We start from the raw sequence: 226814 nt of genomic DNA, 5'->3' as shown, positions 1-226814 counted from the left end.
GCCCGCCGGGTATCTGAAGGCGGCCCGGGCGATCACCGCCGCCACCGGCACGCTCCTCGTCCTCGACGAGGTGCAGACCGGCATCGGCCGGACCGGCCACTGGTTCGAGTACCAGGCCCACGAGGGCGTCCTGCCGGACATCGTCACCCTCGCCAAGCAGCTCGGCGGCGGCCTGCCGCTCGGCGCGACCGTGGCCTTCGGCCGGGCCGCCGAGCTGCTCCAGCCCGGCCACCACGGCACGACCTTCGGCGGCAACCCGGTCGCCTGCGCCGCCGGGCTCGCCGTGCTCGACACCATCGCGAACGAGGGCCTGCTCGAGAACGTCAAGCGCCAGAGCGCCGCGCTGTCCGACGGAATCGAGGCACTGGGGCACCCACTGATCTCCCACGTCCGGGGCTCCGGCCTCCTCCTGGGTATCGTGCTCACCGAGCCGCTCGCGCCCCAGGCGCAGCAGGCGGCTCAGGACGCCGGTTTCCTGGTGAACGCGCCCGCCCCCGATGTCGTACGGCTGATGCCGCCGCTGAACCTCGGCGACGACGAGGTGGAGGCGCTGCTCCGGGCGCTGCCGGGCGTGCTGGACGTGGCCAACGGGGATGGATGAGCCGGAGAGATGAGACGTCGATGAGCCAGGCGCAGGATCACGAGCAGACCCACGGGCCTGCCGTACCGCAGACCCGCACCGCACGGCACCGCCGGATCGTGGACATCCTCAACCGGCAACCGGTCCGTTCGCAGAGCCAGTTGGCCAAGCTGCTGTCCGACGACGGGCTGAGCGTCACCCAGGCGACGCTCTCCCGGGACCTGGACGAGCTGAACGCGGTGAAGATCCGTAACAACGACGGCGACCTGATCTACGCGGTGCCGAGCGAGGGCGGGTTCCGTACTCCTCGGGCGCCGCTGGGGGAGTCCGCCAAGGAGGAGCGGATGCGGCGGCTCTCCCAGGAGCTGCTGATCTCCGCGGAGGCGTCCGCGAACCTCGTCGTGCTGCGGACGCCGCCGGGTGCCGCGCAGTTCCTGGCGTCGGCGATCGACCAGGCCGAGCTGCAGGACATTCTCGGGACGATCGCGGGTGACGACACGTTGATGTTGATCAGCCGGGATCCCAGCGGGGGGCAGGCGTTGGCCGAGCATTTGTTGCGGTTGGCTCAGAACGGCCACTGAGTGGGGTGGCGTCCGAGGTGTGCCGGGCGCGGGTGCTCCGTGGCTTGTCGCGCCCGCGCGGCGGAGCCGTAAATCGATACGGCCCCGCGCCCCTGGGCGGGTGCACTCAGCCCAGTCTTGAAGCCAGGCCGCCGGTGCACCGGACCTCGTCGCCCGCCGTGATCAGCAGCGCCTCCACGTCGGGCAGCGACTCCAGCCACCGCAAGCCCTCCCGCGACCCCATCGCGAACGCCGCCGTCGCCCAGCAGTCCGCCCAGGTCACGCTGGGGGTCACCACGGTCACCGCCACCAGGTCCGTGACCGCCGAGCGGCCGGTGCGGGGGTCGACGATGTGGGCGCCGCGCTCGGCCGTACCGGATGTCGCCACGGCCAGTTCGGTCGTCCCCGCCGCCGACACCACCGCCGCCAGGCCTCCCGGCCGCAGCGGATCCGCCACTCCCACCCGCCACGGCCGCTGCGGACCCGGCGTCCCCAACAGCTGTACGTCGCCGCCGCCGTTGAGGCTCACCCCGGTCGCCCCGGCCTCGGAGAGGGCGCGTGCCGCGCGTTCGACGGCCCAGCCCTTGACGATGCCCGTCGGGTCCAGGCGGCCCTCGTAGCGCAGGCTGAACCAGCCGTCGCTCGCTTCTTCCGCCTCGGCGCCCAGGGCCAGGACCGCGGCGACCTCGGGGTCGCAGTCGTCGACCGTCAGCTCGCCCCGGGCCAGCCGGGAGATCTGGCTGTCGTCGCGGTACGTGCTGAAGACGGCGTCGGCGCGGTGCAGACCCGCGACCGCCCTCGCCAGGGCCGCCTCGACGGCGGCCGGGTCCCCGCCGCGGACGTCGAAGGAGAAGACGGTCCCCATGACCTCCTCCGTATGACGTACCGCGGCGGGAGCTTCTGCCGGTTCGGCCACCGTGTCAGCCACCGGCCTGGTCCAGCGCCGACTGCAGGGACTGCTTGTAGCCGGCGCTCGTGTAGGTCGCGCCCGAGACCGCGTCGATGTCGGCGTCGCCCGCCGCCACCGCCGCCTTGTTGAGCTTCGGGATGGCGTTGCCGTTGACCTGGTCGCTCTGGCCGCCCTTGGGCTGCTGGACCGCCTCGGCCTTGGTGATCTTGCCGTTGGTGACGGTGACGCGGACCTGCACGGGCCCGTACTGGGTCTGGGAGACGGCGCCGGTGACGACCTTGGGGGCCGCGGCCTGGGCATTGCCCGCGCTCTCCGAGGGGGCCGGCGAGGACGCTCCCGACGAGGCCGCCGCGTTGCCCTTGTCGATGGCGGACTGGAGCGACTTCTTGTAGCCCTCGCTGGTGTAGGTCGCCCCGGACACCGTGTCGATCTGCGCACTCTGCTTGGCGAGCGTCGCCGCGTTGAGCTTCGGCACCGCGTTGCCGGTGATCTGGTCGCTCTGGCCGCCCTTGGGCTGCTGGACCGTCTCCGCCTTGGTGATCTTGTTGTTGACGAAGGTGATACGGACCTGGATGGCCCCGTACTGGGTGTCCACGGCGTCACCGGTTGCCGTACCGGTGGCCGCCTGGGCGCCGCCCTGAGCGGACTCCTGGGCCGCCGCGGACTGCTGTGGAGCCGCGTCGCCGGCCGCGGACGCGTCGGTTGCGGCGGTCCCCGGCTTCAGGGACAGCAGCACCACGATCCCGGAGACGGTGGCGACGCCGGCCAGGACGACACGCCGAAGGGGGTGACTCTTCCTCATCGCTTCAACAGCTCCCGAAGTCCTTGAAGTTCCCGTCGCTCACATCTCGAACGACTCGTGATGGATGCGGCGGGCGGGTACGCCCGCGCCGCGCAGTGCCTCGTACACGCCTTGTGCGAAGCCGGGCGGCCCGCACATGAAGACGTCGTGCTCGTCGATGTCCGGCAGCTTCTGCTGCAGCCGCTCCGCCGAGATGTCGGGCCGCTCGCCGTCCGGACTGTTGACCGCGTACATCAGCCGGGCGCCCCGCTCGTCGGCGATGGCGGCCAGCTCGTCCCAGAGCGCCAGGTCCTGGGTGCTGTTGGCCCGGTAGAGCAGGGTGATGTCACCGGACGCCCCGGGCAGCGTCTCGAACAGCGCCCGCATCGGCGTGATGCCGACCCCGCCCGCGACCAGCAGCACCTTGCCGCGGCTGCGGCGCTGGGCGGTGAGCGCGCCGTACGGGCCCTCGGCCCACACCTTGGTACCGGGCGTCAGCTCGCGCAGCCGTTCGGTGTGGTCGCCGATCGCCTTGACCGTGATCCGCAGCATGTCCGGGCGGGGCGCCGCCGACAGCGAGTACGGGTGTGAGCTGAACCGCATGCCCGGCGCCTTGAACCGCCAACGGAAGAACTGTCCCGCTTCCGCGCCCATCCGGTGCAGCTTCTTGCCGCCGATGAGCACCGACACGATGCCCGGCGTCTCTTCGATGACCGCCTCGACATACATCCGGTGCCGCAGGTTGAGACGGATCGGGGTGAGGATCCGGTACCAGACCACCAGCGCCGTGACCACGCCGTACAGCCCGTACCAGAAGGTCTTCGCGGCCGGCTCCACGGCGAACTCGTTGCCGGTGCTGATCTGGTGCCAGAACGTCAGGTACACGACCGCGTAGGTCAGCAGGTGGATGTGGTACCAGGTGTCATACCCGATGATCCGGCGGATCCCGCCGATCGAGAGGAACGCGATGACGAACAGCAGCAGGGTGCCGATGCCCGCCTTGCCCATGTCGGGCAGGGTGTTGACCGAGTCGATCGTCTGTTGGACCACGTCGCCGAGCGACTTGCCGGCCTGAAGCGCGTACGCCCACATGGTGAGGAAGACGTGCGCGACGACCAGGAAGATCGTGTAACGGCCGCTCATCGCGTGCCAGCGGGCGACCCGGTCCGAGCCCACCCGCCGTTCCAGGGCGGGCACCCGGGCCATCTGGAGCACCACGAGCGCCATGAGATATCCGGCGAGCAGACCGGTGATCCGGCCCGCGGCGAGGATCTTGGCGGTGTTGTCCGCGAGGGACGGTGTGTTGTCCCACCACAGCCACAGCACCGCGGCCGCGCCCGCCCATAGGGCGATCACCAGCGGGACGGCCGGGGAGCGGCGCGGGCGGATGCGGCGCATCGTCTGGCGGCGGGCGGCGCGGCCGCCTGCGAGCGTGGTGGTCACGGTTCCTCCGGGAGCGGGGCAAGGGGGGTGGCGTGGTCCCTTGGCCCAGAGGTACGTGCCGCGACGCCCGTGTGTTCAGAGCCCGGCAGAGTTCGAGGCGGACTCGAGTGACTCGTGGTAACCGCTCAGTACCGGGTGATCGCCGTACGTCCGCTCGTCGTGCCGATCGCGATGTGCGGAGCGTCGTCCGGACCGGCCCACCGGAGGATCCGCCGCATGGCGTCCGCGGACACCGACACACACCCCGCCGTCGCCCCGCTGCCGTTGACATGGAGGAAGATCCCGGCGCCCCGGCCGCGCACGGGCTCGGTGTAGTTGAAGCCGATGACCATGGCGTGGGCGTACTGCTTCTCGTACGAGATCAGATGCTCGGACTCGGCGGCCCGGCAGTCCTTGGCGCGGGGCTCGCTCCAACGGTTGTAGGAGCGGGAGTCGTTGTCCTGGCACCACCAGGATGTCTCGCGCACGGGACGGTACTTGTACGTCGTCCCGCGCGGCGCTGCTTTGATGCCGAAGGCGTACGGCAGGTGGTAGAGCCCTGTCGGTGTCGTGCTGGTGCCCTGCTCGCGCGAGGCTCCCTCGACGAGTCCGTTCGCCCCGAACCGGGCCTTGGCGGAACCGGCCCGCACCCACTGTCCGTCGCGCAGATCCCACCAGGTGAGCGTGCCGGTGGTCGAGCCGGCCTTCGCGGCGACCGCGGTGATCAGCTGCGTGCCGCCCCCGGTGTCGGCCATCCGGGCGGGCAGGGGCCGCCCGCCGCCGGGCACGGCACCGAGTACGAGAAGGGACGCGGACACGAGGGCCGTGGCGACGGCGGGGGAGCGCATGGCTCAGACCGTAGAGGGCGGCAGCGGCAGCGGCAGCCCGGGTAGGCCATCCAGGCTCGTGGCGATCTGCCGCTTGGCGAAGTAGGCGCTCAGCGATGCGTCGTCCTCGCGCGCGAAGCGCCTGGCGTGCAGATCGCGGTCCTCGTCGTACGTCATGAAGGGCACCGCGTAGCCGCAGGAGTCCCGGATCGTCTCGGCCGTCACGACGATGATCGCCCGCAGTCCGTGCAGGCCCGGGTCGATGTCCGGGAAGTGGCCGAGGAGTTCCCCGAAGCGCGGGTCGTCCCGCAGGACCGCCTCGCCGCGGCCGTGCACCCGGACGATGTTGGGCGGGCCCTCGAACGCGCACCACATCAGGGTGATCCGGCCGTTCTCCCGCAGATGCGCGACCGTCTCGGCGTTGGATCCCGCGAAGTCCAGGTAGGCGAAGGTGAGTTCGTCCAGAACCGCGAAAGAGCCCTTGAGGCCCTTGGGGGAGAGGTTGACCGTGCCGTCGCCGGAGAGAGGGGCGGTCGCGGTGAAGAAAATGGGCTGCGCCTCGATGAAGGAGCGCAGCCTGCCGTCTATGCGTTCATAGGTCTTTCCCATGTCTAACGATTATGGGTGCAACTCTTTCGCCTGTCTAATGAATTGCGGTATCCATCCGGCAGGCGTCCGCGCACGCATCGCCGTGGCCGCCCCGGCCGGCGCTGGAGTCGGGGCGGCCACAGCACCTGTCACGTCACTTCGTGAGCGTGCAGGCGGCGAGGGATTCCAGACCCTGCGGCTTCTCGGCGGTACGGCCGATGGAGATGGCGATGCGCTCGATGGCGGCGGTGCGCTTGCTGGCCAGCGGACCGACGATGGCGTTCTGGACGAAGTTCGGTCCGCCCTGGCCGACCGTGTTGACCAGACGCTGGTTGGCCTCGTCGATCTGCGTCTGCAGAAGGGCGAGGTTGCGGTCGACCTCGGCCTGCGCGGTCGCCGGGATCGCGGGGAGCTGGGAGGCGACGTCCGGGCAGGTGATGGTCCCGACGCCGGCGTTGCCCGCGTCCTCGCCCGCCTCGTTGCCCGCTTCCTCGGCGGCGTCCGACGCCGTGGCGCTCGGAGCGGCCTCGGCCTCCTCGCCGGCGCCGGCCTCCTCGCCCGCTCCCGCCTCTTCCTCGGCGACACCGCCCGCGTTGAGCGCGCAGGGCGCGAGCGCCTCCAGGCCCGCCGGGCGGTCGGCGGTGCGGCCGATGGCGGTGGCGATGCGGTTGACCACGGCGATCCGCTTGTCCTCCAGCGGGCCGAGGATGGCGTTCTGGACGAAGTTGGCCCCGCCCTGGCCCACGGTGTCGATCAGGCGCTGGTTGGCCTCGTCGATCTGCGTCTGCAGGAGGGTGAGATTGCGGTCGACCTCGGCCTGCGCGGTCGCCGGGATCGCGGGGAGCTGGGAGGCGACGTCCGGGCAGCTGATGGTGCCGGGGTCGGCGAGGGTCTGCGCGTTGGTCGTGCCGTTGCTCTTGGAGCTCTCTCCGGCGAGGGCGGAACCGGCGATGACCGCACCGGTCAGCACGAGGGCGGTGGCACCGCCGATGAACGCGACGCGGCGCTTGTTGTACTTCGGAAGAGCCCTGGACATGCTGATGCCTCACAAGGGTCGAGGGGTGTCGTCGTTGCTGTGTTGTACAAACGCGGCGCCTGCGTTCGGCGGGAAGTACGGGTAAGCGGTTTCCCGTGTTCAAAGGACTCTTGAATTCGTGGCCGAACCCGCCGCGATTGACGAATCATGCATTGCACTGCATACTCATGCATGACAGTGCAGGCGCCACACCCTCTCTAGGAGCAACGCAAGTGAGCAGCAACAGCGGTGATGTCCGGCTCTGGGGCGCCCGTTTCGCCGACGGTCCCGCCGAGGCCCTGGCGAAGCTGTCCGCGTCCGTCCACTTCGACTGGCGGCTGGCGCCCTACGACATCGCCGGTTCGCGCGCCCACGCGCGCGTGCTCCACAAGGCTGGGCTGCTCACGGACGACGAGCTGACGCGGATGACCGCGGGACTGGACCAGCTCGCGGCGGATGTCGCCGACGGTTCCTTCGTGGGCACGATCGCCGACGAGGACGTCCACACGGCCCTGGAGCGTGGCCTCCTGGAGCGCCTCGGTCCCGACCTCGGCGGCAAGCTCCGCGCGGGCCGCTCCCGCAACGACCAGGTCGCGACCCTCTTCCGCATGTACCTGCGGGACCACGCCCGGATCATCGGCGGCCTCGTCGCCGAGCTCCAGGACGCGCTGATCGGTCTGGCCGAGGCCCACCCGGATGTGGCGATGCCCGGCCGCACCCACCTCCAGCACGCCCAGCCGGTGCTCTTCGCCCACCATGTCCTGGCGCACGCGCAGTCCCTGTCCCGGGACGCGGAGCGGCTGCGGCAGTGGGACGAGCGGACGGCGGTCTCCCCCTACGGCTCGGGTGCCCTGGCCGGCTCCTCCCTGGGCCTGGACCCGGAGGCGGTCGCCGCGGACCTCGGCTTCGAGCACGGCAGCGTCGGCAACTCGATCGACGGCACGGCGTCGCGTGACTTCGTCGCCGAGTTCGCCTTCATCACCGCGATGATCGGCGTGAACCTCTCCCGGATCGCCGAGGAGATCATCATCTGGAACACGAAGGAGTTCTCCTTCGTGACCCTGCACGACGCGTTCTCGACCGGCTCGTCGATCATGCCGCAGAAGAAGAACCCGGACATCGCGGAGCTGGCGCGCGGCAAGAGCGGCCGCCTGATCGGCAACCTGACGGGCCTCATGGCCACCCTCAAGGCGCTCCCGCTGGCGTACAACCGCGACCTCCAGGAGGACAAGGAGCCGGTCTTCGACTCCTGCGACCAGCTCGAGGTCCTGCTCCCCGCCTTCACCGGCATGATGGCCACCCTGACGGTCCACCGCGAGCGCATGGAGGAGCTGGCCCCGGCGGGCTTCTCCCTCGCCACCGACATCGCCGAGTGGCTGGTCAAGCAGGGCGTGCCCTTCCGTGTCGCCCACGAGGTCGCCGGCGAGTGCGTCAAGGCCGCGGAGGCCGAGGGCAAGGAACTGGGCGACCTGACGGACGAACAGTTCGCGAAGATCAGCGCCCATCTGACGCCGGAGGTGCGGACGGTACTGAACGTGCCGGGCGCGCTGGCTTCCCGGAACGGCCGCGGCGGCACGGCGCCGAGCGCGGTGGCGGTCCAGCTTGCGGAGGTCAAGGCGGACGTGGCGGCACAGCACGAGTGGGCAACTGCCAAGAAGGCCTGAGGGAAGCGCCCCGAAAGGGGCGCGGGGAACCGCGCGACAAGCCACGAGCATCCGTACCCGTGATCGAGCCGCACGCCCCGAGCTCGTGGGCGCCCTGCTTCACCGAAGGTCATCGCGGGATACGTTGGTCGGAACGCCGTACCGGAGCCGACCGATCGGAGCCCGCGATGCCCTTCGCCCGCCTGGCGACAGCGACAACCCCCACCTGCCACATCGGCTTCGGCCTCGCCGCGGTCGGCCGCCCCGGCTACATCAACCTCGGCCGCGACCAGGACCTCCCGGAGAGCCGCAGCGTCGACGCCCTGCGCGCCCGGACCCATGAACTCCTCGACGCCGCCTACTTCCAGGGCGTCCGCTACTTCGACGCCGCCCGCTCCTACGGCCGCTCCGAGGAGTTCCTCGCCGACTGGCTGAACGCGCGCCCCGACATCGACGACGTCGTCGTGGGCAGCAAATGGGGCTACACCTACACCGCCGCGTGGACCACCGACGCCGAGAAGCACGAGGTCAAGGACCACAGCGTCCAGACCTACGTCCGCCAACGCGGCGAAACCGCCGAGCTCCTCGGCGACCGTCTGGACCTCTACCAGATCCACTCGGTGACCCCGGACAGCCCGGCCCTGACCGACAAGGAGCTCCACGCGAAGCTGGCCGAAGCGGCCGCCGCGGGCGTGAGCATCGGCTTCTCCACCAGTGGCCCCGCCCAGGCCGACGCCATCCGCGCCGCGCTCGCCGTGACGGTCGACGGCGAACCCCTCTTCCGCACGGTCCAGTCCACCTACAACGCCCTGGAGACCTCGGCTGCCCCCGCCCTCGCCGAGGCCCATGACGCCGGGCTGACAGTGATCGTCAAGGAGGGCATGGCCAACGGCAGGCTCGCGGCCCCGTACGCACCGGACGCCCTGAAGGCGGTGGCCGCGGAGACGGACCTCGGCTGCGACGCGGTCGCCCTCGCGCTCATCCTGCGGCAGCCCTGGGCCGGCGTCGTCCTCTCCGGCGCCGCCACCGCCGGCCAGCTCGCCTCCAACCTGCACGCCGCGGTCGTGGACCTGGACGAGGACCAGCTGGCCCGCCTCGCCGAGCTCACGGAGGAGCCGCAGGCGTACTGGGCGCGGCGCGGGCAGTTGCCCTGGCACTGACAGAAACACGGTTCGACGGCCACTCATGAGACACCCATGCCCATGATGAGACATCAATGTCTCACATGGGCTATGGTTGTCTCATGGCTGTCGATCGTGACCACGTGCTGCGCAGCGCCGCGGCCCTGCTGACCCACAAATCCACCGCGACCATGGACGAGGTCGCGAAGGCCGCCGGGATCAGCCGCGCCACCCTGCACCGCCAGTTCGCCGGGCGCGACGCGCTCGTACGGGCACTGGAGGCGCTCGGCATCGCCGAATGCGAGGCCGCCCTGGACGCGGCCCGCCCGGACGAGGGCCCCGCGAGCGACGCCGTACGGCGACTGGTGCGCGAGATCGAACCGGCCGCCGCCCTCCTCGCTTTCCTCTACAGCGAGAACCAGCTGTTCGAGGGCGAGCAGAACGCGGGCTGGACCCGCATCGACGAGCGCATCGCGGCCTTGTTCAAGCGCGGCCAGGCGGGCGGCGAGTTCCGCATCGACCTCACACCGACCTGGCTCACCGAAGCGCTGTACGGCCTGCTGGCCTCCGGCGCCTGGGCGGTGTCGGAGGGCCGGGTGGCCGCCAACGACTTCCATCACATGATCGTCGAGCTGTTGCTCGGCGGAGCACTACGGAGAGAGGAATCATGACCAGCACCCTGCAGCCGGCGTCGACGACCGAGGCGGTGACCAAGCGCCCGGGACGTTGGCTTGCGCTGTCCGTCCTCGTGCTCGCCGTGCTGCTGGTGGCCGTCGACGCGACCGTCCTCGGTCTCGCGACCCCCTACATCAGTGAGGACCTGAAGCCGTCCGGCACCCAGCTCCTGTGGATCGGCGACGTCTACTCCTTCGTCATCGCCGGTCTGCTCGTCTCGATGGGCAGCCTCGGCGACCGCATAGGCCGCAAGAAGATACTCCTCGTCGGCGCCACGGCGTTCGGTGCGATATCGGTCCTCAACGCCTACGCCACGACACCGGAGTTGATGATCCTCGCCCGCGCCCTGCTGGGCGTGGCGGGCGCGACACTGATGCCGGCGACCCTCGCCCTGATCCGCAACCTCTTCCACGACCCGCGCGAACGCAGCCTCGCCGTGGGCATCTGGGGCGCGACCGCCTCCGCCGGTACGGCCATCGGCCCGATCGCCGGCGGCTTCCTGCTCGAGCACTTCTGGTGGGGCTCGGTCTTCCTGATCAACCTGCCCGTGATGGCCGTCCTGGTCGTCGTCGGCATCAAGCTGCTGCCCGAGTCGAAGAACCCGGACCCGGGCCCGTGGGACATGCTCAGCGTGGCCCTCTCCCTGGTCGGCATGATCGCCCTGGTCTACGCCGTCAAGGAGGCAGCCACCCACGGCTTGAGCGGCGAGGCCGCCGCCGTCGCCCTGCTGGGCGCGGGCGCGCTGATCTGGTTCGTCCGCCGCCAGCTGACCCTGCCGACCCCGCTGCTGGACATGCGCCTGTTCCGCAACCGAGGCTTCAGCGCGGCCGTCCTGGCCGACCTGCTGACCATCCTCGGCTTGTCGGGTCTGGTGTTCTTCCTTTCGCAGTACCTGCAACTCGTTCAGGGCAGGGGCCCGTTGGAGGCGGGACTGGCCGAACTGCCCGCGGCGATCGGCGCGGTGACGGCGGGCCTGCTCGCCGGCCGCGCGGCCCGCCGCTTCTCGGTCCGCTCGGTGGTCGCGGGCGGCCTGGCGGCGGTCGGCCTCGCACTGGCCTCACTGACGGTGATCGACCAGTCGACGGGCTACCCGCTGCTGGGCTCGGCCCTGCTGGTCGTCGGCATCGGTGCGGGCTTCTCGTTCACGGTGACGGCGGACGTGATCCTGTCGAGCGTCCCGAAGGAACAGGCGGGCTCGGCGTCGGCGGTCTCGGAGACGGCCTACGAACTGGGCGCGGCCCTGGGCATCGCCGTACTGGGCTCCATCGTGACGGGCGTGTACCGCGACTTCACGGGCCCGACGGGCACACCGGACGGGGCGCACGAGTCGCTGGGCGGCGCGGTGGAGGCGGCGGCGGGGATGCCGGCGCAGCAGTCGGCGGCACTCCTGGACTCGGCACGGCAGGCGTTCGTGGACGGCCTGTCACTGGCGGCGGGTCTGGGAGCGGCGGTCCTGCTGGCAGCGGCGGTGGCGGCATGGTTCATGCTCCGCGACCAGCGGCTGGGCAATTAGGGGCGCGGGGAACTGCGCGATCAGCCACGGACAACCCGCACCCGCCGTCGCGCGGCTCCCTGAACGGCGATCAGGCAGCCTTCGCCTTCGTGGCGTACATGTCCACGTACTCCTGCCCCGACAACTGCATGACCTCCGTCATCACGGAGTCCGTCACCGCCCGCAGCACATACCGGTCCCGGTCCATCCCCTCGTACCGGGAGAACTCCATCGCCTCACCGAAACGCACGGTCACGCGGCCGGGCCGCGGAATCCCCGCACCCCCCGGCTGCACCTTGTCCGTACCGATGATGGCGAACGGAACAACCGGCGCACCGGTCATCATGGCCAGCCGCGCGATCCCGGTGCGACCGCGGTAGAGCCGGCCGTCGGGGGAGCGCGTGCCCTCCGGGTAGATGCTGAAGACCTTGCCCTCCTCCAGCACCCGGCGCCCGGTCATCAGCGCCGCGACACCCCCGCGCCCGCCGTCCCGGTCGACCGGGATCATGCCGCAGCCCGTGAAGAACCAGGCCATCAGCCGCCCCTTGAGGCCCTTGCCGGTGACGTACTCGTCCTTGCCGATGAAGAAGACCTGACGGTCGCAGAAGAGCGGCATGATCATCGAGTCGATGAACGTGAGGTGATTGCCGGCGAGGATCACCGGACCGTCTCCGGGGATGTGCTCCGCGCCCTCCACCCGTGGGCGGAACATCAGGCGCATGATCGGTCCGAGCACTGCCTTGATGAGCGCGAAGCGGGACAACGGATCCTCCGGTGTCAAGTGAATCGGTATATGTCTGTGCAGGTGAGGACGATACTCGCGGTTCCGGGGGTCGTGCACATCGGGTTCACCGGGTTCACCGAGGTCTTACGCACTGTTGACCCTGGTTTACCTGCGGTGGCGCACGGAGTACCGCCCGTAACTCATTGGCCATGATGTGACGGACATCGCGTACCCCTTCTGATGAGTCGTCAACTCAAACCTTCGGTACGACATCCAGCGTCACCCGCGTGTTCTGCCGGAGGTCTCCCGTCCGTCATGTACACGCACCTACGATCGGCCCGCACTGAAGAGCCGACGCAGGGAGGGCCCTCATGGGAACGCAGAAATCGGACGAGCAGCCGGGCGCGACCGGACGGCGGGCCCTTCTCGGCGCGGCGGTGCTCGGAGCGGGCGGAGCGGTCCTCGGACTGCCGGGTACCGCGAGAGCGGGCGAGGACCGGCATGGTGGAGGGGTGAAGAGCCTGCCCGTGCCGACGATCATCGGCCACCGGGGCGCCAGCGGCTACCGGCCGGAGCACACCCTCGGCTCGTACCAGCTCGCCCTCGACCTGGGCGCCCACATCGTGGAGGCCGGCGACCTGGTGCCCACCAAGGACGGTCACATCGTCTGCCGTCACGAGCCGGAGATCGGCGGCACGACGGACGTCGCGGACCACCCCGAGTTCGCCGACCGCAAGACCACCAAGCTCCTCGACGGTGTCTCCGTCACCGGCTGGTTCACCGAGGACTTCACCCTCGCCGAGCTGAAGACCCTGCGCGCGATCGAGCGCATCCCGGCCAACCGTCCGCACAACACCCTCTACAACGGCCGCTGGGAGATCCCCACCTTCGAAGAGGTCCTGAAGTGGCAGGACGAGCAGACCCGCAAGCGGGGCAGGCAGGTCTGGATCTACCCCGAGACCAAGCACCCCACGTACTTCCGCAAACTGGGCCTGGGCCTGGAGGAGCGGGTCGCGAAGCTGCTGCGCAAGTACGGCAAGGACGGCAAAAACGCGCCGGTCATCCTGCAATCCTTCGAGCCGACCAGCATCCAGCGCCTGAACAAGCTGGTCGGCAACCCGCTGGTCGTCCTGCTCTCCTCCGCGACCAGCCGCCCCTGGGACTTCGTCGAGACGGGTGACCCGCGCACGGTCGCCGACCTGATCACGCCCAAGGGCCTCAAGGAGATCGCCGGCTACGCCCAGGGCATCGGCCCGACCCTCGACCTGGTCATCCCGAAGGACGCGAACGGCAACCTCACCACGCCGACCACCCTCGTCGCGGACGCGCACAAGGCGGGCCTGATCCTGCACCCGTACACCATGCGCAACGAGAACCCCTTCCTGCCGGCCGAGTACCGCAAGGGCACCGACGCCGACGCGTACGGCGATGTCTTCGGGGCCTACCGGACGTACTTCGCCACGGGCATCGACGGTGTCTTCACCGACAACCCGGACACCGGGCTGCTGGCCCGCCAGGATTTCGTCAACGGCTGAGCCTGCGCCCCCGGTTGGGGTGACAACCGGCCGTCCGGGCAACCCGCCGCCCGGACGGCCGCGTCGTCAGGCATATGACGCACGACCTCGTGGCCACGCTGCGCCCCCTGCTCACCGCCGAGGCATCCGCCGAGGCACATGCCACCGGTACGGAACCGGGCGACCTGGAACAGGCGGTCTGGCTCCGCCTTCTCGAACGCCTCGACACCGACGGCCCGCCGACCGACCCGCAGGGCTGGCTGCGCAGAGCGGTCCGCTCGGAGTCCCGCCGTACCCGTCGTACGACCCGGCTCGAACGACCGTATGAGACCGAGCCCGCGGACGACGTGGACCGCACCCCCGAACACCTGGCCCTCGCGGCGGCCCGCGGCCGGGCGCTGCGTGATGCCGTGCGCCGTTTGCCGGGCCGCTGCCCGCGTCTGATGGAGGCGCTGCTCTCCCCGATGGACCTCACCTATCGGGAAATCGCGGGAGAGTTGGGTATCTCACAGGGCAGTCTCGGTCCGGAACGTTCCAGATGCCTGGGTTGTCTTCGCCGATTGCTCACACCGGAGGTTGCGGCCCGCGGAGCGCGGGGATAGGAGTGAAGGACGAAATGGCGATCAGGTGAGCGGGAGGCGTGCGCACATGGGCATGAGCGTGACCATCTCGGTGGCGACCGAACAGGACGCGGAGCAGATCTTCAGGCTTCAGTACCTGTGCTTCCAGAGCGAGGCGGCGTTGTACGGCAACTACCGCATCGATCCGCTCGTCCAGACCCTGGACTCGGTCCGGGAGGAGGTCGCCGCGGACTGCGTCTTCGTGGCCCGGCTCGGCGAGGAAGTGGTCGGCTCGGTGCGCGGCCGCATCACCGAGGACGGCTCGGCCGCCATCGGCAAGCTCTGCGTCCACCCCCGCCTCCAGGGCCACGGCATCGGCGCGCGACTTCTCCGCGCGGCCGAATCGGCTCTGGCCGAGGAGCGCGGCGCCACCCGGTTCCGCCTGTTCACGGGCCACCGCAGCGAGGGCAACCTCCGCCTCTACCGCAAGGTGGGCTACGAGGCGGTCGGCACGTCCAAGGGCGCGGACGGCGTACCGATGATCGTCCTGGAGAAGCCGGCCGGGGCCTACGTGGCGACGGCCTGAGGGCTTCTCAGACGGTCCGCGCCTTACGGAGCCAGTAGATGGCCGACAGCGGCAGCAGTACGGGGATGAAGACATACCCCATGCCGTAGTCCGACCAGACGGTCGCGTCGGGGAACGCCGACGGGTCCAGCAGGGTCCAGGTGCCCACCGTCAGCACGCCCACCAGCTCGGCGGCGCAGCACACCAGCGCCGCCTTGCGGGCGGTTTCCCCGCCGCGCACCAGCGTGTAGGTGATGAAGCCGTACACGAGACCCGCGAGGGCGGACAGGGAGTAGGCGAGCGGCGCCCGGTCGAACTCGGTCGCGATCTGGTAGATCGAACGCGACACCGCACCGACGACCATCACGCCGTACAGCCACACCAGCAGCGTGCCAGGACCGCTGACCAATCGGTTCTTCGCCGACTCGCCCTCCGTCACGGTCACCTCAGCCTCCCCAGATGTCATAGAGCCGCACCTCGAGAACGGCCAGCACCACGGCGCCGGCGGCAGCCGTCACCGAGCCCCACTTCGACCGCTCCGACAGCGACATGAACCCCGCGGCCGGGACGCAGGCGAACGCGCCCAGCAGATACGCCACGAAGATCGTCGTCCCCTGCTCCGGCTTCTCGCCCCGCGCCAGCTGCACGATCCCGACCACCAGCTGCACGAGCGCCAGCAGCGAGACCACACCCATCCCGATGAAGTGCCAGTCCTTGGTCGGCTCATCGCGATAGGCCGCCCAGCCGCACCACGCGGCGAGCAACAGCGCGGCGACGCCGGTCACAAGCGTCAGGGCATCAAGCATGCGCCGACCTTATTACGCTCCGAAAGCCCTGACGCGGCCGACCCCGGCCCTCACCTGGCGGGCTCGTCGGCGACCAGGCCGCCGTTCACGCACCGCTGCCACAGTCTGTGCTGCCACTCGCCGGCGTCCGGTCCGGGCCGGACGCCGAACACGGGGTTCGGCCCTGTCTCGATCAGGTGCAGCAGTGTCCAGGCCACGCCGTAGCAGTCGTCGGGCCCGAAGCAGTCGGCCAGTGCGCGGGCCTCCTCGCCGGTCACCGGCCGGGTGATCTCGTCCAGCTGTGCCACTCGGCGGTCGATTTCCTCGCCTTCGGCATCCTCGTCCGGCAGCGGTCCGTCGGCCAGGAATGCCTGTATCCCAGGTCTCATGGCCCGCATGATCGGCGTCCGGGGCCCCGGTCGGCAAGGTCCCGCGGCCCCGTAGGGTCTAGACCATGACGATCCACGCACAAGCCCTCCTCTTCGACAACGACGGCACCCTCGTCTCCTCCCTCGCCTCGGTGGACCGCTGCTGGCGGCAGTGGGCCGGGGAGTACGGGATCACGGCCGAGGAGTTCGGGCGGGTCGAGCTGCACGGTCGTACGGCCGCCGAGATAGCCGCCGACCTGCTGCCCGCCGAGGTCGTGCCGGAGGCGGTCGCGCGGATCGAGAAGCTGGAGGTGGAGGACGTGCCGAACGGCGGCGTGCGGCTGCTGCCGGGGACGAAGGCGTTCCTCGACTCCCTGCCCGCCGACCGCTGGGCCGTCGTCACCTCCGCCACCCGGCGCCTCGCCGAGGCCCGGCTGGACGCCGTCGGCATCCTGCCCAAGACCCTCGTCGCCGCCGAGGACGTCACCCGCGGCAAGCCCGACCCCGAGCCCTACCTCCTCGCCGCCCACGCACTCGGCGTCGACCCGGCGCACTGCGTGGTCTTCGAGGACGCCCCCGCGGGCTTGAGGGCCGGTCGCGCCGCCGGGATGATCACCGTGGCATTGGCCACAACCCACCAGGCCCACGAGCTCGACGCGGACCTCGTCGTCGACAACCTGTCGGCCTTGTCGGCCCTGGTCACCGACGGGGGAGTGGAGATCTCCGGCCGCCCCTGACCCCCTGTCCGCCGCTGTCCGGCATGCGGACAGCGGCGTTTTGTCAGCACCGTAGATCTGCTTTACTCATTCCATGACCACGACGAGCAGCCGCACCCTTGCGACCGAGGCGACCATGACGCCCGGTGCTCGCTGTATGTGTCGAATGTGCGCCTTCTAGAGGGCCCCCGCACCACCCCGAGCTCGCGCCCCGAAGCGAGACGCCGTGGCATGTCCGTGCGCTGAATGCCGTACGTGACCGACGCCGCCCCGCGCACATGTTCTCCCCCGGCTCCTGTGCCACCGCACGAGAACCGTGCCGCGTTCCCGACCGAATGCACCCGCCAGGGCACACCCACGCCCTGCACCTGACAGTGACGGAAACCCACGTGATCACCACCTCGGGCCTGACCAAGGTCTACCGCTCCCGCGGCCGTGAGGTCACCGCCTTGGACGGCGTCGATCTCCACGTCCGCGAAGGCGAGGTCTACGGCGTCATCGGCCAGTCCGGCGCCGGCAAGTCCTCGCTCATCCGCTGCGTCAACCTGCTGGAGAAGCCCACCGCCGGCACGGTCACCGTCGCCGGCCAGGACCTCACCGCCCTCGCGGGCCGCGGTCCGCGGGCCGGCCGGGAACTGCGCCGGGCCCGCAGCCGTATCGGCATGGTCTTCCAGCACTTCAACCTGCTGTCCTCCCGGACCGTCCAGGACAACGTCGAGCTGCCGCTGGAGATCCTCGGCACGTCCGGCAAGGACCGCTCCCGCAAGGCCCTCGAACTCCTCGACCTCGTCGGTCTCTCCGACAAGGCCAAGGCCTACCCCGCCCAGCTCTCCGGCGGCCAGAAGCAGCGCGTCGGCATCGCCCGCGCCCTGGCCGGCGACCCCAAGGTCCTCCTCTCCGACGAGGCCACCAGCGCGCTCGACCCGGAGACCACGCGCTCGATCCTCCAGCTGCTGCGCGACCTGAACCGGCAGCTGGGCCTGACCGTCCTGCTCATCACCCACGAGATGGACGTGGTCAAGAGCATCTGCGACTCGGCCGCCCTCATGGAGAACGGCCGCATCGTCGAGTCCGGCACCGTCAGCGAACTCCTCGCCACCCCCGGCTCCGAGCTCGCCACCGCGCTCTTCCCGGTCGGCGGCGAGGCCACCGGCGCCGACCGCACCGTCATCGACGTCACCTTCCACGGCGAGGCCGCGACCCAGCCGGTCATCTCCCAGCTGTCGCGCACGTACAACATCGACATCTCGATCCTCGGTGCCGCCATCGACACCGTCGGCGGCCTCCAGGTCGGCCGGATGCGCATCGAACTGCCCGGCCGCTACGAGGACAACGTCGTGCCGATCGGCTTCCTGCGCGAACAGGGCCTTCAGATCGACGTCGTGGGCCAGGAGCCCGTCTCCGTGCTGGTGAAGGAAGGTGCCAAGTGACCTGGTCCGAGATGCAGCCCCTGCTGGAGCAGGCATGTTGGGACACCCTCTACATGGTCGGCTGGTCCACCGTCATCGCCGTCGTCGGCGGCCTCCCGCTCGGCATCCTGCTCGTCCTCACCGACCGCGGCGGACTGCTCCAGAACGTCGTCGCGCAAAAGGTCATCGGGCAGGTCGTGAACGTCGCCCGCTCGATGCCGTTCATCATCCTGATGGTCGCGCTGATGGGCTTCACCCGCTCCATCACCGGCACGACCATCGGCCGCGAGGCCGCGATCGTCCCGCTCGCCATCGGCGCCATCCCGTTCTTCGCGCGCCTGGTCGAGACGGCGGTCCGCGAAGTGGACGGCGGACTCGTGGAAGCCGTGCAGTCGATGGGCGGCAGCACCTGGACCATCGTCCGCAAGGTCCTCGTACCGGAGTCGCTGCCCTCGCTGATCGCCAGCACCACCACCACGATCGTCGCCCTCATCGGCTACTCCGCGATGGCCGGCACCGTCGGCGCCGGCGGCCTCGGCGACATCGCCATCCGCTACGGCTACCAGCGCTTCGAGACCGAACTCATGTGGATCACGGTCGCGATCCTCGCGGTCGTCATCTCACTCATCCAGTTCGCCGGCGACTACGCCGCCCGCTCGCTGCACAGCCGCGGCGGACGTGGCGGCGCCGCGCCGAAGCTGCGGCTGCTGAAGGCCTCGACGGCCGAGACCAACACCGCCTGAGCCTCCCGTAGACCACCCTCCAGATCTCCCGTGCACCCCTTCACGGGACAGCTCCACCCAAAAGGAAAGGCACTTTTCGTGCGTAACACCGCAAAGCTCACCACCGCTGTTCTCGCCGCCGGAGCCCTCACCTTCGGGCTCACCGCCTGCGGCTCGGAGGACTCCTCCTCTGCCGCCTCCTCCGACACCAGCGGCCCGCTGGTCGTCGCCGCGAGCCCGGTCCCGCACGCCGAGATCCTGAACTACGTGAAGGACAACCTGGCGAAGAAGGCGGGCCTCGACCTGGAGGTCAAGGAGTTCACGGACTACGTCACGCCGAACACGGCGACCGAAGACGGTTCGGTGGGCGCCAACTACTTCCAGAACCAGCCGTACCTCGACGACTTCAACAAGAAGAACGGCACCCACATCGTGCCCGTCGTGACGGTCCACCTGGAGCCGCTCGGCCTCTACTCGAACAAGGTGAAGAGCGCCGACGCCCTCAAGAGCGGTGCGACGATCGCCGTCCCGAACGACAGTGTCAACGAGGCCCGTGCCCTCAAGCTGCTCGACGCCAACGGGATCATCACCCTCAAGGACGGCGTGGGCAACGACGCGACCCCGGCCGACATCGCCAAGAACCCCAAGAACCTCGAGTTCAAGGAGCTGGAGGCGGCCCAGACCCCGCGCTCCCTGGACGACGTCGACGCCGCGGTCGTCAACGGCAACTACGCCATCGAGGCCGACCTCTCGCCCGCGAAGGACGCCCTCGTCCTGGAGTCCGCCAAGGACAACCCGTACGGCAACTTCCTCGCGGTGAAGGAGGGCGACGAGGACGACCCGCGCGTGAAGAAGCTCGCCGAGCTCCTCACCTCCGCCGAGGTCAAGAAGTTCATCGAGGACAAGTACGAGGGCTCCGTCATCGCGTCGTTCTGAGCCCGCTGATCAACTGACCACGCGTATACCGCGTATCGCCACGCACAGGGTCCACTCGCTCACCCCGAGTGGACCCTGCAGTGCGGTTCGGTGCCTCCATGCTGCATGCTGGGCAGTTCAGCAGGAGCGCAACAGCACTTGAAGGTTTTCCGAAGGTTACGGAGCGGCGATGACTAGCACCTTCCCCAACATCTCCATCAGCACGGAGCGGTTGGTGCTGCGTCCCCTCGACGAGGACGATGTGTCCGCGCTGGCCGAGATGATGAACGACGAGCAGGTCGCCGCCTGGACCCACGTCCCCCAGCCCTTCACCGAGGACGGCGCCCGCACCTGGATCACCGATCACGCGCCCACCGAACGCGAGGCGGGCCGTGGACTCGACCTCGCCGTAACGGAGTTCCTCACACAGCGCCTGGTCGGCGTCGTCCAGCTCACCAAGACGAACTGGTACATCCGCGCCACCGAACTGTCGTACATCATCGCCCCCTGGGCTCGCGGCGAGGGCTATGCCTCCGAGGCGGCGCTCGCCACCGCCCAATGGCTGTTCACGGACCAGAAGTTCGAGCGCATAGAGCTGCGCACGGCGGCCGACAACACCGCCTCCCAGCAGGTCGCCCAGAAGATCGGCTGCATCAGCGAGGGCGTCCTGCGCAACGCCTGCATCGCGCGCGTCCGTACCGAGGACGACACCTGGGCCGATGTCCGCACCGACTTCATCGTCTGGAGCCTGCTGCCGGAGGACATCGAGGGCTCGGGCGAGCAGCTGACCGATTCCGACGGTTTCACCTCGTACGGCGACTGGAACTGAACCAGGGGAGGCAACGGCACCGCTGCCGCGTCCGCCGGGTCGACCAGGTACCCTCACGGTGCCCGCCCCTGACGACCTGCGCAAACCCTCTGGAGACTGACGACGATGGCCGACCGGGTCACGGTGATCGGCTGGGACGGCTCGCCGCTGACCGCCGCGGCACGCTCCGCCCTCGGTGCCGCCACGCTGGTGGCGGGCGCCGCCCACCACCTGGCACTGCCCGAGGTGCCCCCCGCCGCCGAACGCGTCCGACTCGGCAGCGTCTCCCTCGCCGCCCGCCGGATCGCGGGCCATCGCGGCACGGCGGTCGTGTTCGCCGACGGGGATCCCGGGTTCTTCGGAGTCGTACGAACCCTGCGCGCACCCGAGTTCGGCCTGGAGGTCGAGGTCGTCCCCGCCGTCTCCTCGGTCGCCGCCGCCTTCGCCCGCGCCGGCATGCCCTGGGACGACGCACAGGTGGTCGTCGCACACCGGCGCACCCTGCGACGCGCGGTGAATGTATGCCGCGCCCACACCAAGGTCGCCGTCCTCACCTCACCCGGCGCGGGGCCCGCCGAACTCGGCCTGCTGATGGAGGGCGTCCACCGCACCTTCGTCATCTGCGAGGAACTCGGCACCGAGCGGGAACAGGTCACGATCCTCACCTCCGACAAGGCCGCCGACCACAGCTGGCGGGACCCGAACGTCGTCATCGTGATCGGCGGACCGGTGACCGCGGGGGAGGGCGGCGGCTGGATCTCCGGCCGCGAGCCGGCCGCGGGGCCCCGTGGCTGGGCACTGCCCGCCGAGGCGTACGACGGTCCGCTCGGCGAGGGGGAGACGGATCTGCTGCGCGCGGCCCAACTCGCCCGCCTCGGACCCCGCGTCGGTGACCTCGTGTGGGACATCGGCTGTGGCGGCGGCGCCTTCGCCGTCGAGGCCGCCCGGGCAGGTGCCGCCGTCATCGCCGTCGACCGGGACCTCATCGCCTGCGGCCGCACCGACGCCGCCGCCCGCCGCTTCGGCGTCCAGCTCCAGATCGTCCGGGGCAGGGCCCCGCATGTGCTGGAGAACCTCCCCGAGCCGGACGTCGTCCGGGTCGGCGGCGGGGGAGCGGCCGTGGTCTCCGCGGTCGCCGACCGGCGCCCGCAGGGCATCGTCGCCCACGCCATGACGCGCGACGAGGCCGAACTCGTCGGCCGTGACCTGACCGAACACGGCTACCGCGTCGAGTGCGCCCTGATTCAGTCCGTCGAACTCGACACACGGGCCTGGACGGAGAAGGAGCGGAGCGTAGCGTTCCTGCTCAGCGGGGTTCTGCCGGACCGTGCGACGTGACCCCATTTGTTGGTCCCGTGATCCTGTTGTCGTACTGCGCGCGGTAGGCTGGCCGACTGTTGTACCGCTTCGGTGGACCGGCCTTTCGTTCGTCAATGTCCGGAAAACGCGCCCGTTTTGGGGTGGGTGTGGTACGGCAGAACCGGAGGACGCGCAACGTGGCGCAGTCCACAGCGGGTCGTCGCGGATCAAGCTGTCGCGACGGGGGAACGGCCGGGACAATGCCAGTTAATGGCTTTGTCGTCTTTCTCGGCGGGCCGTTCGTGCCGCTGGGCACGCACGCTCGTTCTTCACTGCGGGGGCGGTCGGTGCGCCGTCCCCGGTGAGCTGGTCGTAGAAGCACTAACCGATGGGCGAGGGGTACGCATGACCGACACCGGCCAGGTCCCGGGCGAGGGACTGCCGGAGAACGCAGGCATGGTGGAACAGCCGGGCGTTCCCGCGCACGGTGCGTACACCTACCTCTCCGAGACCACCGCCGAGGACGAAGACCTGTTGCTGCTGCCGGGCGCCCAGGGCGCATGGGGCAACGAGGTCGCCCCACCCGCGCCGGAGCCGGTCGTCGAGACGGTCCACGCGCCGGGCCCGCACGAGATGTCCGGCCGCGACAGCGGCGCGCACGACCTCAGCGCGGTCCGCGTGCCCGACCCGGTGGCGGCCCCGTCGCTGCCGATCCCGCCGATCACCCCGCGCCGGCCCCTGCACCTCGGCCCGCCCATCCCCGACGCCTCCGCCAGCCCGGTCCGCTCCCTTGCCGACCGCGGCCCCGCGGGTGCGCCGGTCCGCCAGTCGGGCCCGCCCACCGCGGGCCCCGAGTACCTCGATGTCCCGCAGCCGCTGCGTGAGATGTCCCCGCAGGGCGCGGCCCCCTGGGGCGCCCCGGCTCCGATGGGCACCATGACCCCGGCTGCCGAAACGGTTGTCCCGGTACCGGACCAGGGCACCGAACCGGCGGGCGCGGCCAACGGCGTACCGCAGCCCCAGGAGGACGCGTACGCCGAGCAGGACATGGCGGGCGCCGACGGTGCGCCGGCCGCCGGGGAGGCGTACGGCGAGCCCGTCGTCGCCGAGCATGTTCCGGAAGCCGGGGGCGTCCCCGGCTCCGAGGGGCTTCCCGTGGCCGGGGTTCCGGCCGCCGACGGGTTCCCGGGCGCTCAGGGTGTCCCCGGAGATTCATACGCGCCGGGCGCCGAGACTGTTCAGGGCGATGTGAACGTGCCGGGGCCCGTGGCGTTCCCGGAGACCGCGGCCGCGAACGCGCCCGAGGCGAACGGCATCCCGGTCGCCGCACACACGCCGGACGGAACCGTCCCCGAGGCCGGTGAGGGTCCCGCCGTCGTGTCCGCTCCGGAGGGCGGGGAAGCTCCCGCGGCCGGGCAGATCGATGGTCCCGAGTTCGCCGGTGAGGCCGGACAGGACGTGGGTGTCGCTCCGGCTCCGGAAGCCGTGCCGGTCCCGGATGCCGTGGATGCGGTCGACGCCGCTCAGGGCGCCGCTGCCGAGAACCTTGTTGGTGCCGTCGAGGTACCGGACGCTGTCGAGGTATCGGACGCCGCTCCCGTGCCGGACGCCGTGGAGGTGGCGGACTTCGCGCAGGTCCCGGCGCCCGCCGTGGTGCCCGACGCCGATCAGCCCGCGACTGCCGTGCCTCTGCCGGACCTTGCGCAGGCCCCCGAGGCGCCGCTCGCGCCCGAACCCGCCGAGCCGCAGCCCGTACTGGAACCGGAAGCGCCCGGTCCGGAGTTCGCTCAGGTCGCCGAGCCCACCGACGTCGTGGCCGAGGTCGCCGAGCCCGCCGGACTCCAGGCCGTGCCGCTCCCGGACGCCACCGGCCCCGAGACCGACCAGACCGCGGTGCCCGTCCCTGACGTGGCCGAGGCCGCCGTACCGGAGCCTGTGCCGGCCCCCGAGGACGTGCCGGCCCCCGAAGCGACCGTTCCGGCGACCGTTCCCGAGCCTGCCGAAGCCGTGGTCCCGCCGGCTCCCGGATTCCCTGCGCCGGAGCCTCCCGCCCCCGTGCCGTCCTCCGAGTCCACCGACGCGGAGCAACTGCCGCACCCCGTGGACCCGGAGGCCGTGGCGCAGCCGGAGCCGCTCGCTGCGGCAGCGGAACAGTTCGCGCAGCCGGAGGGCACCCCCACTCCTGCCCCCGCGGACGTCACGCAGGAGCAGCCCGAGCAGCCCGCCCCCGTCGACGCTGTGGCGCCGTTCGCCGACGCCCCCGCCCCCGCGCCGGTCCCGGAGGCACCTCACCCGGTGGCCGCCCCGGCAGAGGCACCCGCCGAAGACCCCCAGGCCGTCCCCGCGCCCGTCGCGCAGGTCGACCCGGCTTTCGCCCCGTCGCTCGTCGCCGAACCCGCGGGCCCGCAGGTCCTGTTCGTGGACCAGGACCAGCCGGTCGCGGAGGCTCCGCAGCCCGTGGGCCAGTTCGTCCCCGTCGAGGGCTCGGTGCCGACGACCCCGCACCTCGCCCCGACGCCGCCCCAGGCCCTCGTCCTCCCCCCGGAGGAGCACCCCGCCGTCCCCGCTCCCCGTGACGGCGACCCCGAACTCGTACAGCACGCCGACGACCTGGACACCCGGGGCGCGGATCAGGAAGAGAGCACGGCCCCCGTGGAAGAAGTACGTCAGTCCACCGGCCCGGCCGCGCCCGCCTACGACGACGCCGAGCGCGAGGCCGTCCTCAAGGTCATGCGCGAGCGCCGTGACATCCGCAACGGCTTCCGCAGCGACCCCATCCCGCACGAGGTCCTGCTCCGCGTCCTGGAGGCGGCCCACACCGCACCGTCCGTGGGCCACTCCCAGCCGTGGGACTTCGTCGTCATCCGCTCGGCCGAGACGCGCCGCACCATGCACGAACTGGCCATGCGCCAGCGCGACGCGTACGCCAAGTCCCTCCCCAAGGGCCGGGCCAAGCAGTTCAAGGAACTGAAGATCGAGGCCATCCTCGACACCCCGGTGAACATCGTCGTCACCGCGGACCCCACGCGCGGCGGGCGTCACACCCTCGGCCGGCACACCCAGCCGCAGATGGCCCCGTACTCCTCCGCGCTCGCCGTCGAGAACCTCTGGCTCGCCGCCCGCGCCGAGGGCCTCGGCGTCGGCTGGGTCAGCTTCTTCGACGAGCGCGAGATGGTCCGTTCCCTCGGCCTGCCCGAGCACCTGGAGGTCGTCGCCTACCTCTGCGTCGGCTATGTCGACGAGTTCCCGGACGAGCCCGAGCTGCTGCAGGCCGGCTGGTCCAAGCGGCGCCCGCTGTCGTGGGTCGTCCACGAGGAGACGTACGGCCGTCGCGCGCTGCCCGGCGAGGAGCCGCACGACCTGCTCGCCGAGACCGTCTCCCAGATCCGCCCGCTGGACGCCAAGGCGCTCGGCGAGGCCTGGGAGCGACAGAAGCGCATGACCAAGCCGCCGGGCTCGCTCGGCATGCTGGAGATCATCTCCGCGCAGCTGTCGGGCCTGTCCCGGCAGTGCCCGCCGCCGATCCCGGAGCCCGCGGCGGTCGCGATCTTCGCCGGTGACCACGGCGTCCACGCCCAGGGCGTCACCCCCTGGCCGCAGGAGGTGACGGCCCAGATGGTCGCCAACTTCCTCGGCGGCGGCGCGGTCTGCAACGCCTTCGCCGCCCAGGTCGGCGCCGAGGTGTGCGTGGTGGACGTCGGCGTGGCGGCCGACCTGCCCGCCACCCCCGGCCTGCTGCCCCGCAAGGTCCGCGCGGGCACCTCCGACATGACCACCGGACCCGCGATGACCCGCGAGGAGGCCCGGCAGGCCATCGAGGTCGGCATCGAGACGGCCCGCGACCTGGTGGCGGCCGGCAACAAGGCCCTGCTCACGGGCGAGATGGGCATCGCGAACACCACCGCGTCCGCCGCCCTGATCTCGGTCTTCACGGACACCGACCCGGCCGAGGTGACCGGCCGCGGCACCGGCATCAACGACGAGACGCTCGCCCGCAAGACCGAGGTCGTCCGCCGCGCCATCGAGGTCCACCAGCCGGACCCGGCCGACCCCATCGGCGTACTCGCCGCGATCGGCGGCTTCGAACACGCGGCGATGGTCGGCCTCCTGCTGGGCGGCGCGTCCCTGCGCACCCCGGTGATCCTGGACGGCGTCAGCGCCGGCGCCGCCGCCCTGGTCGCGCGTGCCATCGCCCCCGAGGTCCTCGCGGCCTGCATCGCGGGCCACCGCAGTGCGGAGCCCGGACACGTGGCCGCCCTGAACAAGCTCGGCCTGCGCCCCCTGGTCGACCTCGACCTCCGCCTGGGCGAGGGCACGGGCGCCCTGCTGGCCCTGCCCCTGGTGCAGAGCACCGCGCGCGCGATGCACGAGGTCGCGACGTTCGACTCGGCGGGAGTCACCGAGAAGTAGGCCGGGTCCGGGGGTGGTCGGGGTACGCGTTCCTGCGGGCCCCCCACCCCCGCCGTACGCTGAATCCGCAGCTTAAAATCCGCACGCCAGGGCAGCTCCAGAGCCGTAGCGCCCATCGCATCGCCCGTACGAGGAGCCGCACCCTCATGGCCGAAAACCCCGCCTACCCCGTAGGCCTCCGCCTCACCGGCCGCAAGGTCGTCGTCCTCGGCGGCGGCCAGGTCGCCCAGCGCCGCCTCCCGGCACTGATCGCGGCGGGCGCGGACATCCTCCTCGTATCCCCCGAAGCGACCCCCTCGGTCGAGGCGATGGCGGACGCGGGTGAGATCACCTGGGCGAAGCGGCCGTACACCGAAGGCGACCTCGCCGACGCCTGGTACGCCCTCATCGCCACCAGCGACCCCGGGGCCAACACCGCGGCCTCCGCCGAAGCGGAGCGGCACCGTGTCTGGTGCGTCCGCTCGGACGACGCCGACCAGGCGACGGCCTGGACCCCCGCCACCGGCCACAGCGAGGGCGTCACGGTCGCCGTCCTCACCACGAACGCCAAGGGCCGCGACCCCCGCCACACCGCCGCCATCCGCGACGCGGTGGTGGAGGGCCTGCGCGACGGAACCCTGGTGGCGCCCCACCACCGCACCCGCACCACCGGCGTCGCCCTCGTCGGCGGCGGCCCCGGCGACCCGGACCTCATCACGGTCCGCGGCCGCCGCCTCCTCGCCGAGGCCGACGTCGTCATCGCCGACCGCCTCGGTCCGCGCGACCTCCTCGCCGAACTCCCGCCGCACGTCGAGGTGATCGACGCGGCGAAGATCCCGTACGGCCGTTTCATGGCTCAGGAGGCCATCAACAACGCCCTCATCGAGCACGCCAAGCAGGGCAAGTCGGTCGTACGGCTGAAGGGCGGCGACCCCTACGTCTTCGGCCGCGGCATGGAGGAACTGCACGCCCTCGCCGAGGCCGGCATCCCCTGCACCGTCGTCCCCGGCATCTCCAGCTCGATCTCGGTCCCGGGCGCGGCCGGCATCCCCGTCACCCACCGCGGTGTCGCACACGAGTTCACGGTGGTCAGCGGCCATGTCGCCCCTGACGACGAGCGCTCCCTGGTCGACTGGCCCGCGCTCGCCAGGCTCACGGGCACGCTGGTGATCCTGATGGGCGTCGACAAGATCGGGAAGATCGCCGAGACGCTCGTCGCGCACGGCAAGCCGGCGGACACTCCGGTGGCTCTGGTCCAGGAGGGCACGACGGCGGCCCAGCGTCGCGTGGACGCCACCCTCGCGACGGTGGCCGAGACGGTCCGTACGCAGGAGGTCAGGCCCCCGGCCGTCATCGTCATCGGCGAGGTCGTGAACGTCGGCCCCGGGGCAACCGCGTAACCCCGGGTAACCCAACTCGTCCCCAGCCGTTGGCACCGCACCCAGAGCAAGGCAGTATCACCCTGTGGCCGATCTCATCACCGTCGAGGATCCCGACGACCCGCGCCTGCGCGACTACACAGGCCTGACCGACGTCGAACTCCGCCGCAAACGAGAACCAGCCGAAGGCCTGTTCATCGCCGAGGGCGAGAAGGTCATCAGAAGGGCCAAGGACGCCGGGTACGAGATGCGTTCGATGCTGCTGTCCGCCAAGTGGGTCGACGTCATGCGCGACGTCATCGACGAGCTCCCGGCCCCGGTCTACGCGGTCAGCCCGGAGCTCGCCGAGCGGGTCACCGGCTATCACGTGCACCGCGGCGCGCTCGCCTCCATGCAGCGCAAGCCGCTCCCGACGGCGACCGACCTCCTCCAGACCGCCCGCCGCGTGGTGGTCATGGAGTCGGTCAACGACCACACCAACATCGGCGCGATCTTCCGCTCGGCGGCGGCGCTCGGCATGGACGCGGTCCTGCTCTCCCCGGACTGCGCCGACCCGCTGTACCGCCGTAGCGTCAAGGTCTCGATGGGCGCGGTCTTCTCGGTCCCCTACGCCCGTCTCGACACCTGGCCCAAGAGCCTGGAGTCCGTCCGCGAGGCCGGCTTCTCCCTCCTCGCCCTCACCCCGGACGAGAAGGCCAAGACCCTGGACGAGGCCGCCCCCCACAAGATGGACCGGGTCGCCCTGATGCTCGGCGCGGAGGGCGACGGCCTCTCCACCCAGGCCCTGGTCGCCGCCGACGAATGGGTCCGCATCCCCATGGCCCACGGCGTCGACTCCCTCAACGTCGGCGCGGCGGCCGCGGTCGCCTTCTACGCGGTGGCCACCGGCCGCCCCGAGCTCTAGGAGCCCGATGCCCCAGGGCGAGGCGATCGTCGCGGTCCTGCTCCGAGCCGATCGCCTGCTGGTCGTCCGCCGCGGCCCCACCATCTCCCGCCCCGGCTACTGGCAACCCCTCAGCGGCGGCGTCGAACCGGGCGAGACCCAACGGGAGGCGCTGCTCCGCGAGGTACGCGAGGAAGTCGGCCTCACCGTCGTACCGCTCGCGAAGGTCTGGGAGTCCGAGACCGACGACGGCCGCTACCGCCTCCACTGGTGGACCGCCCGCGCCGACGAGGGCGAGGTGGTCCCCGACCCCGTGGAGGTGGCCGAGGCCCGCTGGATCACCCCGGACGAGTTCCCGGCCCTGGACCCGATCTTCGAAGGGGACCTGGAGTTCTTCGACCGGATCCTGCCGAACCTGTGACCCGCTAGTCCGTCGACCGGTCCGGCGGCGTCACGTGCGCCTGCTCATGGCGTACGACCTCACGGTCTCCGCCGAGTCCCCGAGCCGGCCCCTGACATCCCTGGGCCGCGGCGATACCGAGCGCCGCCAGCACCGTCACCACGACGAACACGAACAGCCGCTGGCGCAGCAGCCGGGGATTGGCGGGCCGGCGCCCCGTCCCCGTGGTCCTGGGGCCCGGACGACCGGTGCCGCTGCGGGACGCCGGACGGTTGCCGGAGCGCGTCGTGTTCCGCGAGGCGGGCGTGGGCCGCGCCCCGCTCCGGGACGGAGACCCGTTGCGCGACGGCGCGGGCCCGCGCGAGGACGTGCCGCGGGGCGGGGGAGTGCGCTGCGTGGGTCCCGGCGTCTGCCCCTGCGGCCGACGCTGGGCGCGCTGCTGCTCCGGATAGCTCGGCTCGGCGAGCCGTCCCGTGGGCCGGTCGCTCTCGTCGGCACGCGGCGCGGGCGGCCGGACGTCAGCGAGCCCCTGAGCCTCCCGCGAGGCGATCTCCTTGAGCCGCAGCGACAGTTGGAGCGTGCTCGGCCGCTCCTCGGGATCCTTGGCGAGACAGGCCCGCACGAGCGGAGCCAGCGCGTCGGGCACCCCGCCCAGATGCGCCTCCTCGTGCACCACGCGGTACAGCATCACCTCGGAACTGCCGTGCCCGAAGGGCGAGTCACCCATGGCCGCGTACGCCAGGGTCGCCCCCAGCGAGAACACGTCCGTGGCCGGGGTGACGGCGGCCCCGCGCACCTGCTCGGGCGCGAGGAAGCCGGGCGACCCGACGGCCGTACCCACATGCGTGAGCGTGGAGGCCCCGGTCGCCCAGGCGATTCCGAAGTCGATGATCCGCGGCCCCTTGGGGGACAGCAGGATGTTGGAAGGCTTGAGATCCCGGTGCACGACCCCCGCCTCGTGCACCGCGACGAGCCCCTCCGACAGGGCGGCCCCGATGGCGGCGACCTCGGCCGCGCCCAGCGAGCCCTCGTCGGCGACCTTGTCGTGCAGAGAAGGGCCGGGCACGTACTGCGTGGCGAACCACGGTCGTTCCGCGTCGAGATCGGCGGCCACGAGCCGTGCCGTGCACCCGCCGCGAATCCGCCGGGCCGCCGAGACCTCACGCGCGAACCGCGAACGGAACTCCTGGTCCTCCGCCAGATCGGGCCGGATCACCTTCAGGGCGACCCGTTGCCCCTTCTTGTCGGAGCCCAGATAGACGACGCCCATCCCGCCCGCGCCGAGCCGTCTGTGAAGCCTGAACGAGCCGACGACGCGCGGGTCCTCGCGCCTCAGGCGCATCATCGCCATGTTCATCCCCGCTGCCCGGTCCGTGTGACGAGCCACAGCTTACGTTTCCACGGCCGCCCGCGCGCAGAGGCCGCGCCCTCTCGTCCCGATGGATTGTCAGTGCCGGGTGGGAGAATTGAGGGGTGGTCAGGGAGCGGGAGAGCGGGGTGGGTTCGCTCTGCCGTTGATCCCAACCACCTCTCGTCGAAGGGGGATTGAACCCGTGAAGGGTGATCGAGTGGAGATAGTCGTGGACGCAGGGGACACGACGCGCACATACGAGGTGGTGGCGAGCAGGGCGGGCCGCCGGGTGGAGACAGCGGTACGCCGAGGTGTGGTGGAAGTGAGCGAAGTCACCCGCAACGGCTCCGTCGTCCGCACGGCCCGCTTCATGGCGACCCGGGTCCTGGCGCTGGTCGAGCAGCCGGTGCCCCGCGAGGACGGCTCGGAGAAAGCGGGATAGACCGGTCACCCCCTCCGGGAAGACCCGGAGACCTAGGCCCTCGTCTCCACCCAGGGGAGTACTCCCCAGGTCACGGCTCATCCTCCGGGAGGCCCGCCAATCGGTACGAGGGCATGACGTGCGGCGGGCGCCATCCGCCTAGATTTGAGGTCAAGCGGCGGGTGCAGCACTCGTCCCCCGAGGTCAGACACCCGCCGCTGCCAAAGACAACGCAAGAACGGTCAGGAGAGGGACCATGGCCCACACGGCACCGCGGACGATGATCCGCACCAAGGAGCGCACCGCGCTCCACCCCCGCCGGCAGGGCCGCCGCCACCCCTTGGTGGCGACACTCATGGCCCTTCCCCTGGCGGCCCTGCTCCTCCTCGTCTTCGACGGCTGGGAGACAGTGGCCACACAAGCGTCGTCCGTGGGCGTGATGCTGGGGCGCTGAGCGGCGACCCCAGGCCCGGAAGAGCGGTCCGGGCGGGGACATCCACCCATGAAACCCCGTGGGGACGGGGGTGCGGCGGACGGCAAAAATGCCGGCGCAGCTGGGGAGCTGCGCCGGCATTGCTGTGCCCGCACCTGTCCGAGAACGGGGCCTGCCGTCTTTCGGCCCGTCCGAAGTCCAAGGCCGAGGGCCTGCCGTCCCGAGCCCCCACCCACCCGGAGGGCTGCGCCCTGGATGCCGGTCCGTGTCTTTGAGCCCGCCCGGCGCTCGAGGACGAGCATCTGCCGTCCCGACCCCCTCCCACCCGCAGGCGGCTGCGCCGCTGGACGCCGGTCCATGTCTTTCAGCCCGTCCGGCATCTGAGGACGAGCGTCTGCCGTCCCGACCTCCCACCCATCCGCAGGCGGCTGCGCCGCTCGACGCAGGTCCGTGTCTTTCAGCCTGTCGGGCGTTCGAGGACGAGAGCCTGCCGTCCCGAGCCCCACCCCCCCGTGTCTTTCAGCCCGTCCGGCGTTTGAGGACGAGGCCCTTTCGGGGCCGATGGGGGTCTGGGGGCGGAGCCCCCGGGGGTCGGGGTCGAAGGGGCAGCGCCCCTGGAGGATGGGACGGGTAGGGGCGGCGGGGGCGAGAACAGCCCGAGCCCGGCCACAACACCCAGCACCTGACGGCCACCCCTCCCCGTACCCTCACGACCAGACAACGCACCACCGCCCAGGGAGCCCCGTGACCACCACCCCCTTGCTCTCCGAGCTCACCGCCCGAGTCAAGGCCAGGGCCCACTCCCACCCCACCCCCTGCCCCTGCGGAGCAACAGGCGTCCTGGCCGACCGCCCCGACGCCACAGTCGTCCGCCACGCCGACACCGTCGCGAAGGCCCACGCCCCGGACACACCCCCCACCGAGCTGACCTCCCGCCTCACCACGGCGACCACCCTCCCCGACGTCCTCCTCCCCCCACTCACCCCGACGCCGGTCCCCCTGCACGGCCGCCTGGTCACGTTCTGGCCCTACGGCACCCCCGTGAACCCGGACACCCCGGACAAGGCCCCCTGGGAAGAGGCGGCAACCCTCCTCGCCCACCTCCACCGCACCCCCGCCCCACCCGGCACACCCCTCATGCGCGGCCCGGCCAAGGCGGCCCAGTCCATCGCCCGCCTCCGCGCCGTACCCGCCGCCCCCGACCTCCTCGTACGCCCCGTCCTCGCCGCCTGGTCCGCCCTCCCCGCCTGGGCCCGCGCCGAGGCTCCCATGCCGGACACCGGCACCCTGTGCCACGGCGACCTCCACCTCGGCCAGCTCGTCCGCCACCCCGCCCCCGACGGCCCCTGGCGCCTCATCGACGTGGACGACCTCGGACGGGGCGTTCCCGCCTGGGACCTCGCCCGCCCGGCCGCGTGGTACGCCTGCGGCCTCCTCCACCCCGACGAGTGGGCCCGCTTCCTCGACGCCTACCGTGCGGAGGGCGGCCCGGCCGTCCCCGCGGACGGCGACCCCTGGCCCGCCCTGGACGTCCCGGCCCGCGCCCTCACCGTGCAGACCGCGGCCCGCGCCCTGGCCAAGGCCGCCGCGGCGAACCGCTCCCTGGACGAGGTCGAGCAGCTCCTCGTCGACGCCTGTGCACGAATGGGTTCCGCCCCACCCGAGTTGACCCGCACCGACGCGAAGTAGGGTGCAACCGACCGGAGCCGGACAGTGTCTGTCCTGGCGTAACGCGAAGCAGGACCAACCGGCGAGGAGTTGAGCCGACGATGCAGTGTCCGAAGTGTCACGCGCCCATGCACACGTACAACCGCAACGGTGTTCAGATCGAGCAGTGCAGCGGCTGCCGCGGGATCTTTCTCGACTACGGCGAGCTGGAGGCGCTGACCCGCCTGGAGACCCAGTGGACGCAGCCCGCTCCGCCGCCCCCGGCCGCCCCGCAGGCCTACCCGGCGGCGCCCGCGGCCCCCATGGCCCCCGCCTGGGGCGCCCCGCAGCACGGCGGTCACGGTGGCCACTACGGCCACAAGCGGCACAAGAGCTTCGGCCACATGCTGTTCTCCAGCTGACAGCCGGCAGACACGAAGAAGCCCCCGGCCGCAGGGCCGGGGGCTTCGGTGCGTGGACGATACTGGGATTGAACCAGTGACCTCTTCCGTGTCAGGGAAGCGCTCTCCCGCTGAGCTAATCGTCCAGGTCAGCCACCCCGTAAGAGGGGCTGCGTGCGCGATACTGGGATTGAACCAGTGACCTCTTCCGTGTCAGGGAAGCGCTCTCCCGCTGAGCTAATCGCGCGGGTTCGGACCTTGCCTCAGGAGCTGGAAGATCCAGTGGACGATACTGGGATTGAACCAGTGACCTCTTCCGTGTCAGGGAAGCGCTCTCCCGCTGAGCTAATCGTCCTTGGAGGTGGAGACGGGATTTGAACCCGTGTAGACGGCTTTGCAGGCCGTTGCCTCGCCTCTCGGCCACTCCACCAGGAGTGTAGGGGGTCGGGAAGATCCCCTTGCTCTTTCGAGCGAACGACGAGGTTCGAACTCGCGACCTCAACCTTGGCAAGGTTGCGCTCTACCAACTGAGCTACGTTCGCCTGTCTTTCCGATCCGCTCACGCGTCCCGGCGACGTGTTGAACTCTAGCGGATTCCGGGGCCAGCACAAAAACGCGTTTGTGCAGCGTGCTGCGCTGCACCCGCTCGCGCACCTGGTCACAGGCTCCGGAGGGACATGACCAGGTCACCCGCAGGACACCCGCCATAGACTCGACGCGTGCTCGACCTCGCCCCTCTCGCCCGCTTCGGCGGCCGCACAGCCACCGGACTCCTCGATGTCACCAGCGATCCCGCGGCCCTGGACTCCAGTGGCTTCTGGGCGGTCTGCGCCGACTTCGAGGGCCGTCTGACCTGCGCTCGCTTCCAGGACGTACGACAGGAGCAGGTGCCTGCCCCGGTGCCGGGGGCGTGGCACGGTCCGGCGGCCGACGACTGGACGTCCTCCCTGGACCGCGCCGGATACACGGCGGGCGTCCGCCGGATCCGCGAGCACATCGCGGCCGGTGAGGTCTACCAGGCCAACCTCTGCCGGGTGCTGACCGCGCCCGTCGCGCCCGACGCCGATGTGGACGCGCTGACCGCGCTGCTGGCCCGCGGCAACCCGGCACCGTACGCAGGAACGATCCGGCTGCCGGAGCACGGTGTGGAGATAGCCACCGCCTCCCCCGAGCTGTTCCTGCGCCGCGACGGCCGGATCGTCGAGTCCGGCCCGATCAAGGGCACCGGGCGCACCGAGGCGGACCTCCTGGAGAAGGACTACGCCGAGAACGTGATGATCGTGGACCTGGTCCGCAACGACATCGGACGGGTCTGCGCCACCGGCAGTGTCAGCGTCCCCGACCTGTGCGCGGTCGAGAAGCACCCGGGCCTCGTCCACCTCGTCTCGACGGTCCGCGGCGAACTGCGCGAGGGCGCCGGCTGGCCCGAACTGCTCGACGCCGCCTTCCCGCCCGGCTCCGTCACCGGCGCCCCCAAGTCCAGCGCCCTGCGGATCATCGACGCCCTGGAGACGGCGCCGCGCGGCCCGTACTGCGGAGGCATCGGCTGGGTCGACGCCGACCGGGGCACCGGCGAGCTGGCCGTCGGCATCCGCACCTTCTGGATCGACCGCGCGGAAGGCGTGCTGCGGTTCGGCACCGGCGCCGGCATCACCTGGGGCTCGGACCCCGAGGGGGAGTGGCGGGAGACCGAGCTGAAGGCGGCCCGGCTGCTCGCGGTAGCGTCGGGTACGTACGAGGTGAGTGAAGGGACCATCAGGTGAAGATCTGGCTCGACGGCGGGCTGCAGGACATCGAGTCCGCCCGTGTCTCCGTCTTCGACCACGGACTGACCGTGGGCGACGGCATCTTCGAGACGGTGAAGGCGGTGGACGGCGAGCCGTTCGCGCTCACCCGGCACCTCGACCGGCTGACCCGCTCCGCGCGTGGCCTCGGCCTGCCCGACCCCGACCTCGACGAGGTGCGCCGCGGCTGCGCGGCCGTCATCGAGGCCAACCCGATGCCGCTCGGCCGGCTCCGCATCACCTACACAGGTGGCCACGGCCCCCTCGGCTCCGACCGCGGCGACCACGGCCCGACCCTGGTCGTCGCCCTCGGCGAGACCACCCGCCGCCCCGACTCCACCTCCGTGATCACGGTCCCCTGGACCCGCAACGAACGCGGCGCCCTCACCGGACTCAAGACCACCTCGTACGCCGAGAACGTCGTGGCCCTCGCCCGGGCCCGTGAGCACGGCGCCTCCGAGGCACTGTTCGCCAACACGGTCGGGCAGCTCTGCGAGGGCACCGGGTCGAACGTCTTCGTCGTCCTCGACGGTGAGCTCCACACCCCGCCGGTCGCCTCCGGCTGCCTCGCGGGCATCACGCGCGCGCTGACGGTCGAATGGACCGGCGCCAAGGAGACCGACCTGCCGCTGGACGTCCTGGAGCGGGCCGACGAGGTCTTCCTCACCTCCACCCTGCGGGACGTACAGGCCGTCCACCGCGTCGACGACCGGGAACTGCCGGGCGCCCCGGGCCCGGTCACCGCCAAGGCCATGCGGATCTTCGACGAGCGGGCCGGGAACGACCTCGATCCGTAAAAGCCCTCGAAATTGGGCTGACGCGGCGGGGCGCGGCGGGTAGAACACCCGTGATGACCACGACCCTGCGGCCGACCGAGCCGCTCCAGCACAACGCCGACGGCACGCGTTCACGCCACTACCAGGTGTGCGTGAACAGCCGCCCCGTCGGCGCGATACACCTCGGCACGTCACCCTTCTTCGGCGACTCGACGGCCCGCGTCCACGACTTGCGGATCGAGGAGCCCGACCGGCGGCGCGGCCGGGGCACGGTGGCCGCGCTCGCCGCCGAGGAGGTCGCGCGCGGCTGGGGCTGCCGCCAGATCGAGGCCGGCGTACCGGCGGACGCCGAGGCGGGCCTGCGGCTGGTCAAGGCGCTCGGCTACGTCCTGCGCAATCGCGGCATGGTGAAGCAACTAGGCGACACCCCGCCGGAACTGCCCGCCGGCAGCCTGGCCCGTCCCATGACGGAGGCCGACTTCGCCGCCTGGCTGGCGCACGAGTCGGAGAACTATGTGCGCACCTGGATGGAACGGGGGGTGCCGGAGCCCGAGGCGCGCGCCAAGTCGCGGCGCGACCACGACAGGCTCCTGCCGCAGGGCCTCAGCACCGAGAACATGCGGTTCAGCATCCTGGAGCACGAGGGCACCCGCGTGGGCACCCTCTGGCTCGCCCTGCGCGACGGCAAGCCCTTCATCTTCGACGTCGAGGCCGACGAGGCCCACCGCGGCCGCGGACACGGCCGCACCCTGATGCTGCTGGCGGAGGCCCAGGCGCACGCCCTCGGCAAACGGACCCTGGGTCTGAACGTCTTCGCGGGCAACACCCCGGCCGAGCGGCTGTACGAGTCACTCGGCTACGAGACGACGCTGTACACCTTCTACAAGCCGCTGCTGTAGGCGTACGACGGCTCAGGCACCCGGCGCGGCGAGCAGCCGGTCCGCGATCTCCTCGATGCGCTCGCGCAGCCCCTCCTGGCTCTTGCCGCCGTCGAGGCGCTCACCGTCGATGACGTACGTCGGAGTGCCGGTCACGCCGATCGCCTTGCCCTCGGCCTGGTCGGCGTCCACGATCAGGATGTGCCGGCCGTCGATCAGCGCGGTGTCGAACTCCTCGGCGTCCAGCCCCAGTTCGCCGGCCACCTCGACCAGGAAGGGTTCTCCCTCGCGGCCCAGCTCCTCGACCCGGCCCAGCACGGCCTCGACGTAGTCCCAGGCCTTCCCCTGCTCGGCGGCCTCCTCGGCGGCCTGCGCGGCGGCGAAGGCGTGCTTGTGCTTCTCCAGCGGGAAGTGCCGCAACCGCAGCTCGAGCCGGTCGCCGTAGCGCTCGCGCAGGGCCCGGACGTCCTCCAGGGCGCTCCGGCAGTCCGGGCACTGAAGATCGCACCAGACTTCGAGCACGGGGACGACGGGACGCACGGGGGAGGAGTCGCTCATGTTCCCAGTCTCCCAGCCGCGCCCCGGACGACCCAATCGGCCCCGGATCGCCGCAGGGGACGCACACCTCGACCGGCACCTACGGAGGATCCGACCCGGAGATGTCCCTGATGTCAGGTCGGAGCATGGCCCCGCGGGGTGGGGGCGGTGCAGGATGGAAGGGACGAACTGCCCTGCCGAGCCCTGCCTGGAGGACCGGATGATTGCCGAGACCGTCTGTTCCGCCGCCGCCGCGGCCGGCCTGGGCATCGCGGCGGTGACGGCGTACCGCAAGCGCTTCCTGGCCGCCGCCCGTCTCGCCGCGTACTCCCTCGTGCCCCTCGGCCTGGTCATGACCGGTGTCGTCGACTGGGTGGCGGACACCGCGTTCAGCCCGGCGGCCTGGGCCGGCTTCGGTGTGCTCGGTGTCTCCTGGCTGCTCTTCGTGAGCACGCGCGCGGTGGAGCGCAGGCGCGGCGGGACCCGCAAGGAGCGCAAGGCGACCCGGGCCGCGCAGAGCGAGGCGATCGCCCCGGCGGCCTCGGCACCCTCGCTGGGCCAGGCCTCCCGTCCGGCGCCCCGACCCGCCGCCGCACCCCGCGCCGGTGCCGGGGACGACTTCAGTGACATCGAGGCCATCCTGAAGAAGCACGGCATATGACGGGTGCAGGCGGACTGAAACGACACAGTCGGCCCGTATCCGTCCCGGAGCCGTCCACGCCTTGAACCGTTCGTCACGGGATCCGGCGAACTGCCGTTCCGTCCTGGCGTGTTGGTCACCCGACCGGTGCCGACTGCGTCATCATCGCCCGCGAGATGCTGGACACGACACAGAGCGACGCCGCGCCGCCGCAGGACGAGCCGCGCGGGTGCCTTTTCGCCCTTTCCCAGCCACCGCTGATGATCTTTCTTGCGGTGATCGGGTGTCTACTGCTCATGGCTGCGCTGCACGATCTGCTGCTGCTCTGAGCCGTACCCGCGGTGCCCGGCGTCACCCGCCGGGTACCGCGTCCACACCCCCGGGCCGGAGCTCAGCCCGCCGCCTCCTTGCGGCGCGCCCGGTACGCGGCGACATGCAGCCGGTTCCCGCACGTACGGCTGTCGCAGTAGCGCCGCGACCGGTTGCGGGAGAGGTCGACGAAGGCGTGCCGGCAGTCGGGGGCCTCGCAGCGCCGCAGCCGCTCCTGCTCCCCGGCGACCACGAAGAAGGCCAGCGCCATGCCGCAGTCCGCCGCCAGGTGGTCGGCGATGGACGCACCGGGCGCGAAGTAGTGCACATGCCAGTCGTAGCCGTCGTGGTCGGTGAGCCGGGGCGTGGTGCCCGCCGCGGCCACCAGGTCGTTGATCAGCCCGGCCGCGGCCCTGGGGTCCGAGACGGAGAAGATCGAGGCGAACCGGCCGCGGATCTTGCGCACCGCGGAGAGATCGAACTCCGAGAGCACCCCGACATCGCTGATCTCGTGCTTTTGTACGAAATCCTCGAGAGCCGCGACGTCCGGCAGCGCGTCCGGGGTCGTGGTGTCCTCCGGTGCGGTGTTCACCAGATCCACCACGGCATCGAGGGCGCACCGGGTGTCGTGGGTGATCAGCACGTTTCGCTCCCTGGACTGGGGGTCGGGCGGGCGCCCGCCGATGCTGGCCGATGGTAGTGGCTCCACGAGCGCCCGTACCGGCCCCGGACCTCGCGAACCGGTGGTAACGCCGCACACGCACCGGCGCCGCCCCGCGAGAATCCGCGGTGACGGCGCCGGTGTGCGTACCCATATGCGGTTGTCTTGGCCCGAGCCGTCACCCCGAGTCGACGGCGCCGGGCGGCTTGGTGGGACCTCTCGCCCTAGCTCTCCGCCAGGATGTGCGAGAGCTCCTGATCGAGGTCGAAGTGCCGGTGTTCCGTGCCAGGGGGCACGGCGGCGTCTGTTCGCTTCAGGAACGACTCCAGGGCCCGGGCCGGGGCCTCGAGCAGTGCTTCGCCCTCAGGGGAGCTCAGGGCGATGCACACGACGCCCTGACCATGACTGCGCGACGGCCAGACACGGACGTCGCCGGTTCCGGTGGGCCGATGGAGGCCCTCCGCGAGAAGGTCGCGGGCGAACACCCACTCGACGGTCTCCTCGGCTCCGGTGTGGAAGGTGGCGTGCACGGCGTAGGGGTCGGCCGTGTCGTACCGCAGGCCTGCGGGGACAGGCAGGGAGGACTCGCTCGACACAACGAGGCGCAGGTGCAGCTCGCAGCTGACCGTGGTGTTCATAAGCGCCAGGGCCTTTCGCTCAGTGTGCGCTCGGGGATTCGCACGTCGGCGAAATCGACATGCCACCTACGGTGCCGTTGTAAACCCCTCTGAGTGTTTTGCGTGCCTTTACGTAACTCTTCCGGCCGAGACCCCGTTCGCGAGGTACGACCATTTCGGTGACCGGTTTCCCTCGGGTAAAGTTTGGCCGTATGAATACGGGGAGTGACGAGCGGGCCGAGGTGGCCGTGACAGCGGACGAGTCGAAGACGAGCGGGGCGCAGAGCGAGCAAGGGCTCGGCTCGAAAGCGCCGGAATTCATCAAGGCGCGCCGCGTGCTGCACCTGAGCTGGCAGGTCGGGATCTTCATCATCGGCCTGGCCGTCGTGGTCCTGGGCATCATCATGCTTCCGCTGCCGGGGCCCGGCTGGGTCGTGATCTTCGGCGGCATGGCGATCTGGGCGACCGAGTTCGTCTGGGCCCAGCTGGTGCTGCGCTGGACCAAGCGCAAGGTGACCGAGGCGGCCCAGAAGGCGCTCGACCCCAAGGTGCGCCGGCGCAACATCATCCTGACGTCGATCGGCCTGGTGATCGTGGCCGCGATCGGCGCGGTCTACCTCTACAAGTTCGGCTTCGAGATGCCCTGGAACATCAAGAACCAGTGATCGGCGGCCCCGCGGGGGGTGCGGAAGCACCCCCTGACATGGGGTAATGTTCTTCCTGCGTCCGGGCGATTAGCTCAGTGGGAGAGCGCTTCGTTCACACCGAAGAGGTCACTGGTTCGAACCCAGTATCGCCCACCCGGACCGTCGGCCCGTCTGCTCAGTGCAGACGGGCCGACGTCGTTCCGGGCCCTCCGCGTTGCCGACGAGTTTCGGCCGGGCAACGTCCGGGTGCGACAGGCCAGTTCGTGTTCGATCCATCGAATGCTCGCGTCCCACCTGCGACTTCGCTTCCCTGGCGGGATCACTCGGCTCCGATGTGCCGTCAACTCGCCCGGCGGCCCCGCAAGAAAATCCTGTCCGAATCATTGACGCATTCCTGGGCCCCTCGTAGCTTGTGCCAGCAAGCGCTTACTTGAAACGATTCATGCAGGCGGCAATGACGCTGCGGGGAGGGGGCCCAACCATGGGAACCAGCAAGAATGTTGAGAGGCGTACGATCCTGAAGGTGGCCGGGGCCTCGGCCGCCACCATCGGGCTGGGAGCGACGACGGCGTGCGGCGGTGACAGCGGTTCCGGAGACGGGACGGTGACACTCCGTTACGCATGGTGGGGTGGCGAGCCGCGCACCATCGCGATGAAGAAGGCGATCGCGGTCTTCGAGAAGAAGAACCCGAAGATCAAGATCAAGCCTGAATTCACCGACTACGCCGCGTTCTGGGAGAAGTTCCAGACGCAGGCCTCCGGAGGGAATCCGCCGGACGTATTCCAGAATGCTGTCGGCTTCCTGCGCAAGTACGACAAGCGCGGCATTCTTCTGGACCTCAAGGCGCAGGCGGACGCCGGGAATCTGAGCCTGGAGAACTTCCGCAACGGTGTTCTGGCGAACGGTCAGGTCGACACCAAGCAGCTCGGCGTCCCCGTCGGCGCCAACACCATGGCGCTCGTCATCGACCTCAAGGCCTTCAAGAAGGCCGGTGTCGAGGCGAAGATGGGCTGGACCTGGGACGAGTACTTCGACGCTCTCCAGACGATCCAGGACAAGCTGAAGATCGCCGGTGACACGGGCTACTTCGGCATCATGTACCTCTACGACCTGTATCTGCGTCAGAACGGCAAGGCGTTCTTCACCGACTCCGATCTCGGCTTCACCGAGGACGATCTGACGCAGTGGTGGTCGGACGGCTACAAGCGCGTGAAGTCCGGACTCGTCACCGACCCCAAGAAGATCGAGCAGGTCCAGCCCAAGTCCGGTCTTTCGGCAGGGCTCGCCGCGTCCGAGTTCACCTGGGACAACTTCTCCATCCGCTACGAGGGTGAGGGCGAGTCGGACTACGGGCTCGCGCCGATCCCCACCACGGACGGCAAGCAGACCGGCCAGTACCTCGGTTCGCTGATGCTCAGCGCCTTCTCCGGGACCAAGCACCCCAAGGAAGCCGCCCAGTTCATCTCCTTCATGGTCCACGACCCCGAGGTCGGCAAGATCATGGGCTACGACCGCGGCATCCTCTCCACGACCGAGCAGTACGACGCGTTCCAGCCCGCTGACGCCCAGAACAAGGGCGTCAAGGCGTACGAGGAAGAGGTCGCCAAGGCCGGTGTCCTCGGGAAGATCACCCCGCACCCGTCCGGCGCGGATGTCATCGAGGCGGCGTTCCTGCGCATCGGCGGCGAGGTCTCCCAGGGCAAGACCAAGCCGGCCGACGCCGCCAAGGCGCTGTTCAGCGAGGCCAAGGCCGCGTTCGCGGGCTGAGGGGACGTACCACCATGACGCTCGTCAAGGAAGCGCCCGCGCGCCCGGCGAAGAAGCGGTCCGCCGCTCCTGCCGCCGGGCGGCGCGGGCGGCGCCGCGAGAACCTCGTCGGCTATCTCTTCATGTCGCCGTGGATCGCGGGATTCCTGGTGCTCACGGCGGGGCCGATGATCGCGTCGCTGTACTACGCGTTCACCCGCTACAACCTCTTCACTCCACCGGAGTGGGTGGGCTTCGACAACTTCACGACCATGTTCCAGGACCCGCGCTGGCAGAAGTCGGTCGAGGTCACGCTGAAGTACGTCGTCGTGGCCACCCCGCTGAAGCTGCTGCTCGCGCTCGGTGTCGCGCTGCTGCTCGCGCAGAAGCGGCGCGGGCAGGGGCTGTACCGGGCCGCCTTCTACATGCCCTCCCTCATCGGCGCCAGCGTCTCCGTCGGCTTCGTGTGGCGGGCGCTGTTCTCGGACGACGCGATCGTGGACCGTACGCAGAAGGTCTTCGGGATGGACGTGGGTGGCTGGATCGGCAACCCGGACTACGTCATCTACGCGCTGGTGGCCCTGAGCATCTGGCAGTTCGGTGCGCCGATGGTCATCTTCCTGGCCGGTCTCAAGCAGGTTCCGCAGGAGCTGTACGAGGCCGCCGAGATGGACGGGGCCGGACCCCTGCGGCGGTTCTGGAACATCACGCTGCCGATGATCTCCCCGGTGCTGTTCTTCAACGTGCTGCTGGAGTCCATCCACGCGTTCCAGGTGTTCGGGTCCGCCTATGTGGTCTCCAACACCCAGTGCGGGCCGGCCGACGCCACCCTCGTCTACACCTGTTACCTCTACCAGAAGGGCTTCAAGGAGGCCCAGATGGGCTTCGCCTCCGCGATGGCCTGGACGCTGGTGGTCGCGGTGGCGCTGGTCACGGCGGTCCTGTTCTGGTCGCAGAAGAAGTGGGTGCACTACGAGGAGGCCGCCAAGTGACCAGTGTCAGCACCCCTGTGGTGCGCACCGCCGACGAGCGCAAGCGCACCGGATCGATCGCCTGGCACGTGGGCTCGCTCGCCGTCCTCGCGGTCGTCCTGTACCCGGTGATCTGGGTGCTCGGTGCCTCGTTCAAGCCGAGCAAGGACATCATCGCCAGCATCGACCTGCTGCCCGTCAAGCCGGTCTGGGAGAACTTCTCCGGGCTCGCCGACGGTATCTCCGGCATCTCCATCAGCACGTTCTTCACGAACTCGCTGATGTACGCGGGCCTCGCCGTGGCCGGTGTCGTGCTGTCCAGCTCGCTGACCGCGTACGCCTTCGCCAAGATCCGGTTCGCCGGACGGAACCTGCTGTTCACGCTGATGATCGGCACACTCCTGCTGCCGTATCACGTGCTGCTCATCCCGCAGTACGTGATGTTCCGCAAGCTCGAGCTCACCGACACCCTGGTGCCGCTCGTCGCGGGCAAGTTCCTGGCCACGGAGGCGTTCTTCGTCTTCCTGATGGTGCAGTTCATGCGCGGCCTCCCCAAGGAACTGGACGAGGCCGCCAAGCTCGACGGCTGCGGGCATCTGCGGACCTACTGGTCCATCGTGCTGCCGCTGTGCCGCCCGGCCCTCATCACCAGCGCGATCTTCACCTTCATCAACGCGTGGAACGACTTCATGGGGCCGTTGATCTACCTCAACACCCCCGACAAGTACACCGTCTCGCTCGGCCTGATGATGTTCCGCGATCAGGAGGGCATCTCCAACTACGGCAGCATGATCGCGATGTCGCTGGTGGCGCTGGTGCCGGTCATCGCCTTCTTCATGGCCTTCCAGCGGTATCTCATCGACGGTATGGCGACGTCCGGACTGAAGTGAGCGGAAAGGGCTGAGGCGGTCACCATGGCGGAAGCACGAGTGAAGGCCCGCTCCCGGCGCAGGGAGTCCATGTTCGGCGAGCGGTTCGCGGTCTTCGCCGAGGCGCTGCTCACCGGGGTGTGGATCGCCGTGGCCTGTCTCGGGGTCGTCACCTATCCCGCGGCGTTCGCCGCCGGCGCACGGCATCTGCGGCGTCGTACGACGCACGAGGCCGGTGGCTGGCGGGAGTTCGTCGTGGACTTCCGTACGGCCCTGCGCGGCGGGTGGGTCGTCGGGCTCGCCGGGTGGGCGGTGGCCGCCGCGGTCTGGGTGGACGTGCTGGCCGCGCGGGCCGGCCTGCCCGGCGGGCCGCTCGTCGGGGCCGTCGGCATCTTCGCGCTGATCGGGCTCACCGTGGCCCTGCTGCGCGCGTCGGCGCACTGGACGCCCGGTGACGCCTGGCGGCTGCTGCTCGCGGACGCCGTACGGCGCACCGTGCTCGATCCCGCCGGGTCCTTCCTGATCGTCTGCGGGCTGGGCGTCGTGGCCCTGTCCGCCATGTTCATCGCACCGCTGGCGGTCCCGGTCCTCGGGGCCGTCGCGGCGGCGGCCGTCGCCGTCGAGGAGCGCTACCGGCGCCGCTGACGGGCGGCGCCCTCGCATCAGGCAGACGCCCCGGGCGTCGCGCCTCTCTCTGTCATGCCCCTGACCACCTGCACGGAAAAGCTTCCCGCACGGAAGGAAAGGCAGGACCCCTATGTCTCCCATCCCCCGCAGGTCCATCCTCAAGGCGGCCGCCGTGGCCGGCGCCGCCGCACAGTTCAGCTGGGCCCTAGGAGCCAAGGACGCGCAGGCCGCGCCGAGAGCCGCGGAGGCCGACGACGGTCCCGTGACCCTGGACTGGCTGGAGGACGGCGGGCTGGGTGCCGCACCCGGCTCCACCCTCGGCGTGCCCTGGCCCAAGGGCACCTACCAGGAGGACCAGACCTTCGCGCTGACGGACGCGGACGGCAAGTCCGTACCCGTGCAGTCCTGGCCGATCGCCTACTGGCCGGACGGATCGCTCAAGTGGACCGCCCACGCCGTGAGTTCGGGCGACGGCAAGCTCACCCTCGCCGCCGGTGACGCCGCCGTACCGGACAAGCAGGTCACCGTCGACAAGAGCGGCGGCACCATCACCGTCTCCACCGGTGTCATCACCGCGAAGATCGGCAAGTCCGGTGCCACGCTCATCAAGTCGGTCACCCGTGGCTCGACCGAGATCGCCAAGAACGGCAAGCTCGTCCTGATCCGCCAGCCCGAGATCGAGGACGAGGACCAGGGCGCGGTCAAGACCGAGCGCTTCGACGGCGCCATCTCCGAGGTCACCGTCGAGCAGGACGGCCCGGTCCGCGCGGTCGTCCGCATCGACGGCAAGCACCGCAAGGGCAGCCGGAGCTGGCTGCCGTTCTCCATCCGGCTGTACTTCTACGCGGGCGCCGACTCCTTCCGCATGGTGCACACCATCACCTTCGACGGCACCCAGGAGCCGGGCAAGGCCGGCGGCGACTTCATCCGCGGCATCGGCGTCCGCTTCACCGTGCCGATGCGCGACCAGTCCTACGACCGTCACATCCGCATCGGCGGTGACGGCACCGGTCTGCTGCGCGAGGCCGTCAAGGGCATCACCGGTCTGCGCCGGGACCCGGGCGCGGCCGTGCAGGCGGCGCAGTACGCGGGCGAGAAGCTGCCCGACCCGGCCACCTGGGACCAGCGGGTCACCACCCGCCTCCAGTACATCCCCGAGTGGGGCGACTACACCCTCTCCCAGCTCTCCGCCGACGGCTTCACCCTGCGCAAGCGCACCAAGAAGGGCCACGGCTGGATCGGCGCCGGCGGCGGCAAGCGGGCGTCCGGCTTCGGCTACGTCGGTGGCGCGAGCGGCGGACTCTCCTTCGGCCTGCGGGACTTCTGGGAGAAGTTCCCCGCCCAGCTCGACATCCGCGACGCCCAGACCGACGAGGCCGAGGTCACCCTCTGGCTCTGGTCGCCCGAGGCACAGCCGATGGACCTGCGCTTCTACCACGACGGCATGGGCCAGGACACCTTCGCCGAGCAGCTCGAGGGCCTCAACATCACCTACGAGGACTACGAGCCCGAGTTCGGCACGCCGTACGGCATCGCGCGTACGTCGGAGCTGTTGTTCTGGGCCAACGAGACGACCCCGGCCCCGGCGAAACTCGCCGAACAGGTCGAGGCCGTACGGGTGCTGCCGCAGCTCGCCGCGCCGCCCAAGCAGCTCATCAAGGCCAAGGTCTTCGGCCCGGGCCTGTACTCCGAGCCCGACCGCTCCACGCCCGCCAAGGCGAAGATCGAGGACCACCTCGACTTCCTCTTCACCTACTACAAGGATCAGGTGGAGCAGCGCCGTTGGTACGGCTTCTGGGACTACGGCGACATCATGCACACCTACGACACGGTGCGGCACCAGTGGCGGTACGACGTCGGCGGCTACGCCTGGGACAACTCCGAGCTGTCGCCGGACCTCTGGCTCTGGTTCGCGTACCTCCGCTCGGGCCGCGCGGACATCTTCCGCTTCGCCGAGGCGATGACCCGCCACACCGGTGAGGTCGACGTCTACCACCTGGGCAAGTGGGCCGGGCTCGGCACCCGGCACGGCGTGCAGCACTACGCCGACAGCGCCAAGCAGCAGCGCATCGCCAACACGACGTACCGCCGCTACTACTACTTCCTCACCGCGGACGAGCGCGTCGGCGACCTCATGCACGCCAACGTCGACTCCGACGAGACCTTCCTCGTCCTCGACCCGATCCGCAAGATCCGCACCGAGCCGTACACCCCCGACCGGCACGCGCTGTCGATCGGCTTCGGCACGGACTGGAGCGGGCTCGTGTCGGCGTGGCTGACCGAGTGGGAGCGCAAGGGGCCGAAGTGGGAGAAGGCCAAGGCGCGCGTGCTGTCGACCATGGAGACGATCGGCGCCCAGCCGAACGGGTTCGTGCAGGGCACCGGGCTGTACGACCTCGACACCGGCAAGTTCGCGGTCGCCTCGGCACCGGTGGTCGGGGTCTCGCACCTCTCCGCGGTCTTCGGACTCAACGAGCTGTGCGCCGAGCTCATCGACCTCGTCGACATCCCGAAGTTCAACGAGGCGTACTACGACTACTGCCGCTACTTCAACGCCACCAAGGCCGAGCAGGCGGCGCGGTACGGGTCCAACTTCGGCTCGCTGCTGCTGTTCCAGGGGCACTCGCGGCTCGACGCGTACGCGGCTGTGCAGACCGGGGACGAGAAGCTCGCCAAGCGGGCGTGGGACAAGTTCTACAACTCCGACGGGTACAAGGAGTCGGCGCCCTGGAAGACGGAGAAGCTGAGCGGGCCGGTGGCGTTGGTGCCGGGGAGTGAGGCGGCTTGGGTGTCCACGAACGACACCGCGTTGTACGGGCTCGCGGCCATTGAGAATCTGGCGCTGCTCGGGGACAAGATGCCTTCGTAGCGGTCGAGGTCGTGGGGAACTGCGCGACCGTCGTGGCTGGTCGCGCAGTTCCCCACGCTCCTGAGGTCAGTTCATCTTCCCCAGGACATCACGCATCCTGCGGACATTCCTGATGCGCTGCTCGTACGTCGCTCCCAGCGCCAGCAGCAGGAGGCCGGCCAGGGCCGGAGGCACCCAGCGGGGGAGGGCGTCGGTGACCTGGGCGATGTACGGGGCCAGCTCGTGCAGCGCGTCCAGGGTCAGGACCGAGCCGCCGAGCACGAGCGGGGCCTGGAGGTTGTGGCCGGCGCCCAGCAAGGTCAGCGACAGGGCGGCCAGGCCCAGCAGGAGGGGGCGGGTCCAGTGCGGGTCGGTCCAGGCCGCTGCGAGGCTCGGCAGGAGCGTGGCGGCGAGGCCGGGACCGAAGGCCGTCCAGGACGAGGTCAGGGGGTCGCGGCGCAGCCGCAGGAAGCCCACGACCAGTGCCGGGACGGTCACCGGGATCGTGTACGCCTCGGGCATGTCGACCTCCCAGGCCGCCAGGCGTACCCAGGTCGCCAGGACGAACAGGACGGCGGCCGCGTAGCCGACGGGGCGGCGGTCCGGGCGGATCGCCGTGCCCGTGGCGATCACCGCGCACAGGGCAAGGACCAGGGCGAGCATCGGCAGATCGGTCGCGGCGAGTCCGATGGCGAGCAGTCCGGCGACGGCACCCGCCACCTCGAGAGGAACCCGCTCGGTCACGCGCGGTGCGATCAGGGCCGCGGCCACCGGGACCACCAGGACCAGCAGCGCGGTGTGCTGCGGCGGCCAGTCCGCGGCCGCTCCCGTCGCGCAGGCCAGCGCGGTGGCGTACGCGAGGGCGGCCGGGGCCGTGACGGACGTGAGCCGCCAGGAGACCGCCGCGAAGAACACGGTGAGGGCGCCGAGCGCGGTGAGGGTCGCCGTCTGTGAGGCCAGCGCGGTGAAGGCGAGATCGGCGGAGGTGGCGAGGGCGAGGATCGTCGCCGTCGGCTGCCCGTACGGGGCGGCGAGCGCGACCGCCGTCAGGGCGCCGAGCGTCAACAGGCCGGTCGTGTAGGGGAGTTCGAGGACCGCCGGAAGCGTCAGGGCCGCGGCCCAGGTGAGCACCAGTGCGCCGGTCAGGGCCTGGGCATGCCGGTCGGTGTTCCTGAACGCCAGGGCGAGCACCGCCGCGACGGCCACCAGGACGAGCGGAGCCGCCGCCGTGTCCGGCGGCCAGGGCACGTCCACCGTCACCGCCTCACGCATGTCCGCCGGCGCCCCGGACCAGGCCCGGAACGTCCAGGCGACCGGCCCCAGCAGGGTGATCGCCACGAGCGGCAGTGCCCACAGCACCGCGAGCCCCTGCACGGCGGCGGAGGACCATGCCAGTCCATCACGTACCGCCTCCGGCAGCCGCCCGGTCCGCACGGCCGCCAACAGGGCGATCCCGCAGACGAGATGCACCGGAACCGTCCACGCGTCCGGCACCGCGGGGCGGACCGTACCGCCCAGCGCGGCGACCGCGAGGAGACCCGAGGTCACGGCGAGGCCGACGGCGTGGCCCTTGCCCAGGCCGCCGCGCCAGGCCGCGCCCAGGGTGATCGCCGCCGCGAGGAGGATGAGCGCCGCCGCACGGGCGGCGGCGCTCGGACCGGTGGCCGTCCAGGACAACCAGCCGGCCGTCAGTGCGCCCGAGGAGCCCAGGCCGTACGCGCCGACGGCGGCGACGACACGTACGGACCCGATCGTCACCCGGAGCGCGACAACTGTGTCGAACGCGGCCGTCACCAGCAGCGCGGCCGCGATGCCGTGGGCACCCACGGAGGACGAGACCGCCCAGAAGAACAGCGGGAGTTGGGCCGCGGCCAGCGCGGCCGGGAGGGGCAGGCGCAGCTCCGCCGCCCGGGGCAGCAGGCCGTACGCCACCCAGAGCCCCGCCAGCAGCGCCGACGCGGCCGCCGTGTAGCCCGCGCCGCCCGTATCGGGCAGGGCGACCTCGTACAGCGCGTACGCGTCGAGCACCGTCAGCGCCAGACCCAGACCCGCCACCGACTCGGCCGTCGAGCGCAGCCCGCGCTTCACCAGGGGCAGCGGAGCGGCGAGCGCGGCCAGCGTGAGCGCGCCGAGCACCAGACCCCGGCCGGCGATCCCCAGATGCCCCCAGCTGACCAGCGTGAACACCATCGCGGCGATCGTGAGCAGGACACCGCCCAGCAGCAGGAGAAGGTTCTGCACGCCGGGCGCGCTGGTCTCCGGGCGGGGCGAGGCCACGGGGGCCGGCTGCGTCGTCGGCCGCGGTTGCAGCGCGGCGACCAGCCATGCCCGTCGGGTCAGCAACTGGGCCCGACGGCGGTCGAGTTGCCACAGTTCGGCATCGAGGAGCCGCAGTTCCTCGGCCGGGGGCGGGATGTGCGTCATACCTTGGAGTGTGGTTCGCGTCACGTCGTAGGACATGAGTGCGCGTACTCAGAACGTACTCATATCCGTGCGGGCAGACTCTGTGCATGGACTGGACCCATTACCGCTTCCGCACGCAGTGGGCCCTGAGCGCGGCGCCCGCCACCGTCTACGACGCCCTGGAACAGGCCGAGGACTACCCCCGCTGGTGGCCCCAGGTCCGCGGGGTCGACCGTCTCGACGACACCACCGGCATCATCACGATCCGGGCCACCCTGCCCTACGACCTGGTCTTCACCGCGCGAGAGGTGCGGCGCGACCGGGCCGCCGGGGTGCTGGAGATCGCCATGACCGGGGACCTGGAGGGATGGGCGCGCTGGACGATCGACGGGGACGGGGCGCGCAGTCTCGCCCGCTACGAACAGGTGGTCGACGTGAACAAGCCGCTTCTGAGGCGCCTCGCCGTGCCCGGACGGCCGGTGTTCCGTGCCAACCACTGGCTGATGATGAGGGCCGGACGGCGGGGTCTGGCCGCGTACTTGGAAGCGGTTTGAAGGAAGGGCGCGGGGACCTGTATTGTTCAGTCCGTTCCCGGGCGATTAGCTCAGTGGGAGAGCGCTTCGTTCACACCGAAGAGGTCACTGGTTCGAACCCAGTATCGCCCACCGGGAGAAAGCCGGTCCGCGTCACGCGGACCGGCTTCTTTGTGTCGGGGCCCCTTCTCAGGCGGCCGCAGCGGGCAGCTCCGGACGCAGCGGCCACGCCGTGTCCACCACCTCCGGGGTGCCGCTGCGCGCGAACCACGCCTGCAGCCCCCGCGCCTGCGCCGCGTGCCACCCGGCCTGGAGCGCTTGCAGCTCGCCCGCGCTCAGCCGCTCGAGCCGGGCCGCGAACCGGCGCCCCACGGCTCGTACGACATCCAGCGCGGCCAGCGCGTCCGCGCCCGCGTCGTGCGCGCCGTCCAGCGTGACCTCGTAGTGCGCGCACAGGTCCGTCAGCGTGCGACGGCCCTTGCGGTAGCGGTCCAGATGTTTGTCGAGGACTCTCGGGTCCAGCACCAGCAATCGCGACGACTCGAACCAGCGGTCCAGCGACGAAGCCCGATGGCGGCGCAACTCCCGGTCCAGGATGGTCAGATCGAACGGGGCGTTCATGACCACCAGCGGGCGGCCCGCGGCGGCCTGTTCGGTCAGATGTTCCGCTATCTCGTACATCACCGGCGCAGGCCAGCGGCCGTTGCGCTGGAGATACTCGTCCGTCAGTCCATGTACCTCCGTCGCCGCCTCCGGCACCGGAACACCCGGGTTCACCAGCCAACGGGTCACCCGCGGCCGGGTCCCCGGGGCGTCCTGGACGACGACGGCGGCCGACACGATCCGGTCGGTCTCGACGTCGACGCCCGTGGTCTCCGTGTCGAAGGCGGCCAGGGGCCCTTCGTACCAGCACGTCATTCCACTCAACCCCTCGTTCACCCACGGCAGCTGACGCACCGTCTTCTGCCTGTTTGGTGATACCCGGGCTGTTTGCGCCGTACGCCGGAAGGACACAACAGGAATACGGGTCCTTGCAGTTCAGCGACCCGCGGTGCGGATTCACCGAACGTGGAAGGCTGTTGGTCATGGCGATAGCGCAGCCCGAGCGGGGCGGGCTGCTGCCCGAGCGCACGGGCCCCCTTCGCGGCACACTCGCCACCACCGCCTGCATGGAGACCCTGCAGGTGGGCTATCTGCACGCCGTCGCCGCGGCGGCCGGCTGCTCGTTGTCGCAACCCTTCCCGGACAACGGCATCGACTGGCACGTCAGTCACGGCTCGCCCGGGCACACCGTCGACGACGAGGTCACCATCAAGGTGCAGCTCAAGTGCACGTACCAGGTCCCGCCGAACCCCCCGGGACGGTTCTTCTCCTTCACGCTCGACAACGACCATCTGCGCAAGCTCGCGCGCACCCCCGTCTCGGTGCACAAGATCCTCGTCGTCATGCTCGTGCCGAGATCCCAGGACGACTGGCTGCGCGCCAGCCACGACCGGCTCGACCTCAGGCACTGCTGCTACTGGGTCAACCTGGCCGGCCACCCGATCACCGGCCGGACCCGCACCACCGTGCGGATACCGACCTCACGCATCTTCGACGACCGGGCGCTGTGCGAGATCATGACGCGGGTCGGCACGGGAGGCAGACCATGACCCACCGCCCCTTGGAGGAGACCCTGCGGCCCGTGCGGCCGCACCCGGCCGACGCCGCCTGGGACCGCGCCCCCGAGCCCGACGAGGTCGACCCCGCCGTCCTCGCCGCCCTGCTGCACCGCCATGGCTGGCAGCGCCGCGGCGGCGCCCCAGGACGCTACGGCCGCTGGACCCCGCCCGGTCAGGGCACCGGCGGGACGAGCCTGCTGGTGCCCGAGAGCCGCGCCTTCCCCGACAGCGACGACCTGCTCGGCGAGGCGCTCGTCGCCCTCGCCCGCAGCGGCACGCCCTCCGCCCGCGAGGTGCTCGTCGGCCTCGCCGTCCCCAGCGACGAGATCCGCTGGTGGCGGGACGCGCCGACCGGACCGGGCGGCACCGCGCCCTGGACGGTGGAGGAACAACTGCGCGCCGCCGCCCGCCAGATGCTGCTCGCCGGCGCGCTCGCCACACGCGCGCGTGCCGGGTACTACGGCGCCCGCCACCGTCGCGCCGCCGCCACGCTCATGGAGAGCGTGCTCGTCGGTACGGCGACCGGCGGAGGCCTCACCGCCTTCGTGCCCGTGGGCAGCGGGCGCCCTCTCGCCGTACGCCTTCACCAGGCCCTGTACGCCGCCCGTGAGGCCATCGACTACCAGCGCGCCACCGGTGGCATGGACGCCTTCGACGGCGCAGTCGAGGCCGGGGTCAGCCGTGAGCTCACCGAGGCGCTGATCGCCCTCGTGCGCGGGACCGAGGGCGCGCGCATCGCCGTCGAGTGGGCACCGGCCGCGGGGGTGCCGGCGGGCTGTGCCGCGGGGGTCGAGCCCGTCGAGTTCTCGCCCGGCGATCTGCCGGTGCTGCGCGAGGCCGGGGCCCGCTATCTCCGCGAGGAGCCGTCCGTGCCGGTGCGGATCACCGGCGCGGTGGTGCGGATGCGCCGGTCGGGGCCGCGCGGGGACGGCAGCGTACGGCTGCGGGTGATCGCGGGAGCCGAGGTGCCGCACATCCGGCTCACCCTGGACGAGGAGGCGTACCGGATCGCGGGGCACGCGCACCTCGTCGGGCTGCCGGTGCGGGTGCACGGTCGGTTGGAGAGCCGGGGCGGGTTCCGCCGGCTCACCGGAGCCTCCGGGGTCGCACCCGTGCAGGTGGACGAGGCGGAGCGGGACCGGCTGATGAAGTCCCTCCAGGAGAATCTCGACTTCTTCGAGGAAGCCTGCGGGGAGGCCCCCGCAGGGGACTGATTTCGCGGAGGTGGGTCCGGGGTCGGTACGATCCCCTATTGCGCGCGCTCACAGTACGGCGCCCGCATCCACCTTCAGTCAGGAGAGACCGGTGTCAGACGTCCGTGTGATCATCCAACGCGATTCCGAGCGGGAAGAGCGCACGGTGACGACGGGCACCACGGCCGCCGAGCTCTTCGCCGGCGAGCGCTCGATCATCGCCGCGCGCGTGGCCGGGGAGCTGAAGGACCTCGCGTACGCCGTCGCCGAGGGCGACGAGGTCGAGGGCGTCGAGATCTCCTCCAAGGACGGTCTCGACATCCTGCGCCACTCCACGGCCCACGTCATGGCGCAGGCCGTGCAGGAGCTCTTCCCCGAGGCGAAGCTGGGCATCGGCCCGCCGGTCAAGGACGGCTTCTACTACGACTTCGACGTCGAGAAGCCGTTCACGCCCGAGGATCTCAAGGCCATCGAGAAGAAGATGCAGGAGATCCAGAAGCGCGGGCAGCGCTTCTCCCGCCGTGTGGTGACCGACGAGGACGCCCGCGAGGAGCTGGCCGCCGAGCCGTACAAGCTGGAGCTGATCGGTCTCAAGGGCTCGGCCTCCTCCGACGACGGCGCGGACGTCGAGGTCGGCGCCGGCGAGCTGACGATCTACGACAACCTCGACGCCAAGACCGGCGACCTGTGCTGGAAGGACCTCTGCCGCGGTCCCCACCTGCCCACCACCCGGAACATCCCGGCGTTCAAGCTGATGCGCAACGCGGCCGCCTACTGGCGCGGCAGCGAGAAGAACCCGATGCTCCAGCGCATCTACGGCACCGCCTGGCCCTCCAAGGACGAGCTGAAGGCGCACCTCGACTTCCTCGCCGAGGCCGAGAAGCGGGACCACCGCAAGCTCGGTTCCGAGCTCGACCTGTTCTCCATCCCGGAGCAGATCGGCTCCGGCCTCGCCGTCTTCCACCCCAAGGGCGGCATCATCCGCCGGGTCATGGAGGACTACTCGCGCCGCCGCCACGAGGAGGAGGGCTACGAGTTCGTCTACACCCCGCACGCGACGAAGGGGAAGCTCTTCGAGCAGTCCGGGCACCTGGACTGGTACGCCGACGGCATGTACCCGCCCATGCAGCTCGACGAGGGCGTGGACTACTACCTGAAGCCCATGAACTGCCCGATGCACAACCTGATCTTCGACGCGCGCGGCCGTTCGTACCGTGAACTGCCGCTGCGTCTCTTCGAGTTCGGGACCGTGTACCGGTACGAGAAGTCCGGCGTCGTGCACGGCCTCACCCGCGCGCGTGGCTTCACGCAGGACGACGCACACATCTACTGCACCCGTGAGCAGATGTCGGAGGAGCTCGACAAGACGCTCACCTTCGTCCTCGGCCTGCTGCGGGACTACGGTCTGACCGACTTCTACCTGGAGCTGTCCACCAAGGACCCGGAGAAGTTCGTCGGTACGGACGAGGTCTGGGAAGAAGCCACGGAGACCCTCCGTCAGGTGGCCGAGAAGCAGGGCCTCCCGCTGGTCCCGGACCCGGGCGGCGCCGCGTTCTACGGTCCGAAGATCTCCGTCCAGACCAAGGACGCGATCGGCCGGACCTGGCAGATGTCGACGATCCAGCTCGACTTCAACCTGCCCGAGCGCTTCGACCTGGAGTACACGGGCCCCGACGGCTCCAAGCAGCGCCCGGTCATGATCCACCGCGCGCTGTTCGGCTCCATCGAGCGGTTCTTCGCGGTCCTCCTGGAGCACTACGCGGGCGCCTTCCCGGCGTGGCTGGCGCCGGTGCAGGCGACCGGCATCCCGATCGGGGACGCGCACGTCGAGTACCTGGAGAAGTTCGCGGCCGCGGCGAAGAAGCAGGGTCTGCGCGTCGAGGTGGACTCCTCCTCCGACCGCATGCAGAAGAAGATCAGGAACGCCCAGAAGCAGAAGGTGCCCTTCATGGTCATCGCGGGCGACGAGGACATGGCCGGCGGCTCAGTCTCCTTCCGCTACCGCGACGGCTCGCAGGAGAACGGCATCCCGTTCGACGAGGCCATCGCGAAGATCGCGAAGGTCGTCGAGGAGCGGGTCCAGGTCTGATCCCCCGCAGGGTCGGCGAAGACCTTCGAGAGGCCCCCGGGAGGCTCAGCTTCCCGGGGGCCTCTCGTCGTCCTCCCGCGCGAACACCTGGAGCAGCCAGGAGGCGAAGGTGCCGGTGACAGCGCCCAGCAGTGCCAGCCCGATGGTCATCATCCCGACCGCGATCAGGCGTCCGACGGGCGTGACGGGGGTGACGTCGCCGTAGCCGACGGTCGAGAGGGTGGCGCAGGCCCACCACACGGCGTCCCCGAAGGTGCGCATGGTCGCTCCGGAGGCTCCGCGTTCCTGCTGGTAGACGGCGAGGGTACCCGCGAAGCCGAGCAGGAGCGTGGACAGACCGGCGTACACGATCACGCGCGCGTGCAGGGCGAGCCGGGGCCGGCCGTGCCGTCGCTGTACGGCCTCGTAGACCTTCACGACCCGCAGCGGGCGGAGAAGGGGCAGCACCAGCACGAGCGTGTCCAGCCAGTGCGTCCGTACGAAGCGCAGCCGCTGTCCGCTGAGCCGCCAGCGCACGGCGTAGTCGGCGGCGAACAGCGCCCACGCGGCCAGCATCGCCGCGAGGCACAGGTCCCGCCAACGCTCCGGCAGATCATGCGCCAGCACCTCGATCGCGTACGAGGCGAGGAACACCAGTGACGCCACGGCGAGGGGGACCTCGGTGCGCCGCTCCCAGCGGGCTTTGGGGCTGTCATCGTCCACCGGCCCAGCTTGGCGCCAGAGGGTTTCGCCGCAACCCCGCCGACACGCCGCGAACGGGCGAAGCCATATGCTTCCCTGCATGACGAGTGAGCCGGAGCAGCAGTGGGGAGTGGGGACCCAGGACGCGTTCCAGCGTCTGTGGACGCCCCATCGGATGGCCTACATCCAGGGCGAGAACAAGCCGACCGGCCCAGGCGCCGACGACGGATGTCCCTTCTGCTCCATCCCGGCCAAGTCCGACGAGGACGGCCTGATCGTCCGGCGCGGTGAGCAGGTCTACGCCGTGCTGAATCTGTATCCGTACAACGGTGGCCACCTGATGGTCGTGCCCTACCGGCACGTCGCCGACTACACCGACCTGACCGAGCCGGAGACCATCGAGCTCGCCGCTCTCACCAAGCAGGCGATGACCGCGCTGCGCACCGCGTCCGGCGCCCACGGGTTCAACATCGGTATGAACCAGGGCACGGTGGCCGGCGCCGGTATCGCCGCCCACCTCCACCAGCACATCGTCCCGCGCTGGGGCGGCGACACGAACTTCATGCCGGTCGTCGGGCACACGCGGGTGCTGCCGCAGCTGCTCGCCGACACCCGGAAGATGCTGGCGGAGGCCTGGCCCTCGTAAGCGGCTACGCGTCGTACAGGTCGGCCTTCCTCGGTGACGGGTCCTGCACCGCGGTGCTGAGGAACGCCGACCGGTTGCCGAACTTCTCCGTGTCCACGCCGTTGTCCTCCAGGACCTTGATCGCCGCCGCGTGCACCACGCGCAGCACGGGCGTCGCGGCGCGCATCGCGTCGTCGGCCATGAAGCGGTGACGCCACGGCTTGTCGGCCCAGACATGCCGCAGACCGAACGGCTCGGGGAGGGCGATCGTCCCGCCGAGCCAGTTCAGCAGCGGCGGGTACCAGGAGAGCGGGGCGCGGACGGCGAGACGTACGACCTCGTTGGTGGGGACCAGCGGGAGCTTCACCTTGCGGGTCTCCCACGGCCGGAACGACCTCTGGACGTCCTTCGTCGGGTCCTCGGGCTTGCCCATGAACAGCGGGTTGACCGGGCCCAGCGCATGGCCGGTGACCTCGATGCGCAGCGTCTCGTGGAGCACGGTGACGGTGATCATCATCGTGAGGATCAACTGGCCGTCCCACAGCGTCCACTGCACCCCGAGATAGTGCCGGTCCCCGCTGCCGAACTGCTGCTTGTTGCAGATGTCCTGTATGGAGTGGGACCGGTGCTGGAACGCCTCGATGTCCGTGGACTGCTCGGTCCGGGCCACCGCCTTGGCGTTCTCTCCGATCGGCGTGACGATCCAGTGGCGTATGGATGCCTTCGGGAAGCCGCCGGTGTTGATCGTGTTCCGCTCCAGCATGCGCAGCTTGTCGTGGATGGCGCGGATGACGTCCCAGCTGCGGAACGGGTGGATCTCCCGGTCCGGGTCGGCCTGGACCAGGTCCTCGGCGAGCTGCCAGCTGCCCCAGCGCGTGCCCATGCCCAGGATGCCCTTGGGGCCGGCGTAGAAGACGGAGTTGGACTGCTGCTCGGTGCTCAACCTGGCCAGTGACTGGCGCAGTTGCTCGGCCTGGGTCTGACCGGGGCTGCTCGGCACCGCTTCGGGGACCTGGGCTCCGACACTGCTGCCCGCGATCAGTCCGTCCCAGCGGCCCCGCAGGTCCCTCGTCGAGCGGTCGCAGATCTGCTTGGCCCAGAACCAGCCGATGACGGGAAGGACCACGCATGCGCGTGCGTACCAGCCCCAGAAGCCCGTGAACGGCATCTTGACCAGGAAGAGGACGGCGAGCGCGCCGACGCCGACGAGCAGGGCCGTGGCGAGGGCGGAGGCCTTCTTGTTGGGGTTCTTGTCGATGGTGGTGCGGATCGTGAAGACCAGAAGCCAGACCAGGAGCCCGGGCAGGAACAGCACACCGCACAGCACCATGACGGCGGACAGCCGTTTGTCCCGCTCCCGGCGGAGGCGGTAGGCCGCCAGGCAGTGGTCGACGACGACCTGCGGTTCGGTGCCGAAGGACTGGATGAGGGGCTTGCGTCCCGGACCGATCATGCGCTCGATCACGGCCCGGGAGAACGCCTCACCGAGGTTGGGCTTGAAGAGGCCGCCGGTCCACCTCTGGCCCTCCTTGACCGTGGTCTCGTGCCATTCGCTGTTGGCCTTGATGATGTCCTCGACCGGATTGTCCCGGTACGCGGCTGAGGCGAGGGCGAACGTGGCTGTCTGGCTCTCGTCGCCCGTGCGCGGAACCTGTGGTCCGAAGACGCTCTCGTAACCGGTTCCCACCGTCATGCCCGCCCCCGATCGCCGCCTGGTCGCTCCTGCGGCCTTCCCGACTTCCTTGCCCCGCACACCTGTTGATCAGGCCGTCCCGGCATCCGGGCCCGACTTGATCACCGCCCTCAGCGTATCCGCCGCCACCGACATTCGTCGGCGGACGGCCGAAGCCGCCCGCCGACTCGGAGGGGAGCCTTCCAGGAAAGCCACTTGCAGTCTGCCCAGCGCCAACTCCTAGGAGTCGCGCGCCTCTTCACGGATCCTCTCGGCGATCTGCGGCGGCATGGGTTCGTGCCGTGCGTAGGAGCGGTTGAAGCGTGCCGTGCCGTGCGACAGGGAGCGCAGGTCGACGGCGTACCGTCCGATCTCGATCTCCGGTACCTCGGCCCTGACGACGGTGCGGTTCCCGCTGGTCTGCTCGGTGCCGAGCACGCGACCGCGCCGCCCGGACAGGTCACTCATCACGGCGCCCACGTAGTCGTCGCCGACCAGAACGCTCACCTCGGCCACCGGTTCGAGGAGGTGGATTCTCGCGTTCGCCGCCGCCTCCCGCAGCGCCAGCGCGCCGGCCGTCTGGAACGCGGCGTCGGAGGAGTCCACCGAGTGCGCCTTGCCGTCCAGCAGGGTGATCCGTACGTCGACGAGCGCGTGGCCGGCCGCGATGCCCTTGGCGGCCTGGGCCCGCACGCCCTTCTCGACGGAGGGGATGAACTGCCGGGGCACCGCGCCGCCGACGACCTTGTCCACGAACTCGATGCCCGAGCTGCCCGGCAGCGGCTCCACCTCGATCGCGCAGATGGCGAACTGCCCGTGCCCGCCGGACTGCTTGACATGCCGGCCGCGGCCCGCCGACTTGTCGGCGAACGTCTCCCGGAGGGAGACCTTGTGCGGTACGACGTCGACCTGGACGCCGTACCGGCTGCGCAGCCGCTCCAGCGCCACGTCGGCGTGCGCCTCGCCCAGGCACCACAGGACCACCTGGTGGGTGTCCTGGTTCTGTTCGAGCCGCATGGTCGGGTCCTCGGCGACCAGCCGGCTCAGGCCCTGCGAGAGCTTGTCCTCGTCGGCCTTGCTGTGTGCCTCGATGGCGAGCGGCAGCAGCGGGTCGGGCATCTCCCAGGGCTCCATCAGGAGCGGGTCGTCCTTGGCCGACAGGGTGTCGCCGGTCTCCGCGCGGCTCAGCTTGGCCACGCACACCAGGTCGCCGGCGATGGCGTGCGTCACCGGGCGCTGCTGTTTGCCGAACGGGGTGGACAGGGCGCCGACGCGTTCGTCGACGTCGTGGTCCTCGTGCCCGCGGTCGGCCAGACCGTGTCCGGAGACGTGCACCGTCTCGTCGGGGCGCAGGGTGCCGGAGAAGATGCGGACGAGGGAGACCCGGCCGACGTAGGGGTCGGAGGACGTCTTGACGACCTCCGCGACCAGCGGGCCGTCCGTGTCGCAGGCCTTGATCTCGCGTGGCTTGCCGTCGATGGTGGTGACGCCGGGCGTGGGGTGTTCGAAGGGGGTCGGGAAGCCCCTGGTGATGAGCTCCAGCACCTCGACCGTGCCGAGCCCCTGCCTGGCGCCGCCAGCCGCGGGGGCGGCGGCGAGGACGGGGAAGAAGACACCGCGCGCGACGGCCCGCTCCAGGTCCTCGATCAGGGTCTTGACGTCGACCTCTTCACCGCCGAGGTAGCGGTCCATGAGGGTCTCGTCCTCGCTCTCGGCGATGATCCCCTCGATCAGCCGGTCGCGGGCCTCCTCGATCTCCGGCAGCTGGTCCTCGCCCGGCTCGGACTCCTTGCGCTCACCCGAGGAGTAGTCGAACAGCTTCTGCGACAGCAGGCCGATCAGACCGGTCACGGGTGCGTGCCCGTCCGGTCCCTGCGGGCCGTGCAGCGGCAGATACAGGGGGAGCACGGCGTCGGGGTCGTCCCCGCCGAACGCCTCCGCACAGGTCCGTGTCATCGCCTCGAAGTCCGCCCGCGCGGACTCCAGGTGGGTGATCACGAGCGCGCGCGGCATGCCGACGGCCGCGCACTCCTCCCACACCATGCGGGTCGAGCCGTCCACGCCGTCGGAGGCCGAGACGACGAAAAGGGCCGCGTCCGCCGCTCGCAGACCGGCCCTCAGTTCCCCGACGAAGTCGGCGTATCCGGGGGTGTCGAGGAGATTGACCTTGATGCCGTCCCATTCGACCGGCACCAGGGAGAGCTGCACCGAACGGTTCTGCCGGTGTTCGATCTCGTCGTAGTCGGAGACGGTGCCGCCGTCCTCCACGCGACCCGCCCTGTTCACCGCCCCCGCTGTCAGCGCGAGAGCTTCCACCAATGTCGTCTTGCCCGATCCGGAGTGGCCGACCAGCACCACATTCCGTACGGACGCGGGGTGGTCGGCCGCTGTTGCCCTGCCGGCGGCTCCGGGGTGTGCGTTCGCCTTGTCGCCCATGGCCTTGCCTCCCGTGCACGGTGAGGTCACTGTGGGCGTTGCGGATCCTCCCCCGGACTTCGTCCGGGAGGTGCCCCCAGCGATGGCGGCTCCGGTGACGCCCGCGGTTCTTCGAGCTTTCCACTCCGGTCACGGTGCGTCCATACGGCGGACGCGATCGCGCCGTTACCCGTATGCCATGCGGCCGTGACACGGGCCGCGAGTGCCCGGCGTTCGCACATGCGCGCGCGTGGCTACGATGGGCCAGCCGGTGGCCAGCAGGGGCCGCGCGGCCACACCGACCCTCGGGAAGGCCATGCTGAACAAGTACGCGCGTGCATTCTTCACGCGTGTCCTCACGCCGTTCGCCTCATTTCTCATCAGAAGGGGCGTCAGCCCTGACACGGTGACGCTGCTCGGCACCGCGGGGGTGGTCGCGGGGGCGCTGGTCTTCTTCCCCATGGGCGAGTTCTTCTGGGGCACGATCGTGATCACGCTGTTCGTGTTCTCGGACCTGGTCGACGGCAACATGGCCCGCCAGCTCGGCCGTTCCAGCCGCTGGGGCGCCTTCCTGGACTCCACCCTTGACCGGGTCGCCGACGGCGCGATCTTCGGCGGCTTCATCCTCTGGTACGCCGGTGGCGGCGACGACCTCGTCCTGTGCGCGGTCTCGATCTTCTGTCTGGCGAGCGGCCAGGTGGTGTCGTACACCAAGGCCCGGGGCGAGTCGATCGGTCTGCCGGTCGCCGTCAACGGTCTCGTCGAGCGGGCCGAGCGGCTGGTGATCTCGCTGGTCGCGGCCGGTCTCGCGGGTCTGCACGCGTTCGGTGTGCCGGGCATCCAGTACCTGCTGCCGGTCGCCCTGTGGATCGTCGCCGTCGGCAGCCTCGTCACGCTGATCCAGCGCGTCGTCACGGTCCGTCGCGAGGCGGCGGAGGCGGACGCGGCCACCCCGCAGGAGACCCAGGGGAGCGAGGCGGCGAAGTGAGTGCCCAGGACCGGCTGACCGACGCGCTGTACGGCCTCGGCTGGGGAGCGGTGAAGAAGCTCCCCGAGCCGGTCGCCGTACGCCTCGGCCGGACCATCGCCGATCTCGCCTGGAAGCAGCGCGGCAAGGGCGTGCGGCGGCTGGAGAGCAACTACGCGCGCGTGGTGCCCGACGCGACCCCTGAGCGCCTCGCCGAGCTGTCCCGTGCGGGCATGCGCTCGTATCTGCGCTACTGGATGGAGTCCTTCCGGCTGCCCGCCTGGAGCAAGGAGCGCATCAGGGGCGGCTTCGACCCCAAGGACCTGCATCACCTGACCGAGGGCCTCGCCTCCGGCCGTGGTGTCGTCCTGGCGCTGCCGCACATGGCCAACTGGGACCTCGCCGGCGCCTGGGTCACCACCCAGCTGGAGACGCCGTTCACCACCGTCGCGGAACGGCTCAAACCGGAGACGCTGTACGACCGGTTCGTCGCCTATCGCGAGGGCCTCGGCATGGAGGTCCTGCCGCACACAGGCGGCACCGCCTTCGGCACCCTGGCCCGGCGGCTGCGCGACGGCGGTCTGGTCTGTCTGGTCGCCGAGCGCGACCTGTCCTCCTCCGGCGTCGAGGTCCAGTTCTTCGGCGAGGCGACCCGGATCCCCGCGGGCCCGGCGCTCCTCGCCCAGCAGACCGGCGCGCTGCTGCTGCCGGTGACGCTCTGGTACGACGACTCGCCCGTCATGCGGGGCAGGGTGCACCCCCCGGTCGAGGTGCCCGGGACAGGTACCCGCGCCGAGAAGACGTCTGTCATGGCACAGGCGCTGGCCGATGCCTTCGCCTCGGGGATCGCCGACCATCCGGAGGACTGGCACATGCTGCAGCGGTTGTGGCTCAAGGATCTCGACCCCAGTAAGGGGCCCTCGTGAGGATCGGCATCGTCTGCCCGTACTCCTGGGACGTGCCGGGCGGCGTCCAGTTCCACATCCGCGATCTCGCCGAGTACTTCATCCGCCTCGGCCACGAGGTGTCCGTCCTGGCCCCGGCCGACGACGACACCCCGCTGCCGCCCTACGTCGTCTCGGCGGGCCGCGCGGTGCCCGTGCCGTACAACGGCTCGGTGGCCCGGCTGAACTTCGGCTTCCTCAGCGCCGCGCGGGTACGCCGCTGGCTGCACGACGGCGAGTTCGACGTCGTCCACATCCACGAGCCGTCCTCGCCGTCGCTCGGCCTGCTGGCCTGCTGGGCGGCGCAGGGTCCGCTCGTCGCGACCTTCCACACCTCGAACCCGCGTTCCAAGGCCATGATCGCCGCGTACTCGATCCTCCAGGCGGCCCTGGAGAAGATCAGCGCGCGCATCGCGGTGAGCGAGTACGCCCGCCGCACGCTGGTGGAGCACCTCGGCGGGGACGCGGTCGTCATCCCGAACGGCGTCGACGTCGACTTCTTCGCCAAGGCCGAGCCCAACCCCGAGTGGCAGGGCGACACCCTCGGCTTCGTCGGGCGCATCGACGAGCCCCGCAAGGGCCTGCCGGTGCTGATGAAGGCCCTGCCGAAGATCCTCGCCGAGCGCCCGCAGACCCGGCTCCTGGTGGCCGGGCGCGGTGACGAGGAGGAGGCCGTGGAGAACCTGCCCGCCGAACTCCGCTCGCGCGTGGAGTTCCTCGGCATGGTCAGCGACGAGGACAAGGCGCGCTTCCTGCGCAGCGTCGACCTGTACGTTGCCCCCAACACCGGCGGCGAGAGCTTCGGGATCATCCTGGTCGAGGCGATGTCGGCCGGCGCCCCGGTCCTCGCCTCGGACCTGGACGCCTTCGCCCAGGTGCTCGACCAGGGCGCGGCGGGCGAACTCTTCGCCAACGAGGACGCCGACGCACTGGCCGACGCGGCGCTGCGGCTGCTGGCCGATCCGGAGCGGCGGGCCGAACTGCGGGAGCGCGGGAGCGCCCACGTACGGCGGTTCGACTGGTCGACGGTCGGCGCGGACATCCTGTCGGTGTACGAGACGGTGACGGCCGGCGCGGCCGCGGTGGCGGCGGCCGACGACGACCGCACCACGAGCCTGTTCTCGCGGTTCGGGCTGGCGCGGGACTGAGGGGCGCGTAGGACCGGGGCCGTACGTCGGTAACCTTTGCGCCCGTGACCCCAACCCTCATCTGGACCCTCGTCGCCCTGATCGCGATCGGCCTCTACTTGAGCTGGACCGCAGGACGACTGGACCGGCTGCACGCCCGGATCGACGCCTCCCGGGCCGCGCTGGACGCGCAGCTGCTGCGGCGCGCCTCGGTGGCCCAGGAACTGGCGACCTCCGGTGTCCTCGACCCGGCCGCCTCGATCGTGCTCTACGAGGCGGCGCACGCCGCGCGGCAGGCCGAGGAGGAGCAACGGGAGGTCGCCGAGAGCGAGCTGACCCAGGCCCTGCGGGCCGTCTTCGCGGAGACACCGCAGGTGGAGACGGTGCGGGAGGCGCCCGGGGGAGTGGAAGCCGTCCGAGAGCTGACCGAGGCGGTGCGCCGGGTGCCGATGGCCCGGCGCTTCCACAACGACTCCGTACGGGCCGCCCGTGCCCTGCGGCGCCACCGCAAGGTCCGCTGGTTCCGGCTGGCGGGTCACGCCCCGTTCCCGCTGGCGTTCGAGATGGACGACGAGCCTCCTGTGGCCCTGGTGGACCGGGCCGCGTAGCCGCGCCCGCTCGCAAAACGATCCACCGCCTCCTCATTGGCCCTTGCTGTGGACTGCTCTGTTCACGTTTCCTCGGTACTGCAGAAATCCTCTTTTCACATCAGCGAGGTCAATCCGTGTCCCTCACCGAGAACCAGGCCCCCGAGACCGGCACCGCCCGTGTGAAGCGCGGCATGGCCGAGCAGCTCAAGGGCGGCGTGATCATGGACGTGGTCAACGCCGAGCAGGCGAAGATCGCCGAGGACGCCGGCGCCGTGGCCGTCATGGCCCTGGAGCGGGTCCCCGCCGACATCCGCAAGGACGGCGGCGTGGCCCGGATGTCGGACCCCACCATGATCGAGGAGATCATCGAGGCGGTCTCCATCCCCGTGATGGCCAAGTCCCGCATCGGCCACTTCGTCGAGGCCCAGGTCCTGCAGTCGCTCGGCGTCGACTACATCGACGAGTCCGAGGTCCTCACCCCGGCCGACGAGGTCAACCACTCCGACAAGTGGGCCTTCACGACCCCCTTCGTCTGCGGCGCCACCAACCTCGGTGAGGCCCTGCGCCGTATCGCCGAAGGCGCGGCCATGATCCGCTCCAAGGGCGAGGCCGGCACCGGCAACGTCGTCGAGGCCGTCCGTCACCTGCGCCAGATCAAGAACGAGATCGCCCGTCTGCGCGGCTACGACAACAACGAGCTGTACGCCGCCGCCAAGGAGCTGCGCGCCCCGTACGAGCTCGTCAAGGAAGTCTCCGAGCTCGGCAAGCTCCCGGTGGTCCTCTTCTCCGCCGGTGGCGTCGCCACCCCCGCCGACGCCGCCCTGATGCGCCAGCTCGGCGCCGAGGGCGTCTTCGTCGGCTCCGGCATCTTCAAGTCCGGCGACCCGGCCAAGCGCGCCGCCGCCATCGTGAAGGCCACCACCTTCTACGACGACCCGAAGATCATCGCGGACGCGTCCCGCAACCTGGGCGAGGCCATGGTCGGCATCAACTGCGACACCCTCCCCGAGGCCGAGCGCTACGCCAACCGCGGCTGGTAACCGCCCCATGTCGAACGAAGCACCTGTCATCGGCGTCCTGGCTCTCCAGGGCGACGTACGGGAGCACCTCATCGCCCTGGCCGCGGCGGACGCCGTGGCCAGGCCGGTCAGGCGCCCCGAGGAACTCGCCGAGATCGACGGCCTGGTGATCCCCGGCGGTGAGTCCACGACCATCTCCAAACTGGCCGTCCTGTTCGGCGTCATGGAGCCGCTCCGCGCACGCGTGCGTGCCGGAATGCCTGTCTACGGCACCTGCGCGGGCATGATCATGCTGGCCGACAAGATCCTCGACCCGCGCTCGGGCCAGGAGACAATCGGCGGCATCGACATGATCGTGCGCCGCAACGCCTTCGGCCGGCAGAACGAGTCCTTCGAAGCGACGGTCGACGTCGAGGGCGTTGACGGCGATGCTGTGGAGGGCGTCTTCATCCGTGCCCCCTGGGTCGAGTCCGTGGGCGCCGAGACCGAGGTGCTCGCCGAGCACGACGGCCACATCGTCGCGGTCCGCCAGGGCAACGCGCTCGCCACGTCGTTCCACCCGGAGCTGACCGGCGACCACCGCGTGCACGCCCTGTTCGTCGACATGGTGCGCGCGAACCGGGCGGCGGAGTCCTTGTAGGATCTCTGGGGTTCGTTGTTTGGATGGGTTACGCGAAGGAGACAGGCAGATGTCCGGCCACTCTAAATGGGCTACGACGAAGCACAAGAAGGCCGTGATCGACGCCAAGCGCGGCAAGCTCTTCGCGAAGATGATCAAGAACATCGAGGTCGCGGCCCGCACCGGCGGCGCCGATGTGTCCGGCAATCCGACGCTGTTCGACGCCATTCAGAAGGCCAAGAAGAGCTCGGTCCCGAACAAGAACATCGACTCCGCGGTCAAGCGCGGCGCCGGTCTCGAGGCCGGTGGCGCCGACTACGAGACGATCATGTACGAGGGTTACGGCCCGAACGGTGTCGCGGTCCTCATCGAGTGCCTCACCGACAACCGCAACCGCGCCGCCTCCGACGTGCGTGTCGCCATGACCCGCAACGGCGGTTCGATGGCCGACCCGGGCTCCGTCTCGTACCTCTTCAACCGCAAGGGCGTCGTGATCGTCCCCAAGGGCGAGCTGACCGAGGACGACGTCCTGGGAGCCGTCCTGGACGCGGGTGCCGAGGAGGTCAACGACCTCGGTGAGTCCTTCGAGATCCTCTCCGAGGCCACCGACCTGGTCGCCGTCCGTACCGCCCTCCAGGACGCCGGGATCGACTACGACTCCGCCGACGCCAACTTCGTCCCGACCATGCAGGTCGAGCTCGACGAGGAAGGCGCCCGGAAGATCTTCAAGCTGATCGACGCTCTCGAGGACAGCGACGACGTGCAGAACGTCTTCGCCAACTTCGACGTCAGCGACGAGGTCATGGAGAAGGTCGACGCGTAGCGCTGCCGCGAGTCGAGCCGTTTCGGCGGGCCGGTGGGACACGTCCCACCGGCCCGCCGCCATTGTCGGTGGCAGCGGATAGCCTGACGAGAGTCAAAGATCGCCGTCCACGGGCCGCAACCATCAATGGAGGAACCCCGACGGCGCTCAGCCACGTCCGCGAGAGCGGCGGCGGTTCAGCCGCAAAGAGGGGAGGGGCGCGGTGCGTGTACTCGGGGTGGACCCCGGACTGACGCGGTGCGGTGTCGGTGTCGTCGAGGGGGTCGCGGGCCGACCGCTCACCATGGTCGGCGTCGGCGTCGTACGCACGCCCGCCGACGCCGAGTTGGGGCACCGGCTCGTCGCCATCGAGCAGGGCATCGAGCAGTGGCTCGACGAGCACCGGCCCGAATTCGTCGCCGTGGAGCGGGTGTTCAGCCAGCACAACGTACGGACCGTGATGGGCACCGCCCAGGCCAGCGCCGTCGCCATGCTCTGCGCCGCCCGCCGCGGCATCCCCGTCGCCCTGCACACCCCCAGCGAGGTCAAGGCCGCCGTCACCGGCAGCGGCCGCGCCGACAAGGCCCAGGTCGGCGCCATGGTCACCCGCCTGCTCCGGCTCGACGCGCCGCCCAAGCCCGCCGACGCCGCCGACGCCCTCGCGCTCGCCATCTGCCACATCTGGCGCGCCCCCGCACAGAACAGGCTCCAGCAGGCGGTCGCCCTGCACGCAGCCAACGCAACGAAAGGCCGTACGGCATGATCGCCTTCGTGAGCGGCACGATCGCCGCACTCGCCCCCGACGCCGCCGTCGTCGAGGTCGGCGGTGTCGGCATGGCCGTGCAGTGCACGCCCAACACCCTGTCCACGCTCCGCCTGGGCAAGCCGGCCAAGCTCGCCACCTCCCTCGTCGTACGGGAGGACTCGCTGACCCTGTACGGCTTCGTCGACGACGACGAACGCCAGGTCTTCGAACTGCTCCAGACCGCGAGCGGCGTCGGCCCCCGCCTGGCCCAGGCGATGCTGGCCGTGCACGCTCCGGACACCCTGCGCAGGGCGGTGGCCACGGGCGACGAGAAGGCGCTGATCGCCGTCCCCGGCATCGGCAAGAAGGGCGCCCAGAAGCTGCTCCTGGAGCTGAAGGACCGCCTGGGCGAGCCCATCGGCGCCCCCGCCGTCGGCTCCCCGGTCACCCAGGGCTGGCGCGACCAGCTGCACGCGGCCCTGATCGGCCTCGGCTACGCGACCCGCGAGGCCGACGAGGCCGTGTCCGCCGTGGCCCCCCAGGCCGAGGCCGCCGGAGGCACCCCGCAGGTCGGCCAACTGCTGAAGGCCGCCCTGCAGACCCTGAACCGCGCCCGCTAGGAGAACGTCAGTGAACTGGGACGACACCACCGACGCGACCGCCCCCGAGCGGCTGGTGGACTCTGTCGCCGACCGCGAGGACCAGGCCGTGGAGGCCGCCCTGCGCCCCAAGGACCTGGGCGAGTTCATCGGCCAGGAGAAGGTCCGCGAGCAGCTCGACCTCGTCCTGCGCGCCGCACGCGCGCGAGGCGCCACCGCCGACCACGTGCTGCTCTCCGGCGCCCCCGGCCTGGGCAAGACCACCCTCTCGATGATCATCGCGGCCGAGATGGGCGCCCCCATCCGCATCACCTCGGGCCCCGCCATCCAGCACGCCGGCGACCTGGCCGCGATCCTCTCCTCGCTCCAGGAGGGCGAGGTCCTCTTCCTCGACGAGATCCACCGCATGTCCCGGCCCGCCGAGGAGATGCTGTACATGGCGATGGAGGACTTCCGCGTCGACGTGATCGTCGGCAAGGGGCCGGGCGCCACCGCCATCCCCCTCGAACTGCCCCCGTTCACCCTGGTCGGCGCCACCACGCGCGCGGGCCTGCTGCCGCCCCCGCTGCGCGACCGCTTCGGCTTCACCGCGCACATGGAGTTCTACGAGCCCGCCGAGCTGGAGCGCGTCATCCACCGCTCCGCGAACCTCCTCGACGTCGAGATCGACACCGACGGCGCCGCCGAGATCGCCGGCCGCTCCCGCGGCACGCCCCGTATCGCCAACCGTCTGCTGCGCCGGGTGCGCGACTACGCCCAGGTCAAAGCGGACGGGTTCATCACCCGTGACATCGCGGCGGCCGCGCTGAAGGTCTACGAGGTCGACGCCCGCGGCCTCGACCGCCTGGACCGCGGAGTCCTGGAGGCCCTGCTCAAGCTGTTCGGCGGCGGCCCCGTCGGTCTGTCCACCCTCGCGGTCGCGGTGGGGGAGGAGCGCGAGACCGTCGAGGAGGTCGCCGAACCCTTCCTCGTCCGGGAGGGTCTGCTGGCCCGCACACCGCGTGGTCGCGTCGCCACTCCCGCCGCATGGGCGCACCTGGGCCTCACTCCGCCCCGCTCGGCGGCCACCGGAAACGGACAACAGGACCTGTTCGGGACGTGATGTCTTTGTGACGGTGCGGGATTGGCCGGGCCAGGAACCCGGGTGCCATGCTGGGCGTTGTTCCCTGCACGCGGACTCGCTTAGACTCCGCCGATGCCGCCTTTGCCGGCGGCGCGCACACCCCCAACCATCAGGCCGCTCACCATCGCGGTCACGTGAAGGAAGTACCGACCCGTGAGTCTCGTGACCCTCCTCCCGTTCGTCGTGCTCATCGGGGCCATGTTCCTGATGACCCGGTCGGCGAAGAAGAAGCAGCAGCAGGCCGCCGACATGCGGAACCAGATGCAGCCCGGCAGTGGCATCCGCACCATCGGGGGCATGTACGCCACGGTCAAGGAGGTCAACGACGACACCATCCTCGTCGACGCGGGGCCGGGCGTTGAGCTCCTCTTCGCGAAGAACGCGATCGGTGCCGTCCTCACGGACGACGAGTACAACCGGATCGTCCACGGTGTCGAGCACGACCTGAAGACCGACGTCGTCCCGGACGACGCCTCCTCCCTCACCGAGACCGACGAGTCCGCCGACGAAGCTGCCGCCGCCTCCGACGACGACAAGTCCGTCGACCTCGGCAAGAAGGACGAGCCCGCCGACGAGGCCGAGCCGGCCGCCGAGGCCGCCGAGGCGAAGACGGACGACGTGCCGAAGAAGACCGACGGCGACTCCGACGCGAAGTAGCCGTACCTCTGGGCGCGCGGGCCAGGCCTGCGCGCCCTCGGACGTACGCAGCTCGCAGGGGATCCCGACACCATGTCATGGCCGCCCGCCCGATGACCCGGCGCGAGGCGGCCCGAGAGGGAGTACGAGAAGGTGGCAGCACCCAAGAGGGGCCGGAGCTCGAGTGCCCAGAGCAAGCCAGGGCGCTCGCTGGCCCTCATCCTGATCGCCATCGTGGCGCTCACCGGAGGGATGTTCCTCTCCGGTCACACCACGCCGCGTCTCGGCATCGACCTCGCCGGCGGTACCAGCATCACGCTGGAGGCGAAGGCCGACCAAGGGTCCGCGCTCAACAAGGCCAACATGGACACCGCGGTCGACATCATGAACCGCCGTGTCAATGGCCTGGGCGTCTCCGAGGCGGAGGTGCAGACCCAGGGCGACCGCAACATCATCGTGAACATCCCCAAGGGCACCAACTCCAAGGAAGCCCGGGACCAGGTCGGCACCACCGCGAAGCTGTACTTCCGTCCGGTGCTGGCCCAGGAGGCCACCGGAGCCGCCGCGCAGCCCTCGCCGAGCGCGTCCTCCAGCGGTTCCTCCAGCGCCTCGCCGAGCCCCTCCACGAGCGAGTCGGCCACCACGGGTGAGAAGGCGACCTCGTCGAGCTCCCCGTCGGCCTCCGCCACCACGCAGGGCCGTGCCGCCTCCGACGCGCTGAAGGCCGACCCGACCCCGTCGGGGTCCGCCTCCGCCTCGCCCTCCGCCCCCGCGAGCCCGTCGGCCTCCGCGAGCGCCCCCACCGCCGCCGAAGCCAAGCTCCAGGCGGCGTACACCGCGCTCGACTGCTCCAAGCAGGCCCAGCGCAACAAGGCCGGCGACGGCGTGAAGCCCGAGGACGCGACCGTGGGCTGCGGCGAGATCGGGGGCGTCTGGTACAAGTACCTGCTCGGCCCGGCCGCCGTGGCCGGCACCGAGGTCGACGAGGCCAAGGCCGTCTACGACACGCAGACCGCCGCCGGCTGGCAGGTCACGATGGACTTCAACAAGAGCGGCGCCAAGAAGTTCGCCGACATCACCGGCCAGCTCGCCCAGAACACCCAGCCGCAGAACGAGTTCGGCATCGTCCTCGACGGCCAGGTCGTCTCCAGCCCGACCGTCAGCCAGTCCATCACCGGCGGCCAGGCCCAGATCTCCGGCAGCTTCACGCAGGAGGAGGCCCAGAGCCTCGCCAACATGCTGTCGTACGGCGCGCTCCCGCTCTCCTTCCAGGAGCAGAGCGTGACCACGGTGACCGCCGCCCTCGGCACCGACCAGCTGCACGCGGGTCTGCTCGCCGGTGCGATCGGCCTCGCGCTGGTCATCGTGTACCTGGTGTTCTACTACCGCGGTCTGTCGATGGTCGCGATCGCCTCGCTGCTGGTCTCCGGCATCCTCACCTATGTGCTCATGGCGCTGCTCGGCCCGGCCATCGGGTTCGCGCTGAACCTGCCGGCCGTGTGCGGTGCCATCGTCGCCATCGGTATCACCGCGGACTCGTTCATCGTGTACTTCGAACGCATCCGTGACGAGATCCGTGAGGGCCGCTCCCTGCGCCCCGCCGTCGAGCGGGCCTGGCCGCGTGCCCGGCGCACCATCCTGGTCTCCGACTTCGTGTCGTTCCTCGCCGCGGCGGTGCTGTTCATCGTCACCGTCGGCAAGGTCCAGGGCTTCGCGTTCACGCTGGGTCTGACCACCGTCCTCGACGTCGTCGTGGTCTTCTTCTTCACCAAGCCGCTGATGACGCTGCTGGCCCGCCGCCCGTTCTTCGCGAGCGGCAACAAGTGGTCCGGCCTCGATCCGAAGAGCCTGGGTGCCAAGGCGCCGCTGCGCCGCACCCGCCGTCCCGCCCCCGTTGAGACGAAGGAGGCGTGAGCATGTCGAAACTCGGCAACCTCGGCGCCCGACTGCACCGTGGCGAGATCAGTTACGACTTCGTCGGCCACCGCAAGCTCTGGTACGGCATCTCGATCCTGATCACCATCACGGCCATCGTCGGCCTGGCGGTGCGCGGCCTGAACATGGGCATCGACTTCCAGGGCGGCGCGGTCTTCACCACCGAGAAGACCAGCATCTCGGTCTCCCAGGCCCAGGAGTACGCGGAAGAGGCCTCCGGCCACGACGCCGTCGTGCAGAAGCTGGGCAACGGCACGCTGCGCATCCAGATCGCCGGCATGGACACCACGCAGTCCGACCAGATCAAGAACCAGCTCGCCGAGGACTTCAAGGTCGACCCGGAGAAGATCGCCGCCGACCTCGTCGGTCCCAGCTGGGGCGACCAGATCGCGAACAAGGCCTGGCAGGGTCTGGCGATCTTCATGGTCCTGGTGGTGATCTATCTGGCGATCGCCTTCGAGTGGCGCATGGCCATCGCGGCGCTCGTCGCACTGATCCACGACATCACCATCACCGTCGGCATCTACGCCCTCGTCGGCTTCGAGGTCACGCCGGGCACGGTGATCGGTCTGCTGACCATTCTCGGTTACTCGCTCTACGACACGGTGGTCGTCTTCGACTCCCTCAAGGAGCAGACGAAGGACATCACCAAGCAGACCCGCTGGACCTACAGCGACATCGCCAACCGCTCGATCAACAGCACCCTGGTCCGCTCCATCAACACCACGGTGGTCGCGCTGCTGCCGGTCGCGGGCCTGCTGTTCATCGGTGGCGGCTTCCTCGGCGCGGGCACGCTCAACGACATCTCGCTGTCGCTGTTCGTCGGCCTCGCCGCCGGTGCGTACTCCTCGATCTTCATCGCGACGCCGCTCGTGGCGGACCTCAAGGAGCTCGAGCCGCAGATGAAGTCCCTCAGGAAGCGGGTCCTGGCCAAGCGCGCCCAGGCCGGCGCCGAGGGGGAGCAGGCGGAGGCCCGCGGCGAGGACGCGTACGGTGACGAGCCGGAGGACGCCCACGCGGTCGTCGGCCCGCGCACCCAGCCCGCCTCGCGTACCCGGGGCCGCGGCCGACCCTCGGGGAAGCGGCGATGACCGACATCAAGGAACTGCTGTTCAGCCGCATCCGTGACGTGGCCGACTACCCGGAGCCGGGGGTGATGTTCAAGGACATCACCCCGCTCCTGGCGGACCCGGCGGCGTTCACCGCGCTGACCGACGCGCTCGCGGAGATCGCCGAGCGCACCGACGCGACCAAGGTCGTCGGCCTGGAGGCCCGCGGCTTCATCCTCGGCGCCCCGGTGGCCGTCCGCGCGGGCCTCGGCTTCATCCCCGTACGCAAGGCGGGCAAGCTCCCCGGAGCCACCCTCGGCCAGGCGTACGACCTGGAGTACGGCTCCGCGGAGATCGAGGTGCACGCCGAGGACCTGTCGGCCGACGACCGCGTCCTGATCGTCGACGACGTCCTGGCCACCGGCGGCACCGCCGAGGCCGCGATCCAGCTGATCCGCAGGGCCGGCGCCCAGGTCGCGGGCCTCGCGGTCCTGATGGAACTCGGCTTCCTCCAGGGCCGCCCCCGCCTGGAGTCGGCCCTGGAGGGCGCTCCACTGGAAGCGCTGCTGGTGGTCTGAGGCCCACAACACAGTGCTCCAAGTCTCACGAAACGGCCGTCCCGGTTGATCCGGGGCGGCCTTTTCGCGCTCCACAGAGGCTCCGAGCCCGCTCCGGAATGCCGGCGGCAGCCCCTCGCGTTTCACCGGTAGACGGTCCTCACATCGGCCTGAAGGCGATCCCGAGCCGCAGGATCGCTACCATGGGGTCTCCGGAGCCTGATCGGGGGACCCGGATCGCGCACGAGGAGTCCTCTTGCCAGACGAGGCCCAGCCACTGACCGCCGCCAAGCCCGAGCCTTCGGCAGGCGCCGCGGCCACGCCCGCGCCGAGCGCGAAGAACGCCGCGCAGGGCTCGGTCGAGCACGCCCAGTCCGCGCCCGTCGACAAGTCGGCCGAGCAGCCGCGTCCCAAGCCGGCCACGCCCGAGCGCCCCGCGCCCGCGTCCACGCCCGCCGCGGTCCGCCCACCGGCCGGCCAGCCCGCCCGCTCCGGCTCCTCCAACCGCGTCCGCGCCCGTCTCGCCCGCCTCGGAGTCCAGCGCTCCAACCCGTACAACCCGGTCCTGGAGCCGCTGCTGCGGATAGTGCGCAGCAACGACCCGAAGATCGAGACCTCGATCCTCCGCAAGATCGAGACCGCCTACCAGGTGGCCGAGCGCTGGCACCGCGGCCAGAAGCGCAAGAGCGGCGACCCGTACATCACGCACCCCCTCGCGGTGACCACCATCCTCGCCGAGCTCGGCATGGACCCCGCCACCCTCATGGCGGGCCTCCTCCACGACACCGTCGAGGACACCGAGTACGGCCTTGACCAGCTCCGCCGCGACTTCGGCGACTCGGTCGCCCTGCTCGTCGACGGCGTCACCAAGCTCGACAAGGTCAAGTTCGGCGAGGCCGCCCAGGCCGAGACCGTGCGCAAGATGGTCGTCGCCATGGCCAAGGACCCGCGCGTCCTGGTCATCAAGCTCGCCGACCGCCTGCACAACATGCGCACCATGCGCTATCTCAAGCGCGAGAAGCAGGAGAAGAAGGCGCGCGAGACCCTCGAGATCTACGCGCCGCTCGCCCACCGCCTGGGCATGAACACCATCAAGTGGGAACTGGAGGACCTCGCCTTCGCGATCCTCTACCCCAAGATGTACGACGAGATCGTCCGCCTCGTTGCCGAGCGCGCCCCCAAGCGCGACGAGTACCTCGCCATAGTGACCGACGAGGTGCAGCAGGACCTGCGCGCGGCCCGCATCAAGGCGACCGTCACCGGCCGCCCCAAGCACTACTACAGCGTCTACCAGAAGATGATCGTCCGCGGCCGTGACTTCGCGGAGATCTACGACCTGGTGGGCATCCGCGTCCTCGTGGACACGGTCCGGGACTGCTACGCGGCCCTGGGCACCGTCCACGCCCGCTGGAACCCGGTTCCGGGGCGGTTCAAGGACTACATCGCGATGCCCAAGTTCAACATGTACCAGTCGCTGCACACCACGGTCATCGGCCCCAACGGCAAGCCCGTCGAGCTCCAGATCCGCACCTTCGACATGCACCGCCGCGCCGAGTACGGCATCGCCGCGCACTGGAAGTACAAGCAGGAGGCCGTCGCCGGGACCTCCAAGGTGCGTTCGGACCAGCCGAGGACCACCGGCAAGGACGACCACCTCAACGACATGGCGTGGCTGCGCCAGTTGCTCGACTGGCAGAAGGAGACCGAGGACCCCGGAGAGTTCCTGGAGTCCCTGCGCTTCGACCTGTCGCGCAACGAGGTCTTCGTCTTCACCCCCAAGGGCGACGTGATAGCGCTGCCCGCCGGCGCGACACCCGTGGACTTCTCGTACGCGGTCCACACCGAGGTCGGCCACCGCACCATAGGGGCGAGGGTCAACGGCCGCCTCGTACCGCTCGAATCCACCCTGGACAACGGCGACTTGGTGGAGGTCTTCACCTCCAAGGCGGCCGGCGCGGGGCCGTCCCGCGACTGGCTCGGGTTCGTCAAGTCCCCGCGGGCCCGCAACAAGATCCGGGCCTGGTTCTCCAAGGAGCGCCGCGACGAGGCGATCGAGCAGGGCAAGGACGCCATCGTCCGCGCGATGCGCAAGCAGAACCTGCCGATCCAGCGCATCCTGACCGGCGACTCCCTCGTGACGCTCGCCCACGAGATGCGCTACCCCGACATCTCCGCGCTGTACGCGGCGATCGGCGAGGGCCATGTCTCCGCGCAGAACGTCGTGCAGAAGCTGGTCTCCGCGCTCGGCGGCGAGGAGGCGGCCACCGAGGAGATCGACGAGTCGGTCCCGCCGTCCCGCGGCCGTGGCCGCAAGCGCCGTTCCAGCGCCGACCCCGGCGTCGTGGTCAAGGGCGTCGACGACGTGTGGGTCAAGCTCGCCCGGTGCTGCACCCCCGTACCCGGCGACCCCATCATCGGTTTCGTCACACGCGGTAGCGGCGTATCGGTTCACCGCAGCGACTGTGTGAACGTGGAGTCACTGTCCCGCGAGCCCGAGCGCATCCTCGAGGTCGAGTGGGCGCCCACCCAGTCCTCGGTCTTCCTGGTCGCCATCCAGGTCGAGGCCCTGGACCGCTCCCGGCTCCTCTCCGACGTCACCCGCGTCCTGTCCGACCAGCACGTCAACATCCTCTCGGCGGCCGTCCAGACCTCCCGCGACCGCGTCGCCACCTCTCGCTTCACCTTCGAGATGGGCGACCCGAAGCACCTCGGCCACGTCCTGAAGGCGGTACGCGGAGTGGAGGGCGTCTACGACGTCTACCGCGTGACGTCGGCGCGCGCCCGGGCGTAGGGCAGAGCACGAGGAGGGGCCCCGTACACGAGGTACGGGGCCCCTTCTCGTCGTAGCAGCCTAACCGCGGCCTCTCAGCCGCCGAACTCCTGCAGACCCTTCAGCGCCTGGTCCAGAAGCGCCTGGCGGCCCTCCAGCTCACGCTCGAGCTTGTCGGCGCGGGCGTTGTTTCCCTGGGCACGGGCCTGCTCGATCTGGCGCTGGAGCTTGGCCACGGCGTCCTGGAGCTGGCCGGTGAGACCCTCGGCACGCGCGCGTGCCTCCGGGTTCGTCCGGCGCCACTCGGTCTCCTCGGCCTCCTGGATGGCCCGCTCGACGGCGTGCATCCGGCCCTCGACCTTGGGACGCGCGTCGCGCGGGACGTGGCCGATGGCCTCCCAGCGCTCGTTGATCTGGCGGAACGCGGACCGCGCCGTCTTGAGGTCGGTGACCGGGAGGATCTTCTCGGCCTCGCCGGCCAGCTCCTCCTTGAGCTTCAGGTTCTCCGTCTGCTCGGCGTCGCGCTCGGCGAAGACCGAGCTGCGAGCGGCGAAGAAGACGTCCTGGGCGCCGCGGAAGCGGTTCCACAGGTCGTCCTCGTGCTCGCGCTGGGCACGGCCCGCGGCCTTCCACTCCGCCATCAGCTCGCGGTAGCGGGCGGCCGTCGGACCCCAGTCGGTGGAGCCGGACAGCGCCTCGGCCTCGGAGACCAGCCGTTCCTTGGTCTTACGGGCCTCCTCGCGCTGTGCGTCGAGCGAGGCGAAGTGGGCCTTGCGCCGCTTGGAGAACGCCGAGCGGGCGTGCGAGAAGCGGTGCCACAGCTCGTCGTCGGACTTGCGGTCCAGCCGCGGCAGACCCTTCCAGGTGTCCACCAGGGCCCGCAGCCGCTCACCGGCCGCCCGCCACTGGTCGGACTGCGCCAGCTCCTCCGCCTCGACGACCAGCGCCTCCTTGGAGTGACGGGCCTCGTCGGACTGCTTGGCGCGCTGCTGCTTGCGCTCCTCGCGACGCTTCTCGACCGTCTCCACGAGCTTGTCCAGACGCACCTTGAGGGCGTCCAGGTCACCGACCGCGTGGTGCGCGTCCACCTGCTCGCGAATGTGGTCGATGGCGACCTGCGCGTCCTTCGCCGACAGATCGGTGGTCTTCACTCGCTTCTCGAGGAGGCCGATCTCGACAACCAGGCCCTCGTACTTGCGCTCGAAGTAGGCCAACGCCTCCTCAGGGGAGCCGGCCTGCCAGGAACCGACGACCTGCTCGCCGTCGGCCGTACGCACGTACACGGTCCCCGTCTCGTCGACGCGGCCCCACGGGTCGCTGCTCACAGCGCCTCCTCCACATGATGCCTGCATGAGGCTTCAGCACCCCCGGGCATCGTCCACAGTTTCGTCACGGCCAACATAGGCGACCGGCGGGTTGCCTGTCCGCATCCCGCGCGACCGAAATTTGGCTGTTGGGGGTCAGGATTTGGTGACAGTCGCCTTGTTGATCACGACCGTCGCGTTGGGAGCGCCGTCACCCGCTCCGGTGCTCTCACCCGCGGCCGCGATCTTCTTCAGGACCGTCATACCGGACTCGGAGACGGTGCCGAAGGGCGTGTAGCTCGGCGGCAGCTGACTGTCCTGGTAGACGAGGAAGAACTGGCTGCCTCCGGTGTGCGCCTTGCCGGTGTTCGCCATCGCGATGGTGCCCGCCGGGTAGACGTTGTCCTTGAGGCTTTTGTCCTTCAGGTTCTCGTCCGGGATCGTGTAGCCGGGACCACCGCTGCCGCTGCCCGTCGGGTCGCCGCACTGGAGCACGTAGATGCCGTTGGTGGTGAGCCGGTGGCACTTGGTGTGGTCGAAGTAGCCCTTGGCCGCGAGGAAGTCGAACGAGTTGACGGTGTGCGGGGCCGCCTTCGTCTTGAGCGCGATGTCTATGTCACCGCACGTCGTCGCCAGCTTCATCGTGTACTTCGCCGACTTGTCGATCGTCAGCGACGGCTCCTTCTTCCAGGTCGCCGTCTTGACCTTGCCCTCCGCCGGCTTCTTGCACGGGTCGGCGATCGCGCTGGGCGTCGGCGACGGCGTGGCCGCGGCGGCGTCGGACTTGTCGTCGTCGCCCTTGAGGACGTCCGACGTATAGAGCGCCAGACTGCCCACCAGGATCACGCCGAGCACCGACGCGATCACGGAGTTGCGCATGCGGGCCTTGCGCCGCGCGGCCGTGCGCCGCTGCTGCTGCCGCAAGAACTTCTCCCGGGCGAGCTGCCGCTTCCGCTGTTCCTGGGTGACCACCGGGTTCTCTCCTCATGCGTCTCGTATGTCTGCTGGGACGCCTGCGTCTTGTGAGCCGACCGCGTGCGTGTGCCCCGTACCGTATATGGGTTCGCTGAGGAAACGGCAGCGCCGGTAGGCTCTGACCACAGGCGCAGCCGCTTTTTAAGCCCACCCTTATCGACACAACGAAGGACGATCGTGCTCATTGCCGGGTTCCCCGCCGGGGCCTGGGGGACGAACTGTTATCTCGTCGCCCCCGCCGCCGGTGAGGAGTGCGTGATCATCGACCCGGGCCATCAGGCCGCCCAGGGAGTCGAAGAGGCACTGAAGAAGCATCGGCTCAAGCCCGTCGCCGTCGTCCTCACCCATGGCCACATCGACCATGTGGCCTCGGTCGTTCCGGTGTGCGGTGCGCATGACGTACCCGCGTGGATCCACCCCGAGGACCGCTTCATGATGAGCGACCCGGAGAAGGCGCTCGGCCGCTCCATCGGGATGCCGCTCATGGGCGAGCTGACCGTGGGGGAGCCGGACGACGTCAAGGAGCTGACCGACGGCGTGAAGCTGGAACTGGCGGGACTGGAGCTCACCGTGGCGCACGCGCCCGGCCATACCAGGGGGTCGGTGACCTTCGGCATGCCCGAGGCGGCGGACATTCCTCCGCTTCTCTTCTCGGGCGACCTGCTGTTCGCCGGCTCCATCGGACGCACCGATTTTCCCGGTGGCTCCATGGACGACATGCTCGAGTCCCTGGCCCGCGTGGTCCTGCCTCTCGACGACTCGACCGTGGTGCTCCCCGGCCACAAGGAGCACACGACCATCGGCCGTGAGCGTGCCACCAACCCGTATCTGCGGCAGGTGGCCGCCGCCGGCCCGGGAGCGCATGTCGACGCTCCCCGACGAGGAATGTGACGAGACTTTCCGTGAGCACCTTCAAGGCCCCCAAGGGCACGTACGACCTCATCCCGCCGGACAGCGCGAAGTTCCTCGCGGTGCGCGAGGCGATCGCGGCTCCGCTGCGCAACTCCGGCTACGGCTACATCGAGACGCCCGGTTTCGAGAGCGTCGAGCTGTTCGCGCGCGGTGTCGGTGAGTCCACCGACATCGTGACCAAGGAGATGTACGCCTTCGAGACCAAGGGCGGCGACAGGCTCGCCCTGCGCCCCGAGGGCACGGCTTCCGTGCTGCGCGCGGCGCTGGAGGCCAACCTCCACAAGGCGGGCAACCTCCCCGTCAAGCTCTGGTACTCCGGCTCGTACTACCGCTACGAGCGTCCGCAGAAGGGCCGGTACCGCCACTTCTCCCAGGTGGGCGCCGAGGCGATCGGTGCCGAGGACCCGGCGCTGGACGCCGAGCTGATCATCCTGGCCGACCAGGCGTACCGCTCGCTGGGGCTGCGCGACTTCCGCATCCTCCTCAACAGCCTGGGCGACAAGGAGTGCCGCCCGGTGTACCGGGAGGCGCTGCAGAACTTCCTCCGGGGGCTCGACCTCGACGAGGAGACCCTGCGCCGCGCGGAGATCAACCCGCTGCGTGTCCTGGACGACAAGCGCGAGGCGGTCCAGAAGCAGCTCGGCGACGCCCCGCTGCTGCGCGACTACCTCTGCGACGCCTGCAAGGCCTACCACGAGGAGGTCCGCGAGCTGATCACCGCGGCGGGCGTCGCCTTCGAGGACGACCCCAGGCTGGTGCGCGGTCTGGACTACTACACCCGTACGACCTTCGAGTTCGTCCACGACGGCCTGGGCTCCCAGTCCGCGGTGGGCGGCGGCGGCCGTTACGACGGCCTGTCCGAGATGATCGGCGGCCCCGCGCTGCCGTCGGTGGGCTGGGCGCTGGGCGTCGACCGCACGGTGCTGGCGCTGGAGGCGGAGGGCGTCGAGCTCGAACTCCCCTCCACGACCAGTGTCTTCGCGGTCCCGCTGGGCGAGGAGGCCCGTCGGATCCTCTTCGCGAAGGTCACCGAGCTGCGCAAGGTGGGCATCGCGGCGGACTTCTCCTACGGGGCCAAGGGCCTCAAGGGCGCCATGAAGAACGCCAACCGCAGCGGCGCCCGCTACACGGTCGTCGCCGGCGAACGCGACCTCGCCGAGGGCGTCGTCCAGCTCAAGGACATGGAGTCCGGTGAGCAGACGGCGATCGGCGTGAACGAGATCGTGGCGGAGCTGGAGGCAAGGCTCGGCTGATGGGGGTGGGGGGCGTGCGTGGGGTGATTTTTCGCCCCCGCCGCCCCTTCCCGTTCCCGTCCCAGGGGGCTGCCGCCCCCCAGACCCCCGCTTCGGCTCCGGCGTTTGAGGAGCGGGGGCGAAACCTCAGTCCAGCAACCCGTACCGCATCGCACTCGTCACCGCCGCCGTCCGGTCGTCGACCCCCAACTTGCCGAACACGCGCAGCAGATGGGTCTTCACCGTCGACTCCCCGATGTACAACCGCCGCCCGATCTCCGCGTTCGTACACCCCTCCGCCACCAGCCGCAGCACCGCCGTCTCCCGCTCCGACAACCGCGGCCGCTCCGGCTTGGACCGCAGCTGGTCCACCAGCCTCGCCGCCACCGACGGCGCCAGCACCGTCTCGCCGCGTGCGGCAGCCCGTACCGCCTCCGCGAGTTCACCCCGTGGCAGATCCTTCAGCAGATACCCGGCCGCACCCGCCTCCACGGCCCGCAGGATGTCCCGGTCGGTCTCGTACGTCGTCAGGACGATCACACGGCACCCGAGCCCCGCCACGGCCATCCGCTCGATCGAGTCCACGCCCCCGCCGCCAGGCATCCGCAGATCCATCAGCACGATGTCCGGCCGGAGCTCCGCCGCCAACGCCTCGGCCTGCGGTCCGCTGGACGCGTCGGCGATCACGTCCAGGTCGGGTTCGGCGCTCAGCATGGCCCGCAGCCCCTCCCGTACCACGGGGTGGTCGTCGGCCAGGATGATCCGGATCATGTGGAACTCCCAAGGGGCGGTACGGGCGGTACCGGCAGTTGGACGGTCACCGTCGTGCCGTCTCCCGGCGCGCTGCGGATCGATGCCGTCCCGCCGACCTCGGTGGCTCGGGCGCGCAGCCCCGCCAGACCGTAACCGTCGGTCGCGGACGGTGGGTCGAAGCCGTGGCCGTCGTCCCGTACGGACACGATGAGCGACGCGTCGGTGTAGGCCAGCGCTATCCCGACGGACGCCGAACTCCCCGCGTGTTTGCGGGCGTTCGACAGTGCCTCCTGGCATGAGCGCAGGGCCACCACCTCGGGGCCGGCCGGCAACGGACGCACCGGGCCCGTCACCTCCAACGTCGCCTCATGGCGGGCGGCCAGGCGGCGCAGTGCGTCCGGCAGCGAGGCGCCCTCCAGGTCGACCGGTGCCGTCCCGGCGACCAGGGCTCGTGCCTCGGCGAGGTTCTGCCGGGCCGTCTCGTCCATGAGTGCCAGATGACGGCGGGCCTGCGGCACGTCGTGCTCCAGCTCGGCCTCGACCGCCTGGACCAGCATCAGCAGACTGGTGAAGCCCTGGGCGAGCGTGTCGTGGATCTCCCGGGCCATCCGCTCCCGCTCGGCCAGCGCCCCGTGGGCCGCCGACAGCCGGGCCGCCTCGTGCCGGCTGGAGTCCAGCTCGGCGATCAGCTCGGCGCGCTCCTGGCTCTGCTCGATGATCCGGATGATCCAGCTGCCGACGGCCGCCGAGAAGACGAAGGTGACGACCGCGAACATCGAGTTGAAGAAGACGTCCAGGTCGCTCGGCCACCACAACAGTGCCCAGCCCGCCACGGGCACGAGGTTGATGACGGCCACCGCCCCGAGCGCCCACCGCACGCGCAGCGTCATGAAGCACGGCGGCACGAGCGCGAACGTCATCAGCCGCGTCTCGCCGACCAGCACCGCCGACGGCAGGAACAGCGCCATCATGGCCGCCAGGAAGACCAACGCCCGGCGCTCGTCCGGCGGATCGCCCCGCAGGATGGGGCGCCCGACCACGACGTACAGCGGGATCAACGGCACGAGCAGCGCCGCCGCCGTGACCCGGACCGGCCACCCCGGGAAGTCCGTGCAGAGCACGAACACCGAGGTGGCCAGCCAGATGAGCGCGAAGTACGTGTCCCAGAGCCGGAACGAACGGTCCCAGGTGTAGGCGCCCACCAGCCCGGAAGGGATCCTCATCCGTCGCGCCGGTTCTTCCACCGGAAGGTCAGCAGACACAGCACCAATCCTCCGACGCACCAGGCCCCCAGGACCAGGGCGATACGGCCGAACTCCCAGCCGCCGGCCTGTTCGAGGACCTGCGCCGAGTCCGGCAGGAACACCCCGCGCAGACCCTGGCACATCCACTTCAGCGGGAACAGGGCACCGATGTTCAGCATCCAGTTCGGGATGGTGTCGATCGCGATGTACACCCCGGAGATGAACTGCAGGACCAGGAAGGGCAGTACGACCACGGAGGTCGCGCTCTTGCCGGACTTGGGCACCGAGCTGATCGCGATGCCGAGCAGGGCGCACGCCGTCAGTCCGAGGACGAAGATCCAGGTGAAGTGGAACCAGTGCGTCGCGTCCGAGGGGAGATCCACGTCGTAGAGCGTCGTGCCGACGAGCAGCAGGATCGCCGTCTCCATCAGGCCGGTGACCAGAACCAGCCAGATCTTTCCGAGGAAGTACGCGGCCGGCGGCATCGGAGTGCCGCGCAGGCGGCGCAGCACCTTCTCCTCGCGTTCGATGGCGATGGAGATGCCGAGGGACTGGAAGCTCGTCGACATGATGCCCGCGGCCATCATCGCCGGGACGTAGAGCTGCGAGGCCGTGATGCCGGCGCCGTCGACGTCGTCGCTGAAGATCGACGCGAACAGGAACAGGAAGACGACCGGGAAGGCGAAGGTGAACACCACCTGGTCGCGGAGCCGGAAGAACTGCTTGATCTCCAGGGCACCGCGCTGCAGACCGACACCCCAGGCGCCGGGCAGCCTTTCGGCGAGCGCATCGGCCCGCAGCTGTACGGCAGCTGTCGTCATCGCGCGTCCTCCTGTCCGGTCAGCCGGAGGTAGACGTCCTCCAGCGTGGGGCGGCTCACCCGCAGCCCCGGGATCTCGCCGTCGAAGCGGTGCATGAGTTCGGCGACCGTGCGGGTCGGGGTGTCCGTCCGCTCGGTGCGCGGGGCGCCGTCCGGTTCGGTCCACTCGACGGTGGCCTCGGTGCCGTGCCGCTCCCGCAGGGCGGCCGGGCGGCCTTCGGCGACGATCCGCCCGGCGGTGACCACCGCGAGCCGGTCGGCCAGTGCCTCGGCCTCCTCCAGGTAGTGCGTGGTGAGGAGGATCGTCGTGCCCTCCTCGGACAGGGTGCGGATCAGGTCCCAGAACTGGCGCCGGGCGGCTGGGTCGAAGCCGGTCGTCGGCTCGTCCAGGAGCAGGAGTCCGGGGTCGCCGATCACCCCGAGTGCCACGTCGAGGCGGCGGCGCTGACCGCCGGAGAGGGCCTTGAGGCGGCTGTCCGCCTTCGCCTCCAGACCCACCAGGCCGATGACCTTCTCCGGGTCACGCGGCTTCGGGTAGTAGCGGGCGAAGTGCCGGACGGTCTCGCGGACCGTCAACTCGGCGGGCGCCGATTCGTCCTGCCAGACGATTCCGACATGTGAGCGCCACGCACGCGTGCCCTTCGCCGGATCCACGCCGAGCACCCGGACCTCGCCCGCGTCCCGGCTCCGGTTGCCCTGGAGGATCTCCAACGTCGTGCTCTTGCCCGCGCCATTGGGCCCCAGCAGGCCGAACACCTCACCCCTGCCGATGCCGAGATCGATACCGTCGACCGCGGTCACGTCGCCGTACTGCTTGCGCAGCCCCCGAACGTCCACCGCGAGTTCGTTCGCGTGTGCTGTCATGCCCCCGAGCTTCGACCGGAACCGAACGCTCAGGGACGACCAGGCGTACTTCCTTATGTCCACCGAACGGTGGACACGGCCCCGTGTACGGCACAATGGCCCCTGCCCGAAGAAGGTCCAACTCTCAAGCAGACGGAATCGGCGTGATGAGCAAGACCACAGTCAAAGACGTCTCCACCGAGCCCGAGCCGGAGCGGACGGCCGCTGAGCCACGGCTGGTGGGTGGCAGTCGTGCCTTCGCCGTCATGCTGCTGCTCACCGGCGCGGCCGGCCTGCTCGCCGCGTGGGTCATCACGATCGACAAGTTCAAGCTGCTCGAGGCCAAGGTCGCGGGCACGACCTTCACCCCGGGTTGCAGTCTGAACCCCGTCGTCTCCTGCGGCAGCGTCATGGAGTCCAAGCAGGCAGCCGCCTTCGGGTTCCCCAACCCGGTGCTCGGCCTCGTCGCCTACGGCATCGTCATCTGCGTCGGCATGAGCCTGCTGGCCCGCGCCCGCTTCCCGCGCTGGTACTGGCTGACCTTCAACGCCGGCACCCTCTTCGGTGTCTCCTTCTGCGCCTGGCTGATGTTCCAGTCGCTGTACCGGATCAACGCGCTGTGCCTGTGGTGCTCCCTGGCCTGGGTCGCGACGATCATCATGTTCTGGTACGTGACCTCGTTCAACGTGCGCAACGGCTTCCTGCCCGCCCCGCGCTGGCTGAAGGGCTTCTTCGGCGAGTTCACCTGGGTGCTGCCGGTTCTGCACATCGGGATCATCGGCATGCTGATCCTGACGCGCTGGTGGGACTTCTGGACCAGCTGACCTGCACCGCACAGGCGCCGGCGGGATTGTCAGTGCGGTGAATTAGGGTTCTTGACGTGGAGCCCGACCTGTTCACCGCAGCCGCCGAAGAGCGCCAGGAGAAGGACCCCGCCGGGAGTCCCCTGGCGGTGCGGATGCGTCCGCGCACCCTCGACGAGGTGGTGGGCCAGCAGCATCTGCTGAAGCCCGGCTCGCCCCTGCGCCGCCTGGTCGGCGAGGGCACGGGCGGCCCGGCGGGCCCGTCCTCGGTGATCCTGTGGGGTCCGCCCGGCACCGGCAAGACCACCCTCGCCTACGTCGTCTCCAAGGCCACCAACAAGCGCTTCGTCGAACTGTCGGCGATCACCGCGGGCGTCAAGGAGGTCCGCGCGGTCATCGAGGGAGCCCGCCGCGCCACCGGTGGGTACGGCAAGGAGACCGTCCTCTTCCTCGACGAGATCCACCGCTTCAGCAAGGCCCAGCAGGATTCCCTCCTCCCGGCCGTCGAGAACCGCTGGGTCACCCTGATCGCCGCGACCACCGAGAACCCGTACTTCTCGGTGATCTCCCCGCTGCTGTCCCGCTCGCTCCTGCTGACCCTCGAACCCCTCACGGACGACGATCTCCGCGGGCTGCTGCGCAGGGCGCTCGGCGACGACCGCGGCCTCAAGGACGCCGTCACCCTCCCCGAGGACACCGAGGACCACCTCCTGCGGATCGCCGGCGGTGACGCCCGCCGGGCCCTGACCGCCCTGGAGGCCGCCGCCGGGGCCGCGCTCGACAAGGCCGAGGCGGAGATCTCCCTCACCACGCTCGAGGAGACGGTCGACCGAGCCGCCGTGAAGTACGACCGCGACGGCGACCAGCACTACGACGTCGCCAGCGCCCTCATCAAATCCATCCGCGGCTCGGACGTCGACGCCGCGCTGCACTACCTGGCCCGGATGATCGAGGCCGGCGAGGACCCCCGCTTCATCGCCCGCCGCCTGATGATCTCCGCGAGCGAGGACATCGGCCTGGCCGATCCCCAGGCCCTGCCGATCGCGGTCGCCGCCGCCCAGGCCGTCGCCATGATCGGCTTCCCCGAGGCCGCCCTGACCCTCAGCCACGCCACCATCGCCCTCGCGCTGGCCCCCAAGTCCAACGCTGCGACGACGGCGATCGGCGCGGCCATGGAGGACGTACGCAAGGGGCTGGCCGGATCCGTGCCGCCCCACCTGCGCGACGGGCACTACAAGGGCGCCGCCAAGCTCGGCCACGCGCAGGGGTATGTGTATCCGCACGATCTGCCCGAGGGCATCGCCGAGCAGCAGTACGCCCCGGACGCCCTCAAGGACCGCGAGTACTACGCGCCGACCAGGCACGGCGCCGAGGCGCGGTACGCGGACGCGGTCGAGTGGACCAGAGCGCACCTCGGTCGCAAGCGGTCCTGAGCGCCCTGTAGAATCCCTCGGAGTGCTGCGTCCTGTGCAGTCAGAACAGGACAGTCAGCCGGAGCCAGTCAGAGGACCCAGTCCCCGGATCGGCTCCAGGAGCGTCGCGCACCGTTCGATTGGTGTCGCGGGCAGCCCACCACCACTCGTCGCATGACGGGACCGGTCGGTGGGCCACTCGCGTGCTGCACGTATGTGCCCAGACCAGGGGAGCGGCTGCCCATCAGGCCCGGCAACGGACCCGGCGGGTTTCCCCGGCTGCGGATGCGACCTCCCTCAACCCTGACGAGCCGAACACTGAGAAATGAGAGATTGTGGCGAACCAGTCCCGCCCCAAGGTCAAGAAGTCGCGTGCCCTCGGCATCGCGCTGACCCCGAAGGCCGTCAAGTACTTCGAGGCCCGCCCCTACCCCCCGGGTGAGCACGGCCGTGGCCGCAAGCAGAACTCGGACTACAAGGTCCGTCTGCTCGAGAAGCAGCGTCTGCGTGCGCAGTACGACGTGTCCGAGCGCCAGCTCGTCCGCGCCTACGAGCGTGCCTCCAAGGTGCAGGGCAAGACCGGTGAGGCCCTGATCATCGAGCTCGAGCGCCGTCTCGACGCGCTGGTCCTGCGTTCGGGCATCGCCCGCACGATCTACCAGGCCCGCCAGATGGTCGTCCACGGCCACATCGAGGTCAACGGCGGCAAGGTCGACAAGCCGTCGTTCCGCGTCCGTCCCGACGACGTCGTGATGGTCCGCGAGCGCAGCCGCAGCAAGACGCTGTTCGAGGTCGCCCGCGCCGGTGGGTTCGCCCCCGACGGCGAGACCCCGCGCTACCTCCAGGTGAACCTCGGCGCCCTGGCGTTCCGCCTGGACCGCGAGCCGAACCGCAAGGAGATCCCGGTGATCTGCGACGAGCAGCTCGTCGTCGAGTACTACGCCCGCTGATCACCAGCCGGACGTAGTACACGCACCACCTCAGCCCGCCGTCTCCCCACCCTTCCGGGTGGGCGAGGCGGCGGGTTCCTGCATGGCGGCGCCACCCTGAGCGTGCCGTGCGGGTCCGCGCGGCACGGGCAACGCCTCCGGACTCCGCCCCAGCACCCGGGCCACGGCCGCGTCCCGGCCGAGCCGGCCCCCCGTCCGCACGCACTCCGCGTACCGCTCGTCGCCCAGGCCCTCGCGGGCCGTCGCCTCGCACAGCTCGTGCGGCGCGTTGTAGTAGGCGGAGCCGAACAGCGGCAGGCCCACCGAGGGCCACATCGAGGCGGCGGCGCCCTGTAGCACCGCGGCCTCCGCCGTGTCGCCCTGGGCCGCCGTGACCAGCGCCAGCAGTTCGATCGTCAGCACCGAACCGAGCAGATCGTGGAAGGCGTGGGCGGCGCCCAGACAGTCGGTCAGCAGCGTGCGGGCCGCCGGCAGATCGCCCTCGCTCCAGGCCGCGTACGCCAGCACATACAGCGCGTACGACCTGGTCCAGCCCTCGCCGTGGTCCTCGCAGACCCGGCGGACGTCCTGGCACAGCCGTACCGCCTCCGGCAGGTCGCCCTGGAACGCGCGCGTCATCGCCAGCTCGACCTGGCCCATCAGGACGTTGCTGTTGAGCTCGCCGATCTCCTGGTAACGCTCCAGCGCCGAGCGCAGCAGCGTCTCCGCGCGGGCCATGTCGTCGCTGACCAGCGCCAGACAGCCGGTGCGGTGCTCGGCGTACGCCACAGCCGTCGGGTTCGCGGACCGCTCCGCCTCCTCCCGGCACTCATGGAGCGCGGCCAGCGCCGGTACCGTGTCGCCCTGCAGGATCGCGACGTAGCCGAGCACCCACAGCGCCTTGAGCCGGGACAGTTCGTTGTCGGACTCCAGCCGCACGGCCTGCTCCAGCCAGTGCCGGCCCTCCGACAGCCGTCCGCAGCCGACCCAGAAGAACCAGAGCGAACCTGCCAGGTACTGGCCCAGATGCGCCTCGTCAGGGTCGCCGAGGCAGTGCTCCAGGGCGCTGCGCAGATTCGGCAGCTCCGCGTCGATACGGGCGGCCACCTCCGCCTGCCGCGGGGAGAACCAGTCCAGCTCGCACCAGGTCGCCAGGCCCAGATACCAGTCGCGGTGCCGTCGCCGCAGCCGGTCCGCGTCCCCGGTCGCCTCCAGCCACTCGGCGCCGTACGCCCGGACCGTGTCCAGCATCCGGTAGCGCACGCCCGTCGCGGTCTCCTCGCGCCCGACCACGGACTGCGCGAGCAGCTCCGTCAGCACGTCGAGAACGTCCTGCTCGGCCAGCCCGTTGCCGCTGCACACGTACTCCACGGCCTCCAGGTCGAACAGCCCCGCGAACACCGAGAGGCGGGACCACAGCAGCCGCTCCTGAGGCGTGCACAGCTCATGGCTCCAGCCGATCGCCGTACGCAGCGTCCGATGCCGGGGCAGAGTGTCCCGCCCCCCGCCGGTCAGCAGCCGGAACCGGTCGTCGAGCCGCTCCAGCAGCTGACCGGGGGACAGGGCCCGCAGCCGCCCGGCGGCCAGCTCGACAGCGAGCGGGATGCCGTCGAGACGCCGGCACAGTTCCCGTACGTCGGGATCGGCGGCGACGGACACGCCCTGCCGGTCCGCCCGGTCCACGAAGAGCTCCACGGCCTCGGCCTCGGTGAGCGGCTCCAGCGCGAACACCCGCTCGCCCGCCACGGACAGCGGACGGCGGCCCACGGCGAGCACCCTGAGCCCCGGCGCCCGGTGCAGCAGATCGGTCACCAGCTCGGCGCAGACGTCCACCAGGTGCTCGAACCCGTCGAGAACCAGCAGGACTTCACGCTCCGGCCGGGCCAGGTGTGCGAGCAGGATCTCGCGCGGCAGCCGGGTGGTGTGGTCGGTCAGCCCCAGCGCCTCCACGACCGCGAAGTCGACGAACTCCGGATCGCGCACCGACGCCAGATCGACCCGCCACGCCCCGTCCCGCAGCGCCGCCCGTGCCGCCAGCCGGGACTTGCCGATGCCGCCGGGGCCGGTCAGGGTCACCAGTCGCGAGCTCTCCAGAGCCAGGGAGAGTGCGGCGAGTTCGGCCGAGCGGCCCACGAACGCGTCCAGTTCGAGGGGGAGATTGCCGTCGCAGAGCCGATCGTCACGCATGGAACACGGAGCGTACTGAAGCGTGTTCGGTCCGTACAATCGCTCCGCGCGACGCGCTCTCGCGCGCACGGTAATCCGGTGCGGAGGCCCGCCCGCGGCGCGATAGGCTCACTGCACGACTTTTTCGATGTTCAGGCACGTACAGGGAGCGGGTGCGCGGTGTCCGGTGGCGAGGTGGCCGGGATCCTGGTGGCCGTCTTCTGGGCGATCCTGGTCTCCTTCCTCGCCGTCGCGCTGGCGAGGCTGGCCCAGACGCTCAGGGCGACCACCAAGCTGGTGGCGGACGTGACCGACCAGGCCGTCCCGCTCCTGGCGGACGCCTCCTCGGCGGTCCGCTCCGCGCAGACCCAGATCGACCGGGTGGACGCGATCGCCTCGGACGTCCAGGAGGTCACCTCCAACGCCTCCGCGCTGTCCACCACCGTCGCCTCCACCTTCGGCGGCCCCCTGGTCAAGGTCGCGGCCTTCGGATACGGCGTGCGCAGAGCGATCAGCGGCCGCAAGGACGACGTGCCCGCCAAGGCACCCCGGCGTACCGTGATCGTGGGCCGCACCGTTCCGGCGTCACGACGGAGCAAGCGGAAGAAGGACTGAGACCTAGCGATGTTCCGCCGTACGTTCTGGTTCAGCACGGGCGTCGCCGCCGGTGTGTGGGCCACCACCAAGGTCAACCGCAAGCTGAGGCAGCTGACCCCCGAGAGCCTCGCCGCGACCGCGGCGAACAAGGCGCTCGAGGCCGGTCACCGCATCAAGGACCGCGCGGTGGGCTTCGCGCTCGACGTCCGCGACAACATGGCCCAGCGGGAGGAAGAACTGGGCGACGCACTGGGGCTGAACGCCCCGGTCGACCCCGAACTCCCCGCACCCCGGCGGTACACCGCCATCGAGAACCGCAACAACCCGAAGTACGTCGAGGGATCGACGTACCGGACGTACCCGTACAACCGAAACGAGGACCACTGATGGAGTCGGCCGAGATCCGCCGCCGCTGGCTGAGCTTCTACGAGGAGCGCGGTCACACCGTCGTCCCTTCGGCGTCGCTCATCGCGGACGACCCGACTCTGCTCCTGGTCCCCGCCGGCATGGTCCCCTTCAAGCCCTACTTCCTCGGTGAGGTCAAGCCGCCGTGGGCGCGCGCGACCAGCGTGCAGAAGTGCGTGCGCACGCCGGACATCGAAGAGGTCGGCAAGACCACCCGGCACGGCACGTTCTTCCAGATGTGCGGCAACTTCTCCTTCGGCGACTACTTCAAGGAAGGCGCCATCAAGTACGCCTGGGAGCTGCTCACCAGCCCCCAGGACAAGGGTGGTTACGGCCTGGAGCCGGAGAAGCTCTGGATCACCGTCTACAAGGACGACGATGAGGCCGAGCGCATCTGGAACGAGATCATCGGCGTGCCCAAGGAGCGCATCCAGCGCCTCGGCATGAAGGACAACTACTGGTCCATGGGCGTCCCCGGACCCTGTGGCCCCTGTTCCGAGATCAACTACGACCGCGGCCCCGAGTTCGGCGTCGAGGGCGGCCCCGCCGTCAACGACGAGCGGTACGTGGAGATCTGGAACCTCGTCTTCATGCAGTACGAGCGTGGCGAGGGCATCGGCAAGGACAACTTCGAGATCCTCGGCGAGCTCCCCAGCAAGAACATCGACACGGGCCTCGGCCTCGAGCGGCTCGCGATGATTCTGCAGGGCGTGCAGAACATGTACGAGATCGACACCTCCATGGCCGTCATCAAGAAGGCCACCGAGCTGACGGGTGTCGCGTACGGCGACGCCCACGCGTCGGACGTCTCCCTGCGCGTGGTCACCGACCACATGCGGACGTCCGTGATGCTCATCGGCGACGGTGTGACCCCCGGCAACGAGGGCCGTGGTTACGTCCTGCGCCGCATCATGCGCCGCGCCATCCGCAACATGCGGCTGCTCGGAGCCACCGGTCCGGTCGTGCTCGACCTGATCGACACCGTGATCGCCATGATGGGCCAGCAGTACCCCGAGCTCGTCACCGACCGCGAGCGGATCGAGAAGGTCGCCGTCGCCGAGGAGAACGCGTTCCTCAAGGCCCTCAAGGGCGGCACGAACATCCTCGACACCGCCGTCACCGAGACCAAGCAGTCCGGCGGCACCGTCCTGTCCGGCGACAAGGCGTTCCTGCTCCACGACACCTGGGGCTTCCCGATCGACCTCACCCTGGAGATGGCCGCCGAGCAGGGGCTGTCCGTGGACGAGGACGGCTTCCGCCGTCTGATGAAGGAGCAGCGGGAGCGCGCCAAGGCCGACGCGCAGGCCAAGAAGACCGGCCACGCCGGCGCCGGCGCCTACCGCGAGATCGCGGACAAGGTCGGCGAGACCGAGTTCATCGGCTACGCGGACACCGACGGCGAGTCCACCATCGTCGGCATCCTCGTCGACGGCACCTCCTCCCCGGCCGCCACCGAGGGCGACGAGGTCGAGATCGTCCTGGACCGCACCCCGTTCTACGCCGAGGGCGGCGGCCAGATCGGTGACACCGGCAGGATCAAGGTCGACTCCGGTGCCGTCATCGAGATCCGCGACTGCCAGAAGCCGGTCCCGGGCGTCTACGTCCACAAGGGCGTCGTCCAGTTCGGCGAGGTCACCGTCGGAGCCAAGGCCCACGCCTCGATCGACTCCCGCCGCCGCACGGCCATCGCCCGCGCCCACTCGGCCACCCACCTCACCCACCAGGCCCTGCGTGACGCGCTCGGCCCGACGGCCGCCCAGGCCGGTTCCGAGAACCAGCCCGGCCGCTTCCGCTTCGACTTCGGGTCCCCGTCCGCCGTTCCCACGGCCGTGATGACCGACGTCGAGCAGAAGATCAACGAGGTGCTCGCCCGCGACCTCGATGTGCACGCCGAGATCCTGAGCCTCGACGAGGCCAAGAAGCAGGGCGCCATCGCCGAGTTCGGCGAGAAGTACGGCGAGCGCGTCCGCGTCGTCACCATCGGCGACTTCTCCAAGGAGCTGTGCGGCGGCACCCACGTGCACAACACCTCGCAGCTCGGCCTGGTCAAGCTGCTCGGCGAGTCGTCGATCGGCTCGGGTGTGCGCCGTATCGAGGCCCTCGTAGGCGTCGACGCCTACAACTTCCTCGCCCGTGAGCACACCGTCGTCGCCCAGCTCCAGGAGCTGATCAAGGGCCGCCCGGAGGAGCTCCCGGAGAAGGTCTCCGCCATGCTCGGCAAGCTGAAGGACGCCGAGAAGGAGATCGAGAAGTTCCGCGCCGAGAAGGTCCTGCAGGCCGCGGGCGGTCTCGCCGAGTCCGCCAAGGACGTCCGCGGCATCGCTCTGGTCACCGGTCAGGTCCCGGACGGCACCACCGCCGACGACCTGCGCAAGCTGGTCCTCGACGTACGCGGCCGCATCCAGGGCGGCCGGGCCGCGGTCGTGGCGCTGTTCACCACGGTCAACGGCAAGCCGCTCACGGTCATCGCCACCAACGAGGCCGCCCGTGAGCGTGGCCTCAAGGCCGGCGAGCTGGTCCGCGCGGCCGCCAAGACCCTCGGCGGCGGCGGTGGCGGCAAGCCGGACGTCGCCCAGGGCGGCGGCCAGAACCCGGCCGCGATCGGCGAGGCCGTCGAGGCCGTCGAGCGTCTGGTCGCGGACACCGCGAAGTGACGATGCGCAGAGGCCGCCGACTCGCCATCGACGTCGGGGACGCCCGGATCGGGGTCGCCTCGTGCGACCCCGACGGGATCCTCGCCACCCCGGTGGAGACGGTCCCCGGCCGGGACGTCCCGGCCGCCCATCGACGGCTGAAGCAGATCGTCGAGGAGTACGAGCCGATCGAGGTCGTCGTCGGTCTTCCTCGCTCCCTCAAGGGGGGCGAGGGCCCGGCCGCGGTGAAGGTCAGGGCCTTCGCGCAGGAGCTCGCCAAGGGCATCGCGCCGATACCGGTGAGGCTGCTGGACGAGCGGATGACCACGGTGACGGCCAGCCAGGGACTGCGCGCCTCGGGCGTGAAATCCAAGAAGGGCCGCTCCGTCATCGACCAGGCCGCCGCTGTGATCATCCTCCAGCAGGCGCTCGAATCCGAACGGGTGTCAGGTAAAGCACCCGGAGAGAGCGTCGAAGTGGTCATCTGATCGCGATACGGTAACGTTCCGCGCGACTGCGGCGCTGTTCGAACAGATGCCGCACAGAGAGAGGCGGAACTGATGCCGGGCCACAAGCCGCGCGACCGCCGCCTCGCGGCTCTAGGGGATCGATGACTGAGTATGGCCGGGGCCAGGAAGGCTCCGAACCGTGGCATCCGCAGGACCCGTATTACGGGGACGGCGGATGGGAAGGGCAGCAGGGCCACGTCGGCCATCAAGCTGCCTACGGCGGCCAGCCGCAGCACTACCCGCAGCAGCCGCAGCAGCAGTCGGAGTACGGCGACTGGGGCACGGGCCAGCAAGGCGATTACGGTCAGGCGCAGCAGCAGTACCCGCAGCAGTACGACCAGCAGCAGTACGACCCGAACCAGAATTGCGACCAGCAGCAGTACGCGCCCCAGCAGCACCAGCAGCAGTACGACAACAACGCCTGGGGCACCGGGACGCACACGCACGTCCCGTACACGGACCCGTCGGACCCCTACGGCCAGCAGGTCGCCGCGTACGGCACCGGGGAGCAGCCGGACTACTACGGCACCCCCGACGCCTACCCGCCGCCGGAGCCGCCGAGCCGCCGCCGCACCGAGCCCGAGCCGCAGCGGGCGGACTGGGATCCCGGCCCCGACCAGGGCGAACACGCCTTCTTCGCGGGCGGCGATGACGACGAGGACGATGCCGAGGACACCGACGACGAGGGCGGACGCGGCGACCGCAGGGGCCGCGGCGGCAAGAAGCCGAAGAAACGGCGCAGTGGCTGCGCGTGCCTGGTGGTTCTGCTGGTGTTCGGTGGCGGGGTCGGTGGCGTGGGGTATTTCGGCTACCAGTTCTACAAGGATCGTTTCGCCTCGGCACCGGACTACGCGGGTGACGGCACCAGCGCGACGGTGCCGATCTCGGTACCGAAGGGCGCGGGCGGTGCCGAGATTGGGCGGCTGCTGAAGGACGCGGACGTCGTCAAGAGCGTCGACGCGTTCGTCTCCGCGTTCACTCAGAACAAGGACGCGGGCAAGATCCAGGCCGGCTCTTACCTGCTGAACAAGCAGATGTCCGGCGAGAGCGCCGTGGAGCTGATGCTCGACCCCAAGAGCCAGAACAACCTGATCGTCACCGAGGGCGAGCGCAACACGGCGGTCTACGCGAAGATCGACAAGCGCCTCGACCTCGACAAGGGCACCACGGCGAAGGTCGCGAAGCAGAAGTACAAGGAGTTCGGGCTCCCCGACTGGGCGCTCGGCCACTCCGATCTGAAGGATCCGCTCGAAGGGTTCCTCTACCCCTCCGCCTACGCGGCCAGCAAGGGGCAGAAGCCGGAGGCCGTCCTCAAGGAGATGGTCGCCCGGGCGAACGACACGTACGAGGAGCTCGGCCTGGAGAAGAAGGCCGAGGGCCTGGGCCTCGACGGTCCCTGGGAGCTGCTCACCGTGGCGAGCCTCGCGCAGGCCGAGGGCACCAGCCACGACGACTTCCGCAAGATGGCCGAGGTCGTCTACAACCGGCTCAAGCCCGGGAACCCGCAAACGTACGGCTCCCTGGAGTTCGACTCCACGTACAACTACGTCAAGAACCAGAGCAAGATCGACCTGACGATCGCCGAGCTGAAGCAGTACAACAACCCGTACAACACGTACTACGTCAAGGGGCTGCCCCCCGGGCCCATCGACAACCCCGGTGCGGAGGCGCTCAAGGGAGCGCTCAACCCGACGAAGCAGGGCTGGTACTACTTCATCTCGCTGGACGGCAAGACCAGCAAGTTCACCAAGACGCTCGCGGAGCACGACAAGCTGGTCCAGCGGTTCAACGCGTCGAGGAACGAGGACTGACAACGGTCGGGCCCCGCGGCGGAAGTCCGCCCCGGGGCCCGACCGTTCGGCCGATCCGTCAGCCGCACCAGCCCAGCGGGCTCGTGTACGTGTCGGTGTACGGAGACGAAGAGCTCCACCAGCGGGTCGACCCCATGTACTGCACGCACTTGCCCGCGGCCTTCACCCGCACGGGACCGGCGTACGAGTTGTAGTTGCCGGGGTCCTTGAGCCAGGTGCCGCCCTCGGCACGGATGCCGACGTTGACGGGGTTGCCGATCTGCTCGCCCGTGACGACCGTGACCGCGCAGTTGTAGCCGGTCGAGGAGTTGTAGAGCAGGTACACGATCGCCTGTGGCCCGCCGGTCTCCAGGTACAGGCCCAGCTCGTGGGACGACTGGACGTAGTAGCCCGAACCGCAGACGGTGACGGGGTTGCTCGCCGCCTGTGCGGAGCCCGTGAACGCCAGGGAGATGCCCAGGGCGGCGCAGATCGCCACGACTGCTCTCAGAACGTGTCTCATGGTGGTGTGGGGTGTCCTCACTGACAAAGGATCAAGACGCGAGGGACGATACGATCCGGAGGGGTCGTCAGACAGCGGGTTTCCGGACGCCGAGTGGCGATTTTCGGATGATTGTTCGACTGGGGGCCGACGTCGGGACACGGACCGGATCCGCAGGCGCCGCAGGGCGGATTCGCGATGCTCAAGGACAGGTTCAATGACAGCTCGGGCCACTGACACCCGCCGGGCCGCCGTGCTCGGTTCGCCCATCGACCATTCGCTCTCGCCGGTGCTGCACCGCGCCGCGTACGAGGAACTGGGGCTCACGGACTGGTCGTACGACCGTTTCGACCTCGACGAGGCCGCGCTGCCCGGGTTCGTCGCGGACCTGGGCCCGGAGTGGGCCGGGTTGTCGCTGACCATGCCGCTGAAGCGGGCCGTCATCCCGCTGCTCGACGAGGTCAGCGAGACCGCCGCCTCGGTCGAGGCGGTCAACACCCTCGTGTTCACCGAGGACGGCCGCCGCGTCGGCGACAACACCGACATCCCCGGGATCGTCGCCGCCCTGCGTGAGCACGGCATCGAGCAGGTGGGCTCCGCCGCGATCCTCGGCGCGGGCGCCACCGCGTCCTCCGCGCTGGCCGCGCTGGCCCGGGTCTGCACGGGTGAGGTCGTCGTCTACGTCCGCAGCGAGGCCCGCGCCGCCGAGATGCGGCAGTGGGGCGAGCGACTCGACGTCGAGGTGCGTACCGAGGACTGGGCCGACGCCGCCGACGCGCTGCACCGCCCGCTGGTGATCGCCACCACCCCGGCCGGTACGACGGACGCCCTGGCCGCCGCCGTACCCGAGCGGCCCACCACCCTCTTCGACGTGCTCTACGAGCCGTGGCCCACCGAGCTCGCGGCCCGCTGGTCCATGTTCGGCGGGGCCGTGGTCAGCGGACTCGACCTGCTGGTGCACCAGGCGGTGCTGCAGGTCGAGCAGATGACGGGCTGTGCCCGGGCCCCGCTGGCGGCCATGCGAAAAGCGGGCGAGCGCGCGCTGGCCGCCCGCTAGGATCCTCCGGGTTCCGCAGGGGGTGGAACCGGGAGGGGAGTACAGACGTGTCCGCAGGCATGCAGCTGGCATCCGGCAAGAGCGAGATATTCGAAGCCGTACTGAAGTTCATGCCCGACTGGGTGCAGATCACGGTGATCGCCCTGGTCGTGCTCGCGGTGGTGGTGTCCTGGGCCGTCAAGCTCAAGCGCAGGATCGACTACGGGCGTGCCCTGCGCAACGGGCAGCCGGTCCACGCGGCGGCGCAGTACGGGCAGCGCAGCGGCGCCCACTATCTCGGTGCGTACGCGCCCCAGCAGGCGCCGGCCGCGCCGCAGCCGGCGCCCGCCCAGCAGAGCGGTGCCGACTTCCTGGGGGCCTACGCGCCGCAGAACCGGCAGGGGAACGGTTCCGTCTGAGCCGTTCCGGTGCGCATCCGTCCGCCTGATGGACCAGCGGCGGGAGGAGCGTGCCGGACATGGGAGGATCGAAGGTGGCGGGCCGGGGCCGCGCACCCGGTCGCGCCATTGCCGTACGCGAGGACGCGTGTACGCAGGGCAGTACGAGGGCGCGAGCACTGAGGAGCACCGTTGAGCAGGTTGCGCTGGCTGACCGCGGGGGAGTCCCACGGCCCCGCACTCGTCGCGACGCTGGAGGGCCTTCCCGCCGGCGTGCCGATCACCACGGAGATGGTGGCGGACCACCTCGCCCGGCGCCGCCTCGGTTATGGACGCGGTGCCCGGATGAAGTTCGAGCAGGACCAGGTCACCTTCCTCGGCGGCGTCCGGCACGGCCTCACCCTCGGCTCCCCGGTCGCGATCATGGTGGGCAACACCGAGTGGCCCAAGTGGGAGCAGGTCATGGCTCCCGACCCCATCGACCCGGAGATCCTGGCCGGACTCGCGCGCAACGCGCCGCTGACCCGCCCGCGCCCCGGCCACGCCGACCTCGCCGGCATGCAGAAGTACGGCTTCGACGAGGCCCGCCCGATCCTGGAGCGCGCCTCCGCCCGCGAGACCGCGGCGCGTGTGGCCCTGGGCGCGGTGGCCCGGTCGTACCTCAAGGAGACGGCCGGCATCGAGATCGTCAGCCACGTCGTCGAGCTGTGCTCCGTGAAGGCCCCGCAGGGTGTGTACCCCACCCCGGCCGACGTCGAGAAGCTGGACGCCGACCCGCTGCGCTGCCTGGACGCGGACACGTCGAAGGCGATGGTGGCCGAGGTCGACCAGGCCCACAAGGACGGCGACACCCTCGGCGGCGTGGTCGAGATCCTGGCCTACGGCGTCCCGGTGGGCCTCGGCTCGCATGTGCACTGGGACCGCAAGCTGGACGCCCGTCTGGCCGGTGCGCTCATGGGCATCCAGGCCATCAAGGGCGTCGAGCTCGGTGACGGTTTCGAGCTGGCGCGGGTGCCCGGATCCAAGGCGCACGACGAGATCGTCAACACGCCCGAGGGCATCCGCCGCGTCTCCGGCCGCGCCGGCGGCACCGAGGGCGGTCTGAGCACGGGCGAGCTGCTGCGCGTACGTGCGGCGATGAAGCCGATCGCGACCGTCCCGCGCGCCCTGCAGACCGTGGACGTCACCACCGGCGAGGCGGCCCAGGCCCACCACCAGCGCTCCGACGTCTCCGCGGTGCCCGCCGCGGGCATCGTCGCCGAGGCCATGGTCGCCCTGGTCCTCGCGGACGCGGTGGCGGAGAAGTTCGGCGGCGACTCGGTGCCCGAGACCCGCCGGAACGTCCGGTCGTACCTCGAGAACCTGGCCATCCGATGACCCGTCCGCAGGTGGTGCTCGTCGGCCCGATGGGCGTGGGCAAGTCCACCGTCGGGCAGCTGCTGGCCGCACGGCTGGGCGTCGGCTACCGGGACACGGACGACGACATCGTCGCCGAGCAGGGCCGGAGCATCGCCGAGATCTTCGTCGACGAGGGTGAGCCGGTCTTCCGGGCGATCGAGAAGGACGCCGTGCGCCGGGCGCTCGCCGAGCACGACGGTGTCCTCGCCCTCGGCGGCGGCTCGATCCTCGACGAGGACACCCGCGTGCTCCTTGCCGGGCAGCGGGTCGTCTACCTCTCGATGGACGTCGAGGAGGCGGTCCAGCGCACCGGACTCAACGCCGCCCGCCCGCTGCTCGCGGTCAACCCGCGCAAGCAGTGGCGCGAGCTGATGGAGGCACGGCGGCACCTGTACGAGGGGATCGCCACGGCGGTCGTCGCCACGGACGGCCGTACGCCCGAAGAAGTCACCCAAGCCGCCCTGGACGCACTGGAGTTGAAGGAAGCATGAGCGAGGCAGCGACGCGGATCCAGGTCGGCGGCACCGCGGGCAGCGAGCCGTACGAGGTCCTGGTGGGCCGTCAACTCCTGGGCGAGCTCGGCGCGTTGATCGGCCCCAAGGCCAAGCGGGTCGCGGTCGTCCACCCCGAGGCGCTCGCCGAGACCGGTGAGGCGCTACGGGCCGACCTCGCCGAGCAGGGCTTCGAGACGGTCGCCATCCAGGTGCCCAACGCCGAGGAGGCCAAGACCGCCGAGGTCGCCGCCTACTGCTGGAAGGCGCTGGGCCAGTCCGGCTTCACCCGTACCGACGTCGTCGTGGGCGTCGGCGGCGGCGCGACCACCGACCTGGCCGGTTTCGTGGCCGCGACCTGGCTGCGCGGCGTGCGCTGGATCGCGATCCCCACCACCGTCCTGGCGATGGTGGACGCGGCCGTCGGCGGCAAGACCGGCATCAACACCGCCGAGGGCAAGAACCTCGTCGGGGCCTTCCACCCGCCGGCCGGTGTGCTGTGCGACCTGGCCGCGCTGGAGTCCCTGCCGGTCAACGACTACGTCTCCGGACTCGCGGAGATCATCAAGGCCGGCTTCATCGCCGATCCGGTGATCCTGGACCTCATCGAGTCGGACCCGCAGGCCGCTCGCACCCCGGCGGGCCCGCACACGTCCGAGCTGATCGAGCGGGCCATCCGGGTCAAGGCCGAGGTCGTCTCCGCGGACCTGAAGGAGTCGGGGCTGCGGGAGATCCTCAACTACGGTCACACGCTGGCCCACGCCATCGAGAAGAACGAGCGGTACAAGTGGCGGCACGGCGCCGCCGTCGCCGTGGGCATGCACTTCGCGGCCGAACTCGGCCGTGTCGCGGGCCGGTTGGACGACGCCACGGCGGACCGTCACCGTACGGTCCTGGAGTCGGTCGGCCTGCCGCTGCACTACCGCTACGACCAGTGGCCCAAGCTGCTGGAGAACATGAAGGTCGACAAGAAGTCCCGCGGCGACCTGCTGCGCTTCATCGTCCTGGACGGACTGGGCAAGCCCACCGTCCTGGAGGGCCCCGACCCGGCCGTGCTGCTCGCCGCGTACGGCGAGGTGGGCGAGTAGTCCGCACAGGCGCCATCCGTCCGATTTGCCTTACGGGCACGGGCACTTAGGGTCGTCCCCGGCCGTTCACCAAACGGCGGCCGGGGACGGTACCGTTCGGTAAGGAGCGGGGTTCGTACCCTGCTGCCAGCGCCAATTGCCTGTACGAGACGGAGTGGCACCGGATGCAGCACGCAGTGGGTTCTCCGCTGCCGCCGCCCCACCAGCCGGGGCACGGACCGGCCGTCGGCTGGTCGCCGGCCGCACAACACCCGGGTTCCCCCCACCCGGGTGCGCACCAGGCTTCCGCCTCGGTGCCCCCGCCGCCGCCCCCGGCACCGGGCTTCGCCCCACAGCCTCCGCATCCGCCGGTTCCTCCGGCCCCGGACACCACCGGCCATGTACCGCTGCCCCCCGGCGGCCCCGTCGCGGTCCCCGCGACCCCGTCCGCCGCGGTCGCGTCCGACCCCGCCGGTACGACCCTCGCGGTGCTGCTGATCGGCCCTGCGGGCGCCGGCAAGACGAGCGTCGCCAAATACTGGGCGGACCACCGCCGGGTCCCCACCGCCCACATCAGCCTCGACGACGTCCGCGAATGGGTCCGCTCGGGCTTCGCCGACCCCCAGTCCGGCTGGAACGACCACTCCGAGGCCCAGTACCGCCTAGCCCGCCGCACCTGCGGCTTCGCCGCCCGCAACTTCCTCGCCAACGGCATCTCCTGCATCCTCGACGACGCCGTCTTCCCGGACCGGCCGGTCGTGGGCCTCGGCGGCTGGAAGCGGCACGTGGGTCCGGGGCTGCTGCCGGTGGTCCTGCTGCCGGGCCTGGAGATCGTCCTGGAACGCAACGCGGAACGCTCCGGCAACCGTCGCCTCACGGACGAGGAGGTCGCCCGCATCCACGGCCGCATGGCGGGCTGGTACGGCTCGGGCCTGCCGATCATCGACAACTCGCAGCTGGATGTCCCGCAGACGGCGCAGGTACTGGACGACGTACTGGCACGATCGATCGCAAGCCCCCCGAGCTGGTGATCAGGGGCGCCTGGACCCACCCAAGGGGCGCGGGGAACTGCGCGACCAGCCCCCACGGACCGCTGGTCGGCGTACCCCCCGAAGCGGGCACCCCGTCCCCCGAACGGCACTCCCTCAACCGGCACAAACCAGACACCGCTCCTACGCTCGTGTCATGTCAGAGGTCTACGCGGCCCGCCGCACCAGATTGAGGGAACGCTGCAACGCGGTCGGCAGCACGTCGGCCCTCATCTCCCGCCCCGCCAACGTGCGCTACCTCGCGGGCGCAGCCCCGCTCGGCGCCGTCCTGCTCCTCGGCAAGACCGAGGACCTGCTGGTGTGCTCCGGCCCGCCGGACGACCGTCCCTCCGACGGCCGCCCGGACGAGGCGCTGAGAGTGCACATCCTCCCCGGCGCCGGAGGCGACCCCGCCGTCGCGGCCGGTGACCTCGCCGCCGCACAGGGCGGCGATTCCGTCGCGGTGGAGGAGCACCATCTCACCGTCGCCCGGCACAGAGCCCTCCGCTCGGTCGTCCCGCGGCTGCGGCTCACCGACCTCGGCGGAGCCGTCGAGCAGCTCCGGATCATCAAGGACGAGGAGGAGATCTCCTGCCTCCGGATCGGCGCGGAGATCGCCGACCAGGCCCTGGGGGAGCTCCTGGAGTCCATCCTCGTCGGCCGCACCGAACGGCACCTGGCTCTGGAACTGGAGCGGCGCCTCGTGGATCACGGCGCCGACGGTCCCGCCTTCCCCACCTCCGTCGCCACCGGTCCGAACTCCGGCCGACGGGCCCATCGCCCCACCGACCGCCGCGTAGAGGAGGGCGACTTTCTCTCCGTGTGCCTCGGGGCGAAGTACCGCGGCTACCGCTGTGAGATCGGCCGTACGTTCGTGATCGGTACGTCGCCGGCGGACTGGCAGATCGAGCTGTACGACCTCGTCTTCGCTGCCCAGAGGGCCGGACGGGAGGCTCTCGCACCCGGCGCGGCCTACCGTGATGTGGACCGCGCGGCACGGCAGGTACTGGACTCCGCGGGGTACGCGGAGGCCCTTCCGGTGCTGACCGGACACGGCGTGGGGCTCGAAATCGACGAGGACCCGCAGCTGGCCCCCGCAGCCATGGGTAAACTGGACGCTTGCGTGCCGGTCACCGTCGAACCGGGGGTCCACCTCCCGGGCCGGGGCGGTGTCCGGATCGATGACACGCTCGTCGTACGCCCCGAGGCGGACGGCGGACCCGAGCTACTCACCATCACGACCAAGGAGCTGCTCGCCCTCTAGTCAGGTGCGTGCGCCGGGGTCGTCCACGTCAGTCCAGGAGATTCCGCAACCGTGGCTTCCACGAACGACCTCAAGAACGGCCTTGTGCTCAAGCTCGAAGGCGGCCAGCTCTGGTCCGTCGTCGAGTTCCAGCACGTCAAGCCCGGCAAGGGCCCGGCCTTCGTGCGCACCAAGCTCAAGAACGTGCTGTCCGGCAAGGTCGTCGACAAGACGTTCAACGCCGGCGTCAAGGTCGAGACGGCCACTGTCGACAAGCGCGACATGCAGTTCTCGTACATGGACGGCGAGTACTTCGTCTTCATGGACATGGAGACCTACGACCAGCTGATGATCGACCGCAAGACGGTCGCCGACGCCGCGAACTTCCTCATCGAGGGCTTCACGGCCACGGTCGCGCAGCACGAGGGCGAGGTGCTCTTCGTCGAGCTGCCGGCCGCCGTCGAGCTCGTCGTCCAGGAGACCGAGCCGGGCCTGCAGGGCGACCGCTCCACCGGTGGCACCAAGCCCGCCACCCTGGAGACCGGTCACCAGATCAACGTGCCGCTCTTCATCACCACCGGTGAGAAGATCAAGGTCGACACCCGCACGAGCGACTACCTCGGCCGGGTGAACAGCTAACCGTGGCTGCCCGCAACACGGCCCGCAAGCGCGCCTTCCAGATCCTCTTCGAGGGCGACCAGCGCGGCGTCGATGTCCTGACGGTCCTCGCGGACTGGATCCGGCTGTCCCGGGACGACACCCGGCAGCCGCCGGTCAGCGAGTACACGATGCAGTTGGTCGAGGGCTACGCGGAGCACGCGAAGCGCATCGACGAGCTGATCGCGCAGTACTCGGTCGGCTGGACGCTCGACCGGATGCCGGTCGTGGACCGCAACATCCTGCGTCTCGGCGCGCACGAGCTGATCTGGGTCGACGCGACGCCTGACGCCGTCGTGCTGGACGAGATGGTGCAGCTGGCGAAGGAGTTCTCCACGGACGAGTCGCCGGCGTTCGTGAACGGCCTGCTGGGCCGTTTCAAGGACCTGAAGCCGTCTCTGCGTCGCGACGAGGCGTAGGAGCCGCCAGATCGCCAGAGGTACGACATGCCAGAGGGCCCGCAGCGTGATTGCTGCGGGCCCTCTGGCATCCCGGTGCCCCTGAGACCCCCGAGGGCCGCAGAAAGCCGCCGGGGTGGCCGGAACCGTGAAGTTCCGGCCACCCCGGCGGCACGTTTCTGCTGAGGCGGGAAGCGGCTCAGCCCTCGTCGTGGGAGACCGCGCGACGCGCGTCGGCGTCCAGGACGCCCCAGCTGATCAGCTGCTCGGTGAGGACCGAGGGCGACTGGTCGTAGATGACGGCGAGTGTGCGCAGGTCGTCCTGGCGGATCGAGAGCACCTTGCCGTTGTAGTCACCGCGCTGCGACTGGATCGTCGCGGCGTAGCGCTGTAGGGGGCCCGCCTTCTCGGCCGGCACGTGGGCCAGCCGCTCCAGGTCGAGGACCAGCTTCGGCGGCGGCTCGGCGGCTCCGCCCGGCGTGGTGCCAGGCAGCAGCTCCTGGACGGGTACGCCGTAGAAATCCGCCAGCTCGGCGAGACGCTGCACGGTCACGGCGCGGTCGCCACGCTCGTACGAACCGACCACGACCGCCTTCCAGCGTCCCTGGGACTTCTCCTCGACACCGTGGAGGGAAAGGCCCTGCTGGGTGCGGATGGCCCGGAGCTTGGCCCCGAGCTGTTTGGCGTATTCGCTGGACATATAGCTCCCCGGACACTGGATCAACGCGACTGGGGTTGTTTCCTGCCGCGCGTCTGGTAACTCACTGTGAGGTTACGCAGCGTGACTCTTGTGCGTCAAGCCGAATGGTCCACACCGACTCTTCCGTGCCCGCGGTGGCTGATTGGGCCAAGGGGGTGAACGGGGTGGTCGTCCGGGCCTGCTAACGTGGATGGCGCAATTCCGACGTCCTTTAAGGTCCGTCCCGTGAGGCGGAGAAGGAGGTCCGTTTCATATGGACAAGCAGGACAACCAGCAGGACGCACCGTCCGATGCCCGGCCCGTTCTCGAAGGCCCCGACATCGCACGCGTGCTGACCCGCATCGCCCACGAGATCGTCGAACGCGCCAAGGGCGCCGACGACGTGGTGCTCCTCGGCATCCCGACCCGCGGCGTCTTCCTCGCCCAGCGGCTCGCCGCCAAGCTCGAGGAGATCACCGAGCGCAAGATTCCGGTCGGTTCGCTCGACATCACCATGTACCGGGACGATCTGCGCATGCACCCGCCGCGTGCGCTGGCCCGCACCGACATCCCCGGTGACGGCATCGACGGCCGCCTCGTCGTCCTCGTCGACGACGTGCTCTTCTCCGGCCGCACCATCCGCGCCGCCCTCGACGCCCTGAACGACATCGGGCGTCCGCGCGCGGTGCAGCTCGCGGTCCTCGTCGACCGCGGCCACCGCGAACTGCCCATCCGCGCCGACTACGTCGGCAAGAACCTCCCCACGTCGTTGCGGGAGACGGTCAAGGTCCTGCTCGCCGAGGAGGACGGTCGCGACACCGTGCTGCTCGGCGCCAAGCAGACCCCGTAGCGAGACGGCGAGGGACGCCTGACTTCGGCGTGCCCGCACTTGCCCGTAATCTCCCGAACTTCCCTACGGAGCCTGACAGATGCAGCGTCATCTCATCTCGGCCGCCGACCTCACCCGCGACGACGCCGTCCTGATCCTCGACACCGCCGAGGAGATGGCCCGGGTCGCCGACCGGCCGATCAAGAAGCTGCCGACCCTGCGCGGCCGCACGATCGTCAACCTCTTCTTCGAGGACTCCACGCGTACGCGTATCTCCTTCGAGGCCGCGGAGAAGCGCCTCTCCGCGGACGTCATCAACTTCACGGCCAAGGGGTCGAGCGTGTCCAAGGGTGAGTCCCTCAAGGACACCGCCCAGACCCTGGAGGCCATGGGCGTCGACGCCGTCGTCATCCGGCACGGCGCCTCCGGAGCCCCGTACCGGCTCGCCACCTCCGGCTGGATCGACGCCGTCGTGATCAACGCCGGTGACGGCACCCACCAGCACCCCACCCAGGCCCTGTTGGACGCCTTCACCATGCGCCGCCGCCTCATCGGCAGGGACGCCGGCCTCGGCCAGGACCTGTCCGGCAAGCGCATCACACTCGTCGGCGACGTCCTGCACAGCCGGGTCGCCCGCTCCAACGTCGACCTGCTGCACACCCTCGGCGCCGAGGTCACCCTCGTCGCCCCGCCCACCCTGGTGCCGGTCGGCGTCGAGTCCTGGCCGTGCGAGGTGTCGTACGACCTGGACAGCACGCTCTCCAAGTCCGACGCGGTGATGATGCTGCGCGTGCAGCGCGAGCGCATGAACGCCGCGTTCTTCCCGACCGAGCGCGAGTACTCGCGGCGCTACGGCCTCGACGGCGAGCGCATGGCGAAGATGCCCGAGCACGCCATCGTGATGCACCCCGGGCCGATGGTCCGCGGCATGGAGATCACCGCCGAGGTCGCCGACTCCGACCGCTGCACCGTCGTCGAGCAGGTCGCAAACGGAGTCTCCATCCGGATGGCCGTTCTGTACCTGCTGCTGGGTGGCAACGAGCCCGCCGTCAGCCACACCCGTATCGAGGAGAAGTAAGAGACATGAGCAAGATCCTGATCCGTGGTGCGAAGGTGCTCGGCGGCGAGCCGCAGGACGTCCTGATCGACGCCGGCGTCATCGCCGAGGTGGGCACCGGTCTGTCGGACGAGGGGGCCGAGGTCGTCGAGGCGGGGGGCAAGGTCCTCCTCCCGGGCCTCGTCGATCTGCACACCCATCTGCGCGAGCCCGGTCGCGAGGACTCCGAGACCGTCCTGACCGGTACGCGCGCGGCGGCCTCCGGTGGCTACACGGCCGTCTTCGCCATGGCCAACACCTTCCCGGTCGCCGACACCGCCGGTGTGGTCGAGCAGGTCTACCGGCTCGGCCAGGAGCACGGGTACTGCGATGTGCAGCCCATCGGTGCCGTCACCGTCGGCCTGGAGGGCCGCAAGCTCGCCGAGCTGGGGGCCATGCACGAGTCGGCGGCCGGTGTGACCGTGTTCTCCGACGACGGCAAGTGCGTGGACGACGCGGTGATCATGCGCCGGGCACTGGAGTACGTGAAGGCCTTCGGCGGGGTCGTCGCCCAGCACGCGCAGGAGCCGCGGCTGACCGAGGGCGCCCAGATGAACGAGGGCATCGTCTCGGCCGAGCTGGGTCTCGGCGGCTGGCCCGCGGTGGCCGAGGAATCGATCATCGCCCGGGATGTCCTGCTCGCCGAGCACGTCGGTTCCCGCGTCCACATCTGCCACCTGTCGACCGCCGGCTCGGTCGAGATCGTCCGCTGGGCCAAGTCCCGCGGCATCGACGTCACCGCCGAGGTCACCCCGCACCACCTGCTCCTCACCGACGAGCTGGTGCGCACGTACAACCCGGTCTACAAGGTCAACCCGCCGCTGCGCACCGAGCGCGACGTGTTCGCCCTGCGCGAGGCGCTGGCCGACGGCACGATCGACATCGTCGCCACCGACCACGCCCCGCACCCGCACGAGGACAAGGACTGCGAGTGGGCCGCGGCCGCCATGGGGATGGTGGGCCTGGAGACCGCGTTGTCAGTGGTGCAGGAGACCATGGTGGACACCGGGCTCCTCACCTGGGCCGGGGTCGCCGACCGCATGTCCTTCAAGCCCGCGCAGATCGGGCAGGCCGCCGGTCACGGCCGCCCCGTCTCGGCAGGTGAGCCCGCCAACCTCACGCTCGTCGACACGGAATACCGTGGGGACGTGGACCCCGCGGGCTTCGCCTCGCGCAGCCGGAACACCCCGTACGAGGGGCGTGAGCTGCCGGGCCGTGTGACGCACACCTGGCTCCGGGGCAAGGCCACGCTCGTCGACGGGAAGCTCACGTGACACCTGTAATCCTGCTGGCCGCCGAGCAGAAATCGGCTGAGGTCACCGACTGGGCCGCCCGGGTCGGGTGGCTCGTCGGACTCACGCTGTTCGTCGCGCTCATCTACTGGCTGATGCGCGAGGGCTGGAAGTGGCGCGGCACGCTCCAGGCCGACCTGCCCGAGCTGCCTGCCGCGCCGTCCGAGCCCGGTGCGGCGAGACTGACGATGAGCGGCCGCTACCACGGCTCCACCACTGCCGGGCAGTGGCTCGACCGCATCGTGGCGCACGGCCTCGGCACCCGCAGCCGGGTCGAGCTCACGCTGACGGACGCGGGACTGGACGTCGTACGCCCCGGCGCGGCCGACTTCTTCGTCCCCGCCGCCGCACTGCGCGAGGCCCGGCTCGACAAGGGCATCGCCGGCAAGGTCCTCACCGAGGGCGGGCTGCTGGTCGTGACCTGGGAACACGGCGACCGGCTGCTCGACTCCGGGTTCCGCTCCGACCGCGCGGCCGAGCACAACGAGTGGGTCGACGCCATTAACTCCATGATCAACAAGACGGAAACGGAAGGCGCACGATGACGACCTCCACTAAGGGGAACGCCTCGCAGAGGAAAGGGGCGCTTCCCGCGGTACTCGTCCTGGAGGACGGCCGGATCTTCCGCGGCCGTGCCTACGGGGCCGTGGGGGAGACCTTCGGCGAGGCGGTGTTCTCCACCGGCATGACCGGCTACCAGGAGACCCTCACCGACCCGTCCTATCACCGCCAGGTCGTCGTGATGACCGCCCCGCACGTCGGCAACACCGGCGTCAACGACGAGGACGCCGAGTCTCAGCGGATCTGGGTCGCCGGCTACGTCGTGCGCGACCCCGCGCGCGTGCCCTCCAACTGGCGCTCGCGCCGCTCCCTGGACGAGGAGCTCACCAAGCAGGGCGTCGTCGGCATCAGCGGTATCGACACCCGGGCGCTCACCCGCCATCTGCGTGAGCGCGGCGCCATGCGCGTCGGTATCTTCTCCGGCGACGCGCTGCCCGACGACGGCACCATGCTCGCCGAGGTCCGCCAGGCCCCCGAGATGAAGGGCGCGAACCTCTCCGCAGAGGTCGCCACCAAGGAGGCGTACGTCGTCCCCGCGATCGGCGAGAAGAAGTTCACCGTCGCCGCCGTCGACCTCGGCATCAAGGGCATGACCCCGCACCGCATGGCCGAGCGCGGCATCGAGGTGCATGTGCTGCCCGCCACGGCGACCGTCGAGGACGTGTACGCCGTGAACCCGGACGGCGTGTTCTTCTCCAACGGCCCCGGCGACCCGGCCACCGCGGACCACCCGGTCGCCGTCATGCAGGCGGTCCTGGAGCGCAGGACGCCGCTCTTCGGCATCTGCTTCGGCAACCAGATCCTGGGCCGCGCCCTCGGCTTCGGCACCTACAAGCTGAAGTACGGCCACCGCGGCATCAACCAGCCCGTGCAGGACCGTACGACCGGCAAGGTCGAGGTCACCGCCCACAACCACGGCTTCGCCGTCGACGCCCCGCTCGACAAGGTGTCCGACACCCCCTACGGCCGCGCCGAGGTCTCCCACGTCTGCCTGAACGACAACGTGGTGGAGGGCCTCCAGCTGCTCGACCAGCCGGCCTTCAGCGTCCAGTACCACCCCGAAGCGGCAGCGGGCCCGCACGACGCCGCCTACCTGTTCGACCGCTTCGTATCTCTGTTGGAGGGCCAGCGTGCCTAAGCGCACCGATATCCAGTCCGTCCTGGTCATCGGCTCCGGCCCGATCGTCATCGGCCAGGCCGCCGAGTTCGACTACTCCGGCACTCAGGCGTGCCGCATCCTGCGCGCCGAGGGGATCAGGGTCATCCTGGTCAACTCCAACCCGGCGACGATCATGACCGACCCGGAGATCGCCGACGCCACCTACGTCGAGCCGATCACCCCGGAGTTCGTCGAGAAGATCATCGCCAAGGAGCGCCCCGACGCCCTGCTGCCCACCCTGGGCGGCCAGACGGCCCTCAACACCGCGATCTCGCTGCACGAGGCCGGGACGCTGGAGAAGTACGGCGTCGAGCTGATCGGCGCCAACGTCGAGGCCATCAACAAGGGCGAGGACCGCGACCTCTTCAAGGGCGTCGTCGAAGCGGTGAACGCGAAGATCGGGCACGGCGAGTCCGCCCGCTCGGTCATCTGCCACTCCATGGACGACGTCCTCAAGGGCGTCGAGACGCTCGGCGGCTACCCGGTCGTCGTCCGCCCGTCCTTCACCATGGGCGGCGCCGGCTCCGGCTTCGCCCACGACGAGGAGGAGCTGCGCCGCATCGCGGGCCAGGGCCTCACGCTCTCCCCGACCACCGAGGTGCTCCTGGAGGAGTCCATCCTCGGCTGGAAGGAGTACGAGCTGGAGCTGATGCGCGACAAGAACGACAACGTCGTGGTCGTCTGCTCCATCGAGAACTTCGACCCCATGGGCGTCCACACCGGCGACTCGATCACCGTCGCGCCCGCGATGACGCTGACCGACCGCGAGTACCAGCGCCTTCGTGACGTCGGTATCGCGATCATCCGCGAGGTCGGCGTCGACACCGGCGGCTGCAACATCCAGTTCGCGATCGACCCGGTCGACGGCCGCGTCATCGTCATCGAGATGAACCCGCGCGTGTCGCGCTCCTCGGCCCTCGCCTCCAAGGCGACCGGCTTCCCGATCGCCAAGATCGCGGCCAAGCTCGCCGTCGGCTACACCCTCGACGAGATCCCCAACGACATCACGCAGGAGACCCCGGCCTCCTTCGAGCCGACGCTCGACTACGTGGTCGTGAAGGCCCCGCGCTTCGCCTTCGAGAAGTTCCCGCAGGCCGACTCCACCCTGACCACCACCATGAAGTCGGTCGGCGAGGCCATGGCCATCGGCCGCAACTTCACCGAGGCCTTCCAGAAGGCGCTGCGCTCGCTGGAGAAGAAGGGCAGCCAGTTCACCTTCGTCGGCGAGCCCGGCGACAAGGAGGCGCTGCTGACGGAGGCCGTCCGTCCCACCGACGGCCGCATCAACACCGTCATGCAGGCCATCCGCGCGGGCGCCACGCCGGAGGAGGTCTTCGAGTACACGAAGATCGACCCCTGGTTCGTCGACCAGCTCTTCCTCATCAAGGAGATCGCCGACGAGCTCGCCGAGGCGCCGAAGCTGGACCCCGACCTGCTGGCCGAGGCCAAGCGGCACGGCTTCTCCGACCAGCAGATCGGCGAGATCCGCGGCCTGCGCGAGGACGTCGTCCGCGAGGTCCGGCACGCGCTCGGCATCCGCCCGGTCTACAAGACGGTCGACACCTGCGCCGCCGAGTTCGCCGCGAAGACGCCGTACTTCTACTCCTCCTACGACGAGGAGACGGAGGTCGCTCCCCGCGAGAAGCCGGCCGTCATCATCCTCGGCTCCGGCCCCAACCGCATCGGCCAGGGCATCGAGTTCGACTACTCCTGCGTCCACGCCTCCTTCGCGCTGAGCGAGGCCGGGTACGAGACCGTGATGGTCAACTGCAACCCCGAGACCGTCTCCACGGACTACGACACCTCCGACCGCCTGTACTTCGAGCCGCTGACGCTGGAAGACGTGCTGGAGATCGTCCACGCGGAGTCCCTCGCGGGCCCGATCGCCGGTGTCATCGTCCAGCTGGGCGGCCAGACCCCGCTGGGCCTGGCCCAGGCGCTGAAGGACAACGGCGTCCCGATCGTGGGCACCCCGCCGGAGGCCATCCACGCCGCCGAGGACCGCGGCGCCTTCGGCCGCGTGCTCGCCGAGGCGGGCCTCCCGGCCCCCAAGCACGGCACCGCGACCACCTTCGCCGAGGCCAAGGCCATCGCCGACGAGATCGGCTACCCGGTCCTGGTGCGGCCGTCGTACGTCCTCGGCGGACGCGGCATGGAGATCGTCTACGACGAGACCCGCCTCGCGTCCTACATCGCCGAGTCGACCGAGATCAGCCCCTCCCGGCCGGTCCTGGTCGACCGCTTCCTCGACGACGCCATCGAGATCGACGTCGACGCCCTCTACGACGGCGAGGAGCTCTACCTCGGCGGCGTGATGGAGCACATCGAGGAGGCCGGCATCCACTCCGGCGACTCGGCGTGCGCGCTGCCCCCGATCACCCTGGGCGGCTTCGACATCAAGCGCCTGCGGGCCTCCACCGAGGCGATCGCCAAGGGCGTCGGCGTCCGCGGCCTGATCAACATCCAGTTCGCAATGGCCGGCGACATCCTCTACGTCCTGGAGGCCAACCCGCGCGCGTCCCGCACCGTCCCCTTCACGTCGAAGGCGACCGCGGTACCGCTGGCCAAGGCCGCCGCCCGGATCTCGCTCGGCGCGACCGTCGCCGAACTGCGGGCCGAGGGACTGCTTCCGGCCAACGGCGACGGCGGCGAGCTGCCGTTCGACGCGCCGATCTCCGTCAAGGAGGCCGTCATGCCGTGGTCGCGCTTCCGCGACATCCACGGGCGCGGCGTCGACACCGTCCTCGGCCCGGAGATGCGCTCCACCGGCGAGGTCATGGGCATCGACTCCGTCTTCGGCACGGCGTACGCCAAGTCGCAGGCCGGCGCGTACGGCCCGCTGCCCACCAAGGGCCGCGCCTTCATCTCGGTCGCCAACCGTGACAAGCGCTCGATGATCTTCCCGGCGCGCGAGCTGGTCGCCCACGGCTTCGAGCTGCTCGCCACCTCCGGCACCGCCGAGGTCCTCAAGCGCAACGGCATCAACGCCAGGATCGTGCGCAAGCAGTCCGAGGGGACCGGCCCGAACGGCGAGAAGACCATCGTCCAGCTCATCCACGACGGCGAGGTCGACCTCATCGTCAACACCCCGTACGGCACCGGTGGCCGCCTCGACGGCTACGAGATCCGTACGGCGGCCGTGGCCCGGTCGGTCCCGTGCCTGACGACGGTCCAGGCGCTCGCCGCCGCCGTCCAGGGCATCGACGCCCTCAACCACGGTGACGTGGGCGTGCGCTCACTGCAGGAACACGCGGAACACCTGACCGCCGCCCGCGACTAGCAGCCCTGAGGGGGACACCGGAAACGGTGTCCCCCTCTTCATGAGGCTTCATGAGGACACCATGTACAAGATCTTCTTCAAGCTCGTCTTCACCCGCATGGACCCCGAGAAGGCCCACTACCTCGCCTTCCGCTGGATCCGCCTCGCCGTCCGCGTCCCCGTGCTCCGCACCTTCGTCGCCGCCGCCCTCGCCCCCCGCCACGAGGAGCTGCGCACCGAGGCGTTCGGCCTGCGCATGCACGGCCCCTTCGGGCTCGCCGCCGGCTTCGACAAGAACGCGGTCGCCGTCGACGGCATGTCGATGCTCGGCTTCGACCATGTCGAGATCGGCACGGTCACCGGGGAGGCCCAGCCCGGCAACCCCAAGCAGCGGCTGTTCCGGCTCGTGAAGGACCGCGCGCTGATCAACCGCATGGGCTTCAACAACGAGGGCTCGCTGGCCGTGGCGGCCCGCCTGGCCTCCCGTACGCCCGTCTTCAGGACCGTCGTGGGCGTCAACATCGGCAAGACCAAGGTCGTACCGGAGGCCGAGGCCGTCGCCGACTACGTGAAGTCGGCCGAGCGGCTCGCGCCGTACGCCGACTACCTGGTCGTCAACGTGTCGTCGCCGAACACGCCCGGGCTGCGCAATCTGCAGGCCGCCGAGGCGCTGCGGCCGCTCCTGAGCGCGGTGCGCGAGGCCGCCGACCGTACGGTCACCGGTCGCCGCGTCCCGCTCCTGGTGAAGATCGCGCCCGACCTCGCCGACGATGACGTCGACGCCGTCGCCGACCTGGCCGTGGAGCTGGGCCTGGACGGGATCATCGCCACGAACACCACCATCGCGCGCGACGGGCTCGGCCTGAAGTCCGAACCCTCGCTGGTGAAGGAGACCGGCGGCCTGTCCGGCGCTCCGCTGAAGGCACGCTCCCTGGAGGTCCTCAGGCGCCTCTACGCGCGCGTGGGCGACCGCATCACCCTCGTGGGCGTGGGCGGCATCGAGGACGCCGAGGACGCCTGGCAGCGCATTCTCGCCGGTGCCACGCTCGTCCAGGGCTACAGCGCGTTCGTCTACGCGGGTCCCTTCTGGGCCCGGGCCATCCACAAGGGGCTCGCCGCCCGCCTCCGTACGAGCCCGTACGCCACCCTCGCCGACGCGGTCGGCGCCGACGTAAGGAAGCCGGCATGAGCGTTCTCGCACCCTTCGGCGCACGTCTTCGTCAGGTCATGGACGAGCGCGGCCCGCTGTGCGTCGGCATCGACCCGCACGCGTCCCTGCTCGGCGAGTGGGGCCTGAACGACGACGTGGCGGGACTGGAGCGGTTCAGCCGCACGGTCGTCGAGGCCGTGGCGGACCGGGTCGCCGTCCTCAAGCCGCAGAGCGCGTTCTTCGAGCGCTTCGGCTCGCGCGGTGTCGCCGTCCTGGAGAAGTCGGTCGAGGAGGCGCGGGCGGCCGGTGCGCTGGTCGTCATGGACGCCAAGCGCGGCGACATCGGCTCGACCATGGCCGCCTACGCCGAGGCGTTCCTGCACAAGGACTCCCCGCTGTTCTCCGACGCGCTCACCGTCTCGCCGTACCTCGGCTACGGCTCGCTCTCGCCGGCGGTCGCGCTGGCCCGGGAGAGCGGCGCCGGTCTGTTCGTGCTGGCGCTGACGTCCAATCCCGAGGGCGGCGAGGTCCAGCACGCGATCCGTGCGGACGGCCGTGACGTCGGTGCGACGATGCTGGCGCATCTGGCGGCCGAGAACACGGGGGAGGAGCCCCTGGGGTCCTTCGGCGCCGTCGTGGGCGCCACGCTCGGCGATCTGTCGTCCTACGACCTGGACATCAACGGTCCGCTCCTCGCGCCCGGCATCGGCGCCCAGGGGGCCACTCCGGCCGACCTTCCCAGGGTGTTCGGCTCCGTGGTGCGCAATGTCGTCCCCAACGTCAGCCGGGGCGTCCTGCGGCACGGTCCCGACGTCGGCGCGCTGCGGGCGGCCGCGGAGCTGTTCGCGGAGGAGACCAGGGCCGCCGTGGCGTGAGACCGGCGGCGTCATGGCGGTCGTATGACGGTCGTCCGAGGCGTTCGAGACGTTCGGATGAGACCTCCGATGAGTGCTTCCCGGACGACTTGAGGCTGAATACATTCTCAAATCCAGGGCAGTATGCCTGAAATGTCCGGCCTGACGGAGGCTGACCAGGACTTTTCCGCTGTTCTCGCTGACTCTGGCGGAGTTGGCCGCTAGTCTCCGACGCAGAGTGAACGGGCAAGCGTGTTGCTCGTGGCTCCCCAGGTGTGGGGCGACTAGGTTCCTCACCGGTCCGTATCCGACAGTTCAACATCCGAGGTGACGTAGGCGTGGCTCTTCCGCCCCTTACCCCTGAACAGCGCGCAGCCGCGCTCGAAAAGGCCGCCGCGGCTCGCCGGGAGCGGGCCGAGGTCAAGAATCGACTCAAGCACTCCGGCGCCTCTCTTCACGAGGTCATCAAGCAGGGCCAGGAGAACGACGTCATCGGCAAGATGAAGGTCTCCGCCCTGCTCGAGTCGCTACCGGGCGTGGGCAAGGTCCGCGCCAAGCAGATCATGGAGCGTCTGGGCATCTCCGAGAGCCGCCGTGTGCGTGGTCTCGGTTCGAACCAGATCGCTTCTCTGGAGCGTGAGTTCGGCAGCACCGGTTCCTGAGTCCGGCACAGTCCGGACCGGGAGTCCCGGGCACCCCGGGATTGCTGGAATAATCGCTGCATGAGTGAACGTCCGCGGCTGACCGTGCTCTCCGGCCCCTCAGGGGTCGGCAAGAGCACGGTCGTCGCCCATATGCGCAAGGAACACCCCGAGGTCTGGCTCTCGGTGTCGGCGACGACCCGCAAGCCCCGCCCCGGCGAGAAGCACGGTGTCCACTACTTCTTCGTCACCGACGAGGAGATGGACAAGCTGATCGCCAACGGTGAGCTGCTGGAGTGGGCCGAGTTCGCCGGCAATCGCTACGGCACCCCGCGCGACGCGGTGCTGGAGCGGCTGGAGGCGGGCGAGCCGGTTCTTCTGGAGATCGATCTCCAGGGCGCCCGGCAGGTCCGCGAGTCCATGCCGGAGGCTCAGCTGGTGTTCCTGGCCCCTCCCTCCTGGGAGGAGCTCGTGCGCAGGCTCACGGGGCGTGGCACCGAGCCGCCCGCCGTGATCGAACGCCGTCTTGAGGCGGCGAAGGTCGAACTGGCGGCCGAGCCCGAGTTCGATGTGACCTTGGTCAACACCTCCGTCGAGGACGTGGCGCGCGAGCTGCTAGCCTTGATGGATGTTGTGTGATCGTGCCTGACCGTTGAGGCTTGATCATTCACACTGATTCTTTCCCACCCATCGGAAGGCAGAGCGTGTCCTCTTCCATCACCGCGCCCGAGGGCATCATCAACCCTCCGATCGACGAGCTCCTCGAGGCCACCGACTCGAAGTACAGCCTCGTGATCTACGCCGCCAAGCGTGCGCGTCAGATCAACGCGTACTACTCGCAGCTCGGCGAGGGCCTCCTCGAGTACGTCGGTCCGCTGGTCGACACCCACGTGCACGAGAAGCCGCTCTCGATCGCGCTCCGCGAGATCAACGCGGGTCTGCTGACGTCCGAGGCCGTCGAGGGCCCGGCGCAGTAACCAGTATTTTCGGCTTCGAGCTGGCTTTTCCACAGGCCCGGCAGCGCGACTGTCGGGCCTGTGGTGTGTCATGGAGTCGTCGGTTCGAGGGATGGGAGACCTGGTGGACAAGCCGAAAGTCGTGCTGGGGGTCAGCGGTGGCATCGCCGCCTACAAGGCCTGTGAGCTGTTGCGCAGACTGACGGAGTCGGGCCACGACGTACGCGTGGTGCCCACCGCCTCCGCGCTGCACTTCGTCGGTGCCGCCACCTGGTCCGCCCTCTCCGGCAACCCCGTCTCGACCGAGGTGTGGGACGACGTGCACGAGGTGCCGCACGTCCGCATCGGGCAGCACGCCGACCTGGTGGTCGTCGCCCCGGCCACGGCCGACATGCTCGCGAAGGCGGCCCACGGCCTCGCGGACGACCTGCTCACCAACACGCTCCTGACCGCCCGCTGTCCGGTCGTCTTCGCCCCCGCGATGCACACCGAGATGTGGGAGCACCCGGCCACCCAGGAGAACGTGGCGACCCTGCGCCGCCGGGGCGCGGTCGTCATCGAACCGGCCGTCGGGCGCCTCACCGGCGTCGACACCGGCAAGGGACGGCTGCCCGACCCGGGTGAGATCTTCGAGGTCTGCCGCCGCGTCCTCGCCCGGGGCGTCACCGAGCCGGACCTCAAGGGACGGCACGTCGTCGTCAGCGCCGGCGGCACCCGTGAGCCCCTCGACCCGGTCCGCTTCCTCGGCAACCGCTCCTCCGGCAAGCAGGGCTACGCCCTCGCCCGCACCGCCGCCGCCCGCGGCGCCCGCGTCACGCTCATCGCCGCGAACACCGGGCTGCCGGACCCCGCGGGGGTGGACATCGTCCCGGTCGGCACGGCCGTACAACTGCGCGAAGCCGTCCTGAAGGCGGCCGAGGACGCCGACGCGGTCGTCATGGCCGCCGCGGTCGCGGACTTCCGGCCGGAGACATACGCGGCCGGGAAGATCAAGAAGAAGGACGGCCAGGATCCGGAACCCATCGTTCTGGTACGGAATCCGGACATCCTGGCGGAGATCTCGGCAGACCGGGCCCGCCCCGGACAGGTCGTCGTCGGATTCGCCGCCGAGACGGACGACGTGCTGGCCAACGGCCGTACGAAGCTCGCCCGCAAGGGATGCGACCTTCTCGTCGTCAACGAGGTGGGGGAGCGCAAGACTTTCGGGGCGGAAGAGAACGAGGCGGTGGTACTGGGCGCCGACGGCACCGAGACGCCGGTCCCGCACGGCCCGAAGGAAGCATTGGCCGAAATCGTGTGGGACCTGGTGGCCCGGCGCATGAAGTGAATGTTTCATTCGCTCCACTGCGCTCTGTCACCTCGGTAATAGAGGCGTGGCGGGCCTGGCCAAGCCCGCCAGGGATTGGGCAGAATGCCCGTGCCGCAGGTCACAGGGCTCCCGACCAGCGAGACGGGTGAGCCTGTGACGGAGCACGACCGATAAACTGTTCTCGGACGATGCCGGGCGCAGCCCCCGAGCCCGTCCGCCCATGATCAGCCAGCAGCCGCTGCAACCCCAGGGAGCGTTGTGTCCCGTCGTCTGTTCACCTCGGAGTCTGTGACCGAGGGTCACCCTGACAAGATCGCTGACCAGATCAGCGACACCATTCTCGACGCGCTCCTGCGCGAGGACCCGACCTCCCGGGTCGCGGTCGAGACCCTGATCACGACCGGCCTGGTGCACGTGGCCGGTGAGGTCACCACCAAGGCGTACGCCCCGATCCCCCAGCTCGTCCGGGACAAGATCCTCGAGATCGGTTACGACTCCTCGAAGAAGGGCTTCGACGGCGCCTCCTGCGGTGTCTCGGTGTCCATCGGCTCGCAGTCCCCGGACATCGCGCAGGGTGTCGACACCGCGTACGAGAAGCGGGTCGAGGGTGACGAGGACGAGCTCGACAAGCAGGGCGCCGGCGACCAGGGCCTGATGTTCGGCTACGCGACGGACGAGACGCCGACGCTGATGCCGCTGCCGATCTTCCTGGCGCACCGGCTGTCGAGCCGTCTGTCCGAGGTCCGCAAGAACGGGACGATCCCCTACCTGCGCCCCGACGGCAAGACCCAGGTCACCATCGAGTACGACGGCGACAAGGCCGTCCGTCTCGACACGGTCGTGGTCTCCTCGCAGCACGCCTCCGACATCGACCTGGAGTCGCTGCTCGCCCCCGACATCCGCGAGTTCGTCGTGGAGCCGGAGCTGAAGGCGCTGCTCGACGAGGGCATCAAGCTGGAGACCGAGGGCTACCGCCTCCTGGTCAACCCGACCGGCCGCTTCGAGATCGGCGGTCCGATGGGTGACGCGGGCCTGACCGGCCGCAAGATCATCATCGACACGTACGGCGGCATGGCCCGCCACGGCGGCGGTGCCTTCTCCGGCAAGGACCCGTCCAAGGTGGACCGTTCGGCCGCGTACGCGATGCGCTGGGTCGCCAAGAACGTCGTCGCCGCGGGTCTCGCCTCGCGCTGCGAGGTGCAGGTCGCGTACGCGATCGGCAAGGCCGAGCCCGTCGGCCTGTTCGTCGAGACCTTCGGCACCGCCAAGGTCGACGCCGAGAAGATCGAGAAGGCCATCGACGAGGTCTTCGACCTGCGTCCGGCCGCGATCATCCGCGACCTCGACCTGCTGCGGCCGATCTACGCCCAGACCGCCGCGTACGGCCACTTCGGCCGTGAGCTGCCCGACTTCACGTGGGAGCGCACCGACCGCGTGGACGCGCTGCGTAGGGCGTCGGGCCTGTAAGGCCCGGCTCCACGGTTCCTCCCGAAGCCCGGCGTCCCTTGGGGGACGTCGGGCTTCGGTGCGTTCGGGCGGCGTCGGATGTCAGTGGGGTTTGGTAAGAATGCAGGCGTGAGCAGCGAGGATGAGCAGGTCGGCGGCGGCGAGGGGGCGCCGCCCGAGCAGCTTGCGTTCATTCGGGAGAGTGTGCGGAAGGCGAAGGTGCCGCGGGCGAAGCCGCGGACCTGGCGGGGGGCCGCGCTGGCCAGGGAACTGCCCGTCGCGCGGGTCCTCGTGGACAAGGGCGTGCTCCACCTCGACCGGTACTTCGACTACGCCGTGCCCGAGGAGCTCGATGCCGAGGCGCAGCCCGGGGTGCGGGTCCGGGTGCGGTTCGGGGCCGGGCGGGGTCGGGTGCGGGACGGGCGGCGTGAGGGTGGCGGGCTGATCGACGGGTTCCTCGTCGAGCGACTGGCCGAGTCCGACTACTCCGGGCCGTTGGCCGCGCTGGCTCAGGTCGTGTCGCCCGAACCGGTGCTGGGCCAGGAGCTGTTGGCGCTCACCCGGGCTGTCGCCGATCGGTATGCCGGGAGCCTTGCCGATGTGCTGCAGCTCGCCGTGCCGCCGCGGAGCGCTCGGGCCGAGCAGAGGGCTTCGGCGGAGCCCCTTCCGCCGCCCGGGGCGCCTGAGGCCGGGTCCTGGAGCCGGTACGAGCGGGGGGCCGGCTTTCTCGAGGCGCTCGCCTCGGGCGGGGCACCGAGGGCCGTCTGGAACGCGTTGCCCGGGCCCGAGTGGTGTGACGAACTGGCGCGGGCCGTCGCCGCCACGCTGGCCTCCGGGCGCGGGGCGCTGGTCGTGGTGCCGGACGGGCGGGCCGTCGCGCGGGTCGATGCCGCGCTGACCTCTCTGCTGGGGGAGGGGCGGCATGCCGTGCTCACCGCCGACGCGGGGCCCGAGAAGCGGTACCGGGAGTGGCTGGCCGTGCGGCGGGGGGCCGTTCGGGCCGTCGTGGGGACCCGGGCGGCCATGTTCGCGCCGGTACGGGATCTCGGGCTGGTCGCCATCTGGGACGACGGGGACGACAGCCACAGCGAGCCGCACGCGCCGCAGCCGCATGCCCGTGAGGTGCTGCTGCTGCGGGCCGCCCAGGACAAGTGCGGCTTCCTGCTGGGGAGCTGGAGCTGCACCGTGGAGGCCGCGCAACTCGTGGAGAGCGGGTGGGCCGCGCCGATCGTCGCCGCGCGTGAGCAGGTGCGGGCTGCCGCGCCGCTCGTGCGGACCGTGGGGGACGGGGATCTGGCCAGGGACGAGGCCGCGCGGGCCGCTCGGCTGCCGACCCTTGCCTGGCAGGCCGTCAGGGAGGGGCTGAAGCAGGGACCGGTGCTCGTGCAGGTTCCGCGGCGGGGGTATGTGCCTCGGATGGCGTGTGCCAACTGCCGGGCGCCCGCCCGGTGTCGGCACTGTTCCGGGCCGCTGGAGGCCCAGGAGGGCGTGGATGCCCTGCGGTGCGGGTGGTGTGCGCGTGAGGAGGGCGCCTGGCACTGTCCGGAGTGCGGCGGCTTTCGGCTGCGGGCCCAGGTCGTGGGTGCCCGGCGGACCGCGGAGGAGTTGGGGCGGGCGTTTCCCGCCGTACCGGTGCGGACCTCCGGGCGGGAGCATGTGCTGGACACCGTGCCGGGGGCGCCCGCGCTCGTCGTGAGTACGCCGGGGGCCGAGCCGGTGGCCGAGGGCGGGTATGCGGCCGCGCTGTTGCTGGACGGCTGGGCCATGCTCGGGCGGCCCGATCTGCGTGCCGGCGAGGACGCGTTGCGCAGGTGGATCGCCGCCGCGGCGCTGGTGCGGCCGCAGGGGGCGGGGGGCACCGTGGTCGTCGTCGCCGAGCCGACGTTGCGGCCCGTGCAGGCGCTGGTGCGGTGGGATCCCGTGGGGCATGCGGTGCGGGAGCTTTCCGAGCGCGCCGAGTTGGGGTTTCCGCCGGTGTCGCGGATGGCGGCCGTGTCGGGAGTGGGGGAGGCGGTCGCGGCGTTTCTCGCGGCTGTGGAACTGCCGGGGGAGGCGGAGGTGTTGGGGCCGGTGCCGATGGCTGTCACGGGGGTGCAGGGGCCGCGGCGGGTCGGGGCGCCGCCGCCGGGGGAGCAGTGGGAGCGGGTGCTGATTCGGGTGCCGCCGGGGAAGGGGGCGGTGCTCGCGTCCGCGCTCAAAGCCGCGCAGGCCGCCCGGATGGCTCGGGGGAGTGGGGAGCCGGTGGTGCGGGTGCGGATCGATCCGCCTGACATCGGGTGACGGGTCTGTTGTCCGGTGCGGGTGCGTTGGGGGGGTGCGGGTGCCGGGACTCCGGCCGGGTTTTGATTTCCCATCCGCACCGCCCGCACCACGCCCGCACCAGCCGCACCACGCCTGCACCACCCGCGCGGCTTTCGTCGTCGAGTGTGGGTGGCCCCTGCGGGGGCTGAGCGCCGTCGGCGGCCAAAGGTGGCCTGCGGGTCGGCGGACTTGCCCGGGTGGTGTGCCGGGGCCGTCCACGCATGCGGCTGCCCTCCCAGGAGGTCCCGGGAGGGCATCAGATGGGGTGGGTCAGCCGTTGCGGGGGCCGGGGAAGGCAGTGGGGCGTACCTCTTCGCGGAGGGCCGGGCTGCCCGCCGTCGGCTGGGTCGGCATGGAGCGGGCCGCGGGGACTGTCGGTACCGCGGGGATACCGGTGTTGACGCTGACCGTGTGGGTTTCCGGTGCCTCAATGGTCCGCTCGGCCTCGGCGGCCGCCTGGGTCACGGCACGGCGTGCGCCGTAGCGACGGTGGACCGCCTGCTTGGTGACCCCGAGCGCGGAGCCCACCGCGTCCCACGAGAAGCCGAGCGAGCGGTCGAAGTCGACCGCGGCCGTCACCAGTGTCTCGACGCTGTCCCGCAGCTCCTGCGCGAGACGGACCGTCGGCGCGGGGGCGCGTCCGTAGACGACGAAGCCCGTGGAGGGACCGGAGCGGCGCGGGCGGTAGACGTTCCCCAACTGGGCGGTGAGCGTGCGCAGTGCGTCCACCTGCCGGCGGACCCGCTCGATGTCCCGCACCAGCAAGTGCAGGCTGGCCCGAGCCTGGGCGTCGTGGGTTGCGTGGTCGGCCATGAACAAGCCTCTCGAACCGGCGATGAAAAGGATCGGGCCGCTGCAGCGGCCCGTAGTGGTCAACTCTTTCTTGACCAACGCGTGGACGCTCCGCTGGTCACGCAGTGGGGGCGTGGCGGCATATGCGTGCGCCCCGGGAGGGGGGTTCGCGCCTCGATCCCCGCGCGGTCCACTCCGTCGGCGGTATTTCTTTCCGTGGTCATAGACTTGTGCGTTGCCCGCACACCCCTCGCCCGAGAGGCCCGAACCCACCCATGAAGCTCGTCTTCGCCGGTACCCCCGAGGTCGCCGTTCCCGCTCTGGACGCTCTCATCGCCTCCGGGCGGCACGAGGTGGCCGCCGTCGTCACGCGGCCCGACGCACCGGCCGGGCGTGGGCGCAGGCTCGTCGCGAGCCCGGTGGCCGAGCGGGCCGTGGAGGCGGGCATCGAGGTGCTGAAGCCCCTCAAGCCGCGGGACCCGGAGTTCCTGGAGCGGCTGCGGGAGATCGCCCCCGACTGCTGTCCCGTCGTCGCCTACGGGGCGCTGCTGCCCCGCGTCGCCCTCGACATCCCCGCCCACGGCTGGGTCAACCTGCACTTCTCGCTGCTGCCCGCCTGGCGTGGGGCCGCACCCGTGCAGCACTCCATCATGGCGGGCGACGAGATCACCGGGGCCTCCACCTTCCTGATCGAGGAAGGCCTCGACTCCGGGCCCGTGTACGGCACCGTCACCGAGGAGATCCGGCACACCGACACCAGCGGCGACCTGCTGACCCGGCTCGCCTTCGCCGGCTCCGGACTGCTCGCCGCGACCATGGACGGGATCGAGGACGGCACCCTGAAGGCCGTACCGCAGCCCGCCGAGGGCATCACCCTCGCCCCGAAGATCACCGTCGAGGACGCGCAGGTCGACTGGCGCACCCCGGCCCTGCGGGTCGACCGGGTCGTGCGCGGCTGCACGCCCGCGCCCGGCGCCTGGACGCTCTTCCGCGGCGAGCGGCTCAAGCTCATCCAGGTGCAGCCCGCACCCGAGCGCACCGACCTCGCCCCCGGACAGCTCGCCGTCGGCAAGAACAACGTCCATGTGGGCACCGGCTCCCACGGCGTGGAGCTGCTGTGGGTGCAGGCCCAGGGCAAGAAGCCGATGAGGGCCGCCGACTGGGCGCGCGGGGTGCGGATCGGCGAGAGCGAGAGCCTCGGCGAGTAGCACGGGTGCCGACGGCGGGGCCCCTCGGCGGGTAACGCGCGCGCAGGTGGGACGTACGCTTGGTGCGTATCCCGCCAACACATCCGGAGCACCTTTTTCGTGAGCGACCAGTCCCGTGGGCCCCGCCCGTCCGGCAAGCCCTACCGTCGGCCCAAGAAGGACCCCGTCCGCTTCCTCGCCTTCGAGGCCCTGCGGGCCGTGGACGAGCGGGACGCGTACGCCAACCTCGTGCTCCCGCCGCTGCTGCGCAAGGCGCGGGAGAAGGAGGGGCCCGACAAGTTCGACGGGCGGGACGCGGCGCTGGCCACCGAACTCGTCTACGGGACGCTCCGGCGCCAGGGGACGTACGACGCCGTGATCTCCGCCTGTGTCGACCGGCCGCTCCGGGAGGTCGACCCGCCCGTCCTCGACGTGCTCAGCCTCGGGGTCCATCAGCTGCTCGGGACGCGGATCCCCACGCATGCCGCGGTGTCCGCCTCCGTCGAGCTCGCGCGCGTGGTGCTCGGGGACGGGCGGGCCAAGTTCGTGAACGCCGTGCTGCGGAAGGTCGCGCAGGACGATCTGGACGGATGGATCGCCCGCGTGGCCCCGCCGTACGAGGACGACCCCGAGGAGCATCTCGCCGTCGTGCACTCGCACCCCCGCTGGGTCGTCTCGGCCCTGTGGGACTCGCTCGGCGGCCCGCGGGCCGGGATCGAGGAGTTGCTGGCGGCGGACAACGAGCGGCCCGAGGTGACGCTGGTCGCCCGGCCCGGGCGGTCCGACACGGACGAGCTGCTGCGGGAGGAGGCCGCCGTCGCGGGGCGCTGGTCGCCGTACGCCGTGCGGCTGGCCGAGGGCGGCGAGCCCGGGGCCATCGAGGCCGTACGGGAGGGCCGTGCGGGCGTGCAGGACGAGGGCAGCCAGCTGGTGGCACTGGCGCTCGCCAACGCGCCTCTGGAAGGGCCGGACGGGAAGTGGCTCGACGGGTGTGCGGGGCCCGGTGGCAAGGCCGCGCTCCTCGCCGCGCTGGCCGCGGAGCGGGGTGCCGTGCTGCTGGCCTCCGAGAAGCAGCCGCACCGGGCCGGGCTCGTGGCGAAGGCGCTGCGCGGGAATCCGGGGCCGTATCAGGTGATCGCCGCGGACGGGATCAAGCCGCCGTGGCGGTCGGGCAGTTTCGACCGGGTGCTGATGGATGTGCCGTGTACCGGGCTGGGGGCGTTGCGGCGTCGGCCCGAGGCGCGGTGGCGGCGTCGGCCCGAGGACCTTGAGGGGTTCGGGCCGTTGCAGCGGGGGCTGCTGAAGACCGCGCTGGACTCCGTCCGGGTGGGCGGCGTCGTGGGGTACGCGACCTGTTCACCGCATCTCGCCGAGACGCGGGCGGTCGTCGAGGATGTGCTCAAGGAGTGGCCGGAGGCCGAGTTGATCGACGCACGGCCGTTGCTGCCCGGTGTGCCGGCGCTCGGTGAGGGGCCGGATGTGCAGTTGTGGCCGCATGTTCACGGGACGGACGCGATGTATCTGGCGTTGATCCGTCGGACGGGGTGAGGTTCGCCTCTTCGCCGTAGGGGTTCGGGTCGTGGCGCGAGTGGCGGTGCGTTGTGGCTGGTCGCGCCGCCTCTCAGGGCGTCTCGCTCACCCTTTCCGACTCGGTCGCCACGGGAGCGTTACCGTCCTCCCGCGCCAGTTTGTGCGGCCACCACATCTTCGGGCCCACGTCCAGGAACAGAGCCGGCACCAGTACCGACCGGACAATGAACGTGTCCAGGAGTACGCCCAGCGCCACGGCGAAGCCGATCTCGGCGAAGGCGACCATGGGGAGCGTGCCGAGGGCGGCGAAGGTGCCGGCCAGCACCAGGCCCGCGGACGTGATGACCGCGCCCGTCGCCGCCAGGCCCATGACCACGCCCGGGCGGGTGCCCTGGCGGGCCGCCTCCTCGCGGATGCGGGTGGTCAGGAAGATGTTGTAGTCGATGCCGAGGGCCACCAGGAAGACGAAGACGAAGAGGGGGAAGTCCGTCGTCTCTCCCGCGTAGTCGAACAGGTACCTGAACGCGAGCGCGCTGATTCCCAGGGCCGCCGCGAACGACAGGATCACCGTCCCGATCAGCAGCAGAGGTGCGATCAGGGCGCGCAGCAGGGCGCACAGGATCAGCATGACGACGATCAGGACCAGCGGGATGATCAGCATGTTGTCGTGCGTGGTCGCCTCGTCCATGTCGAGCAGGGAGGCCGTACCGCCACCGACCCGGGCGTCGGCGTCCGGTACCGCGTGGACGGCGTCCCGGACCCGTTCGACGGTCTGCTTGGCCGCCTCGCTGTCGGCCGGATCGGTCATGGTCGCCTCGAAGAGGACCTTGCCCTCGTACGACGGTTTCGTGCCCGGCGGCAGGCCCAGCGACGCGGGGGCGACGCCGTCGGTGGCGGCCACCGCCTCGCCCACCTGCCGCGCCTGCGCCTGGTTGCTGATGATGACCAGGGGATCGCCGCTGCCCGCCGGGAAGTAGCGTGCGGAGACCTCCTGGCCGACGATCGAGTCCGGTTTCCCGGTGAACGCGTCCGCGTTGCTGATGCCCTCGGCGCGCAGCTGGATCAGGCCCAGCGAGCAGATGGCGAGGATCAGTGCGGTGACGCCCCACACCATGCGCGGGCGGCGGGCGATACGGCGGCCCATGCGGGCCCAGAGGCCCCGCTCGATGCGGTCGGGGTCGCCGAAGCGCGGGATCGCGGGCCAGAAGATCCAGCGGCCGCAGATCACCAGCAGAGCGGGGAAGAGGGTCATCATCGCCAGCAGGGCCACCGCCACGCCGATCGCCGCCACCGGGCCGAGACCGCTCGTCGAGTTCATCTCCGCGGCCAGCAGCACCAGCATGCTCAGGACCACGGTCGCGCCGGACGCGATCACGGCCGGGCCCGCTCGGTGCAGGGCCAGGGCCATCGCCTCGTGCCGGTCCTCGTGGTGGTGCAGTTCCTCGCGGTAGCGGGCGACGAGGAGCAGGGCGTAGTCCGTCCCCGCGCCGAAGACGAGGACCGTGAGGATGCCCGCGCTCTGGCCGTTGACCGTGAGGCCGGCGTGCTCCGCGAGCAGGTAGATGAGGGCCTGTGCGGTGAAGAGGGCGGCGATGACCGAGAGCAGGGGGACCAGGATGAGGGTGGGGCTGCGATAGGTGATCAGCAGCATCACGATGACGACGGCCATCGCGGAGATCAGCAGGGTCGAGTCGATGCCCTCGAAGGCCTCGGAGAAGTCGGCGGAGGTGCCGCCCGGTCCGGTGATGTGCACGGCGAGGCCGTCGCCGCCCTCGCCGACCCCGTCCCGGATGGTGTCGACCGCGGGGGCGATCTCCTCCCAGCCCTGCTCGTCCATCGTGATCGGTACGAGGATCTGGGCCGCGCGCGGATCCGTCTCACGGTCGAAGACCGGGCCGCGGGTCTCCGCGCCGCGGATGCCGTGGTCGCGCAGTTCCTTGAGCTGCCGTGCGTCCTCCGCGATCTGCGCCCGGTCCTGGGCGGTCAGACCGTCGGGACGGGCGTAGACGACGACCGCGGGGATCTGTTCGGGCCTGAAGTCCTCGGAGATCTTGAGGACTTGGGTGGACTCGGCGGAGCCGGGCAGCCAGGAGGCGGCGTCGTTGTCCTGGGCGTCGGTGAGTTTCTGGGCGAAGGGCGCGGTCAGGAACAGCGCGACGACCCACAGCGCCAGAACGACCCACTTGGCGCGCCGTCCGCACACCAGATGCCCGATGCCTTGCTTCCCCGTCATGGCCACCCCCGCAGCCCCGATACCTCACGGTCGGCCGCCCAATATGGCACGTACCGTCCCGGAACAACATCCGATGAACGGCTGAGGTCTGGACCGGCGCGAACATTCATGGCCGGACATGGCAGGCTTGGGCTATGGCCGCGCAGATCAACCCCAGCATTCTGTCCGCAGACTTCGCTCGCCTCGCGGACGAGGCGAAGGCGGTGGAGGGAGCCGACTGGCTCCACGTCGACGTCATGGACAACCATTTCGTCCCGAACCTCACGCTCGGTGTGCCGGTCGTAGAGTCCCTCGCCCGGGCGACGGACATCCCGCTGGACTGTCATCTGATGATCGAGGCCCCCGATCGGTGGGCGCCCCAGTACGTAGAGGCGGGGGCCGGTTCCGTCACCTTCCACGTCGAGGCGGCCGCCGCTCCGGTCCGGCTCGCCCGGGAGATCCGGGCCAAGGGCGCCCGCGCGTCCATGGCGCTCAGGCCCGCGACGCCCATCGAGCCGTACGAGGATCTGCTCCCCGAGCTCGACATGCTCCTGATCATGACGGTCGAGCCGGGCTTCGGGGGACAGGCGTTCCTCGACATCATGCTCCCCAAGATTCGCCGCACCCGCGAGTTGATCAGCAAGCACGGCCTCGAACTCTGGCTCCAGGTCGACGGCGGAGTCTCGGCCTCCACCATCGAGCAGTGCGCCGACGCCGGCGCCGATGTCTTCGTCGCCGGTTCGGCCGTGTACGGGGCATCCGACCCGGCCGAGGCGGTACGTGCATTGCGCACCCAAGCTGAGGGGGCGACCGCCAAGGCGAGCTGGGCATGCGGCCACTGAGCCACAGGAACGTGAACGGCTCCCATCAGGGCTGATCAAGACCGCCGGATCTGCAAGGATGAACGGCGAATCCAGAGTGTGAACAGCAGTGAGGAGATGGCCGTGTCGGGTATGTCGGCGGGCCGGTCAGCCATGCGGATGGGACCCGCTGAGCTGGTGCAGGCGGCGGCCATGGCCCGCCGCTTCTACCTCGAGGGCAAGTCCAAGATCCAGATCGCCGAGGAGTTCGGCGTGAGCCGCTTCAAGGTGGCCCGGGTTCTGGAGACCGCCCTCGAGCGGGATCTCGTACGCATCGAGATCCGTGTGCCTGCCGAACTGGACGCCGAGCGCTCGGACGCGCTGCGCGCCCGGTACGGACTCAGGCATGCCGTCGTGGTGGAGTCGCCGGCCGAGGCGGAGGACTCGCCCGACCCCGAGAACCTCGGCGAGACGGCCGCCGACCTGCTCGGTGAACTCGTCAACGAGGGCGACGTCCTGGGCCTGGCCTGGGGCCGGTCCACGATTCACATGGCGGCGGCCCTCGACCGGCTGCCGCCGTGCACGGTGGTGCAGCTGACGGGGGTGTACGACGCCGGGACCGCCGAGCGCGGTTCGGTGGAGGCGGTACGGCGGGCCGCGCAGGTCTCGGGCGGCGACGCCCACCCGATCTACGCCCCGATGCTGCTGCCGGACGCGGCCACCGCGGCGGCGCTGCGCAACCAGACGGGGATCGCCCGGGCCTTCGAGTACTTCGACAAGGTCACGGTCGCCTGTGTCTCCATCGGCTCCTGGGGGCCGGGTGTCTCCACGGTGTACGACATGCTCAGCGAAGAGGAGCGGGCGCACTACTCGACCCTCGGCGTCGCCGCGGAGACCTCCGCGCACCTCTTCGACGCCGACGGGCGCCGCGTGGGCCGGGACCTGGGCGAGCGGTGCATCACGGTCAAGGCGGACCAGCTCCGCCGTATCCCCGAGGTCGTCGCGATCGCGGGCGGGGCGCGCAAGGCGATGGCCATCGACGCCGTGCTGCGGTCCGGGCTCGTCACCAGCCTGGTGACGGACACCTCGGCGGCGGACGTGCTGCTGACGGCAGGTCAGACGCCGAAGCCGGCGCTGAACCGCGCCGACCCGGACGGCCCCTGACCGAAGGTCATGCGGGGGCGGCCGTGGCAGCGTGGACAGCATGCTGCTGCGGTTCGTCCCCCGGGTGCTGGCCTGTCTCCTCGTCGTCCTGCTGACGGGGTGTACGTCGAGTGAGGCCGGTGCGGCCCCTCCGTCCTGGGCCGAGGGCATGGCCACCGTCCAGGAGTCACGGCTGCCCGCCCAGGCCCGCGAGACGCTGGACCTCATCGACGCCGGCGGCCCCTTCCCGTACGACAGGGACGGCAGTGTCTTCGGGAACTTCGAGCGGCGGCTGCCCGCCCACCAGCGCGGTTACTACCACGAGTACACCGTCCCCACGCCGGGCTCGCGCGATCGCGGGGCCCGGCGCATTGTCACCGGGCGGGACGACGAGATCTACTACACCGATGATCACTACGACTCGTTCAGGGCGGTACTGAGATGACGACGGTCGTGGCCACGCTGGACCTCGACGGGGTCACGGACAAGGCGAGCCTGATGGAGCGCTGTGTCCGGGACCTGCGGCTGCCGGACTACTTCGGGCGCAACTGGGACGCGCTGGCCGACGTCCTCTCCGACCCGGGACTGTGGCCCGAGGACACCGTCGGGGACAGATTCGTCGTCGTGCGGAACTGGGAGCGGTACGCCGAGGCGCGGCCGGGCGAGTGGGCGACCGCCCGTGAGGTGTTCTCGCGGGCGTCCGCGCTCACGGTGACGCTCGCGCTCGGAGGATCCTCCTAACGCGCCTCTGACCAGCCTGGATGATCTGCCCGGGCATCGCATTCCGGTGGACATGGGACAATGAAGTACGTGCTCTTCCCCCTGGCTGTCCTGTCCGGGGGCCACCTCTGATCGACTGGGATGTGCAGCACGTGCGTTTCCTCAATGGCATCCAGCCCGCGTACGACCTGACGTACGACGACGTCTTCATGGTCCCGAGCCGCAGCGCGGTCGGCTCGCGTCAGGGTGTGGACCTCAGCGCCCCCGACGGCACGGGCACCACGATCCCGCTGGTCGTCGCCAACATGACCGCCATCGCCGGGCGCCGGATGGCCGAGACGATGGCCCGGCGCGGTGGCCTGGTGGTCATTCCGCAGGACATCCCGATCGAGGTCGTCACCGAGGTCGTCTCCTGGGTGAAGAGCCGCCACCACGTCCTGGACACCCCGATCGTGCTGGCCCCGCACCAGACCGTCGCCGACGCGCTGGCCCTGCTGCCCAAGCGGGCGCACAACGCCGGTGTGGTCGTCGACGGGGACGGCAAGCCCGTCGGTGTCGTCACCGACCGGGACCTGACCGGCGTCGACCGCTTCACGCAGCTCGAGGTCGTCATGTCCAAGGACCTGCTGCTGATCGACGCGGACATCGACCCGCGCGAGGCCTTCAACCGTCTGGACGCGGCCAACCGCCGCTACGCCCCCGCCGTGGACAAGGACGGCCGTCTCGCCGGCATCCTCACCCGCAAGGGCGCGCTGCGGGCGACGCTGTACACGCCGGCCGTCGACGCCCAGGGCAGGCTGCGCATCGCGGCCGCCGTCGGTATCAACGGCGATGTCGCGGGCAAGGCCAAGCAGCTGCTCGACGCGGGCGTGGACACGCTCGTCATCGACACGGCGCACGGCCACCAGGAGTCGATGATCAGCGCGATCAAGGTCGTGCGGGCGCTCGACCCGCAGGTTCCGATCGTCGCCGGCAACATCGTGGCCGCCGAGGGTGTGCGGGATCTGATCGAGGCCGGTGCCGACATCATCAAGGTCGGTGTGGGTCCCGGTGCCATGTGCACCACCCGCATGATGACCGGTGTGGGCCGGCCGCAGTTCTCGGCCGTGCTGGAGTGCGCCGCCGAGGCGAAGAAGTACGGCAAGCACGTCTGGGCCGACGGCGGTGTCCGGCACCCGCGTGACGTCGCCATGGCGCTGGCGGCCGGTGCGTCCAACGTGATGGTCGGCTCGTGGTTCGCGGGCACGTACGAGTCCCCGGGCGACCTTCAGCAGGACGCCGACGGGCGGCTCTACAAGGAGTCGTTCGGCATGGCGTCCGCGCGGGCCGTGGCCAACCGCACGTCCGACGAGTCGTCGTACGACCGGGCCCGCAAGGCGCTGTTCGAGGAGGGCATCTCCACCTCCCGCATGTTCCTCGACCCGACCCGTCCCGGCGTCGAGGACCTGATCGACTCGATCATCGCGGGCGTCCGCTCCTCCTGCACCTACGCCGGTGCGGGCTCCCTGGAGGAGTTCGCCGAGAAGGCCGTCGTCGGCATCCAGAGCGCGGCCGGCTACGCGGAGGGCAAGCCGCTGCACGCCAGCTGGTAGCTCCGCCGGCAGCGCGGTTGGTCGGGCCGGGTGACCGATGCTCGTCGCCGGGTGCCGGGCGCGGGTCCGTTGTGGCTGGTCGCGCCCGCGCGGCGGAGCCGCATATTCAACACAGCCCCGCGCCCCTTCGGGGGCGCGGTCGGCCGCCCTGCAACGAATGCGCGCCCTCGTTCGATGAACGCAACGATCTTGCGTGTATGCGCAAGATTGCAGCATTACGAGTGCTATGGCCCTGCTCGTAGGGTCATGCGCTGTACGTGGCGTGGCGGGGACCCCGCTCGGTGGGTTCCTGTTCGCGCAGGTGTGCCGCCGGTCCCCGCCGCGTCGAGAGGCAGCGACGAAGGAGTCAGCGCGTGCTCGACCAAGGCGCACCCCCGCAACAGCGCACATCACGGTCCCCGGGAGTCGGTGCGCGTCTTGTGCGGCGCAAGCCGGTGGAACGCCTGGTCGCCGAGGGCGGCCAGGGGGAGGGCGGCAGTCTGCGGCGCTCCCTCGGGCTCTGGCAGCTGACCATGATCAGCATCGGTGCCACGCTCGGCACCGGAATCTTCGTCGTCCTCGGCGAGGCCGTGCCCAAGGCCGGTCCGGCCGTCACCCTGTCCTTCGTGATCGCGGGCCTGACGGCACTGTTCTCCGCCCTGTCCTACGCCGAACTCGCGGGCACGATCCCGGTCGCCGGGTCCTCGTACTCGTACACGTACGCGACGATGGGCGAGCTGGTCGCCTGGGTCTGCGGCTGGTGTCTGATCCTGGAGTACGGCGTCTCGGTCGCGGCCGTCGCCGTCGGCTGGGGCGAGTACCTCAACGAACTGCTCGACGGGACCATCGGCGTCACCATCCCGGACGCCCTGTCCGCCCCGCCCGGCGACGGCGGCATCTTCAACCTGCCGGCGCTGATCGTCGTACTCCTGGCCATGGCCTTCCTGCTCGGCGGCGCGAAGGAGTCCGCGCGGGCCAACACCGTCATGGTCGTCGTGAAGATCGCCGCGCTGGTGCTGTTCTGCGCCATCGGCGTCCAGGGCTTCCGCTCCGGCAACTACGAGCACTTCATGCCGCTCGGCATGGCGGGCGTGAGCGCCGCCGGGGCGACGCTGTTCTTCTCGTACATCGGCTTCGACGCCGCCTCCACCGCCGGTGAGGAGGCCAAGAACGCCCAGCGGGACCTGCCGCGCGCGATCATGCTGTCGCTGGTCATCGTGACGGCCCTGTACGTCCTCGTCGCGGCCGTCGCCGTCGGCGCGAAGCCCTGGCAGCGGTTCGGTGACTCGGAGGCGGCGCTGGCCCAGATCATGCGCGAGGTGACCGGACAGACCTTCTGGGGGACCCTGCTGGCCGCCTGCGCCGTCATCGCCATCGCCAGCGTCGTGCTGACCGTGCTCTACGGCCAGACGCGCATCCTCTTCGCGATGTCCCGCGACGGGCTCGTGCCGAAGGTGTTCTCGCGCGTGCACCCCAAGACCGGCGCACCCCGTGCCAACACGGTCATCGTGTCCCTGTTCTGCGGTGTCCTCGCCGCCGCGATCCCGCTGGGCCAGCTCGCCGACGCCACCAGCATCGGCACGCTCTTCGCCTTCGCGCTGGTCAACATCGCCGTCGTGGTGCTGCGCCGGAGCCGTCCGGACATGCCGCGCACCTTCCGGGTGCCGCTGTCCCCGGTGCTGCCCGCGCTGGGGCTCGGATTCTGTCTGTGGATGATGGGCAGCCTGTCGGCCGTCACCTGGGTGGTCTTCGGGGTCTGGATGGCCGCCGGGCTCGTGTTCTACTTCGTATACGGCTATCGCCGCTCCCGACTCGCAACACCTGAGAGCTGATCCGCCCACCGTGCTCAACGATCTCGACGAACGCATCGTCCACGCCCTCGCCGAGGACGCCCGCCGCTCCTACGCGGACATCGGGCAGATCGTCGGCCTCTCCGCGCCCGCCGTGAAACGGCGCGTGGACCGGCTCCGCGCCACCGGAGCCATCACCGGCTTCACGGTACGGGTCGACCCGTCGGCCCTCGGCTGGGAGACCGAGGGGTTCGTCGAGATCTACTGCCGGCACAACACCTCGCCGGACACCATCCGGCGGGGCCTGGAGCGCTACCAGGAGGTCGTCGCCGCGTCCACCGTCACCGGGGACGCGGACGCGGTCGTCCAGGTCTTCGCCTCCGACATGCGGCACTTCGAACGGGTCCTGGAGCGGATCGCGGGGGAGCCGTTCGTGGAGCGCACCAAGTCGGTGCTGGTGCTGTCACCGCTGCTGCGGAGGTTTTCTTCGGGGGCGCCAGGGTGAGGGGCGGTGCGGTCTTGGGGCGGGTGCGGATGCGTCGGTGCTTGTCGCGCGGTTCCCCGCGCCCCTGAAGGCACGTCACCTGGTCCCACCTCAGGGGCGCGGGGAACTCTACTCCGCGGTCTTGCGGGCCAGCGCGTTGTTGTCCATCGAGTTGTGCACGCTGAAGCTCACCGCGTCCGAGCGGTAGCGGTCGTCCGACCACTCCACCGGTCGCCCTTCGCGGGTCGTCGTCACCCGGCGCACGCGCAGCAGCGGACTGGTACGGCGCACGAGCAGCAGCTCCGCGTCCTGCGCGCCCGCCGCGACCGCGTCGATGACGTGCTCGCCGTACGCGAAGACCAACCCCCTGTCGTCGTACAGGCGTTGGGTCACCGACGGACAGTCCGGCTCGATGGGCTCGACGGCGGGGGAGATCCAGTCGGCGTACACGGTCCGCTCCAGCAACACCGGCTCGCCGTCCAGGCCGCGCACCCGCAGGACATGCAACACCTTTGTCCCGGCGCGTAGTTGGAGACGTATCGCGTCCTCCTGGGTCGCGGGCCGGTACTCCTGCGCGACCACCCGCCCCGTCGCCTCGCGGCCCATCGCCCGCGCCCACTGCGCGAAGCTGCGCAGTTCGGCGAAGCTCTGGCTGCGACGGCTGGCCAGGACCACGCGCCGGGCGCCCTGGCGGGAGCCGATCAGGCCCTCGGCGGTCAGTGCAGCGACCGCCTGGCGGACCGTGCCGCGCGAGACGTCGTACTGGGCGGCCAGGTCCGTCTCGGCGGGGAGCCGACTGCCGACTGTGTACTCGTCGCGGTCGATCGCCCGGCGCAGTGCGTCGGCGATCTCCTCGTGTCGCGCCGGCATGCTTCCCCTCCGAGTCGACTGCTGTGCACAGCGTGACCAGCCTAGACGACATCCGGCAGGGATCCGAGGGGCGCGTGATCGTCAGGGAACACAGGGGTCACTGTTTCGCCAGTGTTTACGGAATCGATACCGGCAGCAGCCTTACTGAGGCCAACTTGTTCAGACAAGTTATCTGACACAAGTTCTCTCGCTCCCTCTCTCCGTTCGACTCCTGCACCCTCGCGCGTCCCCTGGAGAAGCCGTGACCGTGTCCCTGCCGAGAACCGCCGCCCTCGGCGTCCTCGCCGCCCTCGCCCTGAGCGCCTGTGGCGCCGCCCCCGAGAACTCCTCGACCACCGCCGACGGCAAGAACGCCGCCACCGCCACCTCCGCCGCCGACTTCGGCGGACTCGACGCCCTGGTGAAGGCGGCCAAGAAGGAGGGCACGCTCAACGCCATCGCGCTGCCCCGCGACTGGGCCAACTACGGCGCCCTCATCGACGGCTTCGAGAAGAAGTACGGCATCAAGGTCGCCGTCGAGAACCCCGACGGCGCCAGCCAGGACGAGATCAACGCCGTCACCTCCCGCAAGGGGCAGGACCGGGCCCCCGACGTGCTCGACCTCGGCAGCTCCTTCGCCATCAGCGCGGCCGAGCAGGGGCTGCTCGCCCCGTACAAGGTGGCGTCCTTCGCCGACATCCCCGGCGAGCAGAAGGACGCACAGGCACGCTGGTACAACGACTACGGCGGCTACATCTCCATCGGCTGCGACGCCAAGCGCGTCAAGACCTGCCCGACCACCTTCGCCGATCTCCTCAAGCCCCAGTACAAGGGCCAGGTCGCCCTCAACGGCAACCCCACCAAGTCCGGTTCGGCCTTCGGCGGCGTCTGGGCGGCCTCGCTCGCGAGCGGCGGCTCCTTCGACGACATCCAGCCCGGCCTCGACTTCTTCAAGAAGCTGAAGAGCAACGGCAACTACACGCCCGTCGAGTCGACCCCGGCCACCGTCGAGAAGGGCGAGACGCCCATCAGCATCGACTGGGACTACCTGAACGCCGGGTACGCCGAGGAGTTCAAGTCCAAGGGCGTCGACTGGACGGTGTCGGTGCCCAGCGACGGCAAGTTCTCGCAGTACTACTCCCAGGCGATCAACAAGGACGCCCCGCACCCGGCGACCGCCCGCCTGTGGCAGGAGTACCTCTACAGCGCCGAGGGCCAGAACCTGTGGCTCAAGGGGTACGCCCGCCCGGCCCTGATGACCGCCATGGAGAAGGCCGGCACCCTGGACAAGACCGCCGCGGCCAAGCTGCCCGAGGTCTCCGGCACGCCGAGCTTCCCGACCGAGGCCCAGCAGAACAAGGCCAAGACGGTGCTCGGACAGGGCTGGGCGAAGGCCGTCTCCGGATGACGGCCACCGCCGTACGTGTGGACCCGGCGCCGGCCGTCGCGGTGAAGCGGCGGCGCCGGTCCCTCGGCTGGCTCGCCGTGGTCCCGCTGCTCGCCTTCACCGCGGTGGCCTTCGGGCTGCCGGCCTGGGCCATCCTGGACGGGGCGTTCACGGTGAAGACGACCGGCGGGTTCGGCACGGCCAACCTGACCGCCTCGTTGCAGGGCGCCTACCTCACCGCTCTCCTCGGCAGCGTCAAACTGTCCGCGGTGTCGGCCGTGCTGGCCGCCCTGTTCGGGCTGCCGCTCGCCCAGGCCGTGGTGACATCCCGGCACCGGGCGCTGCGCGAAGCCGTCCTCACCGCCTCCGGCGTCCTCGCCAACTTCGGCGGCGTCCCGCTGGCCTTCGCCTTCGTCGCCACCCTCGGCAACGCCGGTGTGCTGACCCGGCACCTGGGCCTCACGGACAAGGGCTGGGACCTCTACAGCTTCTGGGGACTGGTGATCGTCTACCTGTACTTCCTGATCCCGCTGATGATCCTCACCATCACCCCCGCCCTGGAGGGGCTGCGCGTCCAGTGGCGCGAGGCCGCGCAGAACAACGGGGCGACGACCACGCAGTACTGGCGCCATGTCGCCCTGCCCGTCCTCGCGCCCTCACTGCTCGGCGGGCTCGTGCTGCTCTTCGGCACCGCCTTCGCCGCGTACGCCACCGCCGCCGCGATCGTGGGCAGCTCCATCCCGCTGATCACCCTGCAGATAGCCGACGCGCTCTCCGGCAACGTGCTCGTGGGCCAGGAGAACGTGGCGCTCGCCCTCAGCCTCGACATGGTCCTCATCGCGGGCCTGGTCATGGCCGTGTACCTGCCCCTGCAACGACGGAGCGCGCGATGGCTCGCCTGAACCTGTGGCGGTGGGGCGTCTACGGCCTCGCCGGGCTGTACTTCCTGGTGCCGCTCGCCGCGTCGATCGTCTTCACCGTCGACGTGCCCGGGCAGGGCCTCACCTTCGACGCCTACACCCGGATCTTCTCCACCGACGGCTTCGTCACCAGCCTGCTGCTCTCGCTGGAACTGGCCCTCGCGACGATCGTGATCGTGCTGCTCCTGATGGTGCCCGCGATGGTGGCCCTGCGACTGGGGTCGCCCCGGCTCCGGCCGGTCGTCGAGGTGGTGTGCCAACTGCCGCTGGTGGTACCGCCGATCGCGCTCGTCGCCGGCATCATCACGGTCCTGAAGTGGGGGCCCGAACACCTCTCCCGCACCCCGCTGTTCCAGACGTTCGTGGCGATCCAGAACCCCGACTTCCCCGTCATCCTCGTCCTCGCGTACGTCGTGATGGCCCTGCCGTTCGTGCATCGCGCCCTGGACGCCGGACTGCGCGCGGTCGATGTCCGCACCCTCGTCGAGGCCGCCCGCAGCTGCGGGGCGAGCTGGCCGCAGGCGCTGGTCCGGGCCGTACTGCCCAATCTGCGGGGCGCCCTCCTCAACTCCTCCTTCCTCACGCTGGCGTTGGTGCTCGGTGAGTTCACGGTCGCCCAGCTGCTCGGCTTCCAGCCCTTCGCCGTGTGGATCGTGAACGTCAGCGGCTCGCAGGCCCAGCTCTCCGTCGCCGTGTCCGTGCTCAGCCTGCTCGTGACGTGGGTGCTGCTCCTCGTCCTGGCCGGCTTCGGCGGACGCGCCCGTACTACTTCCCGGGGATGACCATGAAGACGCTCGAGAAAGCGGCCACCGTCGAATTCCGTGGCCTGCGCAGGGAATTCGGTCCGACCGTCGCCCTCGACGGACTGGACCTGACCGTCCGGCCCGGTGAGCTCCTCGCCCTGCTCGGCCCGTCCGGCTGCGGAAAGACCACCGCGCTGCGCATGCTCGCGGGCTTCGAACACCCCGACTCCGGCGAGGTGCTGGTGGACGGCGAGGACGTCACCCGGGTGCCGGCCCACCGCCGTGACGCGGGGATGGTCTTCCAGTCGTACAGCCTCTTCCCGCATCTCGACGCGGTCGACAACGTGGCCTTCGGACTGCGGATGCGGAAGGTACGTCCGGCCGAACGACGGTCGCGTGCCGCCGAGTTGCTGGAGCTGGTCGGCCTCGCCGACAAGGGCGGGCGCTTCCCGCACGAGCTCTCCGGCGGTCAGCAGCAGCGCGTCGCCCTGGCCCGTGCGCTGGCCCTGAGGCCGCGGGTGCTGCTCCTCGACGAGCCGCTGTCGGCGCTCGACGCCAAGGTGCGGCTCACCCTGCGCGAGGAGATCCGGCGACTCCAGCAGGAGCTCGGGATCACCACCCTCTTCGTGACCCACGACCAGGAGGAGGCCCTGTCGATGGCGGACCGGGTCGCGGTGATGCACGCCGGGCGGCTCGAACAGTGCGCGGCCCCGGCCGAGTTGTACGGCCGTCCGGCCACCGCCTTCGTCGCCGAGTTCGTCGGGACGATGAGCCGGATACCGGGACGGCTGGCCGACGGGTCCGTCGATGTGCTCGGGCAGCGGCTGCCCGTGGACGGCCCGGTGCCCTCGGCGGCCGAGGTGGACGTGCTGGTGCGGCCCGAGGCCGTACGCGTGCGGGCCGACGACGAGGGAAAGGCGAGCGTCGTCGCCACCTCCTTCCTGGGCGCCGCCGTCCGTGTCACCGTCCGGCTCGCCGACGGCACCGACGTGAAGGCCGACCTGCCCGCCCACGAGGCCGCCGGGCTCGGGGCGGGGGCCGCGGTGAGCGTGTCCCTGCCGCAGCGGCCGGTACTCGTCGCCGAGCGGAGCGCGCCGTGAGCCGACTCCCGCTCCAGGCCGTCCTGTTCGACATGGACGGCACGCTCGTCGACACCGAGCGGCTGTGGTGGGAGGCGGTGGAACAGGTGGCAGGCCGGACCCTGACCGAGGCGGACCAGCCGGAGGTGCTCGGCCGCGCGGTCGAGGACACCGCCGCCTGGCTGTCCGCGGCCACGGGCACCCCGGCCGGCGATCTGGCCGACGCGCTCCACCGGGAGTTCGCCGACCGCGTCCGCACCGGCATCGTGCCCCGTCCCGGCGCGCTCGACCTGCTGGGCGCCCTGGCCCGCGACGGGGTGCCCACGGCCCTGGTGACCGCGTCCCCGAGGGCGGTCGCCGACACGGTGCTCGAAGCGCTCGGCGCCGAGCGCTTCGCCGTCTCCGTGACCGCCGACGACACACCCCGCACCAAACCGGCCCCCGATCCCTACCTCGCCGCCTGCCGGGCCCTGGGCGTCGACCCCGCCGCCTGTGTCGCCGTCGAGGACACGGAGACCGGGGTCGCCTCCGCCGAGGCCGCCGGGTGCGCGGTGCTCGCCGTGCCCTCCCTCGCGCCGATCGAGGCCGCGCCGGGCCGGACCGTCCTGGCCGGCCTGGAGGGGGTCACCGTCGACCGGCTCCGCTCCCTGCTGCCGTACCGGCTCCGCGTCATGACCTGGAACCTCTGGTACGGCGGCACCGAGGTCCATGACCACCGGGCCAAACAGCTCAAGGTCATCGCCGAGACCGAGGTGGACGTGGTCGGACTCCAGGAGACGTACGGCACCGCCGCGCAGGAGCTCGCCGAGGCCCTCGGCTGGTACCACCACCGGGCCGGGGTGAACCTCGGCATCATCAGCCGCCACCCGATCACGGACACCTTCGGGGACCCGGAGGTCGGCTTCTACGGCGCGGCGGGTGTCCGGGTCCGCGTCGCCGAGGGCGCCGAGGCGGACGTATGGACGGTCCACCTGGACTACGAGTCGTACGGGCCCTACGTGCCGTCGGCCGCCCACGAGGGGGTGCGGCTCGCGCAGATGAGAGACGCGCTGGGCAGGATCGACGAGGTCGTGCCGGTCGCTCTCGTCGGTGACTTCAACACGCCCTCGCACCTGGACTGGCCGGACATCGAGTGGCCGGTCACGAAGGCGGCCGAGGAGGCGGGCTTCGCCGACTCCTACCGTCAGGCCCACCCCGACCCCGTGGCCGCGCCCGGTCACACCTGGTCGCCGGTCCAGGCCGCGCCGGAGCCGCAGGACCGGATCGACTTCGTTCTGCACCGGGGGCTGCGGGTGCTCGACTCCCGGACGTACGTCAGCGGCACCCCCCGGACCTGGCCGGACGTCGCGGACAACGACTGGCCGTCCGACCACGCGGCGGTGATCACCACTTTTTCGCTGGGCAGCGGGGCCGGGACTGTCTAGCATCGGTGTCATGACCTGGCGACATTGATCCACCAGCCGTGCCTCCCGAGGGCCGCCTCGGACGCCGTACCCACGACGTCCGAACCGCCCTTCCGGGAAGGCCTCATGACACTCTCACCCACACGTGTGTCCACGACCGGCGTCCGTCGGCTGACGACCACGCTGTACGGCTACGCGTTCCTCGACGACTTCGTCCTGCTCTACCCGGTGTACGCGCTGCTCTTCGCCGACACCGGGATGTCGCTGTGGCAGATCTCCTCCCTGTTCGCCCTGTGGTCGGTCACCGCCGTCGTGCTGGAGGTCCCCTCCGGCGCCCTGGCCGACGCGGTCTCCCGACGGCTGCTGCTGTGGACCGGCCCGTTGTTCAACGCGGTCGGCTTCGCCCTGTGGGTGATCGTCCCCGCGTACTGGGCCTTCGCGCTCGGGTTCGTCCTGTGGGGCATCGGCGGGGCACTCTGCTCCGGTTCCTTCGAGGCGCTGGCCTACGACGAGCTGGACCGGCTCGGCGCCGCCGACCGGTACGCGCGCGTGATGGGACGGGTACGCGCGGCGCGGCTGGCGGCCACCATGGCGGCGATCGGTCTCGCCGGGCCGGTGTTCGCGCTGGGCGGCTACCCGCTGGTGGGCGCGGGCAGTGTCCTGGCCTGTCTGCTGGCCGCCGCGGTGGCGGCCCGGCTGCCGGAGCACCGGACGCGGCCGGAGACCGGGGGCGACGGCTGGTGGACGACCCTGCGGACCGGACTCGCCGTGGTCCGCGAGGACCGTTCCGTACGCGGTGCCCTGCTGCTGGTCCCCGCTGTCGCCGCGGTGTGGGGCGCGCTCGACGAGTACACGCCCCTGCTGGCCCGGGACACCGGTGTGGCGGAGACGACGGTGCCCTACCTGATCCTGCTCGTGTGGACGCTCGTCACGGCGGCGAGCCTGCTGACCGGGCCGGCCGAACGCCTCGGCACCACCGGGACGGCGTGGCTGCTGGCGGGCTCCGCGCTCGCGATGGCCGCCGGCGCCGCGTCCGGGACCCCGGCCGGCATCGCGCTCGTCGGCCTCGCCTTCGGCGGGTTCCAGCTGGCCGAGGTGCTCGCCGACGTCCGCCTCCAGCACCGTATCGACGAGTCCCGCCGGGCCACCCTCACCTCCGTCGCGAGTCTGGGCACGGAGCTGGTCACGGTCGCCACCTTCGGCGCGTACGCGCTGCTGGGCACGACCGCGGCCCACGGCACGGTCTTCGCGGTACTGGCGGTGCCGTACCTGGTGACGGCGCTGGTGCTGGCTAGAAGTCGGGCTGCCACGGCACGACCGTGAAGTCCCCCGTCCCCTTCTCGACCTTCTCGAACGGGGCGGAGCTGACGCACTTCGGCAGGTCCTCGGGGCCCAGGTCCTCGGTCGTCGCCCAGCTGTATCCGAGCCGGTCGCGGTTGCCGAGGTCGTGCACCGTGACGCCGACCCGGGTGCCCTTCGCGCCCGGCAGGTCCGAGTCGGTGACGATGCCGGACACGACGGCCACCTTGCCGCCGGTGACCAGACAGTCGACCTTCGCCTTCGCCCAGGCGCCGTCGCCGTTCAGGTAGTGGCTCCACTCGAAGGTGCCGGTCGCCCTCATCGGGTCGGCCTTGTCCTCGGCGGCGAGGTGCGCGTCGAAGGAGAAGGTGATGTCGTCGCCGGCGGAACGGTGCAGCTTGGCGGTGCCGGTGAGGGCGGCGCCCTCGCGGGGTTTCGGGTGGGAGGCGGGCGCGGAAGCCGCGGCTCCGGTGAGTCCGGCGGTGAGGAAGAGCGTGGCGCCGAGCACGGCGACCTTCGTACGACGGTTCATGACGGTCCTTTCCGCGGGCGAACGGGACGGTCACCACTGTCCCGAGGCCCCGCCTCCGCCGCGTCGCGCCAGGGTCGGCATCCCGGCTACGCCGCCAGGCTGGTCCGCCCCGTACCGCGTACGCCTCCCGGTGGACGGGAGGGCGCGCAACGAATCACCGCTCCGCCCCGCACGGACGCAACAAATCGCTTACCGGCACGCAACGGCTCCTTCTTGTCCGCCCTGGTCAGCCCGCCGTACCGTCTACATGGCCCCCACATCCACCCTTTCGCCCCGGTGAGGACACGCATGCGTACCGCCCTGCTCCAGAGCTCCGGCCGCCCCGGCTCGGTCGTCGAGAACCTCAAGGTCCTCGACGAGGCCGCGGGCCGTGCCGCCGCCGCGGGCGCCGGGCTGCTGGCCGCGCCGGAGATGTTCCTCACCGGGTACGCGATCGGCGACGACATCGCCCGCCTCGCGGAGCCGGCCGACGGGGACAGCGCGGACGCGGTCGCGGAGATCGCGTCGCGGCACTCTCTCGCCATCGCGTACGGCTATCCGGAGCGCTCCGGGGACACGGTCTTCAACTCCGCCCAGCTGATCTCCGCCACGGGCGACCGCCGGGCCAACTACCGCAAGACCCACCTCTTCGGCTGCTTCGAGCGCGACCACTTCACCCCGGGGGAGCAGCCGGTCGTCCAGGCCGAGCTCGGCGGACTGACCGTCGGCCTCATGATCTGCTACGACGTCGAGTTCCCGGAGAACGTCCGTGCCCACGCCCTCGCCGGCACCGACCTCCTGGTCGTACCGACCGCGCAGATGCACCCCTTCCAGTTCGTCGCCGAGTCGATGATCCCGGTGCGCGCCTTCGAGAACCAGATGTACGTCGCGTACGTCAACCGGGTCGGCCGGGAAGGGGAGTTCGAGTTCGTCGGACTCTCCACCCTCGCCGGTCCCGACGGGGTCGCCCGCACCCGCGCCGGACGCGGCGAGGAGCTGGTGCTCGCGGACGCCGACCCCGTCACCCTCGCCGCCTCCCGCGAGGCCAACCCGTATCTGCACGACCGCCGTCCCGCGCTCTACGGGTCCCTGGTCTGAGCCCCCTATCTTTCGCAGTCGCTAGGAGTCCGTACCCCATGACGTCCACGGTGCCCAACGCCGTCCAGCACGCCGACGAGCAGCAGCCGCCGATCACCATGTTCGGCCCGGACTTCCCGTACGCGTACGACGACTTCCTCGCCCACCCGGCGGGCCTCGGCCAGATACCGGCGACCGAGCACGGCGCCGAGGTCGCGGTGATCGGCGGCGGGCTGTCCGGCCTCGTGGCCGCGTACGAGCTGATGAAGATGGGCCTCAAGCCGGTCGTGTACGAGGCCGACCAGATCGGCGGACGGCTGCGGACCGTGGGCTTCGACGGCCCGGGCACCGAAGGCCTCACCGCCGAGATGGGCGCGATGCGCTTCCCGCCGTCCTCCACGGCGCTCCAGCACTACATCGACCTGGTGGACCTGAAGACGCAGCCCTTCCCCAACCCCCTCGCGGAGGCGACCCCTTCGACGGTCGTCGACCTCAAGGGCGAGTCGCACTACGCCGAGACGGTCGACGACCTGCCCCAGGTCTACCGTGATGTCGCCGCGGCCTGGAACAAGTGCCTCGAAGAGGGCGCCGACTTCTCCGACATGAACCAGGCCATGCGGGAGCGGGACGTCCCGCGCATCCGCGAGATCTGGGCGAAGCTCGTCGAGAAGCTCGACAACCAGACCTTCTACGGCTTCCTCTGCGACTCCGAGTCCTTCAGGTCCTTCCGGCACCGCGAGATCTTCGGCCAGGTCGGCTTCGGCACCGGCGGCTGGGACACCGACTTCCCCAACTCCATCCTGGAGATCCTGCGGGTCGTCTACACCGAGGCCGACGACCACCACCGCGGCATCGTCGGCGGCTCCCAGCAACTGCCGCTCAGGCTCTGGGACCGCGCGCCCGAGAAGATCGTCCACTGGCCCTACGGCACCTCGCTGGCGCAGCTGCACGTGAACGGCGAGCCGCGTCCCGCGGTCACCCGTCTGCACCGCACCGCGGGAAACCGGATCACGGTGACCGACGCCGACGGCGACATCCGCACCTACCGGGCGGCGATCTTCACCGCCCAGTCCTGGATGCTGCTGTCGAAGATCGCCTGCGACGACTCGCTCTTCCCGATCGACCACTGGACGGCGATCGAGCGCACCCACTACATGGAGTCCTCGAAGCTCTTCGTTCCCGTCGACCGGCCGTTCTGGCTGGACAAGGCCGTCGACGACAGGGGAAACCCGACCGGGCGGGACGTCATGTCGATGACCCTCACCGACCGTATGACGCGCGGGACCTACCTCCTCGACGACGGTCCCGACAAGCCGGCCGTCATCTGCCTCTCGTACACCTGGTGCGACGACAGCCTGAAGTGGCTGCCGCTGTCCGCGAACGAGCGGATGGAGGTCATGCTGAAGTCGCTCGGCGAGATCTATCCGAAGGTCGACATCAGGAAGCACATCATCGGCAACCCGGTGACCGTGTCGTGGGAGAACGAGCCCTACTTCATGGGCGCGTTCAAGGCCAACCTGCCCGGCCACTACCGCTACCAGCGGCGCCTGTTCACGCACTTCATGCAGGACCGGCTGCCCGAGGACAAGCGGGGCATCTTCCTGGCGGGCGACGACATCTCCTGGACGGCCGGCTGGGCCGAGGGCGCGGTCCAGACCGCGCTGAACGCTGTGTGGGGGGTCATGCACCACTTCGGCGGGGCGACCGACGCGACGAACCCGGGCCCGGGGGACGTCTACGACGAGATCGCGCCGGTGGAACTGCCGGAGGACTGAGCCGTTCGACGGCGGACTCCCGAGGAGACCGCCGTCCCGATGGCCAGCACGCAGAGGACCAGGCCGCCGTACACGACCGGGTTCACCCAGCCCGGCACCAGTTCGGTCCCCTCACCGTCCCCGGTGACGCACTGCACGCTGACCGGCAGGCTCATCCGCGTCACCACGTGGTCGCCGCGCGCACCGGCGGCCGCGCACATCTGGTCCGGGTCCAGGATGTAGAAGCCCCGCATGACGCCGTACGCGTAGGCACCGAGGGCGGCCGTGCCGGCGAGCACCGCTAGCAGCGCGCACGACGTGGCATCGGGCAGGCGCAGCCCGCTGCCGAGCTCCCGGTCGTAGGCCCGCTTGGCCAGCGCCAGGGCGGTGCCCACGACCACGAACGGCGTCACGAGCGGTGCGAAGACCAGGGTCAGGAAAAGAAGTTCCGCCACGTGTGCCCAGACAGGCTCGGTGGGCGTCCGGTTCCCGTCGGACCCCTCAGAGCCCGGGCCGGGCCGGATCAGTCCGGCAGCGGGGTGAGCAGCATCCGTCCCGCGAACCCCACCGCCGTGTCCAGCCGCTCCCTGAACTCCCCGGCGACATCGGGCAGTCCGCGCAGCGCCCACAGTGCGCGAGCCGCCGTCCAGGTGGCGTCCCGGGCCCGCTCCAGACTCCACGCGCCGAGCAGATGGGTCAGCGGGTCGGCGATCTGAAGGAGATCGGGACCCGGCATCAGATCCTCGCGGATGCGCTCCTCCAGCGAGACGAGGAGATCGCCCACGCGGTCGAACTCGTCCTCCACGTCGACGGGTTCGCAGCCGAGCGTACGACAGGTGTCCACGACGGCCAGCGCCAGATCGTGCCCGATATGCGCGTTGATGCCCGCGAGCGCGAATTGCAGCGGGCGTACGCCCGGATGCCGGCGGTACTGGAACAGGGGCCGCCAGCACGCGGGCGGGCGGCGCTCGTCGGTCACCGCCTCGACCGCCCGCAGGTACCGCTCGGCGAACCGCACGTCCAGCGTGATCGCGGCGCGCGTGTCCGTGAACCGGCCCGCGTCGATGCCCCGGCCGACGGCCTCCGTCACGGCGAGGTAGACGCGGTTGAAGACCGCGATCCCGTCCCGTTCCGGAAGCGCCTCGTCCAGGGCGCGCATCCGTGAGACGACGGCGTCGACGGGAGTGACGAACTGTTCCAACTGCGGCATGGAGGCAGGGTCCCAGGCCTAGGCTGGCCGAAGTGTCGGCGGGCCCGGTGCTTCCCCAGAACGGGGGAACGCCGCCGCCGAAGGGGGAGGGGATCAGCAGGTGCCAGGCCAACGTGCCCATCGCCTGGCCGAACGCAGGGCCGAGCGCCGACGTGCCGCCCGGCGGAGCGGCATGGTCGCGGCGGCCTCCGTCGTGGTCGCCGTGGGCACCGCGACCGGGATGATGTCCGCGCTCGACGACGGGCGGGGCTCCGACGAGGCCCGCCCGGAGGTGACGGACTCCCCGACCCTGGATCTCCGGCCTCCCGCACCTTCGCCGTCCCCCTCGGTCACCGAGTCGGCCTCTCCGTCCGCCTCGCCGAAGAAGAAGGCGGCGAGCCCGACGCCGTCGCCGACGAAGACCGAGAAGAAGCAGGAGACCGCGGCCGTCTCCACCCGCCTCTACCGCCACCCCGAGTCACAGGTCCTCGACTGGGTCCGCGCCAACCCCGGCGACGCACGCCAGGACGTCATACGGTCCCGTATCGCCGACCAGCCGGCGGCCGTCTGGTTCGCCGACTACACGCCGGCCACCATCACGGCACGCGTGCGTGCGGTCACCTCCGGGGGCGCGGCGCAGGGCCGGGTGCCGGTGGTCGTGGCGTACGGGATCCCGGGCCGCGACTGCGGCGGGGCCTCCGAGGGCGGGGCGCCGGACCTCGACGCCTACGACGCCTGGATCGACAGGTTCGCCGCCGGGCTCGGCTCCGGCGAGGTCGTCGTGATCCTGGAGCCCGACTCGATAGCCCAGTCCGAGTGTCTGTCCGCCGCTCAACGGGCCGACCGTTTCGCCTCGTTGGCCCGTGCCGGGCGGACCCTCAAGGACGCGAACCCGAAGGCCCGGGTCTACTTCGACGCCGGCCACTCCGGCTGGCACCCGGCGGCCAAGCAGGCCGATCTGCTGCGGCAGGCGGGCGCCGCCTCGGCCGCCTCCTCCGACGGCGTCTTCAGCAACGTCTCCAACTTCCACCGCACCGCCGACGAGATCGCCTATGACCGACGGGTCCTCGACGCCCTGGGCGGCCCGGCGAGCCTCGGCGCCGTCATCGACACCAGCCGCAACGGCAACGGCGCCCCGCCCGACGGCGAGTGGTGCGACCCCGACGGCCGCAAGCTCGGCCGGGCCCCGACCCTCAACACCGGCGAGGCGCGCATCGACGGTTATCTGTGGGTGAAGCTGCCGGGGGAGTCGGACGGCTGCAAGGGCTCGCCCGGCACGTTCACACCGTCGTACGCCTACGACTTGGCGCGCTGAGCCGCTTCGGCCTCGCCGTACGAGGACGTGCCCTCGTCCAGCAGCGGCTCCTGCGTCTTCAGGTGGGCCGGTGCGAACGCCCGCAGCGCGTGATAGCCGGTGATGACGACCAGCGTGCCCAGCGCGATGCCGCTCAGCGAGAAGGTGTCGGTGAACTTCATGGTGACGTCGCCGACGCCGATGATGATGCCCGCCGCGGCCGGCACCAGGTTGAGCGGATTGCGCAGGTCCACCTTGGCGCTGATCCAGATCTGCGCGCCGAGCAGGCCGATCATGCCGTACAGGATCACGGTGATGCCGCCGAGCACTCCGCCCGGGATCGCGGCGACGACCGCGCCGAACTTCGGGCACAGGCCGAAGAGGAGCGCGAAACCGGCGGCTGCCCAGTACGCGGCCGTGGAGTAGACACGGGTCGCGGCCATCACGCCGATGTTCTCGGAGTACGTGGTGTTGGGCGGGCCGCCCACCGCCGTGGAGAGCATCGAGCCGATGCCGTCCGCCGAGATCGCCGTGCCGAGCTTGTCGTCCAGCGAGTCGCCGGTCATCTCGCCGACCGCCTTGACGTGTCCGGCGTTCTCCGCGACCAGGGCGATGACGACGGGCAGCGCGACGAGGATCGCCGACCACTCGAAGGACGGTCCGTGGAAGGCCGGGAGCCCGATCCAGTCGGCCTGGCCGACCGCGGAGAGGTCGAGCCGCCAGTGGTCGGTGAGCCTGCCGCTCGCGTCCGCCGAGTGGATCCGGCCGAAGATCCGGTCGAAGGCCCAGGAGATGCCGTATCCGAAGACCAGCCCGAGGAAGATCGCGATCCGGGACCAGAAGCCACGCAGACAGACGACCGCCAGACCGGTGAACAGCATGACCAGCAGAGCCGTCCACTGGTCCTGCGGCCAGTAGGTGGAGGCCGTCACCGGGGCCAGGTTGAAGCCGATCAGCATGACCACCGCGCCGGTGACGATCGGCGGCATCGCGGCGTGGATGATCCGCGCGCCGAACCGCTGCACGGCGACACCGACCAGGAACAGCGCGACACCGACGACGAAGACGGCGCCGGTCACCGTGGCGCTCGTGCCGCCCTGCGCGCGGATCACGGCAGCGACGCCCACGAAGGAGAGCGAGCAGCCGAGGTAGCTGGGCACGCGGCCGCGGGTGGCCAGCAGGAAGATCACGGTCGCGACGCCGGACATCATGATCGCGAGATTGGGGTCCAGGCCCATCAGGACCGGCGCCACGAAGGACGCCCCGAACATCGCCACCACGTGCTGCGCACCCAGCCCGACCGTGCGCGGCCAGGAGAGCCGCTCGTCGGGGCGGACCACCGCTCCGGGCGCCGGGGTGCGTCCGTCGCCGTGCAGTTTCCAGCCGACGCCAAGATCCATGGTGCGGGTTCGCTTTCGTCGTACGTGCGGATGTCCGGACCATTGTCAGGGAGATCCGCCCAGGTCACCGCCCCGGGGGCCGCTTTGGGGTGAGCGCCCGCTTAATATGAGGGGACCCCCGCCATACGCCCCTGGAGCCTCACCCGTGACCGCCGAAGCCCTGCCCGCCCCCGCCCCCGCCTTTGGCCGGCTGATCCCCGTCACCGTCCACTTCGACGATCTGGACGCCCTCGGGCTGCTGCACAACGCCCGCTACCCGCTCAAGGTCGAGCAGGCCTGGACCGAGCTGTGGCAGGAGCACGGCATCCACTTCGACGGCGACTGGGTCGCGGCCGGCGACGCCTGCAACGCGGTCAAGGAGTTGCGGATCGGCTACGAGGCCCCGGTCACCCGGACCGGCACCTACGCCGTCCACCTGTGGCTGGAGCGGCTCGGCAACACCGGTCTGACGTACGGCTTCCGCTTCTGCTCGCAGGACGGCTCGGTGACCTACGCGCGGGGCACCCGTGTTCTGGTCCGGCTGGACTTCGAGACGATGCGCCCCGCGCCGTGGAGCGACCGGTTCAGGGCCGCCGGTCGGGAACTGCTGCGGCCGGCGGGCTGACCTTCGGACGGTCGCGGTCCCCGGCGCGCAGCACACCCGCGAAGGCCACGAGCCCGCTCGCCAGCACGGTCACCAGGACGAACGACACCAGCAGGCTGGTCGCCTGGGCGATGGTGCCGATCGCGCTGGGAGCGATCAGGCCGGAGGTGTACGTGATGGTCGCGACACCCGCGATGGCCAGACTGGGGTTGGACCCGCTGCGGCCCGCGGCGGCGAAGCACAGCGGCACGACCACCGCGATCCCCAGCCCCATCAGCGCGAACCCGGCCATCGCCACCGCCGGATGGTTCGCCACGACGATGAGCAGCCCGCCGAGCACGGCGAGGACACCGCTGGTCCGGACCGTGCGCACGGACCCGTACCGGTCCACGATCCGGTCGCCGGCGAGCCGCGCGACGGCCATGGTGAACGTGAAGCCCGTCGTGCAGGCGGCCGCGAGTCCCGCCGAGGTCTCCAACTGGTCCCGCAGATACACCGCCGACCAGTCCAGGCTGGCACCCTCCGCGAACACCGCGCAGAAGCCGACGGCACCGATGAGCAGGGCCGACTTCGGGGGCAGCGCGAACCGCGGCGGCGGCTCCTCGTCCTCGGTGGGCTGGAGGTCCAGCACCCAACGGCAGGCCAGCAGGCCGAGGAAGGTGAGCACGGCCGCGGCCAGCGCGTGGTGCAGACGCGCGTCCGAGCCCAGATGGGCGGCGAGCGTGCCGGCCGCCGAGCCGACCAGGGCGCCCGCGCTCCACATGCCGTGCAGTCCCGACATGATCGACCGGTGGAGCCGGTTCTCGACCTCGACACCGAGCGCGTTCATCGCCACGTCCGCCATGCCGGCGGTGGCGCCGTAGACGAAGAGGGACAGGCACAGGATCAGCAGATTCGGGGACAGGGCCGGCAGCACCAGGGCCAGCGTCCACAGGGAGATGAGGCCGCGCAGGGCGTTCCGCGCACCGAAACGGTGGCTGATACTCCCCGCCAGCGGCATCGCCACGGACGCGCCGAGGGCCGGGAACGCGAGGGCGAGGCCCAACTGGCCCGCGCTCACCGAGGAGTGGTCCTGGATCCACGGCACCCGGGTGGCGAACGAACCGGTCACGGCGCCGTGCACGGCGAAGACCGCGGCCACGGCGTACCGGGCGCGCTTCACCTGGCCCTCGTCGTACTGCACTGCGCTCATTCTCCCGCCCCTTCGCGGTCTCCGGTCCCCATCGGCGACGTAAACTATCAGGGTCCCTGCCTGATAGATAGTCGATTGAAGGCCGCCCTCACGCCGACCTGAGGGCCCGGCCGATCTGGAAGGATCCCGGCATGCCCGCATCCCCCAGCACCGCCAGGGCCATCAACGACCGGCTCGCACTGCGACTGCTCCAGCAGGAAGGCCCGTTGACGGCAGGACAGCTGAAGCAGCTGACCGGTCTGTCCCGCCCCACCGTCGCCGACCTGGTGGAACGCCTCATCGCCGCCGACCTGATCGAGGTGGTCGGGGAGTCGGGCGAGCAGCGCCGCGGACCGAACGCGAAGCTGTACGGCATCGTCGCGGACCTCGCCCATCTGGCGGCGCTCGACGTCCGCACGGAAGGCGTCTCCGTCCTCGTCTCCGACCTGCTGGGGCGGGTGCTGGCCGAGGCGTCGGTGCCGATCGGCGACGACACGGGCACGGGACCGGCGGTCGAGCAGGCGGTGACGCTGGTCGAGCGCACGGCCAAGGAGGCGGGCGCGGACCGGCTCCACACCGTGGGCATCGGCGCGCCCGGCCTGGTCGACCCGGCCACGGGCGAACTCCGCGACTCCACCGGCCTGCCCGAATGGCACCGCCGCCTGGTCGCCGCCCTCCAGGAACGCCTCCCGCAGGCCCGTGTCCACGTCGAGAACGAGACCAACCTCGCGGCGCTGGCGGAACAGCGGGAGGGGGCGGCGCGGGACCGGGACACGTTCGTGCTGCTGTGGCTGGGACACGGGACGGGGGCGGCCGTGGTGCTGGACGGTTCGTTGCGCAGGGGCGCCTCCGGGGGGACGGGGGAGATCGGGTTCCTGCCGGTGCCCGGGACGCGGGGGCTGCCGTCGGCGACGGGGTGCGACGGGGGGTTCCACTCGCTGGCGGGGTCGGCGGCGATCGCGGAACTGGCGGGGGAGCACGGAGTGGTGGGCGCCGCGTCCGGGGCCGAGCCGGTGGCGGCCGTGCTGGTGGGCAGGGCCGTGGCGGAGGGGGCGGACGGCTTCCTGGGCGCGTTGGCGGACCGGCTCGCTGTCGGCGTCTCGTCCGTCGTGGCCGTGCTGGACCCCGGGTGTGTGGTTCTCGGTGGGGAGGTCGGGCAGGCGGGCGGGGAGGAACTCGCCGCGCGTGTGGAGCGGCGAGTCCGCCGGATGTCACCCTTGCCGACCGAGGTGCGCCCCAGCGTTCTGGGCGGTGGGGCTGTCCTGCGCGGCGCTCTGCTGACGGCCCGGGACCGGGCGCAGGACGACCTGTTCGCGCCCCGCTAGAGGCGCGGAGCCGCTTCAGCGGTACTCACCCGTTGCCGGCGAACCTCCGCGCCAGATACTCCTCGAACGTCCCCTTCCCCACGGCCCGTTCCGGCGCCAGATGCCCACCCGCCCGGAAGCCCCGGTACGCCTTTCCCGCCAACGGCACGTTCACCACGGCCCGGCGGCGCCCCGTCGCCTTCACGTAGGCCCGGGCCAGCGACTCGAACGACCGCACCTCGGGCCCGCCCAGGTCCGCCACCCGCCCCGCGGGCGCTCCGGCCGCCAAATCGGCCAACCGGTCCGCGACCTCGGCCACCTCGACCGGCTGGTCGCTCACCCCCGCGGGAACCACCATGACCGGCGACTTGGCCATCGCCCGGAACATCCTCACCAGCAGATCGTGGAACTGGGTCGCCCGCAGCACGGTCCACCCCAGCCCCGACTCCTCGAGCTGCCGCTCCACGGCGAGCTTGGACCGGTAGTACCCGAACGGCACCCGGTCGACGCCGACGATCGAGATGTAGACCAGATGTCCCGCCCCGGCCCGCCGCGCCGCCGCGATCAGGTTCCCGGCCGATTTCTCGTCGCCGCCGGTCTGCGTGGTCGCGCAGTGCACGACCGTGTCCACGCCCTCGACGGCCGCGTCCAGCGCGGCACCCCCCTCGCGCAGGTCGACGGCGTACGGCTGGGCGTGCCGGCTGAGCACCCGCACCTCGTGCCCGTCCGCCCGCAGCCGCTCGGCGACGAGCCGGCCGAGCGTTCCGGTACCGCCGGTCACCAGGATCGTGGTCATGCTGTTCAGTCCCTTCGGACGCCGGGCGCTCCCGGGCGGAGCGCCCCTCGCCCGGTGAGACCACGTACCCCCGGTGAAATGTGACAGGCCCCTACGGGTGGGCGAGCTGACCGCGTACGAATTCCAGCTTGTCCGGGTTCAGCACGGCCCGCACGCCGGCGATCAGCCCGTCCCGCAGGTCGAAGGTGACCAGGGCGGCGAGGACCCCGCCCGTCCACATGGCGACCCCGGTCCCGCCGTTGACCTCCGCCGTCGTGAGCCGCAGCTCGGCGCCCCACTTCTGGAACGAACCCAGCGCGAAGCGGACCACCTTCTCGCGGCCCTCGACCGGCCGCCGGGCCGCGGACACCTTGCCGCCGCCGTCGCTCCACCAGGTCACGTCGGCGGCGAGCAGCTTCTCCAGACCGGCGAGATCGCCTTCCCGGGCCGCCGTGACGAACGTCGCGACCAGTTCCTCCCGCCGCTCGGGCACGGCCTCGAACCGCGACCGCGGTTCGCCCACCCGCTGGACCGCCCTGCGGTGCAACTGGCGGCAGTTGGCCTCGCTCAGATCGAGGACGTCGGCGATCGCCCGGTATCCGTAGGCGAACGCCTCCCGCAGCACGTACACCGCCCGCTCGGTCGGCGTGAGCCGCTCCAGCAGGACCAGCAGCGCCATCGACACCGCGTCGCGCTGCTCGGCCGACTCCAGCGGGCCGAGCGTGCCGTCCGAGGTGACGACGGGCTCCGGCAGCCAGCTCCCGACGTAGGTCTCGCGCCGTGCCCTGGCCGAGGTCAGCCGGGTCAGGCAGAGATTGGTGACGACCTTCGCGAGCCAGGCCCCGAGGTGCTCGATGCCGGCCCGGTCGGCGCCACTGAAGCGCAGAAAGGCGTCCTGGACGGTGTCCTCGGCCTCTTCCGCCGAGCCCAGCATGCGATAGGCCAGGCCGAACAGCCGCGGACGGTGGCTCTCGAACTCGTCGGCGATCGCACTCGTCATGCCTGTCACCCTGCCATGCCCGGGTGGTGAGGGACCCGGCGGCGGGCAAGGGCCGTCGTCACCGCCGCCGGGCCGTCTGCGGAGATCCAAAAAGGACTAGACCAAAGAGTCCAACAGGTCGGGCGAGTTGAGAAGTCCAGCGACACCACCTGTGAGCCACTCCACATCACTCACCCGTATGGACCTCGATCGGCCGTGGCACACTGGCTCTGTACCTTAAAGCAGCGCACTCCGGGGTCGGTGAAAGTCCGAACCGGCGGTTACAGTCCGCGACCCGGTCACTTCCAGTGACCGGTTGACCAGGTGAAATTCCTGGACCGACGGTTAAAGTCCGGATGGGAGGCAGTGCGCGGCGGGCGGGCATTCGTGCGCGTCGCCGTATCTACTCGTCCATGTGGGCGGGTCTGTCCGGCGTCGCCCCCAGTGCTCCTGCTCGTTCATTCTGTCGTCATCGACAGCCCCGGAGTCCGTGCCCCGATGTGGCAGGAGGACCCGGGAAGTGTTCACCGGAATCGTCGAAGAGCTGGGCGAGATCACCGCCGTCGAGAACCTCGGCGATGCGTGTCGCTTCCGCCTGCGAGGCCCCGTCGTCACCGAGGGCGCGAAGCACGGTGACTCGATCGCGGTCAACGGCGTCTGCCTCACCGTCGTCGAGCACGAGGGCGACGAGTTCACCGCGGACGTCATGGCCGAGACCCTCGACCGCTCCAGCCTCGGCGCCCTCGCCGTGGGCTCCCGCGTCAACCTCGAACGCCCCACCGCCGTGGGCGCCCGTCTCGGCGGCCACATCGTGCAGGGCCATGTCGACGGCACCGGCCAGGTCCTGGAGCGCAAACCGTCCGAGAACTGGGAGATCGTCAAGGTCTCCCTCCCCGCGGACCTCTCGCGCTACGTCGTGGAGAAGGGCTCCATCACCGTCGACGGCATCAGCCTCACCGTCGTCGACGCCGGACCCGACTACTTCACCGTCAGCCTCATCCCGACCACCCTCGACCTGACCACGCTCGGCCACAAGCAGCCCGGCGACCCGGTCAACCTCGAGGTCGACGTCGTCGCCAAGTACGTCGAGCGGCTGCTCGCGAGCACCCAGGGAGCAGGCCGGTGAACTGGCTGAACTCCGAGGCGTTCACCGCCTTCGACCAGCACATCCTCTGGTCGGACATGATCGGCAACATCACCGGCCTGGCCGCCCTCGCCCTCGGCTGGCGGCGCTCCATCTGGAGCTGGCCCGTGCAGTTCCTGGCCGGCCTCATCCTCTTCGGCGCGTTCTACGGCCATCTCACCGGCAGCGCGGGCAAGCAGGCGATCGTCATGGTCGTCGCCCTGTACGGCTGGTGGCAGTGGAACCGGGACAAGGGCCGCGGCGGCCACATCGCCCCGCGCTTCGCCACCTGGACCGAGCGCGCGGTGATGGCCGGCGCGGCCGCCGCCGGCACCGTCGCGGTCGCCCTGCTCTTCAAGGCGTACCCGAGTCTGTCCTGGGACCCTTGGCCCGACGCCTACATCTTCGTCGGCACCGTCGTCGCCATGTACGCCCAGGCGCGCGGCATGGTCGAGTTCTGGTTCGCCTGGCTCCTGGTCGACCTGGTCGGCGTCCCCCTCAACTTCGCCAACGGCTACGCCTTCTCCGGCTTCGTCTACGTCATCTACGGCGCGCTCGTCCTGTGGGGCATGCGCGACTGGTGGCTGCGCTCCCGCCAGGGCACGCGGCCCGCTCTGGAAGGAGCGCCGGCATGAGCACGGCACCGATCCTGTACAGCACCGACGGCGTGGAGGACCTCACGCTCGACCCGATCGAGCAGGCCATCGCCGACATCGCCGCCGGCCGCCCGATCGTCGTGGTCGACGACGAGGACCGGGAGAACGAGGGCGACCTCGTCATCGCCGCCGAGAAGGCGACCCCCGAGATCGTCGCCTTCATGATGAGCGAGTGCCGTGGCCTGATCTGCGCCCCCATGGAGGGCGAGGAACTGGAGCGGCTCGAACTGCCGCAGATGGTCGCGGACAACACCGAGTCGATGAAGACGGCGTTCACCGTCTCCGTGGACGCCTCCGCCGCCCACGGTGTGAGCACCGGCATCTCGGCCGCCGACCGCGCGACCACGCTCCGGCTGCTGGCGGGCGGCGACGCCGAGCCCACCGACTTCGTGCGCCCCGGCCACGTCTTCCCGCTCCGCGCCAAGGCCGGCGGGGTCCTCACGCGCAACGGCCACACCGAGGCCGCCGTCGACCTCGCCCGGCTGGCGGGCCTGCGCCCGGCCGGCGCCATCGTCGAGATCGCCGGCGAGGACGGCCGTATGCTGCGGCTGCCCGAGCTGATCCCGTTCGCCCGCAAGCACGGCCTGACGATCATCTCCATCGAGGACCTGATCGCCTACCGCCGGACCGCCGAGCCCACCGTCCGCCGCGAGGCCGAGGTCCACCTGCCCACCTCCCACGGCGAGTTCACGGCGTACGGCTACCGCTCCACCGTCGACGGCGTCGAGCACGTCGCCCTCGTCCACGGCGAGATCGGCGACGGCGAGGACGTCCTGGTGCGCGTCCACTCCGAGTGCCTGACCGGCGACATCTTCGGCTCCGCGCGCTGCGACTGCGGACCCCAGCTGGACGCCTCCCTGGCCCGCATACAGGACGAGGGCAGGGGAGTGGTGGTCTATCTGCGCGGTCATGAGGGGCGCGGCATCGGACTGGTCTCCAAGCTGCGCGCGTACGAGCTCCAGGAGCGCGGCCGCGACACCCTCGATGCCAACCTGGAACTCGGCCTGCCCGCCGACGCCCGGGACTACGGTGCGGGCGCCCAGATCCTCGAGGACCTGGGTGTGCGCAGTGTGCGCCTGATGACCAACAACCCCGACAAGTCCGACGCCCTTCTGCGCCACGGCCTCAAGGTCAACGGACGGGAGCCGATGCCGGTGCAGGCGGGCGAGCACAACCTCACCTACCTGCGTACCAAGCGGGACCGGATGGGACACGACCTGCCCTGGCTGGACACGGCCGCGACGGCGTCGATGTCCACCTGCAGCAACCAGTAACGAGGAGATCAGAGAACGTGAGCGGCAAGGGTGCACCGGAGCTGTCCGTACGCAACGTGGGCGACCTGCGGGTCGCCGTCATCGCGGCGCAGTGGCACGAGAAGGTGATGGACGGTCTGGTGGACGGCGCCCTGCGCGCCCTGCACGACCTGGGGATCGACGAGCCGACCCTGCTCCGGGTCCCCGGCAGTTGGGAGCTCCCGGTCGTCGCCAAGGTCCTCGCGGGCCGCGGCTACGACGCGATCGTCGCCCTCGGCGTCGTGATCCGCGGCGGCACCCCCCACTTCGAGTACGTGTGCCAGGGCGTGACCCAGGGCCTCACCCAGGTCTCCGTCGACACCGGTGTCCCCATCGGTATGGGCGTGCTGACCTGCGACACCGAGGAGCAGGCCCTGGACCGGGCGGGCATCGAGGGCTCCAACGAGGACAAGGGGCACGAGGCGGTGACGGCCGCGGTGGCGACCGCGGCCACCCTCCGCTCAGTATCTGAACCGTGGCGCTGACGGAACCCGGGTGTGGCATAGGCTGAGCGTCACCATGTCCAATAAGACGTTCGAGGAGCTCTTCTCCGAGCTCCAGCAGAAGGCCGCCACCGGCGACCCCGCCACTTCCCGCACCGCAGAGCTGGTCGGCAAGGGCGTCCATGCCATCGGCAAGAAGGTCGTCGAAGAGGCCGCAGAGGTCTGGATGGCCGCCGAGTACGAGGGCAAGGAGGCGGCCGCCGAGGAGATCTCGCAGCTGCTGTACCACGTCCAGGTGATGATGGTCGCCCGCGGCATCTCCCTGGACGACGTCTACGCCCACCTGTGAATCCGTCAGTTCCGCACCCACCCCGTCACGCGAAGGAAGCCGACCTCATGCTGCGCATCGCCGTCCCCAACAAGGGTTCCCTGTCTGGCCCTGCGGCGGAGATGCTGCATGAGGCCGGCTACCAGCAGCGCCGGGAGTCCAAGGAGCTGCGGATCGTCGACCCGGTGAACGAGGTCGAGTTCTTCTACCTCCGCCCCCGCGACATCGCGATCTACGTCTCCTCCGGCCGCCTCGACATCGGTATCACCGGCCGTGACCTGCTGATCGACTCCGGCGCCAAGGCCGAGGAGATCCTCCCGCTCGGCTTCGCCCGCTCCACGTTCCGCTTCGCCGCCAAGCCGGGCACGGCCCAGGGCGTCGAGGACCTCAAGGGCAAGACGGTCGCCACCTCCTACGAGGGCATCGTCGAGGGCCACCTCGCCGACAGCGGCGTCGACGCCTCCGTCGTCCACCTCGACGGCGCCGTCGAGACCGCCATCGAACTCGGTGTCGCCGAGGTCATCGCGGACGTCGTCGAGACCGGCACCTCGCTGCGCAACGCGGGCCTGGAGGTCTTCGGCGAGCCGATCATGAAGTCCGAGGCGGTCGTGATCCGCCGCGTGGACGCCGACACCTCCGCGGAGAACGAGCCCAAGGTCCAGCAGTTCCTGCGCCGCCTCCAGGGCGTCCTCGTGGCCCGGACGTACGTGATGATGGACTACGACTGCCGGGTCGAGCAGCTCGAGAAGGCCGTGGCGCTGACGCCGGGCCTGGAGTCCCCGACCGTCTCCCCGCTGCACAACGAGGGCTGGGTCGCCGTCCGTGCGATGGTCCCGGCCAAGGAAGCGCAGCGGATCATGGACGACCTGTACGACATCGGCGCCCGGGCGATCCTGACGACGTCCATCCACGCCTGCCGTCTCTGAGGGGCCGCGCAGCCATGTCCGACGTTCCCACCCTCCCCGTCACCTTCCGGCCGGGCCGCACCCGGGCCGTCCTGCTCACCGCCGCCGTCGCGCTCTTCGTGGTCATCACGGCGATCGCGCTGCTGCTGGAGAAGCTCGGCCCGGGCGAGCGCCTGAGCTTCGTCTTCACCGCCGCGCTCCTGGCCGGTGTGCTGGCCCTGCTCGCCCGGGTGAAGGTGGTCGCCGACGAGTCCGGTGTCACCGTCGTGAACATCGCCGGCAAGCGGCATCTCGACTGGGCCGAGATCGTCCAGGTCAATCTCCGGCCGGGCGACCCCTGGGTGTTCCTCAACCTCACCGACGGCACCAGCCTGCCCGCCCTCGGCATCCAGCCCGGTATCGCCAAGCAGCAGGCCATCGCCGACGCCCGCGCACTGCGGTCGCTCGTCGAGTCCCGCGGCCCGGGGGATCTGCCGTAGAGGGCCATGTCTTGATTAATCTGTTGGCGGAGGCGTTTTCGTGGCGCCTCCGCCGCTGAGGTTCCCCCCGGTCCTCAGAGGCCCACTGCTAACCGAGGAGTGATTCCCTCCAGCGATGGACGGATCGTCCTGTAGTACCTGCGCCGCCCCCTCCCGGCATACCGAGGCGGCGGCATGACCATCCCCCTGCTGCTCCTGGCGGCTGCCTTCCTGCTGATTCTCGCCAACGGCTTCTTCGTGGCCGCCGAGTTCGGCCTGGTGACGGTCGAGCGACCGGACGCCGAGAAGGCCGCGGCCGAGGGCGACAAGCGAGCCCGTACGGTCGTCGAGTCGCTCAAGGAGCTCTCCTTCCAGCTCTCCGGCACCCAACTCGGCATCACCATCACCTCCCTCGTCGTCGGCATGCTCGCCGAACCGGCGCTCGCGGAGCTGCTGCACGGTCCGTTCACCGCGATCGGTGTCCCCGAGGGGGCCGTCTCCGGTGTCACCGTGGTCGTCGGCATGCTGCTGGCCTCCGCCGTGCAGATGGTGATCGGCGAACTCGTGCCCAAGAACTGGGCGGTGTCCAAGCCCTTGCAGGTCGCGCGTTTCGTGGCCGGCCCGCAGCACGCCTTCGCGCGTCTGTTCCGCCCGGTCATCGCCGCGCTGAACGCCGTCGCCAACCGTCTGGTCCGCGCCCTGGGCGTCGAGCCCACCGAGGAGCTGGCCTCCGCCCGCACCCCCGGCGAGCTCGTCTCCCTGGCCCGGCACTCGGCGCGGGCCGGCGCCCTGGAACAGGACACGGCCGACCTCTTCGTACGGACCCTGTCGCTGGCCGAGCTGACCGCGCAGCACGTGATGACCCCGCGCGTGAAGGTCAGTTCGCTCCAGGTGTCCGCGACCGCCGAGGACGTGGTCAACCTGACCCGCGCCACCGGCCTGTCCCGCTTCCCCGTCTACCGGGAGAAGATCGACGAGATCGTCGGCATGGTGCACCTCAAGGACGCGCTGGCCGTCGCGGCCCACGACCGGCTGCGCACCCCGGTCGCCAGGATCGCCCGCCCGGCCCTGCTCGTGCCGGAGACCCTTCCGGTCCAGCCGCTGCTGGCCCGGCTGCGCAGTGAGCAGCCCATCGCCGTCGTCGTCGACGAGTACGGCGGCACGGCCGGTGTGGTCACCCTGGAGGACATCGTCGAGGAGATCGTCGGCGAGGTCCGCGACGAGCACGACGGTCTGGACGTCCCCGAACTCGCCGCCGCCCCGGCGGAGGAGGGCAAGCCTGCCTGGGACGCCGACGGCAGCTGCCGTGTCGACATCCTTCAGCGCATAGGCCTCGACGTGCCCGAAGGACCGTACGAGACGGTCGCCGGGCTCGTCGCCGACCTGCTCGGCCGGATCCCGGCCGTGGGCGACCGGGCCGAACTTCCCGGCTGGCGGCTCTCGGTACGCCAGGTCGGGCACTACCGCGCCGAGCGCGTACGACTGGTCAGAACGGCCCCCGCGGTTGTGGAGGCCGCCCGATGAGCGTGCTCCAACTCCTGTTCGCCGCCCTGCTCGTGCTCGCCAACGGCTTCTTCGTCGGCGCCGAGTTCGCCCTCGTGTCGGTCCGGCGCAGCCAGATCGAGCCGCTCGGCACGGCCCGGGCCCGTCAGGTGCTGTACGGCCTGGAGCGGCTGCCGCAGATGATGGCCGCGGCCCAGTTCGGCATCACCGTCTGCTCGCTGACGCTGGGCGCGGTCGCCGAGCCGACCGTCGCCGAGTTGCTGGAGCCGGTCTTCGAGGGGATCCACATGCCGCACGGCATGATCCACCCGCTCGGCTATGTCATCGCCCTGGCCGCGGTGGTCTTCTTCCACCTCGTCATCGGCGAGATGGTCCCGAAGAACCTCGCGATGGCGGCCCCGGAGAAGGCCGCGCTGTGGCTGAGCCCCGGTCTGGTCGCCTTCGCCCGCGTCTGCCGGCCGATCACCATCGCCCTCGGCGCCTGCGCCCAGGGCATCCTGCGCCTCTTCCGTGTCGAGCCCAAGGACGAGGTCGAGGCGGTCTTCACCAGCGAGCAGCTCAACCGGCTCGTGGAGGACGCGGGCCAGGCGGGCCTCCTGGACCCCGAGGAGCAGGAACGCCTCGAGGACGCCCTGGAACTGGGCTCCCGCCCGGTCACGGACGTCCTGCTGAAGCGCGAGTCACTGGTGACGGTGGGGCCCTCGGTCACACCCGGCCAGGTCGTGGAGCTCACGGCCCGCACCGGCTACTCCCGCTTCCCGGTCGTGGCCGACAACGGCGCCTTCATGGGCTACCTGCATGTGAAGGACGTACTGGACCTGGAGGAGTCGGAGCGGGCGGTGCCCCAGCACCTCTGGCGCAAGATGACGACCCTGCGGTCCGAGCTCCCCCTGGACGACGCCCTGACGGTCATGCGCCGAGCGGCGACGCACCTGGCCCAGGTCACGGACGCGTCGGGCCGGGTCCTGGGCCTGGCGGCGCTGGAGGACGTACTGGAACTCCTGGTGGGCGAGGTGACGGACCCGGCCCACCGGGAGACACCGCCGCAGCCGAGGATGGCCGAGCAGAAGGAAGCGGTGGCGAGCTGACGCAGGCCGCACCCCGCGCCCCCTTAGGGGCGCGGGGAACTGCGCGAGCAACCACGAATTACTCGCACCCGCCGACGAACCGGGAGCTCCCGAGCTCGTAGGCGCCCCTCACATCGCTGACGGGTCCTGCGGCCCACGCCCGGACAGCACTTCCCCGTACGCCTGCATCAGATCCGGCAGCCGCAGTGTCGACAAGTCGTCCCGCGTCAGCATCCCGGGATACGTCGACAACCGCAGATCCCGGTACGCGCAGCTCTTCTCGTACAGCGTCCGCAGGAACCGCCCGTTACCCAGCTCGTCGATCCACCCCTGGTCCACCACGTGCCCGGCGATCGACCGCAGCTCGTCGAGGGCCTCCTCGTCCCACACGTCACCGTTCTCATGGGCCAGCACCTCGCCGATGGAGGTGAGTTCGAGGGGGCGGTACGAGGGGAAGTCCACCCGGGTCGTGAAGCGGGACGACAGCCCGGGGTTGGCGGCCAGCAGCCGGTCCATGCCCTCGGGATAGCCGGCGAGGATCACCACGAGGTGGTCCCGGTTGTCCTCCGCCCGCTTCAGCAGCACCTGGAGCGCCTCGTCGCCGTACGCGTCGCCCTTGCCGTAACCGGAGTTGGAGAGCGAGTACGCCTCGTCCACGAAGAGCACCCCGCCGATCGCGGAGTCGATGAGCTCGTTGGCCTTCACGGCGGTCTGTCCGAGGTACTCACCGACGAGGTCGGCGCGCTGGGCCTCCACGAGGTGGTCGCCGCCGAGCAGCCCGAGGGCGTAGAAGACGCGGCCCAGGATGCGGGCGACCGTGGTCTTGCCGGTGCCCGAGGGGCCGGAGAAGACGAAGTGCCGCTTGGGCGGCTGGACCGGCAGACCCTGCCCGGCGCGCAGCCGCGCCATGTTCAGCTGGGCCGACAATGCCTTGACCTGGCGTTTCACGGGTTCCAGGCCCACCATGCGCTCGAGTTCGGTGAGCGCCTCCTCCAGTAAGACGGGGTCGGTGGGGCCGGCGGGCAGCGCCTGGGTCGGGATGAGCTTCTCGCGCACCGAGGGGTCGGTCACCGAGGGCAGCGGGCCGGCGGGCGGCAGGTCGGGGTCGGAGAACTTGAGGTCACGTCCGTCGGTGCCGCCGAAGAGCGGGTCGAGGCCGTCCGGTCCCTCCAGGACGTCCTGGGCGCCGGAGAGGGCGATCGAGGCGAGGTCCGCCGCGGCGTCGTCGTAGCCGTCGCCCTCGGCGATCGCGGCGAGCCGGGCCGAGGTGTCCATGAACGCCGGGTCGACGCGGTGCACGGCACGGTAGAGGGGGAGGGCGGCGGCGGAGCGGCCGGTGCCCTCGTGCGCGCGGGCGAGCCAGTAGCGCAGCTCCTTGCGCTGGGGCTGTTCGCTGCGACAGCGCATCAGGGCCGCCGAGAGAAGCGGCTCGGCCTGTCCGAACATCTCCAGGCGCACCCGGGCCATGCCGCCGAACAGACCCGCCTCGATGCCCAGCAGGGAATCGTCGATCAGCGGGTCGGTGTGCCGGACGAGCTGGTCCCAGTCCTTGACCAGATAGGCGCGGCAGGCGTGCAGGAAGCGCACCTGGGCGTCGGTGTCCACGGGCGGCAGGCTCGCGAGGGCCCGGTCCAGCTCGGGGACATGGCGTCCGTCCAGCCAGTGCGAGGCGTGCGCGAGCAGCAGGTCGCGCGGGCTCTCCAGCACGGGCTGCACCCACCAGCCCAGCCAGTACCAGGAGTTGAGGGTGCGACGATGCCGGGCCCGCTGTTCCCCGAAGCGCTCCCGGTGCCGGAACATCCGCAGCAGCGCGGTCGTCGTGTCGACGCGCAACGCGTGCAGCCCGAGCCAGCCGTCGGCCATTCCCGGGTCCATCCGCACCGCGGCGCGGAACTCCTCCTCCGCCTGCGGATAGGCGCCCATGGTGTAGGCATCCACACCTCGCAGCCAGGCGAGGTCGGCCGGGGCCTGCGGGCCCTGCGTGCCGAAGTCCATCACGTCCCCCACAAACCGTGCCCCCGTTGGTGAGTCACCGGGCCGTCGCCCGCCGACCGCCTTGATCGAACCGCCTTGCTGCGGACCGGAGTTGCAACGGTGCGCAGAGCTGCCCGTCCGTAGGTCGCACCGAGGGCATCGTACCTTCGGGGGTGCGGCCCGCCGAAGGGTGCCGCACAGGCCGTTTGGCGAGGTGGGAGCAGACGGGGCGCACACGGAATGGTGACCGAGGGTGAGCGAATAACGGCTCGCAGCGCCCGGAAAAGGAGTTGAGGGCAGAACGAAGCCCCCGATCACGGGGGAACAACCGGGGGCTTCGCGTCTGAGGGCGGCTGCTGAAGGCCGCACATTCAGAACGTAAGTCCTGTACGGCCCCCCGGTCAAGCCGAGTTGAAGCACTCCGGGAAGTTCGGAAGCAAGGGTCTTCACAAGTTCAGCACACAGCGGATGGTCCGTCACCCAGAGTGATTTTATGGTCCGGTCCAACCGTCCCGGAAGGTCCCGGGAGCACCTCGTACCCCTTCTTTCCCTGCCGAACCAGAAGGTCGGCAGAGGGGCGCGAGGGGTCCTTGGCGAAGTGTTCGGCCTCGGCCCGGACCCACCCGGCCCAGAACTCCCGCTGCTCCTCCCCGTCCCGCGACCTGCCACGCGTCCAGGACTCCTCGCGGGGCAGCTCCATCCACAGCAGCCGCGCCAGATGCGGGCGCAACACGCGGCGCCCCGCTCCGACGCCCTCGACGAGGACCACGGGCGCCGCCGGGAGTGCGCGGGGCGGGCCGAAGCGGCGGGTGTGCCAGTCGTAGGGGGTGTAGTGCGCGGTCCCGCCGTGGCCGAGCGGCTCGATCACCTGGGTCAGCAGCCGGCCGGTCCAGTCGAACAGCTCGTCGTGGCTCGCGATGTCGTCCAGGTGCAGCACCGGCGCGCCGCCCAGCGCGGCCGCCAGCCGTCCGGCGAACGTGGACTTTCCGGAGCCGGCGTGGCCGTCGACGGCGATCAGGCGGACCGGGCCGCAGGACGGCGGGAGGCCGCGGAGATGGTCGGCGAGGGCGTGCATGGCCGGGTCCTGGAGCTTTCACGAGTCCGACGGGGAGCGGTCAGCACTCTAGTGGCGGTGCGGGGGTACGCCGTCGCAGGTCATGCCAGTGGTCCAGTCCCATATTCGTGGGCGTGGCATGGCCCGAAGTGCTGGCAGGACCGTGCGGCTTTGGCCATAGTTGGCGCACAACCGTGCAGTGGACCTGCCCAGACTCGGACCACTTGGGGGTCATTCCGCCCATGAGCAGAGCCGAACAGCCGTCCCGCAGAACCGTCCTGGCCGCCGCGGTCGCCGCAGCGGTGGCCGGCGCGGCGAGCCCGGCGGCCGCCGCCGACGGCACGACCGACGCAGCGGACACCGACCGGGCGCAACCCCGCCTCGTCGACAACCGTTTCTGGATCACGTACGCCGACTGGCGCGGCGGCAGCGCGAAGGGCGCCCGTGCCGTCGCCGGTCCCCGGCCGGGGGTGGTGATCGGCGCCGCCGCGGGCAGCGTCGACTACACGGACCCGCACACCGGGAAGACGGCTGCCTGGGAGTACGCCACCTGGACGTCCCCCGTCCACCGGCTCGCCGTCCCCGCCACCGAGGCGATCGCGTCCTGGAACGCGCACACCCCGGACGGCACCTGGCTCCAGGTCGAGCTGAAGGGGACCTACTCCGACGGCACGGACACCCCCTGGTACGTCATGGGCCGCTGGGCCGCCGGCGACCAGGACATCCGGCGGACCTCGGTCGACGACCAGACCGACGACAAGAGCAGCATCTGGACGGACACCTTCGCCGTCGACGACCCGGCGACGGGCCTGCGCCTCACCTCGTACCGGCTGCGGCTGACCCTCTACCGCAAGCCGGGCACCAGGAAGACCCCCACCGTGTGGCGGCTCGGCGCGATGGGCTCCGACATCCCGGACCGCTTCACCGTCCCGGCCTCCACGCCCGGCCTCGCCCAGGAGCTGACCGTCCCGCGCTACTCGCAGGAGATCCACGCCGGTCAGTACCCGGAGTACGACAACGGCGGCGAGGCCTGGTGCAGCCCCACCTCCTCGCAGATGATCATCGAGTACTGGGGCGGCCGGCTCACCCCGGAGCAGCTCGCCTGGGTCGATCCGACCTATGCCGATCCGCAGGTGTGCCACGCGGCCCGGTACACGTTCGACTACCAGTACGCGGGCTGCGGGAACTGGCCGTTCAACGCTGCGTACGCGGCGACGTTCAAGGATCTCCAGGGCGTGGTCACCCGGCTCGGCTCCCTCGCCGACCTGGAGACGCTGATCGCGGCCGGCATCCCGGCCATAACATCCCAGTCCTTCCTCAAGGAGGAGCTGACGGGCGCGGGTTACGGCACCTCCGGCCATCTGATGACCGTGATCGGCTTCACCGCCGACGGCGACGTGATCGCCAACGACCCCGCCTCACCCACTGACGACGCCGTGCGACGGGTCTACAAGCGGCGTGAGTGGGAGAACATCTGGCTGCGCACCAAGCGGTACAACGCCAGCGGCAAGGTCGTCTCCGGCACGGGTGGTGTCTGCTACCTCTACTTCCCGGCGAAGCCGACCGCACGGCAGTGCAAGGCCCTCGCGGCGGTGGGCGTGCGCTGAGTCACGCGCCGAGCGGATCGAGGCCCCGGGAAACCGGGGCCTTTCCGCTGTGACCGACGTCTCTGCCGCAAAAGCCCTGGTCGGTGGCAAGGTGGACACATGACTGCGAACTCAGCCACCGCCACCCGTGTCCGCACCGGCGGACCGAAGGAAGACGGCCCGAAGGTCCTCGAGCACGTCATGGGCTGGACCCTCGTCGTGGTGGTCGCGATGCTCGTGACCCAGCTCGGTCTGCTGTGACCTGATCCATAGTTGACCTGACATACTGCGGGTGTCCCGCCCCGTTGAGACCAGGGTCGAAATTGAATATCAGCCAGCAGCGTGACGGCGCTCGTCCCAAGGCGCGCGGAACTGATCGTTCGGTCGCACGCCGAGCCGAGCTCATCGCGATCGGGCGGAGGTTGTTCGCCGACACGTCCTACGACGCGCTCTCGATGGACGACATCGCCCGTCAGGCGCATGTCGCCAAAGGGCTGATCTACTACTACTTCCAGTCCAAGCGCGGCTACTACCTGGCCATCATCCAGGACTCCGTCGCCGACCTGGTCACCTTCGCGGCGAGCGGCCTCCAACTGCCCCAGGTGGACCGGGTCCAGCGCACGATCGACAGCTATCTGCGCTTCGCCGAGCACAACCAGGCCGCGTACCGCACCGTCGTCAGCGGGGGAGTCGGCTTCGACGCCGAGGTGCACGCCATCCGGGACAGTGTGCGTGAGGCGATCGTCGCGACCATCGCCGACGGGGCGTACGGCCGTACCGACATCTCACCGCTGGCCCGCATGGGCCTGTTCGCCTGGGTCTGCAGTGTCGAGGGCGCCACGCTCGACTGGATCGACCGCCCGGCCCAGCTCACCCGGGACACCATGCGCGAGCTCCTGGTGAAGACGCTCGGCGCCACCATGCGCGCGATCGAGGAGCTGGACCCCGACTACCCGGCCCCCGCCCCGGCGCGCCGGGACACCTGAGGCCGGACGACGGAGAGGGGCGGAGGGCTCGTGGTCCCCCCGCCCCAAGTCCCGCTCGGGCCCGACTAGTTGATCGCCTTGATCAGCTCACCGCCCGTGGTGTCCCCGCTCAGCTCCCAGAAGAACGTGCCGCCCAGCCCCTGCTGGTTCTTGTACGTCATCTTCGTGGCGATGGTCGACGGGGTGTCGTAACTCCACCAGTTGTTCCCGCACTTGGCGTACGCCGTGCCACCCACCGTGCCGGTCGCCGGGCACTTCGCCTTGAGCACCTTGTAGTCCTCGAAGCCCGCCTCGTACGTCCCCGCAGCCGGGCCGGTCGCCGTGCCGCCCGGTGCCGACTGGGTGACGCCGGTCCAGCCGCGCCCGTAGAAGCCGAGGCCGAGCAGCAGCTTCGAGGCCGGGATGCCGAGGCCCTTGAGCTTCGCGATGGTCGCCGACGTGTGGTAGCCCGCCTGCGGGATGCCGCTGTACGAGGTGAGTGCCGAGTGGGGGGCCGTCGGCCCGGTCGCCGCCCAGGCGCCGAAGTAGTCGTAGGTCATCGGGTTGTACCAGTTGACGTACTGCGCCGCGCCCGCGTAGTCCGCCGCGTCGATCTTGCCGCCCGGGGTGGCGTCGGCCGTGATCGCCGCGGTGACCAGGTTGCCGGAGCCGAACTTGGCCCGCAGCGCCGACATCAGGTTCTTGAAGGCCGCCCGGCCGCTGGTGTCGCAGGTGTTGCCACAGGCGTTCGGGTACTCCCAGTCGATGTCGATGCCGTCGAAGACATCGGCCCACTTGGAGTTCTCGACCAGGTCGTAGCAGGACTGCGCGAACGCGGCCGGGTTCTTCGCGGCCTCGCCGAAGCCGCTCGACCAGGTCCAGCCGCCGAAGGACCAGATGACCTTCAGGCCCGGGTGCTTCTTCTTCAGCTCGCGCAGCTGGTTGAAGTTGCCGCGCAGCGGCTGGTCCCAGGTGTCGGCGACACCGTCCACGGACTCGGCGGCGGTGTAGGTCCGTTCGGTGGCCGCGTAGGAGTCGCCCATCGCGCACTTGCCGCCGGTGACGTTGCCGAAGGCGTAGTTGATGTGCGTGAGCCTCGCCGCGGAGCCGGAGGTCTCGATGTTCTTGACGTAGTACTTGCGGTCGTAGGTGCCCCATTCGGTGAAGTAGCCGACGACCTTGGAGCCGGCCTTCACCGCGGGCTTCGCCGCGGGTTCGGCCGTCGCGGTGCCCGCGCCGGCGAGCAGTCCGGCGCCGAGGACCGCGCAACACGCGGCGGACACAAGCGCCCGGAACCGGGTGCGGGGACGAGGGGAGTCGTGCATCGAGTGTCTCCTCGTGGGGGGTGAGGGAACGTGTGTCGATTGGCATGGACGCGGTAAAGCGTTGGTTCGGAACAGTAGGAGGACTAGACCAGTCCGTCAATGGTTCGGACCAATTTCGAGGACGCCTGGATTCCGGGTAGGTTTCCTGAAGTAAGCGGTCGTTAACTGGTGACTCGATGGCTCCGATCGGGCATACTCACAGCGCAGACCCGCTGGTCAACAGCTTCCGAGACCCGAAAGTGCGACCATCGGCCAAGCCCTCAGCAAGACCCGGCGGAGCCGCCCCCATCCAAAGGCGCACGCCGATGTGCCCTACACAGGGAGGAGAGCGTCCCCATGCCCGACCGCGCCCCGCAGCCGGTGGATCGTCAACTGCCCACGGACGAGGCCCGGGAGCTGATCTCACTCGTCCGCGACATCGCGCAGCAGGAGATCGCCCCGAAGGCGGCCGAGGAGGAGGACGCCGGACGCTTCCCGCGTGAGGTGTTCACCCTGCTCTCGCGGTCCGGACTCCTCGGACTGCCCTATGACTCGGAGTACGGCGGCGGCGACCAGCCCTACGAGGTCTACCTCCAGGTCCTCGAGGAACTCGCCGCGGCCCGCCTGACCGTCGGCCTCGGCGTCAGCGTGCACACGCTCGCCTCCTACGCACTCGCCGCCTACGGCACCAAGGAGCAGCGGGCCGAGCATCTGCCCGCGATGCTCGGCGGCGGACTCCTCGGCGCGTACTGCCTCTCCGAGGCCTCCTCCGGCTCGGACGCCGCGAGTCTGCGCACCAAGGCCGTGCGGGACGGTGACCACTGGGTCATCACGGGTACCAAGGCCTGGATCACGCACGGCGGTATCGCCGACTTCTACACCGTCATGGCGCGCACCGGCGAGGAGGGTGCCCGCGGGATCACCGCCTTCCTCGTGCCCGGTGACGCCGAGGGGCTGAGCGGGGCGGCGCCGGAGAAGAAGATGGGCATGAAGGGCTCGCCCACCGCCCAGGTCCACCTCGACGGCGTCCGCGTCCCCGACGACCGGCGCATCGGCGAGGAGGGTCAGGGCTTCGCGATCGCCCTGGCCGCGCTCGACTCCGGGCGGCTCGGCATCGCGGCCTGCGCGATCGGCGTGGCGCAGGCGGCACTGGACCACGCGGTGGCGTACGCGACCGAGCGACGGCAGTTCGGCAAGCCGATCGCCGACTTCCAGGGACTGCGCTTCATGCTCGCCGACATGGCGACCCAGATCGAGGCGGGCCGCGCGCTGTACCTGGCGGCGGCGCGGCTGCGGGACGCCGGCCGGCCCTTCGCCAAGCAGGCCGCGATGGCCAAGCTGCACTGCACCGACACCGCGATGAAGGTCGCCGTCGACGCCGTGCAGGTCCTCGGCGGATACGGCTACACCGCGGACTTCCCGGTCGAGCGCTACATGCGCGAGGCCAAGGTCCTCCAGATCGTCGAGGGCACCAATCAGATCCAGCGGATGGTCATCGCCCGTCACCTAGCGGGTCCGGAGACCCGCTGAACTGACCCGGCCTGACCTGCGGCGCCGCGAGCCGGACCCACTCCGGGTCGTGGCGCCCGGGCAGGGTCCGGCCCCGGTCGGCCCAGGTGCGCATCAGATCCCGGTAGATGGGCGGGTCCTGCGGCGGCGGAACCGATTCTGCGGGCGGCGGCACGAACACCCGGCGTTGACGCCCGGTCGCTGTATATGTGGGGGTCATACCAGGGCAACGCGGTGGCGGCCGGACAGGTCACCCGCCGACGGAATCGACCGTGAGTTCGCGGACGTCGTGCGACACGTATCTGGTCACCTACGGCGGTCTGACGTACCGTCAGCCCAGCCGCCTCCAGGGAGGTCCGCCGTGGCCGACGACCGTCCCGTACCGCTCGACGAGTACCCGGTGCACCAGGTGCCGCTCTCCATGAAGCACGTGGCGACGGGGGACCGCAACGCCTACGACCGGTGCATCTTCCACGTCCTCGATCACGAGGGGCGGGCGCTGCTGATCGTGGGGCTCGGGGTGTACCCGAACCTGGGGGTGATCGACGCCTACGCGACGCTGCGGGTGGGGGACACCCTGCATGCGGTGCGGGCCTCGGACGCCCTCGGGGAGGACCGGATGCGGCTCGTGGTGGGGCCGCTGAGGATCGAGGTCGAGCAGCCGCTGCACCGGCTGCGCCTCGTCTGCGACGACGACTCGTTGTCGTACGACCTGACCTGGACCGCCGCCTTCCCCGCACTGTGGGAACCCCACCATGTGCAGCGCCGGGGCGGTCGGCTCACCCTGGAAGGGCGCCGCTTCGTCCAGGCGGGCGGCGTGACGGGCGCTGTGCGCGCCGGAGGCGAGGAGTTCCACGTCACCGCCACGGAGTGGACCGGCACCCGCGACCGCAGCTGGGGCGTGCGCCCCGTTCCCGGCGAGGAAGGCGGCCGCCTCGCCGAGGAGCACCCCACCGAGGGCTTCCACTGGCTCTGGTGCCCCGTCCGCTTCGCGGACCGCTTCCTGATGGTGATCGTCCAGGAGGACGCCGACGGCTACCGCCTCCTCAACGACGCCACCCTCGTCCGCCCCGGCCACCCCGACCGCCAACTCGGCTGGCCCCAGCCCGAGATCACCTACCGCTCCGGCACCCGCCACCCCGAACGCGCCCTCGTCCACCTCGGCGACGTACGCAAACCGCAGGAGCTGGAGGTCGAGATCCTCACCTCCTCCCCGCTGGCGATCGGCGCCGGCTACCCGCCCGCCGACGACTGGCAGCACGGCACCTGGCGCGGCCACGGCTGGACCGACCGGCGCACCTACGACCTCACGCTGCCACACACCCTGGCCGCGTACGGGGTCACCGACCATGCCGCCCGCTTCCGCCTCGACGGCCGGACCGGCCACGGCATCTTCGAGCACGGCTCGTTCGGGCGGCACGACCCGAGCGGATTCACCGGCTTCGACTCGGTTGCACCGTAAGCCGGGTGCACCACAAGGGGGTTGACCACATGACGACGGCACCTCGCCCGCGCACCAGCACCCGCGACCCGGAGGACATCGCCCGCCGCCTCACCGCCTGGCTCGGCACCCGCCTGCCCGGCGCCAAGGCCGTGGGCGTCACCGTCCCCGCGTCCAACGGCATGTCCAGCGAGACCCTGCTCTTCGACATCGAGCACCCCGAACCCCCGCTGCGCGCCTGCGCGTTGCGGCTCGCGGCGGACCCGGCGGCCTACACGGTCTTCCCGGTGTACGACATGGTCCGCCAGTACCGCACCATGCGCGTCGTGGGGGAGCACTCGGACCTGCCCGTGCCGAAGGTGCTGTGGCTGGAGGAGGACCCGGGCCCGCTCGGTGCGCCGTTCTTCGTCATGGAGCGTGTCGAGGGGCGGGTGCCGCCGGACGTCATGCCCTACACGTACGAGGGCAACTGGCTGCACACGGCGAGCGACGCGGAGCGCGAGCGCCTGGAGGCGTCCTCGGTGGGCCTGTTGGCCCGGCTCCACGACCAAGTGCCCCTGCCGGAGGCCCAGTTCCTCGAGCTGCCCGGCGAGGGTGACGCGCTGCGCCGTCACGTCGCCGCCCAACGCGCCTACTACGAATGGGTGGTTGACGGCCTCGCCCGCTCACCGCTCATCGAGGACGCCTTCGACCGGCTGGAGCACCTCTGGCCCGCCGATCCGGGCCCGACTGTCCTCAACTGGGGTGACGCGCGCATCGGGAACGTCGTCTACGACGGATTCGAACCCGCGGCCGTCCTCGACTGGGAGATGGCGGCACTCGCCCCGCGCGAGGTGGACCTCGGCTGGACGATCTACCTGCACCGCTTCTTCCAGGACCTGACGGTCGGCTTCGGACAGCGCGGCCTGCCGGACTTCTTCCGCCGCGACCGCGTCGAGGCGCGCTACGCCCGACTGACCGGCCACACGCCCCGGGACATGGACTTCCACACGCTGTACGCCGCCCTGCGGCACGCCGTCGTCATGTTGCGTGTCGCCTATCGGCAGGTGCACTTCGGCGAAGCCGTCGTCCCGGCGGACCCGGACACACTGATCCTGCACCACGGCAGCCTGCGAGCCATGGTGCAGGGCAGCTACTGGGATTGAGCGACGCGGTGTCCGCCACCGGGGTGCGCTCAGGCGGCGTGGCGCCGCATCACGGGGACCCTCATGGGGCGCGAGCCCGGTCCGCCGACGTGCGAGAAGGGCTGGGTCCTCCAGTCGAGGCCCTGAGGGAGCGTCAACAGCAGGGCGGTGTCCTGCTCCTGGGGCTCCAGGTCCTCGTCCGCGGCACGCGCGTCGGAGGCGCGGCGGCCGGTGCCGGCGCAGACCGTGAGCCCGAACGGGTTCCAGGGCGACGCGCACAGCGCATGCTCCGGCAGGACCTCCTCGTCCGCCAGCAGCGCGATGGGCTGCGCACAGTCCGGGCAGACCACCCGGAACATCTCGAAGGTGTCGTACGCGTCGAGTTCGTCGTCGAGGGCGTCGGGTTCGACGCCCTCCGGCTCGGGCTCGACTACCGCCTGGAGTCGCTTGGGTGCGGTACGACCAGGGCGCTTAAGACTCTGCATTGGGTTCTCCCCCTCGGGCTGGGCCGTGAACGGCACTGCGGCCTCGACCACAGCAAGCACTTCCCGCCCCGTCTCGGCGGTAATCACGAGAACATCACGGAGACCGTTCGGGCGCTGTGGCGTTCGTCACATGCCGCTTGCAGATGCCCGGGGCGGCCGCTTTGTCCCTCAGATGGCTCACAGGTAGCTCTCGGCCACATCACGAACCGGGTATGACCTGCGCCGCTCAGGTATCCGAGGAGATCAACGGCACTGTAGGTTCTTGCGCCATGGAGGAGCTGGACCGTCAGATCGTGCAGCTGCTCGTCAAGGACGGGCGGATGAGCTACACAGACCTCGGCAAGGCCACGGGCCTGTCCACGTCGGCCGTGCACCAGCGGGTGCGCCGGCTGGAACAGCGTGGCGTCATCCGTGGGTACGCCGCCGTCGTCGACCCCGAGGCCGTCGGGCTGCCCATGACCGCGTTCATCTCGGTGAAACCGTTCGATCCCAGTGCGCCGGACGACATCGCCGAGCGCCTCGCGGGGGTGCCGGAGATCGAGGCCTGCCACAGCGTCGCGGGCGACGAGAACTACATCCTCAAGGTCCGGGTGGCCACGCCGCACGAGCTGGAGGAGTTGCTGGCCCGGCTGCGGTCGCTGGCGGGGGTGTCGACGCGGACGACCGTGGTGCTGTCGACGCCGTACGAGGCTCGCCCACCGAGGATCTGAGGGGTGTTCCGTCGGCGGGTGCGGCACTGAAGGCGCCCCCTGTCCCGGACCGTCCGGACAACACGCGAGACTGTTCCCCATGAGTGAGTCCAGCCCCGCGCCCAAGACTGTCCTGCTCCGTCGAGGAGAGGTCCACAGCCCCGCCGATCCCTTCGCCACCGCGATGGTCGTCGAGCGTGGCCAAGTCGCCTGGGTCGGTTCGGAGGGTGCCGCCGACGCCTTCACGGACGGGGTCGACGAGGTCGTCGATCTGGACGGTGCCCTGGTCACGCCCGCGTTCACCGACGCGCATGTGCACACCACCTCCACCGGGCTCGCCCTGACCGGCCTGGACCTGTCCGACGCACCCTCTCTGGAGGCGGCCCTCGCACGCGTGCGGGACTTCGCCGGCTCCCGCCCGGACGACCGCGTCCTGCTGGGGCACGGCTGGGACGCGGCCCGCTGGCCCGGCGGACGGCCGCCCACGCGCGCGGAGCTGGACGAGGCCACCGGAGGCCGCCCGCTCTATCTGTCCCGTATCGACGTCCACTCGGCGGTCGTCACCACCGCCCTGCTCGACATGACGTCCCTGGGGCGCCCCGACGGCCCGCTCACCGCCGACGCCCACCACGCCGTACGCGCCACCGCCCTGGCCGCGATCACCCCGGCCCAGCGCGTCGAGGCGCAGCGCACCGCGCTCGCCCGGGCCGCCTCCCTCGGCATCGGCTCGGTCCACGAGTGCGCCGGCCCCGAGATCTCCTCCGAGGACGACTTCACCGGCCTGCTGCGGCTCGCCGCCGAGGAGGCCGGACCGCGGGTCGTCGGCTACTGGGCGGAGCAGGACGTCGACAAGGCGCGGGAGCTGGGCGCACTGGGCGCGGCCGGCGACCTGTTCGTCGACGGCGCCCTCGGCTCCCACACCGCCTGTCTGCACCAGCCGTACACCGACGTGGAGCACACCGGCACCGCCTACCTGGACGCGGCCGCCGTGGCCGCGCACGTCGTCGCCTGTACCGAGGCGGGCCTCCAGGCGGGCTTCCACGCGATCGGCGACGCCGCGGTGACCTCCGTGGTCGAGGGCATGCGCGCCGCCGCCGAGAAGGTCGGCCTGGCCCGTGTCCGCGGCGCCCGGCACCGCGTCGAGCACGCCGAGATGCTCACCCCCGAGACCATCGCCGCCTTCGCCGACCTGGGCCTGACCGCCTCCGTACAGCCCGCCTTCGACGCGCTGTGGGGCGGCGAGGACGGCATGTACGCCCAGCGCCTGGGCGTGGAGCGGGCGCGCGCCCTGAACCCCTTCGCGGCCCTCCTGAAGGCCGGCGTGCCGCTCGCCTTCGGCTCCGACAGCCCCGTCACCCCGCTCGACCCGTGGGGCACGGTCCGCGCCGCCGCCTTCCACCGCACGCCCGGGCACCGTGTCTCCGTGCGCGCCGCGTTCACGGCCCATACGCGGGGCGGCTGGCGGGCGATCGGCCGGGACGACGCGGGCGTCCTGGTGCCCGGAGCGCCCGCCGACTACGCGGTGTGGCGCACGGACGAGCTCGTCGTCCAGGCCCCCGACGACCGGGTCGCCCGCTGGTCGACCGACCCCCGCTCCGGCACCCCCGGCCTGCCCGATCTGTCGCCCGGCGCCGACCTCCCGGTCTGCCTGCGCACCGTGGTGGGCGGCCGGACCGTGTTCGTACGGCCGGGCGAGTGATCTCCGGGGGTGGCGAGGCTCCGATCGGGCGCCGCCGCCCCGTCTCGCGACCTGCGTATCCTCCGCACTGACCAGGGCTTTGACTGAAGATGCGCAGCTCAAACGGCTGTTGACAGCTGACGGCAGGGGGCCGGTAGGTTCGGCCCAGTCCACCACCGGACGCCCGACCGGGGAACGTCCGTCAACTCGTCGCCGCGCCGCTGGGTCAGGGACGGTGTGCCGCACCGGGCACCGCCACTGGCAGCCAGGCTCAGCGCCCGCGCCGCCGCGAGGGAACGTTCCGGCCGGTCGGGGAGGTGTGACCCGGGTGGGGCCCGGGCGCTCAGTAGACAACGGCTTTCGGTCGATCCGCAGCCAGCGGGTCCCAGGTCGGCCCGAAGGGCGCCGGGCCCCCATCCGCAGGACGCACAGCTGCCGAGAAGCGCGTTCTTACCCCGCTTTTGTTAAAACGACACCACCATACGAACGTCCTGTCACGTCGGCCCAGGCGGCGACCACTATGGTGGACGCCTGCGTACGAACCTGAAGGGGCAGCAGTGAACGACGGCGACGGGACCCTCGCGGCACAGGGCCACGGGAGGCAGTTCGGCCCGCTCGGCACCGCCTTGGTGATCATTCCGACCTACAACGAGGCGGAGAACATCAAGTCGATCGTCGGCCGGGTGCGCAAGGCCGTCCCCGAGGCGCACGTCCTCGTCGCCGACGACAACAGCCCCGACGGCACCGGCAAGCTCGCCGACGAGCTGGCAGCCACCGACGATCATGTCCAGATCCTGCACCGCAAGGGCAAGGAGGGCCTCGGCGCCGCCTACCTGGCGGGCTTCGCCTGGGGCCTGGAGCACGGTTACGGCGTCCTGGTCGAGATGGACGCCGACGGCTCCCACCAGCCCGAGGAACTGCCCCGCCTGCTGACCGCCCTCAAGGGCGCCGACCTGGTCCTGGGCTCGCGCTGGGTGCCCGGCGGCCGGGTCGTGAACTGGCCGAAGTCCCGCGAGTTCATCTCCCGCGGCGGCAGCCTCTACTCGCGCGTCCTGCTCGACGTCCCGATCCGGGACGTCACCGGCGGCTACCGCGCCTTCCGCCGCGAGACCCTCGAAGGTCTCGGTCTCACCGAGGTCGCCTCGCAGGGCTACTGCTTCCAGGTCGACCTGGCCCGCCGCGCGATCAAGGCCGGCTACCACGTCGTCGAGGTCCCCATCACCTTCGTCGAGCGCGAGCACGGCGACTCCAAGATGAGCCGTGACATCCTCGTGGAGGCCCTGTGGCGGGTCACCACGTGGGGCGTGGGGGAGCGGGTCGGCAAGGTGCTGGGCCGCGACAAGAAGGCCTGACAGCGGCTCCACGGCCGCACAGGTCCCGCTGATCGTCCCCTTATCCCGCGCTGAGCCGTGCCCAGGCACACTGGACACATGACGACTGGTGCTCCGACCCCGACGTACCCCGCCCGGCCCCCGCGCTCCCGGCTGCGCACCTTCCTGCCGCTGGGGATCGCCGCGTGGCTGGTGCTGGAGATCTGGCTGCTGACCGTGGTGGCAGGCGCCACGAGCGGATTCCTGGTGTTCCTGCTGCTGCTCGCCGGTCTCGTGCTCGGCACGGTGGTCATCAAGCGGGCGGGCCGGCGGGCCTTCCAGAACCTCAACGAGGCCCTGCAGCGTGGCACGGCCCCCTCGGGCGGCGGTGGCAACGGTCTGCTGATGCTGGGCGGGCTGCTTCTCATGCTCCCCGGTCTGATCTCGGACGCGGTGGGCCTGGTCCTGCTGATCCCGCCGGTCCAGAAGGTCATCGCCCGCCGTGCGGAGCGCACCTTCGAGCGCAAGCTCCGCGAAGCCGCCCCGGGCACCCTGGGGGATGCCTTCCAGCAGGCCCGTATGCAACGCCCCGACGGCAAGGTCGTCCAGGGCGAGGTCATCCGGGACGAGCCCGAGGACGCGCCCCGGGAGCCGCGTCCTCCGCTGATGGGCTGAGCCCCGCTCGGCTCGCGCCGAACGCACGAGACCGCGGGCGCCGTACAGGAAGTACGGCGCCCGCGGTCTCGATATTGCGTTGTGTTCCGCCAAACCGTGGCGGGACTACGCGGACTTGCGGCTGTCCCTGGGGTGAATCGCGATGTTCATCGCCCCTGAGCGCAGAACGGCCAGGCGCTCCTCGAGGACCTCTTCGAGTTCCTCGCGGGTGCGCCGCTCCATCAGCATGTCCCAATGCGTACGCGCGGGCTTGGCCTTCTTTTCTTCAGGGCCGTCGCCGTCCACGAGGAGTGCTTGGGCCCCGCAGACCTTGCACTCCCACTCCGGCGGGATCTCCGCCTCGACCGAGAAGGGCATCTCAAAGCGATGTCCCTTCTCGCATGCGTACTCCACGGCCTGGCGCGGGGCCAGGTCGATGCCGCGGTCCGTCTCGTAGCTGGTCACCACGAGGCGCGTGCCGCGAAGAGCTCGCTCACTCATGAATCGTGCCTCCCGGGCTTGTCGCCCACAGGACAGGTGTCGCTGTCGTCGTCATCCGGTCAACGTCCGGTCGGCGGTAAAGATTCCCGTTCCGGGTCATGCGTCGCCGTCGTAGCCGCCCCTTGTTGTACCCACCTACGCCCGCTTTGTCACATCTGCTAGCAGATGTCACCCAGCGTTTCGGCATCTTTGACGCGCAGTAACGGTACGCCTGGCAGGCCAAACGCGTACACTACCGCCCTTTGCCGCTGAACGCTAAATCTTCTCCGGAACGGGATTCCCCGCGTCGCTGATCGCCTGGCGCACCGGAACCCGTGCGAGCAGGCAGAACCCCAGGATGAAGAAGATCACCAGCGAGATGATCGCGTCCCGATAACTTCCCGTCAGCTGGTAGGTGATCCCGAACAGAAGCGGGCCCAGCCAGCTCATGCCGCGGTCGCTCATCTCGTACGCCGAGAAGTACTCGGCCTCCTTGCCCGGCGGGACGAGGTGGGAGAACAGGGAGCGGGACAGGGCCTGGCTGCCGCCGAGGACCAGGCCGATTCCGGCGGCCAGGACGAAGAACCACACCGGCGCCCCGGCGGGCAGGAAATAGCCGGCCGCGAGGGTCAGCGTCCAGGCCACCAGGGAGCCGAGGATCGTGCGCTTCGCGCCGTACGCGCGGGCCAGCCGGCCCATGCCCAGCGCGCCCGCCACCGCCAGCACCTGGACGAGCAGGACGGCACCGATGAGAGTCGACTGGCCGAGGCCGAGTTCCTCGGAGCCGTAGACGGACGCCTGGGAGATCACGGTCTGGATGCCGTCGTTGTAGACGAGGTACGCCAGCAGGAAGGAGAGCGTCAGCGGGTGGCGGCGCATGTCGCGGACGGTGGCCGCCAGTTGGCGGAAGCCGGGCGCGGTCGGCTCCCGCTGCGGCATCCGGCGGTCGTGCAGCCTGCGGAGCGGTACGAGGGTGAAGGCACCCCACCACAGCCCCGCCGACGCCAGACAGATCCGGACGGCCATGCCCTCCGAGAGGCCGAAGGAGTCGTGGGCGGTGTAGAGGACCAGGTTCACCACCAGCACCAGCGAGCCCGCCGCGTAGCCGAAGGCCCAGCCCCGGGAGGAGACCGCGTCGCGTTCCTCGGGCGGGGCGATCTGCGGGAGGTAGGAGTTGTAGAGCATCGTCCCGACGGCCGACGCGGCGTTCGCGACGATGAGCAGGACGCCGCCCAGCAGATAGCGGTCGCCGCCGAGGAAGAACATCGCAGCTGTCGCCGTGGCCCCGGTGTAGGCGGCGGCCGCCAGGAGCGGCTTCTTGCGGCCCGTGCGGTCGGCGGCCGCCCCGACCAGGGGCATCACCAGCACGGCCACGATCACGGACAGGGACACCGAGTACGCGAAGAAGGCACCGGCCCGCACCGGAATGCCCAGGGGGTGGACGTATCCGTCCGCGTCGGCGGCCTTCTCCGCCACCGAGGTCAGGTACGGGCCGAGGAACACGGTGAGCACGCTCGTCGAGTAGACGGAGCACGCCCAGTCGTAGAAGTACCAGCCGCGCTGTTCGCGCCGTCGCTCGGCGGCCTCGTCGGCGCCCGTCGTCCGTATGGCGTCGATGCCCAACCCGGCCCCCTCGCTGGTCCCGCGCCCAGTCCGCGGTTCCAGGGGAGCGAGGGCTGTCAGACCCAGACGCCCCGGTCCTCCATGACCTTGCGCAACGTGTCGATGTGATCGGTCATGATGCCATCCACTCCCAGGTCCAGGAGCCGGTGCATGGCGTCGGGATCATTGATGGTCCACACGTGCACCTGCAGCCCGCGCGCGTGGGCGGCCCGCACGAAGCGGTGGTCGACGACCTGGATGCCGTTCTGGGCCTCGGGTACCTGGGCGGCGACCGCGGAACCGCGCAGCGCGGCCGGCACACCCCAGGAGCGCAGCCGCAGATTGAGGACGCCCCGGGTGCCGTACGAGGTCGCCAGGCGCGGGCCGGCCAGGCGCTGGGCGCGCACGACCCGGGCCTCGGAGAAGGAGCCGACGCATATCCGGTCCCAGGCGCCGGTGCGCCCGATCAGCTCCAGGAGCGGATGGAGCGCCGACTCGGCCTTGAGGTCGATGTTCCAGCGTGCGTCGGGAAACGTCTCCAGGAGATCCTCGAAGAGCGGCACCGGCTCCTTGCCCGCCACGCGCGCGTGCCGCACCTGCGCCCAGGGCAGGTCCGCGATCAGGCCCGCCCCGTCGGTCATGCGGTCCAGGGTGCTGTCGTGGAAGGCGACGAGCTTCCCGTCCGCCGTGGCGTGGACGTCGGTCTCCAGATACCGGTAGCCGGTCTCGATCGCCCGCCGGAACTGCAGCAGGGTGTTCTCCAGACCGTCCGCCGCGCCGCCCCGGTGGGCGAAGGGGATCGGGCCGGGATGGTCGAGGTAGGGGTGGCGTATCCGGGTGGTCACCGACGCAGTATCGCGCGCCGGGGTTGCCCGGTGGCAACGACCGTGCTGCTGTCCGATGCCGACGGGACGTCGAACATCCGCAGGAAGAGCTGGGCGAGCGGGCCGATGGACACCGCGTACAGCACCGTGCCGACACCGATGGTGCCGCCGAGGGCGAAGCCGGTCGCGACGACCGCGATCTCGACGGCCGTCCGCATCAGTCGGATCGAGCGGCCGGTGCGCTGGTGCAGGCCGGTCATCAGACCGTCCCGGGGTCCCGGCCCGAAACGGGCGGCGATGTAGAGACCGGTGGCCACTCCGTTGAGCAGGATGCCCGCCAGGAGAAGGGGGATCCGCACGGTCAGCGCGTGGGCCTCGGGCATCGCGGCGAGCGTTCCGTCCATGGCGATGCCGACCACGAAGACGTTGGAGACCGTGCCGAGGCCCGGGCGCTGGCGCAACGGGATCCACAACAGGAGCACCGCCGCGCCCACGAAGATCGACACGACGCCGATCGTGAGGCCCGTCAGCTCGGCGAGGCCCTGGTGCAGCACGTTCCAGGGCTCCAGCCCGAGGCCGGCCTCGACGAGCAGTGCGGAACTCGCTCCGTAGAGGGCGAGACCGGCGTACAGCTGGATCAGCCGGCGCCCGAGCCGGCTCTGTGCGGACAAGTGGTGCCCCCTGTGGTCGTGGTGGCCTGCTGCATGACACCCTGTGGCTTGGGTGGAAGCATCATCCATGGCCAATTCGGGGAAGGTGGACTGATTTTCATGGCGCAGTGGACCTCGGCGGTGGGGCCGGCGCAGCTCGCCCGGCTGCTCAACTCCCAGCAGGACCGTCCCGCGGGCCCCGGCACGCGCCGCCCGCCCGCCTACCGGGCGCTCGCCGACGGCATCCGGCTGCTGGTGCTCGAGGGCCGTGTCCCGGTGGCCGCCCGGCTGCCCGCCGAACGCGAGCTGGCCCTGTCGCTGTCCGTCAGTCGTACGACGGTGGCGGCGGCGTACGAGGCGTTGCGCGCCGAGGGCTTCCTGGAGTCGCGGCGCGGGGCCGGCAGCTGGACCGCCGTTCCGGCCGGCAACCCGCTGCCGGCGCGCGGCCTGGAGCCGCTGCCTCCCGAGGCGCTCGGCTCGGTGATCGACCTGGGCTGTGCGGCGCTTCCCGCCCCCGAGCCGTGGCTGACCCGTGCCGTCCAGGGCGCCCTCGAGGAGCTGCCGCCGTACGCCCACACCCATGGCGACTACCCGGCGGGGCTGCCCGCACTGCGCTCGATGATCGCCGACCGGTACACCGCGCGCGGGATCCCGACGATGCCCGAGCAGATCATGGTGACGACGGGGGCGATGGGCGCCATCGACGCGATCTGCCATCTCTTCGGGGGCCGCGGCGAGCGCATCGCCGTCGAGTCGCCGTCGTACGCCAACATCCTCCAGCTGATGCGTGAGGCCGGCGCGCGGCTCGTGCCCGTCGCGATGGCCGAGGGCCTGACCGGCTGGGACATGGACCGCTGGCGCCAGGTGCTGCGGGACGCGGCGCCCCGGATCGCGTACATCGTCGCCGACTTCCACAACCCGACCGGCGCCCTCGCCGACGACGACCAGCGGCGCCAACTGGTGGACGCGGCCCGGTCGGCGGGGACGGTGCTGGTCGCCGACGAGACGATGAGCGAACTGTGGCTGGACGAGGGGGTCGAGATGCCGCGGCCCGTGTGCGGGTTCGATCCCGCCGGGTCCACGGTGATCACGGTCGGCTCGGCCAGCAAGGCCTTCTGGGCGGGCATGCGCATCGGATGGGTACGGGCGGCCCCGGACATCATCCGCAGCCTGGTCGCGGCACGCGCGTACGCCGATCTCGGGACGCCCGTGGTCGAGCAGCTGGCCGTGAACTGGCTGTTCAGCACCGGGGGCTGGGCGCAGGCCGTGGACGTACGGCGTGGACAGGCGCGGGAGAACCGGGACGCCCTGGTCGCGGCGGTGCGCCGGGAGCTGCCGACGTGGGAGTTCGAGGTGCCCAGGGGCGGGCTGACGTTGTGGGTGCGCGCCGGGGGTCTGTCCGGGTCCCGGATCGCCGAGGCCGGTGAGCGGGTGGGAGTGCGGGTGCCGTCCGGGCCGCGGTTCGGGGTGGACGGCGCCTTCGAGGGGTATGTGCGGCTGCCGTTCACCGTGGGGGGAGCGGTGGCGGAGGAGGCGGCGGCGAGGCTGGCCGCTGCGGCTCGGGTCGTGGAGAGCGGCGGGACCGGAGGCGGCGAAGTGCCGCGCACATTCGTGGCATGACGGCGACTGGATCCGTCTAGGGGCGCGCCGCTGTATCGATGTGCGGCTGCGGCTGCGCGGGCGCGACCGGCCCACGCAGCCGCAGCCGCACGAACTGCCGCAACCCCCTACGGCGCGTCGGCGGCCATCGCCTCCGACGGGACCGTCTCCGCATCGGCCGGCGTCGTCAGTGGCGGCAGCAATGCCAGCACCGCCTGCCGGGCCGTCTCGCTCGTCGCCTCGTCGTGCGGGTCGGGTGTCGCCGGTACCTGAAGGCGATGGACGGGCCCCGTGCCCAGACGGGCGTAACCACGCCCGGGCGGGACGTCGGCGGCCGGAGTCGTGCGCGGGGGAGCGCCCAGGACCGTGGCCAGTTGCTCCGGCGTCGCCGGGCCCAGGACGACACGCGCGCGTGTGTGCTGGCGTACCGCGTCGCTCAGCGCGTCCGCGCTGTCGAACTGGTCGGCCACGACCACGGTGACACCGGCCGCCCGGCCGTGCCGCAGGGGGACCTGGAGGAGGGACTGCGGGTCGCGATGGCCGTCGGCGGCGGCCAGGTGGGTGAACGCGCTCGGGCGGTCCAGGAGGATCCACAGCGGACGCTTCGTGTCGTCCGGTGGCTGGTGGCCCGCCTGGCGCGCGTGGTTCATGGCGACCAGGCGCCGCTCCGTCTCGGTGGCGGCCCACTCCAGGCTCGCCAGCGCCCCGGTCAGCCCGCACTCGACCGCCAGGACGCCGTCCCGGCCGGTGAGGCAGGCGTACTCCCCGGTGCCGCCGCCCTCGACGATCACCACGTCGCCGTGGAGGAGCGCCTGGAGCGCGATGGAGCGCAGCAGGGTCGAGGTGCCGCTGCCCGGCTGGCCCATGACCAGCAGGTGCGGCTCGGTGGAGCGGGCGCCGGTGCGCCAGACGACCGGGGGTACGTCGCGCTGCTCCTCGCCGTAGGTGAGCGGGAGCGTGCGCCGGACCTCGGTGGGATCCGTGAAGCCGAGGACCGTCTCGCCGGGGGACGTGACGAAACGCTGGGCGGCGATGTCGGTCGGCAGCGGCGGCAGGACGGTGACGGAGAGCTGGTTGCCCTCCTCGTCCCATGCGAAGCGGTACTCACGGCCGCGGCCCGACTTGGCGTGCAGCAACTGCTCGATCCGCGCGCGGGAGTCGGCCTCGCCGTCCGTGAAGTAGGCGGGGTAGCGGATCACGAGCTGTGTGATCCGCCCCGTCTCGTCGAACTCGTACACCGGGAACGCCTTGTCCCACTCGCCGCCGTGGGTGAAGAGGGGATCCGGGTCCTCGGCGGCCGAGAAGTACGGCACCAAGGCCTCGTACAGAGACCGCAGGCGCTGTGTCTGCGACTCGTCGGGGCCGTCCGGGGCCGCTGGGGTGCGGTCCCGGCCCTGCCAGGCTGCCGCCGCCATCAGGGTGATGACGGCGAGCAGCGGACCGTACGGCACGAGCGCCACGACCAGGACGATCGAGGCCACCAGGAAAAGCAGTGGCCCGCGCTTGTCCTTGGGGGTGTCGGCCCACCTGCGCCGCCCGGCCGAAGCCAGCCGGCGCAGACCGCGAGTGATCGTGATCAGCGGGTGGAGGACGTCGGTGGCGCTGTCGGCCGCCGTCCGGGCCAGCTCCCGGCTCCGGGCGATCTGCGCGCTGCCTGTGCTCAGGATGCGGGGGAGGGGGCGCCGGGCCACTGCTGTCTCCTGGAGGTGCGTACGGACGGGAGGAACGGCGTCAGAACTTGATGCCGCCGAGGAGGCTCGCGAGGCTCTCGCCGCCCGCCTTGATGCTGGGGGCGATGGCCGTGCTTGCCAGGTAGAAGCCGAACAGGGCGGCGACCAGGGCGTGCGACGCCTTGAGGCCGTCCTTGCGGAAGAAGATGAAGACGACGATGCCGAGCAGCACGACGCCCGAGATGGAGAAGATCATGTGAGTGCTCCTGGTTCAGGTGGGGACAGTCACCATGAGTACTTCCAGGCTCACAGCATGTATCCATACGATAAAAGGTGCAACTGGGTGAATTTCTATTGATTTCACTCGCTCAGCAGGGTCGGCTTCGGCCGGATGAGCAGGGGACTTGCGTCCGACCGGGTCAGTGGTGATCTTTACCTCCGGCACATCGGGTCATGTGCCGCGCGAGCCAGTACCCTGGCGATTCACCTGAACGGCTGTATGAGAGGCGGTCCCGCCGATGGCTGAAGCCCCCGACCCCGAGGTCGTGGAGCTGGCGACCAAGATCTTCGATCTGGCCCGCCGGGGTCAGACCGAGGCGCTCGTGGCGTATGTCGACGCGGGTGTTCCGGCCAACCTCACCAACGACCGTGGCGACTCCCTCGTGATGCTCGCCGCCTATCACGGCCACGCCGACGCGGTCCGGGCGCTGCTCGCCCGGGGTGCCGAGGCCGACCGGATCAACGACCGGGGCCAGACCCCGCTCGCCGGGGCCGTCTTCAAGGGTGAGACGGAAGTCATCAAGGCTCTTCTGGAGAGCGGTGCCGACCCCGCCGCGGGGACCCCGTCGGCGCTCGACACCGCTCGGATGTTCGCCAAGACGGAACTGCTCGACTTGTTCGGCGCACACTGACCCGGACGTTCTGACCAGTAAAAACACGGAAAACGGGGGAGGCGGTACAGGGCCGCCGAAATTTCGGTCGCGGCAGATGTAAGTGCCGAGTCATCATGACGTCGTGATTCACGGACGCGATGGCAGGGCAGGTGTTGCCGCACCGCGCGGGCCGTGATGCGGTCCGCATGGGCCACCGACGAGAGGCAGAGGAAGATGGTCTACAGCAAGCAGGAAACGGCGGGCGCCCCGACGTGTTGTCACGCGGCCAGGTAAAGCAAGATCCCGGTTGCGTCGACGCTTGATGTGAGGCTGTTTCCCATGTTCGAACCGGTCATAGCGCCCAGCGGTACGCTGCTCGGCCTCCTCCAGAGGGGCCGCGGCGACGGCACACTGCACGCGCTCACCGCACCGCGCGCCGAGGCGCTCGCGGCTCTGAACCACTGCGTGCTGCGGGATCCCCGCCACGACTGGCAGGTGGAGAACCGCTCCCTCTACTACGCCCGTCTCTACCTCGATCTCAGCGGTGAGCTGGACGAGATCGAGACCCATCTCTTCGACGTCGAGGACCACGTCGACGACGAGGAGTCCCGCACCGGGCTCGCCCTGGCGGTCCTCGGGCACCTCGCCTCCTACGGCAGGCGGGACGCGCTCGAACTGCTGCGCAGGTACGCCGCCTCGGGTTCCAACTGGGCCTGGGCCCTGGACGAGCTCGCCCTCAGGGACGACGACGCCGGGCTGCGCGCCCTGGCCGCCCCCGTGCTGGCCCGCTTCGGCACCGACGCCGAGGGCGAGGCCGAACTGGCCGCCACCGTGCGCGACGCCTTCGAACCACGGCCGTGGCGGCTGTGGGCGGAGGATCCGCGCGAATCCATCGCCACACGCGTGCGTGCCGCCCAGGAGACCGGCTGTTTCGACCGCTGGCAACGCCAGATGCGACCCAGCGGGCCCCGCCCGGGGTGGAGCGTCCAAGCGGTCTTCGAGTGGGCCGAGCAGGGCATCGAACGCGGCGTCGCCCGCCATGTGCCCGCAGCCCGCTGCCTCATGGCCGTCGCGGGCCCGGAGGACCGGACCGAGATCGTCGCCGCCGCCGTGGACGGCACCGAGGGCGCCCGCTGCACCGCGCTGCGCTATCTCGCCGACAGCAATGATCCGGACGCTCTCGATCTCATCGAGACGGCCGTGGTCACCGGATCGGCGCCGGTCGTGGAGGCCGCCGTCGACGCCTTCGAACGGATGCGCAGTGTCGCCGCCGTCGACCGGGCCCGCGGCTGGGCCCACCGGCCCGATCCGCTGGGCGCCGCCGCCGGACGCATGCTCGCCTGCCGCGGCGGAACGCAGGACACGGACCTGGTGCTCGCGGCCCTGCGCGAGGCCGTACGAGGCGAAGGGCCGGACGCACCGACCCTGTGGACCCTCGTCGACGGCACCGGACGGCTCGGCATCGTCTGCGCCGCACCCGTGCTCCGCCACATCTACCGGGAGACGGCCTCCTCCCATCTGCGCGGCCGGGCCGCCCGGGCCCTCGCCGCCACCGACCCCTCCTACCCCACCGGCTTCGCCGTCGAATGCCTCTGGGACTGCGAGGAGACCACCCGCGAGATCGCCGCCCGGCACGCCGAGACCGGTGACGCCCGGGTCGTCGAACAGCTCCGCCGCCTCGCCGCCGACCCGGCCGAGGAAGCCGAGGTCCAGACAGCCGTACGCAGCCGGATCGGACCGGACGCCACCATGATGTGAAGGCCTGCCCTCAGGGTGAACTCGGGGTGACCCGCGGGTCAGGCGCGCATGGACACGGCCTGACCTGCACGGGATGCGAGGCAACGCTCACGGGACGTTCCTCGTCCGGAAAGATCGACGTTGACGCGAGCACGTCCAGCGCGGCGACAACACCCCTATGCGTGTCGTCATCGTGACCGAATCCTTTCCCCCCGATGTGAACGGCGTGGCCCACTGCGCGCTCCAGACCGCCCGGCACCTCGTAGATCGCGGTCACTCCCCGCTCGTCGTCGCACCGGCCACCGCGGCCGGCAGCGGGCCCGGCGTGGACACCCCCGCACCCTGCCCCGTCGTCCGTGTCCCCTCCCTCCCCCTCCCCGGCTACCCCCAGGTACGCGTCGCCCTCCCCAGTCGACGCGTCGCCGCGGCCCTCGCCGAGCACCGCGCCGACATCGTCCACCTGGCCAGTCCCTTCGTCCTCGGCGTCCGCGGCATGGCCGCCGCCGCCCGGCTCGGGATCCCCGCCGTGGCCGTCTACCAGACCGACCTCGCCGGATACGCCCGTACCTATGTGCACGCGGGCGAGGCGGCCGCCTGGCGCCGCATCCGCTCCGTCCACGCCGCCGCCGACCTCACCCTCGCCCCGTCCAGCGCCGCCCTGCACGACCTGGAGACCCACGGTGTCCCCCGGGTGAAGCTGTGGCCGCGTGGCGTGGACACCGTCCGCTTCCGCCCCGGGCACCGGGACGAGGCGCTGCGCCGCGAACTCGCCCCCAACGGTGAACTGATCGTCGGCTACGTCGGACGGCTCGCCCCCGAGAAGCAGGTCGAACTGCTCGCCGGTGTGTGCGGCCTGGAGGGCGTGCGGGTCGTGGTCGTGGGCGACGGGCCGAGTCGCCCCGGGCTGGACGAGGCGCTCCCGGGCGCGGTCTTTCTCGGCCGCCGGACCGGCGACGAACTCGCCCGGCTCTTCGCCTCGTTCGACGTCTTCGCGCACACCGGCCCCTTCGAGACCTTCTGCCAGACCGTGCAGGAGGCCATGGCCAGCGGCGTTCCCGTCGTCGCGCCCGCCGCCGGCGGCCCGCTGGACCTGGTCGCCCACGGGCGCACCGGCCTGCTGGTCCCGCCGCGTGACGCGGCCGCCGTACGGGACGCCGTGTGGTCCCTGGCCGCCGACCCCGGGCTGCGGGCCGCGTACGGTACCGCCGCGCGCGCCATGGTCGAGGGACGCACCTGGGCGGCCGTCGGTGATCAGCTGATCGGCCACTACGCGAGCGTGCTCGCCCCACGGCGGACGGCGGTGGCGGCATGAGCGTGTCGCGTCTGGACGGTGGCGCCGGCGCCACCCCGTTGCGGATCGTCCGCCTCGCCAATTTCGTCGCGGCCGCCTCGGGAGGACTGCGCACCGCACTGCGCGAACTGGGCAAGGGATACCGGGCGGCCGGACACGAGCCCGTGCTCGTCGTGCCGGGCGAGCGGATCAGTGACGTCGAGACCGCACAGGGACGCGTGATCACCCTGCCCGGCCCGCTGCTGCCCGGCACCGGCGGCTACCGCGTGCTCGCCGACAGACGGCGGGTGGCCCGGCTGCTGGAGGAGCTGGCCCCCGACCGTCTGGAGGTCTCCGACCGTACGACGCTCAGGTGGACCGGCAGGTGGGCGCGGCGGGCCCGGGTACCCGCCGTGATGGTCTCCCACGAGACCGCCGACGGTGTCCTGCGTACCTGGGGTGTCCCGGAGGGCGCGGCCAGGCGAGCCGCGGACGCCCTCAACGTCCGCACGGCACACACGTACGCGCGCGTGGTGTGCACCACCGAGTTCGCCGAGCGGGAGTTCGTACGCATCGGGGCGCGCAATGTCGTACGAGCGCCGCTGGGCGTCGATCTCGTGGAGCGACACCCCGCGTTGCGCGACCCGGGAGTACGTTCCCGCTACGCGCGCGTGGACGAGACGCTGCTCGTGACCTGCACCCGGCTCTCCGTGGAGAAGCGGCCCGGCACGGCGCTGGACGCCTTGGAGGCGCTCGTACGGCGCGGTCGGCGGGCGGTGCTGGTGGTGGCCGGGGACGGTCCGCTGCGCGCGAGGCTCGAACAGCGGGCGCGCGGGCTGCCGGTCGTCTTCCTCGGGCATGTCTCCGACCGCGGGCTGCTCGGGGCGCTCCAGGCCTCCGCCGACGTGTGCCTGGCGCCCGGACCTGCCGAGACCTTCGGGCTCGCCGCGCTGGAGGCGATGGCGTGCGGGACACCGGTCGTGGCGAGCGCGTCATCGGCGTTGCCCGAGGTGATCGGTTCCGCGGGGGCCGTCGCGGCGGACCACGGGGGCGCCTTCGCGGACGCCGTGGAGATGCTGCTGGACCGGCCCTCCGCCGCACGCCGTGAAGCCGCACGCACGCGTGCGGAGTGCTTCGGGTGGCGTACGGCGGTGGAGGCGTTCCTCGCCGCGCACGACGCGCCGGTCACGGTGCCCGGGGGCGTCCGATGAGACCGGTCCGGTTCGTCGCCCTCGGTGACTCGCTGACCGAGGGCGTCGGCGATCCCGTCGGCGAGGGGTGGCGCGGCTGGGCCGCCCTTCTCGCCGGCGGGCTCGGCGAGTGCGTGGACTTCACCAACCTCGCGGTCAGCGGATCGCAGACGCGGGACGTGGTGGAACGGCAGCTGCCCGCCGGGCTCGCGCTGCGTCCGGACCTCGTGTCCGTCGTGGTCGGCGTCAACGACACCCTTCGCTGCACCTTCGACATCCACGCCGTGGCCTCGCGGCTCGACGCCGTGTACGCCGCGTTCGCCTCACAGGGCGCGGTGGTGCTCACGGCCTGCCTGCCCGACCCCGGCGCGATGCTGGGACTGCCGGGGGCGTTGGCTCGTCCGCTGGCTCGACGGCAACGGGCGGTCAACACGGTGGTGCACGCGCTGTCCGAGAGGTACGGGGCGGTGCACCTGCACGCCGCCGAGGGGGCGTGGCTCGTGGATCGGGCGATGTGGAGCGCGGATCGGCTCCACCCGGGGGAGCGGGGGCATCGGCAACTGGCCGTCCGCTTCCATGCGCTCCTGGCGGAGGCGGGGCTCGCGACGGGGGTCGCGCCCTCGCCCGAGCCCGAGTTCCCCGCGCCCACCAGGTCGGCGAGTCTGTGGTGGCTGGCCACGGCGGGTACGGGGTGGGTGGCTCGGCGGTGCACCGATCTGCTGCCGCAGTTGTTGAGGCTCGCGGCGGACGAGGTCGGGCATCGGGCCCGGGGGACGAGTGGGCGGCTTGATCTGCGGGCCGCGCATGCGGTGTCGATGGCGTTGGCCGCGTTGTCAGCGGACATTGCTTAGCAGGGCGCCGTCTGTGGGTTCGTCGCGGCTGGTCGCGCCCACGCGGCGGAGCCGCGAATTGATACAGCCCCGCGCCCCGTGCGGGGCGCTCAGCGGCGGCGTACTTCCAGGAAGCGGACCGGCGTGCCGGGCACTGCCTGGGCCGCCGCCGCCAGGTCCTCGGTGCGGACGACCGCGATCACCGGGTAGCCGCCCGTCGTCGGGTGGTCCGCCAGGAACACCACCGGGCGGCCGTCCGGTGGCACCTGGACCGCGCCCAGGACCATTCCCTCGCTCGGGAGTTCGCCCGGGACGGCTCGTTCCAAAGGCGGCCCCTCCGTGCGCAGGCCGATGCGGTTGCTCGCGGAGGACACCCGGTACGTGCGGGAGGTGAAGGTCTGCACGGCCCCTCGGGTGAACCAGTCGTCGCGCGGGCCCGGCGTCACCCGCAGGACCAGCTCCGCCGGGGGCGCCGGCTGCGGGGCGGCGTCCACGCGTGCGTGGAGGAGGGTCGGGGTGCCGAGGGGAAGGACCGCGCCGTCCGTGAGCGGGGGCGGGCCGAGGCCCGACAGGAGGTCCGTGGAGCGGCTGCCGAGGACCGGGTCGACGGCGATGCCGCCGGAGACGGCCACATAGGTGCGCAGACCGGCGACGGCCGTGCCGACGTTCAGGAGGGCGCCCGCGGGCACCGGCACCGGGGCGCCCCAGGGAACCGGGCGGCCGTCCACCGTCACCGGGCAGGGAGCGCCGCCGACGGCCACGAGGACCGCCGAACGGGGGCGTACGGCACAGCCGTTGAGCGTGGTCTCCAGGACGGCCGCGTCCCGCGCGTTGCCGACCAGGCGGTTGGCGAGGGCCGCGGCGGGGCCGTCCAGCGCCCCCGAGCGGGGTACGCCCAGATGGGCGTGGCCCGGACGGCCCAGGTCCTGCACGGTGGTCAGCGCCCCGGACCGTACGACGACGAGTGCGCGGTCCGTCATGTCGCGCCCACCGGTACGAACCGCACGCGCGTGCCCGGCGACAGCAGTGCCGCCGGCACGCGCGCGTGGTCCCACAGAACCGTGTCCGTCGTGCCGATCAGCTGCCAGCCGCCCGGCGACGAGCGCGGGTACACGCCCGTGTACGGGCCCGCCAGAGCCACCGAACCGGACGGGACGGCCGTGCGCGGGGTCGCTCTGCGCGGGACGTCGTACTTCTGCGGAAGACCGGTGAGGTAGCCGAAGCCGGGGGCGAACCCGCAGAACGCGACGGTGAACTCGGTGGCCGCGTGGATGCGGGTCACCTCGTGCGGTGCGACGCCCCAGTGCGCGGCCACGTCGGCGAGGTCCGGACCGTCATAGCGCACGGGGAGTTCGACGACGTCACGCGCGCGTGGGGGAGACGGTGGTACGGCGGAGGCGGTCAGTTCGGAGGCCAGCCGGGCCGGGTCGGCCAGGCCGTCCAGGAGGACCGTGCGGGCTGCGGGGACGATCTCGGCCACGGTCAGCGAGCCCTCCGCGCGGCGGCGCAGCAGCTCCGCGTGCAGCGACCGCGCCTCCTCGCCCGAGGAGACCTCGACGAGCAGCGCGCCGTCGCCGACCGGCAGCGCCCTCATGCGAAGGCCGCCAGGAGGACTCCCGACGCCGTCAGCCGCTCCCGGACCCGGCGGGCCAGCTCCACGGCGCCCGGGGTGTCCCCGTGCAGGCACAGCGAGCGCGCCCGCATCTCGATGCGTGTGCCGGAGTGCGCGGTGACCGCGCCGTCCCGGGCCAGCCCCACCGACCGCTCCACGACGGTGTCCGGATCGGTGACGACCGCGCCCTCCTCGCCGCGCGGCACGAGCGTGCCGCCGTCGGTGTACGCGCGGTCCGCGAACGCCTCCGTGACCGCAGGCAGGCCCGCCTTCGCGGCCAGTTCCAGCAGACGCGAGCCGGGCAGGCCGAGGACGGGCAGGGTCGCGTCCGCGAGGAGCACACCGTCGACGACCGCGCCGGCCTGCTGGTCGTCGTGCACGACGCGGTTGTAGAGCGCGCCGTGCGGCTTGACGTACGACACGCGCGTGCCCGCCGCGCGCGCGAAGACCTCCAGGGCGCCGATCTGGTAGGCCACCTCGGCCGCCAGCTCGTCGGGCGGCACATCCATCGCGCGCCGCCCGAACCCGGCCAGGTCCCGGTAGGAGACCTGGGCGCCGACCCGTACGCCGCGCTCGGCCGCCTGCTCGCACACCCGCCGCATGGTCGCCGCGTCCCCGGCGTGGAAGCCGCAGGCCACGTTGGCGCTGGTGACGACGGACAGCAGCTGTTCGTCGTCGGTGAGCTGCCAGCGGCCGAAGCCCTCGCCGAGGTCCGCGTTCAGATCGATGGAGGTCATGGAACTTCCGAGTCTCCTTCCGAGGCCACTTCTCAGGCCACTCGGTACTGCTGGTCGCGGGCGTCCGTGAGGAACATCTGGCCGGGCGCGTGGGTGATGGCGAACGGCGGGCGCGAGGCCATCACCGCGGCCTGCGGGGTCACTCCACAGGCCCAGAACACCGGGATGTCGTCCGGCTCGACGTCCACCGGGTCCCCGAAGTCGGGGAGATCGAGGTCATCGATGCCGAGCGTCGACGGGTCGCCGCAGTGTACGGGGCCGCCGTGCACCGCCGGGAGCAGACTGCTCTCCCGGATCGCCGCCGACAGGTGCTCCGGCGGCACGGGACGCATCGACACCACCATCGGGCCGTGCAGGCGTCCCGCCGGCCGGCACTGCCAGCTGGTCTCGTACATCGGGACGTTGCGACCCTGCTCCAGATGACGGATCGGGACGCCGGCCTCGGTCAAGGCCCACTCGAAGGTGAAGCTGCAGCCGATCAGGAACGACACCAGGTCCTCGCGCCAGTGGGCGCGCACGTCGGTCGGCTCGTCCACCAGGTTGCCGTCCTGCCACACCCGGTAGCGCGGCAGATCGGTGCGCAGGTCGGCGCCCTCGGCCAGGACGGTCGTGGCGGAACCGGCGTCCGTGACGTCGAGCACCGGACACGGCTTCGGATTGCGCTGGCAGAACAGCAGCATGTCGTACGCCCAGTCCGCGGGCACCGAGATCAGGTTGACCTGGGTGTGGCCCGCCGCGACCCCGGAGGTGGGGCCGGTCAGGCCCGCGCGGAAGCGCATCCGGGCGTTGCGCGGGCTCCACGCGTGCGCGTGCTCGTCGACGAGGGTCAGGGGGCGGTCCTCCGTGCGGTTCACACCAGTTCCTTCCCGCGGGTCTCCGGCAGGCCGAAGAGGGCCAGTGCGGCGATGCCGTAACCGATCGCGCCGAAGACCAGCGCGCCGCCCACACCCCAGCTGTCGGCCAGGAAGCCGACCGTGGTCGGGAAGACGGCGCCCACCGCGCGCCCGGCGTTGTACGTGAAGCCCTGTCCCGTGCCGCGCACCGCCGTCGGGTACAGCTCGGCCAGGAACGACCCGAAGCCGCTGAAGATCGCCGACATGCAGAACCCGAGCGGGAAGCCGAGCACGAGGAGCAGGGTGTTGGAGCCCTCCGGGATATTGCCGTACGCCAGGATGCAGACGGCCGACAGGAGTGCGAAGAGCCAGATGTTGCGGCGCCGGCCGAGACGGTCGGTGAGGTAGCCGCCGGTGAGATAGCCGAGGAAGGCGCCGGAGATCAGGAACGTGAGATATCCGCCGGTGCCGACGACCGACAGGCCGCGGTCGCTCTTCAGATACGTCGGAACCCAGGTGGCGAGGGTGTAGTAGCCGCCCTGGACACCGGTGGACAGCAGGCCCGCGAAGATCGTCGTACGCAGCAGGTCCGGTTTGAAGATCGCCGTGAAGGAGGTCTGTCCGGCGCTCTTCTCGCGGACCGCGATGGCCTCGGGCGCGTCCTGCACCCGGCGTCGCATCCAGACGACGAGCAGCGCGGGCAGCGCGCCCGTCCAGAACATCACGCGCCAGGCCACGTCGTCGTCGAAGACCGAGAAGACCAGCGTGTACACGATCACGGCCAGGCCCCAGCCGACGGCCCACGAGCTCTGGATCGCGCCGAGCGTGCGGCCCCGGTGTTTCGCGCTCGCGTACTCGGCGACCAGGATCGCGCCGACCGCCCACTCGCCGCCGAAGCCGATCCCCTGCAGGGCACGGAAGACCAGCAGCGATTCGAAGTTCGGCGCGAAGCCGCAGGCCACGGTGAAGACCGCGTAGGTGATCACGGTGATCATCAGGGCGCGGACCCGGCCGACGCGGTCGGCCAGCACGCCCGCGAGGGCACCGCCGAGCCCGGAGGCCAGGAGCGTGACGGTGGTGAAGAGGCCGGTCTGGCCGCTGTCCAGGCCGAAGTACGCGGCCAGCGCGACCATGCTCAGCGGGAGCGTGAAGTAGTCGTACGAGTCGAGGGCATAGCCGCCGAACGCGCCGGCGAAGGCGCGGCGGCCACGCGGACCGAGGGCGCGGAACCAGCCCAACGCCCCGTCGTCGGCGGGGCGTTCGGTCGTCGTGGGCTCAGTGGTCATGGCCTGTGGCGGGGGAGTCGTGCTCATGTGCACCTCGCAGTGGGAGGACGGAGGATGCGGGATTGAGCCGTGCGGTGAGCAGTAACGTAGAGGATCGTTCAACGATCCTTCAATACCCGTGTTGTTTCGTTCTCGTGTCTGCGGTTGAATTCCGGGCATGGCAGAGCAGCTGACCGATCTGGCCGACGACCGTGCCCTCCTGGGCCGCACCAGCACGGCGGAGCGGGTCTCGGACATCCTCAGAAGCCGTATCGCCGAGGGCTACTTCCCCCCCGGGACCCGGCTGTCGGAGGACAGCATCGGAGGCGCGCTCGGGGTGTCCCGCAACACCCTGCGGGAGGCGTTCCGCCTGCTCACCCACGAACGTCTGCTCGTCCACGAGCTGAACCGGGGCGTCTTCGTGCGGGTCCTGACGGTGGAGGACGTCGAGGACATCTACCGCACCCGCCGCCTCGTCGAGTGCGCCGTCGTGCGCGGGCTGGGTGCGCCGCCGTACGCCGAGGAAGGGCTCGCCGAGGCCGTCGCGGCCGGGCAGCGGGCGGTGCGTGAAGGTGACTGGAAAGCGCTGGGCACCGCCAACATCCACTTCCACCGGGAGCTGGTCGCGCTCGCGGGCAGTGAGCGCACCGACGAGCTGATGCGCAGCGTCTTCGCCGAACTGCGGCTCGCCTTCCACGTGGCGGACGACCCGAAGGCGCTCCACGAGCCGTACCTGGCCCGCAACCGCCAGATCCTCGGGGCCCTCCAGGCCGGGGACCGCGTGGAGGCCGAGAAGCTGCTCGCCGTGTACCTGGACGACTCGCTGGAGCGGGTGGTCGAGGTGTACCGGCGACGGGTCGGCGAGGACGGCTAGCGTCCCGGTCGCTGTGACGCCGGGTCGCTTCTGTGACGTTTGGGCCGTTGTCAGACCGAGGGCCTAGTCTGTGCACCGTGACTTCGCCTGCAACGACGGACAGCGTTCCGCCCCAGCTCAGCGCGGGGCCGCGCCCGGCACCGGGCCCGGCCGCCGACGAGGGGCTGGCGCGGCGGCTGCGCGCGCTCGCCTGCACCGCGCCGCTGCACGACCTCGACGCGCGCAAGGCCAACCTCGCGGGCGAGTACTCGGTGTACGGCATGGCGGAGGTGGCCCTCTCGGCCATCGACCTGGTCACCCTGAACATGGACTTCGACACCGGCGCCGACCACGACCAGATAGTCGCCCGCCTCATCCCGCGCATCGCCGCCCAGGCCCCGCAGCGGCCCGTCGCGGAGCACGAGCGGGTGGCCCGCTGGGTTCTGGAGAACCTGATCAACGTCGGCAGCGTGGACCGTGGATTCCGCGCGGTCTACGGCACTTTCGCGACGGACGGCACCTATGTCCGGCGTGACTACGACTTCAAGCTGATCGAGGAGGTGCCCGGCCCCGGCGGCTCGGTGTATCTCCGCACGACGGACGAGGCCGTCAACGTCCTGGTCGGCGCCCTCGACACCGACGTCACCAGCGCCCAGATCGCCGCCGAGGTCAAGCTGGAGGTGCTGATCAGCCGCGGCCGCCTGGCCGACGCCCAACTCGCCGCCGAGCAGGCCCGGTACCGGACCGTGCAGTACTCGGAGACGCTGCGCCGGGCCCTGGACGCCACCCGGCGCAACGTCCGCGCGGTGGACTGGCTCAACGCCGTGCCCGACATGATCACCGAGGCACTCGACCACGTCGCCGACCGCTACCGCCACGAGAACGCGATCCTCACCAACATCCGCAAGGCCCGGGACGAGTCCGAGGACCCGGAGCAGAAGCGGCGGGCCGCCGAGCTGGTCGACATCGTCAAGGACTGCATCCGCCGCCACACGCAGCTCCAGTCCCGGCTGCTGGAGGCGGGACCGCTGTTCCGCGCCGAGCAGGACCGGCAGGCCTTCGCCACACCCATGACGACGTCGGGGATAGACCTCTACGGGCATCTGGTCGCGCCCGTGCTCCCGCTGCCCCTGGAGCAGGCGGTCCGGGTCACCGACGCGTTCTTCGCACGCGGGACCGGGCTGCGAACGCCGGTGTCGGTGCGGGTCGGTGACCTCGTCGACATACTGCTGACGCCGCCGGTGGAGCGCGAGCACCTCGGCGCGGAGATGCCCGAGCCGGACCTCATCGCCACACCGGACGACAGCCGGTTCAGCGAGGAGCAGCTGGCCTCGGCGATGGAGCTGCTGGATCTGCCCGCCGACGCGCCGCGCCGGTTGTCGGGGCTGCTCGCGGAGGCCCGGCGGCAGGATCCCGAGCTGCCGTATCTGGTGGCCCTGCTGGCGGTTCACGCGGCCAGTCCGGCGGTGGGGACCGCGTACCGGCAGGGCGAGGAGAAGTTGCTGTTCGCCGTGGACGACGGGGCCGAGTTGGACGACCCCGAGTTCGGCGGGGCCGACCTGATCGTGGGGACGGCCCTGCTGGACGCGGCAGGGATGGCCGCGGACAGGACAGAAGCAGCATGAGCCGAGCGACAGTGCAGCAAGGAGACCGACCGTGACCGAGCACGTCGAGTGGAGTGAGCCGGAAGCCGGGCCGGCGCCGGTCACCGCCGCCGTCACGCCCGCCGACGCCGCCGACGCCGCCCGGCTGGTCGCCTTCGGGCTGCAGCCCAAACTGCAGCCCGCGCGGGACCAGGAGTACACCGAGCTGCTGCGGCGCCACCGCGAGGACCCGGCGTTCGCGCGGCTCGCCGACGCGGTGGCCGCCGGCCTCGGGCTCGTCGTGCTGGAGGTCTCCCCGCGCGCGGGGATGGCCGTGACCGCCGCCGAGGACTCCGTGTTCGCCGTGCGGATGGGCGACTACGCGCGACGGACGTCCGCCGACGGCTCGGACCGGTTCCTGCACGGGCTGGCCCATCTCGCCGTGGCCGCCATGGCGTTCCCGCGGCCCGAGGACCTCGCCGACGACGGGTACATCGGGCGGGTGAGCGTCAACGGCGTCGACGCCTTCGTCCGCCAGGCCTGCCGGCGGCTGGAGGAGCGGGCCGACGAACTGGGCGAGAACACCGACCCCGCCACCGACGCACCCGGGCTCGAGGCCGCCTGGCGGATCTGGGTGAGACGCAGCGCGACCGGTGCCACGAAGGACGCGCGCAGACTCGCGGGTTCCACCACCGGCATCGTCGGCAAGGCCGTCGCCTTCCTCACCGACTCCGGCTTCCTCCAGCGCACCGGCGACGACAACGGCGGCACGTACCGCACCACGGCCCGCTACCAGCTCCAGGTGCGGGACATGGCCGGCAGCGCCGCCATGGCCGAGCTGCTGGAACTGGGCGTCGTCCCCGTCACCGACGGCACACCGACGCTGCTGCCCGCCGAGGACACCCACGACGAGCTGGTCGCCGACGCCGGACTGCCGTTCCACTCCTGAACTCCCCCCACCTGCCGAAGACTTACGAGAGTCCGCCATGTACGAGCTGTCCCGGGTCCGCCTCTACTCCATCGGCCCCGCCGGTGCGCGCTATGCCGACACCGTGCTTGACCTGCGCGGCGTCGGCGCGGAAGTGCCCGACCCCGCCCCCACCCAGGCGGAGTTCTTCGAGGACGAGCCCGTCGGCCCGCCGCGCCGCCCCGCGCCCGCCGGGGTGCTCTTCCTGGAGAACGGCGGCGGCAAGTCCGTACTGCTCAAGCTGATCTTCTCCGTCATGCTGCCGGGCCACCGCAACACCCTCGGCGGCGCCAGCTCCGGTGTGCTGCGCAAGTTCCTGCTCGCCGACGACTGCGGGCACGTCGCGCTGGAGTGGCAGCACACGCTGACCGGCGAGTGTGTCGTCGTCGGCAAGGTGAGCGAGTGGCGGGGGCGGCAGGTCTCCAACGACCCGCGGAAGTTCGCCGAGGCCTGGTACTCCTTCCGGCCCGGGCCCGGACTGTCCCTGGACAACCTGCCCGTCGCCGAGTCCACCGCCGTACGGCCGGCCGTCGAGGGCGTCTCCGGAGCGCTGGGCCGGCGCCGCACCATGAAGGGTTTCCGGGACGCCATCACCGAGGCGGGCAAGGCGTATCCGCACCTGGAGGTGCACTGGGAGGAGATCCACGACCGCTGGATCGAACACCTCGGCGACCTCGGCCTCGACCCCGAACTCTTCCGCTACCAGCGGGAGATGAACGCCGACGAGGGTGAGGCCGCCGGCCTCTTCGCGGTCAAGAAGGACTCCGACTTCACCGACCTGCTGCTGCGGGCCGTGACCGACACCCGGGACACCGACGGGCTCGCCGACCTCGTCAGCGGCTTCGGCAACAAGCTCGGCCGCCGGGCCGAGCTGATCGCCGAACGGGACTTCACCGCCGGGTCGGTGGACCTCCTCGGGCGGATCGTCGAGGCCGCCGGGGCACGCTCACGCGCGCGTGACATCCACACCGGCGCCGAACGCCGTACGCGGACGCTGGCCCGCAGACTCTCCGCGCGCGGCGCCCGGGAGCGGGTGCGCGCCGCCGACCTCGCCCAGCGGGTCACGGCCGCCGCGTACGCGGTCACACACGCCGAGGGCTCGCGGGAGCGCAGTGCGCTGATCGCGGCCGAACTCGCCTTCCGGCACGCCTCGCTGGCGCTCGCCGCCGCCGAGAAGTCCGCCGCCGCGCAGAAACGCGAGCTCGCCGACGCCCGCACCCTGCACTCGGCCTGGCAGGCCGCCGAGGCCGTACTGCGACACCGCGCCGCCGCCGACCGCGTCGCGCGCGTGTCCGCCGCGATCCAGGAGGCCGAACGGGACGCGGCCCCCGCGCTGGCCGCCCGGGCCAGGGCCGCCGTCGACCTCGTACGGGCCCTGCACGCGGCCGCGGAGAGCGCCGAGACCCTCGCCAACGAGGGAGAGGAGCGGTCCGCCGCCCTTCAGGAGGTCGGCGAGGCCGCACACCGGGACGCCACCGTCGCCGCCACCGAGGCGCAGCGCGCCCGCAGCGAGGTCGGGCATCTGCGGCAGCGGCTGAGCGAGGTCGAGCAGGAGACCACCGAGGCCGTACGGGCCGGCTGGCTGGACGACAGCGCGCCCGACGCGGACCCGGCGCGCGCGGCCCTCGCGGCCAGCGACGCCGAGAAGACGGCCGTCGCCGCCTGGGACGCCGCGCGCGAGGCCTCGCACCGGGCCGGCGAGCACGCGCGCGAAGCGGGCTCCGCGGAGTCCCGCGCCGAGCTGACGGCGGCACGTGCCGCGGACGCGGCCACGGCGGCCGAGCGGTCCTACGAGGCCGAGAAGCGGCTCGCCGAGGCGCTGGCGGCGGAGCCGCGACTCGCGGAACTGCTCAGCCTGACCGGGGCCTCCGAAGCCGGGCACGGGGGAGTGCCGGTGCCCCGGGCGGGCGCCGACGGTGCGCAGAAGGACGGTCCGGCCGGGCGCGACGAGGCCGAGGAGGCCCTCACCCCCGAGGAACTCGACCGGTTCGCCGACGAGTTGCGCGAGCTGCTCGACGACGCCGTCTCCGCCGCCGAGCGCCACCTCTTCGAGCTGCGCACCGCCGCCGCCGACGACTCCCGCATCCTCGGCGCCCTCGGCGACGGCGGACTGCTGCCGCCGGGCCCTGACGTGCTGGCCACCGTGGAGTTCCTCGGGGAGCACGGCATCCCGGCGCTCCCCGGCTGGCGCTACCTCGCCCAGGCCGTCGACCCCGCCGACCACGCACGCGTGCTGGCCGCCCGGCCCGAGCTCGTCGACGGCGTGATCATCACCGACCCCGACACGCACGCACGGGCCCGCGAGACGCTCAGCGAGGCGGCACTGCTCCCGCGGTCCGCCGTCGCCGTCGGCACGGCCGCCGCCCTGCTCGCCCCGACTCCGGCGCCCGGCACCGGGAGCGAGGCGGTCTTCCTCGTACCGCCCAACCCGGCCATGCACGACGAGCACGCCGCCGACGAGGAGCGACAGACACTGCGGGCCCGGGCGACCGAGCGCGACGACGAGATCCGCTCGCTAGCGGCCCGGCTCGCCAAGGACCGGGAACTGGCCGCGCGGCTGGCCTCCTGGCGTACCGGCTGTCCGGCCGGGCGGCTGGTCGAGCTGGCGCAGACCGCGCACGACACGCGCGCGTTCGCGGAGGAGTCGGAGGCCGAGCTGGCCGAGGCGCGGACCGTGCGGGCCGAGGCCGACGAGGCCGCGGCCGAGGCCGTGCAGGTGCGCGACGAGCGCCAGGAGGCCGCCCAGAAGGCCCGGCGTGCCGCCGACGCCCTCGCGGGACTCGCCTTCCGGCTGCGTGAGCGGGCCGGCTGGCAGGTCAAGCTGCGCGAACTCGCCGACGAGGCCACCGAGTCGGAGACCCGGGCCCAGACCTGTCTGGAGCGCGCCCGGGCCGCCGACGAGGACCGGCGTGCCGCTCAGCGGGCCGCCGACGACGCCCGGCGCACCGCGCGTGCGCTGCGCGCCGAGCGCTCGGAGATCGCGGGCGCCCCCGACGACGTGCCGGAGAGCGACGCCGACGATCCGAAGGCCTCGCTGCCCGCCCTGAGGGAGGCCTATCGGGCCGCCTCGCAGCTGTACGAGAAGGTCGGTGTCGGCGCCGACCTGCGGGCCGAGCAGGCCCGCGCGGAGAGCGAGTCCAGTGCGGCGCTGGCCGACCTGGACCGGCTGAGCAACAAGGTCCGCACCCGCGCGGAGCAGCTCCTGCAGTCGCCCGACGGTTCCGACGGGCCGTCCCGGCAGGCAGCCGCCGCCCGCGCCGAGGAGCTGGTGCAGCTTCTGGAGACGCGGATGTCCACCGCGAGCGAGCAGCTCGGACGGTTGCGCGGTGAGGCCGAGCGGCACGCCCCCGAGGACGGTGAGACGCACACCGAGCTGTCGGCGGAGCTGGAGCCCCGGGACGCTGAGCACGCACAGGCACTGTTGCGCACGGCGACCGCCGAACTCGCCTCCCGCACCGAGGCGTTGACGCAGGCCAGGGAGGCGCACACCGAGCTCCTGGACGCCCACCGTGCCGCCGAGGACGCGGCCGGCGGCTTCGACGAGATCGCCGCGATGCTGCGCGACCTGCTGCGCGAGCACACCTCCGACGAGGACCAGGAGGAGACGGAGCCGTACCCGGGCAGCCCGGAGGAGGCCCGGCAGTCCGCCGCCGAGGCCCGCCGGTCGCTGCGCGGCTGCGCAGCCGACCTGTCCGCCGCCGAGACCGCCGTACGCGAGGCCAGCGACATCCTCGTCCGCCACGCCAACTCCACGCGCTACGAGCAGGTCCGCACCCCCGCGCGTCAGCAGATCCGCGAACTGCCCGCGTCCGCCCTGCCGGAGCACGCCCAGAAGTGGGCGGACGCCTTCGCGCCCCGACTGCGGGTCCTCACCGACGAGTTGGCGCAGCTGGAGCGGAACCGGGACTCGATCGTCGACCGGTTGCGCGGGCTCGTCGAGTCGGCGCTGGCGACCCTGCGATCCGCCCAGCGGCTGTCCCGGCTGCCCGAGGGGCTCGGCGAGTGGTCCGGGCAGGAGTTCCTGCGGATCCGCTTCGAGGAGCCCGACCAGGCGACGCTGACCGAGCGGCTGGGCGAGGTCATCGACGAGGCCACGCGCGCGGCGGTGAAGAAGAACTCCGATCTGCGGCGCGACGGAATGTCCCTGCTGCTGCGGGGAGTCGGGGCCGCACTGCAGCCCAAGGGGATCGCCGTCGAGATCCTCAAGCCGGATGCCGTGCTGAGAGCCGAGCGCGTACCGGTCGGGCAGATGGGCGATGTGTTCTCCGGTGGCCAGCTGCTCACGGCGGCCATCGCGCTGTACTGCACCATGGCCGCGCTGCGGTCGAACGACCGGGGGCGCGACAAGCACCGGCACGCGGGCACGCTCTTCCTGGACAACCCGATCGGTCGCGCCAACGCGACCTATCTGCTGGAGCTCCAGCGGGCGGTGTCGGATGCCCTGGGTGTCCAACTCCTGTACACCACGGGCCTGTTCGACACCACGGCACTCGCCGAGTTCCCGCTGGTCATCAGGTTGCGCAATGACGCCGACCTCAGGGCGGGCCTGAAGTACATCAGCGTGGAGGAGCACCTCCGCCCGGGACTGCCGCAACAGACCCGGTCGGAGGAAGCGGGCCACAGCGAGATCACGGCGACACGGATGTTCAAGCGGCCGACGCAGACGACGTCCTGAGCGCAGGGCCGGTGCGTGGGCCGGTGTCGCCTCTCAGGAGTGCGACAACTGCCCCGCGCCGCCCCGCCGCTGTATCCGGGCCTGGGCCCGCTCCGCGGCCCGCGTCTGGCGCCGGGTCCTGCGCCGCTCGCGCCGCAGAGCCCGGGCGGTGCTGCTCGGAACCGACACGACGCCGTTGCGCTGGTTCCACACCTGACGGGTCACCCAGATGTCCAGGGCGCCCCACGTCGCCACCACGGTGCTCGCCACACTGCTGAGGACCATCGGGAACGCCAGCCAGGATCCGGCCAGTGTGCACAGGAACGCCACCATCGCCTGGACCAGCGTCACGGCGATGATCAGAACCGCTCGCACCGCCGACCTGCGTACGGGATCGGGCATCCGACGCCGCGGCGCGGCCTCGTCGATCCACAACGGCCGGTAGTATGGCTCCTCTTCCGGCGGGGCGTGGTCAGTGGTCCCGGACCGGGTCCCGCCCTCGTGCGCTGGAATGTCGCGATCCAGCGCCTCGGGACTCCGCTGCTCCGTCAAGTGCGCCTCAGCGCCGTCCACGAGCGCCGCTTGCCGCTCCGCCGTGCCCATCACCGTGTCACTCCCCACCGCCAGCAGACCCCTTGCTCCGTGTGCGAACACACGTCTCCCCAGTGGCTGCCCGGCTTGCGCTGTTTTACGCCGCCCGGATGCGGGATGCGGCTCGTGTGGCCGATTCCGCACCCATTTCCCGAAGAGAAGGACGAACGAGACGCTCTGAAGATTCCCAAGAAACGAAAAGTTCTGGCCAACTGGTCAGCCGTTACGGCCGGATCGGTGTGAGCTGTCGACGGGTGTTTCGGGGAGGCAATCTCCCGCAATGCCCGGACAACTCACCATCTCGCGTCACCGGTACGGAAGTTCGCCTTCCGGACGGGTCTTCGAGTTAACTGCGTGACGGTAGTAGGCTCGCGCCGTTTGTTGACGTACATGTGTACCCCCGGCCGGCGGGGGTCGAGCTGGGGGAGGCCATGCGCTTTCGCGGGAAGTCGATCCGCCGGAAGATCGTGGCGCTGCTTCTCGTGCCGCTGGTGTCCCTGACAGCGATCTGGGGCTTCGCCACGGTACTCACGGGACGGGCGGTCGCCCAGCTGTTCCACGTGTCGACGGTCGTCGAGGACCTCGGCTATCCCACCGAGGACACCCTCCGTGTCCTCCAACAGGAACGCCGCCAGACCCTCGTCTATCTGGCCGACCCACGGGCCTCGGACGCGCTTGCCTCGCTCCGTGAGACCCGCACGGCCACCGACGACGCCATCGCCAAGATCCGTAAGAGCGCGAAGGACCCCGACCTCCGCGACGGCATGGACCAGGACGACGAGGAACGTCTCACCGCCGTCCTGGACGCCTTCGACGGCGTCGATTCCCTGCGCCGCAGCGTCGAGGAAGACGCGGTGAACCGCTTCCAGGCCCTCGAGCGCTACAACCGCCTCGTGGACCCCTGCTATGCCCTGCTGGCCTCCCTCGACGGGGTGGACAGCGTGGAGATGGACAAGCAGGCCCGCGCCCTCGTCAACATCACCCGCGCTCGCGAACTCCTCTCCCGCGAGGACGCCCTGCTCGGCTCCGCCCTCGTGGTCGGCGACCTGACGCACGGAGAGATCCGCGAGGTCTCCGACCTGATCGCGCAGCGCAACGTGCTCTACGACATCAGCCTGCCGGTGCTGCCCGCGGCGGAACGCGAGCGCTACGACCGGTTCTGGAAGAACGCGTCCACCGCGTCGCTGCGCTCCGCCGAGAAGATCGTCGTCGACTCCGAGCCCGGCGCCCCGCGTTTCATCACCGCCAAGAGCTGGGACGCCACCGCCGCCAGCGTGCTCGAAGAACTCGCCACCCTCAACGACCAGGCGGGCGACCGCTATCAGGACCGGGTGCAGCCGGTGGCGATGGGCGTCATCCTCAAGGCGGCCTTCGCCGGTGTCCTCGGCCTGCTCGCCCTGCTCTTCTCGGTCGTCCTCTCCGTGCGTATCGGCCGCGGTCTCATCCGCGACCTGCGGCAGCTGCGCCTCGAGGCCCACGAGGCGTCCGGCGTACGGCTCCCGAGCGTCATGCGCAGGCTGTCCGCGGGCGAACAGGTCGACGTGGAGACCGAGGTCCCGCGTCTGGAGTACGACAAGAACGAGATGGGCGAGGTCGGCCAGGCCCTCAACACCCTGCAGCGCGCCGCCGTCGAGGCCGCCGTCAAGCAGGCCGAACTCCGCGGCGGGGTCTCCGAGGTCTTCGTGAACCTCGCCCGCCGCAGCCAGGTACTCCTGCACAAGCAGCTGACCCTGCTCGACACCATGGAGCGCCGGACCGAGGACACCGACGAACTCGCCGACCTGTTCCGCCTCGACCACCTGACCACCCGTATGCGTCGCCATGCCGAGGGCCTCGTGATCCTCTCCGGCGCCGCCCCCTCCCGGCAGTGGCGCAAGCCCGTCCAGCTCATGGACGTCGTACGCGCCGCCGTCGCCGAGGTCGAGGACTACGAGCGCATCGAGGTCCGCCGGCTGCCGCGGGTCGCCGTCACCGGTCCGGCGGTCGCGGACCTCACCCACCTGGTCGCCGAACTCCTGGAGAACGCCACGGTGTTCTCCCCGCCGCACACCGCGGTCCAGGTGCTGGGCGAGCGCGTCGCCAACGGCTTCACCCTGGAGATCCACGACCGCGGCCTCGGCATGGCGGCCGACGCCCTCCTGGACGCCAACCTCCGGCTCGCGGAGACACCGGAGTTCGAGCTGTCCGACACCGACCGGCTGGGCCTGTTCGTGGTCAGTCGGCTCGCCCAGCGGCAGAACGTCCGGGTCTCGCTCCAGCCGTCGCCGTACGGCGGCACGACGGCCGTCGTGTTCATCCCGAACACCCTGCTGACGGACGACATCCCGGACACCAACGGCCTCGGCTTCCGCCTGGACCGCCCCCAGCCCTCCAAGGAGGCCGAGCTGGAGGAAGCCCGCCGGGCCCAGCTCGCCCACGCGGCGGTGCCGCTGCCCGGACTCACGGGAGGCCTCCTGGACGGCCCCGTCGAGCTGGAGGCGCCCGTCGACCTGGACGCCATCGACGACTTCCCCGGCGCGCTCGACGACGAGGACAGCGAACGCGGCGGACTGTTCCGCCCGCGCCGCTCCCTGGTCCGTACGGACGCCACCCAGGGCGAGGACCGCCACGACGTCCCCGACCACGACCAGAACGCCCCGGTGCCGCTGCCCCGCCGCCACACCCCCAAGCTGGTCAGTTCGCACGGCCGCCCGGTGACCGAGCAGCGGGAGCAGGGCGACGACGAGGCCCCCACGGGCCCGAACCGGTCGTTCCCCCAGGAGGCGCCGCCCCTGCCCGCCCGCAGGCGCACCACGGGGCCGCAACGCCGCGCCACCGATGTCGCCGACCGCCGCGACGAGCAGCGCGCCGAAGCCCCGGCGGCCAACGGACGCGAACCCGGCGGAGCGCCGCACGGCGCTTCCGCCCTTCCGAGGCGCACCCGGCGCGCCGAGATCGCGTCGAGCGGTGCGGCCGAGCCCTTCAAGCCCGCTCCAGAGGGCGTCGCACCCCACCGGAGCGGCCCCGGCGCCGCCCTGGAGCGGACCGGCACCCGCCCCGGGCCCCAGGAGACCGGAGCCGAGACCACGCCCCAGCCGATCGGACGCGGTGCCGCGCCGCGGGAGACCGCCCCGGGCACCGGCCCGCTGCCCCGCCGCGTACGCCAGGCCAACCTGGCCCCGCAGCTGAAGCAGAGTCCGGCCGGACGCCGCACCGACGACAGCACGGGGTTCGACGAGCGGGACGCCGACCAGGTACGCAGCCGTATGGCATCGCTCCAGCGCGGCTGGCAGCGCGGCCGTGCGGAGAACGATGCCGTGGGCGATGACACCCAGAGCGGCACAGCACCACGAGGAACTAAGGGGGACGGTCGATGACCGCACCGAAGGCGACCGGCCACAGCACGACCAACTCCGGCGAGCTCAACTGGCTCCTGGACGACCTGGTCGACCGGGTCGCAAGCATCCGCAAGGCCGTCGTGCTCTCCGGCGACGGGCTGGCGACGGGGGTCTCCAAGGACCTGACGAGGGAGGACGGCGAGCACCTGGCCGCCGTCGCCTCCGGCTTCCACAGCCTCGCCAAGGGCGTGGGCCGCCACTTCGAGGCGGGCAACGTCCGGCAGACGGTCGTCGAGCTCGACGACGCCTTCTTGTTCGTGACGGCCGCCGGCGACGGCAGCTGCCTCGCCGTCCTCTCCGACGCGGACTCCGACGTCGGCCTGGTCGCCTACGAGATGACGCTCCTCGTCAAGAGGGTCGGTGTACATCTGGCCTCGACTCCGCGCACCGATCTGCCTCAGGGCGGGTAGTGAGATGACATGAGCACAGACGGTCAGGGAAGAAGTCACTGGTTCGACGACGAGGCCGGACCGGTCGTCCGTCCGTACGCCATGACGCGTGGCCGCACCACCAGTGCGGCCCAGCATCGCCTCGACCTCATCGCGGTGGTCGTCGCGGAGGTTCAGGCGGACGACCCCGAGGGCGACCACACGCTGTCCCCGGAGCACGTGGACATCGTCGACCTGTGCCGGGACGCCCCGCAGTCGGTCGCCGAGCTGTCCTCCGAACTCGACCTGCCCATCGGCGTGGTACGGGTCCTCGTGGGCGACCTCGTGGACGCGGAGTTCGTCCATGTGAACCGGCCTGTGCCGCCCGCCGAGCTGCCCGACGAGAGCATTCTGCGCGATGTGATCAACGGCCTCCGGGCGCTCTGACCGAGTGCCCCGCCCGCGAAGGCGGCCGTTCCCCCGGCGCCGCGAACCGCCCACGGACGGTCCTGGGGAACGTGGCCGCACGCCCGTCGTCCCGTCGAGCGGATCAGGCGTCGCACCAGTGCTCCCGATATGATCTGACCGATCGTCGACAACCATCCGCAGACGGTCTGCCGCCACTCTGCGGATACGGTGCCGAACAGCGCGATCGGGGAGACGGACGTGACGACAGGCTGGCAGTTCTGGGTCGACCGGGGCGGCACCTTCACGGACATCGTCGCGCGTCGCCCGGACGGCCGACTGCTCACGCACAAACTGCTCTCCGACAACCCGGGCCGCTATACCGACGCCGCGGTCACCGGAGTCCGTGACCTGCTGAACGGCTCCCAGGACCCCGTGGAAGCCGTCCGCATGGGCACCACCGTCGCCACCAACGCCCTCCTGGAACGCAAGGGCGAGCGGACCCTCCTGATCGTCACCCGCGGTTTCCGCGACGCCCTGCGCATCGCCTACCAGAACCGCCCCCACATCTTCGCCCGCCGCATCGACCTCCCCGCGCTGCTCCACGAGCGGGTCGTCGAGGTCGACGAGCGCATCTCCGCCGACGGCACCGTCCTGCGCGCCCCCGACCTGGACGCCCTCACCGGCCCTCTCCAGGAGGCGTACGACGACGGGATCCGCGCGGTCGCCGTCGTCTGCATGCACAGCCACCTCCACCCCGCCCACGAACAGGCCGTGGGACAGCTGGCGGCCCGGATCGGCTTCCCACAGATCTCGCTGTCCAGCGAGGTCAGCCCGCTGATGAAGCTGGTCCCGCGCGGGGACACCGCCGTCGTCGACGCCTACCTCTCGCCCGTGCTGCGCCGCTACGTCCAGCAGGTCGCCGACGAACTCCACGGCGTACGGCTGATGTTCATGCAGTCCAACGGCGGTCTCGCCGAGGCCGGTCAGTTCCGCGGCAAGGACGCCATCCTGTCCGGTCCCGCCGGCGGGATCGTCGGCATGGCTCGGATGTCGCAGCTCGCCGGCTTCGACCGCGTCATCGGCTTCGACATGGGCGGCACCTCCACCGACGTCTCCCACTTCGCCGGCGAGTACGAACGCGTCTTCACCACACAGATCGCCGGCGTCCGGCTGCGCGCCCCCATGCTCGACATCCACACCGTCGCGGCGGGCGGCGGCTCGGTTCTCCACTTCGACGGCTCCCGCTACCGCGTAGGGCCGGACTCGGCGGGAGCGGACCCGGGCCCCGCCTGCTACCGCGGGGGCGGCCCGCTGGCCGTCACCGACGCCAACGTCATGCTCGGCCGCATCCAACCCGCCCACTTCCCCAGGGTGTTCGGCCCCGACGGCGACCAGCCCCTCGACGCGGACCTCGTCCGCGAACGCTTCGCCGCCCTCGCGCGCGAGATCCGAGAGCGGACCGGCGACGAGCGCACGCCCGAGCAGGTCGCCGAGGGCTACCTCCAGATCGCGGTCGCCAACATCGCCAACGCCGTGAAGCGGATCTCCGTCCAGAAGGGCCACGACGTCACCCGCTACGCGCTCACCACCTTCGGTGGTGCCGGCGGCCAGCACGCCTGCATGGTCGCCGAGTCGCTGGGCATCCGCACCGTCCTCGTGCCGCCCATGGCCGGTGTCCTGTCCGCACTCGGCATCGGCCTCGCCGACACCACCGCCATGCGGGAACAGTCCGTCGAGGCCCCCCTGGAGGCCGGCGCGATGCCGGGCGTCCTCAAGACCGCCGACGACCTGGAGAGCGCCGCCCGCGCCGAACTCCACGCCGAGGACGTCCCCGACGACCGCGTCCGCGTCACCCGCCGCGCCCAGCTCCGCTACGACGGGACCGACACCACCCTCACCGTCGAGCTGACCGAGCCCGGCGAGATGCGCCAGGTCTTCGAAGCACGTCATCGCGCCACGTACTCCTTCACGCTCGACCGCCCGATCGTCGTCGAAGCCCTCTCCGTCGAAGCCACCGGCATCACACAACCCCCCGATCTCTCGGCCCTGACCCCGTACCGAGGCCGCACCGCCGCTCCCGGAACCGTCCGCCTCCACACGGGCGGCGCCTGGCGCGACGTACCCCTCCACCGCCGCGAGGACCTGCCGCCCGGCGAGATGGTCACCGGCCCCGCGATCATCACCGAGGCCGGCACGACGACCGTCGTCGACGACGGCTGGCAGGCCGTTTCGCGAGACGACGGGCATCTGGTCATGGAACGCACGGCGATTACGGAGAGTTCCGATCTCGACACGAAAGCCGACCCGGTTCTTCTCGAGGTCTTCAACAACCTCTTCATGTCCATCGCCGAACAGATGGGCGCCCGCCTCGAATCCACGGCCCAGTCCGTCAACATCAAGGAGCGTCTGGACTTCTCCTGCGCCCTCTTCGATCCGGACGGAAACCTGGTGGCCAACGCCCCACACATCCCCGTCCACCTGGGCTCGATGGGCACCAGCGTCAAGGAGGTCATCCGGCGGCGCGCCGCCGGGATGCGGCCGGGGGACACCTACGCGGTCAACGACCCGTACCACGGCGGAACCCATCTTCCGGACGTCACGGTGATCACCCCGGTCTTCGACGCCGAAAGCACGGAGAGTGACCGGAAACTCCTCTTCTACGTCGCCTCCCGGGGCCACCACGCCGAGATCGGCGGCATCGCCCCGGGCTCCATGCCCGCGAACAGCCGCACCATCGAGGAGGAGGGAATCCTCTTCGACAACTGGCTGCTCGCCGAGAACGGCCGCTTCCGCGAGGACGAGACCCGCCGCCTCCTCACCGAGGGGCACTACCCCTCCCGCAACCCGAACACCAACCTCGCCGACCTGCGCGCCCAGATCGCCGCCAACCAGAAGGGCGTCGACGAAGTCGCCCGCATGATCGAGAACTTCGGCCTCGACGTCGTCCAGGCGTACATGCGACACGTCCAGGACAACGCCGAGGAAGCCGTACGCCGGGTCATCGACGCCCTCGACGACGGCGAGTACGCCTACGAGACCGACTCGGGCGCCGTCATCCGCGTACGCGTGAGCGTGGACCGCGACGACCGCTCCGCCACCGTCGACTTCACCGGCACCTCGGATCAGCTGGACAGCAACTTCAACGCCCCGTTCGCGGTGGTCAACGCGGCCGTCCTGTATGTCTTCCGGACCCTCGTCGCCGACGACATCCCCCTCAACGACGGCTGTCTGCGTCCCCTGAGGATCGTCGTCCCGTCCGGCTCGATGCTCGCGCCGCAACCGCCGGCCGCCGTCGTCGCCGGCAACGTCGAGACCTCCCAGGCCATCACCGGCGCCCTGTACGCGGCGCTCGGCGTCCAGGCCGAGGGCTCCGGCACCATGAACAACGTCACCTTCGGCAACGCCCACCACCAGTACTACGAGACCGTCGCCTCCGGATCCGGTGCGGGCGACGGCTTCCCCGGCGCGCCCGTCGTCCAGACCCATATGACCAACTCGCGGCTCACCGACCCCGAGGTCCTGGAGTGGCGACTGCCGGTCCGGCTCGACGAGTTCGCCGTACGGCAGGACAGCGGAGGCGCCGGGCGGTGGCGTGGCGGGGACGGTGCGGTACGCCGCATCCGGTTCCTGGAGCCCATGACCGTCTCCACCCTCTCCCAGCACCGCCGGGTGCCGCCGTACGGCATGGCGGGCGGCGCCCCCGGCGCGCTGGGCGCCAACCGCGTGGAGCGCGCGGACGGCACGGTCACCGACCTCGGCGGCAGCGACGCGGCCGACGTCGGCCCCGGCGACGTACTCGTCATCGAAACCCCCGGCGGCGGAGGCTACGGCCCACCGTCGCCCCACCCCCACCAAGCAGGAGAAGAGACCGATGATCTTCGGGCGTTCTGAGCGCGGCAAGCCCCCGGTCGAGCCCGTCACGTTCAAGATCCTGGTGGCCGGCGGCTTCGGCGTGGGCAAGACCACGCTCGTGGGCGCGGTCAGCGAGATCAGGCCGCTGCGCACCGAGGAACTGCTCACCGAGGCAGGACGCCCGGTCGACGACATCAGCGGTGTCGAGAGCAAGAGCACCACCACCGTGGCCATGGACTTCGGGCGTATCACCCTCCGCGAGGACCTGGTCCTGTACCTCTTCGGGACGCCCGGGCAGGAACGGTTCTGGTTCATGTGGGACGAGCTCTCCGAGGGCGCGCTCGGTGCCGTCGTGCTCGCCGACACCCGCCGTCTGGAGGACTGCTTCGCCGCCGTCGACTACTTCGAGCGGCGCTCCATCCCCTTCGTGATCGGTGTCAACTGCTTCGAGGGCGCTGCCCGTTACCCCGTCGAGGAGGTCCGTCAGGCCCTCGACCTCGACGAGGACGTACCGCTCCTGCTCACCGACGCCCGCGACCGCGCGTCGGTCAAGGAGGTCCTCATCGGCGTGGTCCGGCACGCGATGGCCTACGCGGCGGAGCGCCGCCAGACCGCCGTCACGACCTGACCCACGGGTACGGCCCGTACCCCCGCCGACCGGGGTACGGGCCGCGCTTCATGAGCACCACGCGTGCGTACGTTGTCGCAGCGCACGCACGCGTGCCGCTAGTTGTCCCCGTCCTCCTGCCAGCCGAAGCTCTTCTCCACGGCCTTGCGCCAGTTGTGGTACTCACGGTCCCGCACCGACGACTCCATGGCGGGCGTCCACTCGACGTCCTTCTGCCAGTGCGACTTGAGCTGGTCCAGGTCGTTCCACACGCCCGTGGCCAGCCCGGCGGCGTAGGCCGCGCCCAGGCAGGTCGTCTCGGAGACCATCGGGCGGACCACCGGCACATCGAGTACGTCCGCCTGGTGCTGCATCAGCAGGTTGTTCTTGGTCATGCCGCCGTCGACCTTCAGGGTCGTGATGTGCACCCCGGAGTCCTGGAACATGGCGTCCACGACCTCCCGGGTCTGCCAGCTCGTCGCCTCCAGCACCGCGCGCGCGAGGTGTGCCTTCGTCACGTACCGGGTGAGCCCGGTGATGACACCGCGCGCGTCGGAGCGCCAATAGGGCGCGAACAGGCCGGAGAACGCGGGCACGATGTACGCACCGCCGTTGTCCTCGACGCTCGCCGCCAGCGGCTCGATCTCGTCGGCGGTACGGATGATGCCGAGCTGGTCCCGGAACCACTGGACGAGCGCGCCCGTGATGGCGATCGACCCCTCCAGGCAGTAGACCGGCGCCTCACTGCCGATCTTGTACCCCATCGTCGTCAGCAGCCCGCTCTTCGACGGCACCGGGCGGTTGCCGGTGTTGAGCAGCAGGAAACTGCCCGTGCCGTAGGTGTTCTTCGCCGTGCCCACGTCGTAGCAGGCCTGTCCGAACACGGCCGCCTGCTGGTCGCCGAGGGCCGAAGCGACCGGCACACCGGCGAGTTGGCCGACAGCGGTGCCGTAGACCTCGGCCGAGGACCTGATCTCGGGCAGGATCGCCTCCGGGATGTTCATCGCGGAGAGGATGGACTGGTCCCACTGGAGGGTCTCGAGGTTCATCAGCATGGTGCGGCCGGCATTCGTGACGTCCGTGACGTGCCGTCCGCCGTCCGTGCCGCCGGTGAGGTTCCAGATCAGCCAGGAGTCGATGGTGCCGAAGGCGATCTCGCCGTTCTCGGCACGCGCGCGGAGCCCGGGCACGTTGTCGAGCAGCCAGGCCGCCTTCGGCCCCGAGAAGTACGTGGCCAGCGGCAGCCCGGTCTGCTCACGGAAACGGTCCTGCCCGTCCGAGCCGCCGAGTTGGTTGGTCAGCGCCGCGGTGCGGGTGTCCTGCCACACGATCGCGTTGTGCACGGGCTTGCCGGTGGCGCGGTCCCACAGGACCGTCGTCTCGCGTTGGTTGGTGATGCCGAGTGCGCTGAGCTGGTCGGCGCGCAGCCCGGCCTTGGCGATCGCTCCGGCCACCACCGCCTGCACCTTGGACCAGATCTCGGTGGCGTCGTGCTCCACCCAGCCGGGCTTGGGGAAGATCTGCCGGTGCTCGCGCTGGTCGACGGCGACGATGGCGCCGTCGTGGTTGAAGACGATGCAACGGCTGGAGGTGGTGCCCTGATCGATCGCGGCGACGAACTTGTCCGTCATGGCGTCCCCTTCGTCGGATGCTTCAGAACGCTGCGTTGAAGATGACCCCGGACAGAGCGCCGCCGATCAGCGGCCCCACCACCGGGATCCACGCGTAACCCCAGTCCGAGGTGCCCTTGTTGGGGATCGGGAGCAAGGCGTGGGTGATGCGCGGGCCCAGGTCACGGGCCGGGTTGATGGCGTACCCCGTGGGACCGCCGAGCGACAGACCGATGCCGACCACCAGGAACGCGACGATCAGAATCGCGGTGCCCGACGTACCGAGACCCTCGGTCAGACCGAAGGCGAGGATCGGCAGCACCAGGCCGACGGTCGCGATGATCTCCGTGATGAGGTTCGCCACGGGATTGCGGATCGTGGGCGCGGTCGAGAAGATCCCCAGCGTCGGCTGCGCCTTGTCCTCCTCGGCGTTGGCCTGGAACTGGGCGAAGTAGGTCAGCCAGCAGAGGACCGCGCCGAGGACGGCGCCGACCATCTGCCCGGCGATGTAGATGTGGACCTGGTCCCAGTCGCCCGTGTCGATGGCGATCCCGAGCGTCACCGCCGGGTTGAGGTGGCCGCCGGACAGCGGCGCGGCGGTGTAGGCCCCGGCGAGCACGCCGAAACCCCAGCCGAACGCGATGACCACCCAGCCCGCGTCCTTCGCCTTCGAGTAGTTCAGTACGACGGCGGCGACCACTCCCGCGCCGAAGAGGATCAGGATCGCGGTCCCGATGATCTCACCGAGAAATACGTCTCCGTTGCTCATGGCGGCTCCTAGGCCCAGGCCCGGGGTGATCGACCCCGGTCCTCCGTGCAGGGTGCGTTTCCCATGGCGACTTCAGCCGAAGGCAGGGAGATCCCGCGCCCCGCTCGGCGTCCGTGACGAGCGTGCCGTTGCAGCCGAATCGCCCGTGGGGGAACGGACCTTGACTCTGGGGGCCCGCGCAGCGCGGTGCGTGGATACGCCGAGAATGTACGACGATGTCGACTGACATCGGAAGTGTTCACCGGTGTCCAGAAGGCGTCAAGGATGCGGACGGCAACGGTTGAGGGCACGAGCCCGCTTCGTGGCGAGCCGCTCACCCCGCGCCGGGTTCCGCCACCCCGCATGCCGCGGTCGCGGCGGAGGCCCCGGCGCCACGCCGGATCTCGTGCCCGGGCAGGCCCGCACGGCCCAGCACCCAACTCGCCCCACCGATCGACTTCGCGGCCTTCTTCAGCGGCGCCAGCCAGGCCGCCGCCTGCCGGTGGTCCGTGACACTGCCCGGCGTGCACAACACCGTGGCCAGGGACAACGACACCGAATGCCCGCCCGCGGACCAGGGAGCGTCCAGCACCGAGGCGGCCACCGGATCCAGCCCGTCCGGATCGGCCAGCACGAGGAAGTCGTCCCCACCGATGTGGCCCACGTGGGTGCTGCCCGACGCCGCATGCTGCAGCGCCCGCCCCACCGACCGGATCAACTCGTCGCCCGCCGCGAACCCGGCCCCGTCGTTGACCTGCTTGAAGTGGTCCACGTCCAGCCAACTCAGCGCGAACGTCCGCCCGTCCGCGATCCGCCGGTCCACCTCGCCGGTGATCGCGTCCGAACCGGGCAGCCGCGTCAGCGGATTGAGACCGGCGGCCTCCTCCACCCGGGACTCGGCCAACGCCCGTACGAGATCGGCGAGACGTACGGCGCCGACGCACCGGCCGTACCGGTCCACGACGGCCACGTCGTCCGAGGTGCGGTCCCGGTCACCGACCGCCACCACGTCCAGCACCTCCCACGCGGTGGCGTCGATGCCCACCGTGCGCGGCGGATCGCCCAGCTTGGCGGCGGGGCGATCGGCGTAGAGGGCGTGCCCGTAGCGCCCCGACATCGACAGCAGGAAGCGGGAGCGGTGCACCGACCGGACCGGGACCCCGTGCGCGTCCACGAGCAGTACCCCGGACACCTCCGGTGACCCAGTCAGCAGCGCCCGCACACGGCCCGCGGACGCGGTGGCGGCCAGCAGCGCGGCGGGCCGTACGAACTGGCGGACCGACGGCCCCGACCGTGCCGGCGCGGCGGCGCCGGGGGAGCGGGGTGGCACGTACACGTCCGCGGCGGGCAGCCGGGCCGGGGGAGCGAACAGGTTGCCCTGCGCCATCTGTGCGCCCGCCGACACCGCGGCCGCACACTGGAGTTCGGTCTCCACACCCTCGACCGACAGCAGCGCCCCCAACTGGTCGCACAGCGTTCGCATCGCCCGCACCGCCGGGGGCCGGGCCAGCAGCGAGGCGTCGAGCTTCACCAGGTCGGGCGCGAGGTCGGTGAGCAGCCGCAGAGGTACGTCTCCGTCCCCGACGCCGTCCGCGCAGATCCGGAACCCCTGGCCGCGCAGCGCGTCCACCGCCTCCAGCAGCGCCTGCTGCGGAACATGCGTGTACGGCGGCCCGACGTCGATCGTCACCTCCCAGGGGAGCCTGCCCGCCGCACGCACGGCGGCGTGCAGCGGGGTGAGCCCGCCGAGGTCGGCGAGGGTGCCGGCGAACACGTTGACGTGCAGCGGCAGCAGCGTTTCCCGGCGCGCCGCGGCCCGGACCGCCGACACGGCCAGCCTGCCGTCGAGTTCCGGATCGCGGCGGGCCTCGGCCAGGATGTCGCCGGTCTCCGGGCGGGCGAGTATCTCCAGCGCCGCGACTCCTCCGGTCGTCAGATTGACCACCGGCTGGAAGGCGAAGCGGAGAGTGTCCGTCCAGGAGTGCACGGCAGCATGATCGCGCCGCGGGCGCTCGCCAGAGCGCAGTTCATGAGACGTTCACGCAGGATTCCCGGGCGATCACGGAGCGTACGAGAAAGCCGTTGCTCCGTCCGGGGGCCCGATGCGTCTCACCGCACCGCGACCACGGCCGAACCGTGCCCGAACAGCCCCTGGTTCGCCGAGATCCCCACCCGCGCCCCGGCCACCTGCCGGTCACCCGCCGCACCTCTCAACTGCCAGGTGAGCTCGCACACCTGGGCGATCGCCTGCGCCGGCACCGCCTCCCCGAAGGAGGCCAGTCCGCCACTCGCATTCACGGGTATGCGCCCGCCCAGAGCCGTCGCGCCCTCCCGCAGGAGCTTCGCCCCCTCACCCTCGCCGCACAGCCCGAGGTCCTCGTACCACTGCAACTCCAGGGCGGTGGAGAGGTCGTAGACCTCGGCGAGGGATACGTCCTCGGGCCCGACACCCGCCTCCTCGTAGGCGGCCCGGGCGATCGACTCCCGGAAGGTGTCGTCGCCGGGCTCCACCGCCACCGCGGAGTCGGTGGCGATGTCGGGCAGGTCCAGCACCGTGCTCGGGTATCGCGGCGTCACCGTCGACACCGCCCGGATCCGCACCGGCTCCGCCGTCCCGTGCCGCCGCGCGAACTCCATGCTGGACAGCACCACAGCCGCCCCGCCGTCCGAGGTCGCGCAGATGTCGAGCAGCCGCAGCGGATCGGCGACCACGGCGGAGGCGGCGACCTCCTCGGCGGTGACCCGCTTGCGGTAGCGCGCGTTCGGATTCAGCGCTCCCATGGCGGCGTTCTTCACCTTGACCTGCGCGAAATCCTCCGGTGTGTCCCCGTGCACGGCCATCCGCCTGCGCGCGTACAGCCCGAAGTACGTCGGATTGGTGGCACCGAGGACGCGGAACCGGAGCCAGTCCGGATCGTCGGGCCGGTCTCCGCCCGCCGGCCGGAAGAACCCCTTGGGCGCCGCGTCGGCACCCACCACGAGCACCACGTCCGCGAGCCCCGAAAGGATCTGCGCCCGCGCGGTGTTGACGGCCTGCGCTCCCGACGCGCACGCCGCGTACACGCTCGTGACCCGGGCGCCCTGCCAGCCCAGCGCCTTGGCGAAGGTCGCCCCGGCCACATACCCCGGATAGCCACCACGCACCGTGTCCGCCCCGACGATCGAACCGACGTCCCGCCATTCCAGCCCGGCATCGGTCAGCGCCGCGCGGGCGGCCGCCACTCCGTACGCGACGAAGCTCCGGCCCCACTTGCCCCACGGGTGCATGCCCGCACCGAGCACCGCCACCTCACCCGTCATGCCGTCACCCCCGTCGTCGGCTGCCACCGCCACGTCGTCCACACTGTCTCCGCGTCCTCATGGAGCACACCGGGAACGATCTCCACCTCCGTGCCCACCGCCAGATCGGCGACGGCGAGCCCCGGAACACCCTGTCCCAGCACCACGATCCGCTCGGCCTCCAGCTCCACAGCGATCAACGTGTACGCCTCCCACGGAAGTTCCGGATCGGTCACATAGGGTGACGGAGGCCGGTACCGGCTGTCCGTGTAGGACCACACCCGCCCCCGTCGGGACAGCGGAACCTCCTCCAGCTCGCCCCCGGGGCACGCGGGATTGCGGCAGTGGGTGTCCTCGCGAGGGAAGAAGACCGAGGCGCAGGCCGAACAGCGGGTGCCGAGGAGATGGAAGTCGCCCTCCTCGCCGGCGAACCAACCTGCCACCACGGGCGTTCGCGCACGTGACACAGTTCCTCCCGGGCATAGGATCTGACGGAACGTCAGAAGTGTGTCACGGGAGACCGGAGATGGGCAGAGGCAGAGGCATGACACGACTTTCCAGCGCAGTACGCGGCCTGGTCACCACACTCGCCGCCCTGCTGACCGTGACCACCGCCGCCACCACCGCCCGGGCGACACCGCAACCCAAGGCGCCGAAGGACTTCGTCGCGCTGAGAAGCGTGGATCCCACGATCATCCAGGAGATGCGCTACTTCACCCCGCACAACTTCGTGGGCGAACGCATCGACGGTTACGCGCAGCCGATCTGCATCCTCACCAGACCCGCCGCCGAGGCCCTCCACCAAGCCCAGACGAAGCTGCTCCGGCGTGGCTACACCCTCAAGGTCTACGACTGCTACCGACCCCAGCGCGCGGTCGATCACTTCGTCCGCTGGGCCAAGGACCTCGACGACCAGGCCATGAAGGCCGAGTTCTACCCGAACGTCGACAAGACCCGTCTCTTCACGGACGGTTACATCGCCGAGAAGTCCGGCCACAGCCGCGGTTCGACCATGGACCTCACCATCGTCAAGCTCCCCGCGAAGCCGACACGGCCCTACCACCCCGGCGAAGCCCTCGTCCCCTGCTACGCGCCCCAGGACGAGCGCTTCCCCGACAACTCCGTCGACATGGGCACCGGATTCGACTGCTTCGACACCCTCTCCCACACCCTCGACCCCCGCATCCAGGGCACACAACGAGACAACCGGCTCCTGCTCAAGACCACCCTGGAAGGCCTCGGCTTCGTGAACCTGGCCGAGGAATGGTGGCACTACACGTTCAAGCCGGAGCCCTACCCGGACACCTTCTTCGACTTCCCGGTGTCCTGGAAGTCCCTCACGAGCAAACACTGAGCAGCCCCCGGAAGACGCCCTTCCTGTGATCGGATACAGTCCGCCGCGTGTCCGAAACCCAACACCCCACCCCCAACTCCGCGCCCGACTCCCACTGTTCGAGCTGCGGAGCGCTCTACGGAGAGGGCGTCTCCGGTTGGCCCCGCACCTGTCCCGCCTGCTCCACCGTGGCCTACCGCAACCCGCTGCCCGTCGCGGTGGCACTCCAGCCGGTGTACGACACCAAGGGCGCCGCCCTTGTCGTCATCACCCGCACCATCGCCCCCGCGCGCGGGGGCATCGCACTGCCCGGCGGCTACATCGACGACCGGGAGGACTGGCGCCAGGCCGTCGTCCGTGAACTCAAGGAGGAGACCGGCATCGACGCGGCGAGCCGCGACGTACGCCTCGTCGACGCCATGAGCTCGCCCGACGGCCACCTCCTGCTGTTCGGGTCCCTTCCGGAACGCCCGGCAGAAGGCCTGCCCGATTCCGCCACGACGGACGAGACGGAGGGCTGGCATCTCCTGCGCAGGCCCGAGGAGCTTGCCTTCCCCCTCCACACACATGCCGTACGGGCCTGGTTCGAGGGCCGGTACATCTGACCTAGCGCTCTCCGACCCCCCGCACACGCACCGGGTGAGGCGGCGCACTCACGCCGTCCTCACCCTCCCGCTCGACGACCACTTTCCGGCCCTGCCAACGGGCCACGTACCGCTCGATCTCCGGCTCGTCCCACCCGTCACCCACGTCGGGCACGACCAGCCCCCCGCCGGTCCGTCCCCGGGCCGGCGCCCACACCTCCAGCTCCAGCCGGCCGTCCTCCCCGCGCACGGGAAGGACGGCACCCGCGCGCGCGAGCACCGGGATACGCGACAAGGGGGCGTCCACGAGAACCTGCCCCGGCCCCTGATACGCCCGCTCCGTCACGGTGTCGTACCAGCGCCCCCGCGGCAGCTGCACCGCACGCCGGTCCGCTCCGGGATCGAGCACCGGCGCCACCAGCAGACTGTCACCCAGCAGAAACGCGTCCTCGCAGCCACGCAGCGCCCGGTCCTCGGGCGCCCCCCACCACAACGGCCGCACATACGGCGCTCCCGTACGCCTCGCCAGATGCGCCAGCGTCACGAAGTACGGCAGCAGCCGCCGGCGTTCCAGAAGCGCCACGCGCGCGTGCTCCAGCACCTCGGGACCGAACTCCCACGGCTCCCGGCGGCCCGCTCGCAGACTCGCGTGCGTACGGAACAACGGCAGATACGCGCCCAGCTGGAACCAGCGCAGATACAGCTCGGGCGACGGACTCCCGTCGAAGCCGCCCACGTCCGGCCCCGAATAGGGCACCCCGCACAGACCGAGCCCCATCACCAGCGACAGCGAGGCCCGCAACCCCGGCCAGCCCGTGGCCACGTCACCCGACCACGTTCCCCCGTAGCGCTGCATGCCGGCCCACCCGGAGCGCGAGAACACGAACGGGCGCTCCTGGGGCGCCAGTTCCCGCACGCCTTCGTACGCCGCACGGGCCATGCAGAGCGCGTACACATTGTGGGCCTCGCGATGGTCCCCGCCCTGCCCGTCCAGCTGATGCCGAGCCGAACGCGGCAGGGTCGACTCCCCGAAGGCGGCGAACGAGGTGGGCTCGTCCATGTCGTGCCAGAAGCCCGAGAACCCCTGAGCGAGACGCTCCTCATAGAGGCGGCCCCACCACTCACGCACACGCGCGTGCGTGAAATCCGGGAAGACCGCCTCGCCGGGCCAGACCACTCCCCGTACGAGCCGCCCGGAAGCGTCCCGTACGAACGCGTCCTCGGTGACACCGCTGTCGAACACGGCGTTGCCCGGCTCGGCCCGGACCGCCGGGTCCACGATCGACACCAGCCGGATCCCGTCCCGCCGCAGCTCCTCGGCGAGCTGCGGCAGCTTGGGGAAGCGCTCCTGGTCGACAGAGAACACCTGGTGCTCGTCATAGTGGTCGATGTCCAAGTGGACGGCGTCCAGCGGCAGGCCGCGCTCCTGGTAGCCCGCGACGATCCGCCGCACCTCCTGCTCGCTCCCGAACCCCCACCGCGCGTGGTGGTGCCCCAGCGCCCACGCCGGCGGCAGCGCGGGCGCACCGGTGAGCGAGGCCCAGGCGAGCAGCACGCGCGCGGGGGTGCCCACCATCACCCAGCAGCGCAGCGGACCACCGGTCATCCGCAGCTCGCACGCACCGGCCCGGTCGTGCCCGGAACCGGCACCCTCCTCACCCTCCCGCAACGTCACCGTGCCGTCCCACGAGGTGTCGTGGAACGCCAGATGCGTGGCCGCGTCGGACACCACGAACTGCACCGGCATCGTGATGTACAGCGGATCGTCGGCGGGGCCGAAGGCCCTTCCGGGATCGGTGTTCCACAGCCGGTACGTCCCGTTTCTCAGCCGAGGCCCCGAAGCCCGCCCGCCGAGCCCGAAGAAGCGCGCGTCCGCGGGCACCTCCGACCGCTGCATCCAGCGCGCCGCACCACCGCCCACCGGCTCCCACCACCGCGGCGGCAGATCCCGGCGCACGGTCACCCCACCGGGCGTACGCACCTCGATCGCACCGTGCCGCGAGACGACGACCGTTGCCCGTTCGGCCACCACCCGCCAGCCGCCGTCCTTGTCCGGCTCCAGCACCGCCCGTGGATCCGGCTCAGGACAGCGCCCCGCCAGCGCGTACGACGGCTCCGGACCCGCGCCGTCCCAGCCCCAGAAGACCGCCCCGTTCACCGTGACCATGATCCGCACCTCGGAACGGCTGAACCGGACGACCCCGCCGCCGGGCCCCGGCTCCACCTCCCGCACCGGCCCGGGCACCCGAGCGCGCTCGGCCCCTCGCGGCGGCAGCCCCGCGGCATCCGCCCGCCGCATACGCCACGAGGCCCGTACGGAACGCAACCCCTGGGCCGCCCCCGCCGAACCGACCGTCTTTATCGAACGCACCAGGTCACGACCGTTCATGCTGCTCACCCTGCCACTGACCGCCCCACGCGCGCGTGTCGTTCAACTGCCGTTCACCCGTGCCGGGACCACATCTTCACGACAGCGACTATGTGGGGCGCGCCCTGGTGTGGAAGTCGATCACATGGCATCGTCCGTGTCATCCGCGTCGCGCGCACACCCCAGCCCGTGCGCGGGAGACGCACACGACGCGCACAGTCCGGGAGCCGCCCCATGTCGACCGTGAACCCCCAGCCGCTCTGGCAGCCAGATGCGGAACGCATCGCACAGGCGCAGGTCACCAGGTTCCACGCCTGGGCAGCCGAGCACCACGGCGCGCCGGCCGAAGGGGGCTACCCCGCCCTGCACCGCTGGTCCGTCGACGAGCTGGACACCTTCTGGAAAGCCGTCACGGAATGGTTCGACGTACGCTTCTCGACCCCCTACGCGCGCGTACTGGGCGACCGCTCGATGCCCGGTGCCCAGTGGTTCCCCGGTGCGACCCTGAACTACGCCGAACACGCTCTGCGCGCGGCCGCCACCCGCGCGGACGAACCGGCCCTCCTGCACGTCGACGAGACCCACGAACCACGCCCCGTCACCTGGTCCGAACTGCGCCGCCAGGTCGGTTCCCTCGCCGCTGAACTGCGCGCTCTCGGTGTCCGCCCGGGCGACCGCGTCAGCGGCTACCTCCCCAACATCCCGCAGGCCGTCGTCGCCCTCCTCGCCACAGCCGCGGTGGGCGGCGTCTGGACGTCGTGCGCCCCCGACTTCGGCGCCCGCAGCGTCCTCGACCGTTTCCAGCAGGTCGAACCCGTCGTCCTGTTCACCGTCGACGGCTACCGCTACGGCGGCAAGGAGCACGACCGTCGCGACACCGTCGCCGAACTCCGCCGCGAACTGCCCACCCTGCGTGCCGTCGTCCACATCCCCCTCCTCGGCACCGACGCCCCGGAAGGCGCCCTGGACTGGGCGGCCCTCACGAGCGGTGACGTCGAACCCGTCTTCGAGCAGGTGCCGTTCGACCACCCCTTGTGGGTGCTCTACTCCTCCGGCACGACCGGCCTCCCCAAGGCCATCGTCCAGTCGCAGGGCGGCATCCTCGTCGAGCACCTCAAACAACTCGGCCTGCACTGCGACCTCGGCCCCGACGACCGCTTCTTCTGGTACACGTCGACCGGCTGGATGATGTGGAACTTCCTCGTCTCCGGCCTCCTGACCGGCACGACGATCGTCCTCTACGACGGCAGCCCCGGCTATCCGGACACAGGCGCCCAGTGGCGCATCGCCGAACGTACCCGGGCCACCCTCTACGGCACCTCGGCCGCGTACGTCATGGCCTGCCGCAAGGCGGGCGTGCACCCCGGCCGCGACTTCGACCTCTCCTCGGTGCAGTGCGTGGCCACCACAGGATCACCGCTGCCGCCCGACGGCTTCCGCTGGCTCCATGACGAGGTCCGCGACGACCTCTGGATCGCCTCGGTCAGCGGCGGCACGGACGTCTGCTCCTGCTTCGCGGGCGCCGTACCCACCCTCCCCGTCCACATCGGCGAACTCCAGGCCCCCGGCCTCGGCACCGACCTGCAGTCCTGGGACCCCAGCGGCAAGCCCCTCACCGACGAGGTCGGCGAACTCGTGGTCACCAACCCCATGCCGTCGATGCCGATCCACTTCTGGAACGACCCCGACGGCAGCCGCTACCACGACAGCTACTTCGACACCTACCCCGGCGTATGGCGCCACGGCGACTGGATCACCGTCACCTCCCGCGGCTCCGTCGTCATCCACGGCCGCTCCGACTCGACGCTCAACCGCCAGGGCGTACGCATGGGATCCGCCGACATCTACGAAGCCGTCGAGCGCCTCCCCGAGATCAAGGAATCCCTCGTCATCGGCATCGAACAACCCGACGGCGGCTACTGGATGCCCCTCTTCGTACACCTGGCCCCCGGAGCCGTCCTCGACGAGACCCTGCTCGGCCGCATCAAGCAGACCATCCGCGAACAGCTCTCCCCGCGGCACATCCCCGACGAGATCATCGAAGTACCCGGCGTCCCGCACACCCTCACCGGCAAGCGCATCGAAGTCCCCGTCAAGCGTCTCCTGCAGGGGACCCCCCTCGACAAGGCCGTCAACCCGGGCTCCATCGACAACCTCGACCTGCTCCACTTCTACGAGGACCTGGCCCGCAAGCGCGCCTGACCGACACGGCCGCCGACGCGGTCCGAGCCCCCTCACACCGCGTCGGCGTCACCCACCGCTTCGCCGAGCCCCCGTTGTCAGTGCCCCCGGTTACTGTGAGTGAGCATTGATCGACAGCGCACAGGGGGAAACATGGCGCACACCGACCACCAGACCATGCGACGCGTTCTGCGCCGTGAGATCGCCGGCACCATCGGCCTGCTCACTGACGAACACGACTTCCGGAGCATGCGGCACTACCGCAGCTTCACCTTCGACGACCACTCCCTCTATCTCCAACAGGTGGAGGAACTCCTCAAAACCCGCGCCTCCCAGGGCACCCACACCGCGGTAGCCCTCTTCGACCCACAGGAGTACGCCGACTACTGCGCCGACACCGGCCTCGAACCCGACATCCCATCCAGCCGCACCCGCTTCACCGCCGAACTCGCCACCACGGGCCCGACCATCCCGTACGACGGACGCCCCTTGGCGGAACTCGTCCCCGACCTGATCGACGAAGCGGTACGGCAGGCCACCTGGGAGTACGCCTCCACACTCCTGGCACGCCTCGGCGCCTGCGCCTCTTGCGGTGAGGACATCGGCCGAGCCGCCTTCGCCCGAGCCTCCGGCCTTCTCGTCCGCATCCTCGACACGGCCCATCCAGGCAACCGGCACCTCGTCTGCAGCGTCACGGCAGCACCGGAAACCCTCGTCTCCGTCCTCCACGCCGACATCAACGCCGACGGCACCACGCGACTCGACGAGGCCGAAGCCCTCGAGTTCGCCACGGTCCTGGCGCTCGGCCTGGCGACACAAACCCCCGGCGGACTCGTCATGCGGACCAGCGTTCCCGGAACGACCGACCGCGTCTACGGCTGGCGGCTGCGCGGAGAAGGACTGGAACCCCTCACCGCGGGCGAGGTCTTCGACGCCTACTGCACCGACATCGAATCCGGAGACCTCATCTCACCGGAATCCGGCGTCGACTACTGCGTGCCGCCCGACCTCGGGCCCGACGACCCGACGCCTTCACACCACCACTGAACGCAGGAGGGGCGCCCCACCCGCAGGTGGAGCGCCCCTCAAGAAGCACGACGACCGATACGGCCGGCTACTCGCCGGACAGCACCGCCTGAGCGGCGTTGCGCGCCTCATCGGCACTGTCCGCCGCCCGAGCGGCCGCCGCGGCACGCTCGCACTGAGCCAGCGTGTACTTCGCCAGAGTCGCCCGCACATAAGGAATCGACGCCGCACCCATGGAGAGGGAGGTGACACCCAGACCGGTCAGCACACACGCCAGCAGCGGGTCGGACGCGGCCTCACCGCAGACACCACAGCTCTTGCCCTCGGCCTTCGCCGCGTCGGCGGACAGCGAGACCAGGTCGAGCAGAGCTGGCTGCCAAGGATCCTGCAGTCGGGACACCGCACCCACCTGACGGTCCGCGGCGAAGGTGTACTGCGCGAGGTCGTTCGTTCCCAGTGACAGGAACTCGACCTCCTGCAGAACCGAACGCGCCCGCAGGGCCGCCGACGGAATCTCGACCATCGCGCCGAACTTCGCCCGCAGCCCCGCCTCACGGCACGCGTCGGCGAACGCCTTGGCATCCGCACGGTCCGCCACCATCGGAGCCATGACCTCGAGGTAGACCGGCAGCCCCTCAGCGGCCTTCGCCAGAGCCGTCAGCTGCGTACGCAGCACGTCCGGGTGGTCGAGCAGCGTCCGCAGACCCCGCACACCCAGCGCCGGGTTCGGCTCGTCGCCCGGCGTCAGGAAGTCGAGCGGCTTGTCCGCACCGGCGTCCAGCACCCGCACGACGACACGACCCTCGGGGAAAGCCTCGAGAACCTGTCGGTAGGCCTCGATCTGCTTCTCCTCGGTGGGAGCGTTCTTGCTGTCGTCGAGAAAGAGGAACTCGGTACGGAAGAGACCGACACCCTCCGCACCAGCCTCGACAGCGGCCGGAACGTCCGCAGGACCGCCGATATTGGCGAGCAACGGCACCTTGTGGCCGTCGGCCGTGGCACCCGGCCCGGTCGACGCCGCGAGCGCGGCCTTGCGCTCGGCGGCGGCAGCCTCCAGCTGCGCCTTCTTCTCCTCGCTCGGATTCACGAAGATGTCACCGGTGCTGCCGTCCACGGCGATCACGGTGCCCTCGGCGAGCTCACCGGCACCCGGCAGCGCCACCACGGCGGGTACACCGAGTGCCCGCGCCAGGATCGCGCTGTGGCTGGTCGGCCCGCCCTCCTCGGTCACGAAGCCGAGCACCAGAGTGGGGTCCAGCAGAGCCGTGTCGGCGGGCGCGAGGTCACGCGCCACAAGGACGTACGGCTCGTCACTGTCGGGAATGCCCGGCATGGGAACCCCGAGCAGACGGGCGACGATACGATTCCGCACGTCGTCGAGGTCCGCGACGCGTCCGGCGAGGTACTCACCGGCACCTGCCAGCAGTTCGCGGTACGCGGCGAACGCGTCGTACACGGCCCGCTCGGCCGTGCTGCCGACGGCGATGCGCCGATCCACATCGGCCATCAACTCGGGGTCCTGGGCCATCAAGGCCTGAGCCTCGAGCACCGCCTGCGCCTCGCCGCCGGCCAGATTGCCGCGCGCCATCAGGTCGGCCGCCACAGCTTCCACTGCCTTGCGGGCGTTCCCCTGTTCACGCTCCGCGTCCTGAGCCGGGATCTGCTTGGCAGGCGGCTCCAGGACCGCCGTCCCCATATGCCGAACCTCGCCGATCGCCACACCATGGCTCACGCCGACGCCTCGCAGCGTTGTCTCCATCTCACCCGTCTCCGATAGTGCGGCGGGTCCCGCCGCCGCGGTGGTTGCCACTACTTGCCGTCCCAGGACGGAGTTGATGTCACTTCCAGGCGAAGAGACTGTCGCCGGCCTTCACATCGCCGTCGTCACGCAGCTCGGAGAGTGCTTCGGCGGTGGCTTCGAGCGCCACGATCGGGCAGACCGGGGACTTGCCGGCAGCCTCCACGGCGGCCGGGTTCCAGCGCACGATGCTCTGGCCGCGCGTCACGGTGTCGCCCTTGTTCACGAGCAGCTCGAAGCCCTCGCCGTTGAGCTGGACGGTGTCGATACCCAGGTGAGTGAGCACACCGTGACCTTGATCGTCGACAACGACGAAGGCGTGGGGGTGGAGCGAGACGATGACTCCGTCCACGGGCGCGACAGCCTCAGAGGCCTCGCGCACGGGGTCGATCGCCGTACCCGGGCCGACCATGGCCCCGGAGAAGACCGGATCGGGCACAGCTGCCAGTCCGATGGCGTGTCCTGCAAGCGGGGACGTCACGGTGGTCATGGGAAGCCTCCCAGGGGTGGAGATCGATATGCGTCGTCACTGCCTGTCCAGGGGCGGCGCACTGTGAGCAGCGTATGTCATATGAACTGACGGTTCCGCATGGAAGATACCGCGAAGTGGTCTAGACCACCAGTCCAATCGATTTGCACGCACTTCGGGGCCGCGTGTAGAGTCGTACTCCTGCTTGAGGCCGAGCGGTGCTAACAAGCGCCCTTGCTCAGCAGCAACCAAACCTGTCAGATCCTATCTCGGGGTCACCTTCTGCATGTCCGCAGGAGAGTGGTCAGAGGGTCGGAAAAACACTGATAGAGTTTGGAACACAGAAGGGAAGCGCCCGGAGGAAAGCCCGAGAGGGTGAGTACAAAGGAAGCGTCCGTTCCTTGAGAACTCAACAGCGTGCCAAAAATCAACGCCAGATTAGTTGATA

At 70.9% G+C, this 226814-nt stretch carries 207 protein-coding genes, 7 tRNA genes and 1 riboswitch (1 of these 215 running past the window's edge); of the genes, 147 read left to right on the top strand and 67 right to left on the bottom strand.

Annotated elements, in window-relative coordinates:
* Both ACIOHP_RS18770 and ACIOHP_RS18765 read left to right on the top strand, forming a co-directional pair.
* Window positions 1–601, top strand: the 3' portion of a protein-coding gene (locus ACIOHP_RS18770; RefSeq protein ID WP_401888703.1) for an acetylornithine transaminase. It extends 596 nt beyond the left edge of the window; only the last 601 of its 1197 coding nucleotides appear in the window; its start codon lies off the left edge, out of view; the stop codon is at window positions 599–601.
* A 20-nt stretch (window positions 602–621) separates the two neighbouring features.
* A complete protein-coding gene (locus ACIOHP_RS18765) occupies window positions 622–1161 on the top strand; it encodes an arginine repressor (protein ID WP_361553116.1) in 540 nt (179 codons plus the stop codon).
* 106 nt (window positions 1162–1267) lie between these two features.
* On the opposite strand, the gene ACIOHP_RS18760 is transcribed toward ACIOHP_RS18765, so the two are convergent.
* The 6 genes from ACIOHP_RS18760 to ACIOHP_RS18735 all read right to left on the bottom strand — a co-directional run bounded on the left by ACIOHP_RS18760 (window position 1268) and on the right by ACIOHP_RS18735 (window position 6704).
* The gene (locus ACIOHP_RS18760; protein ID WP_361487115.1) at window positions 1268–2005 is read right to left on the bottom strand and encodes an FAD:protein FMN transferase; all 738 of its coding nucleotides are present in this window, start codon (window positions 2003–2005) and stop codon (window positions 1268–1270) included.
* Between the two features lie 55 nt (window positions 2006–2060).
* The gene (locus tag ACIOHP_RS18755; RefSeq protein ID WP_361553113.1) at window positions 2061–2852 is read right to left on the bottom strand and encodes an FMN-binding protein; all 792 of its coding nucleotides are present in this window, start codon (window positions 2850–2852) and stop codon (window positions 2061–2063) included.
* Window positions 2853–2891: 39 nt separating this feature from the next.
* Window positions 2892–4274 carry a ferredoxin reductase family protein gene (locus ACIOHP_RS18750; protein ID WP_361553110.1) on the bottom strand — a complete coding sequence of 461 codons (1383 nt, stop codon included), beginning with the start codon at window positions 4272–4274 and terminating at the stop codon, window positions 2892–2894.
* A gap of 125 nt (window positions 4275–4399) precedes the next feature.
* Window positions 4400–5101: a L,D-transpeptidase gene (locus tag ACIOHP_RS18745; protein ID WP_401888700.1), complete on the bottom strand. Its 702-nt coding sequence runs from the start codon at window positions 5099–5101 to the stop codon at window positions 4400–4402.
* Between the two features lie 3 nt (window positions 5102–5104).
* The gene (locus ACIOHP_RS18740; RefSeq protein ID WP_361553104.1) at window positions 5105–5689 is read right to left on the bottom strand and encodes a pyridoxamine 5'-phosphate oxidase family protein; all 585 of its coding nucleotides are present in this window, start codon (window positions 5687–5689) and stop codon (window positions 5105–5107) included.
* Window positions 5690–5822: 133 nt separating this feature from the next.
* Window positions 5823–6704, bottom strand: a complete 882-nt coding sequence (locus ACIOHP_RS18735) for a hypothetical protein (protein WP_401888697.1) — start codon at window positions 6702–6704, stop codon at window positions 5823–5825.
* Window positions 6705–6916: 212 nt separating this feature from the next.
* Between ACIOHP_RS18735 and argH the strand changes: the two genes are divergently transcribed.
* The 4 genes from argH to ACIOHP_RS18715 all read left to right on the top strand — a co-directional run bounded on the left by argH (window position 6917) and on the right by ACIOHP_RS18715 (window position 11635).
* Window positions 6917–8347, top strand: a complete 1431-nt coding sequence (gene argH / locus ACIOHP_RS18730) for an argininosuccinate lyase (protein ID WP_361487128.1) — start codon at window positions 6917–6919, stop codon at window positions 8345–8347.
* 167 nt (window positions 8348–8514) lie between these two features.
* Window positions 8515–9486: an aldo/keto reductase gene (locus ACIOHP_RS18725; protein WP_361553098.1), complete on the top strand. Its 972-nt coding sequence runs from the start codon at window positions 8515–8517 to the stop codon at window positions 9484–9486.
* A gap of 83 nt (window positions 9487–9569) precedes the next feature.
* Window positions 9570–10118 carry a helix-turn-helix domain-containing protein gene (locus ACIOHP_RS18720; protein WP_361487134.1) on the top strand — a complete coding sequence of 183 codons (549 nt, stop codon included), beginning with the start codon at window positions 9570–9572 and terminating at the stop codon, window positions 10116–10118.
* Window positions 10115–11635, top strand: a complete 1521-nt coding sequence (locus ACIOHP_RS18715; protein ID WP_401888694.1) for an MFS transporter — start codon at window positions 10115–10117, stop codon at window positions 11633–11635. Before ACIOHP_RS18720 ends, ACIOHP_RS18715 begins: the two co-directional genes overlap by 4 nt.
* Before the next feature lie 70 nt (window positions 11636–11705).
* Here the strand turns inward: ACIOHP_RS18715 and ACIOHP_RS18710 are convergent, their stop codons facing one another.
* A complete protein-coding gene (locus ACIOHP_RS18710) occupies window positions 11706–12395 on the bottom strand; it encodes a 1-acyl-sn-glycerol-3-phosphate acyltransferase (protein WP_266833293.1) in 690 nt (229 codons plus the stop codon).
* Between the two features lie 314 nt (window positions 12396–12709).
* Here ACIOHP_RS18710 and ACIOHP_RS18705 point away from each other — a divergent pair, with 314 nt between their 5' ends.
* From ACIOHP_RS18705 to ACIOHP_RS18695, 3 genes are all read left to right on the top strand, one after another.
* Entirely contained in the window at window positions 12710–13873 is a 1164-nt protein-coding gene (locus ACIOHP_RS18705) for a glycerophosphodiester phosphodiesterase (protein WP_401888691.1), read from the top strand.
* A 74-nt stretch (window positions 13874–13947) separates the two neighbouring features.
* Window positions 13948–14454: a sigma-70 family RNA polymerase sigma factor gene (locus ACIOHP_RS18700; RefSeq protein ID WP_361553088.1), complete on the top strand. Its 507-nt coding sequence runs from the start codon at window positions 13948–13950 to the stop codon at window positions 14452–14454.
* 46 nt (window positions 14455–14500) lie between these two features.
* Window positions 14501–14998 (top strand): GNAT family N-acetyltransferase, encoded by a 498-nt coding sequence (locus ACIOHP_RS18695; protein WP_307033155.1) that lies wholly within the window; start codon window positions 14501–14503, stop codon window positions 14996–14998.
* Between the two features lie 7 nt (window positions 14999–15005).
* On the opposite strand, the gene ACIOHP_RS18690 is transcribed toward ACIOHP_RS18695, so the two are convergent.
* The 3 genes from ACIOHP_RS18690 to ACIOHP_RS18680 are packed head-to-tail and all read right to left on the bottom strand — an operon-like array spanning window position 15006 to window position 16151.
* The gene (locus tag ACIOHP_RS18690) at window positions 15006–15443 is read right to left on the bottom strand and encodes a hypothetical protein (protein ID WP_307033156.1); all 438 of its coding nucleotides are present in this window, start codon (window positions 15441–15443) and stop codon (window positions 15006–15008) included.
* On the bottom strand, window positions 15424–15783 hold the full coding sequence (locus tag ACIOHP_RS18685; protein WP_046261518.1) for a hypothetical protein: 360 nt from the start codon (window positions 15781–15783) through the stop codon (window positions 15424–15426). The genes ACIOHP_RS18690 and ACIOHP_RS18685 overlap by 20 nt, the downstream gene beginning before the upstream one ends.
* 50 nt (window positions 15784–15833) lie before the next feature.
* On the bottom strand, window positions 15834–16151 hold the full coding sequence (locus ACIOHP_RS18680) for a hypothetical protein (RefSeq protein WP_401888687.1): 318 nt from the start codon (window positions 16149–16151) through the stop codon (window positions 15834–15836).
* A gap of 65 nt (window positions 16152–16216) precedes the next feature.
* Here ACIOHP_RS18680 and ACIOHP_RS18675 point away from each other — a divergent pair, with 65 nt between their 5' ends.
* The 10 genes from ACIOHP_RS18675 (at window position 16217) to ACIOHP_RS18630 (ending at window position 29071) form a co-directional block, all read left to right on the top strand.
* Window positions 16217–16867: an HAD family hydrolase gene (locus ACIOHP_RS18675; RefSeq protein WP_401888684.1), complete on the top strand. Its 651-nt coding sequence runs from the start codon at window positions 16217–16219 to the stop codon at window positions 16865–16867.
* Between the two features lie 368 nt (window positions 16868–17235).
* Window positions 17236–18276: an ATP-binding cassette domain-containing protein gene (locus ACIOHP_RS18670; RefSeq protein WP_361487160.1), complete on the top strand. Its 1041-nt coding sequence runs from the start codon at window positions 17236–17238 to the stop codon at window positions 18274–18276.
* A complete protein-coding gene (locus tag ACIOHP_RS18665; protein ID WP_307033163.1) occupies window positions 18273–18998 on the top strand; it encodes a methionine ABC transporter permease in 726 nt (241 codons plus the stop codon). Before ACIOHP_RS18670 ends, ACIOHP_RS18665 begins: the two co-directional genes overlap by 4 nt.
* 78 nt (window positions 18999–19076) lie before the next feature.
* A complete protein-coding gene (locus ACIOHP_RS18660; protein ID WP_361553076.1) occupies window positions 19077–19913 on the top strand; it encodes a MetQ/NlpA family ABC transporter substrate-binding protein in 837 nt (278 codons plus the stop codon).
* A 169-nt stretch (window positions 19914–20082) separates the two neighbouring features.
* Window positions 20083–20721 (top strand): GNAT family N-acetyltransferase, encoded by a 639-nt coding sequence (locus ACIOHP_RS18655; protein WP_361553073.1) that lies wholly within the window; start codon window positions 20083–20085, stop codon window positions 20719–20721.
* Between the two features lie 105 nt (window positions 20722–20826).
* Complete coding sequence (gene cbiE / locus ACIOHP_RS18650; RefSeq protein ID WP_401888680.1) at window positions 20827–22038, top strand: precorrin-6y C5,15-methyltransferase (decarboxylating) subunit CbiE; 1212 nt, start codon at window positions 20827–20829, stop codon at window positions 22036–22038.
* Window positions 22039–22404: 366 nt separating this feature from the next.
* Window positions 22405–26409, top strand: a complete 4005-nt coding sequence (cobT, locus tag ACIOHP_RS18645) for a nicotinate-nucleotide--dimethylbenzimidazole phosphoribosyltransferase (RefSeq protein WP_401888677.1) — start codon at window positions 22405–22407, stop codon at window positions 26407–26409.
* Window positions 26410–26555: 146 nt separating this feature from the next.
* Window positions 26556–27788: a uroporphyrinogen-III C-methyltransferase gene (gene cobA / locus ACIOHP_RS18640; protein WP_361553064.1), complete on the top strand. Its 1233-nt coding sequence runs from the start codon at window positions 26556–26558 to the stop codon at window positions 27786–27788.
* 64 nt (window positions 27789–27852) lie between these two features.
* Window positions 27853–28671: an RNA methyltransferase gene (locus ACIOHP_RS18635; RefSeq protein WP_361487176.1), complete on the top strand. Its 819-nt coding sequence runs from the start codon at window positions 27853–27855 to the stop codon at window positions 28669–28671.
* Window positions 28672–28678: 7 nt separating this feature from the next.
* Window positions 28679–29071, top strand: coding sequence for an NUDIX domain-containing protein (locus ACIOHP_RS18630; RefSeq protein WP_361553061.1), 393 nt, complete (start codon window positions 28679–28681; stop codon window positions 29069–29071).
* A gap of 4 nt (window positions 29072–29075) precedes the next feature.
* Here ACIOHP_RS18630 and ACIOHP_RS18625 read toward each other — a convergent pair whose 3' ends face one another.
* Entirely contained in the window at window positions 29076–30407 is a 1332-nt protein-coding gene (locus ACIOHP_RS18625) for a protein kinase (RefSeq protein WP_401889169.1), read from the bottom strand.
* 196 nt (window positions 30408–30603) lie between these two features.
* Between ACIOHP_RS18625 and ACIOHP_RS18620 the strand changes: the two genes are divergently transcribed.
* The 4 genes from ACIOHP_RS18620 to ACIOHP_RS18605 all read left to right on the top strand — a co-directional run bounded on the left by ACIOHP_RS18620 (window position 30604) and on the right by ACIOHP_RS18605 (window position 33324).
* Window positions 30604–30843 carry a hypothetical protein gene (locus ACIOHP_RS18620; RefSeq protein ID WP_266894923.1) on the top strand — a complete coding sequence of 80 codons (240 nt, stop codon included), beginning with the start codon at window positions 30604–30606 and terminating at the stop codon, window positions 30841–30843.
* A 235-nt stretch (window positions 30844–31078) separates the two neighbouring features.
* On the top strand, window positions 31079–31276 hold the full coding sequence (locus tag ACIOHP_RS18615) for a hypothetical protein (RefSeq protein ID WP_046261531.1): 198 nt from the start codon (window positions 31079–31081) through the stop codon (window positions 31274–31276).
* A gap of 723 nt (window positions 31277–31999) precedes the next feature.
* Window positions 32000–32944, top strand: coding sequence for a phosphotransferase family protein (locus tag ACIOHP_RS18610; RefSeq protein ID WP_401888672.1), 945 nt, complete (start codon window positions 32000–32002; stop codon window positions 32942–32944).
* A gap of 80 nt (window positions 32945–33024) precedes the next feature.
* Window positions 33025–33324, top strand: a complete 300-nt coding sequence (locus tag ACIOHP_RS18605; RefSeq protein ID WP_266894929.1) for a zf-TFIIB domain-containing protein — start codon at window positions 33025–33027, stop codon at window positions 33322–33324.
* Window positions 33325–33377: 53 nt separating this feature from the next.
* Here ACIOHP_RS18605 and ACIOHP_RS18600 read toward each other — a convergent pair.
* The 5 genes from ACIOHP_RS18600 to ACIOHP_RS18580 all read right to left on the bottom strand — a co-directional run bounded on the left by ACIOHP_RS18600 (window position 33378) and on the right by ACIOHP_RS18580 (window position 33845).
* A tRNA-Val gene (locus tag ACIOHP_RS18600) sits at window positions 33378–33449 on the bottom strand.
* A 29-nt stretch (window positions 33450–33478) separates the two neighbouring features.
* A tRNA-Val gene (locus ACIOHP_RS18595) sits at window positions 33479–33550 on the bottom strand.
* A gap of 36 nt (window positions 33551–33586) precedes the next feature.
* Window positions 33587–33658, bottom strand: a tRNA-Val gene (locus ACIOHP_RS18590).
* Between the two features lies 1 nt (window position 33659).
* Window positions 33660–33733, bottom strand: a tRNA-Cys gene (locus tag ACIOHP_RS18585).
* Window positions 33734–33772: 39 nt separating this feature from the next.
* Window positions 33773–33845, bottom strand: a tRNA-Gly gene (locus ACIOHP_RS18580).
* 177 nt (window positions 33846–34022) lie between these two features.
* Between ACIOHP_RS18580 and ACIOHP_RS18575 the strand changes: the two genes are divergently transcribed.
* The 3 genes from ACIOHP_RS18575 to ACIOHP_RS18565 are packed head-to-tail and all read left to right on the top strand — an operon-like array spanning window position 34023 to window position 36762.
* Complete coding sequence (locus ACIOHP_RS18575; protein ID WP_401888670.1) at window positions 34023–35066, top strand: chorismate-binding protein; 1044 nt, start codon at window positions 34023–34025, stop codon at window positions 35064–35066.
* Window positions 35063–35884: an aminotransferase class IV gene (locus tag ACIOHP_RS18570; RefSeq protein WP_401888667.1), complete on the top strand. Its 822-nt coding sequence runs from the start codon at window positions 35063–35065 to the stop codon at window positions 35882–35884. The genes ACIOHP_RS18575 and ACIOHP_RS18570 overlap by 4 nt, the downstream gene beginning before the upstream one ends.
* Before the next feature lie 53 nt (window positions 35885–35937).
* Window positions 35938–36762: a GNAT family N-acetyltransferase gene (locus tag ACIOHP_RS18565; protein ID WP_401888664.1), complete on the top strand. Its 825-nt coding sequence runs from the start codon at window positions 35938–35940 to the stop codon at window positions 36760–36762.
* Window positions 36763–36774: 12 nt separating this feature from the next.
* On the opposite strand, the gene ACIOHP_RS18560 is transcribed toward ACIOHP_RS18565, so the two are convergent.
* Window positions 36775–37299: a DsbA family protein gene (locus ACIOHP_RS18560; RefSeq protein WP_401888662.1), complete on the bottom strand. Its 525-nt coding sequence runs from the start codon at window positions 37297–37299 to the stop codon at window positions 36775–36777.
* Between the two features lie 199 nt (window positions 37300–37498).
* On the opposite strand from ACIOHP_RS18560, the gene ACIOHP_RS18555 reads away from it, so the two are divergent.
* Window positions 37499–37939 (top strand): hypothetical protein, encoded by a 441-nt coding sequence (locus ACIOHP_RS18555; RefSeq protein ID WP_401888659.1) that lies wholly within the window; start codon window positions 37499–37501, stop codon window positions 37937–37939.
* A gap of 155 nt (window positions 37940–38094) precedes the next feature.
* Window positions 38095–38247, top strand: coding sequence for a hypothetical protein (locus tag ACIOHP_RS18550; protein ID WP_020138043.1), 153 nt, complete (start codon window positions 38095–38097; stop codon window positions 38245–38247).
* Between the two features lie 62 nt (window positions 38248–38309).
* Here ACIOHP_RS18550 and ACIOHP_RS18545 read toward each other — a convergent pair whose 3' ends face one another.
* Window positions 38310–38870: a CGNR zinc finger domain-containing protein gene (locus tag ACIOHP_RS18545; RefSeq protein ID WP_401888656.1), complete on the bottom strand. Its 561-nt coding sequence runs from the start codon at window positions 38868–38870 to the stop codon at window positions 38310–38312.
* A gap of 242 nt (window positions 38871–39112) precedes the next feature.
* Window positions 39113–39526, bottom strand: a complete 414-nt coding sequence (locus ACIOHP_RS18540; protein WP_004002642.1) for an SsgA family sporulation/cell division regulator — start codon at window positions 39524–39526, stop codon at window positions 39113–39115.
* Window positions 39527–39717: 191 nt separating this feature from the next.
* On the opposite strand from ACIOHP_RS18540, the gene ACIOHP_RS18535 reads away from it, so the two are divergent.
* From ACIOHP_RS18535 to ACIOHP_RS18505, 7 genes are all read left to right on the top strand, one after another.
* Window positions 39718–40170 (top strand): TIGR02611 family protein, encoded by a 453-nt coding sequence (locus ACIOHP_RS18535; protein ID WP_401888653.1) that lies wholly within the window; start codon window positions 39718–39720, stop codon window positions 40168–40170.
* 63 nt (window positions 40171–40233) lie between these two features.
* A tRNA-Val gene (locus ACIOHP_RS18530) sits at window positions 40234–40305 on the top strand.
* Window positions 40306–40633: 328 nt separating this feature from the next.
* The gene (locus tag ACIOHP_RS18525; RefSeq protein WP_401888650.1) at window positions 40634–41920 is read left to right on the top strand and encodes an ABC transporter substrate-binding protein; all 1287 of its coding nucleotides are present in this window, start codon (window positions 40634–40636) and stop codon (window positions 41918–41920) included.
* Between the two features lie 14 nt (window positions 41921–41934).
* Window positions 41935–42891, top strand: coding sequence for a sugar ABC transporter permease (locus ACIOHP_RS18520; protein WP_361487200.1), 957 nt, complete (start codon window positions 41935–41937; stop codon window positions 42889–42891).
* A complete protein-coding gene (locus ACIOHP_RS18515; protein ID WP_307033199.1) occupies window positions 42888–43760 on the top strand; it encodes a carbohydrate ABC transporter permease in 873 nt (290 codons plus the stop codon). The genes ACIOHP_RS18520 and ACIOHP_RS18515 overlap by 4 nt, the downstream gene beginning before the upstream one ends.
* Before the next feature lie 24 nt (window positions 43761–43784).
* The gene (locus ACIOHP_RS18510; protein WP_361487205.1) at window positions 43785–44384 is read left to right on the top strand and encodes a hypothetical protein; all 600 of its coding nucleotides are present in this window, start codon (window positions 43785–43787) and stop codon (window positions 44382–44384) included.
* A 112-nt stretch (window positions 44385–44496) separates the two neighbouring features.
* Window positions 44497–47235, top strand: coding sequence for a Tat pathway signal sequence domain protein (locus ACIOHP_RS18505; RefSeq protein ID WP_401888645.1), 2739 nt, complete (start codon window positions 44497–44499; stop codon window positions 47233–47235).
* Between the two features lie 66 nt (window positions 47236–47301).
* Here the strand turns inward: ACIOHP_RS18505 and ACIOHP_RS18500 are convergent, their stop codons facing one another.
* Window positions 47302–49674, bottom strand: coding sequence for an SCO7613 C-terminal domain-containing membrane protein (locus tag ACIOHP_RS18500; RefSeq protein WP_401888643.1), 2373 nt, complete (start codon window positions 49672–49674; stop codon window positions 47302–47304).
* Window positions 49675–49724: 50 nt separating this feature from the next.
* Here ACIOHP_RS18500 and ACIOHP_RS18495 point away from each other — a divergent pair, with 50 nt between their 5' ends.
* Both ACIOHP_RS18495 and ACIOHP_RS18490 read left to right on the top strand, forming a co-directional pair.
* Window positions 49725–50171, top strand: a complete 447-nt coding sequence (locus ACIOHP_RS18495; protein WP_401888640.1) for an SRPBCC family protein — start codon at window positions 49725–49727, stop codon at window positions 50169–50171.
* 39 nt (window positions 50172–50210) lie between these two features.
* Window positions 50211–50282 (top strand) — tRNA-Val (locus ACIOHP_RS18490).
* A 57-nt stretch (window positions 50283–50339) separates the two neighbouring features.
* Here the strand turns inward: ACIOHP_RS18490 and ACIOHP_RS18485 are convergent.
* Window positions 50340–51068, bottom strand: coding sequence for a 3'-5' exonuclease (locus ACIOHP_RS18485; protein ID WP_401888637.1), 729 nt, complete (start codon window positions 51066–51068; stop codon window positions 50340–50342).
* A gap of 167 nt (window positions 51069–51235) precedes the next feature.
* Here ACIOHP_RS18485 and ACIOHP_RS18480 point away from each other — a divergent pair, with 167 nt between their 5' ends.
* The 3 genes from ACIOHP_RS18480 (at window position 51236) to thrS (ending at window position 55093) form a co-directional block, all read left to right on the top strand.
* Window positions 51236–51802 (top strand): DUF4365 domain-containing protein, encoded by a 567-nt coding sequence (locus tag ACIOHP_RS18480; RefSeq protein WP_046260122.1) that lies wholly within the window; start codon window positions 51236–51238, stop codon window positions 51800–51802.
* Complete coding sequence (locus ACIOHP_RS18475; RefSeq protein WP_401888634.1) at window positions 51799–53025, top strand: hypothetical protein; 1227 nt, start codon at window positions 51799–51801, stop codon at window positions 53023–53025. Before ACIOHP_RS18480 ends, ACIOHP_RS18475 begins: the two co-directional genes overlap by 4 nt.
* Window positions 53026–53116: 91 nt before the next feature.
* Entirely contained in the window at window positions 53117–55093 is a 1977-nt protein-coding gene (thrS, locus tag ACIOHP_RS18470) for a threonine--tRNA ligase (RefSeq protein ID WP_401888632.1), read from the top strand.
* Between the two features lie 45 nt (window positions 55094–55138).
* On the opposite strand, the gene ACIOHP_RS18465 is transcribed toward thrS, so the two are convergent.
* Window positions 55139–55795 (bottom strand): potassium channel family protein, encoded by a 657-nt coding sequence (locus ACIOHP_RS18465; protein WP_401888629.1) that lies wholly within the window; start codon window positions 55793–55795, stop codon window positions 55139–55141.
* A 67-nt stretch (window positions 55796–55862) separates the two neighbouring features.
* On the opposite strand from ACIOHP_RS18465, the gene ACIOHP_RS18460 reads away from it, so the two are divergent.
* Window positions 55863–56420: an HIT domain-containing protein gene (locus ACIOHP_RS18460; RefSeq protein WP_266833230.1), complete on the top strand. Its 558-nt coding sequence runs from the start codon at window positions 55863–55865 to the stop codon at window positions 56418–56420.
* A gap of 4 nt (window positions 56421–56424) precedes the next feature.
* On the opposite strand, the gene ACIOHP_RS18455 is transcribed toward ACIOHP_RS18460, so the two are convergent.
* Together ACIOHP_RS18455 and ACIOHP_RS18450 are read right to left on the bottom strand one after the other, a co-directional pair.
* Window positions 56425–58092 (bottom strand): hypothetical protein, encoded by a 1668-nt coding sequence (locus ACIOHP_RS18455; protein ID WP_361557840.1) that lies wholly within the window; start codon window positions 58090–58092, stop codon window positions 56425–56427.
* A 219-nt stretch (window positions 58093–58311) separates the two neighbouring features.
* Window positions 58312–60507 (bottom strand): elongation factor G-like protein EF-G2, encoded by a 2196-nt coding sequence (locus ACIOHP_RS18450; protein ID WP_401888625.1) that lies wholly within the window; start codon window positions 60505–60507, stop codon window positions 58312–58314.
* A gap of 238 nt (window positions 60508–60745) precedes the next feature.
* On the opposite strand from ACIOHP_RS18450, the gene pgsA reads away from it, so the two are divergent.
* The 15 genes from pgsA to ACIOHP_RS18375 all read left to right on the top strand — a co-directional run bounded on the left by pgsA (window position 60746) and on the right by ACIOHP_RS18375 (window position 75989).
* Window positions 60746–61474: a phosphatidylinositol phosphate synthase gene (pgsA, locus tag ACIOHP_RS18445; RefSeq protein WP_361487553.1), complete on the top strand. Its 729-nt coding sequence runs from the start codon at window positions 60746–60748 to the stop codon at window positions 61472–61474.
* A complete protein-coding gene (locus ACIOHP_RS18440) occupies window positions 61471–62379 on the top strand; it encodes a phosphatidylinositol mannoside acyltransferase (RefSeq protein WP_401888622.1) in 909 nt (302 codons plus the stop codon). Before pgsA ends, ACIOHP_RS18440 begins: the two co-directional genes overlap by 4 nt.
* Window positions 62376–63545, top strand: coding sequence for a glycosyltransferase family 4 protein (locus tag ACIOHP_RS18435; RefSeq protein WP_361557849.1), 1170 nt, complete (start codon window positions 62376–62378; stop codon window positions 63543–63545). Before ACIOHP_RS18440 ends, ACIOHP_RS18435 begins: the two co-directional genes overlap by 4 nt.
* Window positions 63546–63589: 44 nt before the next feature.
* Entirely contained in the window at window positions 63590–64132 is a 543-nt protein-coding gene (locus ACIOHP_RS18430) for a hypothetical protein (RefSeq protein ID WP_327715915.1), read from the top strand.
* A 116-nt stretch (window positions 64133–64248) separates the two neighbouring features.
* A complete protein-coding gene (pdxS, locus tag ACIOHP_RS18425) occupies window positions 64249–65154 on the top strand; it encodes a pyridoxal 5'-phosphate synthase lyase subunit PdxS (protein ID WP_266894972.1) in 906 nt (301 codons plus the stop codon).
* Window positions 65155–65161: 7 nt separating this feature from the next.
* Window positions 65162–65773, top strand: coding sequence for a pyridoxal 5'-phosphate synthase glutaminase subunit PdxT (gene pdxT, locus ACIOHP_RS18420; protein ID WP_401888619.1), 612 nt, complete (start codon window positions 65162–65164; stop codon window positions 65771–65773).
* A gap of 49 nt (window positions 65774–65822) precedes the next feature.
* Window positions 65823–66575, top strand: coding sequence for a YebC/PmpR family DNA-binding transcriptional regulator (locus ACIOHP_RS18415; protein ID WP_266833215.1), 753 nt, complete (start codon window positions 65823–65825; stop codon window positions 66573–66575).
* A gap of 202 nt (window positions 66576–66777) precedes the next feature.
* Window positions 66778–67317 (top strand): crossover junction endodeoxyribonuclease RuvC, encoded by a 540-nt coding sequence (gene ruvC / locus ACIOHP_RS18410; RefSeq protein WP_361487235.1) that lies wholly within the window; start codon window positions 66778–66780, stop codon window positions 67315–67317.
* Window positions 67314–67919 (top strand): Holliday junction branch migration protein RuvA, encoded by a 606-nt coding sequence (gene ruvA, locus ACIOHP_RS18405; protein WP_307033232.1) that lies wholly within the window; start codon window positions 67314–67316, stop codon window positions 67917–67919. Before ruvC ends, ruvA begins: the two co-directional genes overlap by 4 nt.
* 10 nt (window positions 67920–67929) lie before the next feature.
* Window positions 67930–69000, top strand: a complete 1071-nt coding sequence (ruvB, locus tag ACIOHP_RS18400; RefSeq protein WP_361487238.1) for a Holliday junction branch migration DNA helicase RuvB — start codon at window positions 67930–67932, stop codon at window positions 68998–69000.
* 174 nt (window positions 69001–69174) lie between these two features.
* The gene (gene yajC / locus ACIOHP_RS18395) at window positions 69175–69678 is read left to right on the top strand and encodes a preprotein translocase subunit YajC (RefSeq protein WP_361487240.1); all 504 of its coding nucleotides are present in this window, start codon (window positions 69175–69177) and stop codon (window positions 69676–69678) included.
* Window positions 69679–69810: 132 nt separating this feature from the next.
* Window positions 69811–71571 carry a protein translocase subunit SecD gene (gene secD / locus ACIOHP_RS18390; RefSeq protein ID WP_401888613.1) on the top strand — a complete coding sequence of 587 codons (1761 nt, stop codon included), beginning with the start codon at window positions 69811–69813 and terminating at the stop codon, window positions 71569–71571.
* A 2-nt stretch (window positions 71572–71573) separates the two neighbouring features.
* Window positions 71574–72683 carry a protein translocase subunit SecF gene (gene secF / locus ACIOHP_RS18385; RefSeq protein ID WP_401888611.1) on the top strand — a complete coding sequence of 370 codons (1110 nt, stop codon included), beginning with the start codon at window positions 71574–71576 and terminating at the stop codon, window positions 72681–72683.
* Window positions 72680–73219 carry an adenine phosphoribosyltransferase gene (locus ACIOHP_RS18380; protein ID WP_401888608.1) on the top strand — a complete coding sequence of 180 codons (540 nt, stop codon included), beginning with the start codon at window positions 72680–72682 and terminating at the stop codon, window positions 73217–73219. Before secF ends, ACIOHP_RS18380 begins: the two co-directional genes overlap by 4 nt.
* Before the next feature lie 235 nt (window positions 73220–73454).
* Window positions 73455–75989, top strand: a complete 2535-nt coding sequence (locus ACIOHP_RS18375) for a RelA/SpoT family protein (RefSeq protein WP_361487249.1) — start codon at window positions 73455–73457, stop codon at window positions 75987–75989.
* Between the two features lie 74 nt (window positions 75990–76063).
* Here ACIOHP_RS18375 and ACIOHP_RS18370 read toward each other — a convergent pair whose 3' ends face one another.
* Window positions 76064–77293: a DUF349 domain-containing protein gene (locus ACIOHP_RS18370; protein ID WP_361557871.1), complete on the bottom strand. Its 1230-nt coding sequence runs from the start codon at window positions 77291–77293 to the stop codon at window positions 76064–76066.
* Window positions 77294–77428: 135 nt separating this feature from the next.
* A complete protein-coding gene (locus ACIOHP_RS18365; protein ID WP_361557874.1) occupies window positions 77429–78244 on the bottom strand; it encodes a peptidylprolyl isomerase in 816 nt (271 codons plus the stop codon).
* A gap of 180 nt (window positions 78245–78424) precedes the next feature.
* Here ACIOHP_RS18365 and ACIOHP_RS18360 point away from each other — a divergent pair, with 180 nt between their 5' ends.
* Window positions 78425–79138, top strand: a complete 714-nt coding sequence (locus ACIOHP_RS18360; RefSeq protein WP_401888603.1) for an MBL fold metallo-hydrolase — start codon at window positions 78425–78427, stop codon at window positions 79136–79138.
* A gap of 11 nt (window positions 79139–79149) precedes the next feature.
* A complete protein-coding gene (hisS, locus tag ACIOHP_RS18355) occupies window positions 79150–80412 on the top strand; it encodes a histidine--tRNA ligase (RefSeq protein ID WP_361557884.1) in 1263 nt (420 codons plus the stop codon).
* A gap of 126 nt (window positions 80413–80538) precedes the next feature.
* Here the strand turns inward: hisS and ACIOHP_RS18350 are convergent, their stop codons facing one another.
* The 4 genes from ACIOHP_RS18350 to ACIOHP_RS18335 are packed head-to-tail and all read right to left on the bottom strand — an operon-like array spanning window position 80539 to window position 84072.
* Window positions 80539–81162 carry a response regulator transcription factor gene (locus ACIOHP_RS18350; RefSeq protein WP_361557887.1) on the bottom strand — a complete coding sequence of 208 codons (624 nt, stop codon included), beginning with the start codon at window positions 81160–81162 and terminating at the stop codon, window positions 80539–80541.
* Entirely contained in the window at window positions 81159–82367 is a 1209-nt protein-coding gene (locus tag ACIOHP_RS18345) for a sensor histidine kinase (protein ID WP_401888600.1), read from the bottom strand. The genes ACIOHP_RS18350 and ACIOHP_RS18345 overlap by 4 nt, the downstream gene beginning before the upstream one ends.
* Window positions 82364–83209, bottom strand: a complete 846-nt coding sequence (locus tag ACIOHP_RS18340) for an ABC transporter permease (protein ID WP_401888597.1) — start codon at window positions 83207–83209, stop codon at window positions 82364–82366. The genes ACIOHP_RS18345 and ACIOHP_RS18340 overlap by 4 nt, the downstream gene beginning before the upstream one ends.
* On the bottom strand, window positions 83206–84072 hold the full coding sequence (locus ACIOHP_RS18335) for an ABC transporter ATP-binding protein (RefSeq protein WP_401888595.1): 867 nt from the start codon (window positions 84070–84072) through the stop codon (window positions 83206–83208). Before ACIOHP_RS18335 ends, ACIOHP_RS18340 begins: the two co-directional genes overlap by 4 nt.
* Before the next feature lie 146 nt (window positions 84073–84218).
* Between ACIOHP_RS18335 and ACIOHP_RS18330 the strand changes: the two genes are divergently transcribed.
* The 3 genes from ACIOHP_RS18330 (at window position 84219) to rpsD (ending at window position 87216) form a co-directional block, all read left to right on the top strand.
* Window positions 84219–84875 (top strand): vitamin K epoxide reductase family protein, encoded by a 657-nt coding sequence (locus tag ACIOHP_RS18330; RefSeq protein WP_361487262.1) that lies wholly within the window; start codon window positions 84219–84221, stop codon window positions 84873–84875.
* A 56-nt stretch (window positions 84876–84931) separates the two neighbouring features.
* Complete coding sequence (locus ACIOHP_RS18325) at window positions 84932–86287, top strand: replication-associated recombination protein A (RefSeq protein ID WP_361557901.1); 1356 nt, start codon at window positions 84932–84934, stop codon at window positions 86285–86287.
* Between the two features lie 314 nt (window positions 86288–86601).
* Window positions 86602–87216, top strand: a complete 615-nt coding sequence (rpsD, locus tag ACIOHP_RS18320; RefSeq protein ID WP_266833177.1) for a 30S ribosomal protein S4 — start codon at window positions 86602–86604, stop codon at window positions 87214–87216.
* A gap of 30 nt (window positions 87217–87246) precedes the next feature.
* On the opposite strand, the gene ACIOHP_RS18315 is transcribed toward rpsD, so the two are convergent.
* Complete coding sequence (locus tag ACIOHP_RS18315) at window positions 87247–89382, bottom strand: ATP-binding protein (RefSeq protein WP_401888591.1); 2136 nt, start codon at window positions 89380–89382, stop codon at window positions 87247–87249.
* 159 nt (window positions 89383–89541) lie between these two features.
* Between ACIOHP_RS18315 and ACIOHP_RS18310 the strand changes: the two genes are divergently transcribed.
* The 5 genes from ACIOHP_RS18310 (at window position 89542) to mltG (ending at window position 95316) form a co-directional block, all read left to right on the top strand.
* Complete coding sequence (locus tag ACIOHP_RS18310) at window positions 89542–89976, top strand: DUF948 domain-containing protein (protein WP_046260067.1); 435 nt, start codon at window positions 89542–89544, stop codon at window positions 89974–89976.
* Between the two features lie 9 nt (window positions 89977–89985).
* The gene (locus tag ACIOHP_RS18305; protein WP_327715899.1) at window positions 89986–90345 is read left to right on the top strand and encodes a hypothetical protein; all 360 of its coding nucleotides are present in this window, start codon (window positions 89986–89988) and stop codon (window positions 90343–90345) included.
* Window positions 90345–93017 carry an alanine--tRNA ligase gene (gene alaS / locus ACIOHP_RS18300; RefSeq protein WP_401888587.1) on the top strand — a complete coding sequence of 891 codons (2673 nt, stop codon included), beginning with the start codon at window positions 90345–90347 and terminating at the stop codon, window positions 93015–93017. Before ACIOHP_RS18305 ends, alaS begins: the two co-directional genes overlap by 1 nt.
* 2 nt (window positions 93018–93019) lie before the next feature.
* A complete protein-coding gene (ruvX, locus tag ACIOHP_RS18295) occupies window positions 93020–93484 on the top strand; it encodes a Holliday junction resolvase RuvX (RefSeq protein WP_307037572.1) in 465 nt (154 codons plus the stop codon).
* Between the two features lie 122 nt (window positions 93485–93606).
* Window positions 93607–95316 carry an endolytic transglycosylase MltG gene (mltG, locus tag ACIOHP_RS18290; RefSeq protein WP_401888585.1) on the top strand — a complete coding sequence of 570 codons (1710 nt, stop codon included), beginning with the start codon at window positions 93607–93609 and terminating at the stop codon, window positions 95314–95316.
* 58 nt (window positions 95317–95374) lie between these two features.
* Here mltG and ACIOHP_RS18285 read toward each other — a convergent pair whose 3' ends face one another.
* Window positions 95375–95818, bottom strand: coding sequence for a serine/threonine protein kinase (locus tag ACIOHP_RS18285; RefSeq protein ID WP_401888583.1), 444 nt, complete (start codon window positions 95816–95818; stop codon window positions 95375–95377).
* Window positions 95819–96014: 196 nt separating this feature from the next.
* On the opposite strand from ACIOHP_RS18285, the gene ACIOHP_RS18280 reads away from it, so the two are divergent.
* From ACIOHP_RS18280 to nusB, 9 genes are all read left to right on the top strand, one after another.
* A complete protein-coding gene (locus ACIOHP_RS18280) occupies window positions 96015–96854 on the top strand; it encodes a shikimate dehydrogenase (RefSeq protein ID WP_401888581.1) in 840 nt (279 codons plus the stop codon).
* A gap of 47 nt (window positions 96855–96901) precedes the next feature.
* A complete protein-coding gene (locus ACIOHP_RS18275; protein WP_401888578.1) occupies window positions 96902–97252 on the top strand; it encodes a hypothetical protein in 351 nt (116 codons plus the stop codon).
* A 171-nt stretch (window positions 97253–97423) separates the two neighbouring features.
* Window positions 97424–98608: a chorismate synthase gene (gene aroC, locus ACIOHP_RS18270; protein WP_401888575.1), complete on the top strand. Its 1185-nt coding sequence runs from the start codon at window positions 97424–97426 to the stop codon at window positions 98606–98608.
* Window positions 98605–99120, top strand: a complete 516-nt coding sequence (locus ACIOHP_RS18265; RefSeq protein ID WP_401888572.1) for a shikimate kinase — start codon at window positions 98605–98607, stop codon at window positions 99118–99120. The genes aroC and ACIOHP_RS18265 overlap by 4 nt, the downstream gene beginning before the upstream one ends.
* Complete coding sequence (aroB, locus tag ACIOHP_RS18260) at window positions 99117–100208, top strand: 3-dehydroquinate synthase (protein WP_401888569.1); 1092 nt, start codon at window positions 99117–99119, stop codon at window positions 100206–100208. Before ACIOHP_RS18265 ends, aroB begins: the two co-directional genes overlap by 4 nt.
* Before the next feature lie 164 nt (window positions 100209–100372).
* On the top strand, window positions 100373–101218 hold the full coding sequence (locus ACIOHP_RS18255) for a Pro-rich N-terminal domain-containing protein (protein WP_401888567.1): 846 nt from the start codon (window positions 100373–100375) through the stop codon (window positions 101216–101218).
* A 154-nt stretch (window positions 101219–101372) separates the two neighbouring features.
* Window positions 101373–102479 carry an aminopeptidase P family protein gene (locus tag ACIOHP_RS18250; protein ID WP_361557931.1) on the top strand — a complete coding sequence of 369 codons (1107 nt, stop codon included), beginning with the start codon at window positions 101373–101375 and terminating at the stop codon, window positions 102477–102479.
* Window positions 102480–102530: 51 nt separating this feature from the next.
* Entirely contained in the window at window positions 102531–103097 is a 567-nt protein-coding gene (efp, locus tag ACIOHP_RS18245; protein ID WP_046260055.1) for an elongation factor P, read from the top strand.
* Between the two features lie 2 nt (window positions 103098–103099).
* A complete protein-coding gene (gene nusB, locus ACIOHP_RS18240; RefSeq protein ID WP_046260054.1) occupies window positions 103100–103534 on the top strand; it encodes a transcription antitermination factor NusB in 435 nt (144 codons plus the stop codon).
* A 178-nt stretch (window positions 103535–103712) separates the two neighbouring features.
* Here the strand turns inward: nusB and bldD are convergent, their stop codons facing one another.
* Entirely contained in the window at window positions 103713–104213 is a 501-nt protein-coding gene (gene bldD / locus ACIOHP_RS18235; protein WP_067366005.1) for a transcriptional regulator BldD, read from the bottom strand.
* A 253-nt stretch (window positions 104214–104466) separates the two neighbouring features.
* On the opposite strand from bldD, the gene pyrR reads away from it, so the two are divergent.
* The 14 genes from pyrR to ACIOHP_RS18165 all read left to right on the top strand — a co-directional run bounded on the left by pyrR (window position 104467) and on the right by ACIOHP_RS18165 (window position 121024).
* Window positions 104467–105042 (top strand): bifunctional pyr operon transcriptional regulator/uracil phosphoribosyltransferase PyrR, encoded by a 576-nt coding sequence (pyrR, locus tag ACIOHP_RS18230; RefSeq protein WP_361487302.1) that lies wholly within the window; start codon window positions 104467–104469, stop codon window positions 105040–105042.
* A 79-nt stretch (window positions 105043–105121) separates the two neighbouring features.
* Window positions 105122–106099, top strand: a complete 978-nt coding sequence (locus ACIOHP_RS18225; RefSeq protein WP_307033282.1) for an aspartate carbamoyltransferase catalytic subunit — start codon at window positions 105122–105124, stop codon at window positions 106097–106099.
* A 5-nt stretch (window positions 106100–106104) separates the two neighbouring features.
* Window positions 106105–107391, top strand: a complete 1287-nt coding sequence (locus ACIOHP_RS18220; protein WP_361557940.1) for a dihydroorotase — start codon at window positions 106105–106107, stop codon at window positions 107389–107391.
* Window positions 107388–107954, top strand: a complete 567-nt coding sequence (locus tag ACIOHP_RS18215; RefSeq protein WP_401888561.1) for a hypothetical protein — start codon at window positions 107388–107390, stop codon at window positions 107952–107954. The genes ACIOHP_RS18220 and ACIOHP_RS18215 overlap by 4 nt, the downstream gene beginning before the upstream one ends.
* Window positions 107951–109108: a glutamine-hydrolyzing carbamoyl-phosphate synthase small subunit gene (carA, locus tag ACIOHP_RS18210; RefSeq protein WP_401888559.1), complete on the top strand. Its 1158-nt coding sequence runs from the start codon at window positions 107951–107953 to the stop codon at window positions 109106–109108. The genes ACIOHP_RS18215 and carA overlap by 4 nt, the downstream gene beginning before the upstream one ends.
* Window positions 109101–112409, top strand: a complete 3309-nt coding sequence (gene carB / locus ACIOHP_RS18205) for a carbamoyl-phosphate synthase large subunit (RefSeq protein WP_401888556.1) — start codon at window positions 109101–109103, stop codon at window positions 112407–112409. The genes carA and carB overlap by 8 nt, the downstream gene beginning before the upstream one ends.
* A 61-nt stretch (window positions 112410–112470) precedes the next feature.
* A complete protein-coding gene (locus tag ACIOHP_RS18200; protein WP_401889165.1) occupies window positions 112471–113577 on the top strand; it encodes a quinone-dependent dihydroorotate dehydrogenase in 1107 nt (368 codons plus the stop codon).
* The gene (pyrF, locus tag ACIOHP_RS18195; protein ID WP_361557949.1) at window positions 113574–114413 is read left to right on the top strand and encodes an orotidine-5'-phosphate decarboxylase; all 840 of its coding nucleotides are present in this window, start codon (window positions 113574–113576) and stop codon (window positions 114411–114413) included. Before ACIOHP_RS18200 ends, pyrF begins: the two co-directional genes overlap by 4 nt.
* Before the next feature lie 317 nt (window positions 114414–114730).
* Window positions 114731–115054 (top strand): integration host factor, encoded by a 324-nt coding sequence (locus ACIOHP_RS18190; protein WP_003977346.1) that lies wholly within the window; start codon window positions 114731–114733, stop codon window positions 115052–115054.
* A gap of 60 nt (window positions 115055–115114) precedes the next feature.
* Entirely contained in the window at window positions 115115–115672 is a 558-nt protein-coding gene (gene gmk, locus ACIOHP_RS18185) for a guanylate kinase (RefSeq protein ID WP_361487317.1), read from the top strand.
* Window positions 115673–115737: 65 nt separating this feature from the next.
* The gene (gene rpoZ, locus ACIOHP_RS18180) at window positions 115738–116010 is read left to right on the top strand and encodes a DNA-directed RNA polymerase subunit omega (RefSeq protein WP_003982715.1); all 273 of its coding nucleotides are present in this window, start codon (window positions 115738–115740) and stop codon (window positions 116008–116010) included.
* A gap of 103 nt (window positions 116011–116113) precedes the next feature.
* Entirely contained in the window at window positions 116114–117316 is a 1203-nt protein-coding gene (gene coaBC, locus ACIOHP_RS18175; RefSeq protein WP_401888552.1) for a bifunctional phosphopantothenoylcysteine decarboxylase/phosphopantothenate--cysteine ligase CoaBC, read from the top strand.
* 240 nt (window positions 117317–117556) lie between these two features.
* Window positions 117557–118765: a methionine adenosyltransferase gene (gene metK / locus ACIOHP_RS18170; protein WP_361487322.1), complete on the top strand. Its 1209-nt coding sequence runs from the start codon at window positions 117557–117559 to the stop codon at window positions 118763–118765.
* Between the two features lie 108 nt (window positions 118766–118873).
* On the top strand, window positions 118874–121024 hold the full coding sequence (locus tag ACIOHP_RS18165) for a primosomal protein N' (protein WP_401888550.1): 2151 nt from the start codon (window positions 118874–118876) through the stop codon (window positions 121022–121024).
* 291 nt (window positions 121025–121315) lie between these two features.
* Here ACIOHP_RS18165 and ACIOHP_RS18160 read toward each other — a convergent pair whose 3' ends face one another.
* Window positions 121316–121858 (bottom strand): hypothetical protein, encoded by a 543-nt coding sequence (locus ACIOHP_RS18160; protein WP_361555615.1) that lies wholly within the window; start codon window positions 121856–121858, stop codon window positions 121316–121318.
* A 254-nt stretch (window positions 121859–122112) separates the two neighbouring features.
* Between ACIOHP_RS18160 and fmt the strand changes: the two genes are divergently transcribed.
* On the top strand, window positions 122113–123045 hold the full coding sequence (gene fmt / locus ACIOHP_RS18155) for a methionyl-tRNA formyltransferase (RefSeq protein WP_401888547.1): 933 nt from the start codon (window positions 122113–122115) through the stop codon (window positions 123043–123045).
* Window positions 123046–123144: 99 nt separating this feature from the next.
* The gene (locus ACIOHP_RS18150) at window positions 123145–124572 is read left to right on the top strand and encodes an RsmB/NOP family class I SAM-dependent RNA methyltransferase (RefSeq protein ID WP_401888544.1); all 1428 of its coding nucleotides are present in this window, start codon (window positions 123145–123147) and stop codon (window positions 124570–124572) included.
* Window positions 124573–124645: 73 nt separating this feature from the next.
* Here ACIOHP_RS18150 and ACIOHP_RS18145 read toward each other — a convergent pair whose 3' ends face one another.
* Window positions 124646–126787, bottom strand: a complete 2142-nt coding sequence (locus ACIOHP_RS18145) for an MMPL family transporter (RefSeq protein WP_401888541.1) — start codon at window positions 126785–126787, stop codon at window positions 124646–124648.
* A 134-nt stretch (window positions 126788–126921) separates the two neighbouring features.
* On the opposite strand from ACIOHP_RS18145, the gene rpe reads away from it, so the two are divergent.
* From rpe to ACIOHP_RS18110, 7 genes are all read left to right on the top strand, one after another.
* Window positions 126922–127608, top strand: coding sequence for a ribulose-phosphate 3-epimerase (rpe, locus tag ACIOHP_RS18140; RefSeq protein ID WP_401888539.1), 687 nt, complete (start codon window positions 126922–126924; stop codon window positions 127606–127608).
* 78 nt (window positions 127609–127686) lie between these two features.
* Complete coding sequence (locus ACIOHP_RS18135; RefSeq protein WP_171144130.1) at window positions 127687–128730, top strand: sugar-binding domain-containing protein; 1044 nt, start codon at window positions 127687–127689, stop codon at window positions 128728–128730.
* Window positions 128731–128770: 40 nt separating this feature from the next.
* On the top strand, window positions 128771–129154 hold the full coding sequence (locus ACIOHP_RS18130; RefSeq protein ID WP_401889162.1) for a ribonuclease domain-containing protein: 384 nt from the start codon (window positions 128771–128773) through the stop codon (window positions 129152–129154).
* Window positions 129151–129450: a barstar family protein gene (locus ACIOHP_RS18125; RefSeq protein WP_401888536.1), complete on the top strand. Its 300-nt coding sequence runs from the start codon at window positions 129151–129153 to the stop codon at window positions 129448–129450. The genes ACIOHP_RS18130 and ACIOHP_RS18125 overlap by 4 nt, the downstream gene beginning before the upstream one ends.
* Before the next feature lie 131 nt (window positions 129451–129581).
* Complete coding sequence (locus ACIOHP_RS18120; RefSeq protein WP_361555599.1) at window positions 129582–131021, top strand: GuaB1 family IMP dehydrogenase-related protein; 1440 nt, start codon at window positions 129582–129584, stop codon at window positions 131019–131021.
* A 353-nt stretch (window positions 131022–131374) separates the two neighbouring features.
* Window positions 131375–132832: an amino acid permease gene (locus tag ACIOHP_RS18115; protein ID WP_401888533.1), complete on the top strand. Its 1458-nt coding sequence runs from the start codon at window positions 131375–131377 to the stop codon at window positions 132830–132832.
* Window positions 132833–132842: 10 nt separating this feature from the next.
* Window positions 132843–133295, top strand: coding sequence for an Lrp/AsnC family transcriptional regulator (locus tag ACIOHP_RS18110; protein ID WP_046260034.1), 453 nt, complete (start codon window positions 132843–132845; stop codon window positions 133293–133295).
* A gap of 108 nt (window positions 133296–133403) precedes the next feature.
* On the opposite strand, the gene ACIOHP_RS18105 is transcribed toward ACIOHP_RS18110, so the two are convergent.
* Window positions 133404–134144 (bottom strand): GntR family transcriptional regulator, encoded by a 741-nt coding sequence (locus ACIOHP_RS18105; RefSeq protein ID WP_401888531.1) that lies wholly within the window; start codon window positions 134142–134144, stop codon window positions 133404–133406.
* Between the two features lie 241 nt (window positions 134145–134385).
* Here ACIOHP_RS18105 and ACIOHP_RS18100 point away from each other — a divergent pair, with 241 nt between their 5' ends.
* The 6 genes from ACIOHP_RS18100 to ACIOHP_RS18075 all read left to right on the top strand — a co-directional run bounded on the left by ACIOHP_RS18100 (window position 134386) and on the right by ACIOHP_RS18075 (window position 140978).
* Window positions 134386–135531, top strand: a complete 1146-nt coding sequence (locus ACIOHP_RS18100) for an ABC transporter substrate-binding protein (protein WP_401888528.1) — start codon at window positions 134386–134388, stop codon at window positions 135529–135531.
* Window positions 135528–136412 carry an ABC transporter permease subunit gene (locus tag ACIOHP_RS18095; RefSeq protein ID WP_361555589.1) on the top strand — a complete coding sequence of 295 codons (885 nt, stop codon included), beginning with the start codon at window positions 135528–135530 and terminating at the stop codon, window positions 136410–136412. The genes ACIOHP_RS18100 and ACIOHP_RS18095 overlap by 4 nt, the downstream gene beginning before the upstream one ends.
* A complete protein-coding gene (locus ACIOHP_RS18090) occupies window positions 136400–137212 on the top strand; it encodes an ABC transporter permease (protein WP_401888525.1) in 813 nt (270 codons plus the stop codon). The genes ACIOHP_RS18095 and ACIOHP_RS18090 overlap by 13 nt, the downstream gene beginning before the upstream one ends.
* Window positions 137213–137214: 2 nt before the next feature.
* A complete protein-coding gene (locus tag ACIOHP_RS18085) occupies window positions 137215–138273 on the top strand; it encodes an ABC transporter ATP-binding protein (RefSeq protein ID WP_361555585.1) in 1059 nt (352 codons plus the stop codon).
* Window positions 138270–139676 carry an HAD-IA family hydrolase gene (locus ACIOHP_RS18080; RefSeq protein WP_401888522.1) on the top strand — a complete coding sequence of 469 codons (1407 nt, stop codon included), beginning with the start codon at window positions 138270–138272 and terminating at the stop codon, window positions 139674–139676. Before ACIOHP_RS18085 ends, ACIOHP_RS18080 begins: the two co-directional genes overlap by 4 nt.
* A 105-nt stretch (window positions 139677–139781) precedes the next feature.
* Window positions 139782–140978 carry an MFS transporter gene (locus ACIOHP_RS18075; RefSeq protein WP_401888520.1) on the top strand — a complete coding sequence of 399 codons (1197 nt, stop codon included), beginning with the start codon at window positions 139782–139784 and terminating at the stop codon, window positions 140976–140978.
* On the opposite strand, the gene ACIOHP_RS18070 is transcribed toward ACIOHP_RS18075, so the two are convergent.
* Complete coding sequence (locus ACIOHP_RS18070; protein WP_401888517.1) at window positions 140947–141486, bottom strand: Repetin; 540 nt, start codon at window positions 141484–141486, stop codon at window positions 140947–140949. The two genes, ACIOHP_RS18075 and ACIOHP_RS18070, sit on opposite strands and share 32 nt — an antisense overlap.
* Before the next feature lie 288 nt (window positions 141487–141774).
* On the opposite strand from ACIOHP_RS18070, the gene ACIOHP_RS18065 reads away from it, so the two are divergent.
* Complete coding sequence (locus ACIOHP_RS18065; RefSeq protein WP_401888514.1) at window positions 141775–142563, top strand: carbon-nitrogen hydrolase family protein; 789 nt, start codon at window positions 141775–141777, stop codon at window positions 142561–142563.
* A gap of 38 nt (window positions 142564–142601) precedes the next feature.
* Window positions 142602–144317 (top strand): flavin monoamine oxidase family protein, encoded by a 1716-nt coding sequence (locus tag ACIOHP_RS18060; protein ID WP_401888511.1) that lies wholly within the window; start codon window positions 142602–142604, stop codon window positions 144315–144317.
* Here the strand turns inward: ACIOHP_RS18060 and ACIOHP_RS18055 are convergent.
* Together ACIOHP_RS18055 and ACIOHP_RS18050 are read right to left on the bottom strand one after the other, a co-directional pair.
* On the bottom strand, window positions 144278–144751 hold the full coding sequence (locus ACIOHP_RS18055; protein WP_401888508.1) for a hypothetical protein: 474 nt from the start codon (window positions 144749–144751) through the stop codon (window positions 144278–144280). The two genes, ACIOHP_RS18060 and ACIOHP_RS18055, sit on opposite strands and share 40 nt — an antisense overlap.
* A gap of 68 nt (window positions 144752–144819) precedes the next feature.
* The gene (locus ACIOHP_RS18050) at window positions 144820–145506 is read right to left on the bottom strand and encodes a DUF5995 family protein (RefSeq protein WP_361555564.1); all 687 of its coding nucleotides are present in this window, start codon (window positions 145504–145506) and stop codon (window positions 144820–144822) included.
* 172 nt (window positions 145507–145678) lie between these two features.
* Here ACIOHP_RS18050 and ACIOHP_RS18045 point away from each other — a divergent pair, with 172 nt between their 5' ends.
* A complete protein-coding gene (locus ACIOHP_RS18045; RefSeq protein ID WP_401889159.1) occupies window positions 145679–146800 on the top strand; it encodes a glycoside hydrolase family 6 protein in 1122 nt (373 codons plus the stop codon).
* Here ACIOHP_RS18045 and ACIOHP_RS18040 read toward each other — a convergent pair.
* Window positions 146782–148179, bottom strand: coding sequence for a solute carrier family 23 protein (locus tag ACIOHP_RS18040; RefSeq protein ID WP_361555561.1), 1398 nt, complete (start codon window positions 148177–148179; stop codon window positions 146782–146784). The genes ACIOHP_RS18045 and ACIOHP_RS18040 overlap by 19 nt on opposite strands.
* Before the next feature lie 145 nt (window positions 148180–148324).
* On the opposite strand from ACIOHP_RS18040, the gene ACIOHP_RS18035 reads away from it, so the two are divergent.
* Window positions 148325–148783 (top strand): acyl-CoA thioesterase, encoded by a 459-nt coding sequence (locus ACIOHP_RS18035; RefSeq protein WP_401888504.1) that lies wholly within the window; start codon window positions 148325–148327, stop codon window positions 148781–148783.
* Here the strand turns inward: ACIOHP_RS18035 and ACIOHP_RS18030 are convergent.
* Window positions 148743–149954 (bottom strand): MFS transporter, encoded by a 1212-nt coding sequence (locus ACIOHP_RS18030; protein ID WP_401888502.1) that lies wholly within the window; start codon window positions 149952–149954, stop codon window positions 148743–148745. The two genes, ACIOHP_RS18035 and ACIOHP_RS18030, sit on opposite strands and share 41 nt — an antisense overlap.
* Before the next feature lie 131 nt (window positions 149955–150085).
* Between ACIOHP_RS18030 and ACIOHP_RS18025 the strand changes: the two genes are divergently transcribed.
* The gene (locus ACIOHP_RS18025) at window positions 150086–151258 is read left to right on the top strand and encodes an ROK family transcriptional regulator (protein WP_401888499.1); all 1173 of its coding nucleotides are present in this window, start codon (window positions 150086–150088) and stop codon (window positions 151256–151258) included.
* Between the two features lie 25 nt (window positions 151259–151283).
* Here the strand turns inward: ACIOHP_RS18025 and ACIOHP_RS18020 are convergent, their stop codons facing one another.
* Window positions 151284–152033, bottom strand: a complete 750-nt coding sequence (locus tag ACIOHP_RS18020; RefSeq protein WP_401888496.1) for an SDR family oxidoreductase — start codon at window positions 152031–152033, stop codon at window positions 151284–151286.
* Window positions 152034–152124: 91 nt separating this feature from the next.
* Complete coding sequence (locus ACIOHP_RS18015; RefSeq protein WP_401888493.1) at window positions 152125–153012, bottom strand: RNA polymerase sigma-70 factor; 888 nt, start codon at window positions 153010–153012, stop codon at window positions 152125–152127.
* Window positions 153013–153234: 222 nt separating this feature from the next.
* Window positions 153235–153365, top strand: a riboswitch (FMN riboswitch).
* Between the two features lie 146 nt (window positions 153366–153511).
* Here ACIOHP_RS18015 and ACIOHP_RS18010 point away from each other — a divergent pair.
* The 9 genes from ACIOHP_RS18010 to ACIOHP_RS17970 all read left to right on the top strand — a co-directional run bounded on the left by ACIOHP_RS18010 (window position 153512) and on the right by ACIOHP_RS17970 (window position 160787).
* Window positions 153512–154117: a riboflavin synthase gene (locus tag ACIOHP_RS18010; protein ID WP_307033367.1), complete on the top strand. Its 606-nt coding sequence runs from the start codon at window positions 153512–153514 to the stop codon at window positions 154115–154117.
* Entirely contained in the window at window positions 154114–154749 is a 636-nt protein-coding gene (locus ACIOHP_RS18005) for a nicotinamide riboside transporter PnuC (protein WP_401888490.1), read from the top strand. The genes ACIOHP_RS18010 and ACIOHP_RS18005 overlap by 4 nt, the downstream gene beginning before the upstream one ends.
* Window positions 154746–156044: a bifunctional 3,4-dihydroxy-2-butanone-4-phosphate synthase/GTP cyclohydrolase II gene (locus tag ACIOHP_RS18000; RefSeq protein ID WP_401888487.1), complete on the top strand. Its 1299-nt coding sequence runs from the start codon at window positions 154746–154748 to the stop codon at window positions 156042–156044. Before ACIOHP_RS18005 ends, ACIOHP_RS18000 begins: the two co-directional genes overlap by 4 nt.
* Before the next feature lie 17 nt (window positions 156045–156061).
* Window positions 156062–156547, top strand: coding sequence for a 6,7-dimethyl-8-ribityllumazine synthase (ribH, locus tag ACIOHP_RS17995; protein WP_086764975.1), 486 nt, complete (start codon window positions 156062–156064; stop codon window positions 156545–156547).
* 34 nt (window positions 156548–156581) lie between these two features.
* Window positions 156582–156854: a phosphoribosyl-ATP diphosphatase gene (locus ACIOHP_RS17990; protein ID WP_307033373.1), complete on the top strand. Its 273-nt coding sequence runs from the start codon at window positions 156582–156584 to the stop codon at window positions 156852–156854.
* Window positions 156855–156901: 47 nt separating this feature from the next.
* On the top strand, window positions 156902–157759 hold the full coding sequence (gene hisG / locus ACIOHP_RS17985) for an ATP phosphoribosyltransferase (RefSeq protein WP_361555533.1): 858 nt from the start codon (window positions 156902–156904) through the stop codon (window positions 157757–157759).
* 14 nt (window positions 157760–157773) lie between these two features.
* Complete coding sequence (locus ACIOHP_RS17980) at window positions 157774–158217, top strand: PH domain-containing protein (RefSeq protein ID WP_361555530.1); 444 nt, start codon at window positions 157774–157776, stop codon at window positions 158215–158217.
* 174 nt (window positions 158218–158391) lie between these two features.
* Window positions 158392–159720: a hemolysin family protein gene (locus ACIOHP_RS17975; protein WP_361555527.1), complete on the top strand. Its 1329-nt coding sequence runs from the start codon at window positions 158392–158394 to the stop codon at window positions 159718–159720.
* Window positions 159717–160787, top strand: coding sequence for a hemolysin family protein (locus ACIOHP_RS17970; protein WP_401888481.1), 1071 nt, complete (start codon window positions 159717–159719; stop codon window positions 160785–160787). Before ACIOHP_RS17975 ends, ACIOHP_RS17970 begins: the two co-directional genes overlap by 4 nt.
* Window positions 160788–160895: 108 nt before the next feature.
* Here ACIOHP_RS17970 and ACIOHP_RS17965 read toward each other — a convergent pair whose 3' ends face one another.
* Together ACIOHP_RS17965 and ACIOHP_RS17960 are read right to left on the bottom strand one after the other, a co-directional pair.
* A complete protein-coding gene (locus ACIOHP_RS17965; RefSeq protein ID WP_361555521.1) occupies window positions 160896–162761 on the bottom strand; it encodes an AAA family ATPase in 1866 nt (621 codons plus the stop codon).
* A gap of 433 nt (window positions 162762–163194) precedes the next feature.
* Complete coding sequence (locus ACIOHP_RS17960; RefSeq protein ID WP_401888478.1) at window positions 163195–163815, bottom strand: uridine kinase; 621 nt, start codon at window positions 163813–163815, stop codon at window positions 163195–163197.
* A 221-nt stretch (window positions 163816–164036) separates the two neighbouring features.
* Here ACIOHP_RS17960 and ACIOHP_RS17955 point away from each other — a divergent pair, with 221 nt between their 5' ends.
* From ACIOHP_RS17955 to ACIOHP_RS17945, 3 genes are all read left to right on the top strand, one after another.
* Window positions 164037–165401 carry a peptidase C39 family protein gene (locus ACIOHP_RS17955; protein ID WP_401888475.1) on the top strand — a complete coding sequence of 455 codons (1365 nt, stop codon included), beginning with the start codon at window positions 164037–164039 and terminating at the stop codon, window positions 165399–165401.
* A 99-nt stretch (window positions 165402–165500) separates the two neighbouring features.
* Window positions 165501–165641: an SCO1431 family membrane protein gene (locus tag ACIOHP_RS17950; protein WP_361531405.1), complete on the top strand. Its 141-nt coding sequence runs from the start codon at window positions 165501–165503 to the stop codon at window positions 165639–165641.
* A 62-nt stretch (window positions 165642–165703) separates the two neighbouring features.
* Complete coding sequence (locus ACIOHP_RS17945; RefSeq protein ID WP_327715845.1) at window positions 165704–166366, top strand: helix-turn-helix domain-containing protein; 663 nt, start codon at window positions 165704–165706, stop codon at window positions 166364–166366.
* A gap of 65 nt (window positions 166367–166431) precedes the next feature.
* Here ACIOHP_RS17945 and ACIOHP_RS17940 read toward each other — a convergent pair whose 3' ends face one another.
* Window positions 166432–167670, bottom strand: coding sequence for a glycoside hydrolase family 18 protein (locus tag ACIOHP_RS17940; protein ID WP_401888472.1), 1239 nt, complete (start codon window positions 167668–167670; stop codon window positions 166432–166434).
* Between the two features lie 336 nt (window positions 167671–168006).
* On the opposite strand from ACIOHP_RS17940, the gene ACIOHP_RS17935 reads away from it, so the two are divergent.
* The 3 genes from ACIOHP_RS17935 (at window position 168007) to ACIOHP_RS17925 (ending at window position 171744) form a co-directional block, all read left to right on the top strand.
* A complete protein-coding gene (locus ACIOHP_RS17935) occupies window positions 168007–169179 on the top strand; it encodes an acyl-CoA dehydrogenase family protein (RefSeq protein ID WP_361555509.1) in 1173 nt (390 codons plus the stop codon).
* A 340-nt stretch (window positions 169180–169519) separates the two neighbouring features.
* The gene (locus tag ACIOHP_RS17930; protein WP_401888470.1) at window positions 169520–170620 is read left to right on the top strand and encodes a hypothetical protein; all 1101 of its coding nucleotides are present in this window, start codon (window positions 169520–169522) and stop codon (window positions 170618–170620) included.
* 29 nt (window positions 170621–170649) lie between these two features.
* Window positions 170650–171744, top strand: coding sequence for a phosphotransferase family protein (locus ACIOHP_RS17925; RefSeq protein ID WP_401888467.1), 1095 nt, complete (start codon window positions 170650–170652; stop codon window positions 171742–171744).
* A 29-nt stretch (window positions 171745–171773) separates the two neighbouring features.
* Here ACIOHP_RS17925 and ACIOHP_RS17920 read toward each other — a convergent pair whose 3' ends face one another.
* Window positions 171774–172208, bottom strand: coding sequence for a hypothetical protein (locus ACIOHP_RS17920; protein WP_361487425.1), 435 nt, complete (start codon window positions 172206–172208; stop codon window positions 171774–171776).
* 269 nt (window positions 172209–172477) lie between these two features.
* Here ACIOHP_RS17920 and ACIOHP_RS17915 point away from each other — a divergent pair, with 269 nt between their 5' ends.
* From ACIOHP_RS17915 to fxsA, 4 genes are all read left to right on the top strand, one after another.
* Window positions 172478–172918: an Lrp/AsnC family transcriptional regulator gene (locus ACIOHP_RS17915; RefSeq protein WP_030677853.1), complete on the top strand. Its 441-nt coding sequence runs from the start codon at window positions 172478–172480 to the stop codon at window positions 172916–172918.
* Window positions 172919–172997: 79 nt separating this feature from the next.
* Window positions 172998–174596 carry an amidohydrolase gene (locus tag ACIOHP_RS17910; RefSeq protein ID WP_401888463.1) on the top strand — a complete coding sequence of 533 codons (1599 nt, stop codon included), beginning with the start codon at window positions 172998–173000 and terminating at the stop codon, window positions 174594–174596.
* 536 nt (window positions 174597–175132) lie between these two features.
* Window positions 175133–175927: a polyprenol monophosphomannose synthase gene (locus ACIOHP_RS17905; RefSeq protein WP_361555495.1), complete on the top strand. Its 795-nt coding sequence runs from the start codon at window positions 175133–175135 to the stop codon at window positions 175925–175927.
* 78 nt (window positions 175928–176005) lie between these two features.
* Entirely contained in the window at window positions 176006–176560 is a 555-nt protein-coding gene (gene fxsA, locus ACIOHP_RS17900; protein ID WP_361487431.1) for an FxsA family membrane protein, read from the top strand.
* Window positions 176561–176665: 105 nt separating this feature from the next.
* Here the strand turns inward: fxsA and ACIOHP_RS17895 are convergent, their stop codons facing one another.
* The 4 genes from ACIOHP_RS17895 to ACIOHP_RS17880 all read right to left on the bottom strand — a co-directional run bounded on the left by ACIOHP_RS17895 (window position 176666) and on the right by ACIOHP_RS17880 (window position 180116).
* Complete coding sequence (locus ACIOHP_RS17895) at window positions 176666–177040, bottom strand: RNA polymerase-binding protein RbpA (protein ID WP_010046329.1); 375 nt, start codon at window positions 177038–177040, stop codon at window positions 176666–176668.
* 255 nt (window positions 177041–177295) lie between these two features.
* Window positions 177296–178642, bottom strand: coding sequence for an MFS transporter (locus ACIOHP_RS17890; RefSeq protein ID WP_401888460.1), 1347 nt, complete (start codon window positions 178640–178642; stop codon window positions 177296–177298).
* 56 nt (window positions 178643–178698) lie between these two features.
* The gene (locus tag ACIOHP_RS17885) at window positions 178699–179466 is read right to left on the bottom strand and encodes a glycerophosphodiester phosphodiesterase (RefSeq protein ID WP_361555487.1); all 768 of its coding nucleotides are present in this window, start codon (window positions 179464–179466) and stop codon (window positions 178699–178701) included.
* The gene (locus ACIOHP_RS17880) at window positions 179463–180116 is read right to left on the bottom strand and encodes a YitT family protein (RefSeq protein ID WP_401888458.1); all 654 of its coding nucleotides are present in this window, start codon (window positions 180114–180116) and stop codon (window positions 179463–179465) included. The genes ACIOHP_RS17885 and ACIOHP_RS17880 overlap by 4 nt, the downstream gene beginning before the upstream one ends.
* A gap of 99 nt (window positions 180117–180215) precedes the next feature.
* On the opposite strand from ACIOHP_RS17880, the gene ACIOHP_RS17875 reads away from it, so the two are divergent.
* Complete coding sequence (locus tag ACIOHP_RS17875; protein WP_361555481.1) at window positions 180216–181715, top strand: PLP-dependent aminotransferase family protein; 1500 nt, start codon at window positions 180216–180218, stop codon at window positions 181713–181715.
* A 107-nt stretch (window positions 181716–181822) separates the two neighbouring features.
* Here the strand turns inward: ACIOHP_RS17875 and ACIOHP_RS17870 are convergent, their stop codons facing one another.
* Together ACIOHP_RS17870 and ACIOHP_RS17865 are read right to left on the bottom strand one after the other, a co-directional pair.
* Entirely contained in the window at window positions 181823–183385 is a 1563-nt protein-coding gene (locus ACIOHP_RS17870; protein ID WP_401888455.1) for an ABC transporter ATP-binding protein, read from the bottom strand.
* A 40-nt stretch (window positions 183386–183425) separates the two neighbouring features.
* Complete coding sequence (locus ACIOHP_RS17865; protein ID WP_046262076.1) at window positions 183426–183620, bottom strand: hypothetical protein; 195 nt, start codon at window positions 183618–183620, stop codon at window positions 183426–183428.
* A gap of 262 nt (window positions 183621–183882) precedes the next feature.
* On the opposite strand from ACIOHP_RS17865, the gene ACIOHP_RS17860 reads away from it, so the two are divergent.
* The 5 genes from ACIOHP_RS17860 (at window position 183883) to ACIOHP_RS17840 (ending at window position 189284) form a co-directional block, all read left to right on the top strand.
* The gene (locus ACIOHP_RS17860; RefSeq protein ID WP_361555475.1) at window positions 183883–184275 is read left to right on the top strand and encodes an ankyrin repeat domain-containing protein; all 393 of its coding nucleotides are present in this window, start codon (window positions 183883–183885) and stop codon (window positions 184273–184275) included.
* A gap of 300 nt (window positions 184276–184575) precedes the next feature.
* Window positions 184576–185994: a HEAT repeat domain-containing protein gene (locus ACIOHP_RS17855; protein ID WP_401888452.1), complete on the top strand. Its 1419-nt coding sequence runs from the start codon at window positions 184576–184578 to the stop codon at window positions 185992–185994.
* Between the two features lie 157 nt (window positions 185995–186151).
* Entirely contained in the window at window positions 186152–187285 is a 1134-nt protein-coding gene (locus ACIOHP_RS17850) for a glycosyltransferase family 4 protein (protein ID WP_401888450.1), read from the top strand.
* Window positions 187282–188454 (top strand): glycosyltransferase, encoded by a 1173-nt coding sequence (locus tag ACIOHP_RS17845; RefSeq protein ID WP_401888448.1) that lies wholly within the window; start codon window positions 187282–187284, stop codon window positions 188452–188454. The genes ACIOHP_RS17850 and ACIOHP_RS17845 overlap by 4 nt, the downstream gene beginning before the upstream one ends.
* Window positions 188451–189284 (top strand): SGNH/GDSL hydrolase family protein, encoded by an 834-nt coding sequence (locus tag ACIOHP_RS17840; RefSeq protein ID WP_401888446.1) that lies wholly within the window; start codon window positions 188451–188453, stop codon window positions 189282–189284. The genes ACIOHP_RS17845 and ACIOHP_RS17840 overlap by 4 nt, the downstream gene beginning before the upstream one ends.
* An 89-nt stretch (window positions 189285–189373) precedes the next feature.
* Here ACIOHP_RS17840 and ACIOHP_RS17835 read toward each other — a convergent pair whose 3' ends face one another.
* The 5 genes from ACIOHP_RS17835 to ACIOHP_RS17815 are packed head-to-tail and all read right to left on the bottom strand — an operon-like array spanning window position 189374 to window position 193758.
* The gene (locus ACIOHP_RS17835; RefSeq protein WP_401888443.1) at window positions 189374–190243 is read right to left on the bottom strand and encodes a biotin-dependent carboxyltransferase family protein; all 870 of its coding nucleotides are present in this window, start codon (window positions 190241–190243) and stop codon (window positions 189374–189376) included.
* Window positions 190240–190857, bottom strand: coding sequence for a 5-oxoprolinase subunit PxpB (gene pxpB / locus ACIOHP_RS17830; RefSeq protein WP_361555457.1), 618 nt, complete (start codon window positions 190855–190857; stop codon window positions 190240–190242). The genes ACIOHP_RS17835 and pxpB overlap by 4 nt, the downstream gene beginning before the upstream one ends.
* Window positions 190854–191612, bottom strand: coding sequence for a 5-oxoprolinase subunit PxpA (locus ACIOHP_RS17825; protein ID WP_361555454.1), 759 nt, complete (start codon window positions 191610–191612; stop codon window positions 190854–190856). Before ACIOHP_RS17825 ends, pxpB begins: the two co-directional genes overlap by 4 nt.
* A gap of 32 nt (window positions 191613–191644) precedes the next feature.
* Window positions 191645–192466 (bottom strand): putative hydro-lyase, encoded by an 822-nt coding sequence (locus tag ACIOHP_RS17820; protein ID WP_361555451.1) that lies wholly within the window; start codon window positions 192464–192466, stop codon window positions 191645–191647.
* Window positions 192463–193758 (bottom strand): MFS transporter, encoded by a 1296-nt coding sequence (locus ACIOHP_RS17815; protein ID WP_361555448.1) that lies wholly within the window; start codon window positions 193756–193758, stop codon window positions 192463–192465. The genes ACIOHP_RS17820 and ACIOHP_RS17815 overlap by 4 nt, the downstream gene beginning before the upstream one ends.
* 130 nt (window positions 193759–193888) lie before the next feature.
* On the opposite strand from ACIOHP_RS17815, the gene ACIOHP_RS17810 reads away from it, so the two are divergent.
* The 4 genes from ACIOHP_RS17810 (at window position 193889) to ACIOHP_RS17795 (ending at window position 201788) form a co-directional block, all read left to right on the top strand.
* Window positions 193889–194584 (top strand): GntR family transcriptional regulator, encoded by a 696-nt coding sequence (locus ACIOHP_RS17810; RefSeq protein ID WP_401888439.1) that lies wholly within the window; start codon window positions 193889–193891, stop codon window positions 194582–194584.
* Window positions 194585–194661: 77 nt separating this feature from the next.
* Window positions 194662–196188, top strand: a complete 1527-nt coding sequence (locus ACIOHP_RS17805; RefSeq protein WP_361555443.1) for a hypothetical protein — start codon at window positions 194662–194664, stop codon at window positions 196186–196188.
* A 31-nt stretch (window positions 196189–196219) separates the two neighbouring features.
* Entirely contained in the window at window positions 196220–197095 is an 876-nt protein-coding gene (locus ACIOHP_RS17800) for a hypothetical protein (protein WP_361555441.1), read from the top strand.
* A gap of 37 nt (window positions 197096–197132) precedes the next feature.
* Window positions 197133–201788, top strand: coding sequence for a hypothetical protein (locus ACIOHP_RS17795; RefSeq protein ID WP_401888436.1), 4656 nt, complete (start codon window positions 197133–197135; stop codon window positions 201786–201788).
* A 33-nt stretch (window positions 201789–201821) separates the two neighbouring features.
* On the opposite strand, the gene ACIOHP_RS17790 is transcribed toward ACIOHP_RS17795, so the two are convergent.
* The gene (locus tag ACIOHP_RS17790) at window positions 201822–202370 is read right to left on the bottom strand and encodes a hypothetical protein (RefSeq protein WP_361555627.1); all 549 of its coding nucleotides are present in this window, start codon (window positions 202368–202370) and stop codon (window positions 201822–201824) included.
* Window positions 202371–202789: 419 nt separating this feature from the next.
* Between ACIOHP_RS17790 and ACIOHP_RS17785 the strand changes: the two genes are divergently transcribed.
* The 5 genes from ACIOHP_RS17785 to ACIOHP_RS17765 all read left to right on the top strand — a co-directional run bounded on the left by ACIOHP_RS17785 (window position 202790) and on the right by ACIOHP_RS17765 (window position 210991).
* A complete protein-coding gene (locus ACIOHP_RS17785) occupies window positions 202790–205714 on the top strand; it encodes a nitrate- and nitrite sensing domain-containing protein (protein ID WP_401888434.1) in 2925 nt (974 codons plus the stop codon).
* Window positions 205711–206145 carry a roadblock/LC7 domain-containing protein gene (locus tag ACIOHP_RS17780; RefSeq protein ID WP_046262091.1) on the top strand — a complete coding sequence of 145 codons (435 nt, stop codon included), beginning with the start codon at window positions 205711–205713 and terminating at the stop codon, window positions 206143–206145. The genes ACIOHP_RS17785 and ACIOHP_RS17780 overlap by 4 nt, the downstream gene beginning before the upstream one ends.
* A 9-nt stretch (window positions 206146–206154) precedes the next feature.
* Window positions 206155–206550, top strand: coding sequence for a DUF742 domain-containing protein (locus ACIOHP_RS17775; RefSeq protein ID WP_361487482.1), 396 nt, complete (start codon window positions 206155–206157; stop codon window positions 206548–206550).
* 219 nt (window positions 206551–206769) lie between these two features.
* Window positions 206770–210402, top strand: coding sequence for a hydantoinase B/oxoprolinase family protein (locus ACIOHP_RS17770; RefSeq protein ID WP_401888430.1), 3633 nt, complete (start codon window positions 206770–206772; stop codon window positions 210400–210402).
* A complete protein-coding gene (locus ACIOHP_RS17765) occupies window positions 210383–210991 on the top strand; it encodes an ATP/GTP-binding protein (RefSeq protein WP_307033444.1) in 609 nt (202 codons plus the stop codon). Before ACIOHP_RS17770 ends, ACIOHP_RS17765 begins: the two co-directional genes overlap by 20 nt.
* Window positions 210992–211089: 98 nt before the next feature.
* On the opposite strand, the gene glpK is transcribed toward ACIOHP_RS17765, so the two are convergent.
* The 5 genes from glpK to ACIOHP_RS17740 all read right to left on the bottom strand — a co-directional run bounded on the left by glpK (window position 211090) and on the right by ACIOHP_RS17740 (window position 217053).
* Complete coding sequence (gene glpK / locus ACIOHP_RS17760) at window positions 211090–212601, bottom strand: glycerol kinase GlpK (protein WP_401888427.1); 1512 nt, start codon at window positions 212599–212601, stop codon at window positions 211090–211092.
* A gap of 22 nt (window positions 212602–212623) precedes the next feature.
* Window positions 212624–213349, bottom strand: a complete 726-nt coding sequence (locus ACIOHP_RS17755) for an MIP/aquaporin family protein (RefSeq protein WP_361555428.1) — start codon at window positions 213347–213349, stop codon at window positions 212624–212626.
* 313 nt (window positions 213350–213662) lie between these two features.
* Window positions 213663–215315, bottom strand: coding sequence for an EAL domain-containing protein (locus tag ACIOHP_RS17750; RefSeq protein WP_401888423.1), 1653 nt, complete (start codon window positions 215313–215315; stop codon window positions 213663–213665).
* A gap of 122 nt (window positions 215316–215437) precedes the next feature.
* Entirely contained in the window at window positions 215438–216628 is a 1191-nt protein-coding gene (locus ACIOHP_RS17745; protein ID WP_401889156.1) for a lipid-transfer protein, read from the bottom strand.
* Window positions 216625–217053 carry a Zn-ribbon domain-containing OB-fold protein gene (locus tag ACIOHP_RS17740; RefSeq protein WP_401889153.1) on the bottom strand — a complete coding sequence of 143 codons (429 nt, stop codon included), beginning with the start codon at window positions 217051–217053 and terminating at the stop codon, window positions 216625–216627. Before ACIOHP_RS17740 ends, ACIOHP_RS17745 begins: the two co-directional genes overlap by 4 nt.
* Window positions 217054–217151: 98 nt before the next feature.
* On the opposite strand from ACIOHP_RS17740, the gene ACIOHP_RS17735 reads away from it, so the two are divergent.
* Window positions 217152–217961 carry a M15 family metallopeptidase gene (locus tag ACIOHP_RS17735; RefSeq protein ID WP_401888420.1) on the top strand — a complete coding sequence of 270 codons (810 nt, stop codon included), beginning with the start codon at window positions 217152–217154 and terminating at the stop codon, window positions 217959–217961.
* Window positions 217962–218008: 47 nt separating this feature from the next.
* Window positions 218009–218545 (top strand): NUDIX domain-containing protein, encoded by a 537-nt coding sequence (locus ACIOHP_RS17730; RefSeq protein WP_361555416.1) that lies wholly within the window; start codon window positions 218009–218011, stop codon window positions 218543–218545.
* A gap of 1 nt (window position 218546) precedes the next feature.
* On the opposite strand, the gene ACIOHP_RS17725 is transcribed toward ACIOHP_RS17730, so the two are convergent.
* On the bottom strand, window positions 218547–220913 hold the full coding sequence (locus ACIOHP_RS17725) for a glycoside hydrolase family 31 protein (RefSeq protein WP_401888417.1): 2367 nt from the start codon (window positions 220911–220913) through the stop codon (window positions 218547–218549).
* 213 nt (window positions 220914–221126) lie between these two features.
* Here ACIOHP_RS17725 and ACIOHP_RS17720 point away from each other — a divergent pair, with 213 nt between their 5' ends.
* Together ACIOHP_RS17720 and ACIOHP_RS17715 are read left to right on the top strand one after the other, a co-directional pair.
* Window positions 221127–223094 carry an acetoacetate--CoA ligase gene (locus ACIOHP_RS17720; RefSeq protein WP_401888415.1) on the top strand — a complete coding sequence of 656 codons (1968 nt, stop codon included), beginning with the start codon at window positions 221127–221129 and terminating at the stop codon, window positions 223092–223094.
* Between the two features lie 132 nt (window positions 223095–223226).
* Window positions 223227–224120: a hypothetical protein gene (locus ACIOHP_RS17715; RefSeq protein WP_401888412.1), complete on the top strand. Its 894-nt coding sequence runs from the start codon at window positions 223227–223229 to the stop codon at window positions 224118–224120.
* A 67-nt stretch (window positions 224121–224187) separates the two neighbouring features.
* On the opposite strand, the gene ptsP is transcribed toward ACIOHP_RS17715, so the two are convergent.
* Complete coding sequence (gene ptsP, locus ACIOHP_RS17710) at window positions 224188–225858, bottom strand: phosphoenolpyruvate--protein phosphotransferase (protein WP_361487503.1); 1671 nt, start codon at window positions 225856–225858, stop codon at window positions 224188–224190.
* Between the two features lie 79 nt (window positions 225859–225937).
* Window positions 225938–226387 (bottom strand): PTS glucose transporter subunit IIA, encoded by a 450-nt coding sequence (locus tag ACIOHP_RS17705; RefSeq protein WP_401888410.1) that lies wholly within the window; start codon window positions 226385–226387, stop codon window positions 225938–225940.
* Window positions 226388–226814: the final 427 nt, after the last annotated feature.

It is taken from the genome of Streptomyces sp. NPDC087859, assembly GCF_044742595.1.
GTDB lineage: Bacteria > Actinomycetota > Actinomycetes > Streptomycetales > Streptomycetaceae > Streptomyces > Streptomyces canus_F.
Note: the sequence above shows the minus strand (reverse complement) of the source record. Positions and strands in the feature narration are given on the sequence as shown.

Bases quoted from the DNA above. Each gene is read 5' to 3' on its own strand.
- ACIOHP_RS17735 (WP_401888420.1), top strand. From the start codon at position 217,152: ATGACACGACTTTCCAGCGCAGTACGCGGCCTGGTCACCACACTCGCC.
- ACIOHP_RS18675 (WP_401888684.1), top strand. From the start codon at position 16,217: ATGACGATCCACGCACAAGCCCTCCTCTTCGACAACGACGGCACCCTC.
- ACIOHP_RS18755 (WP_361553113.1), bottom strand. From the start codon at position 2,852: ATGAGGAAGAGTCACCCCCTTCGGCGTGTCGTCCTGGCCGGCGTCGCC.
- ACIOHP_RS18615 (WP_046261531.1), top strand. From the start codon at position 31,079: ATGGCCCACACGGCACCGCGGACGATGATCCGCACCAAGGAGCGCACC.
- ACIOHP_RS17950 (WP_361531405.1), top strand. From the start codon at position 165,501: ATGACTGCGAACTCAGCCACCGCCACCCGTGTCCGCACCGGCGGACCG.
- ACIOHP_RS17925 (WP_401888467.1), top strand. From the start codon at position 170,650: ATGACGACGGCACCTCGCCCGCGCACCAGCACCCGCGACCCGGAGGAC.
- ACIOHP_RS17825 (WP_361555454.1), bottom strand. From the start codon at position 191,612: ATGACCTCCATCGATCTGAACGCGGACCTCGGCGAGGGCTTCGGCCGC.
- ACIOHP_RS18125 (WP_401888536.1), top strand. From the start codon at position 129,151: ATGACGACGGTCGTGGCCACGCTGGACCTCGACGGGGTCACGGACAAG.
- ACIOHP_RS18720 (WP_361487134.1), top strand. From the start codon at position 9,570: ATGGCTGTCGATCGTGACCACGTGCTGCGCAGCGCCGCGGCCCTGCTG.
- ACIOHP_RS18000 (WP_401888487.1), top strand. From the start codon at position 154,746: ATGAGCACGGCACCGATCCTGTACAGCACCGACGGCGTGGAGGACCTC.
- ACIOHP_RS18455 (WP_361557840.1), bottom strand. From the start codon at position 58,092: ATGACGGTGGGAACCGGTTACGAGAGCGTCTTCGGACCACAGGTTCCG.
- ACIOHP_RS18745 (WP_401888700.1), bottom strand. From the start codon at position 5,101: ATGCGCTCCCCCGCCGTCGCCACGGCCCTCGTGTCCGCGTCCCTTCTC.
- ACIOHP_RS18225 (WP_307033282.1), top strand. From the start codon at position 105,122: ATGCAGCGTCATCTCATCTCGGCCGCCGACCTCACCCGCGACGACGCC.
- ACIOHP_RS17745 (WP_401889156.1), bottom strand. From the start codon at position 216,628: ATGACGGGTGAGGTGGCGGTGCTCGGTGCGGGCATGCACCCGTGGGGC.
- ACIOHP_RS18265 (WP_401888572.1), top strand. From the start codon at position 98,605: ATGACCCGTCCGCAGGTGGTGCTCGTCGGCCCGATGGGCGTGGGCAAG.
- ACIOHP_RS18045 (WP_401889159.1), top strand. From the start codon at position 145,679: ATGGTCGCGGCGGCCTCCGTCGTGGTCGCCGTGGGCACCGCGACCGGG.
- fxsA (WP_361487431.1), top strand. From the start codon at position 176,006: ATGACGACTGGTGCTCCGACCCCGACGTACCCCGCCCGGCCCCCGCGC.
- rpe (WP_401888539.1), top strand. From the start codon at position 126,922: ATGGCCGCGCAGATCAACCCCAGCATTCTGTCCGCAGACTTCGCTCGC.
- ACIOHP_RS18060 (WP_401888511.1), top strand. From the start codon at position 142,602: ATGACGTCCACGGTGCCCAACGCCGTCCAGCACGCCGACGAGCAGCAG.
- ACIOHP_RS18415 (WP_266833215.1), top strand. From the start codon at position 65,823: ATGTCCGGCCACTCTAAATGGGCTACGACGAAGCACAAGAAGGCCGTG.
- ACIOHP_RS17785 (WP_401888434.1), top strand. From the start codon at position 202,790: ATGCGCTTTCGCGGGAAGTCGATCCGCCGGAAGATCGTGGCGCTGCTT.
- pyrF (WP_361557949.1), top strand. From the start codon at position 113,574: ATGAGCGTTCTCGCACCCTTCGGCGCACGTCTTCGTCAGGTCATGGAC.
- ACIOHP_RS18285 (WP_401888583.1), bottom strand. From the start codon at position 95,818: ATGAGACACGTTCTGAGAGCAGTCGTGGCGATCTGCGCCGCCCTGGGC.
- fmt (WP_401888547.1), top strand. From the start codon at position 122,113: ATGAAGCTCGTCTTCGCCGGTACCCCCGAGGTCGCCGTTCCCGCTCTG.
- ACIOHP_RS18015 (WP_401888493.1), bottom strand. From the start codon at position 153,012: ATGACGAGTGCGATCGCCGACGAGTTCGAGAGCCACCGTCCGCGGCTG.
- ACIOHP_RS18315 (WP_401888591.1), bottom strand. From the start codon at position 89,382: ATGCGTGACGATCGGCTCTGCGACGGCAATCTCCCCCTCGAACTGGAC.
- ACIOHP_RS18565 (WP_401888664.1), top strand. From the start codon at position 35,938: ATGACCACGACCCTGCGGCCGACCGAGCCGCTCCAGCACAACGCCGAC.
- ptsP (WP_361487503.1), bottom strand. From the start codon at position 225,858: ATGGAGACAACGCTGCGAGGCGTCGGCGTGAGCCATGGTGTGGCGATC.
- ACIOHP_RS18500 (WP_401888643.1), bottom strand. From the start codon at position 49,674: ATGTCCTACGACGTGACGCGAACCACACTCCAAGGTATGACGCACATC.
- ACIOHP_RS18130 (WP_401889162.1), top strand. From the start codon at position 128,771: ATGCTGCTGCGGTTCGTCCCCCGGGTGCTGGCCTGTCTCCTCGTCGTC.
- ACIOHP_RS18690 (WP_307033156.1), bottom strand. From the start codon at position 15,443: ATGACATCTGGGGAGGCTGAGGTGACCGTGACGGAGGGCGAGTCGGCG.
- ACIOHP_RS18070 (WP_401888517.1), bottom strand. From the start codon at position 141,486: ATGAACCGTCGTACGAAGGTCGCCGTGCTCGGCGCCACGCTCTTCCTC.
- carA (WP_401888559.1), top strand. From the start codon at position 107,951: ATGACGACCTCCACTAAGGGGAACGCCTCGCAGAGGAAAGGGGCGCTT.
- ACIOHP_RS18535 (WP_401888653.1), top strand. From the start codon at position 39,718: ATGAATACGGGGAGTGACGAGCGGGCCGAGGTGGCCGTGACAGCGGAC.
- ACIOHP_RS18025 (WP_401888499.1), top strand. From the start codon at position 150,086: ATGCCCGCATCCCCCAGCACCGCCAGGGCCATCAACGACCGGCTCGCA.
- ACIOHP_RS17755 (WP_361555428.1), bottom strand. From the start codon at position 213,349: ATGAGCAACGGAGACGTATTTCTCGGTGAGATCATCGGGACCGCGATC.
- ACIOHP_RS18350 (WP_361557887.1), bottom strand. From the start codon at position 81,162: ATGATCCGGATCATCCTGGCCGACGACCACCCCGTGGTACGGGAGGGG.
- ACIOHP_RS18715 (WP_401888694.1), top strand. From the start codon at position 10,115: ATGACCAGCACCCTGCAGCCGGCGTCGACGACCGAGGCGGTGACCAAG.
- ACIOHP_RS18765 (WP_361553116.1), top strand. From the start codon at position 622: ATGAGCCAGGCGCAGGATCACGAGCAGACCCACGGGCCTGCCGTACCG.
- ACIOHP_RS18050 (WP_361555564.1), bottom strand. From the start codon at position 145,506: ATGCCGCAGTTGGAACAGTTCGTCACTCCCGTCGACGCCGTCGTCTCA.
- cobA (WP_361553064.1), top strand. From the start codon at position 26,556: ATGGCCGAAAACCCCGCCTACCCCGTAGGCCTCCGCCTCACCGGCCGC.
- ACIOHP_RS18735 (WP_401888697.1), bottom strand. From the start codon at position 6,704: ATGTCCAGGGCTCTTCCGAAGTACAACAAGCGCCGCGTCGCGTTCATC.
- ruvA (WP_307033232.1), top strand. From the start codon at position 67,314: ATGATCGCCTTCGTGAGCGGCACGATCGCCGCACTCGCCCCCGACGCC.
- ACIOHP_RS18040 (WP_361555561.1), bottom strand. From the start codon at position 148,179: ATGGATCTTGGCGTCGGCTGGAAACTGCACGGCGACGGACGCACCCCG.
- ACIOHP_RS17860 (WP_361555475.1), top strand. From the start codon at position 183,883: ATGGCTGAAGCCCCCGACCCCGAGGTCGTGGAGCTGGCGACCAAGATC.
- ACIOHP_RS18630 (WP_361553061.1), top strand. From the start codon at position 28,679: ATGCCCCAGGGCGAGGCGATCGTCGCGGTCCTGCTCCGAGCCGATCGC.
- ACIOHP_RS18280 (WP_401888581.1), top strand. From the start codon at position 96,015: ATGACAGCTCGGGCCACTGACACCCGCCGGGCCGCCGTGCTCGGTTCG.
- ACIOHP_RS18525 (WP_401888650.1), top strand. From the start codon at position 40,634: ATGGGAACCAGCAAGAATGTTGAGAGGCGTACGATCCTGAAGGTGGCC.
- secF (WP_401888611.1), top strand. From the start codon at position 71,574: ATGTCGAAACTCGGCAACCTCGGCGCCCGACTGCACCGTGGCGAGATC.
- ACIOHP_RS17705 (WP_401888410.1), bottom strand. From the start codon at position 226,387: ATGACCACCGTGACGTCCCCGCTTGCAGGACACGCCATCGGACTGGCA.
- ACIOHP_RS18510 (WP_361487205.1), top strand. From the start codon at position 43,785: ATGGCGGAAGCACGAGTGAAGGCCCGCTCCCGGCGCAGGGAGTCCATG.
- ACIOHP_RS18700 (WP_361553088.1), top strand. From the start codon at position 13,948: ATGACGCACGACCTCGTGGCCACGCTGCGCCCCCTGCTCACCGCCGAG.
- pxpB (WP_361555457.1), bottom strand. From the start codon at position 190,857: ATGAGGGCGCTGCCGGTCGGCGACGGCGCGCTGCTCGTCGAGGTCTCC.
- ACIOHP_RS18560 (WP_401888662.1), bottom strand. From the start codon at position 37,299: ATGAGCGACTCCTCCCCCGTGCGTCCCGTCGTCCCCGTGCTCGAAGTC.
- cbiE (WP_401888680.1), top strand. From the start codon at position 20,827: ATGGCCGACCGGGTCACGGTGATCGGCTGGGACGGCTCGCCGCTGACC.
- ACIOHP_RS18345 (WP_401888600.1), bottom strand. From the start codon at position 82,367: ATGAGGATCCCTTCCGGGCTGGTGGGCGCCTACACCTGGGACCGTTCG.
- ACIOHP_RS18305 (WP_327715899.1), top strand. From the start codon at position 89,986: ATGTTCCGCCGTACGTTCTGGTTCAGCACGGGCGTCGCCGCCGGTGTG.
- ACIOHP_RS18555 (WP_401888659.1), top strand. From the start codon at position 37,499: ATGATTGCCGAGACCGTCTGTTCCGCCGCCGCCGCGGCCGGCCTGGGC.
- ACIOHP_RS18085 (WP_361555585.1), top strand. From the start codon at position 137,215: ATGAAGACGCTCGAGAAAGCGGCCACCGTCGAATTCCGTGGCCTGCGC.
- ACIOHP_RS17780 (WP_046262091.1), top strand. From the start codon at position 205,711: ATGACCGCACCGAAGGCGACCGGCCACAGCACGACCAACTCCGGCGAG.
- ACIOHP_RS18685 (WP_046261518.1), bottom strand. From the start codon at position 15,783: ATGCTTGATGCCCTGACGCTTGTGACCGGCGTCGCCGCGCTGTTGCTC.
- ACIOHP_RS18475 (WP_401888634.1), top strand. From the start codon at position 51,799: ATGACCCACCGCCCCTTGGAGGAGACCCTGCGGCCCGTGCGGCCGCAC.
- mltG (WP_401888585.1), top strand. From the start codon at position 93,607: ATGACTGAGTATGGCCGGGGCCAGGAAGGCTCCGAACCGTGGCATCCG.
- ACIOHP_RS18485 (WP_401888637.1), bottom strand. From the start codon at position 51,068: ATGACGTGCTGGTACGAAGGGCCCCTGGCCGCCTTCGACACGGAGACC.
- ACIOHP_RS17715 (WP_401888412.1), top strand. From the start codon at position 223,227: ATGGCGCACACCGACCACCAGACCATGCGACGCGTTCTGCGCCGTGAG.
- ACIOHP_RS18340 (WP_401888597.1), bottom strand. From the start codon at position 83,209: ATGACGACAGCTGCCGTACAGCTGCGGGCCGATGCGCTCGCCGAAAGG.
- ACIOHP_RS18075 (WP_401888520.1), top strand. From the start codon at position 139,782: ATGACACTCTCACCCACACGTGTGTCCACGACCGGCGTCCGTCGGCTG.
- ACIOHP_RS17980 (WP_361555530.1), top strand. From the start codon at position 157,774: ATGTCCGACGTTCCCACCCTCCCCGTCACCTTCCGGCCGGGCCGCACC.
- hisG (WP_361555533.1), top strand. From the start codon at position 156,902: ATGCTGCGCATCGCCGTCCCCAACAAGGGTTCCCTGTCTGGCCCTGCG.
- ACIOHP_RS17765 (WP_307033444.1), top strand. From the start codon at position 210,383: ATGATCTTCGGGCGTTCTGAGCGCGGCAAGCCCCCGGTCGAGCCCGTC.
- glpK (WP_401888427.1), bottom strand. From the start codon at position 212,601: ATGACGGACAAGTTCGTCGCCGCGATCGATCAGGGCACCACCTCCAGC.
- ACIOHP_RS18255 (WP_401888567.1), top strand. From the start codon at position 100,373: ATGCAGCACGCAGTGGGTTCTCCGCTGCCGCCGCCCCACCAGCCGGGG.
- ACIOHP_RS18105 (WP_401888531.1), bottom strand. From the start codon at position 134,144: ATGCCGGCGCGACACGAGGAGATCGCCGACGCACTGCGCCGGGCGATC.
- pyrR (WP_361487302.1), top strand. From the start codon at position 104,467: ATGGACAAGCAGGACAACCAGCAGGACGCACCGTCCGATGCCCGGCCC.
- ACIOHP_RS18495 (WP_401888640.1), top strand. From the start codon at position 49,725: ATGGACTGGACCCATTACCGCTTCCGCACGCAGTGGGCCCTGAGCGCG.
- ACIOHP_RS17910 (WP_401888463.1), top strand. From the start codon at position 172,998: ATGAGTGAGTCCAGCCCCGCGCCCAAGACTGTCCTGCTCCGTCGAGGA.
- pgsA (WP_361487553.1), top strand. From the start codon at position 60,746: ATGGGCCAGCCGGTGGCCAGCAGGGGCCGCGCGGCCACACCGACCCTC.
- ACIOHP_RS17865 (WP_046262076.1), bottom strand. From the start codon at position 183,620: ATGATCTTCTCCATCTCGGGCGTCGTGCTGCTCGGCATCGTCGTCTTC.
- ACIOHP_RS18695 (WP_307033155.1), top strand. From the start codon at position 14,501: ATGGGCATGAGCGTGACCATCTCGGTGGCGACCGAACAGGACGCGGAG.
- ACIOHP_RS17940 (WP_401888472.1), bottom strand. From the start codon at position 167,670: ATGCACGACTCCCCTCGTCCCCGCACCCGGTTCCGGGCGCTTGTGTCC.
- ACIOHP_RS17720 (WP_401888415.1), top strand. From the start codon at position 221,127: ATGTCGACCGTGAACCCCCAGCCGCTCTGGCAGCCAGATGCGGAACGC.
- ACIOHP_RS18705 (WP_401888691.1), top strand. From the start codon at position 12,710: ATGGGAACGCAGAAATCGGACGAGCAGCCGGGCGCGACCGGACGGCGG.
- ACIOHP_RS17970 (WP_401888481.1), top strand. From the start codon at position 159,717: ATGAGCGTGCTCCAACTCCTGTTCGCCGCCCTGCTCGTGCTCGCCAAC.
- ACIOHP_RS18625 (WP_401889169.1), bottom strand. From the start codon at position 30,407: ATGAACATGGCGATGATGCGCCTGAGGCGCGAGGACCCGCGCGTCGTC.
- ACIOHP_RS18725 (WP_361553098.1), top strand. From the start codon at position 8,515: ATGCCCTTCGCCCGCCTGGCGACAGCGACAACCCCCACCTGCCACATC.
- ACIOHP_RS18605 (WP_266894929.1), top strand. From the start codon at position 33,025: ATGCAGTGTCCGAAGTGTCACGCGCCCATGCACACGTACAACCGCAAC.
- ACIOHP_RS17990 (WP_307033373.1), top strand. From the start codon at position 156,582: ATGTCCAATAAGACGTTCGAGGAGCTCTTCTCCGAGCTCCAGCAGAAG.
- ACIOHP_RS17835 (WP_401888443.1), bottom strand. From the start codon at position 190,243: ATGACGGACCGCGCACTCGTCGTCGTACGGTCCGGGGCGCTGACCACC.
- ACIOHP_RS17960 (WP_401888478.1), bottom strand. From the start codon at position 163,815: ATGCACGCCCTCGCCGACCATCTCCGCGGCCTCCCGCCGTCCTGCGGC.
- ACIOHP_RS18460 (WP_266833230.1), top strand. From the start codon at position 55,863: ATGCTTCCCTGCATGACGAGTGAGCCGGAGCAGCAGTGGGGAGTGGGG.
- bldD (WP_067366005.1), bottom strand. From the start codon at position 104,213: ATGTCCAGCGAATACGCCAAACAGCTCGGGGCCAAGCTCCGGGCCATC.
- ACIOHP_RS17795 (WP_401888436.1), top strand. From the start codon at position 197,133: ATGTACGAGCTGTCCCGGGTCCGCCTCTACTCCATCGGCCCCGCCGGT.
- ACIOHP_RS18145 (WP_401888541.1), bottom strand. From the start codon at position 126,787: ATGACGGGGAAGCAAGGCATCGGGCATCTGGTGTGCGGACGGCGCGCC.
- ACIOHP_RS17895 (WP_010046329.1), bottom strand. From the start codon at position 177,040: ATGAGTGAGCGAGCTCTTCGCGGCACGCGCCTCGTGGTGACCAGCTAC.
- ACIOHP_RS18680 (WP_401888687.1), bottom strand. From the start codon at position 16,151: ATGAGACCTGGGATACAGGCATTCCTGGCCGACGGACCGCTGCCGGAC.
- ACIOHP_RS18550 (WP_020138043.1), top strand. From the start codon at position 38,095: ATGCTGGACACGACACAGAGCGACGCCGCGCCGCCGCAGGACGAGCCG.
- alaS (WP_401888587.1), top strand. From the start codon at position 90,345: ATGGAGTCGGCCGAGATCCGCCGCCGCTGGCTGAGCTTCTACGAGGAG.
- ACIOHP_RS18740 (WP_361553104.1), bottom strand. From the start codon at position 5,689: ATGGGAAAGACCTATGAACGCATAGACGGCAGGCTGCGCTCCTTCATC.
- ACIOHP_RS18505 (WP_401888645.1), top strand. From the start codon at position 44,497: ATGTCTCCCATCCCCCGCAGGTCCATCCTCAAGGCGGCCGCCGTGGCC.
- ACIOHP_RS18090 (WP_401888525.1), top strand. From the start codon at position 136,400: ATGGCTCGCCTGAACCTGTGGCGGTGGGGCGTCTACGGCCTCGCCGGG.
- ACIOHP_RS17965 (WP_361555521.1), bottom strand. From the start codon at position 162,761: ATGGACTTCGGCACGCAGGGCCCGCAGGCCCCGGCCGACCTCGCCTGG.
- ACIOHP_RS17875 (WP_361555481.1), top strand. From the start codon at position 180,216: ATGGCGCAGTGGACCTCGGCGGTGGGGCCGGCGCAGCTCGCCCGGCTG.
- ACIOHP_RS17725 (WP_401888417.1), bottom strand. From the start codon at position 220,913: ATGAACGGTCGTGACCTGGTGCGTTCGATAAAGACGGTCGGTTCGGCG.
- ACIOHP_RS18220 (WP_361557940.1), top strand. From the start codon at position 106,105: ATGAGCAAGATCCTGATCCGTGGTGCGAAGGTGCTCGGCGGCGAGCCG.
- aroB (WP_401888569.1), top strand. From the start codon at position 99,117: ATGAGCGAGGCAGCGACGCGGATCCAGGTCGGCGGCACCGCGGGCAGC.
- ACIOHP_RS18030 (WP_401888502.1), bottom strand. From the start codon at position 149,954: ATGAGCGCAGTGCAGTACGACGAGGGCCAGGTGAAGCGCGCCCGGTAC.
- ACIOHP_RS17840 (WP_401888446.1), top strand. From the start codon at position 188,451: ATGAGACCGGTCCGGTTCGTCGCCCTCGGTGACTCGCTGACCGAGGGC.
- ACIOHP_RS18520 (WP_361487200.1), top strand. From the start codon at position 41,935: ATGACGCTCGTCAAGGAAGCGCCCGCGCGCCCGGCGAAGAAGCGGTCC.
- ACIOHP_RS17920 (WP_361487425.1), bottom strand. From the start codon at position 172,208: ATGCAGAGTCTTAAGCGCCCTGGTCGTACCGCACCCAAGCGACTCCAG.
- ACIOHP_RS17955 (WP_401888475.1), top strand. From the start codon at position 164,037: ATGAGCAGAGCCGAACAGCCGTCCCGCAGAACCGTCCTGGCCGCCGCG.
- ACIOHP_RS17790 (WP_361555627.1), bottom strand. From the start codon at position 202,370: ATGGGCACGGCGGAGCGGCAAGCGGCGCTCGTGGACGGCGCTGAGGCG.
- ACIOHP_RS18330 (WP_361487262.1), top strand. From the start codon at position 84,219: ATGAGCAAGACCACAGTCAAAGACGTCTCCACCGAGCCCGAGCCGGAG.
- ACIOHP_RS17845 (WP_401888448.1), top strand. From the start codon at position 187,282: ATGAGCGTGTCGCGTCTGGACGGTGGCGCCGGCGCCACCCCGTTGCGG.
- ACIOHP_RS18160 (WP_361555615.1), bottom strand. From the start codon at position 121,858: ATGGCCGACCACGCAACCCACGACGCCCAGGCTCGGGCCAGCCTGCAC.
- ACIOHP_RS17810 (WP_401888439.1), top strand. From the start codon at position 193,889: ATGGCAGAGCAGCTGACCGATCTGGCCGACGACCGTGCCCTCCTGGGC.
- ACIOHP_RS18540 (WP_004002642.1), bottom strand. From the start codon at position 39,526: ATGAACACCACGGTCAGCTGCGAGCTGCACCTGCGCCTCGTTGTGTCG.
- ACIOHP_RS17850 (WP_401888450.1), top strand. From the start codon at position 186,152: ATGCGTGTCGTCATCGTGACCGAATCCTTTCCCCCCGATGTGAACGGC.
- ACIOHP_RS17975 (WP_361555527.1), top strand. From the start codon at position 158,392: ATGACCATCCCCCTGCTGCTCCTGGCGGCTGCCTTCCTGCTGATTCTC.
- gmk (WP_361487317.1), top strand. From the start codon at position 115,115: ATGAGTGAACGTCCGCGGCTGACCGTGCTCTCCGGCCCCTCAGGGGTC.
- ACIOHP_RS18760 (WP_361487115.1), bottom strand. From the start codon at position 2,005: ATGGGGACCGTCTTCTCCTTCGACGTCCGCGGCGGGGACCCGGCCGCC.
- ACIOHP_RS18655 (WP_361553073.1), top strand. From the start codon at position 20,083: ATGACTAGCACCTTCCCCAACATCTCCATCAGCACGGAGCGGTTGGTG.
- ACIOHP_RS18020 (WP_401888496.1), bottom strand. From the start codon at position 152,033: ATGACCACGATCCTGGTGACCGGCGGTACCGGAACGCTCGGCCGGCTC.
- ACIOHP_RS18250 (WP_361557931.1), top strand. From the start codon at position 101,373: ATGTCAGAGGTCTACGCGGCCCGCCGCACCAGATTGAGGGAACGCTGC.
- ACIOHP_RS18480 (WP_046260122.1), top strand. From the start codon at position 51,236: ATGGCGATAGCGCAGCCCGAGCGGGGCGGGCTGCTGCCCGAGCGCACG.
- ACIOHP_RS17855 (WP_401888452.1), top strand. From the start codon at position 184,576: ATGTTCGAACCGGTCATAGCGCCCAGCGGTACGCTGCTCGGCCTCCTC.
- ACIOHP_RS18095 (WP_361555589.1), top strand. From the start codon at position 135,528: ATGACGGCCACCGCCGTACGTGTGGACCCGGCGCCGGCCGTCGCGGTG.
- ACIOHP_RS18200 (WP_401889165.1), top strand. From the start codon at position 112,471: ATGTACAAGATCTTCTTCAAGCTCGTCTTCACCCGCATGGACCCCGAG.
- ACIOHP_RS17915 (WP_030677853.1), top strand. From the start codon at position 172,478: ATGGAGGAGCTGGACCGTCAGATCGTGCAGCTGCTCGTCAAGGACGGG.
- ruvX (WP_307037572.1), top strand. From the start codon at position 93,020: ATGCGCAGAGGCCGCCGACTCGCCATCGACGTCGGGGACGCCCGGATC.
- ACIOHP_RS18380 (WP_401888608.1), top strand. From the start codon at position 72,680: ATGACCGACATCAAGGAACTGCTGTTCAGCCGCATCCGTGACGTGGCC.
- ACIOHP_RS17815 (WP_361555448.1), bottom strand. From the start codon at position 193,758: ATGAGCACGACTCCCCCGCCACAGGCCATGACCACTGAGCCCACGACG.
- ACIOHP_RS17935 (WP_361555509.1), top strand. From the start codon at position 168,007: ATGCCCGACCGCGCCCCGCAGCCGGTGGATCGTCAACTGCCCACGGAC.
- cobT (WP_401888677.1), top strand. From the start codon at position 22,405: ATGACCGACACCGGCCAGGTCCCGGGCGAGGGACTGCCGGAGAACGCA.
- ACIOHP_RS17775 (WP_361487482.1), top strand. From the start codon at position 206,155: ATGAGCACAGACGGTCAGGGAAGAAGTCACTGGTTCGACGACGAGGCC.
- ACIOHP_RS18065 (WP_401888514.1), top strand. From the start codon at position 141,775: ATGCGTACCGCCCTGCTCCAGAGCTCCGGCCGCCCCGGCTCGGTCGTC.
- pdxT (WP_401888619.1), top strand. From the start codon at position 65,162: ATGTCGAACGAAGCACCTGTCATCGGCGTCCTGGCTCTCCAGGGCGAC.
- ACIOHP_RS18335 (WP_401888595.1), bottom strand. From the start codon at position 84,072: ATGACAGCACACGCGAACGAACTCGCGGTGGACGTTCGGGGGCTGCGC.
- ACIOHP_RS18450 (WP_401888625.1), bottom strand. From the start codon at position 60,507: ATGGGCGACAAGGCGAACGCACACCCCGGAGCCGCCGGCAGGGCAACA.